We start from the raw sequence: 230,686 nt of genomic DNA, 5'->3' as shown, positions 1-230,686 counted from the left end.
AGGTCCCATGGCGCAGCCGCATAGGCTGGTTGCGGCAGGAGCAGCACGAGCGCGGCGGCAGCGAGCACGCTTGTTATCACAGCAGCGCGAAAGCCCGGCCCGCGACGCATATGCCTGCTATTGGTCTTATTTGTGTAAGCGCTCAAAACATATCCTTTCTGCCTGCAAGGCGCGGGCTAGACGCTGAACTTGTAAGTGCTGTCGTTCTGGTCATACGTCACGGTGATGACCGGTGTTGCCGAGCCCGTCAATGACGCCGAGCCGTCCGATTCGTCACTGCTCAGGGTGAAGGCAGTCACAACCAGCCCCTTGTCGTAGTCGATGGTGACGTTCTTGTTCCACGTGGCCTTTACCGCTGATGGGTAATGGGTTGAGCACCACCGGCTGAGCGCGTCCACGAATGCGTCTTGGTCCCCGAGCAGTCCTTTCGCTTCCCCATCCAGCCCCTCAACCGCAATCTTTTCCACCGCGTCTGAGCGCTGATAGGCCGTGTTGGGAAGGGCGAACATGCCGGACAGGAGACTTGCCTGCCCGGCAGACGCGCTGTCGGCGCTCTTGACAAGCGTATAGGTGGCAATGTATGTCCCGGCGTCCGTCTCAAAGGCAATGGTGTCCACCTCGGTATCGGAGCCGTTGTTTCCGAACTCGCAGGCGGAGATGGCAAAGGGATGGGAGGTCTCCTCGCCGTTCACCGTCTCCACGTAGTGGTCATCGTAAAAGCGAACCGTGTATTTCCCGTCGCTGGCGGACCAGACACCGGCGCACAGCGTCTCAATCAGCTTCCGCGTCTTCGAGTCATAGGCTTTAATCAGCTTTTTCTGCGATTCCGTGAGCGAGGTCTTCTCCGCTTCCGAAGCGCCTGCCGTCTTTCCGCTGTCGCTTCCGGCGGCATCGGAAGCCGTCTGGCTCTGCTGCGCCGCCCTCCGCTCCGCCACGTGCAGGGCGCTCGTGACCGAGAACCCTGCAAACACGATAATGGCGAAGAGGGAGAGCAGAGCCACCTTCCTGTGCTTTTTCAGAAGTTCCTTCCAGTCTTTCATTCCCTATCCTTTCTGCTTATTTCACGTTCGGGGGGAACCCCCACCCCGCCGGACTCCATTTGCAGTACGTGCTTATCCACCGGTCCAAATCCCAGACCTCAATCGAGCCGGTGTTGTGGATGATTTTGTTGTCCCCGATGTAGATGCCGACGTGCCCGTAGGTCGCGCCCGCCGTTGAGCCGGAGCTGGAACTTCTCACGGCAACCAGCATGCCGACCTTGAGCTGGGAGCGGTCGGTCGAGTGACAGTAAGCCGCGTACATGTCGCAGGCGTTACCGCTGATGCCGCCCAGCCCTGCCTTCGCGTAGACGTTGGAAACCCACGCGGCGCACCATCCTGCGCCGGGGGACGGCGTTCGATACGCCGCGTCCACGATGGAGCGCTGCGTCGCGTCAGACGCGGCATACTCCTCGCCGCTTCCGCCACCAGAAGAAAGCTTTTCGTAGAAGGCCTGTGCCGCAGGCAGACGGTCCCGGTAGAACGACTGCCGCGCCGCCCAGTCCGCAGGGCGGAGCCAGCAGGCCATCACGCAGTACGTCGCGAACCCCACATCGTCTGTCTTTAGCCAGGCATCGTAGCTTGCATCGCGTCCGGAATACTCGGTGATGTATTTGGTGTAATAGCCGCTGCGGTGCAGGCCGGTGGCCCACGATGCGCGGAGGTTTTCGATGAAGTATTTCGTCTGGGCGCTGGCGCTGTTCTTGTCGAGTCCATTTGCGCTGCACCAGTTGACAAAGCTCGTATATTCGCCGTGTCCCGGCGTCGTGTCTGTGAACTGGTATAGGCCAAACCCATACTCGTAGGCGTAGCTGTTTCCCTCCCCATGATACTCGTTCGTGGGGTCCCAGCCGGACTCTCCGGAGATGTTGCCCATGATGGCGGCAATCTGCGGTTTCCCAAGTCCCTCCGCCGCGAGCGCCTGTGCGACCTCCAGCTGGGTTCCGCTGAGGTCACCGAACGAATCCACCTGACTGGATGGGTTGTCGCTGCCGGCGAGCACCGCCACCAGCACGACCGCCAGAAGGAGACCGAAGATTGCGGGAACTGCCGCGCCGCCCAGCAGCGCGACAAGCCCCTTTCCCTGCGTCCCGGCTGCGGCAGGAAGGGCGCGTTTTACCGCGCTTCCGCCAGCGGAAGCCGCCGCCTTTTGCGTGGCGTCCGTCGCGGTGTACATTTCACGCCTGAGATACCCAGCCGCCTGCGCCTTTCTCTGGACCTCTGCGGCATCGGCAGGCTTTTTGCGGTACTTCTTTTCGGAGAGCGAACCGAGCGGCGCTTCCTTCTCAAGCGCGTCCCTGCCGGAGAGGTGCCGGTGGAGCCTTCGGGCAATCCGGACAGCACGCCGGCCCCGGTAGGCCGCGTCATCCATGCCCTCAAGCTCTGAGTCCTCAAGCGTCTTCGACACCACGCCGCCGATAACCGCATCCCTTGCCGCCGGATTTGCGGCCTTCTTGAGGGATTCCCGGAGATGGTGGTCCGCCTGTGCGCGCGTCTTTTGTGAAGCTGCCCGCTCTTTACCGAACGTGCTCTCGGATTCCTCACCGGAGCCGGCGGCTTCCTTCCCCGCCTTCGCCCTTTTCCCTGCCGCAGCAGCCGCAGCCGCGCCGCCGGCGCTGCTCCTCCTTCCCTTCTCGTATGCGGCGCGCTTGAGCGCCATCGCGCTCTTGTCGGCGCTTCCCACAATGCCGGTGTTGACGGCGTTCGTCTGTTCGGTCCGGATGAGCTGCGCTCCTGCATCCTCGCGTTCGCTTGCCGTGCGCGCGTAGTCTGACGCTTTCATTGACGTTCACCGTCCTTCCGGTTCGTGTCGGAACAGCTACCTGTCCTTCTTCCTGTCATTGGGGTTCGTGCTGAACAGCTCGTAGAGGACGTTGCCCTTCGGGAACTTTCCGCGAATCGGGACGCGGGCGTTTCCGGCAATCAGAAGACCGTCTCCGGGTTCGACGGACTCATCAATGCACTCTTCCTCCTGTTCGGAGAGATTCAGCAGCTCCACCCACCTCATGCGGTCGAGCGGGGACTGCTTGAGCAGCATCAGGAAGTCCGCGTTGAGGACGATGTTCTGCGCCGCTTCGTTGTTGAGCATCGCCGTCGCGTTCTGCGTGATGCCCGTAAGCAGAAGCCCGAACTTGCGGCCCTCGTTCGAGAACCGCGAGAAGTAGTTCAGGACCGTCGGGTAGGCGAACATGGACTGCATCTCCTCCACGTAGAGCCACGTCCGCACGTTTCGCTTTGCGTTGAAGTACATGCGGTTGCGGACGGCTTCGCAGATGTTGATGAGTGCGAAGACCAGCATCGAATCCGGGAGGTCCTTCAAGTTGAAGTCCACGATGCGGCTCTTGAAGTCCACGTTGGACTGGTGATTGAAGAAGTCCATCGGCGGCTGGATAAACCGCTCGTAGCGGAGCGCAATGTCCTCGCGGGCCTGCTTTTCCGGCTGTTCCCGGAGCGTGTCGTAGAAGTCCTGTAGCAGGGGCGGATTGCCGTCTCCGCGCTCCGCCGCGCCCTGGAACGCGATGTTGACGCATCTCGTGATGATGGACTGGTCAATCTGCGTGAACGGCTCGTCAGACTCTGCGGCGCTGGCTGCTGCCTGTGCGAGCATCGCGTCGATTTTGAAGGCAATCTGCTCGTTGCGGGACATGTGCTCGACAGAGACGGTATCGAACGGGTTCAGGTACGTGCCGGTTCCGACGCCGAAGTGGAAGACGGAGCCGCCATAGCGCTCGGCAATTCCGGTGTACTCGCCGGCGCGGTCGATAACATAAATCTCGTCCGTCGGGTTTGAGAAGATGGTCGCGGTCATCTCGGTCTTGACGAACATTCCCTTGCCCGCGCCCGTCTTGCCACAGACAAAGCCCATCGGGGAAGTCAGCTTCTTGCGGTTGCAGAGAACGAGGTTTCTGGAATGCTTGTTCTGACCGTAATAGTTCCCGCCGGCATCGTCCAGCTCCTGCGTCGCGAAGGGCACGAGGATGGCTACCTGCGCCGTGGTGAACATGCGGCTGATTTCCACGTGGTTGTGCCCGAGCGGGAGAATCGAGTTCAGCCCCCTGCGCTGCCGGTACTCGTAGGTGTCCACCTCGATGGAGTTCTGCCGTGCCATGGAGATGATGCGCATGGCCTGCGTGTCCAGCTGCTCCTTGCTCTCCGCATAGGTGTAAATAAGACCCGTGAAGACGTAAAGGCGCTGATTCTTGTTCTGTAGGTTGTCGAGAACGTCTTCCGTTTCTTCCTTGGAGTATTTCAGCTCCTGCGGAAGAATGGAGAAGTCGTACCCCTTGTTGACGGCGCTGCGCTGCTCCTCAATGATTTCCTTGTCAATCCACGCGCTGCGCGTGCGAACGTAGTTGATGGCCTTGGACTTGTCCATGGGCTGGACGAACCACGTGACCTCCATGGGGATAGGCAGGTCCACAATATCCGCCAGCGCGCGGTCGGAAAGCTCCGAGCCGAACTTCTTCATGACGAGGACCTGCCCGTAAATCCCGTTGTCCAGCTTGAAGCAGTCGTTGTACACGCCATCCGGCTTGAAGTCAATCTGCCCCGGCGCGATGCAGTCCTTTGTGGTCTGCATCCGCACGCTGGAAATATCCCTCTGATAGTCGAAGATGAAGGGCCGGTAGGGATTGAGCAGCGAATGGAGGACGGAAAGGCGCTGTGTGCCGTTCATAAGATGCGGCTTCGAGCCCATGGAGTTGAGGATGCGGCTGGATTCCGTCTCGATGCGGGCGAGCTGCCTTGCCGCTTCCTCCGCCGTGTCCGCACTGACGGAATAGGTCAGGTAGCGGTTTCGCCGGATGTTGCTGACGCCTTCCCGCACCTTGTCATTGAGTATGTCATTGAACACCTGCGCGTCATGCATCGCGGCTTCGCAGCTCTGCCTTGACGGGTCGAAGAACTGGCGGTGGCCAACGTCCTCCTTGAGGAGCGGCGTGTTGATGACGCTCATCTGAACCAGCGTGTCCGCACCGAACTGGTCATAGAGCCGCGTGAGGGCCGAGAACATGGCCTTCTGCTGCTCGTCACGGACGGAATGATAGCTCGTGTCATCAAAGGCGATGGTGGACGAGAAAAGCCCCTCCTCCACCTCGCAGATGCCATCCTGATACATGCGGTTGTAGCCGATGTAGCGGACAACGTCCTTCGCGGCTTCCCTCCTTCTCCTCGCGTCCGCCGTCTTCTCGCTCAGCTCGTGGTCCCTGTCCCTGAGTTGGGACTTCACCGACGTGTAGCTCTTCTTTGCTTCTTTTTCGGCTTCCTTCGCCGCACGGCGCTCCTCCCGGATTTTTCGCAGCGCCGCCTTCTTTTCCTTGCGCGGCAGCTTCCTTCCAGTGGTGAACGAGGGGAACATCTGCTTGAGCGCGCCAACATCAACCGGGCCGTTGTCATGGTCCAAATCGGTGCCGGCGCGTCCCGTTCCGAAGTCCTCGCCGGAAGCGTGCACAAAGGCTTCTACATCAAAGCCGGGGCTTTCCCCGCCGCTAGGTGATGACGCGTCCTGCCCTTGGGGAGTAGGACTCGATTCCTCGGAGACCTTGCTGCTTTCGATAAAATCTTCCATAAACCTTGCCTTTCTTCTTGGAGGTTTCGCCCGGGGTCTCCACAAGCCCTGCCAGCTCCATGGAGGGCACGTAAAAAATTCGGTCGTTCTCGAACTGCGCCCTCAGCCAAAGCGGAACGAACTTCTCAAAGGGCATCCCCTTGGGTCTCACAAAGCCGCAGCACCAGAACGGGAGCGAGACGGCATAAATGAGAATCATGTTGTCCCCGGGGTTTATCCCGAGGACGAAGTACATGTAGAGGGCGGAAAGAACCGAGCAGCCGAGAGCGCCCACAACGGAGACCAGCGTGCGTGTTGTGAGCTTTCCAACCACCTTCGGCTGGTACTCAGCAATGTCCTTGTGAACTGCGACAGACAACATGGTGCAGACTCCCCTCCTTTAACCGGCCCACCCGGTGTTCAGGGAGCCGAAGTAGACGGCTGCCGCGATGACAATCGCGCCGCCGACAATCATGGCGATGGCACCGGAGAGCTGACCACCGCCGCCCTGCATACCGTCCTTGATGGTCATTCCGAGATTGACCAGACCAAAAACGACGAGGACGCCACCTAGGAATGTAATTCCCTGCGTGAGCATGGATACTGCGTTCTGTAGCATAAAATCTTCCTTTCCTGCCTGCTGTGTTACTGGCAATCAGAATCCCGTAAAGCCGTACGTCGATGCGAATCCGAGCACAACTGCGCCGGCGGCAATCATGGCGATGGCTTTCCGAATTTCGCCGCCGCGCGACCCCTCACGAAGCACTATCCCGAGGTACACCAGTCCGACAAACAGGACGGCTGTCCCGGCATAGGCGAGCGGCTTCACGGCGAGCCTGACAAGGGCTTCCACCTTTCGTTCACCTTCCTCTCCTTTCTGCCCGTGCAACGTTAATAAATTATTATAACGGTCTACTGGGCGGGCTTCCTTGCGCTGCCCGAAAAATCCGTACCGTTCATATAACGCTTGAAGTCGAAGGGATTCTCATGCAGCCGTTTCGGGTTCCTCTTGTCCACGATGTAGCAGTATCTCTTGTGCCGCCGTGGGTCGAATTTGTCATCCATGAGAGGGTTTGTTCCGGCAATCAGGAGGATGGCTTTTCTGCGGCTCATCTTTCCGATTTCGGCGGCATCAATGAGGTCTCTCCCCTGAATTTGCAGGTTCTTGCTCGCGCTGGACGATTGCCCGGAAGACTCGTTGTAGGTCATCTGATGGATGGTCTGCTTGCCAATCATCTCCGCAATTTCCTTGTTCGTGGAATTGGATTTCCCACCGAGGAAGAGGGTCGAGTCGCAGCAGTCCACAATGGTCTGGGCCTTCTTGTCGTACTTCGATTCCAGCTGGCTCATGGACTGGAGGATAATCGTGATGCCGATGTTCCGGGAGCGTGTGACTGCGATGGTCTCCTCAATCTGCGGGATAGTGCCGATGTTCGCGAACTCGTCAAAGATGAAGTGAACCGGCCTTGGCAGCTTACCTCCATAGTCCGTGAGCGCCTTCCGGCAGAGCTGGTCGATGCACTGCCACATCATGATGGCAAAGAGGAACGATAGCGTCTTGTCCGTGTCGGACAGAATGCCGAACACGGCGGTTCTCGTGTCAGGGTCTCCCAGTGTATCCAGTTCCATTTCGTCATACTCAAGAAGCTGGCGGACCCCGGACGTTGCGATTGGCGCGAGCCGGACGTTGCAGGAGATGATGATGGATTTCAGGGTGCGCCCGGCAGCCACCTTGAAGTTCTTGTAGTTCATCAGGGCAAAGTCCTCATCCGGGGACAGCCCGCCGCGCTCAGCCGGGCGGACGCCATCATAGTTTCGGCGGAACCGCGAGGACTGCCAAGACCAGCCGGTGTCCGCAGTGAAGTCGCGGGACAGCCCGCCCTTCCTGCGGGGCGCACCCGCAGCCCCAACATTTCTGGCAAAGCGCTTCCCGGTTTCAATCTGGTAAAAGATAAGGTCCAGCGCCGACATGAAGTTCTCGTCCTCCTCCCTTGCTTCTGCCAGTGAGAGGAGCGTCAGGAGACCGGAGAGCGTGTAATCCTCCTCCGGGAACCAGTCGCGCAAAAGCGCGATGAGCGCCGTATAGAGCATCTTTTCTGCGTTCTCCCAGAACGGGTCGCTGGTCTTGCCCTCGCCGTTCGTGTTCATAATGAAGCAGTTGACGAACGAGAGGATATCCGTGTCGGTCTTCACGTACCTGAGCGGGTTGTAGTGCATGCTTTCGTCAAGATTGATGGTGTTGAAGCTCTTCACCTGATAGCCGTTGTCGGTGAACAGGTAGCCCGCGTCTTTCAGCAGGGTTCCCTTCGGGTCGGTGATGAAATAGTTCGTGTTGAGCTGACAGATGTTCGGCGTCACGTAGTTGAACGTCTTGCCCGAGCCGGACCCGCCGACCACAAGCACGTTGAGGTTGCGGTCCAGCTCCGGGTCATACTTAGGCCGGTGCAGCGCCAGCCCGTACTTTTCTGTGAAAATGAGGTTGTTGTCCGGGTTGCTGAGGTCCCGGAACCGCCTTCCCTCCTTCACCGTCCCCCAGCGGGCGGAGCCGCTTTCTTCGCCGGAGCGGTAATTCCCGATGTAAACCACGTGCCTGAGCCAGACCATCCACACGACCAGTGCCATGCAGAAACCGGCGAGGAGCGACTTTGTGTCCATGGCGAGTAAGAGAGGATTTTCGCGGATTCGCGCCCACATGGTCAGGAGTGCGTCCCCGCAGTGGTCAAGAAACTGTCCCGGGTAGGACGCCAACGCTTCAAAGTACCGGTTCCCGAGATAGAAGCCTGTCACCGAAAAAGCCAGCGTGACAAGAGCCGACGTGGCGATGCGCCTATTTACTTCCGGGTTTCCCTTTCTGTCTGCCATCTTTCCGTCCTTCTTCCTTTTAGCGCACCGGCTTCATCCGATTTGAAATGTCCAGCTCATGGGAAGGTGTGCCGCTCTCGGCTTCGAGTTCGGTCTTCGCTTCGCGCATCTCCCGAGCTACGCTGCTCAGGGAATAACCGCTGTCAGAGCTTCTGGCAGCACGGTCCTCTGCTTCGCGCGCCATGGAGGGGGAAACATCCGTACCGACGCCCTCATGCTCAATCCGGGCCGTATGGTCATCCGTGTCAATGCTGTCATGGGACTTCACGCCTTGGTCAAGGTCCGGCGTTGCCCCGTCGTTGTCCAGGGCACCATCGACGGGCCGCTGTCCCTCGTGCTCCTGACGCCGGCTTCTGTCCCCCGCTTCCTTCCCGGGCGCGGGACGGTTCTTCTCAAACCAGTCATGCGTGGCATCCACGCCCCATTTTCGGCTCAGCGTGTCCGCCCCAACCGCCCAGTCCGTCCGCCCCTGCGCGTCCTTTCCGAACGGGAGAAGACCGTCCTCGCCCCGGCGGGCTTCGTAAAACATGACCTCGCCCTTTCGGGTTGTGGTGATGCCGATTCCCTGACGGGCAAGAATCTGCTCAAAGTCGTTAAAGTCTCTGCTGCGGTCCCTCGCGTCAAGAACCTTGTCCCGGATGCTTTCCGTGTGGTTGAGGTTTCCGTCGGAGTGGTCCGTGCGAAACGCTTCCCTGCTCTTTGTCTCTTCCGGATGACGGAAGGGAAGGTTAGGCAGTCTGGTGATTTCGGTTAATCCCGCCAGCTGCTCCGCCGTGACGGGACGGCTGTTTTCGAGACGTTCCACGATGGACTGCTCCTGCCGCAAGCTCATCACTTCGGCGAACTGCGGCGCGCAGTCTTTAATCGCTTTGATATCGTCCTCGGCGAACTGAATGAATCCGTTTCCCTCCCTGTCGGCCAGCGCGGACGCAAACGTTCCGTTCTCGCGGCAGACCTGCGCGAAATAGGCAGCATCGTTGGAGGTTCCGAATGGAAGGCAGACTTGTTCGCGCGACGCGAGGGCTTCCGCTTCAATCTCGGCTTCTTCCTCGGACCTCCCGCTTTCCATCAGCCGTTCCTTGTGCCAGTCCCTTGCCTTGTTGTCGATGAACCTTTCCAGCGCCCTGCCGGTCTGGTTCCCGATTGCCTGCATCAGCATCTCGCCAACGTCTTCCCCGTAATCCTGAGCCATGCCGTTTCCTTTCCCTGTAGTTTGGAGAATGCGCGAATCCCGTCCGGGTATCCTTGACATGGAAGTATATCAGCCGCAGCACGATTCCTCCCGCAGTACCTTACACGTCATCAGAAAGGATTTTGCCAAACGGCTCCATCCCGTCGTTGAATGTGCGATTGTCAAAAACCGGAACCGCGCATAACCTCTTTTGCCGTTTCCAAAGCTCTAAACGATTCCAAGCCGGATTTTGCCAACAAAAAAAGACGCCCCGAACGGAGCGCCTTCATCACAGGTCAATATCCTGCCTTACTGGTACGTGCTTCTGTCAAACTGTTGGTAAATCGTTGGTAAATTGGTGCGTTTGCACATCAGAAACCCTTTGTTTTAAGCGTTTTTTTCGTCTTTGGTCTTCATTGTCGGGAATAGGATCACGTCTCTGATGGAAGGCTGGTCCGTGATCAGCATAATCAGCCTGTCCACGCCGATCCCCAGGCCTCCTGTCGGCGGCAGTCCGACCTCGATGGCGTTAACGAAGTCCATGTCCATCGGATGGGCCTCGTCGTCGCCGGCTTCTCTTTCTCTCTGCTGCTCCGCGAAGCGCTCGTACTGGTCGATAGGGTCATTGAGCTCGGAAAAGGCGTTGCCCAGCTCCCATCCATTGATGTATGCTTCAAACCGGCGGGTGATGCGCGGATCGTGAGGGTCCTTCTTGGCCAGCGGGGATATCTCCACCGGATGTCCTGTGAGGAAAACAGGCCCGTCCATCAGGCCGGGAACGTCCTCGCAGTAGTCGTCGAACATTTCTGCGATGATCTTCCCGCGGGTCCACTTGTTTACATCCTCAGGATCCATTCCGTATTCGATGGCGGCCTTTCTGGCCTCCTCGTCAGTATCTATCCTGTCAAAAGGAATACCCGTCACCTTCTGTACAGTCTCGGTCATGTCGATCTTGTTCCACGGCGGAGTCACGTCGAACTCCTTGCCCTGATATTTGATGATCGGGGAGCCGTTGATCTCCATGGCGCATTTGTACACGATCTGCTCAGTGATGTCCATCATGTTGTCCAGGTTGCCGTAGGCCATGTAGCACTCCATGGAGGTGTACTCAGGGTTGTGGCGCTGGTCCATGCCCTCGTTTCTGAAGCACTGGCCCATCTCATAGACTCTGTCCATTCCTCCAACGATGCAGCGCTTAAGGTAAAGCTCTGTGGCGATCCTCAGATACATATCGATGTCCAGGGTGTTGTGGTGGGTGATGAAAGGACGGGCCGCGGCTCCTCCGGCGATGGTCTGGAGTATAGGCGTCCGCACCTCCAGGAACCCGTAGTCATCTTCCAGCACCTGCCTGATGATGTGCTCGATGCGGGATCTCTTCACGAAGGTGTCCCTAACCTCGCTGTTCATGATCAGGTCCACATAGCGCTGGCGGTACCTGAGATCCGGATCCTTCAGACCGCTCCACTTGTCCGGCAGCACCTGCAGGGACTTGCACAGAAGGGTCAGCTCATTGGTGTGGACGGATATCTCTCCGGTCTTTGTCTTGAAGACGATACCCTTGATGCCCACTATGTCGCCAATGTCGTAGGTCTTAAAAAGCTTGTACTCCTCCTGGCCGATGTCGTCTCTCCTTACGTAGCACTGGATTCTGCCCTGCTTGTCCAGGATATCGAAAAAAGCAGCCTTTCCCATGACTCTTTTGCTCATGATACGGCCGGCAACAGATACCTCCTGGTCCTCCATTGCCTCGTAGTTATCCTTGATATCCATGCTGTGAGCAGTTACGTCGTATGTCTCGATCACGTATGGATCTCTGCCCATGGCTCTCAGGTCAGCCAGCTTGTTGCGGCGGATCTGTCTCTGTTCTCCCAGCTCCTCTTCAGTCATAATATGCTCTTCTGCAGGAGCCTGCTGATTGTTTTCGGTACTCATGTTTATCCTCTGTTAATCCTTTCGCTCTGCCGGTTCCTCCGGCCTGTTGGAATGATGGTTGAAATGATGATTTTCCGTATACCTCCGGCATGTGACCGGATTTTTTACTATGCCTTCTCGATCTTCAGCACTTCGTACTTAACCTCGCCACCAGGAGTCACGAACTCAACCATGTCTCCAACTCTGTGGCCGTCCAGGTTTGATCCCACTGGAGAATCCTTGGAAATCTTTCCGCTGAATGGATCAGCCTCTGTGATACCAACGATTGTATAGGTCTCTTCCTCTCCTGTTGCCTTGTTTTTCACAGTTACCCTGCGGCCGATGCCGGCTACGTCGTCTGCCAGGTCATCATCCCCAACGACTTTTGCAGTTCTGAGCATGGCCTCGATCTCGTTGATTCTCTGCTCTGTCTCGGCCTGAGCCTCTTTAGCCGCATCGTACTCGGCGTTCTCGGAAAGGTCTCCGTAAGAAATGGCGATTTTCAGCCTCTCAGCGTTTTCCTTTCTCTCAACTGTGACAAGGTGTTCAAGTTCCGCCTCAAGCTCTTCCTTGCCCTCTCTCGTCATTTCTACAACTTCTGTCATTTTGTGATTCTCCTTTCAGCTGGATCAACTTCTTATGTTATTTTTAAATATCTTTTGGAAAAAAATAATTTATTACCTTAGTTACTGTTCCGGCAGCAGCTCCTTAGCTGCTGTTGCCGGTGGTCTGCAAAAACTACTTATCTATGATATGTACATTTTCGCTTCCGGTCAAACGGAGAAGGGCCGTGTACTTTGTTTTGAATCTTATTACGTCTCCCACTGCCGGTTTTTCCGGTGCATCTTCCACGTCCAGAATCAGGTGGTCTCCTGAGCAGCCTACTACTTCAACGCCGGGATCAATTGGAATGATGTCTTCCGGATCTCCGAAGTCTGCACCGCCGACGGCGCAGAGGGCTCTGGTCCTCATGCCCCTGTCCACGTAGGTTTTCTTGTGGCCGAAGGCGTCAACGCCCAGGGTGCCCTGAGGGTGGGAGGCCTTTTTCTTGACTTCAATGACCTGGGCTTCCAGGGTGAAGCAGTCGTCATTGAGCATTTTCATCTGGTCATAGTGGTAGCAGGTGCAGGTTTCGTCCAGGGGGCCTACAAGGATTCCGGCCCCTATGCGAAGCATGTTCACGGTGTCCGGCATGTAGTTGTCAAAAACGCCCATCAGGCTGCTGGTTGCACCGCCGGACACGATTTCAAGAGGGCGGCCGATGAGGCCCTGGACTTCTTCTGCCAGGCTGGCCAGGGCCTCCATCTTGTCCTCCGTGGGCATGACGGAGCCGTAGCAGCCCAGGTTGGTGCCGATGCCGCGGAGGACAAGGCCCTCCAGGTGGTTTTCTACGTGGAGGGCGGCCGCCTTCAGATCCTCCGGATCAAAAAATCCTTCCCTCAGATCTCCCAGATCTGCCATCAAAACGACACCATGTTTTTTCCCCTGCCTTAAAGCCTCTTCATTAATGGCTTCCAGAGTCCTGATCTCGCTGTTCAGGCTGAGGTCACAGACTCTCACCAGCTCCTGGATTTCACAGAGCATTGGAACCCTGATCATCAGAAGCTCCGCCTTGATGCCTGCGTCCTTAACCCTGGCCAGCTGCTCCATTCTGGATGATGCCAGCATGTCAATTCCGCTGTCCACCATATCCTCCACAACTGACAAGATTCCATTTGCTCCCTTTATAACACCGGCAACCCTTATGCCGCGGCTGCCGCAAAGCTCTCTTACCTTTCCGGCATTCTCCTTCAGCTTGCTGTGGTCAATCACAACAGCCGGATACATTCTCTCTCCCATTTTTCCTTCTTTCGTTATTTCCCTGCGGACTTCCCAGGGGTGTTAGAACAGTATTATGTATACCCGCGCTCCTCAAGCCCTCAAGCCCGAAAAACTAAGCTTCTCTGTTGTCTTTTACAAAACGCCTGATCTTCATTGCGGTGGTCACATTGAAAGGTCTTTTCCTGATGATCACCCTGTTGATCTTCTTGAATGCAGGCATTTCCTTGTTGATATCATCCACCAGGTCCTGAATCAGTTTCTTCACCGCCTGGTCGCTGTAATTCTCTCCCAGCTTCTCCTGAACGGTTTCCTCGGAAACTCTGATGGTAGCACAAATCCGGTTGTTGTTCACCGTTCCTGCCTGGTCATCTCCCCAGACCATGCATTCTTCCACATAATCCGACTTCAGCAGGTAGCTCTCCAGCTCTTCCGGATACACGTTCTCACCGTTGGCAGTGAGAATCATGTTCTTTTTCCTGCCTGTAATATAAACGTACTTGTCTTTGGACATGTATCCCAGGTCGCCTGTGTGGAACCAGCCGTCGAACATGGCAGCCTTTGTGGCCTCTTCATCTTTGTAGTATCCCAGCATGATGTTAGGACCTTTGAAGCAGATTTCTCCAACGCCGGTTTTGTCAGGCTCATAGATCATGCATTCAACCATTGGAAAAACATGGCCTATGGATTCGTTTCTGGTGTGGCCGCCCCTGTCGGGGTTCAGGGTCACCATAGGCGAAGTTTCAGTAAGACCGTAGCCCTGCACCGCCCTGTATCCCAGGTTAGTGAGGAAGTCCAGGACCTTCACGTCTGCAGCTGCACCGCCTACAATAGGAGTTCTAAGCTTGGGGCCGAAGATGGATCTTATCTGCTTTGTGGCAGGCTTTGAAATATCCAGGCCTATTTTCTTGGTTACTTTGTTTATTTCAAAGAGTGCGTTCAGCTGTTTCTCCTTGCCCTGCTTTCTGATCTCCCTGATGATCTTGGAGTAGAGCTTTTCGTATATCAGAGGAACGGCCAGGAGCAGGGTTGGCTCCGCTTCCTGGAGGTCGCTGACAATGTATTTCAGGCCCTGGCAGAAGGCCAGGGATCCGGTGCAGTATATGGATTCTATGAAGGAACAGGTGCACTCATAAGTGTGGTGGATCGGCAGAAGGGAGAAGAAAACATCTCCTTTCTCTACCTGGATAAAGGTCTGGGCCATCATTACATCGGTGATGATGTTCTTGTGGCACAGCATTACACCCTTTGAAACGCCTGTAGTTCCTGAAGTGAACAGGATGATGGCAAGTCTGTCGTTATAGACTTCCGCATCAATATAAGCCCTGTCTCCCTCAGCCACCAGCTGGCGCCCGGCTTCTCTCAGTTTTTCCCAGGAAATAATTCCCTCTTCAGGAACCTGATCCTCCGGAGCCACATCTATGCCTATGATGTAGCGCAGCTTGGTCTCGCCGCTGTCCCTTATCTGGCAGAAATCCTCAAAATGCTTGGAATCTGTTACCACTGCTGTCAGGTCACCCTTGGCAGTCAGCTGCTTCAGCTCTCCCTGGTGAAGTTCTTTGTCCAGCGGAACGATTACGCCGACGCCTCCTACTACTGCCAGGTAGGTTTCTGCCCACTGGTAGCAGTTTCTTCCCACAACCCCGATGTTCTGGCCTTCCAGGCCCAATTTGAGAAGAGCTGTTCCAAGGGCGTTAACGTCTTCCAGCACCTGACGGTAGGTAATGTGAGTGTAGGGCTGGTCGTGGTGAAATTTCTGCATGAAAAGGGTTCTGTCCCCGTCTTCGGCTGCTCTCTTCTGGAGCATCTGCTTAATGTCTGTTACTGCATCTCTCCAGCGGTACAAAACGCAGGGATCCGGGTTTTCGTTAAGGCCCTTCATGAAGGTTTCCATCTCCGCCATTTCTCTTGCCTTTGCCGCCAGGTATTCTCTGGTCTGATTCTCAGGGTCAGTGAGCTGATTCCACATAAAAAATCTCTCCTCGGTATCAGGTTCTCTACCTGAATGATCTGTCATCGTAAACGTACTCAAAATTCTCTTCCTCAAAGCGCTTGATCTTCAGCGTTGTGGTTTTGAGGAATGCCTTGTCCCTGACTTCAAATCTCCGCACCCTTTTATACGGAGGCATCTTTCCGTTTGCCTCTTCAACTGCGGCTCTCAGCAGGCTGCATACCTGCTTGTCCGTTTCAGCTCCCATCTCCCTTAATGCGGCTGTTTCCGGATAGATAATGGCTGTGCAGATCAGATCCCCCCTGGAGTCCGGTTTGCCGTATACCATTACTTCGTTGATGTATGGATTCAGAAGAAGGTAGTATTCTACTTCCTCAGGGAAAATATTCTTTCCGCCCTTTGTGACGATTACATTCTTCTTCCGGCCTGTTACGTACACGAAGCCGTCTTCGTCCATGTATCCGTAGTCTCCTGTCTGCAGCCAGCCGTTGACTATGGTCTTTGCTGTGTTCTCAGGATCCTTGTAATATCCCATCATTACTGACGGTCCCTTGCAGATGATCTCTCCTATTCCCGTTTCGTCCTTGTCTATGATCCGGACTTCCGTTCCCGGCATTGGTTTTCCAGCGGCATTGGCCTTGCTGTATCTGTCCGGGTTAACTGCAATGATCGGAGCGTTCTCCGTCATTCCGTAGCCCTGGATAATAGGCAGTCCCATGGCCTCAAGCTCAATGATAACCTTGGGATCAATGGCCGCACCTCCTGCAATGAGGCAGTACAGGTCGTCACCGAAAATCTGGTGAACTGGCTTGAACATCCGCTTCGTCATGGCCGGTCTGTTTCTCAGGTTGAGTTTCTTGGAAACGGCAATACCCCTTCTCAGGGTTTCCGCACTGCCGCTCTTCTCCGCCTGATGCCAGATTTTTCTGTAAATATTCTCGAATATCAGGGGAACTCCCAGCATTATGTTGCAGTGGGCATCTGTAAAATTAGTCTGGATGTGCTTCAGGCCTTCGCAGATTACTACAGTAGCTCCCTGATAGAAACAGGTCATGATGGTGCAGGTACACTCGTAGGCGTGGTGAATGGGAAGAACCGAAAGAACCCTGCCTCCGTCAGGAATGTGGAAGTACTTGCTCATGTTTACCACGTTCTGAGTAAGATTCCTGTGGGAAAGCATTACTCCCTTGGCAAGGCCTGTAGTTCCCGATGTAAAAAGGATTGTGGAAAGGTCTTCCTGATCCACTTCCTGGCGGATATAAGTCCTGTCTCCATCCTCCAGCATTTTCCGGCCCCGGCTGATCAGTTCGGTCTGAAGGCAGATCTTTGCCTGTCCCCCAAAGGCGTTGACCACAGTGCCATCTTCCCTTTCAGAGGTTTCCAGGTACTTGGCGCAGTGGCTGGCAGGATCGTCCATGATCACCATGTATTCAAGGCCCGGAACCTGCTCCAGAAGAGATCCGACTTTCTCGGCCATCTTCGGAGATACGAAGAAAAGCTTCACATCTGCCCTTGTGAGCAGGTTGATGATCTCTCCTTCTTCCAGGTTCTTATCAATAGGAACAATAGTCCCGGCGCCGCTGCAAACTGTAAAATATGACAAAACCCATCTGTAGCTGGATTCTCCTGTTACGGCCATGTTTGCTCCCTTGAGCCCCATGTCCAGCAGGGCAGTTCCAAGGCCGTTCATCTTACGGTAAAACTCCCGGAAAGTTATGTGTTTCCACGGCTCTCCGTGAACATCCTTGTACATATACGCCCAACGGTCCGGATACCGGTCTACAGTAGCCCTTATGAATTCCCTTATAGTCTCTACATACTCTACTTTGTAAAGGCTGTTTTCATATTTTCTGCTGTTCAAAATTATTCCCCCGCTGTTACTGAAAATCCCCTGTGCTTATGCTGTCTGGCCGCTTTCAGCATTCTGCTGGTTCACGTATTTCTCGTAAATCTCCTTCAGCTCTGCCTTCTCCTGAGCTGTGAGCTTCTCATCTGCCAGCTCCTTCAGGGCTTCTTTGTTGCCAGTCTGTGCATAGCCTGCCGCTTCCTTTATGGTGGCAGGATCGTCGTGGTTCTTGATAATGTTCTGAACGGTGGTTCTGTCGGCAGTGTCAAGGCTGTCGAGGGCCTTGCTCACCTGCTCCTGAGAGTAACCCTGAGAGGCCATGGCACTGCTCACCACGTGGTCTGCCGCCTTATCCACCAATTTATCATACACGAAGAAGCGGAAGATCAATCCTGCTGCCAGCAGAATGATGATAACTGCCAGCAGAACCTTCCGCCACTTTCTTCCGGTTTTGTTCTCTTTCTTCATGTGCTGTGCCTGTGGGCTCATTTCTTCCTCCGGTTTCCCGGCACCCGCTGTCCTCAGCACCCGGCCTTACTTTATTTCCGGATGATTGTCAATATTATCTGTTTCAGTTACCTTTACAGAACCGTCTGGGTTGAATACAGGCAGCTCCTCCAGGAAAATAATATCGTCTCTAGTCGTAGCCTCTCCTTCGGCCAGTACCGCTTCTCTTGCCACGATATTGCCACCGACTGCGTCAACCAGTTTCTCAAGAGCCATCAGAGACTCTCCTGTACTGATAACATCATCAACAATGAGGATGCGCTTGCCGTTCATTATCTCTCTTTCCTGGTGTCCCAGGCAGAGAGACTGCATGTGATCGGTAGTAATGGAATCCACATTTACTGTAATGATATCTTGCATGTACAGCTTCGGGCCCTTTCTTGCAACAATGTAAGGCTTTCCGGACTCTCTGGCCATCTCGTAAGCCAGAGGAATTCCCTTGCTTTCAGCAGTTATGATAACGTCGAACTCTGGTGATTTCTCCAGCAGCGCTTTTGCAGCAGCAACTGTGATCTCTGTGTCTCCGAACATAATAAATGCTCCGATGTACAGATCATCTGTTACCTTACACAGAGGGAGATGTCTCTCCAGTCCTGCGATCTTCATGATATGGTCCATGATTTTACCTCTCACTATTTATTAATTTCTAACAGAATGACTACCCCGGCTTTATGAAAAAATTCATTCATCTTGCGAAGGATACCGGCAATGCCTTGTTCATTCTGGTCATCACCGGGCGCCTCAAGCTCCGGAAATTCCGGCAAAAGCAAACACTCCGGGGGTTTAGTAATGGAGATATTATATATCAATTTACAGTGAAAATCCAATGTACAAACCATCAGCGCTGCTTCTCGGCAGCCTCTCCCTTCTTTATCTCCCCCTTGGTCCACGGAACAGCTTTGCATACTGCCACGTATCTGGCCTCATCATATTCGTAGGCGCAGGTGGACAGTGTAACCAAGTGGTCCTTAATGTCAGCGGAGTACTTTGGTTTGATCTCCGACTTGGAAACAGTCATGTTCAGGAAGTCCTGCTTCTCCTGATCGCTGTTAAAAGCTACTTTATAGGTGTCGCTGACCGCCGGCGTGGTGTAGAAGGAGATGACCTGGAGATGGTATTTACCTTCTGGCGTTATGTATTCCAGCTGGCTGTGCTTATCATAATAGCTCTGATCTTTGTATTTCCTCAGGGACCCGAACATGCTTCCGTCCTTCATGTGATGGCCGTAGATCACGGTGTTGAAATCCCCGAAATTGTCCTGGTTGGCAACGTCTATGAAAAGTGTTCCCGTCACTGTCCAGTTTCCCTTTATATCGTGGTGAAGGTAGTAGTCGTTGTCAGAGCCCTTGGCCACCGGATAGTTGATGATGGTGTCTTTGGAGTACAGCCATCCCTTTATGTTCGGATCGATCTTGTGGAGGGCGTCAAAGTCCACTACTCCTGTGAACTGGTCCGGGTCCACGCTGGCAGTTTTCTGAACTTCCTTGTATCCCTGGCGGGCGGTGTGGTACTGCCAGAGGCCTGTGGCAACCTTGTAGCCACTCACCAGGATTATTCCTATCAGGGCTGCGATTATGATTTTGTAGGCCAGGTCCAGGGCCTTGCTGCCGGACTTTTTCTTCTTGCCGGTTCTCTTGGTCTTTTTATTGGCTTTACTATTCTGTGTGTCTTGGTTCAGTTTTCTATCTTCAGGTTTCATTTTTCTCACGCTCTGTTCCGGTCTATACTCAGGGCTCTGTCTTCTCAAGAGACGTTTCCGTGGTTCCCCCGCTGTCTTTCCCTGGGAAAAAGATTTTTTTACCAGCCCATAAAACACGATTGGGAAAGATTATACCACGGCAGTTGAAATTATGGCAATGAATCAGGTATTGGTTTATCATATATGAGAAATCGGCTTGCCCTGGGGCAGGCTCTGAGTTGAAATTGATTGCAGGAGTATGAATATGAGGAAAAACAAATTTCTTGAGCTGCAGAACGGCAGCGACATCAGAGGAGTTGCTCTTCCCGGAGTAGAGGGCGAAGAGGTTAATCTTACTAAGCTGGAGGCCATGAGAATCGGAGCTTCTTTTGCCAACTGGCTGACTTACAAGCTGAATATCAATCCCCTGAACCTGAAAATCTGTGTGGGCCAGGATCCAAGGCTTTCGGGAGATGAGCTTGCTGAGGGGCTGATGAGGGGAATTGCCTATGTAGGTTCTCAGATTGAGTACGCCGGCCTTGCTTCTACACCGGCAATGTTCATGTCCACTGTAATGCCTTACTACGAGTTTGATGGTGCTGTGATGATCACTGCCAGCCATCTGCCATTTAACAGGAACGGGTTCAAGTTCTTTACTGCCGGCGGCGGTCTGGACAAAGAGGATGTGGAGCAGATACTGAAGTTCGCTTCAAAGATTAATTTCCAGCCGGATTTTCCATATGAATATGAAAAAGTCCAGCTCATGGACATGTATGCTGCGACTCTCAGGCAGATGATCACCAACGGCCTGAAAAGCGACTTGAAGGGCATGCACATCGTCATCGATGCAGGCAACGGATCCGGCGGTTTTTTTGCCACCCAGGTGCTCCAGCCTCTGGGGGCAGACATTAGGGGAAGCCAGTTCCTGGAACCTGATGGTCATTTTCCTAATCACATTCCTAATCCGGAGAACAAGGAGGCTATGGCCAGCATCTGCCAGGCTGTAAAAGATTCTGGTGCTGATCTTGGTATTATTTTCGACACTGATGTGGACAGAATTTCGGCTGTTGACGGAAAAGGCCAGCCTATTAGCCGGAATCACATAATCGCCCTTGCTGCTGCCCTGGCTGCAGATGATCATCCAGGTGGTACTGTGGTTACGGACAGCATTACTTCAGATGAACTCACTGATTTTCTCCAGGGCACCCTGGGCTTAAAGCACTTCAGGTTTAAGCGGGGATACAGGAATGTAATAAACAAGGCTGCTGACCTTCAGAAGGCCGGAGAAGACGCCTTCCTGGCCATTGAAACTTCCGGCCACTGCGCTTTCTCCGACAACTACTTCATGGATGACGGTGCTTTCCTGGCTGTGAACATCATTGTGGCAGCTGCAAAGATCAAGAAGGAAAATGGCGGAGACATCAGGTCCCTCATTGCAGATCTCTCCTCTCCTGAGGAAGCTTCAGAGTTCAGGCTGAACATTACGGATCCTGAGTTCGCGGAAAAAGCCGACCAGGTTCTGGCTGCCATTGAAGAGTTCGCAAACAGCCACGAGGGCTACTCTGTAGTAAGCCCTAACTATGAAGGTATCAGGGTCAACTTCAATCTGGATGGAGCAAAGGGCTGGTTCCTTGCCCGGAAGTCCCTTCACGATCCGGTACTGCCTGTTAACATCGAATCGGAGAAAAACGGAGGTGTCCGGAAAGTCGCAGATATGCTGGCTCAGCTTCTTGCTGGAATGGACGGCATCGATGAAGGACCCCTGAAATAGGATGAACCAAAGTTTTCAGACGCGAAAAAACCGCCCCATAGGGGGCGGTTTTTTAATGCAAATACCCATTCTCCCCATATTCCAGAAATACAGGGTCTCCGGTCTAGCCGGCGTATTCTTTGAGGATTTCCTCGTCTTTCTTTCTTCTGGCTTCCAGTTCTTCCTGAAGCATCATATCCTTGACCTTCATAAGTCTTGTCTGGTTTCCACGCTCGTCTTCGTCCAGCTTCATCTTGATGTACTTGATGGTCTCCTGGTAGTTAGGGATCTTCACGTACTCAAGAGCGTTTACTCTGCGGCGTGTCTTCTCGATTTCGTCGGCAAGAAGCATCGCTTCTTTTTCCATAGCTGCCAGCTGAAGCAGTTTAGGAAAAAGTTCTGTCAGTTTCTCGATGGATTTATCCAGTTCTCCGGAAGTTGTTGCAAATCCGTATGGATAAACATCTGACTGATCTGATGAATGCATCTCAAAGTCGAATTCCGGCACATTAACGCTCATTACGTTTTTCGTAGATGCAATCAGATCTACACTCTGCTTTGGATACATGAGTGCTTCCTCGAGCATCTCCGGTGCCATTACCGCACGTGCTACAGAGAAACTGCCATATACGTCGCTGAGCTGAGGGTCTACCTCTTCTCTCAGCTTCTGGATTTCTCTTGCCAGGTCAAGAAAGATCTTCATCATCTCATCTCTCTTGTCCTTCAGGAGTTTGTGTCCCTTAACGGCTACTCTCAGCTGGTTTTTGAGGGTGGACAGGACCATACGGGTAGGATTTACATTCATTCTAGCCATAGGATCATCCCTTTCTCTTTCTACTTGTCCTGCTCAGTTTCAGCCTTGCCGGAATTCTCAGGATCATAGAATTCGTCCAGATACTCGTCCCTTACACGTTTCAGCTCGGAACGAGGCAGTTCTCTCAGAAGCTCCCAGCCGATTTCCAGTGTCTCTTCGATTGTACGGTTTGTCTCAAATCCCTGAGAAACATACTTTTCCTCGAAGTCATCTGCAAATTTCGCATAGAGTTTATCTGTGTCGGAAAGAGCAGCCTCACCCAGAATAGCCATCAGCTCCTTAGCGTCCTTACCTCTGGCATAGTTGGCGAAAAGCTGGTTCAGAACGTCGGCGTGATCCTTCCTGGTCTTGCCTTTTCCGATACCCTTGTCCTTCAGACGGGACAGAGATGGAAGTACGTCGATAGGAGGTGTGATGCCCTTACGGTTCAGATCGCTGGAAAGGATGATCTGTCCCTCTGTGATGTATCCTGTCAGGTCAGGGATAGGGTGAGTGATATCTCCCTCAGGCATTGTCAGAATAGGAATCATGGTGATTGATCCATCAACGCCCTTCTTCTTTCCTGCTCTCTCGTACATTGTAGCCAGGTCTGTATACAGGTAACCAGGATATCCACGACGGCCAGGAACCTCTTTACGAGCTGCTGATACCTCACGGAGAGATTCGGCGTAGTTGGTAATATCTGTGATGATTACCAGTACGTGCATGTGCTTCTCGAATGCCAGGTACTCAGCTGCAGTCAGAGCCATACGCGGTGTGGCAATACGCTCAACTGCCGGGTCGTTAGCAAGGTTCATGAACATTACTGTTCTGTCGATTGATCCTGTTCTCTTAAAGTCAGATACGAAGAACTCTGCTTCCTCGTATGTGATACCAACAGCTGCAAATACTACGGCAAAGTTGGAATCGGATCCCAGAACCCTGGCCTGTCTGGCAATCTGAGCTGCCAGGTTTGCGTGAGGAAGTCCGGCCTCTGAGAAGATAGGCAGCTTCTGTCCTCTAACCAGTGTGTTCAGTCCGTCAATAGCAGATACACCTGTCTGAATGAACTCTGAAGGATACTCTCTTGCAGCCGGGTTCATAGGCATTCCGTTAATATCCATCATCTTATCCGGAATGATGTCCGGACCATCATCGATAGGATTGCCCATTCCGTCAAATACACGGCCCAGCATGTCCATAGATACGCCCAGCTCGATTCCGTGTCCCAGGAATCTGACCTTTGACTCCTGGAGGTTCAGTCCTGCGGAGTTCTCAAACAGCTGTACCAGTACGTCTGTGCCGTTCAGTTCCAGAACACGGCAATGGCGTATCTCGCCGTTTGCAAGCTCAATTTCTCCCAGCTCATCGTAGCCTACATCCTCTACGCCTTTTACCAGCATAAGAGGGCCGGCTACTTCAGCTATGGTCTTATATTCTTTTATCATTCTGCGTCACCTGCTTCCTTGATCAGATCGCTGACAGTTGACTCCATCTTGTTGACAATATCAGCATAGCTGTCGTCAACCTTGTCCTCCGTCAGATACTTGAAACGTCCGATTTCCTCTCTGACTGGAAGGGCTGCCAGCTTGTTGAATTCAACTCCGCCTTCAACTCCTCTGACTGCCTCTTTGTAGTATCTGAGAATCAGGTCAAGCATCTTGAACTGCTTGTTGGTTGATGAGTATGTATCGATTTCGTGGAAGGCGTTCTGGTGCAGATAGTCCTCACGGATCATCTGACATGTTTCCAGCTTCAGTCTGTCTGTCTTGGACAGTCCGTCAACACCTACCAGCTGTACGATTTCGTTGAGCTCAGCCTCTTCCTGCAGCAGGTGAAGTGCCTGGGCTCTGTGTACAGGGAAGTCCTTGTCAACATTCTCTGCGAACCACTTGTCCAGTCTTGCAGAATAAAGGGAATAACTCTTCAGCCAGTTAATAGCCGGGAAGTGTCTGGCGTGTGCCAGAGCAGCATCCAGTCCCCAGAATACTTTTACGATTCTCAGTGTAGCCTGGGATACTGGCTCGGAAATATCTCCTCCTGGAGGGGATACGGCTCCGATGGCGGAAAGTGATCCTTCTCTTCCGTCTGCTCCCAGGCAGATAACCTTACCGGCTCTCTCATAGAACTGTGAAAGTCTTGAAGCCAGGTATGCAGGGTAACCTTCCTCACCAGGCATCTCCTCCAGACGACCGGACATCTCACGAAGGGCCTCTGCCCATCTTGATGTGGAGTCGGCCATCAGAGCTACTGAGTAACCCATGTCTCTGAAGTACTCGGCAATGGTGATTCCTGTGTATACAGATGCCTCACGGGCAGCTACCGGCATGTCTGATGTGTTGGCGATGAGCACAGTTCTCTTCATCAGGGATTCGCCTGTCTTAGGGTCTACCAGTTCAGGGAACTCCATCAGTACTTCTGTCATCTCGTTTCCACGCTCGCCGCATCCGATATATACAACGATATCGGCTTCCGCCCACTTGGCCAGCTGGTGCTGTACAACTGTTTTTCCTGATCCGAAAGGTCCAGGAACTGCTGCGCAGCCGCCCTTTGCAATCGGGAACATCGTATCAATTACACGCTGTCCTGTGATCAGCGGTTCATCAGGTGGTAATTTCTCCTTGTATGGTCTCTCTCTTCTTACAGGCCATCTCTGGAGCATCTGAACTTCCACGTCCTTGCCTGACTCGTCTGTAATCACGGCCACTGTTTCTGTTACTGTGAATGAACCTGATGTAATGGACTTTACAGTTCCCTTAACTCCGTAAGGAACCATGATCTTGTCTACTACAGCTATTGTTTCCTGGACTGTTCCAAGAACATCTCCTGCTGCAACCTTATCTCCAACTGCAGCAACTGCCTCGAAAGGCCATTTCTTTTCTCTGTTAAGAGCAGGCTCGCTTACACCTCTTGAAATGTTGCTGCCGTACTTTTCCATAAGGGAAACCAGCGGTCTCTGAATACCATCGTAAATGGTTTCAATCAGTCCAGGTCCCAGTTCAACAGAAAGTGGAACTCCTGTAGTCACTACCGGGTCTCCCGGCATCAGACCTGCAGTCTCCTCGTACACCTGGATGGACGCATTGCCTTCACGCATCTCGATGATCTCGCCGGTAAGTCCAAGCTTACCAACTTTTACCACGTCGTACATGTTGGCGTTACCCATGCCAGAGGCAACTACAAGAGGTCCGGCTACCTTGACGATTTTACCTTGTTCCATATTCCTTGCCTCCATTATTTATCGCTGAATAGGATGTCGGCTCCAACCGCTTTCTCAACGGCTCTCTTGACATTGCTGAGACCCATGCCATAGCTGCCGTCAATTCCCGGTACAGGTACGATAGCTGGTATCCTCAGTTCCTCATACTTTGCGATATCTTTTCCTAATTCCTTATAGAATCTCTCTGTTATGTAGATGATCCCGTAGTTCTCTTTTACGATCCTGTGCAGTGTTTCTGCTGCTTCCTCTCCGGTCTCGCAGGCAAAGGCATCCATGCCGAAGACCTTGAACCCCAGAACACTGTCGGCATCGCCGATGATTCCGATTTTATTCATAAGTCTCTCTCATCCTTTCCCTGATGATCTGAGGATCCATGCCGGCCAGTTTGCCGGTCATAAGAATCCTTATGCATTTGATCTCCATCTGTCTGGAAATGAGGAATGCCACCAGCGGTTCAATGCCGAAGGTTATTCCTCTTGCTTCCCTGACCTGCTCAATCAGAATATCGTCGCAGAGCTTCTCCAGCTTAGTGAAGCTTCCCTTCTCATCGATCTCTTCACCGCCTTCGCTGACAGCTCTGTAGATCTTGTATGCTTCAAAGCGGGATGATGCCTGCTTGTAGTCTTCCTCGTACGCGCTGGTGAAGACCTGCAGATCTACATTGCCTCCGGGAACAAATACTGACTCCAGATATGACCATGGCTGACCCATCTTCCTGATCCTTGCGAAGGTCTTCAGGTTTACGGTATCAATCAGAAGTCTTACGTATTCACTTACGAATTCGTTTCCTGCTTTCTCTGCTACTCTGCAGATATCCATATAGCAGAATCTGTCGCAGATAAAGTCTATGACCTGAGGGTCCTTTGTTCTGGCGTGAGTTTCTGCTGCTTCTTCAATGGCTGCTGCCATATTCTCCGTCAGCTCAGTCATATCACGCTCAGTGACTGCCCTGATCATTTCCTCTGCAGGAATCGTTCCTGTAGCCATCAGGATGTCGTTTCTATTTACTCCCAGAGCCTCTGCTTTGAGAAGCACCTTGATATTATGATAGTCGGCTGGGAAGGAGAAAATGCTGAAAATCTCATTCTCCTTGCTCAAGGTCTTCACATTCTGGAAAATCTCCGCCTCTGTGTTCTTTACGACCTGAGCATAATTTGCCGGTGTTAGAGGATCTGATTCAGTACCGTAACCAGCGTCCTGCAGGACTTTGCAAATGTCGTCGATATTTTTGGATTCTGTCATTGCCCGCAGCTTTTCTCCGGTGAGAAGCTTGCATTCTTCTGCCCTGATACAGGCTGTGGCGTAAATGTAATCAGCGCCCATCAATCCGACCTCCTTTCCGGTTCAATACTGTTGTCTATTCCTCTGGAAAAAGCAGACTTGCTATCTCCGAAGTTGCCTGTCCTTTCACGTTCTCCAGCAGCTGCTCTACTGAAGCGTTGTAGGAAATGTTTCCTCTCCTGAGGATGAACCCTCCCTTAATATCTGCTGTATCCTGTGAAAGTTTCAAGTCTGTGCCGCTGAACTTCTTCTCCAGCAGCCCGGACATTCTCGCCCTGTCTTCTGCATTTACCAGGACTTCTCCCCCTTCTGCCTTGAACTCTTCAAGAAGGCCGGTCATGAATTCCTGATATTTGTCGTCGTCCAGTTCCCGGAGCTTTTCTGCTGCCCGGCTGTAGCTTGCCTCAATAACTTCCTGCTTTGCGGCAAGTTTCATCTTCCTGGACTCAAGATCTGCAACTGAAGCTCTCCTGTCTCTGAGGACCTGGCTGTCTTTTTCAGCCTCTGCTGCCCTCTTCGCCTTGATTGCCTCAGCTTTACGGCGAGCATCTTCGAGAGTCCCCTGCTTTGCGGCCTCTGCACGGGCCTTCTGATCAGCACCGTAGGCTTCTGCCTCCTGCCTGATCCTTTCAGTTATTGACTCTAAACTCATACTGCACCGTTCCTTTCGTCTGTATTCTTATCTCTGAAAAAATGTTTAGCCTACAGAGATGCCGCTGTACATCAGGAAGGAAACGATGAATGCCAGGATGGCGTATGTCTCTACCATTACTGCGTAAATGATAGCCTGTCCAAGCTTACCCTCTTTCTTGGATACCAGCATGATACCAGCAGCTGCAGCCTTTCCCTGGGAAATAGCTGACAGAATTCCGATAATACCGATTGGCAGACCAGCTACGAGAAGGGCCAGACCCTGCTCAGTGGATACGGATGCCAGGTTTCCGCCCAGAACACCTACCTTTGTCATGATCATGATGGCGATTACCAGTCCGTAGATTCCCTGTGTACCAGGCAGCGCCTGAAGTACCAGTGTTGAACCGAAGCTTGCCTTGTCTCCTGACATTACGCCGTCAGCAGCTTCACCTGCAAGACCTACACCTACAGCGCTTCCGATTCCTGCGCATGCTGCTATAGCAGCTCCCAGAATTGCTAAAACGATTCCTGTACTCATTTTATTTGCCCTCCTCAACTATGTTGACAAATTTAGTATCTTTCTTGAATGGCTCAAATTCTCTTCCGCCACCTTCATAGAATTTCCCGAAGAACTCAACGAACTGAAGTCTGCAGGAGTGTACGAATGCACCCAGCGCATTAATTGCGAAGTTCATCGTATGTCCCAGCAGTTCAATAAGTATGAACATTATTATTCCGGCTACACTCTTGCCTCCCATTGTTGCCAGGAAGTTAATTACTGTGGCAATGGAAGTAGATGCCAGTCCAAGTCCCAGAAGTCTTGAATAAGACAGAATATCCGAGAGGTTTCCGGTAACACCGCTGTAGATGTTCCAGAGGCCCAGTGCCTTTCCAACACCCTTCTCGATGAAAATCGGCAGTATGATTGCACCGGCAAATCCGATCAAAGTCATCCATTTTCCTGCAACAGATGCAGACGGACTGATCTTGCCGCCGAAAATCCAGAGGACTATGCCCAGAACTATCAGATACCAGATGAACACGTCGTTCACTGCCTGAAGTTTCTGGCCGGCCTTGATTTCTTCATAGGCCTTGATTCCCATTCCTACGAAAAGGTGTACAACTCCAAGTCCGCAGGAGAATGCCAGGAAGAACATGGCCTTCTGTGCCGGATCAAGCCAGACCGGGTTGAAGTTTACCTGGTGGCTGCCGAAGGTTCCTGTTACTGCACCGATCAGATTTCCGAAGAAGCTTCCGAAGAGAACTCCCCAGATTGTACTGGATATTCCGCTGTAGAAGAGGATCTTGAACAGCTGCAGTGCAGGGGTCTTCTCTGACTTCATCTTCCTTATTACAAGGAGTGATGCGATGGTCAGGATCAACCCGTATCCCACATCTCCGAACATTATTCCGAAGAACAGAATGTAAAAGAAGGTGAATATCGGAGTTGGATCCACTTCCCTTGCTGAAGGGAGAGAATACATCTTTGTAATAAATTCTGCCGGCTCGAAGAAGCTGTTGTTGCTCAGCCTTGTAGGAATATCATCATCCTCCCCTGGTTCTGCAAACTCATACCAGCATGTGTACTTGTCCAGAAGCTGGCCTACGGCTGTTGATGCAGCTTCCGGCACCCATCCGTCAAAGGTGAAAGAGGACTCTGTCTTCAGCAGTTTGCTGCGGACCCGAGATTCATCTCTCTTCACCACGTTCATGTCCCGGTAGAACTGAAGGTCATCAAGCCAGGAAGCCTTCTCTCCGATCCGGGCTGTCACCGTCTCTTTAGCTGCTTCCAGCTCTTTGACTTCTGCCTCCAGCCGCTCGATGTTCTCTGTAACTGTTCCGGTCAGGTCTCCAAGCTGTGCCTGAGTGAATCCCCAGCCTTTGACAGTCTCCATTACCTTTTCCTGATCATCGGTGAAATACCACAGGCTCAGATAACACTGTTCCTTGTCCCTGTTCAGCTCAGTCAGCTGACAAGGAAGGCCTTCCGCCTCCAGTTCTTCAGATGCTTTCTGGATGTCTGCTGTAGGAGGACAAACTCCCAGCACCAGGTTCAGCCGACTGGTCTTCTTCTCTTCCAGGGGCAGCTGATAGCTGCTCCACGGTTTCAGAGTGGCGATCAGGTTGTTGTCTGTGTTCACCTGGGCAAAGGCTTCGTTCAGCTGGTCATTCAGACTGATCAGTTCCTCTGCCTCCTCCCGGAATCTGTCACCCTCCGCTTCAAGTTTGACACTGTCCTCCTGTGAAATGGTTTTCCTGATGTTAAAGAGCGGTTTCTTCACCCCTCCGTATCTCGAAAGAATATCAAGTGCTGATTCCGCCCGGCTTACCAGTTTGTCATATTCTGCCGCCGTGGCCTCATCACCGTCTTTAACTACCAGCTTCTGCCAATTCTCATCCTGGAGCTTGTCAGCGGATCCTGAAATTTCCACAACCCCAAGATCCATCAGATCCTTCAGCAGAGACTTCTTCTCTTGGTTCATACCGATGACAGATAGTTTGTTCATCTTAACTATTGCCATAAGTACCCACTACCTTTCCGACTATCAGGTCTGCTGCCTCTTCCAGCCTTGTGCTGGCAGCTTCGCTGAACTTCAAGCAAGCTTCTTTCTCTTTGCTGATCCTGTCTTCATAGAGACGTTCACCCTCTGCCTCAGCCTGAGCGAGTGTGGCTTTATAACTTTCATCAGCCTGCCTCTCAGCTTCGTCCAGAATCGCTCTGCTTTCCTTCTTGGCAGAATCAGCAATAGCCGCTGCTTCATCTTCTGCTGATTTCCGCAGTTCAGCTGCTTCTGCTTCCGCCTGTCTGACTTTCTCAATTCCTGCTATCGACATAAGCTTCTTCCTTTCTGCGCACCAAAATTAGGCCGATAATGCTCAGTGCACGATTTTAGAGAATTATAACCCATCTTGTGCATCCATTCAAACAATCCAATAAAAAACAACCCTTCATGATTGTTAAAGGGCTGTCGTTTTAATTTCGTCTCATTGAATACACAAGAGATTATCAGTTTAATAAATAGAGTCCTGCCGTCAGAAATGTAAAGACAAGCATGAGGGCGATCATGACTATAGCCATGATCCTTGCACCTCTTCTGTGCTTGTTTCCAAACGGCCCCTCGTTTTCAAACCCTTTGTTTTCAATATTATTAGCAATTCTCTTACTGTTGTTTTCTCTGCTGGATTTTGAATACTTATTTGCCATTTCATACCTTCTTCTAAAACGATTTTGATCCAGCGTCTGCCTTTCCCCGTAAGCCTGGAACAATTTCATGCCTGCCACATTGGATCTATGAGCATCTCTTCTGGTTCAGGTGTTAAAAAATTGTCTTTGTTTGTACGCTGGTTAAAATTATAAACTTTGTGAAAAACTATTGATTTATCAATACTTATCGTATCTTACAGATAATTTGCAGTCACATGGACGGTGGAGGCCGAACCCTTTACTCCTCAGAAGGCTCATCCCCGGAATTCTCTTCCTCCCGAATCCCATTCCCGGAAGTCATATCTTCAGGAGTCTCTTCCTCAGAAGGCTTATCCTCAGGAGCCGGAGCAGTAACTGCACCATCGTTTTCAAAGGTATTGCCGGTATTATACTCCCCGCCGCCGGCAATGTCACCACTTTTTTCCAGATTTATGTTGTCACTTTCGCCTTCCTGGTTATTGTTGGAGTTTACAAAGCTTCCATACTGAACATTGTCGTTGTTCACGAAATTGTTCTGTCTCTGCCTGTTCCACTCTGTAAAGTCCTCTCCTCCCCCTATTTTCTGGGCAAGGGTTCTGTATACCTCTGAGTTTGTCTGCTCCATGTATGGAGTTACAAAGAAAATATTCAATATTCCCAAAGTGCATGCTCCCAGGAGAAGCCATCCGATCCAGGAGAGATCCAGAACGAAGAGGTTCCACTTGTCTCCATCTGTCATTTTTGTTGACAGTTCTTTGGCCTCATCCCATGAAAGATCCGGATTCTCAGCCAGAAGATATGGAACAAATTTATACTGATAGGACTTGACTATTCCCGGAACTACCAGGAGAAGTGACCACAGGAAAATAAAGAGAGTCATCTGGAACATCACGATTATCACATTGCTCAGGTTCTCCCTGTAGGGACTGAAAATATCTGACAGATCAGCCGTCCCCTCATCATTGTTCAGAACGAACCTGCACTTGCCCACTTCAACAGGCAGTGTTACAAAAATCATCAGTACCAGGGACAGTATGGCAGGAAACACCGGTATTCCCAGTCCTGTGCCATATCCGAAAACGGCATCTATTGCAGAACCGCATCCTCCCAGAAGGGACACTATGAATATAGCAAGGATTGTGTTCCCCCGGTTGGTGTAAAACACAGCCTTTCCTCTTGCCTTTACAACTTCTCTCGTCCACATATTGGTTTTTCCTTTCTTATTAACTAAACATATTCCTACTTATGATACGTTTCTCCTGACTGAATCTTAAAGCTCCTGTAAAGCTGCTCCAGAAGCACTACTCTCATGAGCTGGTGTGGAAAAGTCATAGGTGAAAAAGACAGCCCCAGATCCCCTCTCTTCTTCACCTGAGGGGACAAGCCAAGACTTCCGCCGATGACCAGATCCACCGCCGGGTAACCTCCATCGTAGATCTTCTGCAGCTTCTGGGACAGCTCAACGGAATCCATCATTTTTCCCTCTACTTCCAGGGCTATGACATAATCCCTCTGGCCAATGTGGGAGAGAATGGATTCCCCTTCCTTCCTCATGACCTCCTGCTCATCGGAAGAGCTGCTGTTCTTTGGAAGGGGCGCTTCTTTAAGCTCCACAATGTTAAGCTTGCAGAACCGTCCAAGGCGCTTGCTGTACTCTTCGACTGCCTGTCTCCAGTATTTTTCTTTAAGCTTTCCTATACAAATCACGTTAATATTCATAAGTCAGTTTTGGTTAGTTTATCTCATAAAGGTAAAAATACAACCTTAGTTCCCTTAGATTTTTCTTAAGCTTCCCAGCTCCCTATTCTAAGCCTGCACCGGTCCGCTGATCCGGTCCTTGCCGGCAATGCCCATCAGATAGTCTCTGTCTTCTGCAAAACTGTTGTCATTCAGCACATCGCAGACGGTCATTTTAGCCTGAAGAGGGGTGTTGTTCTGTGAGCTCAGGTGGGCCAGCAGGATCTTAGGCATTTCCCTGCCCCCTCTCTCTTCCAGCATGGAGCTGAGGGTCCTGCCTGCTGTCTCATTTGACAGATGGCCGTGGTCTCCCAGGATTCTTCTCTTGACAGAATAGGGATAAGGGCCCATTTCCAGAAGGTTTACCTCGTGATTGGCCTCAAGGACCAGCACATCTGCAGTCCTTATCTCCTGAAAGATTTCGTCTGTTACTACACCTGTGTCTGTCACCACTGTCAGCTGCCTTCCTCCGCTTTTGAAGCTGTAGCTCAGAGGCTCAGCTGCATCGTGAGACAGGCTGAAAGCCTTTACCTGAATTGATCCTATATTAAAGACTTCCTGGGATGAAACCAGGGCCAGCCTGTCTTTTGACACATACTCAAAATTCGGGCAGCCGCCGGCAGTGCCCCGGCTAGTGTAAACCCGGGCATCACCGCATTCCCTGGCCATCATCCTTATGCTTTTTACATGGTCCACATGCTCGTGGGTCACCAGAATTCCCCTGATATCTCCCGGACTCAGGGACCTGGCAGCCAGGCCCTCCCTTATCCTCTTTCCGCTGAGACCTACGTCCAACAGAAGCCTGGTCTTTCCGTCTGAAACGATGTACGAGTTTCCGGAGCTGCTGCTTCCGATGGAAACTATTCCTATGCTCATTATTTTTTATCTTCCTTTTTGGCTTTTGTGTTTTTGTCCGGTTTTTTCAGAATCCGGTAACTGTTGCCCCTGTTGGTTTTCTGGAAGCGGCAGATAGTCCTGTAGTTGCAGAAACTGCATCCGTCGGTGTTCTTGTCCAGGTAAAAAGGAGTTATGTCTATGCGGCCGCTTACGATTCCCTGGGAAATTTTTTCCATCTCCTTGCGTACGTCCCGTTCCAGAGTCGAAAAATCCTCTCTGGTCAGGCCTGCGCTGGTTTTGTCCAGAGCTTCCCGGGGCATCATCTCAGGAATGCCCTCCTGATCAACATAGGCTCCCTGAAGGCGGAACCGCTTGCTGTCGGCCTTTTCGATTTCCTTCTGGCTGTCTTTTCCAGTGGCGCTGACCTGCTGGTCTGCAATGTTGAAATAGAACATTCCTGCCGGCTGGAAATTGGCCTTGTCACTGCTGTCTCCCGCTCCTGCTCCAGAGGCGCTTTCCATGTATACCATCAGCTGCAGTTTATATCCCTGACGCATGTTGTTCAGGTCCAGATGGTCTCTTCCAGTTTTGTAGTCGATTATTCTCACATTTCGGCCATCCAGAACGTCGATCCTGTCGATGGTTCCTTCTATATATACCTTCTGGCCGTCCAAAGTGAAAATTACAGGCTGAAAGCGGCAGCCTCTGCCGAATTTTTCCTCGAAAAACGCCTCTGTAACCGCTCCTTCTTCCAGCTGTTTCCCAATGGCTTCCACAGCCTTGATGCAGACCTGGCGGATCCTGTCCATCCTGTATTTCTCGCGGCCTCCTGAAATGAAAAGGCCTCCCTTGTATTCACCTGCCAGCTTGTCCAGCTGTGAATCCACCAGGTCCTCCAGTTCTTCCTTCTCTTCGTAAGGCCCTGATCCGCAACCTTCTGCTGAATCTTTATGGAGTTTCCTGTCCATCAGCTCTCTGGAAACTGCCATGATGCACTTGTGGTAAACGTCTCCGATCTCCCGGCCGGCGCTTTTAAACTCCTGCTCTTCCATTGGTCTCAGACCATAACCTACAAAGTGGGCGAAGGGACAGGAGAAATACTTATCAAGCCTGGATGCGCTGAACGAGAAATCTTCTCCCTTTGCAAACAGCCTTTTTGCCATTTCCCGGCCTACGGGCTCTCTGGAATTGTCGTCTTCCACAGTCTTCATCACCCGTTCCATAAGTTCAGGCCTATTCTCACTGAACCAGGCCATTACCTGATGGAGGAGGAGATCATGATCTCCAGCATCCATTTCATTTTCCGAAATGGCCTTTTCCGACGGCCTCTGCTTCAGATTATTCAGCATGTGGCGAAGGGCTTCCTCTTCACCGGCCACCAGCTCCATGGAGAAGCCTTTCTGAACAGGATCCCTTTCTGTCTTTATTCCCGGGAAAAGCTCCCTTATCTGATCCACAACTGAGGAGGCTCTTGAATCTCCTCCATCTGCAGATGCCAGGGACCAGCTGATATACAGCTCTTCTTCAGGTTTGGAAACAGCCCTGTACAAGGCCGCCCGCTCTTCCAGCTGCTTGATTTCGTCCAGCCCGCCCAGGCTGAAGCCGCAGTCCCTGATCATTTTCTTGTCTTCGATTGAGAAAATTCCTTCAGATCCCGGTTCTCCCGGCAGGACTCCCTCGTTTGCTCCCAGGATGACCACTGCCCGTTTTCCCCCGGTTCTTGTTCTGATGACAGTTCCCATGGAAAGGCCGTCTGCCGTTGGCGGCAGAATTCCCACATCGGTGTTGGCAAGGCCTTCCTTCATCATGTTTGTGACACCGTCAAGGTCCAGAGGGTCATCTCCGGTTATCTCTCTTATCTGTTCAAGGATGTGGAGAACCCCGTTGTAACTTCCCTCGTTTCTCTCCCCGTCCTCGTTCCTTCCATTTTCTATCTGGCTGTTGATCAGCCTTTCCATGTTCTGCCGGAAATGCCACACTTCCCCCAGGTAGACCACCAGTCCGTCGATGAACTTCTCTGAGGAAATGCTGCTGTCCGCCAGTTCTTCCAGAGGCCTGAGCCTGTCCATCAGAAGGCTCCTGGTTTCCTCCAGCCTCTTGAATTCTTCATCTGAATACCTGAACGCCCCGTATTTAAAAGGCTTTGTCCACATAGAGCCCCGGATGTTAAAGTCCCTTACGTAGTTTTCCAGGTTCTCCCACCTGTCACGGCTTATTCCCGACAGGCTGTTTCCGGCAATCCCCAGCATCACATGGGTAGGATAGCCGCCCCGGACAGCCTCCAGCAGACTGGTCACGAAAACTGCAGCCTGGGTGTCGCTGATTCCTCTCCTCTCATCTATGAAGAGAGGCAGCCCGTACTCCCGGAAGGTCCTCTTGATTATGGACTGGCCCTCCTCCGGATAGTTTGAAACAATGGAAATATCCCGCATCCTGAAGTTCTTGTCCCGGATCAGGCTCTTAATATAGGCCGCAGCGCTCTCTGCCTCAAAATACTGGTTTGCGCACTCCACCAGGTGGAGTCCTCTCGCAATGGATTTTTCTCCCTCACCGGTTCCATGGGGAAGGGGTTCCCTTTCTTCATTGGAAAAAAGATTTTTCTCTATGCGGAGGATGGCGGGGCTTCTCTTGACCTGGTACTCTTCTCCCACTCTTTCAGCGAAGACCCCCACTCCGGCCTGTCCGGCCGCCTTCTCTATCCTGCGAATCAGAATTTTTTCCAGATCAAAATCCGTGTCGTTCACCACTATGTTTACGGAGTCCGCTCCCATAGCCATCTTCACAATGGTCTCAATGCTTCTTGGTGGAATGGTGTCGAACCCGTAAAACCAGATTTCCGAATCTCTCACAACAGGAGATTCCGGGGCCAGATCTCTGTAGAGGCACATGTAATCTTCATTATCTACATATTTGCCTTTGATGGCCTCCTGATACTGGTTGAGAATGAGGCCCACCTCCCGGAGCTTGCCCTGGAGAAGGGGGTGGCTGCCTGTGGCTTCCAGGCTTTCCATTATTTCTTCCGGGCTGCACTCCTGCTGTTTGAAGTCCGAAATCACGTCGCTGAGCATCCGGATATATGAATTCTTATCAGCAACGGACTTGAATACTGTGAGCTGGTCCAGATTCTGGTTCACCAGCTTGTATAGAAGCATGAAGCGGCCGTCCTTTGTGAGGACGGGAGTGTTCTCAAGGCCTGCCTTGTTCAGGATTTTCCTGCCGAAGCGGCGGAGGCTGGTTATCTCAATGTCAAAAAGGCAAGCCTCATTCAGATATCTGAAGGCTTGCTTTTCTGCTTCCAGGGTATATTGATCCGGGACGATCACGTACACCTGCCTTTTCTTCCGGCTGGTATCCCTGCGGATCCTGTCGTACATGAATTTTTCTTTATCTCTGTTTTCTCTGGCTGTAAAGAGATTGATCATCGCACCCTCCGGAAATTACTGAATCCTGCTGAATTATCTGGCCGCCGGCTGCTGCAGTAAGTCTGGCTTCAAAAGCTATATCAGCCTCAGCAGATCTTCCGGCTTTCCTATTCTGAAATCAGGCCTGAACTCAGGGGTCTGGAAATCCTTTTCATCTACAGGGTGGCTCCAGTTCACCAGAACGCTGACTACCCCTGCGTTGTTGGCACATCCCACGTCAAACCGGGTATCTCCTACCATAACAGATTCTTCAGGCCTGCCTCCGGCTTTTGCCAGGGCCATCATCACCGGTTCCGGGTCGGGCTTATGGGCCTTCGTATCATTGCTGGTGATGACCACCTTGAAAAACCTCTTAAGGTCGAAGTGTTCCAGATACTCCATTGTGGTGGGTTTCAGCCTTGAAGTGACCAGCAGAAGAGTTCTCCCCTGGTTCTCCAGCTCCTGGAGAAGCCCGGTGATACCGGGAAAAACCCTTACGCTCTCCCGCCAGGAATCTTTCTGGTACTCTCTGTAGCAGGCAATGGCCTCATCAGCTTTTTCATGAAAAAAGTCTTTCATGGAGTCGTAAAGTGTCTCTCCGAAGGTGCCGTATATTTCCTGCTCACTGTGCCTGTATCCGTGAAATTTCAGGAAGGTGTGCTGCCAGGAATCAACAATAAGCTTGTTTGTGTCGATAACAGTTCCGTCAAAATCAAAGGCCACGAACTGTTTGCGTGGCGGGGCACCGCCATTGTCCCCAGAGCCCCCAGCCTGGACCTCCGGAAAAGTTTTTTCCTGATTCATTACTGGTTTATCCCCTCTCTGGCATCCTGGGACAGCTTTGCCTTGATGAACAGATCCAGATCGCCGTCCATTACTGCGTTGACGTTTCCTGTTTCAGCTCCTGTCCTGTGGTCCTTAACCATTGTGTATGGCTGGAAAACATAGGATCTTATCTGGGCTCCCCAGGTCACCATTCCTGTGTCGCCCTTCAGCTCGTTCAGGTTTTCCTTATGCTCTTCCTCTGCCATCTTGGTAAGCTTGGCAATGAGGATCTTCATTGCCACTTCCTTGTTTCTGAGCTGGGACCTTTCGTTCTGGCAGGTAACAACGGTGTTGGTCGGCAGGTGGGTTATTCTGATGGCGGAATCCGTTGTGTTTACGTGCTGTCCGCCGGCGCCGCTGCTCCTGTAGGTGTCGATCTTCAGATCCTGAGGGTCGATGTTCACTTCAATCTCATCTCCCAGCTGGGGAACTACTTCAACTGCTGCAAAAGATGTCTGCCTTTTTCCTGCAGAGTTGAAAGGTGAAATTCTCACCAGCCGGTGGACGCCGTTTTCGCTCTTCAGATAACCGTAGGCGTTGTCTCCGCTGACCATGACGGTGGCGCTCTTGATGCCTGCCGCCGTGTCGTTCTGAAGATCTACCACGTCGGTTTTGAAGCCCTTCTGCTCACAGTACCTCAGGTACATTCTGAGAAGCATTTCAGCCCAGTCCATAGCATCCACCCCTCCTGTTCCGGCGTGGATGCTGACAATGGCGTCATTGCCGTCGTATTTCCCGGAAAGGAGGGTCTCAAGGCGAAGCTCCTCCAGCCTGTTCTCCAGGGCGGATATCTCCTTGTCCAGAGCCTTCAGCTCCTCTGACAGCTCAGCTTCAGTCATTCCCTGGTCTTCTGATTCGGACAGAAGTTCAAGCATGGCTTCACCGTCATCGGCCGCAGAATTAACGTCGTTGTATGCCTTTAATTTTTTCTCTACTGATCTCTTCTCTCTCAGCACTGCTGTGGCTTTATCCTGATCGTTCCAGAAATCAGGTTTCTCCATTCTGGCCCCCAGCTCTTTATCTTTTTTCTCCAGGCTGGCCGGGTCAAAGAGAGTCTCCGAGTACGATTATCATTTCTCTAGCCTTGTCCAGGCGCTGCTTCATTTCTGTTATTGTGAACATAATTGTCTCCCTCTATTTCTCAAATCTGCCGTGGCAGTTCTTGTATTTCTTTCCTGAACCGCAAGGACATGGATCATTTCTTCCGATCTTCGGATGGTCTCTCCTTATAGGCTCGTGATTTTCCTTCTTCTCTTCCTGAGGACGGACTGGCGGCATTCCATTTCCTCCACGGGCCCTCTTCTCCTGAGCCAGCTGCTGCTGTTCCTCGTCTTCGTATTCGTCTTTCCGTGTAATTGCAATGGTAACTGCGTTCTTACGCTCTGTGTTGGTCTGGAGTGTCATGCTGTAGCAGTACTTGACAGTCTCTTCTCTGATGTCTGCTACCATCTCGTCGAACATGGCAAAACCTTCTGAAGCATAGGCAGCTGTAGGGTCCTGCTGTCCCAGGGCTCTCAGGCCGATTCCGTTCTTCAGCTGATCCATTGCGTCAATGTGATCCATCCAGCGGTTGTCAACAACTCTCAGAAGGATCATTCTCTCGGCTTCCCTCACATGTTCAGCGCCGATTTCTTTCTCCTTTTCCTCGTAGATCTTCCTGAAGGTATTTTTCACGTCTTCCTTAAGAATCTCCGGAGTCAGGTTCATCTTCTCGTCTTCAGTGTATACCAGGGCTTCTTTGAAAAGAGGATTGATCTTGCACAGGTCAACGCTCATAGCGTCAAAGTCCCATTCCTCCGGGTATCTGGATTCCATGGTGACAGGATCGATGATTCCGTCCACCAGCTCTTCCATCATGCCCATGATGTACTCTCTCAGATCCTCTCCATCCAGGACCATCCGCCTCTGGCTGTAGATTATCTCACGCTGCTTGTTCATTACGTTGTCGTACTGAAGAACGTATTTACGGATACCGAAGTTCTTGCCCTCTACCTTCTTCTGGGCATTCTCTATGGTCTTGGAAAGAAGGCCTGCCTCCAGGGCTTCGTCATCCTCCAGCCCGAACTTCTCCATGTATCTCTGGATCCGCTCGCCTCCGAACAGTCTCATCAGGTCATCTTCCAGCGAAACGAAGAACTGTGTATCTCCCGGGTCACCCTGACGTCCGGAACGTCCACGGAGCTGGTTATCAATACGTCTGGATTCGTGCCTCTCTGTACCTACTATGCACAGGCCTCCCAGCTGGATAACCTCCTGCTGCTCCCCTTTCAGGGCTTCTTTTTTCTTTTCGAGAATGGAATTGTATTTTTCTCTTGCTTCCAGCAGCTCCGGATCGTCGCTCTTCTCGAATCCTACGGCAAAACCGATCTGGTCCGCTGTGTAGCCGGCTTTTTCCATCTCCTTCTTAGCTTCAAAATCCGGGTTGCCTCCCAGGATAATATCGGTACCACGGCCTGCCATGTTGGTGGCAATAGTTACTGCTCCCTTGCGGCCTGCCTGGGCGATTATCTCAGCCTCTTTCTCGTGCTGCTTGGCATTCAGCACGTTGTGAGGAATGCCCCTTTTCTTCAGCATCTTGCTGACCAGCTCGGAAATTTCGATGGAAATTGTACCTACCAGAACTGGCTGGCCTGTGGCGTGGGCCTGGGCGACCTTGTCGGCTATGGCCTTGAACTTTCCGGATTCATGGGCAAAAACCATATCCTCTTTGTCGTTACGTATAACGGGTTTGTTGGTAGGGATTACAACTACGTCCATGTTGTAGATCTCCCTGAACTCGTCTTCTTCTGTCTTGGCTGTACCCGTCATTCCTGCCAGCTTGCCGTACATTCTGAAGTAGTTCTGGAGGGTGATAGTAGCCAGTGTCTTGGACTCAGAACGAATCTCCACTCCCTCTTTGGCTTCGATAGCCTGGTGGAGTCCGTTGCTGAACCGTCTTCCGTACATGAGACGGCCGGTGAACTCGTCAACTATAAGGATTTCACCGTCTTTTACTATGTAGTCCACATCTCTCTTCATCAGGTAGTTGGCGCGGAGAGCCTGCATTACGTAGTGGTTCAGCTCCATATTGTCAGGGTCTGAGAAGTTTTCGATGCCGAAGTATTTCTCACATTCCTTGACGCCTTCTTCTGTAAGGGAGATCTGCTTGTCTTTCTCTTCCACCTCATAGTCCCGGTCTCTGTCCAGGGTTTTTACAAAGGCGTTGGCCGAACGGTAGGTGCTGCTGGAGTCCACGCCCCGGCCTGAAATGATCAGCGGTGTTCTGGCTTCATCGATGAGGATGGAGTCCACCTCGTCCACGATGGCGTAGTTCAGTTCTCTCTGGATCAGTTCTTCCTTGTATGTGACCATGTTGTCACGAAGGTAGTCGAAACCGAATTCGTTGTTTGTTCCGTATGTTACATCGGCCTGATAGGCTGCCTTCCTGGCTTCACCTGTTACGGAGTGAATAACGCATCCTACTGTCAGCCCCAGGAAACTGTAAAGGCGGCCCATCCATTCTGCGTCTCGCTTGGCCAGATAGTCGTTGACTGTTACTATGTGGACGCCTTTTCCTTCCAGAGCGTTCAGGTATGCTGGAAGAGTGGCTACCAGGGTTTTTCCTTCACCAGTCTTCATCTCGGATATTCTGCCCTGATGGAGAACAATTCCTCCAATTACCTGTACTCTGAAGTGTTTCATTCCCAGGGCTCTCCAGGCTGCCTCTCTGCAGACCGCAAAGGCTTCTGGCAGCAGATCGTCCAGAGTCTCACCTGCGGCAAGTCTCTCCTTGAACTCAGGGGTCTTGTTCCTCAGCTCCTGGTCGGACAGCTTCTCCATTTCAGGCTCCAGAGCCATTACCTGGTCAGCTATGGGATAGATCTTCTTGAGAGCCTTCTCATTCAGATCTCCGAAAATTTTCTCCATTAAGCTCATTGATTATCCTCCTCCGGCTTGTCTTCTACTGTTATGTGAACCATCAGTGCTCTCCTTGAATCCGCCTTTGTCACTCTGGCACTGAAGATCTTGTGTTTTGATTCGTATTTGAAAATGTCTCCCGACTTAGGCAGGCGGTCCAGCTGTATCATTACCCAGCCGTTAATAGTTGTGGCCGGCTCGTCGATATCTTCGCCGAAAAGCTCAAAAAATTTTTCCAGATTAGCGCCTCCGGCTACCATGTAACTTCCGTCGTAGATTCTGGTTACATCCCGCATCTCCACCGTGTCATGTTCATCGTAGATCTTGCCTACCAGTTCTTCGATTATGTCTTCCATGGTCACCAGCCCGGTGGTGCCTCCGTACTCGTCTACTATTATGGCGATGTGGGTCTTCTTGGCCTGCATTTTCTTCAGGAGCACTGCGGCCTTGATGGACTCTGCAACGTAGGCTACCGGCTTGATAAACTGCTCTACCGGGCGGTTCTCAGCCACCACGTAGTTGTGAAAATCCTTCTGGTTCAGCACTCCGATTATATTGTCCAGGTCGTCTTCGTAAACCGGAAGTCTGGACAATCCTGTTTCCTTGAAAATTCCAGCAATCTGGCTGTTGTCTGTTCCCAGCTCGATTGCCACCATGTCCACTCTGGGCGTGATTACGTCGATGGCCTCCAGGTCGTCGAACTCGATGGCGTTCTTGATCATGACGCTCTGCTCTTCGCCAATGCTTCCAGTGTTTCTTGCATCGTCGATTATGGTAATCAGCTCGTCCTCAGTGTAGGCCGGGCCTTCGCTGCTTCCGAACAGCTTGCCCACCCCCTTTCGCCACTGGGTGAAAATCCAGTTCAGGGGCGTGAATATTATCATCAGCCCTCTTACTGCAGGCGCACTGGCAAGGGCGAACCCTTCCGGATGTTCCTTGGCAATGTTCTTTGGGGTGATTTCACCGAAAATCAGCACTACAATGGTAATGACTACGGTTGAAATCGTCGCTCCTATGTTGCCGAAAATCCTGACGAAAAGCACTGTTGCAATGGCAGTGGTTCCGATATTGGCCACGTTATTGCCTATCAGTATTGTTGTAAGCAGTTTGTCGTAGTTGTCGCTGAGGCTGAGAACCAGCTGGGCGTTCTTTACATCGTCTGCCGCCATGTTCTTGATTTTGATGCGGTTGAGAGAGGTGAATGCAGTCTCCGCCGCAGAAAAACAGGCTGACAGTATGACCAGCAAAACTATACTGATTATATATGGAGTCAATTGGTGTTCCTTTCTGAAAAAAACAGATTGTGAGATTGAGGGCACTCTTTTCACAGGCACCTTCAAGCCTTTCCTGAAGCCCTCTGGCCTGGTCCGAGCATTTTTATCTCATACGTAGTTGAGTATACAACACTATTGTGATGAACAAAAGTTAAGGTATGGTTAAACTGTTATTATTAGATGTACAAACAGATTTGTTTGTGATAGGACTTCCGTTGTGCTAGAATATTCAGGTCAGATTGATTCGCAGTTGATTTATTATTGGTTTGCAGTTGATCTGCCATTGATATGCGCCAGTAGCTCAGGGGATAGAGTAGCACACTCCGAATGTGAAGGCCGCGAGTTCGAATCTCGCCTGGCGCACCAGTTGAAAAGCCTGTAAACTCAAGGGTTTACAGGCTTTTGTTTGTCTTGTGCGGGATCAGAAAAGGGCGCCATATGACGCAATTTGGCACAGAAAGTGTGACACTTGCTGTGCCACTTTTTGTCATTGGACGGAACGGAATCGAGAATATAGGGGAGGAATACCCCGAGATTTGAAGAAAGCGATATCCCGTGGTACCGTACAAGATTTTTTTCTGCAAAAATACCACGGGATTTCAATAATGAGAAATTATGAAGAGAATGTGTCACAATAGCCAGGCAGGCTGGAGAACAGTGGTCTGCAGCCCCGCCGCCGTGAATAAATTTTTTCTCAGTGTCCCATCACTTTTACAAGGCGGCGGGCAACTATCCAGGCCAGTATCATCTTTGCTATGTCTCCAGGGATAAAAGGAATGACGCAGGCTGCCAGGGCCGGTCCAATGCCCATGGATGTGAGATGGATGAACCACAATGTCCCCAGAACATACAGCAGTATCTCTCCTGCTGCAGCACAGACTAAATACCTTACAACACTCCGCTTCTGTCCTGCCGGCGATGCCAGGCCGGCAGCCATTGCCAGGAATACATATCCCACAAGATAGCCGCCAGTAGGTCCGGCCAGGATTCCCATTCCTCCTGTAAAGCCGGCGAACACCGGAATTCCGACGGCACCCAGCAGGACGAACACCCCTGTTGCGGCGGCTCCTCTCCTGCTGCCCAGGAGAAGTCCGGTCAGTATTACTGCGAAGGTGGCCAGGTTGATTGGAACGCCAGTTCCCGGCAATGGGATGGAAATCCAGGAGCAGATTGCCATTATGGCTATCATGAGACCTGATTCAGTTAAAGTCACAGCTTTTGAAACACGTGGTTTTACTGATGTCTTTGGTTCTTCCATTTTAGTTACCTTTCTATTCTATATAGCATATAGCCTTTTTGCTGCCTTATTTGAGGAGTTTCGTCATTAGTTACTGCAAAACAGGCTACCAGCTGGCCTTTCTGTTGTCAACCTTTATGGCAAAATGGGTGACTGATTGCCGGAATGTTTACGGGTTCCAGTTAATTTTCAGTTGTTCGTTCTATGCAACTGAGCACCACTCTCTTGATTCTTTTTCAAACCGCTGATAGAATCACCGGATAGTACGCATAAGAAATAACTTTTTTCCATATAATTCCATACAAACTGGAATCAAAATAACAACAGCAAGGTATTATCATGTCACAATTCACAACTAACAATCTGTTCCTCATTCGCCACGGCCATACCGAAGGAACTTCAAAGAAGGTTTTTTACGGAAGCACCGATCTGGCACTGACACCGGAAGGAGCCGGTGAAATCCGTCAGCTGGAAAGCAAGGGAATCTATCCTTCGCCGGACAACGCCTGCCTTTACACAACAGGAATGCTTCGCACAGAGCAGACCTTCCAGTTGATTTTCGGGGATCTGCCTCACGGCACAATTCCTGAGCTGCGGGAGATTAACATGGGAGTGTTTGAAATGGCTTCTCTGGATGATTTGATGAAGCACGAGCCTTCAAGGCGCTGGTTCAACGGAGAAACGCCGGATTTTGACTTCCCGGAGGGAGACAGCACGGAAACATTTACTGCCCGCATCAAAAAAGGCGCAGGGATTCTCAAGGATATTATGAAAAAAGATCCCGGTAAGGATACCATTCTGGTGTGCCACGGAGGAGTGATTTCTTCCCTGATGACGCTTTTCTTCCCGGCTGATAAAGAGAACACCTGGGGATGGATACCCGAGCCCGGCCACGGCTATGAAATTAATTTTCAGGATCTGCAGCCTGTGGATTACAGCTCCCTGTAGAAGCAGTCATTCAATCAACGCACTATAAAACACGAGGCATTCCAAGTCAGTATACTGGCTTGGAATGCCTCGCTTTTTTCCAAAAGAACTGTTAACGGTCTTGATCCACTTGGATTCTTAACTCTGATGTATCTTATTTCTCAGTCTTCTTCCTGTTTCTCTGCCCGTTCTTCCAGGCCAGCAGAATTACCAGTGCAGCCACTGCTGCGGCCAGTGCAGCTGCTGGCAGAATCACAGATATGTCATCTCCTGTCCTTACAGCGCCGGTATTGATCACTGACTTAACTGAAGTCTTTACAACCTTGGTGCTTCCACTGCCGGCGGAGTCATCGGAGCTGCTGCCTGGTGTTCACTGTGCCGTCCGGCGATTTGTCCGGTAGGTATTTACTATTGTTTCTATTATCTCTATCGCATATTTTTATGCATTGCGGTTTCAACTGACATTCAGGGCTTTTCGTCCAGGCCTGCCATTCCCCTATTTGCCGGGTTTTTCTCCCCTGTGTATAATTCATTAGTAACACTTGAAAGGACGGTGAGACATGCAGAAAGAGAAAATCAAAACAGTTCTCATTTTCTTCCTCATCGCTGCACTGCTGCCTGCCGGCATCCACAGATACCAGGTCAACCGGAACCCTTACGCCAGAGAAATTCCTGTTTTTACATATCACCGGATATGCCCTGACAACGAATACCACTCTCTTTCAAAGGAAAAAGATCTGTGGACAAAGACAAGCGACTTCGAAAAGGAGATGGGCTGGCTCCACAATCACGGCTACCGAACAATATCCATGGATGAGCTGTACCGCTGGCACCAGGGTCAGCTGGATCTTCCAAAGAAGACGGTGGCCATCACCTTTGACGACGGATACTACAACGTGATACGCTACGGCCTGCCCATTATGAAAAAGTACCACATCAAGGCCACCATGTTCGTCATTGGCAACATGGTCACAGAGCATCAGAATTCAATAGATCCTCTGGCCTACGTGAGTCTGGATACTATACGGGAGATGGGCCGCAACTGCCCGGAGCTGGAGTTCCAATCACACTCCTACGGGCTCCATCACGATTCCAACAAGAACGCCGTGATATACCGCACGAAATATCCCGGGATTCTCAGAGATTTCCAGAGGCAGGAGAAAGTCCTTGGAAAAGATGGAGATGTCATCGCCTACCCTTACGGCTACGGGACCGGGGGCTTCGAGTCCGCTGCCAGAGAAAGCGGATATAAAATGGCATTTCTTTACGGCCAGCAGCGAGGGGTAAGACAGACGGACAATGTGTTCCGTCTCCCCCGCATCGGAGTACGGGGAGATGTGAATACAGAAGTTGTTTTTTTCAGGTGGCTTAAAAATGATTGATGGATATGGTCTTAAGGGCGCCTGCTTTCCCGTGAATGGCAAATGACCAGACCTGCTGTAAGGAAGGAGCTGGAGAGAAAAGAATTTAGTGATTTGAATCGAAAGGATAATAATTATGAAAGCCAAAAATTTAAGAAAACTCTGGAAGGTCACCGGAGTCATTGCTGCAGCAGCGATTATGATAGCAGTTATGGCAGGCTGCGGCTCGAAACAGTCAACAGATAAGAGCCTGTCCCAGATTAAGACAGATAAAGCCTCAAAATCAGTCACAATCACTGCCACCACTCAGGGAAAATTTACAGATAAAGACACAATGCACTGTGTAGTCTTTAACGACGGGAAGATGGCCAGGCACGCCATGTTTGTGACTGGATGCACCCCTGCAAAATTTCATGAAGCCCTGGAAAAGGTGGGCGGCACCCCTTGGAACACCACTGACAAAGAACTTAAAGACGGTGAGTACACCGATGGTCAGAATGTAAAAGTCACCCTGACCTGGAAAGGTCAGGATGAGCCAGTAGAACTGAGCAGCATTCTCGTCACAAACGGCGGAAAACATCCTGATACCGATATCAGATTTTCCGGCAATAAGAAAAACATCGACAAAGCTGGCTCCGGCTGCATTCTCTGTCTGAACAGCTGCTGGGCCGGCATAACTTCCAACGCCGCTTATGCCTTTAACGACATTGACTCCGGCAAGGTAAACATGAAGCTGGACAAGGACACTGCCCCGAAGGATGCTCAGAAGGTGAAGGTCACCTTCACTCTTGAATGATGAAGAAACTACTCACAATTTCCGTTGCAGCTTATAACGCTGCTTCCACTCTTGAGGAATGCCTTCAATCCATGTGTCTTGATGAACGGCACATGGATGAGCTTGAAGTAATTATCACAGATGACGGCTCCACCGACCAGGGGCCACAGATTGTACAGGGTTTTATAGAAAAGTATCCGGGCACATTCCGCCTCATATCCCAGGAAAATAAGGGTTATGGCTCTTCTCTGGAAAACAGCCTGACCCGGGGACGGGGCCTTTACTTCAGAGTGGTGGATGGAGACGATAAGGTAAATACTCAGGGGCTGGAAAGTCTGCTGGATAGAATCGAAGAATTGAATAAACTCCGGGAAAAAATACCGGATCTGATTGTCACTCCCTTTTTTACCTGGCGATCCCGAAAGGAATCTCCTGATGACAGATACACTATAGTCGAAAACCATACGGGGCTATCCCCTGATCCGGCCTCCATCGAGGAGTCTGATCTGAGCAGAGGCCTGGCCATATTTGAGATAACATGCAGAAGAGCCATGGTTCTGGAAGCTTGTCATAATTTTCCACACCACTGTTTCTATGTTGACAACCAACTGGTCATGGTCGTGCTTCTAAACACCCGGACTCTGTGCTATCTGAACAGTCCGGTATCCATATACAGAACTGACAGGCCGGATCAGAGCATGAGCCAGGACTTCCTTGCATCCCATTTTTCGGACACTGTAAAAATCAGCAGACTTGTTTTTTCCATGTACTTGGGAAAAAATGAAGACTTAAAAGGAGGAAAAAAGGTTGCTGTGGAGCTTCTGATCAGCTCCATGGCGAGGCTTGAGTGGCTCACAGGCCTGCTCTCCTCCCGGCCTCTCCGTTGCCGCAGAACCCTCAAAAAACGCTACCGGGCCATACAGACCGACAGCCCGGATCTTTTCCATGTGACCCGGAGATCCAGGATTGCCAGATCTGGAATGGAAGCCGGTCCTCTGGGTTTTCTTGTTATGTCGGCATTCTTCAAGATAAAATACCGTATATTCCATTGGAGACAGGTCGTTTATTTTGCTAAAAAAACCACAAGCAGAACAGAATAACTCTATTAGGCGAAACCTGATCATGAACGTGCTGGTCACCCTTTCCGGTGTGGTGAATCCGCTGATCGTCCTTCCTTACGTAAGCCGTGTGCTCCACCCTGCAGGAACAGGCCGGGTCTACTTTGCATCGTCCGTGATTTCTGTTTTCATGCTCCTGGCACAGATGGGGATACCCGTCTACGGCATCAGGGCCTGCGCCAGAGTCAGAGATGACCGCAAAGTGCTGTCTGGCACCGCCAGTTCCATCATGGGGCTGCAGATACTTTTTTCTGCAGGATCATTTGTGCTTTTGACAATGACAGCCTTTACCCTTCCCATGCTCCGGTCTGAGAAAACTCTTCTCATCCTTATGGGGCTGGGAGTGCTGCTTAACGGAATAAACAGTGACTGGCTTTTCCAGGGTCTGGAAGAATATCCCTTTCTCACCGGTCGAGCCGTCTTTTTCAAGCTGGCATCAGCCGGTGCCATTCTCCTCCTCACCAGGAATCCAGGGGACTATATAATATACGGCCCACTCACCATGGTGCCTGCAGCCGCCGCATCAGTGTACAACCTTTTTTTCCTGAAAAAACACGTAGACCTCCGGCTTACCGGACCTGGAGAAAGCTTCCGGCACCTGGGCCCGGCTATTCACTTCTTTCTTCTCACGGCAATGACCACCGTCTACACTAATCTGGACATGCTGATGCTGGGTTCCATTGGCGGCGCTGCTGAAACCGGTTACTACGGCACAGCCGTAAAAATCAAGCTGGGACTTGTGAATCTGATGATTGCCGGAGTCTCGGTGCTCATGCCTCGAGCAAGCTACCTGGCGGAGTCTGGAGAGATGAATGCCTTCCGGCGGACAATCACAAGGGCTATATCAACATGCCTGATTATCTCCTCCGGAGTCTCGGTGCTATTTGCACTCTTTGCTGAGGATTCCATACTGCTGCTGGCTGGCAGAGGCTTCGAAAGGGCCGTGCTCCCAATGACTTTCATCATGTTCACATTGATTCCCATCGGTCTCAGCCAGATTCTGGGAATGGAAGTTCTGATTCCCCTTGGCAGGGAAAACCAGGTGATTATGGGGGCGGCAGCCGGCGCAGCGGTGGACGTAGTGATGAATCTGTTTCTGATTCCCGCCATGGGTGCTACCGGCGCGGCCATCAGTACCCTGGTCTCTGAGGTAATTGTCCTTATAGTTATAGTTTCAGGGGTAAAAAAAGAATGCTCGTTCCTTGAAGGGATACCGGCCGGCCCTCTGCTTTTGGTAATACTGTCCGGTCTTCTGCCTGGATCCGCAGCCGGTCTACTGTGCCACGCCGCATTTGCCAGCCTGGTGAGTACCAGTCACTTGATGCTTTTCCTGGCAGAAACAGCGCTTTTCCTCCTGATTTACGGAGGCATTTCATACTTCGCATACACAAAATTTCTGAGGAAAAAATTATGAACTATTTCACTCATTATGTTCCGTGGAATCAGGACTCCAGAATGACATCCGGAGTTAAAGGCATAGAAGACATAGAAACCATCTTCTGCCGGAACGGCGCCCGGCTGCTGAACATACCCTCAAAACGCCAGACACACCACCTGTCACCCGCCCGGCGCCTGGCCCTCCAGCGCCCCATACTCCGCACCTGGCAGGAGGCCTGCGGCCCCCTGCGCACCGGCGACACCCTGATCATACTCTTGCCCCTCCACGAAAAATTCGGATTCCTGGACTCACTTATCCGCAGACTCAAAAGCCGCGGAATCAAGATCGTATTCCTGGCTGCCGACCTGGAACTGGCCCGGCCTGCCACCTACTCCGGCCTGAAAAGCTCATATGTGATACACCAGGAGCTTTCTTACCTGCGGCAGGCCGACGGGATCATCACCCACAACCAGGCTTATACCCGCCTGATCCAGAGCCGCGGAATCAACAGCTCCTTCATGGAATTCGGCCTCTTTGACTACCTTATACCTGATGAACAGCTCCAGCGGCTGCAGTCACGCCGGAACAGCGGAATGCCCCTTGTTTCCAGTACGGACTCAGGCCCTTCAGACGGCGGGACGCCCCTCTCTCCGGATGCGGACTCCGGCAAATCAAACGTCGGGACGCCCCGTCCCGACGGCCCCGTTATAATCGCCACTAACCTGGATCCGGTAAAGGCCGGCTATGCATACCATCTCCCTGCCGGTACTGACTTCATCCTCTACGGTCCAAATTACAGGCCGGAGCTGCAGCAGTCCGCCGGTGCCCAGAGCTATGGAACCCGTGACGGCAAAAAACTAAATACTGCCAGAGAGCCTGGTGTTCCAGGCCGTATAACATATGGCGGAGCCTTCCAGGCCGACGATCTTATCGATCACATGAAGGGCTCCTACGGACTACTCTGGGACGGACCTTCCCCCGACACCTGCGCCGGCCCCTTCGGAAGCTACCTCCGGGTGAACACGCCACACCGGATAAGCCTTTTCCTGGCCTGCGGCATTCCTGTCATCGTGTGGGATCAGTCTGCAATGGCACCGCTGGTGCTGGAACATGACCTGGGCTTCGCAGTCTCGAGCCTGGAAGAGATACCGGCGAAACGCAGAGAGATATCCGCCGTTCAGTACGAAGAAATGGCAGAAAAAGCCTGGCTCACAGGAGCCAGGCTTCGCCGCGGTGAAAACACCGCCAGTATTCTCGAACAAATCAGACATCTTTGATCTGCTTATATCATTTGTCTAGTTGGTGGCACCCCCGCAGCTGGAACCCTGGCCGGCAGTACAGCCGTAGCAGTGGTTAGCCAGGGCGATGTGCCTCTTCTGGATTCCGTGCTTTCTCAGGTCGAAGATGGTCTCCTTAGTAGTCACCGGAAGATCCACAGCCTGATTGAAGTCACAGTCGAATATCCGGCCGTCGTAGCCTACGGAGATCTGGAACCTGCACATCATGGCCGGCTCCGACGCCGGATTATAGGCATCAAACAGCGTATTCATGTAGCGTTCAAGATTTCCGGATCTTTCCAGGAAGTCTCCGAACCTTCCCACCGGGTTGTTTGTTATAGCAAAAAGATTGGTGAAGTGAATGCCGAAGTCCTTCTCGAGCTTCTGGTGATACAAGTCACCCATGGCGCCCTGTTCCGGCGGCAGGAAGGCCCCGCCCGGGTTGTACACCAGGTTGAGATCAGAGCCGCCCGGCTCTCCAATGCCAAGGGAGTTCAGCTTCTGGAGCATCCTGATGGAGCTCTGGAAAACGCCCTTGCCCCTCTGGCGGTCAGCGTCCTTTTCCCTGTAATACGGAAGGGAGGCGAAAACGGTGACCCCAAGGTCTCTGTAGAGCTCCGGCAGGTCCTCGTATCCCGGTTGCTCCAGGATGGTCAGGTTTGTCCTCACGTATACAGTGTCAGCCAGCTTGCAGCACTCCTTCAGGAACCAGCGGAAATCCGGGTTCATCTCTGGAGCCCCGCCGGTGATGTCGATGGTATTGAGGTGTTCGTCGTTCCGGAAAACATCCAGGCAGCACTCCATCACCTCTCTGGACATGGCCTCAGTCCTGTCCGGACCGCCCTTCACATGGCAGTGCTTACAGGCCTGGTTACACTGCAGGCCAATGTTCACCTGCATGGTCGTTATGATGTCGGTGTACGCCGCCTCCGGATCTGCCATGTGAGGCTCAAAGGCAGGTACCACAGATAGTCTTTTCAACTGGTCGTTCACAACAGCTCCTCCTAGAACTCAAGCTTTTTTACGATATTTTTCATCTGAAGGCCGTGAGCCAGTGTAGCTCCTCCCCTGATGGCTGCTGCCACGTGGATGGCCTCTGTCATCTGCTCCTCGTCCACGCCCTTGTTCAGGCAGTCGTTGGTGTAGGAGTCAATGCAGTAAGGGCACTGGAGAGCAGTGGCCACGGCCAGGGCAATCAGAGATTTTTCCCTTGCGGTGAGCGCGCCCTCTGCGAAAACGTCGCCGTAATAGGCCATGAACTTGTTCCACAGCTCAGGAGCTTCCTCTCCCATGGTGCCGAACTTCGCCAGATCCTCTTCGTTGTAGTAAGCCATTTTTTCCTCCATTTCAAATACATCGGAAATCTGAATAACGGTTTATATATCAAGGCCGGGCATACCGGCCGGGATATCATTTTCTGCTGAAAAAAGAAAAGTTCCGCCCCTCCAGGGATGCGGGGTTATGCGCGATCACCACGCAGTCGAAGGTGTTGTTTTTCAGGTACTCCCACAGCGACATTTCTGTAAAATCTCTCATATCCACTGCAGTGACCTGCCTGTAGTTCATGGCCAGAAACGGCACCATGCACCAGGAGTATGAATCCCCCACCAGGAGGATCCTGCCACTGGCAGCGGAACTCCTGATGCCGCCAGGGCTTTTTTCACGACTTTTAAAGCCCTCGTTTATAACAGTAGCAACAACGCCCCTGCCGTTCATGTATGCGTCATAGGAGACCCGGTGATACAGGTCGCCTCGTGTGACGATTCTACTGTCCACCAGGGAATCCGCAAATTTTCCTCTTCTGGAAAAGGTCTTTCCGTCTCTGCGCCAGGTCACCCGGAAGTCCGGGGATTTTTCTGGAGTCAGAACAGTGAAGTCGTCGGTGCCCCCCCATATGTGGCCCCGGTCTTCTTCCCCAGGGCTCCCAGGTAATAATTTCTGTATGTCGCCCTGTCATAGGCTTCCGGATTGAAGGCCCAATCGTCGTACCTCAGGCCGTACTCACTGTTTAGCCTGTGGCCAAGGATACCGGCGGCCATCAGTGCCGCCTCGGGACGCCAGCCTCTCCTTGAGTGTAGCGGTGTTTTCCACATATTCGTCAAGGCGCTTATCTCCCAGCCTGTCAATGCCATAGGAAAGCTGTCCCCCATCTAGTTTAGCAACACCTACCTCCTGATCCGGGATATATCTTATACCCAGAGTTTTGTTAACCTCTCCATATACACCCATCCAGAAGGTCAGGGCCGGGAACTCCTTTGACAGCCCGGAGTCCAACCGGGATCCCTGTCCGCGGTCCCCCAGCACACCCTGAAAATCCGTGTCCCTGTAGGTCAGGATTCTGGGTACCGCCGGTGCCGACACCAGGCACAGCACCCCTACAATGAATATGAATAATATCGCTGTAAAACGCTGTGCCTTCATGGGTTCTCCCGGGAGAATAATCTCCCTCTCTATTCTCCATCAGAACTGGAAATATATAAAGGGACTATAGCCACCTTTAATAACAAAAGAAAATGATATGACCATAAGCAATACCATTGTGATTCCTGAAATAACCTGGTACCCGCCGCCACCCAGGTTTTTCTTCAGCCATACGACGGCTGCCGGCACAACAGGGAACGAGCGGATCTTCTCAGACACATCTCCGTAGCGGACTATAGGGCCGGCGATAAGCTGTGGAAACATGGAGATATATAAAGCCACATTCACCAGGCTTTTTTCTGCGCTGCCCGGTGTCCTGAAAACGTCCGTCACGTAAGGCAAGGCCTGGAAGGTGAAAAATGATATTCCCACTGGCAATACAATCTCCGGCACAGGGATGTTCACTGCCGGCAGTCTGTCAAGGTTTTCCACCACGAAGGCCAGATATTTACAGACGAAAAGCAGGCTCAAATCCCCTGCCACTATTACTATAAAAACAGCCTTTCGCTGGTTCCCTTCGTTCCGGTCCATCCACAGGACCATTCCTCAGTTGAAAATCAGTGCCCCCGCCATGAGAAACACGAACCGGGGCTCACCGAACCAGTAGAAAAACAGGCTGGCCAGAAGCAGAAAGGTGTTCCGCAGTCTGAGGAGCCTGTCCGGAATCAGGTAGTACACGGCCAGTGTAACCGGCAAAAAAAGAAAAATGAACGTTACGCTGGAGAATATCATTTCTGACCTCCCCTGAACGAGATCATATCCTGCATCAGCATACAAACCATGAGCATGGTGATGTACTGGTATGGAATGATAGTAACGGCAAACAGCAACAGGAAGCAGATCTCAAATGCTATGTGGGCGTAGTTTCCTGACCTGAAGCTCCTGGACGCGCCTCTGAGGATGGCCCAGCCGTACGGGATAAACAGCATGAGACCTCCCTCCGCCAGCACCTCCACAGGAGAATTGCTGTATCCCAGGTTATTGAGTCTCCACGGGGAGGCGAACCTGGCAATATAAGGGGTATTTTCGAACCCTACGCCCCAGAGGGGACTGCTGAGCCATGCTTTGAATCCTGACCTGATGTCGTCCAGCCTGATGGATGAAGACTCCGTTGTGGTCTTGTTCCACAGGAGGAGCACAACGAAGGCCAGCACCATGGCCACCAGTACTATCATCTTCTTCTCCTGAGCCAGGTGTTCCCTGAAGGAGCCAGCGGACCTCCTCTTCTTCCTCACGTCCGGCAGATTCTTCATAATCCACATGAGGGCCATGAGAAACCATCCTGTGGCTGTAAAAGTTGTGAGCATTGCCAGAGCCAGAATAATCCGGCACCGCCTGTGGGCCTTGGGCCCCCTGCTGTCCTGTATGTAGAAGTCGGTCATGAAGGCCAGGGAAAAAAGATAGTTGGCCATAGGGCCTTCCACGAATATTGCAGAGTTTCTGGCCACGTAGCCCGTAATGAACCACTGGGTTTCGTAATATATGTACATAAAGTGGGTTCGCCATATAATCTTGCCGTTATCTGACCAGTCCACGTACACGCTGCCGGACCACGGGTATGGTATCAGGTGGAGCAGGGAAAGCAGAAACCAGCAGACCACAGAGACTCCGGCCACGATTACCACCACGTCGCGGAAAGCTCCGAGAAGGGAAGCAGCCTTTTCTTTTCCTCCCCTGGAATCAAGAAAGATTATAACAGAACACAGCAAGAGTCCGCAGCGCAGGACACGGCGGTAATTCACCGGGTCCAGCAGGACGAAAAGCAAAAGATAGAGCATGATGATGATTCCCGTCTTGATGGAAGACCACCGGATGCCCGGTCCATTCTTTTCCCCGTCGTTCTTGAAAGCCAGCGCCATGAGACAGATTCCCAGAACCAGGGCGGTGCTCCTGTTCACCCATGGGCCGTAGTCTCTCAGATGCATCCAGATGCTTCGGCACTGTACTACCATGGCGGCCGCCGCTGCGTAGGTGATGATGAGCCAGAATGTGCCGCAGTCCCTATTCTGTTTTTTCATTGTATTTTCAGTCAATATATGCTCCTGACAAGGCTTGCGGTCTCTCTTATATCCAGCCCTCTTGCTTCGATCTTTTCAGTATTATCAGTGCGGCCTGTGTCCATCTCAATAAGCGCCTTTTCCCAGGCCCCCTTGTTCTCAAGGGATATGCGGCGGAAGTTCTCCGCCACCTGGCTTTCCATCACGACCCCGGTGGAAGCCACAACTGTAAGGCCGTTAGCCTGTGCCTCCAGAGCGGCGATAGAAAAGCCCTCAAACAAACTGGGAAGTGCGAACACATCCATGGCCTGGTAGAAATCTTCGGGATTTTCAACGTTTCCGGTGAAGATCACCATCCCGTCTATGGAACTTCCGCTTATCTGCTTCTCCAGTTCCATTCGCTGATCTCCCTCTCCTACCAACAGCAATCTGATATCATTCTCGGGCCAGCTGCTCCGGATATTTTTCGCTATTGAAATGAGGAAACCGGGATTCTTCTGCTTTGTGAGCCTGCCCACAAAACCGATGACTCTTCCACTCTCCGGGATTCCCAGTTCCCGGCGGATTCTCTTCCTCTTCGCCGGATCAAATGCAAACCGACTGATATCCACCCCGTTTTTCACTACCTGGAGTCTCTCCCTGCATATCTTCGCCGGAAACATCCACTGCCCTGCAGCCTCAGAACAGGCCAGCCAGCGTGATGGATACTCCGTAAGTACTCTCCTGGAAAAAAGGGCCGTCATTGTGTGTGAAATGTTGGGAATGCCTGCGCAGTGGGCATGAACCACAATGTCCCTGATGCCGGACCTCCTGGCCAGCTTGCAGTATTTCCGGAGCATGGTCACACTTCCAGAGTGGATGTGGATCACATCCACTCTCGAGGCCCTGAGGAAATCCCTCATGACCCGGGTCTCCTGCCTTCTGGTGCCTCCCGGGCGGAAGGGACAGCCTCTTGTAAACACTCTATGTCCCAGAGATTCCATTTCCGTCACAATTCTTGGGTTGTCACAGTAGTACGGCGTGAAAAGGTCCACCTGAAGATCTCTGGTGTCCATGGCTTTCAGGACCTCAGAGACGAAGACCTCCTCTCCCCCGAAGGATATGGGTTCCCCGAAAACCTGAAGGATCTTCTTTTTTGTTGTGTTATGGTGGTCACCGCCCTGTACGCTTTCGGGCACTGCCGCCCGTCCCCCTGGCATCCCATCAAAGCATCCTTCCTGGAGGCCGGCCTCCGGATAGCGGATATCCGGACGAAAATTCATCCCCGCCCGGGTGCCCCGGAACATGGCGCCCAGCCGTTTTCTTTTTTCCGGAGCAGTAAATACAATGCGGAACCAGTGGCCCATCAGCCGCCTGGTCTCATAGATAAGACCGTTAAGGCCCTCCCGCCTGTACAGATACACGTCATTGCGGTACATGGTCTCGTATCTGCTGACCGGCCGGTCTCTGTCGGCGGCAATATTGGCACCCCTGTTCTCCCCGGTCATGTGTATTACCCGGCTTCCGTTAACCAGCCATGCGGGATAGACTCTGGATATCCGGCGGGTAAACTCCCAGTCGTCGGTCCATGTTCCAAATTCCCTGATTGGAAGGCCCATGTTTTTTATGACGGAGGACGGGACCAGCAGCGACACGAAAGACGCCATCACCACAGGAACCGCCGGACTCTGAAAATCCCTGACCTTCATAGTAAGGCTTCTCCTCTGGATGTTCATCCTGTTGAGGGTGCCGTCCCTCCAAAGTGCCTGGCTGGAAAGAAATCCGTACTTGCCTTTCTTGTCTTCATGTACTGCCAGAAGGGCCTCAAGGGCCTCAGGTTCTGGTTGTGTGTCATCGTCCATGGCCCACACCAGCTGGTATTCAAGACTTACCGCCTCTTCCATGGCCAGGCTGAAGCCTCCTGCTCCGCCCAGATTCTCACCTGTGTTCCGGTAGAGGATCTTTCCTCCCTTATCCTGAAAGTTGCGGATCTCGTCAATGTTCCCCACCTCCGGGATCTGGCTGAGGGAACTTCGACCAGCTCCTCCGTTATCCACCACGATGATGTCCATTTTTGAAGCGGCCGTCTGGAGGCACAGGCATCTGAGGCACTGGGCCAGAAGTTCATCCCTTTTGTATGTCACCACCACTGCGGCAATCTGCCTGACTTCTTTCATCACTTCATCTTCCTCACTGCCTCTGCGGTGAACATCTTGAAAAATATCTTAACATCCAGAGCCAGGTTTGCGTTGTCTGCGTACCACAGCTCCATTTTCTGCCTGCTGCCATCCTGGTATCCCGCCCAGTCACGGCCGTAGGCCTGCCAGTACCCCATCCATCCGGGCTTGACGCTCTGGAGCCTTTCCAGCTCCTCTCCGGTGTATTTCTTCATCTCATCAGGAAGAATTGGCCTGGGTCCGATGATGCTCATTCCGCCCTGTATCACGTTGATGAGCTGAGGCAGCTCGTCCAGTCCCCACTTCCTGATAAATTCTCCTCCTGGTATCACCCTGGGATCTTCCTTCAATCTGTATTCTTCAAGGTATTCACGGCGCCGCACAGGATCCAGGGAACTTTCGATTTCGTCCGCATTATCCTCCATTGTTCTGAACTTCCATATAATCACAGGCCTTCCGTGGTAGCCCATGCGTTCCTGGGTGTAAAAGACTTTGCCTTTACCGCGCAATTTTACGGCAATGGCTGTGATCACCATGGCCGGAGAGAACATCACCAGACCTGTCATACCGAGCACGATGTCCAGGATCCTCTTCACAAGAAGATATCCATTATTCTTTTCTCTCCAGGTCCTCCGGTCAGGACAAAGCCTTTCATATTCCAGCTCACCCTGACATGGATCCATGCCCTCCATGTATCTTCTCCTCATCCTTGCCATGTTTCTCATTACCAGAAGCTTGTGGACCGTAGATCCCCTGTATCTTCTGTCTGAGGCCAGAATACGGTGCTCCGCCATTCCCGGAGGGATCCCCATAGCCTTTAAGTTTATGGAAAACTGAAGATCCTCCATTATTCTGATTGGCGGGAATCCTCCAACCTTTTGAAAAAGTTCTTTTCTTATGAATATCCCCTGGTCCCCGAAGACAATGTGTCTTCTCCGGGCCCTGAAATTGGAGATCCACTTATTCGTATACATGAAAAAGTTCCGGCTGTGGAACCGGACACCAAAACATCCCCACTGGTGATTTTTCAACACGGTTTTTATTTCTCCTGCAGGATCCTCGGGCAGCTGGCAGTCACCGTGAAAAAAGAAGAGTATCTCACCCGCGGCAAGCTCCGCCCCGGCGTTGAGCTGTGTTCCTCTCCCCCTGGGGCTGCTGATGATGCGTATCCCGTCATCCTCTGACACAGCCGCTCTCAGCCTCTCCACGGTCCCGTCCGTACTGCCTCCGTCCACCAGGATGACCTCCCGTGGCTTCCGGATCTTGCGGCACTGGCGGATTATCGACTCCGCCATCTCCTCCTCGTTATATAGAGGCACGATGGCAGAAATCAGAGGATATTTCCTAGTGAACTCCATGGTGCAGGACCTTCCTGTAAAAAAGCCGTCGGGTTCCTCTTCTCCCAGCAGTCTGAACCGCTCCAGGTCCGCCGGCACATCTATGTCGAAGGTCTCCGGCAAAAGCTCCCAGGTCACGTCCCCGGGTATACGCTCCAAAGTCTCCTTCATCACAGCACCGTGGCTGTATCTCTCCAGCATAAAAGCCTGGCTGCACGGTCTCCGCGCCCCAACCAGGCAGTATCCCCCGTCCTCGGTGGGCGTGAACACCATGTCCCTCTCCTCCAGGCACCTGAATGCATCCATAATATCCCCGCTGCTAAGCTGAGGAGAATCGGTTCCTGTCAGGACGCATTTACTGTATCCCATTGCCAGCACTTCTCTTAGTGCGTTATCCATTCGCTGCCCCAGGCCATCTCCTCTCTGAGGAAAAAAATTCATCTCCACCCCTGCTTCTGCGGTCATTGCCTCAATCTCTTCCAGATGCGAAGATTCTCCACTCCAGGCAAAAAACAGGGCGACTTCTTTCTCCATCAGTCTCCCTGCCCTTCTGAGCCCGTCCATAATCAGAGCCTTCTGGAGCTCAAGACACTGGTCATCATCGTAACAGGCCTTCATCCTGGTCTTCACCTTACACCGCTCCGGAACCTTGGTGAAAATAATATATGCCTTGTCTTTTCCTTTTTTCTCCTCTATTCTGTCTGTCATCACTTATATTTCGTCATCATCCTGTTTATGTACGATGTCTTTACCGCCGGCTTCTCGTCTATTCCCATCATCAGGGAAAGAGTGTGCCGCAGGTTTCCTCCGTTTCTTCCGAACTGACCGGCGCAGGAAGCGCAGCAGGTACACAGAAACTTTTCCCCCTTCTCCGGGTATTTCTTACCTATTGTCTCGGCGTATTCTTTCGAGAGATCCGGCTCACATGCTCCGGCTATGCCTCCCAGCCCGCAGCAGTTCACATCTTCTTCCTTCTCCGGTCTGTATCCCAGAAGCTCTGAAATGTCTTGGTACCACTCTCCTGTCTCCCGGTCGGGACAGGGCATGAAAATCTTCAGACCCTGAGGCTTTTCCACCTCTATGCCCAGTTCCAGCAGTCTGCGGTACACGCTGACCACCTTGATTCCCAGTTTGTCCTTCAGGTAGTAATAGCAATTGGGGCACATGGTGAGGATCTCCTCGGCGCCGGCTTCCCCAAGATTCTTTCTTATCGTGTCTATTATCCGCTCCTCGTCCTTCTCAAGCCCAAGAAGTCCCAAAGGTCTGCCGCAGCAGTCGTAGGCGATGCCATAGCCGTACTCTCTCTTCATCATTGCGGCAAAGGCCTTGTTTGTCTTTGGAAAAAGTGAAGGAAAATTGCATCCCGGAAAAATTACGGTCTTTCCGGCGGCCTTCTTGTAGTTCCTGAATATGTAGTCGCTTTTTTCTTTAAGCATTCCGGAATACCGCCCCGGGTCGTAGACTCCATCCTCCAGGGCCACGTGCTCCCGGCGCATCTCCATAAAAAGCTCTGTGCCCTTAATGCCCACAGGGCACACCTGGTCGCACTTTCCGCATATGGAGCAGTGGTACGCCAGGGGCGCCAGCTTCTCCACATCGTTCAGCTGGCATCCGTATTTTCTAAGGAAGCTGCAGTTATCCCTGCAGGCTCCGCAGTTTATGCAGGCGCTGGTCATTTCTTTGTATCTGTCTATTTCGTAAGTCATTGGTCCGTCTCACTTGTTTTCTGTCTGTTTTCGGTTTTCTCGTGACCGTCCTCCGGCCCCACGTACTTCTTTTTCAAAAGCTTGCTGGCCACTATGACCACGGCCGCAATCACCACAGTTGCCCCGGCGTAGAAAATCCTGTTGCTCCCATCAATCACGGCATAAGTCCCGAAGGTGTACATTGCCGTGCCTGGTATCATGAATACGAAAGTCCCCAGTGAGTACTTGGCAAGGCTTATGTCTGTAATCCCGTAGGCGAAGTTCTGCAGGTTATATGGAAATACAGGCACCAGCCTTGTGACCATCAGCACCGTCATCTCGTTCTTTGTGTTCTCATCGAAGAGGAGGCGGTTAATGTACTTGTTTTTCATCACCTTATCTCTGAGGCTGTCCCTCAGGAAAAATCGTCCCACGAGGAATGCCAGGATTGCACCTATGGTTGCGGATATGGAGCACAAGAATGTCCCCATCCATGGTCCGAAAAGAGTGCCCGCTATTATGGCGAAGGTTACTCCCGGCAGAGCCAATACCACGCAGCCCACAATCATCACCACCATGTAGATGGCCACAACTTCTAGATAGTCCTCCTTCATAGTCTCCTGAAGGCGCTGATACCACCGGGGATCTGTAATGTAGTCTGACCAGCCGTATCTCCTGTTCAGCAGAAACACTGCCAGAATGACTGCCGCAAAAATACAGGGTTTAATCAGCTTTTTCCAGTTGATTCTGTTGTTTTCTTTCATGGATATCGCTCCGCCCGGCTATTCGCCTTCCTTTTCTTCAGTGGCCCCGGTGTCTTGGCTACTTTCGTCTGCCTTTTTTCCATGTCTCCTGCGGATTCCCTTACCCTGCCTCTCGTTGTAGACCTGCTTCATGAGGACTACCAGGGCGGAAAGTGCAAAAAGAATCATCAGGCCCATCACCAGCTTGCGGCTCCCTCCTGTCAGCATTCCTCCTACATAAGAATATACGATGGTTGCCGGAAGCTGTCCGATGCCTGTGGCGATGAAAAAACTCCAGAAAGACATGGATGTAAGGCCGGCGGCATAGCTGACGATATCAAAGGAGATAAACGGCAGGAGCCTGGCGATGAGGATGCTCATAGCTCCGTGCTTGTCAAAGAATCTATCCACCTGCTCCAGTCCCGCCTTTGATGTAAGCTTTATTACAGCGTCTCTTCCCAGGACTCTTCCTATCCAGAAGCATACTGCAGCACCTGCCATGGCGCTGGTCCAGGACAGTATCGCTCCCTGCCACCAGCCGAAGAGGCTGGCATTGGCAAAGGTTATCAGGAATGCCGGCAGGGGCGCCGCCACCGACTGAAGTATCATCAGCAGAAAGGATATGGCCATGGCGTATCTGCCATAGGACTGGACGAAGGCCTCCACCTGGTGGAAGTCTCCCGTAGCGAACATGTGGAACACCTTGTTCATGCCAACGTGGACAGAGGGGATCAGGTAGTAGCACCCAAAGGCCGCACCGATCAGGACTATGATCAAGATCCTCTGGATCCACCTGGACATGCGGCTCTTTTCGGTTCTGGCTCTCTCCGCAGCCCCATTGGCTTCCGTAACTTCCGCCTCCCTGCGTTCAGTAGCCTCCGCTGTTTTTTTTGTACGTTCTTCAGTCATGGGAATTTCCTCAAATTATCATCTCGAAAAGAATTGTCAGCCGGATCCCCGGCATTTTCATCCGCCCTGGGATCTGACTGTCCATAAAAGTATATCGGTAATGCTCCCCTTCGTCACGGTCTCACATGATAATGCATCGCTGTTATTAGTTTTTTCTATAATTGCCCGATGTTATATTTTTCAGCAAATCAAAAGGAGCGGCCGCACCCGTCAGGTGAAACCGCCCCTCCAAAGCATTTTCATACGACCGGCCCCATCTGGATCATCGGTGGATGGGGTCTAAATGTTCTCTTAAATCTCCTCCGGTCAAGAAGAGATTATCAGAAATATACTGTTATTTGCTTGCCTTTCTTCTGTAGCTGATCACGAGAGCCAGTCCTGCTGCGATCATCAGCACGACTGCATACAGTCCGAGAGATGACTCGTCACCAGTGCGCACGGCATTGACTGTCTTTACCGTCTTCACTGTCTGAACGGTGGTCTTACCGCCTTTTCCCGGCTGCACGTTACTGCTCTCTCCGTTACCGCCGGATGTACCGGCAGCTGCTACCGTAAACTCGGCTGTTGCAGAACCGTCTGTGAACTCGGCTGTCAGGGTGTGCTTTCCGGCGGACAGGCTGTTCATGAGCTCAGGGTTCAGCTCAACGTTCAGGCTTCCCTTGGAGGCTGTGAACTGGTCTGCCTTCAGGTCTCTGCCATCCAGAGTGAGCTTGCCAGTGAACTTGTCAAATGTGCCGTTGGCCTCGTCTGCCGCCTTGTCACCATACTGGAACCTGATCTTGAGGCCGCTGTCAGACCCCTTAGTCCATGTAGCCTTGTCGCCTTCTGCCACCCAGTACTGGTCTGCAGGAACGGTCTTATCCCTGGAGTAGATGTAGGTGATCACCGGATCATCTCCAAGATGTGCAACGAAGTAGTTGGCGTTTGTATACTGGCCGTCCTCGTTCTGGTCAGGCATCTTCAGGTATTCCTTAAGAGTGTCCGGATCAGGGGTGGATGTCTTCAAGGTATATCCCTTGATGTCCTTCGCCTTGATCCCCAGGTTATACAGCTCGGTTACGGCATATGCCGGATACTCGTCTGTCTTTGCGATCTCGTTGCCCTGCTCGTCCACGTATTTAACTTTTACAGACTTCAGCTGGGTCAGCTGCTCGTATGTGAAGCCGCTTGGAATGTCGATCACGTGATCGTTGTGAACTATCACTGTTCCCACCGGGGAATCCTGGAAGTTCTTTCCGTCAGGAGCGAAGTAGAGCTTGAAGGTGTGATCTTTTCCGAGAGCCCTTGGGGCCAGCATCTCGATGGCCTGCTCGTTCTTAGAATCCAGCTCAGGAAGATAAGAAGCGGAGTTCTGCCAGCGGATAGTGGCGCCGCACTCGAACACCGGATGAGCCGGCCACTCTATGCCGTTCTCGTCCACTACTTTTACAGCAGTCTTCTTGCTGCTCAGGTTCGCTCCCCTGATATAAACGTTGAGCTTGTACGATACAACGCCGGAGTCCATTGTGGTCTCCAGAACGTCCGGTGCATCGTCCACATCGTTTCCACCGCTGATGGTGATGGATGAGATGACGCTGGCATTAGGATCCGCTCCTGCAGGGAGAACTGTGATGACGTCATATCCCTTGATGTAAGCGGTGTATGCGTTTATTCCGTCCACCCTTGGCAGTATCCTGTAGGAGACCGGCTTGTCTGTCTTGTTCTCAGGCAGGACTACCCGGAACTCTGCGGTGGTCGGATCCTTTACAGTAACATCCACATTCATATCTGCCGTGGAGAGTTTGTCGTTGTTCCTGAAGATCTGGAAGTTAATGGCAGGGCTGCTCTTGTCCAGCTGGGTTCCCTTGATGGTACCCACCAGCTCGCCTCCCTTGCTGTCAAAGGTGATCTTGTTGTAGGACATGGAGTCGATGTGAGCTCCGTTCTTGATGTAGGTCTTGTGGTCTACGCCCTTGGTGTAGTCGCCCAGGAAAGCGCCGCTCTTGTCTTTGAGCCCGTCTGCCTTGACGCACAGATATCCCGGTATACTTGCCTCAGTATCCTTGAGCTGGATCGTCATCACATTTCCGTCCATGGATACCTTGTCATCAGCTGTGAGCGTCCTTGTAGTTGATCCCTCATAACCGTAGCTGAAGTAAATGTAATCGTTGATGTTCACTGCCGGGTTGAGACTGACGTTCTTGTTGAATGTAACAACAATCCTTCCATCTCCGTAATTCGAAGCAGACCAGTCGTCTACGTCCAGTTTGAAGGTCTTCTTCTCAGGATCTGTGGTCTGGCCTCCGGTTTTGCCCGCTACGGTCAGTGGTGTGATCCCTTCTATATCCTTGTTGGAAGCTGCACCCCACTGTCCCTTCTTGAATTTCAGCTCGTAGGACTTGGCATTGTCGCCTGTGTTCTCAGGAAGTGTGAACGTGAGAGAAGCGCTGGATGAATCCTTGACCGTGTAATTGAGTTTTACATCTGTGGCCTCTGAGCCGTCGCAGTACAGGACAGGAAGGAGATCGAAATCCCCAAAGTTCAGGCAGGTACCTGTAACGTCCACGGACACCTCTCCACCCTTGCTGTCAAAGGATGTCTTGTTGAAGGCCACCTTTGTCACCTTGGATGTTGCGTTTGGATATGTTTTCACCTCATTAGATACAGCGCCCTTCCCATTTGTCAGAGCACCTTCACCGAAGACGACGATTCCGTATTCGTATCCCCCTGCGATGGTTATAATCACATCGTTGCCGGATGCGGTGATCATATCCTTTGCAGCAAGAGGCTTATATGCAAACTGGATCTTCGCCTTTGCGTCAGATGCTAGGGATACAGGGTCTGCGAAGTGGATCTTAATGGTGTTCTTGTCGATCCAGTTCGATTCCTCGATAACAGGTGTGAACTTCTTTACGGTGGCCGCTTTACCTGCAACCGTAAGGGTCTGATCTGTGCCGGATAGCTCTGCGGTGTCGTAATAACCGTTCGCGCCCTTCTTCATTTTGAAAGTATATGTCTTATCTGTTGTTTCGGTGTTTTCAGGCAGAGTGAAAGTGATGGTGCCCTGTGTATCATCCACAGCGGTCCATGTGTAGTCTCCAAGTACATCTGTGTTCCCATACGTGCCCTGATCCTCGTAGTAAACAGAGGTCATGAGCTTAGGGGTGAACGGCAGATTTTCCTTAGTGAGGTCCTTCAAATTGCTTCCCTTCACGGTGACTGTCACCTGACCGCCAGCAGATGTGAAGGACGTGGCGCTGTAGGACAGGCTGGTGATGGCCGGATCCTTGGAAGGTGTCTCGCCGGAGCCTGCAGCCTGGGTCATCTGGAAGGACTGGTCGATATCTGCATAAGGAGAATTAAAGCCCTTCTTTGCCTTGACGGTGTAAACGTGCTCCTTTGCGTCCGTGTTAGCCGGAGCCGTAAAGGTCAGAGTTCCCGATGTGGCGCTGTTGACTTTGAAATCAGTGTAGATGAAATCTGTCGGTGCACTGCCGTCAATGTAGACCTTGAATGAAAAGCTGCTGTCCATGTCCAGAAGCCTTCCGGCAACATTCACGGTCACCTTTCCTCCCTCTGCAGGGATCTTAGTGCTGACTGCGGAAAGCCCGGTGATGGCGGAATCTACATTGTAGGTATAAGCAGACATCGCACTGCTAAAGGTATTTCCATTTGCATCGGTTATGGATCCCGGCTCAAAGCTCAGTGATGAATACTTGCTGACACTGGAATAACCTGCGGCGACGTGTATCTTTATCTTGGTCCCCTCAGCCGTAACGGTATCCCCGTCTGCGAGGGCAACATCTCCGCTCTCCCATTTGATGAGAGACTTCGTATTCTCGTTGGTCTTCACTGTCTCGCCGACATCGATGGTGAACGTGTTTGCATCCGTCCATTTTCCATCAAAAAACGGGTTCCACGTAGCTGCATCCACGTATGAAAAATCAAACGCCCCGCAGCAGAGGAACATGACAGCAGACATGAAGAGAACCATTCCCTTCTTGATGATTTGCGTCATACTAAACTCCTTTGGTCATTCTTAGAAATAAAGTAATCGTATACGGAAGGCACCTCTGCCTGAAAGCGGCCTTCTTATACCGATGGTATCATCTGTCTCATACGTGTTTAACAATTATGGATTTTTACAATAATCAATAGTATTTATATGTTTGCGTTGTCAAATAATTAACGTCTATCTTTATTTTTCAAAAGAATCTCTTACACTGCCCGGCAGCAAACCAGTTTCAGGGTTTACAATGCCCTGAGACATAGTAAAATAAACAGGTTAACAAAATAAAGTATTATTGAGGAGACAAGTCAAATGAAGATTTTTGCGATTGTCGTTTTCGTCCTGGTCATGGGTGCGATAATGACTGAAAAGCTTCACAGGGCCACTGCGGCTCTTGCCGGCGCCGTTCTTCTGGTTATCTGCGGCGTGATGACAGGAAAACAGGCCATCGGCTACATCGATTTCAACACAATCGGCGTACTGGTGGGAATGATGATAGTTGTTGCTGTTATCAGAACTACCGGCATGTTCGAATATATCTCTATTAAAGCGGCAAAGGCAGCCAAGGGAGACCCTTGGAAAATATTGATTGCCTTTGTTCTTATCACCGCCATTCTGTCTGCATTCCTGGACAACGTAACCACAGTTCTGCTGGTGGGCCCTATGTCCATTGCAATCGCCCGGATGCTGGAAATCAACCCGGTTCCATTTCTGATGATGCAGATACTGGCCTCAAACGTAGGCGGTACAGCCACAATGATCGGTGACCCGCCAAACATCATGATTGGAAGCGCATCCGGACTGTCCTTCATGGACTTCATTGCCAACACTGGCGCAGCTGCCGTTCTGATTATCATCGCTCAGATCATTGTGATGAAGTTCCTGTACAAAGAACAGCTGGAGTCCGGTCCCATAAACAAGACTTCAGTAATGAATCTTGATCCTGACAAGTCCATCACCAACCGCAAGCTGATGAAACAGTCCATTGCAGTAATGGTCCTTGTAGTCATCGGCTTCATTATCCACGACAAACTGGGATTCGACTCCTGCATGATAGCTCTGGGAGCAGCTGCCATCATGCTTATAATCGGCCATCAGGAAGTGGATCAGATCATCAGCGAAGTAGAGTGGACCACAATCGTGTTTTTCATGTCCCTCTTCGTAGTAGTTGGAGGCCTGGAGCGCACCGGAGTTATCCACTCTATCTCCAGCTGGCTCATTAGCGCCACTGAAGGCCATTACATTCTGACCATGCTGGTGCTTCTGTGGGCATCTGCCCTTCTGTCATCAGTTCTGGATAACATCCCCTTTGTGGCTACCCTCATTCCTCTGGTCCTTACCATGCAGCAGCAGGGAATGAACGTGGAGGCCTTCTGGTGGGCTATTTCCCTGGGTGCATGTCTGGGAGGAAACGGAACCATGATAGGCGCGTCTGCCAACGTAGTTCTTTCCGATATTGCCAACAAGCACGGATACCCTATTACATTCAAGAGCTACCTGAGAGTGGGATTTCCGTTCATGCTTATGTCCGTAGTCATAGCAACAGTTTTCCTTCTCGTAAGATATGCTCTCTAGGAAAAAGGAGATACTTATGGATAGAACAAGTAACGACATTGCGGTAATGATGCTGAAGCAGATGGGTGCATTCAGCATCAAAACCAGTCCAGCAAAAGTGACAATAGTAAAATTTCTGATACAAGACGAAGAACACCTTACAGAACATCCGGAAAGGTCCCTGAAACTCACCTACGTTTTTGAGGCAAGAGACGGAGAAAGCACCTACCTCAGCAGGGTGGCACCATATCCTATGGTTCTGGGCCTGTTTTTCGACGAACAGGATGTACTGGATTACATCGGTAAAGACCTGGCCAAGTTCAGGAGAGCCTGCACCAGCAGCCAGTTCGGGAAATTCATCAGCCTGTCTGAAGACATTTCCCACTTTAACAGAGAGCTGGAGCATCTGTTCCTGGAGCGCCGGACCAGTGATGAATCCCTTCAGTATCTGGATTCCAATGTTAACAAACTTCAGGAGGCCCTTGATCAGATCAAGGAAGAATCTCCACTGACCATAGAAAAGCTTTAAAAACCAGGCTACCCCATTTAACCAATTGGGGTGGCCTGGTTTGTTTCTGCCATCATATTTAATTATTTCAAACTGCTTTTTCCTGCTCCCTCTCCTCCTTTGTTGGCAGCTGTGCCACCATAACCGAGGCAAAGATAAGGAGGCAGCCCAGAAGCTCCCTTTGAGTCATGGATTCGTGAAGGATCAGAACACCGAACACTGCGGCAAAGGCTCCTTCCAGGCTCATGATGAGAGAGGCAACTGCAGGGGGAACCTTTTCCTGTCCTATGGTCTGGAAGGAGAAGCCAATGGCCGTAGGAAACACAGCCGTATACAAGATGGGCAGCATGCTGGCTCTCACAGCTTCCAGGGTATATCCGTCAAAGACCGCCCCGAGGACCAGGGAAAGAGCACCGCATACCACCAGCTGGCCGAAGGAAAGGATCACACCGCTGTTTGCAGTGACGTAATGGTTCAAGGCCACTATCTGGAAGGAATAGACCACCGCTGAAATCAGAAGCAGAATATCCCCGGTGCTTATGCCATGACTGCCGCCTTTCAAACTCAGAAGAGCGAAGCCAGCTACGGCCACTGCCACACAGATCCAAAGCCGGGGCCCCGGCCTTTTGCCTACGACCACTCCCATTACTGGAACAATTATTACATACAAGATTGTAATGAATCCGGAGCGGCCTGCGCTGCACAGGCCCAGGCCCGCCTGCTGCAGGTTGATTCCCCCTGCCAGCAGAATTCCGCATACCAGGCTTCCCGTAACAGTTCTGATGCGGCGGACCCGGGCCAGCTCGTAGCCATTTCCCTTCTGGCTGAAATATCCGGTCCGGCCAATGTCCCTGACTGCGAAGGGCAAGAGTATCAAGACAGCTGCCAGAAATCTCATTCCATTGAAGCTGAAAAAGCTCATGGTTCCTGAGCCTATTTTTGCGGCCACGAAGCCACTTCCCCAGATAACAGAGGCAAGGAGAAGGGCAAGACTGCCTTTCATTTTTTCCGTCATCGTTTTCCCCCTTCTTTATTCCAGATGCTGGGCAGAAGTCAGATTAAAGCTCTTCTGATTTACCGAAATCTGTCATAAGCTTATGTATCATCCTTTCATAAAGGTTATCTGTACTGGTCTCTTCGGTTACAAAGGATACTGTTATCTGAGCTGTGCAGGTGCATTTCCACTGACCAGCCTGATGAAGGTCATTTATGCCCCTGTGTATGTCAGCAGCCAGTTCACTGATTTCATCAGAATCTCTGAACTGCTTTACTATGAAGAACTGACTGTCTGCCAGTCTGCCGAATACCGCCTCGCTGGCCCTGATTCCTGTAAGCACCTTTCCTATTTCATGGAGAAGAACATCTCCTGCTTCTTCTCCATAGAGACTGCAGAAGGTGGAATATTCACGGATATACACCCTCATCAGGGCAAAGTCCTTGTTATACTGCTGATGAGCCTTCAGGTATTTTTCCATGCCCTCTGCTATGCCCCGGCCATTGGACAGGCCGGTAACAGGATCGATAGTTGCAGTGTTTATCTTTGAGTCCACAAAACTCAGGAGATCTTCTGTATCCTCGAAAAATCCCATAACCCCCTGTATCTTTCCATCCACATATACTGGCATTTTGTCCACCAGTATAGGGCGGAGCCTTCCCTGGCGTATAGTTGTATTTTTGATGCCAAAAGCTGGAACACCTGATTGGATTAGTTCATTTTCTAGTTCACGGATATTATCATCCTCCACATGCCATCCCATTTCGCCATCGGTTTTTCCAATAATATCCTCTTCCGAATCAAGGCCATAGTAATCCAGGAAATTCCTGCTGGCCCCCAGATACCGGTGATCCAGGTCTTTCCAGAAATACTTGCCGGGGGCTTCTGCCATGAGGTTCTTCCACAGGGTGGAATTTGAAATTCCGGATTTCACTTCACCATTCGCACCGTTCTTCTCTAAAGAGGCAATTACGTCCGGCTCAATGGTTTTCAGCGTTTCCACCACAGAATCTATGTTGAATCCACCATTGACCGTAACATACATCAGTTCTTCCTGTTCTCTGCCCGGCACAGGGAAGACCAGATGCATAAGCCAGTTGTACTCCCCCTTGTAGTTCTTACTGCGGAAATATCCGGTGAGAATATGGTCTTTACTATCTGCCACTCTTTTTCTCAGGGTCTCTGCATCGGAGTATTCCCTGAATCGTTTCCGGTCTTCCGGATATACGCAAATTCTGTTCCATTCTTCCAAGACGCCAGCGATACCTCTGATGGACTGTCTTCGTCCAATGGGCTGGACAGCCAGAGAGGACTTAAGACCAGTAACGGTATCATCACTGTAGTTCAGCAAAGCTACGTCATTGCACATGTAGAACAGGTTCTGAAGATAATCTGCTTTTCTCTGATTCAACTTGTCCTGCTGGATTTCTACGTGCTGAATCGTTCCCTGGTAGAGATAATGCCCTGAGCAGGCGGCCACCAGTTTACCGCTCATCTGCATGTAGTGATCCCCAGAAGGATATGAGATGGTATGGTTACCATCCTGCTTCCGCAGCTTCTGATCCGCAAACTGCCGCAGAAAGCTGACTACAGGGCTGTTATTTTCCCTCAGCATTTTTGTCCACTCTTCAGAGCTGCTATATCCATCCTTCCTGAGGACGGATTCGAAGGCTTCATTGGAAAAGATTAAATTGAAATTCTTTCCGTCATCCTCTATCAGACACATAGGCTCCCCGGTGAGAAAATCCAGACGGCCCATTGCATCATAATAGTTCCGCCACCTAGCTGTCTCTTCACGGATATCTTTCTTCATACAGTGAGGGCGCACATCTTCTGCCGGCATTGGCATGCCGAAATAGTATCCCTGAATCTTCTCACAGCCGATCTTCCTCATGAACAGGAACTGTTCTTCTGTTTCTACGCCCTCTGCCAGGGTCTGAATTCCTATGTTCTTGGCCATGCGGACAGTGGCTTCAATAATTGAGCGGGACTCCTTTGAGTTGCTGGACAGGAAGCTCATATCTATCTTTATCTCATCAAAGTGGACGTCTTTAAGTATGCCCAGAGAGGAGTATCCTGTTCCAAAATCATCCATCCACACCTGATATCCCCGCTGGTGGAACTGATTCACTGCATCGGCTATCCGCTGAGTATCTTCAACGAAGGCGCTTTCAGTAATTTCGATATTCGTCATGTCCCGGGGAACCTTATATTTTTTTGACAGATATTCTATCTGGTCAACCATGTCATCCCGCTGGAAATCTATTCTTGACAGGTTAAAGGACGCCGGAACCAGCTCTTCTCCTGCCCTGAGCCTCTGGCCGTAGCTCCTGCACAGCTCCTCAAACACATAGAGGTCCAGCTGGTCTACTATTCCTGCATCCTCAAGGGCTGGAACAAATACCCCTGGTGAAATCATACCGTGAACCGGGTCATTCCATCTGGCAAGAGCTTCCACGCCGCACAAAGTTCCTGTGAGGCTTCGTATTACAGGCTGATACCATACTTCGATCCACCTCTGGCTGATTGCACGGTTGAAATTCTTCAGTACGTACTCCTTCATCCCTGCCTCTTCCTGGATAGAGTCGTCGAAGAACACAAAGTCCGACTCCATTTTTCCTCTAAGACTTACGCAGGCCAGCCGTGCTCTGTCGCAGGCGTCTTCCAGGGTAACTGAAGCATCATTGTACAGATATATTCCTGCCCTGATCCATATGCCCGGTTTCATCTCCGGGAGGCGCTGGATAAGTGCGAAAATATCTTTTATTTTATCTTCGATTCCGCTGCGTTTTCCATACACAATGAAATGGTCACTTTCAATCCGCGCAGACTGCTCCTCTCCCATTCTGGCCCTGAGAATATTTCCCAGTCCGCAGATCATCTGGTCTCCGGCGTAAAATCCGTACTGGTTGTTATACATCTTGAAGTTGCTGTAGTCGAAGTAAATGATTACAGGATCTTCTCCCTGGTCCCGGAGACTGCGGATTCCCTCTGGAGCGTACTGCATGAAGTGGTTGAAGTTAGGCATGCCAGTGAGGTCATTATAGCCATTGGTTCTTTCTTCTACCGTATCTATGCCCCGGATCAGAATAAAGAAAACATCTCCCAGATGCTCGTCATGGACCAGTCTCCTCATGCTTACGATAGGCTTCGTCTGCCCATCTCTTGTAATGATTCCATATTCAATAATGCCGTCAAAATATTCTGAGTCCTTACTGGATTCTCCCTCGTGATACCAGATGCTGTTGATGACCCTGTCGTAATCTTCCGGGGCTATGAGGTTGTGGTAATTCAGGCCGGAGTATTCCTGAAGTTCATCCATGTCCTTGCAGTTCAGCAGCTTCAGCATGTTGTCGTTGGCAAAAAGAATGCGGCCTTCTTTATCCGCCCTTCTTACCAGCAGGGAACCCGGGATTCCTGCAGCCAGGGTTTTAGCATTGAAGCGCAGCTGCTCCCTTTTAATAGGAGGCATTGCAGGATCATAACATTTTGCCACGTGTTTTCCTGTTAACTTAGAGGAATACAAAGCCTCATCTGCCATTACCAGCAGCTCTGCCCGGTCTGAAGCCTGATCAGGATAGGCGGCGTAACCTGCTGAAATGGAGAACGGTATAGTTTTGTCCTTATATGAAAAGGAGACAGCTTCATGAATCAGATTTTCGATAACAGAAGTGCACTGATCTGCGGTTTTTCCCGGAATAATTACGCAAAACTCATCACCTCCGGTGCGGCCCAGCACCGCATCCTGAGGAAGATTTTTCTTAAGCAGCAAAGCCAGGTGCTTCAGTGCCTGGTCACCGGCAGCATGACCGTACAGATCGTTGATCAGCTTGAAATCATCAATATCAAGTATGGCCATTGTGAGAGGCAGGCCATCGCTGTTCCCGGTCATTTCATCCAGCGAAGATATTAATCCATTGCGGTTCAGCAATCCTGTAAGAGAATCACAATAGGACATTTTCCTCAGCCTTTCGTCGTTTTCCATGTTGCTGAAGAGCCTGTAAAGCACGAACATAATAAAGGTTCCCACAGTGAAACAAATCAGGAATACTGCCACAGTCCTCTCTTTAGATATCCATCCTTCCTTGGGCGTCACGTTGATCATCCATTTGCACTGTCCAGCATCGAAGCCATGGCCCACTGGATCTTTCAGCTTTATTCCCTTTGGCATGGAAGTCTCTATTTGCTTGAAACTTGAAGAATCCGGGGTAATGGTAGAATCAAGGCAATAGTTATATCCGGAAGATGAAAGCATCCTCATGGTATGGGAGTAAATTGACGGTATCTTTACGATGACAATCGTATATCCCCAGAACCTGTCCTCATTCCCCTGGCCATCATGGATGAAAACCGGCGTAATTACAGAAATACTCCTGCCTGTCTCCGGATGGTTGATGGGTCCGGAAATAACCGTCTTCTTGTGGTCTGAGGCATATTCAAATACCTTTTTTACCTTGGCATCCTGGAAAACGCTGGCAGGACTGGCGGCAACAGAATTATTTGGATAGCCCTGTGTTATGACTCCCCCGGGAGCTATCTCTATCTGCACAACAGACCCCCGGCACAGGCGCCTGGCTATTGCGTCAAAGCCCTCTGTATTACCCTTGCTATCTGCTACCCATTCTGCCACCGTCTCAGAAACGGCTATACACCTGTTAAAATCCCTCTGGAGCTCATAAGCATATGACTCTGTTATTGCGCTGGCGCTGTCCTTCCTGCTCTGCACATCCCGGCACGTTGCTATGACCGTTATCAAAATAATGCAGATTATCAGAGTTCCTCCCAGGACGTTCATCAGGACTTTATGCTTTTTATTCAGGCCCATATCATTGAACTTCCTTTCTGTCTGTCCTTTTATCCGGCCTTTTGTCCGGCAGCTGGGCAACTACGATCGACCCGAAGATAATCGCACATCCTGCCAACTCCCTTGCAGTCATTGACTCTCCCAGGAAAAGAACTCCGAATATGGCGGCAAAGACCGACTCAAGACTTAGAATCATGGATGCCAGAGCCGGCTCTGTATGTCCCTGACCAATGATCTGAAGAGTGTATCCCAGTGTAGTAGGCACCAGGGCCAGGTAGAGAATTACCGGAAGGCCCGATACCAGTTGTCCCGTTGAAGGAGACTCCAGGAAAAAGGAAACTGCAACAGACACCAGTGCTGCCACCAGCATCTGTCCAGCCGAAAGTGCAACAGCATTCCTGGGAGTAACGAACCGGTCGATGGCCAGCATTTCCACGGAAAAAGCGAAGGCGCACCCCAGGGTGAGCCACACCCCTGCCGATATATGCATCTGATCTTTCAGGCAGAGTAGCCCGAAGCCTATTATTGATGCGGCGGCACAGCCCCAGATTCGTTTCTTTATCTTAAGGCCGAGGAAGGTCCCGAAAAATGGCACAATAATAACGTAAAGAGCCGTAATAAATCCGGATTCTCCTGCTGAAATCCACATCAGTCCTGCCTGCTGCATATTTGTTCCAAGGGCAAGAAAGATTCCGCAGATAATGCTGCCCTTAATAAGATTCTGCCATCGCCTTCTAATCTCATCTGACCCGTATTTGTCCTTATCTGTATATCCATTTTTCTTCATCAGAAAAAATCCTGCAGGAATGAGTATTACTGCCGAAAGAAGGTGCCTGGCTCCGTTTAAAGCAAAGGGCGGCAGGTCTGACAGCCCCACCTTCTGGCCGATAAAGCCGCTTCCCCAGATGATGGCGCAGAGGAGGAGGGTCAGGCTTCCCCTTATGCTGCCGGATCTTCCCCTGTCTGCAGGTCCTGTCCCCCTGTTATTGCCGTTATTGATATTATTAGTATCATTTGTATTGTTTGTATTGTTCAAATCTTGTTTCTCCAGATCCCCTTAAGACTCCTGTACATTGCTGCAATATTTTCAGTGCACTTATTACCCCAGTTTAAACCAATATTTATATCAAAAATTATATGTTCAGGGTATGTTTTTTTCAAGGATTTAAAGCTGTTCACGGCTTTTTCCTATTGACTTATTAGTGCCTGGCTAATAAAATATTACAGCGCAAATTTGTCTGATTCAGGGATTTGTGAATTGGGGCAGGTTCATACCGGAGCTCCGACACTAAGTTATTTTATTTAGTATGCCGAACACGATCTGTGATGATTTTAGTAGGCAGTGCCGAAACCGAGGCGCAGTACCGGATTTATTTTTTTCCGGAACCAGCGAACTGAGTAGGTAGAAAGGAACAGAGATGAAATCTTACATCGCAAAGCCTGCAGATGTTGATCGCAAATGGTATGTGATCGACGCTGAGGGAAAGACTCTGGGAAAGCTGGCAGTTGAGGCTGCTATGATTCTGAGAGGAAAGAAGAAGCCAATTTACACTCCACACATCGATACCGGTGACTATGTTATCGTTATCAATGCTGAGAAGGTGTGCGTAACCGGAAAGAAGGAGAGCGACAAGATCTACAAGCATCACTCCGGATATCCGGGCGGACTGAAGGAAACTCCGCTGAAGGAGCTGAGAGCAAAGCAGCCTGAGGAGATCATCCGTCACGCTGTCAAGGGCATGATGCCTAAGGGCAAGCTGGGAAGACAGATGTTCAAGAAGCTGAAGGTTTATGCTGGTCCTGAGCATCCACATGCAGCACAGCATCCAGAAGAGTACACATTCTAAGAAGGGAGGAATCATAGATGGCTAAGACACAGTATCAGGCAACTGGAAGAAGAAAGTCTTCTGTTGCAAGAGTCAGACTTCTCCCTGGAACAGGAAGAGTCGTTATCAACAAGAGAGATCTGGAGAATTACTTCGGAACAGAGCTCCTGAGACAGGAGGTTCTGAGACCTTTCGATGTAACAGGCACAGCTGGCAGATTTGACGTTATCGCTACTGTTAACGGTGGTGGTACAACAGGTCAGGCTGGAGCTCTGAGACACGGAATTTCAAGAGCACTCTGCGAAGTTGACAATGACGAGTACCGTCCTGCCCTGAAGGCAGCCGGCTTCCTGACAAGAGACCCTCGTATGAAGGAAAGAAAGAAGTACGGACTGAAGAAGGCTCGTAGAGCATCCCAGTTCAGCAAGCGTTAATGGAATTTTCCGGATTTCGGAAATCAGAAATGCTTCAAAGAAACCTGCTCCACTCGGAAGAATGGAGCAGGTTTTTTCTATTCTGGCCTACTACAGCCACACTACAATCAAAAGAGCGGCCGCACCCGTAGGTGAAACCGCCCCTCCCAAGCATGACAATCATTTTTCCCTGGATATTATGTATTTCTCAATCCAGAACCTCTACGAATGTATTCTATATCCACAACTTTCCCATTTCAAAAAAGTGTTTTTTATTGCAAACAGCCAAAGAATAGATTTTATTCATATTGATACAAATCAGTTCCCTGATTCTGAATTTCTCAGAGCCCTGAACTCTCCTATGGTGAAAAATACAAGTCCAGCCCATATAACAGCAAGGGCAAAGAGCTGAACCCGGTCCATAGGCTCGTGGTAGATGAAAATTCCTATGAGCAGGGAAATTGTAGGGCTGAGATATTCAGCAACACCCAGAGTGAACATAGGGATTTTCTGAGCAGCGGCAGCAAAAAGGCCCAGGGGAATTACAGTGGCCAGGCCGCACAGCAGAAGGAGCACGTACTGATAGGGCTGTCCCTGGCTCAGGGCTCCCCGCCCATTGATCTCCAGAAACAGAATGGCTCCCAGAGCAAAAGGCGCCAGAAACACAGTTTCATAGGTAAGAGAAATTGCCGGCGGCTCGTCCACGCTCTTCTTTATTGCAGAATATGCAGAAAATGAAAGGGCCAGCAGCAGGGCCACCCCGGGAAGCTCCCCGTAGTGCACCAGCATGATCAGCACCGCTGCGAAAGCGCATGCCAGAGATATAGTCTTGTAGATTGTCAGCTTTTCCTTGAAAAAAATCATTCCGAACAGGGCCACAAACATTGGCTCGATGTAATATCCCGTGCTGGCCTGTATTATCCGGCCGGAGTTCACCGCCCATATGTAAACACTCCAGTTGAAGGTTATTATCACTCCCGCCGCCAGGAATTTCCCTGCCCTCCTCTTATCCCTCAGCGGGCCGAAGATTTCCTTAAGGCTCCTGCCCTTCATGGCGTAGATCAGGGCACACAGGAACACCATCACCATTCTGTAAAGAATGACTATCCACGAATTAATAGGAAGCAGGGATTTCCAGTATACCGGCAGCACTCCCCACAGGATCATGCACAGCATAATCTGGCGCAGGCCTTTGTAATAAGTTTCTCTATTATCGTTGTTCATATCATAAGAATCCTTTCGTTTTATTCCAGTGATATTATACAAAAATATTATTCATATTGCCGGCATCCGGCGAATACCTGTGAGGAAAGAAATGTGTCGAAAACTCCTTTTTTTATGGGTTTACATAGTGTTTTTTCCGTGTAAAATAACCAGGTTGAATTCGTAAAGTAGCAAAAGGAGGTAATAATGGTTCAGACTATTATTGCGATTGTGATTTTCCTGGTCACCATAACGGCCATAATCACAGACAAGATCAACAGCACTACTGCTGCAATCTGCGGAATGGTACTGCTGATAGTAACCCACGTGCTGACCCTCAGTGAAGCCGTTTCGTACATTGACTTCGATACAATCGGCGTCCTTGTGGGCATGATGCTTTTTGTGGGTGTTATCAAGCATTCCGGCCTGTTTGAATATATTTCCATCAGGACGGCCAAGGCGGCTAAAGGAGATCCGTGGAAGATCATGGTTCTTTTCATTATTCTGACAGCGCTGTGCTCTGCCTTCCTGGACAACGTTACTACCGTCCTCCTGATGGGACCAATGACAATCACCATCGCCAGGATCCTGGATATTGACGCAGTTCCTGTTCTCATGGGACAGATCCTGGCATCAAACATCGGCGGTACTGCCACAATGATCGGTGACCCGCCAAACATCATGATCGGTAACGCAGCGAAGTTCACTTTCGGAGACTTCCTGATAAACACCGGCGTTCCATGTGTTTTCATTATTATCGGACTGCTGTTCATGCTGAAGTTCTTCTACGGCAAGGAGCTGGTTGCCGATGAAAGGTCTATTCAAAAGATGATGATGCTTGACGAAAACAAGGCCATCAACGACCCGAAGCTTATGAAAAAAAGCATCGTCATGATAGCCCTGGTTGTGCTGGCCTTTCTTTTCCACGACCAGATAGGATTGGACACTCCTACAATCGCCCTTACTGCCGGAGCCGTAATGATGCTCATCGGCCACGTAGATGTGGAAGAAGTGGTGGCCAACGTTGAGTGGACCACCCTTCTGTTTTTCATAGGGCTGTTCGTCCTTGTAGGTGGCCTGGAGAAAACCGGCGTAATCAAAGTCCTGGCAAATATGCTGATGAACGTAACCGGCGGCCACGTAATCGCAACTATGATGGTTCTCCTGTGGGCCTCTGCCATGATCTCCGCAGTGCTCAACAACATTCCCTTCGTTGCCACCCTTATTCCTCTCATACAGGCTATGGGCGCTCAAGGTGTGGACACTGCCCCTCTCTGGTGGGCTGTTACCCTGGGTGCCTGCCTGGGCGGAAACGGAACACTTATCGGAGCCTCTGCCAACGTTGTGCTTTCCAATATTGCCGGAAAACACGGATATCCGATTACATTCAACAGCTACCTGAAAAAAGGTATGCCTGTAATGTTGATGTCCATAGTGGTATCATCTTTATGGCTGCTGTTGAAATTTGCAGTGTTTAAATAGGAGGTTCCTCTGATGATCAAAGACAGATTTACAGAAAGCATGGCAAACATAATGCTCCGCCAGATGGGCGCAGTAGAAATCCTGAACAAGCCGGCTTACATCAACAAGGTAAAATTCAAGCTCAGCGACGGATCAAACGTAACATATATTTATGAGATTAAGGAAGGCGACGACATCTATCTGAACAGAGTCCGCCCTTATTCCCATTTTCTGGGAACCTTCCACGACGAAGAGGAGCTGGTAGACGCCATCCGCAGGGATTACGCCATGTTCAAGGTTGCCGTTACAAGCAAGAACTTCGAACAGTACCAGCGAATGGCAAAGGGCATGGAAGATATGAATTCCGAATTGGAAAAGATGTTCATGAGCCGGGAGACTTCCCGGGAAGACCTGGACCGCATCGAGAAGAGCATCGTGGATATCTACAATGACATGAGGAGCCTGAAGAAGAACAGCGTCGTAGATATGGAGGAGCTGGAAAAAACTCTTAATATTGACTGACAGGTTTGGGGAAGTGCCGGAAGCATCAGATGTTCCGGAAGCGCCTGAAAGCTCAAATCCCGCCGCAGAAAATCAAAGCAGATTGATTTTCTGCGGCGGGATTTTTTATTCCCCGGATCCCGGGGTAAATTATACCTTGTCTTCATTTTTTCATTGATCAACTCTGAAACGACTGTCAATCTTCCAGACTCTCTTCATTAATTCTGTCCACAGCCCCCCTTATTTCAGCCTTTATCCTGGTTACCTCTTCCAGAAAACTCATGGAACTCATCCTCAGGGCTCCATGGCCGAAAGAATACTGCTGTATCAACAGATCAGAACTGATTACCCACAAATCGTATTTCCTGGCCAGCTTTTCCGAAACCCGCTGAATATAAGCATCAGCCGTCTCATTTTCACTGGTGTATACCACCTCAAGGCCCTCATACCTCTCTGTGCTTCCCAGGCCTCCTCTTACTTTATAAGCATCAAAAACCAGGATCACCCTGTACCCTGTGTATCCCTGATACTCCTGAAGAGTGCTGATCAGATCCTCTCTGGCTGCTCCGTAATCCACTTCCATAAGCTTCTTCAGCTCAGGCCAGGCGTTCATGATATTATATCCATCTCCCAGAATGCATATTTCCCGTCCCCGGCCAGATCCGTAAATTCCCTTGGTTACAGCTGCATCAAGAGCTGCAGATTTCCTGTAAAAATCCCTCCGGCCTTCTTCTTTCTTTCTCAGATTGCGGCCGGGAGCTGTGAGAGGATCTTCTTTCAGAGGCCCGTAAGTTTTCTGGAAAATTTCCATAAGCTCCCGGTCATCAGCACTCATAAGTCCTACTGTGTTGGACTTCTTCCGGTTTTTTCTGGAAGACTCGCCGCCCATTTCTCTGTTTAATTCCTCTGAAACCCTTTTCAGTTTCATGAGATCGGAATCGCAGACCTGAACTCCTTCAGGAATCTGTTCCGGATCCAGGTAGTCCCATATTCTGGAAGGTACCGCCATGTATTCCTCTACATCCCGCCAGCTTACAATGTCGCCGGAACCGTGACTGCAGAACACAGAGTCCGCCGTTTCCTTCAGATCTTTTTCCGGATCATAGCCTGACTCTTCCACCACCCTCTCCTGGTCGTGGCAAGGTTCATAGCCTGCAAAACGCAACTGGGCAGAGCCCTTCCCCCCTGATATCCGCAAAATCTCCTGAGGATATCCTATCAGCTCGGATGCAGGGGCTTTTCCGCGGATAACAGACATGTCCCCGGAATTTTCCGGTTCAATGCCGGTGCCTCCCTTCCGGATCAGATCGGTCATTACCCTTCCGGTTTCCCCTGAAGGCACCCGTATCTCCACATCCATCCAGGGTTCAAGAAGAAGGCAGCCTCCCTTCATGAGTCCGCACCGGAGAGCCCTGTAGGTGGCCTGCCTGAAATCGCCGCCTTCAGTATGCTTTTTGTGGGCCTTGCCCCCTACCACTGTAATAACTGTATCTGTAAGAGGAGCACCAGTAAGAACCCCCCGGTGCACCTTTTCCTCAAGATGAGTAACGATGAGCCTCTGCCAGTTCAAATCCAGCTCATCCGTGCTGCACGCCCTCCGAACCACCAGGCCGCTCCCCGGTTCTCCGGGCTCCAGCACAAGGTGCACCTCAGCGTAATGCCTAAGTGGCTCAAAATGGCCAACGCCCTCGGCTATTGAAGCTGCTTTTTCCCGGTAAAGAATCCTTCCTGCCCCTGACTGAATCTCATATCCATACCTGGACCGGATAAGCTCCTTCAGCACCTCAAGCTGAATCTCCCCCATGAGGCTCACGTGAATCTCCTGGCCTTCCTCCTGCCAGCGGGGATCCAGCTTCGGGTCCTCCTCTGCAAGAGCCTTTATATCCCCCATAAGCCGGTGCTCATCTACCTGCTGGCCCGGCACCGGCCTTATTACATAGTCCATGAAGGGCTGCAGGACCTCCATATCATCATCGGCCTCAATCCCCAGGCCCTGGCCGGCATAGGTATCCGAAAGGCCGGTTACAGCCACAATCTGTCCTGCAGCAGCAGACTCAGGAGTAGTGTATTTTTCACCAGAATAAATCCTTATCTGGGAAATTTTTTCAGATTCCCTTCCCTTTTCAGAAGCAGGAGAGCCAGCCCCGGATCCTTCACTTCCCGGGTTACCACTGAATGACGAATCCGTTCCATTATCTCCGGATTTCTGAACCTGATCCCGGACATGAAGCTGCCCGGAAGTTATGCGCATAAAGGTGAGCCTGGCGCCTCTGCTGTCCCTGGATATCTTAAACACCCGGCCGCCGAAAGGTGCCATAGGCCCCCTTTCACCGGTTGCGGCCACCTTCTCTGTACAGTACAGCTGGATCAGATCAAGAAGGCCTTCCGGGTTTTCCATTTTCAGGGCAGACCCGAAAACTACAGGAAAAAGTTGCCTGGACATAAGGGCCTCCGAAATGGCCTGCTGCCACTGGCCTCTGGTGAAATCTCTTTCCTCGTCCTCGAGAGCCAGCTCCGTAAGCCTTTCGCTGGCCATGGCAAGTTTTTCCGCCATAGCCTCGGACTCCTCTGGTGTCAGCCGGTCACTGGCTTCTTCATGAAGTGAAATGCCGGTCATGTCGGTGAAATTCCCTTTCAGGACTTTTTCCATTTCCTCCAGAAGTTCTTCTCTGGTCTTGAAGCTGATGTCCATCTTGTTTACAAAAACAAGGGCAGGAATGTTCCTTCTCTTAAGGAGGTTCCATAGAGTCTCTGTATGAGACTGAATTCCTTCACTGCCGCTTACCACGAGAATTGCAAAGTCCAGAACGCTGAGAACCCTCTCTGTCTCTCCTGCAAAATCCCTGTGCCCTGGGGTGTCCAGCAGTGTTACCTCAGTGTCCTTCCATTTGAGAACAGCCTCCTTCGAGAAGATGGTAATGCCTCTTTTCTTCTCCAGTGGGTCAGTATCCAGGAAGGCATCTCCGTGGTCTACCCTTCCGGCTTTTCTGATGGCACCGCAGGTATAGAGAAGAGCCTCGGACAGGGTGGTCTTTCCAGAGTCAACATGAGCCAGAATTCCTGCTACCAGCCTTTTGCCACTATTCAGTTGTGCAGTCATATCTTTTCCCATGTTCTAAAACTCCCGATTATTCCTGATATCTCTCTGAATCCTGCACCTGCCTTAGGATCTACATATGCATCCCCGGCCTGCAAAAAACCGGGGTGTGGATTCTGTCCATACTCCGGTTCTATTTTACACTATTCTGCTATATCTTCCACTTCAGGGATTTCCCTAAAGCTGACCCTCCATCTTCTCCCTGATGGCCTGAGCTCCGTAGTAATCGTCTCCCTTATATGGCATCCTGCCATCGGGTCCGTACATAAAAGATTCTACGCCCTTGTTCAGAATAAACACGAAATCTCCCGGCTCTGCCAGGGCAACGGCTCTGCGGATAGCTCTGATTCTGTTGCTTTCGGAGATGCACTTGTTCACATCCTTAATTCCAGTAAGAAGATCCACAACTATGTCGTCAGGATTCTCACTTCTCACATCATAAGTAGTGAGCACCACAAAATCCGCGAACTCTCCGGCAATTTCCGCCAGTTCCTTCCTCTTGCTGTGATCTCTTCCTCCCGGGGCTCCCGCTACTACGATGAGCCTTGACCCCTCAGGCATGAGGTTCCTCACTGCCGACAGAATCTGGTAATAGCCGTCAGGAGTGTGAGCGTAGTCTACGTACAGACTGAAATCCTGGCCTTCATCTACGGCCTGCATCCTTCCCGGGATCTGGTTGATGTGGGAAAAGCCCTCTGCAATGTCCTGAAGATCCATTCCCATCTGGTCCATGGCTGCCCCTGCGGCCAGCAGGTTGTATACATTGTAGCTGCCCATGAGATTGGTAGTCACCGGGCACACCTGATCTCCGTGACAGAGATTGAAACTTGTCTTTCCCACTTCGTAGACGATGTCCGAGGCTCTGTAATCCATCTCCGGATCAAAGGCATTGTCTGTCATGGCAGAAGCCGCTGTGGTCACCCCCGCTTCCTCAGCAGAAACATGGCTGACGGAACTGGCTGTGCCGTCGTAATACTTGTCCTTGAAGTCTCCGGAACCCGGCCTTGTCCAGTCTGCAGAAGCAGCCTGTGCCAGCCCCTTTCTGTCTTTCTCGTCCAGACCGTAAGTCACTATATTGGTGCAGGAGCAGGCGTCCCTCAGGCTGCCGAACTCCTGAATGTCTCTGTTCAGAACTGCAGTGCCATCCTTCTTCATGGACTGGAAAAACCTTTTCTTCGCGTTGAAATAGTTTTCCATAGTGCCGTAGTTATCCAGATGGTCCTGGGTGAAGTTAGTGAAAATTCCACAGTCGAAATCCACACAGTCTACCCTCCGCTGGGTAATTCCCTGGGCGCTTATTTCCATGGCCATAGCCTCTCCGCCCATTGATTTTACCTGGGCCAGAGATTCCTGGACTGTAAGAGCGTCAGGAGTTGTAAGAGACGCCTCTCTTATGGTCTTGCCATCCAGCGTGAGGCCGATGGTTCCCATGAACCCGCATTTTCTGTAAAGTGAAAAAACCTGGGATATGATCCGGGCAGTTGTGGTCTTGCCGTTGGTTCCTGTCACCCCGAACACCACCATGTCCCTGCTGGGGTCTCCAAAAAACTCCCTGGCTGCGTTATCAAGGGCCTCTACAGTATCATCCACTTTGATGTATTTGACTCCCGGTCTCTTCTCCATGGGCTCGTCGCTGTAAACAATTACAGCTGCCCCCTTGTCTGCGGCTGTTCCCGCATAGAGATGGCCATCTGTAACCGTGCCTTTTATACAGAAGAACGTATCCCCTGGTTCAACTTTTCTAGAATCAAAACATAGCTTCATTGTGATGTCCTTGTTTTATGAAAAAATAAGTTACGGTTTTCCCCAAGCTGCCGGCAATCCGGCACATTTTTGCTGAAGGGCTCTAGAAAGTGGCAACTTCCGGATCAGCAGCTTCACAAGATTCAACAGTCTTGCAATAAAGCACCGGTCCCTTCTCCCCGTAAACCTTGCTGTATTCCACTCTGACTTTTGCCTTGATCTTGATCCAGTCACCTGTGTGGAATTCTCCGCCGCCACTGTAATAGCACAGCAGTCCGGCAAATTGAATGTCCTCAACACAGCAGGTCATTACGTGGCGGCCGAAGGCGAACTGTCCTTCCAGCAGCTCGTCAGCCATGGCAACACGGCCTTTCACCGTTATGGTCTTTCCATCGTAGTCGCTGTCATTCTCGTTGATGTCCCTGTACCATTCAGCAAACCATTCATCTTTAATCTCGAACTGAGATGCCTCCTTGTCAAAAGGCAGAGGATCCTGAATGTCATCAGGTTCCATGTCGTATTTGCTGTACTCATATACTATCATGGATTTCCTGTTGGCTATTCTCACTTCCTTGTGGAAAGGCATTTTGTCGAAGCCCTTCTCACACCTGTTGAAAACTACCATTTCAGCAGTCTTCATCTTATCGAAGCAGAGCTGCCTCATGTTCTGATTGTACATCAGGAATGTTGTAGCATCAAAAAATGTCATCTCCTGAGCTATTATCCAGTTTCTCGGCATTGCCTGGAAAAATGACTGGAGCATCCACATTCCGTTGTACTCCACCATAACCCTGTCCGGCTTGTACAGCCTTACCAGTTCCCTCAGGTCGTCAGGGTTAAGCTCCTCTTCATCTTCGATGACATGGATGGCCACAGGATCGGCGAATTTCGATTCATCGTACTCCTGCTCTCCCTCTTCACACACCAGCAAAAGTGTGGTTTCTCCCCCGTTAAATTCCGGGGTTGAGAGAGTGTCCTGGATGAAGTCGGTTTTTCCTGAACCCAGGAAGCCGGTAAAAAGATATACCGGAATATCGTTGTTTTTGTTGTCTTCTATTCTCTTTGGCATTTGTTACACTCCAGGTGGATTAGTTGATTCCGAACAGTTCTTTGATTCTGTCCTGATCCAGGCCTGTTCCTATTACGCAGATCATTCCCGTTGTCTCTGGGGATCCCAGTCTTACCTCAGGCTCTCCCGGAACATAGTCGAACTCCAGCCAGCCTCCATCTGTTGAAGGAACAATGCCCTTGGCTCTCAGAACTGTTCCGCACTCTGCAAAGTTCTGCAGGGAGTCCAGGATCTCCATCAGCTGCTCAGCATCATACTTGTGAGCTGTCTGTATGCCGAACTCGTCGAAAACCTCATCGGCGTGATGGCCGTGGCCGTGATGATGGTGGTGATGGTGCTCTTCATGATCATGGTCATGGTGGTGATCTTCGTGGTCATGATGGTCATGATCGTGATGGTCATGGTCTTCATGATGGTGGTCGTGATCATGGTCTTCATGGTCATGATCTTCTTCATCATGGTGATGGTGCTCGGCTTCATGCTCAGCCTGCTCTCTGTATGCCTCTTCTCTCAGTCTGTCCAGCTCTGCAGAAAGGGTCTTCTTCTCTTCCATGATGTGGAGAATCTGCTTTCCATCCAGCTGATCCCAGTCTGTTGTCACGATATTGGCATCTTCGTTAAGCTCTCTCAGCATTGCCACTACCTGGTCCAGCTTCTCCTGGCTCATGCCCTGAACGTGGCTGAGGATAATGGAGCTGGCGTTCTCTACCTGGTTCTTGTAGAACTCGCCGAAGTTTTTCATGTACATCTTGCACTTCTTGGCGTCAACTACTGTTGTGAAACCGTTAAGCTGAATCTTGTCGTTGTGAAGATCCTGAACGGCAATAATGACGTCACTGAGTTTTCCTACTCCAGATGGCTCTATGAGGATCCTCTCAGGATCGTAGTCTCTGATAACCTGGTCCAGAGCCCTTCCAAAATCTCCCACCAGTGTGCAGCAGATGCATCCTGCGTTCATCTCATTTATCTGAATTCCAGTGTTCTTCAAGAAGCCCTTATCTACGCCTATCTCTCCGAACTCGTTTTCAATAAGAACTACCTTTTCCCCCTGGTAGGCTTCTGCTATCAGTTTCTTGATCAATGTTGTCTTTCCTGCTCCAAGGAAGCCGGAAAAAATATCTACCTTTGTCATTTCTTCTCTCCTTCTGATTGCTTTATATTGCAAGAATAACTCATGGCCGGCTCATACCTGTGGTACTTTTCTGAACCGTTCATGAGTTAATTGTGACTGTTTATTATTATCAGAACTGAAATGGTTTGTCAGATCAGTACTGATTGATTATATATTTGAAATCAGATAATTTCAATACTTCCAAGGTCTTTCACCCTATGTCCGGGGCCGGCCGGACCAGATTTCTATCTGGCCGGCAAACCGGCCTCACTTCCCCTGGAAGGAAAAAGCTTTTTTACATGAAGGGTCCTGAGGGCATTAAGCACTGCCAGCACCATTACGCCTACATCGGCAAAAATGGCCGCCCACATGCCTGCAAGGCCCAGAGCTCCCAGAACCAGGCAAGTCAGCTTTACGCCTATGGCAAAATATATGTTTTCATAGACGATTCTCAGAGTTTTCTTCGAAATGCTTATAGCCTGGGCGATCTGCCGCGGGTCGTCGTCCATAAGGACGATGTCTGCGGCTTCAATGGCTGCATCGGATCCCAGAGCGCCCATGGCAATGCCTACGTCTGCACGGGCCAGAACCGGCGCGTCGTTTACTCCGTCTCCGGTGAAAGCTACTTTTTCCCGGCCCTTCTCTGAAGCGATAAGCTCCTCTACTCTGGAAACCTTGTCTTCCGGCAGAAGGCCTCCGTGGTATTCAGTAATACCAAGTTCTTCTGCAACATGGCCGGCTGTTTCCGGCCTGTCTCCTGTAAGCATTACGGTTTTCGACACTCCCTGTGATGACAGAAGGCGGATGGCCTCCCGGGAAGTTTCCTTGATCACATCGCTGATAAGGATGTGGCCTGCATACTGCCTGTCTATAGCCACATATACTATTGTGCCCGGGTGGCTGCAGTCAGAGACCTTGATGCCCAGGGTTTCCATAAGCTTCCGGTTTCCTGCGGCTGCCTGGATTCCGTCTATTACTGCCGTAACTCCGCTGCCGCTGATTTCCTTTATATCACTGACGCGGCTCCTGTCAATTGAGCCTCCCAGCTCTTCATAGGCTTCCCTCAGGCTGCGGCTTATTGGATGTGATGAAGCACTTTCTGCAAGAGCTGCGTATTCCAGAATCCTGAGCCTCTTGCTGTCTCCCTTGCTGAGAGGCACTTCCTCTGGATCGTGAACCCCCTGAACCTTGAAAACTCCTTTTGTAAGAGTTCCTGTTTTGTCGAATACAACAGTCCTGACCTGAGCCAGGGTTTCCATGTAGCTTGATCCCTTGACCAGAACACCTGCCCTGCTGGCTCCCCCGATTCCTGCAAAAAATCCCAGAGGTATGCTTATTACCAGAGCGCACGGGCAGCTTATTACGAGGAAGGTAAGGGCTCTGTATATCCATACAGACCACTGAGGACTGAGGCCCATGGCCGCCATTCTTATTACAGGTGGCAACACTGCCAGGGCCAGGGCGCTGTATACTACTGCCGGTGTATATACCCGGGCAAAACGGGAAATGAAGTTTTCTGTCCGGGCTTTTCTTGAGCTGGCGTTTTCCACCAGGTCCAGGATCTTAGATACTGTTGAGTCTCCAAATTCCCGGGTTGTCTGAATCTTAAGGACGCCGGTCTGGTTTATGCATCCGCTGATTATTTCCTGTCCCGGGCTGATATTTCTCGGCACGCTTTCTCCTGTGAGAGCGCTGGTGTCAAGGGAAGATTCTCCTTCTTTGACTATGCCGTCAATAGGCACCTTCTCTCCAGGCTGAACTATTATGATTGACCCGGGCATTACATCGTCTGGATCTACCTGCTTCAGCTGTCCATCTTCCTCAATATTGGCATAATCGGGACGGATATCCATGAGCTGCGAAATATTCCTGCGGCTCTTTCCCAGGGCGTAGTTCTGAAACCACTCTCCTACCTGATAGAAAAGCATTACTGCAATGGCTTCTGTATATCCCTCATCTTTGTATACGGCAAGGGCCAGGGCGCCTATAGTAGCGACAGCCATCAGAAAGTTCTCGTCGAAGGCCCTGCCTTTTATGAGCCCCTTCCAGGCCTTTTTCAGAATGTCGTATCCAACAGTAAGGTAAGGGATCATGTATAACAAAAGCCCGGCAATTCCACGGACGTTAAGGGGAATCAGTATCCCTGTCATCACTGCAGCAGCAATTATTCTGATCAGGTTCTTTTTCTGTCTTTTATCCATTTCTGTTATCCATACTCTGCTTATATCCGAATTGTATATTCATTATCTCCTTGAATACTGCGATTAATGCAATACAATTCTTCTGGTATTATTTGTAAAAAATATCGCAGTCATCGTCTGCTTTCTTCCTGCAGTTCTCCAGTACTCTGTCCATTACTTCATTTCTTGTTTCCGGAGTAACTGTGTCTTCAAACTCCACGTTCATCTTCAGTGTCATAAAGTTGACCACTGCATTCTTCACACCTTCAACCTGGTTTGCAGCTTCTTCCATAAGGTTTGCGCAGTTGGCACAGTCAACGTAGATCTTGTAACTCTTTTTCATGATATTCTCCTCTGCAGTTCAAACTGCTGTTTAAACGATTAAGCATTTGTTTAATTGTTTAGCTGTATGATATACTGCTTAATAACATTTGGCAAGGGGTAACAGGTAAAAAAAATTTTTTCACACTGCCGCAGCCCAGGGCCCCTTCAAAAAGGAGTTTTTTCATGAAAGACACCAGAGATACCACCGGAAAAAGCAAGGTAAGCCAGGCTTCAATCGAAAGCACCACAAAAAAACTGCCCCACGACCATGGCCACGGCTCCAACGAAAATCAGCTTCAGGAGCACATGCCAAAGCAGTGGGAATTTGCTTACATCGCCAATATATACAAACAAATGGACGACGAGAAGCGGATAAAAATATTCTGGATTCTGTGCCACGTGGAGGAATGTGTTGCCAACCTTGCAGCCATGATGGACATGAGCAGCCCCGCCGTCTCTCACCACCTGTCTAAGCTGAAATCTGCGGGGCTGATTGTAAGCAAGCGGAACGGCAAAGAGGTTTACTACAGAGCTGCGGAAACCAAGGAAGCAGAGCTCCTTCACAAAATGATCGAAGCGCTGGTGGACATAAGCTGCCCCGTAAACATGGAGTGTGAATAAGCAGCAACTCCCCATAAAGTCTCTATGTATTAGTATTACAAGTATTAAGAGACTGTGGATTTGTCTGTATGAACTGACCCTGGAATTCAACTTCCGGGGTCAGTTCAAAGTCACAATCTCAAAACCACAGCCTCTACCAGCTTTTCCTTACAGATACCGTCAGCCTGTCAATACTCATTCCATTTTCCAGAGCTTTCCGGTATATCTCCGTGCATTTCCGCACCCTGGCAAAAAAACACCTGGCTTTTTCCTCCTGGCTATACACCTTCCAGGTCCCGCAGCACAAGTAGTTGCGCCCGTTGTTTTCTATGAACTGGCGGACGTCATAAGCCGGATACCCCAGGAAGATACCGATCTCGTGAGGGAATCCGCTGCTCTCCCGGAACCTCTCCCTAAGATGCTCCAGGGAATCACTCATGCCGGCGTCGACGTAACCGTAACGGAAAAGGAGCTCCCGCGCCTCCGGCTCCTCCAGGCACCTGGCAAGGCGGCTGGGGCGGTAGACGTAGATGAGCGCTGTGTTTTTCCGGGAAAAAAGTACTTCGGCTTTCACGCCCTTTGGCGACAGGCGTTGATTGAGCTGATCAAGCCTTTCTTCCAAACACAGGGGATCGGGACAGTCAGCATTGAAAATACCCGCAGTTCCCAGCCCTGCCAAAGTTGCAGCACAGTTTTTTACAATATTACACTCTAACGGGTCAACGTTCATAGACCTCCCTCAGCCATCCTTCCTGTTATTACTGCCAGTTTATTCTACAGAGCCGCCAGAGTTTTTCCCAGCTCCTGGCAATCAGCCTTTGCGCTGTCGTCTGGAGCATCGTTGCAGATAACCCCTTCTCCTCCAAGCACTTCAGCGCCTGCTTTTTCCATGCGTTCAGCCCAGTCTCTCATCCACTGGCCATCTCCCCAGCCATAAGAACCGAAGAGTCCCACCTTCTTTCCCTTAAGGAAACTCTCAAGGTCTGAGATAAAAGGTTCGAAGTCTCCTTCTTCTAGAACCTCGTCTCCCATGGCAGGGCAGCCCAGGGCAAAGGCTGGCTGTTCTGAAAGCTCAGCAGCACCTATTTCATCAACCCTTCTCAGCACAGCTTCCTTGCCGGCATCAGCAACCCCATCTGCCACAGCCTGTGCCATAGCCTCAGTATTTCCAGTCATTGACCAATATACAATATATACCTTGTCCATATTATTACCTCCTTAAGTGGAAAGTGTATGGGCGAAACCCTACTTGATTGAAGGTGGTTAGTTATATCTAACTCCCTTCCCCACTTAGTATACACAAAGATCTCTAACATGCAACAATAAAATTAAATGTATCTAACTTCCTTTTGACTGTTCAATTGACCAGGCGTCCCGTCACAATTCCTCCCACCCATTCCGCAAAAAAAAGATGTCAGCGCAAAACATTGCTGTTCCGCGCTGACATCTTTTTTACAAACCTTAATAATCTTCTCTATAGATCTACAGATCTTCCCCTGTCAGGAGCTTATAGGCTTCTTTGTATTTGGCAATAGTCTTGTCTATTACCTCCTGTGGCAGATTGTAGTCGCTGTCAGGATTTGCCTTCAGCCAATCTCTTACAAACTGCTTGTCATAGCTTGGCTGTGACTGGCCTTCCTTATATCCTTCCAGTGGCCAGAATCTTGAGCTGTCTGGAGTAAGCACTTCATCAGCAAGCACTACCTGTCCATTTTCATCTACACCGAATTCGAACTTGGTGTCTGCAATGATGATTCCCCTGGAGAGTGCATACTCTGCGCACTTCTTGTAGATAGCTATGGTGTAATCCCTGATTTTCTCTCCGTACTCTCTTCCCTTGCCAGGGAAGTACTTCTCAATCTCCTGGCAGCTTCTCTCAAAGCTGACGTTTTCGTCATGGTCGCCGATCTCTGCCTTTGTGCTTGGTGTGTAAATAGGCTCAGGAAGCTTCTGGGATTCCTTAAGTCCTTCAGGCAGCTTTATTCCGCAGACTTCCCCTGTCTTCTGGTAGCTTGCCCAGCCGCTTCCGGTAATGTATCCCCTTACAATACATTCTACTGGAAGCATTTCCAGCTTTCTGCACATCATGCTGTTTCCATCGAATTCCGGTTTTCTGAAGAATTCTGGCATGTCGTTCACATCAACTGAAATCATGTGATTTGGCACAATATCCTTGGTAAGGTCAAACCAGAACTTGGAAATCTGTGTGAGGACCTTGCCCTTCCCTGTTACTTTGTTCTTCAGAATATGGTCAAAAGCCGAAATTCTGTCTGTGGCAACCATGATCAGGCTGTCTCCGTTATCATATATCTCCCTGACTTTACCGGATTTAAATGGTGTATATTCCTTCATCTCTTCCTCCCGGCCCCGTGGGCTCTATAATAAATTCTGTTTATAATCTCTTGTCCGCCTGTACATTATACAACTCTCCAAAGATTCTGATTCTATTGACGAGATTTTTTCTTGTCTGCAGACTGCCGCAACAGGCTTCTCATGGGATTTTTCCGGTGTTTCACAATTATTCCTGCTTTAATGTTCGGCTTTTTCTACAAGCCTCTGCAAGATAAGTATAATATGGTGTAATATTGATACACAACAGGAAGATATTAAACATACTGAATTTTTAAACGAGGAAGTAATTTATGGATAAACAGCAGCTGCTTTCCGGCAGGGTCTCCGATCTGTCTCGTCAGTGCTGGAACGGGGACTACCTTACCCACACCAATTTTCTTTCTGCCTCTGAGCTGGCAGATTTTTTTCAGATGGCAGGGCATCAGCATTCTCCTGGTCTTTCCACATTTAACGGCACTCCCTACGTTGTCTACGGAGGCCGCAGCAACTTCGACCGGGGAATTGTTTTTTTCCTTCCCTCATATATGACCGCCTCCCAGCTTATCTCTGACGAAGCCTCGGGCCAGGGGGAAATACAGCTGGTTCTGGCGGAACCTGTAAATTCCAAATATGCGGATCCACTGACCCACCGGGATTACCTGGGGGCCATGATGAACCTGGGCATTGAGCGGAATCTCATTGGAGATATTCTGGTTGACTCTGAAACTGGCCGGGCCTGCATCTTCTGCACAGGAGAAGGAAGCCGGGTCATCGCCGGGGAGCTGGTGCAGGTGAAGCATACAACTATTAAATGCAGGATAATTCCTCCCGACCAGTGCGACATTGCAGAAAGCACCCGGAAAATTACCGGCACAGTAGCTTCCCTGCGGCTGGATTCCATACTCACCACCGTTTGGAACATGTCCAGGGGAAAGGCTCAGGCCCTGATTCAAGGGGAAAAAGTTACTGTCAACGGCCGGCTGATTACAAGTTCATCTTTCGAGCCAGGAGAAAATGACCGGATTTCCGTCAGGGGTTTTGGAAAATTTGTTTTTCTGGGCGTGGAAGGCAGCACCCGGAAGGGACGGCTGAAAGTGATTATCAGTCTTTTTATTTGATACTTTTTAAGTTTACTATTGCAAATTTCAATAGTACCCCTCTGGCAAATAAACTCCAGCAATTTGTTCATTTCTTAACGCAAAACTATAATTGTGCTGGTAAGTATTTGAAATCATCAGGAGGTACTTTTACATGGCTGATAATATGAAAATGTGGAAAGAACTTGGTATGGACGTTGAGCATCACGACGAGCTGTGCTCCGTTCTGCCTGCCGCTGTAGGGGATGTTTTCATGTCCCAGGAGAACAGGCCGGAAAAAATGGACTACTTTGACTTTGTCCTGGCGGATGTTCACGGGGTAAGACCGGCTGAACTTGTGGAGTTCAGGAAAAACGGCGGCAAGGTTTTCGGAACTTTCTGCACCTATGTTCCTGACGAAGTTATTCTGGCTGCAGGCGGAGTTGCAACAGGACTCTGTGCAGGATCCCAGTTCTGGGTACCTGGAGGAGAAAAGGTTCTGCCAGCCAATGTATGCCCTCTGATTAAGGCCAGCGTAGGTGCACGTCTGGACCGCACATGTCCTTTCTTCAGACTTGTGGACAGACTCATCGGCGAAACCACCTGCGACGGAAAGAAGAAGGCCTATGAGATTCTGGCCAAGGATGTTCCAATGACAGTAATGCAGATTCCTTCAATGAGAAGGCCTGAAGACATTGCTGCATGGTCTGAGGAGATCAAGAAGCTCATAAAGATTGTAGAAGCTGATACAGGAAACAAGGTCACAGCAGAGAACCTTGCTGAGAACATCAAGAAAATCAACGCAAAGAGAAAGGCTCTCATGCGTCTCTACGATACACGTAAGGCTCAGAACATTCCTATCAGCGGAACAGATACACTGCTCATCATGCAGATCGCATACTACGATGATCCTGTACGCTTCACTCAGATGGTCAACACCCTTTGTGACGAGCTGGAGAACAGAGTCAAAGACGGCGTAAGCGTATTCCCTGCAGGCACTAAGAGAATTCTCCTGTCCGGAACACCTCAGTCCATTCCTAACTGGAAGCTCCACAACATCATCGAGACTTCCGGCGGCGCAGTTGTATGCGAAGAGACCTGCACAGGAACAAGATACTTCGAGAATCTTGTGGACGAAGGTGGCTCCACCATCGATGAAATGTGCGACAACCTGGCTAAACGCTACATGGATATCCACTGTGCATGCTTCACTCCTAACGAGCACAGAATCGACGACGTCATCAGACTGGCCAAGGAATACCACGTTGACGGCGTAATCGATGCTCACCTGAAATTCTGCACCACCTACGATATTGAAAGCTACAACCTGCAGAATGCTCTTAAGGAAGCAGGCATCCCGGTTCTTTCTCTGGAAACAGACTACACAGAAAACGACACACAGCAGCTGAAAACAAGAATCGGAGCATTCATGGAGATCCTGGGATAGTTTCCCGGACATTCCCTTAAGGCCCGGGCGGCATCACCGCCCGGGCTGTTGTTTTCAGGCAAATAATATTGAAACTATTTGATATATGCAGATTTTCGGCGTATCATCAGTCTTGTTATGCCGGAACAGGAAGTATATAGAGGAACGGTTATGGTTGAGAAAAAAGAAGGAATCGAAGAAGCCTGGTATGCGGATAAAGAGCGGATCCCGGAGGACAACCTCCAGCCTGGCATGGAACACTATTACATGCTTTTTAACAACAGCAACGAAGCCTTCGCCATGCACCAGCAGATGAAGAAAAACCAGCTTGAAAGCCGCATATCCCCTACTCCGAGACAGCTCAGCATCTGCTGCGGAGTAACCCTTCTGGTAAAATACGAAGAGATCCCTGCCATCAGAGAACTTGCGGAAAAAGAAGGTCTCACCTATCTGGGGTTTCAGGGTCTTAACAACAAGTTTGACGGAAAGCGCCACAAATTCGCCTGACTTGAATTTTTTTACAAGCCGGCAATCACTTAGAAGATGGGAGAATTATGTCTAGGAAATACAGTATTGGAATTGATATCGGATCAACGGCCTCAAAGGTCTGCATTCTGGGTCTTGGTGAAAAGCCTGTTTACCAGGTTCTGCCAACAGGCTGGAACAGCAAGATTACGGCGGGCATCATTAAAGATCACCTGGAGGAGACCATCGGTGACCTTTCAAACGCCGGCATTGTTGCCACAGGCTACGGCCGGATTTCGGTGAATTACGCCGACAAAGTCGTAACGGAAATCACCTGCCACGGCCGGGGAGGCTACAGCCTTATCGGCAGGGACTGCTCCATTGTAGATGTGGGAGGCCAGGACACCAAGTTCATCAACGTGAAGAACGGCAAACCTGTAGACTTCCTGATGAACGACAAGTGCGCCGCAGGAACGGGAAAATTCATCGAGGTTATGGCCAACAGACTGGGCCTTACTATTGAGGAGCTTTTTGAGGAAGCCCAGAAAGGGGAAGCCATTCCCATCAGCTCTATCTGTACGGTTTTTGCGGAGTCTGAGGTAATAAACTACATGGGTGAAGGCAAAAGCAAGGAAGATCTTGCTGCAGGTGTCATTGACTCTGTAGCTCAGAAGGTTGTGACTCTCATGCAGAGGAAGGAGCTGTACGATACGGTAATCATTACCGGCGGTCTCAGCAGCAATGAGTATTTTGCAGAGCTCCTGTCCCGCAAGCTTCACGCAACGGTGATCCCCCAGCACGACGGAAGATACGCAGGTGCTCTTGGAGCTGCTATAATCGCCAGGGAAAAAATCCAGTAGTCTTTTCCCTATCCGGAAACATTCGGAAACATTCATAAATATTCGGCAATATTAAAAAACAAACAGGGATCACCTTATTCAGGTTAAAGTAAGGCGGTCCCTGTTTTATATTAACAATTATCTATTAAGGCTGACTAAACCGAAATTATGTTTCAGCGCCGGATAAGCAATTCCTTAATTTAAGGTTCAGCTTTTCGTATGGATCTGCCGCCCTGCTCATTACATGAACTTTCCTGCAAATGCGCAGGCTTCTTCGAGCTGCTTCTGACCAGGTTTTCCTCTGAAGTAGAGGGATTCTTCCTCAACAGGAATTCCTTTTTCCTTCAATCCTGACTTGATCAGGTCAATAGCGTGTTTTGAGATCCATGATGTGGAGAACACCACAGCTTTTCCAATTTTTTCAGGATCCAGTCCCACAATGTAGTTTTTCAGGTTTTCATCGATACCATATGCGTAGAGTGCTCCTCCGATGAACAGAACATCTACAGGCTCGCAGATCTGTGCTTCACTGCTGTCTGTTGAAACAGCCTTGACGCCTGCGGCCTTTGCAATGGCATCTGCAACCAGCTTTGTATTTCCTGATCTGGAATAATATCTAACTGCACAATTCATTTTTTCCACCTCTTTGCTTTCTTGCTCCCATGCTTGTAATTATTAAAGCTGCTGAGACAGCTGCGTAACGATTGCCTGCATTCCTTCAAGGCTTACAATTAACAAAACAGCCTTTATCTCTCATAGTGAGAGAAAAAGACTGTTTTGTATCATTGTTCTTGTCCGGATTCAATTTTTGCGAAATCTGAGGTCATAAACTACTATTTGCTCATAAGATATGGAACCAGCGGTTCCGGAAGTGCTCTGACAAACAGAGATTCCATCTCTTCCACCGTACAGGTGTTCCGGCTTGTTTTTCTCCTCATATTCCTACCGGATGATCTTAACTCCCTTTTCCCTCTCCATTATTTTAGCGAAGGACGTGACGACGGCCATCATGATGCCCACGCAGTGATCCTTCCTCTCCGGATCTTTAAAGTCATAATCCCTGATGAGATCCGGGCAGATAGTAGTCTCATATGCTTCAATCACATCGTCGTTCAGCTCCCTGACCAGATCCAGGCACTTCTTGTATTTCGGGTCACCTGGCACTGTTCTTCCGAAGACCATGCCAAGGCACATGGTAGCTCCCGCTACTCCCCCGCACACATTGCCTCCGTCTCCAAAACCGTATGGAAATCCTGTAGCCATTGCCATGGCCGACTCTGGCATTCCCAGGTCGAAGAACTTGTTGAGAACGTAAACTGCTGTTTCCGAGCACATGAACCCGCTTCTGAATACTCTCTCCGTCTCTTCCTTCAATTCATTGAGATCAATATGATCAACCATAAGGTTTCCTGCCTTTCAAACCAACACTAACTTACTGCAATACAAACAAATTTCCCTGTTCCTATTTGACCTCAACAGCCATGAATTTCTTTTTGCCCTTCTGAATAACAATTCTTCCATCCTGGAAATCATCCATGGTAATTGTCTTCTTCTTGTCGGTAACCGTCTCGCCATTCAGCTTTACACCGCCTTGCTCAATCATTCTGAAGCCGTCGCTGTTGCTGCTTACAAGACCGATTTCCTTCATCAGGCTTACAAGGCCCACTCCTTCACCCTCGAACTCAGCGCCATCCTTCTCAACAGACGGAATGTCCGCAGAAGCAGCATTTCCTTTTGCAAATACCTGACGAGATGCTTCCAGAGCCTCTCTTGCCTTCTCTTCTCCGTGAACCAGCTTGGTAACCTCAAAGGCCAGAACTTCCTTGGCCTTGTTGATCTCAGCTCCTTCAAGAGCGCTGAGCCTGTTAACCTCATCCATAGGAAGGAATGTCATCATTCTCAGGCACTTGTTAACGTCTGCATCGTCTACGTTTCTCCAGTACTGGAAGAAGTCGTAAACAGATACTCTGTTCTCATCCAGCCACAGAGCTCCGCTGGCTGTCTTACCCATCTTCTGGCCATCTGCCTTTGTGAGAAGGGCAAAGGTCATTCCGTAAACATCCAGGTTTGAAGCCTTCTTTGACAGATCCACACCTGCAATGATATTAGACCACTGGTCGTTTCCGCCGAACTCCATCTTAAGGTCGAAGTCCCTTGCCATTACATAAAAGTCATAAGCCTGCATGAGCATGTAGGTGAACTCGAAGAAGGTAAGACCTCCCTCGTTTATTCTTCTCTTGAATGCCTCTGCTCTCAGCATGTTAGGAACGCTGAAATTCCTTCCGATCTGGCTTACAAACTCCACGAAGTTCAGGTTTCTCAGCCATGCGCCGTTGTTTACGCTTACAGCCTTGCCCGGCAGCGGCTCCCTGTTCTCGTGACCTGGCACGAAAACTCCGCCGTTTCCTTCATATTTCCACTCATCGTCGAAGTCCAGGAACCTGTCAAAAAGCTTCTTGAACTGGGCGCAGTTGTAGTCGATCTCATCAACAGTCATCATCCTTCTCATGTCAGTTCTGCCAGAAGGATCTCCCACCATTCCTGTACCACCGCCGATAAGTGCAACAGGAGTATGACCATACTTCATCATCCACATCATTACAATAATCTGTACGAGGTGGCCTACGTGAAGGCAGTCTGCAGTAGGGTCGAAGCCAATATAGAACTTTATTTTCTCCCGGCCCAGCAGATCCCTTGCTGCTTCCGGATCTGTGACCTGTTCAATGAAGCCTCTTTCCTGCAGTACGTCGTATACATTGTCGTACTTGCTCACATTGTCAGGAATTTTAAACATCGTCATATCTCCTTTTCTTTTTTGAAAAAAATTTTTCTCATCCTGCCCAGGGTGCGGGAACCTGAAGTTGTTTTGTGGTCCGGTGCACGAAATACAAGATGGATATAGTGATTATACACTATATCCATCTTTATTGTCGCATTTTTCTTGGTTGATATCAGGTGTTTTATACCTCCGGGATAATTTGCGGCATCAAAAAACCGGGCCTGTTCAAGGCCCGGGTATCCATTTATTTCGCCCTGTCTTCCAGACTGGGTTTTCGAAAACTTCCGAAAACTTCCGAATCTGCGGAACTATTTTTTTCCTGATTAAAACCCTGGACTACTTTGTGCCGTACAGTCTGTCACCTGCATCTCCCAGTCCCGGCAGAATGTAAGCATCCTCGTTCAGTCTCTCGTCTCTTGCTGCAATGTAAATATCTACATCCGGATGGGCCTTCTGCAGGGCATCAATTCCTTCCGGGGCTGCAATCAGGCACATGAAGGCAATGTCTGTTGCTCCTCTTCTCTTGATAAAATCAATGGCTGCAATTGCAGAACCGCCTGTTGCCAGCATAGGATCAACTACGAAGGTCTTCCTCTTGTCAATGTCGCTAGGAAGCTTGCAGTAGTACTCAATAGGCATGTGGGTTTCCGGATCCCTGTACAGGCCTACGTGACCAACCTTTGCATTTGGAACAAGAGCCAGCATTCCGTCAACAAATCCCAGTCCGGCTCTGAGGATAGGAACGATGGCAATATCCTCTCCCTTCAGCATCTTTACGGTAGTCTTGCACATAGGAGTTTCTATCTCTACATCTTCCAGAGGCAGATCCCTTGTTGCCTCATACCCCATAAGCGTTGCCACCTCTGTGGCCATCTCCCTGAACTCCTTGACGTTGGTCTCCTTCTTCCTCATCATGGAAACCTTGTGCTGAATCAGCGGATGATCAAAAACGTACACCTTGCCCTGCTTCTCGCTCATGGACTTTCTCCCTTCCTGCCTTAAAAAATCCTGTTAATCACTTCTAACAACAACTCCGTCTGTAGCTCTCCGGAGACTTCGTTAATTTTTTGCCCGGCTAATTATACCACACAGACGAACCTTCATCTCAAATTTTGTCTTCTCTGAAAAAATTACATCTCATCCAGCATGTTGGTTCTTCTCAGATGCTTGCCTCCCAGGAACTCCTCACTCAGCCAGGTGTCTACCATCTGGAATGCCAGCTCCTTATCAGTAGTTCTTCCTCCCATAGCCAGAATATTAGCGTTGTTGTGCTGTTTGGCCATCTTTGCCATCTCCACAGAAGTGCAGAGTGCGCACCTGATGCCCTTCACCTTGTTAGCAGCAATGGAAATTCCAATGCCGGTTCCGCAAACGGCAATGCCCTTCTCGGCCTTTCCGGCCATAACAGCCTCTCCCAGAGCCTTTCCGTACTTCGGATAATCTACAGACTCTGTGGAATCAGTTCCAAGATCCAGGATCTGGTAACCTTCCTTCTCCAGCTTCTCTCTGATAGCCATCTTAAGTTCGTATCCTGCATGGTCGCTTGCCATTGCAATAATCATTATGTACCTCCCGGCCTGCCGGCCTGAAATTTCAGCTGTCTGTTTTATTTTTTTCCCGAAAAAAATCCTTCTCTTCCCGGTGTCTTGGGACTATGCGTGAATCACGTTGTAACCGGCAGATTTCAGCATTCTGTTCATTACCGAAAATCCCAGATCTTCTTCAGGCAATGCATACACATATATTATATCAACATCTTCTCTGTCCAGTTCACGCAATCTGGCAAAAAAATCCCTGGCTGCTTCCCGGCTGTCTCTGCCGTAATCGATGAGAGCCGTCTTCTTGCCCTCTGCCTGAGCCTTTGTGCTGAGCTCCCCAATAATCTGAAGAGCTTTTTCCTGATCTCCCTCGACGATCTGCACATCCGCCTTCGGTGAGTAGTGCTTGTACTTCATTCCCGGAGCCTTAGGGTGAAAATCACTTTGGTCAGGCTCCATGAACAGGGCCGGATCGTAGGTGACTTCAATATTCAGAGATTTTCTGATCATCTCTGCGGTTATGAACCCTGGTCTCAGAATCACCGGATGGTCTCCTGTAACGTCGATTACGGTTGATTCTATGCCTACATCGCACTGCTCTCCCATAATTATTCCGTCAATTCTTCCATCCATGTCCTCCAGCACGTCTTCACAGGTGGTAGGACTTGGTTTTCCCGAAAGGTTGGCGCTAGGTGCTGCCACCGGAACTCTGCAGCTGTTTAGAAAGGCTGCAGCCGTTCTGTTTGACGGCATTCTCACGCCTACCGTGTCGAGACCTCCTGTAGTCGCATCAGAAATCTCGTCGTTTTTCTTCATGATCAGGGTCATAGGTCCCGGCCAGAATACGTCCATCAGCTGCCTTCCTACTTCAGGCACTTCTGAAACCACATCTTCCAGCTGGTCAAAATGGGCGATGTGGACAATCATGGGATTGTCACTAGGTCTTCCCTTGGCCGCATATACTGATCTTACAGCTCTGCTGTCATAGGCGTTGGCCCCCAGGCCGTAAACTGTTTCTGTGGGAAAAGCGATCAGTCCGCCTTTTCTGATTATCTCACCGGCTTTTTCTATTGATTCCTGGTCAACCTCAAACTTCAGCGTCTCCATTTGTTTGTCCCCGAAGAATTAGAAATTCTTCATCTTCTCGGCCTGATCCTGGGTGATAAGTCCGTCGATGATCTCATCCAGATCTCCATCCAGGATGGCATCCAGTTTATATAATGTAAGGTTAATTCTGTGGTCAGTTACTCTGCTCTGAGGGAAGTTGTAAGTTCTGATTCTCTCTGAGCGGTCTCCTGAACCGATCTGGCTCTTTCTCTCGGCAGAAACCGCATCGTTCTGCTCTTTCAGCTTCAGGTCATAGAGCCTGGACTTCAGGACTTTGAAGGCCTTGTCCTTGTTCTTGATCTGGGACTTCTCGTCCTGGCATGTAACTACCAGACCTGTAGGTATGTGAGTAAGTCTTACGGCGGAATCTGTAGTGTTTACGCACTGGCCGCCGTTTCCGGAGGCTCTGTATACGTCCACCCTTACATCGTTTGGATTCAGGTCAACTTCAACGTCGTCGATTTCAGGAAGAACTGCGACAGTAGCTGCAGAAGTGTGAATTCTTCCGCTGGACTCTGTTTCAGGCACACGCTGTACTCTGTGAGTGCCGCTCTCGTATTTGAGCCTTGAATATGCGCCCTTTCCCTTGATCAGGACAACCGCTTCCTTTACGCCGCCGATTTCTGTATCGTTAAGCTCGATTATCTCAGCCTTGAATCTGTGACGCTCTGTATAGCGGAGGTACATTCTCAGCAGGTCGTTTCCGAAAAGAGCTGCCTCGTCGCCGCCTGTACCGGCTCTGATCTCCAGGATAACGTTCTTCTGGTCGTTAGGGTCCTTAGGAATAAGCAGAACTTTCAGGCTTTCCTGAAGTTCTTCCAGTTTGCCTTCATTCTCCTTTATCTCTTCTCTGGCCATTTCCCTCAGCTCTTCGTCATCTTCAGCGTCAAGAATCTCCTTGGCCTCTTCTATCTCTTCCTTTGTCTTCTTGTACTCTTTGTACTCGTTAACAATAGGCTCCAGCTCGCCCATTTCCTTCATATAAGTCCGCCATGTAGGCTGGTCGGATATTACTGCCGGATCGGCTACCTTCTGAGCCAGTTCCTGGTATTTCTCCAGGGTAAAATCCAGTTTGTCAAACATCTCATGTCTCCCGTGTTTACTTCTATTTGTGTTTCCTTTGTGAAACAATCGAATACACCAAAAGAGAGGCTGTCGCCACGGCGCCAGCCCCTCTTGATTGTGCTTCCCTAAAGGTTGTATTTGTTCTTGAACTTCTCAATACGTCCGCCACGGCTAGCAAACTTCTGCTGACCTGTGAAGAACGGATGGCACTCAGAGCAAACGTCAACTCTCATCTCGTCTTTAGTTGACAGAGTAGTGAACGTATTTCCACATGCGCAAGTTACTTTACATTCCTTATACTCAGGATGGATTCCTTCCTTCATGTTGTTCGCCTCTTTCTGTTAAAGTCTGCCTTCCGGTCCCTATGATCCGGCTGGACAGCTTATTAAGTGTATCACCCGGGAACAACACAGTCAAACCGTTTTTGCACAAAAGACCGTGGAAAATTGTATTTTTGCAGGATTTATTTATTCAGGTACGCATCAATGCCTGCTGCGCCCTTTTTTCCTGCTCCCATGGCCTTAATAACGGTGGCTGCTCCTGTTACAGCATCTCCGCCGGCAAAAACTCCCGGCCTTGTACATGCGTTGTTCTCTTCATCGATCTTGATGCCGCCTCTGTCGTTCTGATCCAGACCTTCTGTAGTGTCGCAGATCAGGTTGTTCAGCCTTGTTCCCAAAGCCATTATTACCGCATCAACATCGATTGTGAATTCAGAGCCTTGGATTGGGACAGGTCTTCTTCTGCCACTGGCGTCCGGCTCACCCAGCTCCATCTTGATGCATTCAATTTTTTCTACCTCGTTCTTGTCGTCTCCCAGTATTCTTACCGGGTTATTGAGCAGGTGGAAAACAATTCCTTCTTCTTCGGCGTGCTGGATTTCCTCTGCTCTGGCAGGCATTTCATCTCTGCCTCTCCTGTAGACAATGTGAACGTCGGCGCCCATTCTCTTAGCGCAGCGTGCTGCGTCCATGGCAACGTTGCCCCCGCCTACAACAGCCACCTTCTTGTGCTTCTTGATAGGAGTGTCGTACTCGTCTTTGTAGGCCTTCATCAGGTTGATCCTGGTCAGGTACTCGTTGGCGGAGTACACCCCTACCAGGTTCTCACCTTCGATGTTCATGAACCTAGGCAGACCTGCTCCAGTTCCAATGAACACGGCCTGATAGCCCTGATCAAAGAGGTCATCTACGTTCAGGGATCTTCCGATCACAACGTCCCTGATAAACTTCACGCCCTTGGCTTTCAGATTGTCTATCTCATATGCAACGATGTCCTTAGGCAGTCTGAACTCAGGAATTCCGTAAACCAGTACGCCGCCTTCCTTGTGGAGGCTTTCAAAAACTGTAACGTCGTATCCCATGTTGATCAGGTCGCCGGCGCAGGCCAGTCCTGCAGGACCGGATCCTACAACAGCCACTCTCTTGTCTTTGTTGCTTTCCTTCGCTGAGGAGACATTATTTTTTTCCTCTTCCTGATGCTCTCTGTGCCAGTCTGCTACGAAGCGCTCCAGGCGGCCTACTCCAACAGGTTCGCCCTTAATGCCTCTCACACACCTGCCTTCGCACTGGGTTTCCTGAGGGCAGACTCTTCCGCAAACAGCAGGCAGGGAGTTGGTTGAGGTGATTATCTCATATGCTTCCTCGAACTTCCTCTCCGTAACTTTCTTGATAAACTCCGGAATTCTTACGTTTACAGGACAGCCGCTGACGCAAGGCTTGTTCTTGCAGTTAAGGCATCTTTCTGCCTCGCTGACTGCCATCTCCTCTGTGTATCCAAGGGCTACTTCCTGGAAGTTGCTGTTCCTTACATTAGGATCCTGGGATGGCATAGGTGTCTTAATCTTGCTGTTATTCATAATGTCTCACCCCTCCTGTCAGTCTGCACACGTGATCTCTCTCTTCCTGTTCTTCTGCCATGTAGTAGGCGTTTCTGGCAATCAGGGTATCCCAGTCTACCAGCTGGCCGTCAAACTCAGGTCCGTCTACGCAGGCGTATTTGGTCTCGCCTCCCACGGACACTCTGCATCCGCCGCACATTCCTGTGCCGTCGATCATCAGTGCCGTAAGGGATGCAATGGTCTTGATTCCGTATGGCTCTGTTACCTTGCACACGAACTTCATCATAACCGGAGGTCCTACAGTGATGACCTCATCGTACTGTACGCCGCTGTCGATAAGGGCTTTCAGCTTGTCTGTGGTAAAGCCCTTCTCTCCCTTAGTTCCGTCATCGGTCATAAGGTAAAAATTGTCCACTGCTGCCTTAAACTCGTCTTCGAGAACGATGAGTTCTTCTGTTTTGAAGCCGCTGACCATGTCCACGATGACGCCGGCGTCGTGAAGTCCCTTGGCCACAGGATATGCCAGGGCATTGCCGGTACCTCCGCCTACAACACAGACTCTTTTCAGTCCCTCCATCTCAGTAGGACGTCCCAGAGGTCCTGTGATGTCGGCAATGGACTCACCTTCCTCTACCTGTGACAGCAAGCTGGTGCTCCTGCCCACTGCCTGGAAAATAATGGTAACTGTTCCTTTCTCTTTGTTGCTTCCGGCCATGGTGAGCGGCACTCTCTCTCCGTACTCGTCCACCCTGAAAATGATGAACTGCCCCGGCCGGGCTTTTGCGGCCACGTAAGGGGCCTCCAGCTCCATCCAGAACATGTCATGGCTGAGCTGGCGCTTATATACCACTTTATGCATAAGGTCCTCCTTAGTCTTGAATCGCTAACAGTACAATTATACCGTCCGGCCTGGAAAACACAAGCAAGCCTCCGGCTTGGGCCGGGACTGGTCCGGGACTGGGGAGCGGGCTTGGGATCGAGCTTGGGACTGGGACTTGGAACCGGGCTTGGGGACCGGATGCTACAACCTGGGAGCAGTAGAAGTTTACAGTTCAGCTGATTGTACTGCTTTTTCCTGGGGCTGTGAGCAGTACTGATTCCCATTTCCGGGCTTTCTACTGCTCATGCTTAGTTCCAAAAGCAGTACTCTTTGCCAATCTAGTCACTTCTACTGCTCCTTCTCGGTTCCGCGAGCAGTAGAAATTCACAGTTCGGCTGATAGTACTGCTTTTTCCTGGCGCTGTGAGCAGTACTGATTCCCATTTCCGGGTTTTCTACTGCTCATGCTTGGTTCCTAAAGCAGTACTCTTTGCCAATCTAGTCACTTCTACTGCTCCTTCTCGGTTCCGCGAGCAGTAGAAATTCACAGTTCGGCTGATAGTACTGCTTTTTCCTGGTGCTGTGAGCAGTACTGACTCCTATTTCCGGGTTTTCTACTGCTCATGCTTGATTCCAAAAGCAGTACTCTTTGCCAATCTAGTCACTTCTACTGCTCCTTCTTGGTTCCGCGAGCAGTAGAAATTCACATTTCGGCTGATAGTACTGCTTTTTCTAGGCATTGTGAGCAGTACTGATTCCCACTTCCGGGCTTTCTACTGCTCATGCAGACCTCTAGGGTCATAATATATTCAGCTGGCTCTACTGCTCGATGGGAATTTTTCACTCTTATAACGAAAGAATGCGCGGGTGGGATCCCGCGCATTCTTTCACTTTACTTCAAAATCTTATACTGTCATTGTAACTTCAACGGCGTCTGCTATGGATTCCACGGCTCTTGTTACTTCTTTTGCGTCGCCGGCTAAGTGACAAGGGATGCCTGCCTCTTTACAGATATCCACGTTTTTAGTTGAAAAGGGGACCCAATTTTTGTCAGGTCCCATTCAGTTACCACTATTGATCGAAATCAGCAAATCTACTTTTCCAGGGAATTTCTTCTCCGCCTTGCTACCACAAATGCAGCCAGTGCGGCTCCGCTGATCCCCAGCATGGATGCGTACAGCTCAAAGACTGTATCATCTCCTGTGCGCGGTGTACCCTGAGCGTCACCGGTGCGGGTGATCTTTGTGTTAGTGGTTGTAGTCGACCCTGAATTCGTATTGGAATTGGAATTCGTGTTGTCTCCCGGTGTCGTCTTTTTGTCCGGGGTAAAGGTCCAGGTGCCTGTGAGAGTGATGTCTTCGGTCCCCACGGTGAGCTTTTCCCCAGCTGGCTGGCCGTTGAGAGTCCAGCCGCTGAAGGTCCAGGTACCACCGTTGATCGGGTCCTTCACCTTGCGCTTAGAAGGTTCGGTGGAAACAGTGACCACATCCTTTTCTGCATATTCTTTGTCGTCCTCAGGAACGGTGACTACCTCGGCAGGGAAGCTTGATGTGTCACTGCCATCGGCGCCGTCATAGCTAAGCTGATAATTTACCTTATATGTCTTCTCCCACTGGGCGTAGAGTACGTCATCAGCCTTGCCATTGAGAACGTAGGCACTATCCGGAACGAACTCCGTCCCTGTACCGTCAGCCTTCGTGTTCCAGCCGGTGAAGCGGTAGCCCTGGCGGGTGAAACCGTTCTTTTTCACGTTGACAATGCCGCCGGCGTAACCCTGTGACGGGTCGGTTGCCCCCTCATACGCATCGCTGCCGGAGTTGGCATCGTAGGTCAGGGTGTCCGTGTCCGCCTGGAAAAGCCATCTTCCCTCGAAGTTCAGGTCATCGTCCCCCATGGTAGTGGTGCCGCTGATCAGCCTGTCGTAAAGGTACCATCCCGTGAAATTCCAGGTGCCGCTGTTGGCGTCATCCCTGACGGTGCTGCCCGTGGCAGGGGTTGCAGAGATGTTCACGGTGTTGCCTTTTGTGTACGCGGTGCTGTCCACCGGCAGTACCGGGAACCCGGTGGGTGCAGTCACACCTCCAAGGAAAGAGTAATTATAGCTGACCTTGTGGGCCTTGGCGTAGCCATCGATGACGATGGCATCGCTGCTGGAATCGATGGCAGCGGCGGTCGTGACGCTGTATTGCGCGTCGTGTTCACCCTTGAAAGGAAACTCGTAGCTGTAAGTGAAGCTTGCCTCCACGCTGGCGTTGAGGCTGTTGTTTTTTATATCATCTGCGGTCAGGGTATACTGCGCTGTGCCGGTATATGTGTCGTTGTCCGTTTTTTTCACATTGGAAAGCGGGATGTCTGTGGTGCTGGTCTTTCCGATGTGTACTACCGGTGTGCCGTTCAACGCGGCAGAATACTGGTTCTGGAGATCTCCCGCACGGAGAGTCACCGTAAGCGTTACCACATCCCCTTTTTTGAGATCCTGCGTCTTGTCGGGAACGATCTTTGCTTCCGGGACCGGCTGGATCGCCCTGGCGTCGACAATCAGATTATTGCCTTCTTTCTGATATTTAGTTCCCCAGCCGAAGGTTGCCACATACCCCTGATTCTTCATACGCTGGACGTCTGACTTTTTCAGATATTTCCCCGGGCGGCCCATATAATTGTCCCCCAGAGGATAAATGAAATTGTTTACATCGGCGGATTCGATCCTGGTGATCAGGTAATTGGGATCGGGCTTTACAAAGACCTCCACAAAATCCTCCGGACTCTGTGGTCCCGGTGCCGTCACCGGAGTAGCCCCGTTCACCGGGCCCTCTGAAAGTACATTCCCGCTGGTGTCCACCACCATGTAGTATGCCGTCATGTTTTCCAGCTTCGGAGACAGTATCAGGCTCTTCTGCCACACTGCATAGAGTGTGACTCCGCTGGACGGGACAACATAATCGTCTCCCGGCTTGTATTCAGGCACGGAAGTCTTGCTGCTCGTGGACCATCCTGCCAGGTGGCTTGCCTGATTCCCCGTGAGCGTTGCCGCGTCCGCCCCCGGCAGCGTGATATGAGTTCCCGGAACCGCCGAGACCTTATTGTTGAAGCCGGACTTAAAGGTCCCCATGTTGGCGTTATATGTTATATGTTACCTGTACTGTGGTGGAAGACGCCGCTGCTGTGCTGCTGCCGCTTCCGGATGTGGTGTCAGCTGCAAAAGTCATCACTCCCGAGCTTACTGCCACCATCGTCATCACCAGGACTGCGACAATAAAGCCGTTGAACCTGGCGCGAAAACTTTTTATGTGGCCTGCTGTCAGGCCTGTGGTCGTATCATTTGTCTTTGAAGGCCTAGCTATTCTGGACACGCAAAACACCCCTTTCTGATTTTTGATATAATTTGTTGGTTAATCTTTTCTATATTTCTGTTTACAAGATGTGCATTTTTCTGTATTTATTTAGTTCACATTTGTCATACCACCATAGGACTTTTATGTCAACAATTACAATAATAAATACAGCACTTAACATTATTTATCCTCCCCATTACCTCCGGTCACGTTTATCCCTCACACAAAAAAGCGGCGGATCGTGCCGCCGCTCACTATCTCCAGTTGATTTTACTATTCACCGTTTCTGTATGGCTCCATCTTTTTACAAGCTCCTGGATCTCTCGCTGGCTTTTACCACACAGTCGATCACTGCATGTCTGAAGCCGCCCTCTTCCAGGGCGTCGCAGCCCTCAATGGTGGTGCCGGCTGGAGAAGTTACCATGTCCTTCAGCTGGCCCGGGTGCATGCCGGTTTCAAGAATCATTTTTGCAGATCCCAGCACGGTCTGAGCTGCCAGTTTATAAGCCACGTCTCTTGTGAGACCTTCTTTTACTCCACCGTCGGCCAAGGCCTCGATGAACATAGCCACGTAAGCCGGGCCGCCGCCGCTGAGGCCGCAGACTGCGTCAAGGTCGCTTTCCTTCACCCAGAGAACAGTTCCGATAGATGCAAAAAGCTTTTCCGAGAAAGCCTCTTCTTCCGAAGTGAAGTCGTTGCCTTTGTTCAGTGCAAAGGCTCCTTCATAAACGAGAGCTGGAGTGTTAGGCAGAAGCCTGAGGATTCTCGGGGTTCCGTCTATACCTGCCTGGAGCCTGTCTGTAGTAACACCGGCTACTATGGAAAGCATGGCCTTGCCGTCCAGGGCTTTTCCTGTCATAGCAGCTGCCTCCTCGTACTGCTGAGGCTTTACGGCCATGAGCACGATGTCGCTCTTTGCCGCAAGCTCCTCATCGTCTTTTACTACAGTAAGGCCAAAATCTTTCGCTTTCTGACGGGCTTCTTCCTTGATGTCTGCTACGTAAACATCTTCCTTTGAAAGGTATCCGGCATTTACTGCGCCTTTTGTAATTGCTCCGCCCATGTTGCCGAAACCGATAACACCAAATTTAATTCCCATTTTCACACCCCCATTTAATATAAGAATTGCAATATCAGAAGTCTTCCGGTGTGTATTTGAGAAGGGGCCGGAATTCATCTTCTCCGAACAGTTTAATATAATCTTCAGTGGCTTTGCTTATTATTTCCTCAGCATCTTCAGGGAATGCGTCTCGGATTGCCCCGGAGATTGTGTGGTAGATGTGAGCTGTGTGATATTCGAAATCCTTCATGCAGGAAGTTCCCAGCTCTTCTTTTTTTGCCTTGACCTTCTCCTGATCTTCCGGGCTCAGGGGCTGGGTCCAGTTGAATACGCAGCGCTGGCCGCCCCAGCTCATAGTCGGATATTCAGGAAGGCACTTGAAGTCCTGGCAGAAACCTTCATATACCGCCTTGTCCACATTTACGCAGTACTCCCTGCCGTACTCCAGGAGATCGTATTTTTTCCAGGCATCGCACCAGGCGCATTTGCTGATATAGGTCTTGTATTCCGGCGTATTCTCTACTGTTCCAAATTCCATCTGGCCCGGATAATCCGGTTTCCACTCTCCATAAGCCTGGTTTGTCCAGAGAGCAATGGGATCACCATTGGCCTTTGCCCTTTCGGCCATCCTCCTGCCTCTCTCCTTGCCGTATTTGATCATACCCTGTTGAATGATATGATTTCCCAGGCTTCCCTTCTTCTCTACAGTATATTTGCAGAGAAGTGCGAACATTACAGCCTGGTTCTCAATTCTCATTGCCATTGCTGCACCCCCTTCTGTTCGGTTATTATTTTCTCACCCAGTCAGAATGCTCTTCCATTGCCAGCTTAATCAGGCTGTCCAGCAGCTGAGGCTGAGAAATTCCCATGTCTTCCCACAGCATAGGATACATGCTGATGTTTGTAAATCCCGGAAGAGAATTAATCTCGTTGAAAACAATCTCCCCCTCATTGCTGTAGAAGAAGTCTACTCTGGAAAGTCCTCTGCAGTCCAGTGCCTTGTAAATGGCAATGGCGTACTGTCTCACCTTGTTTATGGTTTCATCTGGCAGATCTTCTACCACCCTTGTCTTTGATTCCGGATTTTTATACTTGGCATCGTATGTATAGAACTCTCCTGCAGAAAGGATTTCGCCTACACGGCTGGCCTTTGGATCGTTGTTCCCAATAACGGCACACTCGATCTCCCTTCCCACAATAGCTTCTTCTACCAGAACCTTTTTGTCATACTTGAAAGCCTCAGCTACAGCTTCCCTCAGCTGATCCAGGTTCTTGGCCTTTGAAGCTCCAACAGATGAACCTGCAGAAGAAGGTTTTACAAATAGAGGGAAATGGCCATTGTGAGCCGTAAATGCGTCCATTACCACTCCTTCAGGATCCTCTCTGTATTCCTTCAGACGGAGGACACAGTGCTTTGCCTGTCTTACCCCGGTCTGTGCCGCAAGAACCTTCGTAATGGACTTGTCCATTGAGTTTGCTGTTGCTGCAACTCCTGAGCCCACATACGGGATCTCTGCCAGCTCCAGAAGTCCCTGAATGTCTCCATCCTCTCCGTGTGCGCCGTGAAGCACAGGAATCACGCAGTCGATTCTGATGGCCATTGCTCTGTCTTCCTGGTCAAAAACAAGGATTCCGTGTACCACAGGATCGTGGGGAATAACCACCTGGCGGTTTGACGGGTCCTTTTCCCAGCTGCCGTCAGCAATAGCTTCATATGGCGCTTTTGTTATGTACCATCTTCCCTCTTTAGTGATTCCGATTACGAAAACCTCATACTGGTCTCCCTCCAGAGCCTTCAGCACGTTTACAGCCGAAAGCCTTGAAACCTCGTGTTCTGTTGATTTTCCACCAAAAATTACTGCCAGATTCATTTTGTCCTGCTTTCCTTTTCTCTTTCCTTCAACTACCGTTTTCTTACTTATTTGTTTTTCTTAGTGATTATAACTCTGTCTTTGTTGTCCAGGTCCTTTATTATGCGGGCTCCGTCAAAATCTCCACCTTCTCCCAGAAGGGTTACTACATCTACCGCCTGATCATAGCCGATTTCCAAGGCCAGGATTCCGTGAGGCTTCAGATGTCTGCCGCTTTCCTTTGCAATCCGCCTGTAGACATCAAGGCCGTCCTTTCCTCCGTCCAGAGCCTTTCTCGGCTCATGATCCTTTACTTCAGGATCCAGAGTTTCTATCACATCTGTCCTTATATAAGGAGGATTGCATACGATTACGTCGTACTTCTTCCAGTCCGGCACAGATTCAAACAAATCTCCCGTAGCAAAAGTGCATCTCTGGAATACTCCGTTTAGCCTGGCGTTATGCATCGCAACATTTACAGCGTCAGGACTTATATCTGCCATGGTAACTGCCGCATCTGAAAGTTCATAGGCCAGAGACACGCCAATGGCGCCGCTGCCTGTGCACATATCCAGGATTTCCGGATTCCTGAGTTCTTCACCTTTGATTACGCCCAGAAGCTGCTCCACAAGAACCTCTGTGTCCTGTCTCGGTATGAGCACGTTCTTGTTTACCCTGAAAGGCAGGCCCATGAACTCCTGAACGCCGATGATATACTGGAGCGGAACTCCGTGGAGCCTCTTTTCAATCATTTTCTCATATTCACTTACTGCTTTGTCGTCAAGGAGTTCGTCTTTCCTGAGGATGATGTCCTTATCGGAGAAGCCGAAGACGTAGCGGAAAATTTCTGTAGCGTCGTGGCGTCCGTTTTCGATAAAAGTAAGTTCCTGTCTGCCGTACTTCAAGGCATTCCGCACTGTCCGGGGATCCTTTCCGAAGCGAGGAGGCTTTACTTCCATGAAATTGTCCATTCTCTTCTTATCAGCAATTTCACGTTCTGCCGCAGCAGCCATCTGAGCAGCGCTGGCCTCTGGAACAGGAACCGGCCCTCTGGCCCCGTATCTGTTCTTCATGGCCTCAACAGACCTGCTGTCCACCTTCTCGTGCTCTTCCACAGCAGCTGCATCCACTGCTTTTCTCAGCTCCTCTGCCAGATTTCTGTCTTCCCCGGATTTATCTCCGAAAAGATCATCCAGCTGCATGGTTACGCTGCTTCTCTTCTGGTTCCCGGCCTTTGAGACATCTACAACACTCTCTTTTTCTCTCAGTCTGGCCTCTGCCTCTGCATTGGACCTTGCCAGGGCTGCAGCCTGGGCTCTCAGCTGGAAAAGGGCATCTTTCTTCTCTTCCGGATCCAGCTTGTCCGAGGCTTCAGAAGCTTTTCTGATCACTGCTCTTGCCTCTTCCGCAGCTTTCTCTTCTGCTGGTTCAGACTTTTCTGTTTTTACGCCGTGCTTTCCTGCATATGGCTCTGAAGATTCTGATGGACGGTCTGCAGCTGTTTTCACAGGTTCTGATTTCTCCGGAGTCTTTCCCTGAGCCTTGTCCGGCGTTTTTCCCGGATTTTTCTCTACAGCCTTCTCAGGTGTCTTTTCTGGAACTTTTTCTGGGACCTTTTCAGGTGTTTTCTCCAGAAGGACTTCCCCTTTTTTCTTTTCAGGAGCCTTTTCCGAGGCTTTTTCCTGAGCCTCCTCTTCCGGATGCTCCACCACCTTATCCTTTATTTTCCTGAACAGACTTGCCAGCTTCCCTCTGGATTTCTTTATAGTCTCATGGGAAACTGCCTCCACCTTGTCCACCGCATTGCCGATGAGTTTTTCCGTCTTGCTTCCTTCCTCATCGTCCAGGACAGGAGCTGACCTTCTGGACTGGGACTCGATCATCATCGTAACGACCTTGTCGTCCTTCTCCCTCTTCCGGCGAATCTCCTCCATGATGTCGTCAAGGTCTCCGGCCTTTGTTATCTTCGACTCCGGAGCTCTTTCCCTGAGCCCTGTAGTTGTCAAGGTCTCTGCCCTTGTCATGGATTTCCTTGCAGCCTCCTCAGCAGCTCTCACCCCCGGAGCCCCTGGAGAAGTCTGATTTTTCGTTCTGATGCCTGTTCTTGCGTTTCTTGCCGATCTACCAGGAGAACCGCTTCTCTCACTTACAAAAGTTTTTTCATTCTCCGGTTCTTTTACGGTCTCTTTCGAGAAGTCAGTTTTTCCCTGAACACTCTTTTTACCTGAATAATTATTCATGAGCTGGTCGTCAAAAGTCTCCATTACTCCTAGGTAATCTTCATACTTTGTTCCCGGTTCTGATTTTTCGGCTTTTTTCTGCGTCTCTTCTTCGAGAGCATTTTTCTCAAGTTCAAGACTGAGCCATTGATCAATGTCCATTTCTTTTCTGCCCTCAGCCATTTCAATCCTCCTCCGGTATAAAATTCTCTTCCTTCGTTTCTTCCTCAGGATCCACAATAACTCCGTCTCTGTCCGGAACTTCCGGTCCGGTCAGAACAGCCTTCAGTGCTGTCATTGCAATTTCAACCTGACTGTCCTCTGGCTCCGCCGTTGTGAGCTTCTGCAGGAGAAGCCCCGGTACAGACAGCACTCTCACAACAATATTATCGCTTTTTCCTGCCCATCTCAGCAGCTCATAGCTGATCCCTGCAATCACCGGAATCAGCAGAACCCTGGATGCAATTCTTGCTGCCAGTCCAGGCCAGCCCAGGAAGGAAAACAACAGCAGGCTTACTATCATGACAAACATCAGGAAACTGGTTCCGCAGCGGGGATGCATGGTTGTGAATTCCCTTGCATTCTCAGGTATCAGATCAAGTCCGTTCTCGAAGGTATGAATGGACTTATGTTCCGCTCCATGATACTGGAAGATCACCTTTATCTCTTCCATCCTGGAAATTCCAATAATATACAGCACGAACAGGACGATTCGGAAAATGCCTTCAACCAGGTTCAGCAAGATGGTGCTGCTGATCCATCGTCCCAGAAAATTCACGATCCACGTAGGGAATATCACGAATCCCAGAACCGACACCACTACTGCAATGATAACTGATACCGCCATCATTATATTCCAAGTGGCCCCCGGTCCTAAATGGTCATTAAGCCATTTTTCAAAATTTCCCGGCTCTTCCCTCTCCTCTTCTGGAATGTACTTCTCGAGAATATCTGCCGAATCCATAAGAGTTCCCATTCCAGTGGATAAGGAGCTTACAAAGGACACCACCCCTCTTATGAGGGGAATCTTCCTCCATATGCCAGGTTTTTTAAGTCTTTGTGTCTTCAAGTATATCCGGTTGTCCGGCAGCCTCATGGCCAGGGCCATTCTGTCAGGCCCCCTCATCATGACTCCGTCCATTACCGCCTGCCCCCCTATTGACGTAGGCCTGGCGCCGGAAATAAAAATTTTTTTAAAATCCATACTTCGATTCTATCTGCCCCGTCTCAGCTCTGTTTCCATTATCTCAAGGAAATCCCTGTTGCTCTTGGTCTGAGAAATATTATCGATAATATCTTCAGTAACCTCAGCTGCATTTCCGTCTGCCATGGCTCTTCTCAGGAGATTCATAACCCTCCATTCCTGGTGATCCAGAAGGAGATCTTCTCTTCTCGTACTGGACTTGCTCAAGTCTATAGCCGGGAAAATCCTTCTTTCCGACAGCTTTCTGTCAAGCACCAGCTCCATGTTTCCTGTTCCCTTGAACTCCTCGAAAATCACGTCGTCCATTCTGCTTCCAGTATCTACCAGTGCCGTTGCCAGTATGGTCACGCTGCCCCCTTCTTCCAGGTTTCTTGCAGTACCGAAAAACTTCTTAGGCGGATGAAGGGCTCCAGGATCCAGGCCTCCAGACAAGGTCCTTCCGGAATTTGGCACTTCCATATTATACGCCCTGGCCAGTCTTGTAATACTGTCCAGAAGGATCATTACATCCTTACCCTGTTCAGCCAGCCGCTTGGCCCTTGCGTTCACCATCTCAGCCACCTTTACGTGATGAGCCGGCAGCTCGTCGAAGGTGGAATATATTACCTCTCCCCTGGTGAGAGACCTCTTCATATCCGTTACTTCCTCGGGCCTTTCGTCAATAAGAAGAACAATAAGCTCGATGTCCGGATAATTCTCCTCTACAGCGTGGGCTATCTTCTTGAGCAAAACAGTTTTACCTGCTTTCGGCTGGGCAACGATGAGTCCCCTCTGGCCCTTTCCCACTGGTGCAATAAGATCTACCAGCCTTGTGGACAGTTCGATGCTGGTGGTCTCAAGCCTTATTCTTTCTTTTGGAAAAACAGGTGTCAGATCGTCGAAGTGAGGTCTTGTGCGGCATACTCCCGGATCATCCCCGTTTACTGTATTCACATAGAGAAGTGCTCCGAACCTCTCATCTCTGTGAGGTTTTCTGGAGATTCCGTTGATCTTGTCTCCTGTTTTCAGGCGAAAACGCCTGATCTGAGCTGGTGATACATAGATGTCCTTGTCGGAGGTCAGAAAATTGTTAAACCTCAGGAAACCGAAACCGCCCTCTGCGATTTCCAGGATTCCTTCCACTACAGGCCTTTCCTGCTGGTCATTTTCCTTTTCTTCTTCCCTGTCCTCTTCGCCGTTTTCATCTTTACCGGAGCTGCCGGCCTCATTCTCTTCTTCCCCGGCAGCCTCAGCTGTATCATCTGCATCATCTGCCTTACCTGCATCACCCCCGTCAGCAGCATTCTCAGGGGTACTGTCTGTATCCGGAATACTGGCAGTTTCTGTCTCTTCAGGTGCTTCAACAGGTTCCACCGGTTTTTTCCGCGGACGTCCCCGGCGCCTTGCCGGCTTTTTTTCCTTTTCCTTGTCTTCTTTCTTATCTTCTGACTCCACACCCTGCTCCTGAGCTTCTTTCACTTCCGCCTCAGAAACTGCGCTTTCGGTGTCTTTTTTCTTTCTAGCTGGTGCCATTCTCTACTCCGTTTCGTTCTTTCTGTTCTTTGAAAAAAATTATTCTTTTGTCATTCTTTATGGACTATTGATGGTTACTGTCCCCTGTTAATTTACAAAAAATTGCATTTTTGCGGGTATCAGTTCATCTTTGTCGATTCATGAGATCTCCGGGAAAATATCTTCGAGACTGGTCCGAACAACTTCGGATCCAGGGAAACCACCGTTTTAATCCGGCGGGATCTGCACTGCAGGCAGATCTTTCATGACTGGCGGCCCCGGTGGCTTCTGCCATGGCCGGGTCCACAATAGATCAGCGTTTCAGACAGGTTTCTTCTTTACCAGACAAAACCTTTTGTGCTACTATCACTTATTATACAAATTATAGCCGGATATTAAAGTAAAACCCGTGAAAATTACAAGAAAATGAGGTGCTCATGAAGGAACTTCTCATCCGGGGCCAGCGCCCTTATAAAATGCTGATACAACCCGGCCTCCTGCCCCAGGCCGGAAAATATATTTCCAAGACACTGGGAGGCAGCCGTGCCTTTGTGCTTACTGACTCCACCGTGGCCGCACTGCCATCCATGGCCATGTCAACCCTGTGCCAGTCTCTGTCTGACGAAGGATATGAGGTTTCCCCTTTCCAGATTCCTGCAGGAGAATCCTCAAAGAACCCTTCCACCTATCTCCAGGTGGTATCGGAAATGGCGGATCAGGGCCTTCAGCCTACAGATATTCTTGTTGCCCTTGGAGGTGGAATGGCAGGGGACCTTGGAGGATTTGCCGCTGCCACCTACATGCGGGGCATCAGATGCGTACAGATTCCTACTACCTTTCTGGCGGCAGTGGATTCATCTGTAGGAGGCAAGACTGCCATCGACCTGCCTCAGGGCAAAAACCTCATCGGCGCCTTCTGGGAACCATCTCTCGTATTGTGCGACCCGGAGCTCCTCCTTTCATTGCCTCGTGAAGTTTTCATGGACGGCTGCGCCGAAACCATAAAATACGGCATTCTCAAAGAACCAGAAATCATCCACCTCTTAAGGCATGCTTTGGAAAAAATGTCTGAAGGTCCCGGGGAAGCCGGCGACTCAGGGGCTGTAACAGAACTTCTCAGCCAGGTTATCTCAAAGGCAGTTACCACAAAGGAATTCTACGTCCACGGCGACGTTACCGATAAAGGAAAAAGAGGATTTCTCAATCTTGGCCATCTTCTGGGCCACGCCATAGAAGCCTGGAGCCAGTTCTCCTTGTCCCACGGCCAGTCTGTGGCCATGGGAATGGTGCTGGAAGCTAGAGGCTGCGCCGGCCTGGGCCTTACTTCTGCCCATACAGCCAATGAAATCCATGACCTGATTCAATCCTTCGGTTTTGCCGTAGATCCCCCTTGCACAGTTCAGGACATTCTTCCCTACCTGGTTCACGACAAAAGAATCCGCAACAACACCATTGGCCTTATCGTCGCCGAAACCCCAGGCTCCTGCCACATGGAACCATACCCGGCAGATCAGCTGGAGGAATTTGCAAAGCTGGGATTTGGCGAACAATAATTTCAAAACACATCAATGAGACCGGATATATCTGGACTTCAGGTTATACAAAAGGCGGTGCTGCATAAGTAAAATGCAGCGCCGCCTTTATAGTAAATTACCAGTTTCTCTACAGCTCTTCCAGTGAGTTAATGCTGGAAAGTACTGTATCGTCCTTGCTGTCTACCTGGCTGACCTCCAGCTTGGAAACATCCTGCTGGTCAACCTTCTGATTGAGGGCCAGCATGGTCGGGCTCAGGTATGTAGTTTTCAGCACCTTGCCCTCCAGGCTTACAGAACTGTGTTCTGTGAAGTTCTCACCTGTTATATAGTACTTGTTTCCTATCTTCACAATTCCGTCGATCTTGATCTTTCTGAATCCAAGGGTCATGTTTGATCTCTGGAACGGATTCTTGCCTCCGAAGGTGTAGTTATCACCGTACAGCATGTCGTATGACAGGGTTTTCAGCCTCTGCAGGTATTCCTGAGAGTTCTCGTTGGCCGTCTGTTCGTAATCGAAGGTTACTCCCTCGTGCGCCAGTCCGATTCTCTGCAGAATCCTGGAGCTTATCTCGAAAGCGTTCAGATTTTCGTCCTGTTTTTTCAAACCGATGTTATCCCAGAGAACGTACCTGGTCTGGTAAAGGTCACCTGTTCCATAGTCCTTCTCTTTAATATCAAGGGCTGGAATATGATCTCCGTAAATCAGAACTACAGTAGGCTCACCGCTGGCCTTGATCTCTGAAAGCAGGTTTCCAATAAAGGTATCCATCTCGTGGCATTCATTTACATAGTATTCATACTTCCACTTTGTTTCCTCATTGCCATCCTTGGCATTAACAGTGGTATACGGGTCCTTGAATACCTGCTCTGTAGGATAAGCTCCGTGTCCCTCTACAGACACTACATGGAGGAAGTCCCTGCCCTTGGTGCTGGCCATTTCATCCATAATCTGGTTGGTCAGAACTTCGTCCTTGGCCCAGCCAGTAGGAGTCTTGGTGATGTTGTTCATGTATTCCACTGAGGTGAAACTGTCGAATCCCAGGTTCGGATAAACTTCGTTTCTGTTGTAGAACAGGCCTCTGTGGTCGTGCATTGCAGCTGTGGTGTAACCATGGCTCTTAAGTACGTAGGCCATGCTCTCCAGTGTCTGTTTTCTCAGCTTGCCCTTATACGGATATTCTCCTGGAGCGAAGAATCTTGCGCTGATTCCTGTAAGCACCTCGAACTCCGTATTTGCAGTTCCTGCTCCGCAGGCCGGAACCTCGAACCAGCCCGTAGAATAATTTTTCATAAGCTCGTTGAATACTGGAGTAGGATCCTTGTCTACTGAAATATTGTGGTAATCTTGTGCTCTTGTAAAGGATTCCATCTGGAGAACGATGACGTTAGGATAATTCATATCGTCATCCTTCTGGGTCAGCTTCGTATCTGTTCCGTTTTTTGTATCCTGTTTCAGAATGCTTTCTACCGTTTCCTGAGAATAATCTCTCGGACGGCTTATTCCGTGTTTTACCGATGTGGTGGTAAAGCCGTATACAAAACCGTAATCGTTATACGCATAGTTCAGGTTTCCGAAGAAGGTTCCCAGTGTACCTGTTTTGATGAAAGTGAAGGTCAAAGCTATGGTGATAACAATGCTTCCGCCTATTGTTATGAGGGCTTTTTTGTAATTAACCTTCTCCCACTTCGGGCAGGTGATTGCGTAAATCACCAGCAAAATCAATGCAATGACAACGGCGGCGATGGTAAGTGTAATCTGGATCTTGGAATAGTAGGTTGACGCCAGAGACAGTCCGTCTGCCGCATTCTGCATATCGTAAAGGGTAAATGGGGTCATCCTCTTCAGCAGGATCACACCGTTTGTTATTCCCAGAAGTCCCCAGAAGACCATGATTATCAGGAGGAAGAAACCTCTTTTCCTGAAGAGCAGACACAAGGTCAAGGTGGTGAATATTATCATCCAGTTGTAGAAGAATACAAGGGGATGCTGAAACAGGAAGAGTATGCCCCCTACAGGGTTTGTAGTTATCCTGGCAAATTCTTCAATAAACAGATACATGAAGAATGCGCAGAGCATCAGCTTGAAAACATAGCTTCTGTAGTGAATCTGGTCGTCAAAGTACTTCGGCGGCTTCTTGGGGAACTTCGCCCTGTACTTGTCATGAATCTTCAACGCCAGTTTTTTCACGGCTCCCAAGATCCTTCCAAAAAATCCTTTTAATTTCTTCTTCATCTATTACTTTCCTCCTCCATTGAGTCAGCCAGCCTGGCAAATTCCTCCATTGTCAGGGTCTCGGCTCTTCTCTCAGGATCTATTCCTCCTTTTTCCAGAATACGGGCAGTCCTCTTTTTATCCATGTGCCACGCGGCAGACAAGGAATTCAGCAGGGTCTTTCTTCTAAGTGAGAAGCCGGCTTTTATGCACTGGAAAAAAACTTTTTCGTTCTTCACAGTAACCGGGGGTTCCGGAAGCATGTCCATTCTCAGCACAGTAGAATCCACCTTCGGCGCCGGATAAAAAGCTTCTCTCCCTGCCTCACAAATTCTGGTCACCTCAGTGTAATACTGAACCAGGTATGTAACCACTCCGCATCCTGAGGTTCCTGGTTTCGCAACAAGCCTGTCTGCCACTTCCTTCTGCATCATTGCTGTTACGCTTAAAATAGGCAGATCCCCAGTAATCAGACTGGTGATAATAGGCGTAGTTATGTAGTATGGCAGGTTGCCTATTACCCTTGCCTTAGTCAGGCCGTATTCAGATTCAGCATTCTCTATCAGAGACCTTACGTCTGTTTCAAGAATGTCCCCATGGACTATTTCCACATTGTCGTAGGCGATGAACCGGGCTTTCAGCTCTGGAATCAGCCTGTCATCTAACTCAATAGCGATGACCCGTCCTGCTTCCTCTGCCAGCTCTGCAGTGAGCACCCCCTGACCAGGACCTATTTCAATCACAACGGTGTCCCGGTCAACCATGCTGCCTTCTACGATCTCCCGGACAATATCCATATCCTCCAGGAAATTCTGCCCCAGGCTTTTTGAGTGCCTGAAGCCGCCACCATTGTGCCTATTGCCTTTTCCTTTTTTTCTGTAATTTGCAGATCTGCTCATATATTTCCTTTTTCAACAGCTTCAATAAGCTGATCTCTTGTTATTCCAAATCTGTTCAGCTTATTGAGAAAGCTTTTCGTATTTCCATAGCCTGTGCCCAGGAGAGCTCCGGCCCTTCCTCTTTTTTCAGAGGATCCTTCTCCTCCTGCCAGTCCCAGCTGTATCAGAAGATCCATGGTAACCGGCTCACCTTGTTCCCCTTTATCTACACTGGAAACTCCGTGAGCCTTCTCAATGGCCATTATCACATCTTCAGGTCTGGCGTTTTCCACGCCAATATCCCCGTCAGATGGCCGTATTGCCTTTTCTCTGGGCAGATACGCCTGAACAGCATCTGGAAAACGGGCTGTAATCTTCTTCCTGATCTCTTCTCCCGAAAAATCAGGATCTGTCAGGATGATTATGCCCTTTTCTTTATATGCCTTTTCAATTAGTTCCCAGGTTTCCTTAGTTATTCCGAACCCGTGGGTAGGAATGATGAGGGCATCACAGGCCCGGGACACTACATCCACGTCATCCCTTCCCTCCACAACAATAGCCCGGGATACTTTAAGCTTTTCATTTTTCACTTTTAACAACCTTCCGTTATTTAAGTCTCAGGTCAGTTTGTGCTGTCTGAGCCGCTGTCCGAATTGCTTTTCTTGTCATCTGGGAAAACAAACAGTATTTCGTCCGGGTCTACCAGCCTCAGCTGCTTCCTTGCCTGATCTTCAATGTACTCCCGGCTGTTTACATTCTTCAGCTCTATCCTCAGCCTCCGCCGCTGCTCTTTAAGGTCTTTGTTCTGTTCCACCAGCTGGTGGTGTTCAATCTCCAGTTTGACAATGTTTCTTACATAGGCTCCGGACACCAGAAGAATGACGATTATTATCGCCAGGGTAAAGGGCTTTATTCTTCTCTTTCTGCCCTTTCGTTTTTTTCTCTTGTTCTCGCCTTTTGTATTTCTCTCTGCCAAAATTTCCACCCTGGTATCACGGAATCTCCGCAGCATTGCGCTGCAGAGACCGTAATTTTTTCAGAAATCTGATTATTCCATTCCCTATACGTAGTTTCTCGGATTCTGAGCCACACCGTTGAGCCTTACCTCGAAGTGAAGGTGGGATCCCGTACTTCTTCCGGTATTTCCAACGTATCCGATTACCTGACCCTGGTATACCTTCTCACCCTGGGAAACTGCAAACCTGCTCATATGACCGTATCTTGTGGAATATCCTCCGCTGTGTTTAATTTCAACACAGTTTCCGTATCCTCCGTATACACCTGCCAGTGTTACGGTTCCACCGTCTGAGGCGTAAATAGGTGTTCCTGTGGATGCTCCGTAGTCGATTCCTTCGTGCATTCTTCCCCATCTTGCACCGAACTCAGAAGTAATGGTTGCTCCACGTATTGGTGTTGCAAAGGTTCCTGTAGGGTCGGTCTTTGGCCTCTCCTTAGTTCCGATGAGGACGATTTTCTTAACAGGCTCTTTAATAACTTCCTTCTTGGAGATATATCTCTTTATTTCCTTGCCGTTTTCCTTGGTTATAGTTCCAGTTATGGCCTGTCTTCCGTCTGCTCCTTCCTGCTGTACGTAGGTTTCGTCTTTGTACAGATCAGATGACTGTTTTTCCTCTGTTTCAAACGGAATAGTTTCAGTTGTGGTTCCTTTTTCAATCGTTATTACCTTCAGAGGGTCTATTTTCTTCTGAATTCTGACCCTGCTGCCGGATTCTGCCTTGGATACAGTTTCACCTGTTTCCATGTCCTTGATGTCTGAAGGAGAAACGTTGAATTCCTTAGCTATGCTGTTAACAGTTTCACCTTCATTTACTATGTGCCTTATCTCGATGGTTCCACCTTCAGTCAGATCGTGGAGGGCATCTCCCTTGCTGCCCACACTGGTGAGCATTACCTGAACTTCCTTGGTGTCTACAGGTGTCTCGAAATCTGTTTTGGTAATTTTCATTCCCTCGTTAGGGGTCTGATAGGATTCTTTTATCCTCTTGATAACATCATCTGCGGCCTGTTTATTCTCGACGATGGTCATGAGTTTTCCATCCTGGCAGATGGCAACGGCTGAAACCTCTATATCGGTCATATATGTCAGTTTGTTTACCACCTGATCAGGTGTGTCCATATCTCTGTTAAATACAGACACCTTGTTCATCTTAATGTTATCGTTGGCAGTGAATTTGATGTGAGCCTTGTTTGAAGATGAAAGCTTGTTGCCTGCAACCTTCAGCACATTAACCACATCGTTCTGAGATTTTACATATCCCAGCACCCGTCCGTTGTATGCATACTGGTAGGCAGTGAAGTGCTCGAAAACCAGAAGCATTGCGCAGGAAATAATAAACATGGAAAAAAGGCTTCCGTAGATCTGGCGGCTGCTTCTCTTGTATCTGCGGACTACGGAATCGTACTCCTTAACGAGGCTGAATCCCATGGAAGCAAAAAACCTGTCGCAGGCTCCCTGAATTCTGTCGTGAAATTCAACCAGTGCTGCTCCACCGTTAACAAACTTTCTCCCTATTCTGCCAAAGAAACCAGGCTGTTCTTTTTTCTTCTTCCGGGATTTCTTCTTTTCCCTCTTCTTATTCTCTTTTGTTTTCCTGGTTTTCTCTTTCTTTCTTTTTTCTTTTGTCTTCTTTTTCTTATTCCTGCTGTTCTTCTCAGGATTTTTCTCTTTAACCTCTGGTTTTCCGGGATTCTCTGCAGGCTGGCTGATTGTTTCAGGTTCCGTCCGGGTATCCACAGTATTTTCAGACCCGGTTACAGGCTGGCTGTTATCCTTTTCAAGATTTTTAAGCCGTTCTTCGGCCCGGGCTGCTGCAGCTGCCCATAATGCTCTGTCACCTGATATCTTCCGGAGCTCGGACCCGTTGTTGTTTTCTTCTTTTATCTGGTCTGGTTCCTTCTTATATTCCATCTATATGCTTCTTCTGCCCTCTGCTTTACGCAGTCGCAGCTCCTCCCCTCATCATCTGTTCCTGTATCTTTACATTTGCTGCACAGGTAATGCATATCAAGATAATCTTCCGCATATCCCCTGGCAGTCAAAAGCTTCTTTTTCTCTTCTTCAATCTGCCGCCTTCTTTTTCTGGCAGCAGCTCTTCCTTCTCTGCCTTCTTTCACAGCAACGGCCAGGCTAGTTGAATTTACACCATTTTCCAGTTCCAGCAGCTCTTCCATCAGGGGCTCCCGCCTGCAGACCTCACGGATTCTCTCGTTCAGCTTATCCCGGTCTCTCTGCCTAATGTACTCATAGTATTCTTTCAGAACGCGGCGGCTTACCATGGTTCTTTTGTCCCTGGCTTTTCCACTTCCATTCCAGTCCGGGCTTACTGGTTCTTCCTGTCTTGCTCCTGCTGTCTGACCAACTCTCTGATTATTTTGTTCTGCCGGAGCCTCTCCGCTGCCAGAGGATTTTTTCCACTGAGCTGAGGCTGAAGCCTTATCTGTTCCGCTGTTGCCGTAATTCTTCCGGGTGTTTATTCCACCTTTTTCCAGAGCCTTGTTCCGCAGTACTGCATTCATGTACTTAAGAGTAGGCTCCCGCATTCCGGCTTTCTCTCTGCATACCTGGAGAACCTGTTCCTGAGTGTATCCCAGGTCATCCAGCCAGGAATCCATTATCTCCATATCTCCCGGCGCTGCGGCTCTGTTGAACCCCATTTCTCTGAAAACAAGACGGTAATAGGTCCACCGCCTTCCTTCATCGGCCAGAAGCTCTTTTACATCGTCTATAGTTTTGCATCCGTGGCCAGACCAGTTGGCCGCAACGGTGCAGATATAGTTAATGTTCTTCTTGTTCAGCTGCAGGCTGTAATCAAGAGCATAGGAAAAGACCTCGTATGTCACTCTTTCCTGGTCAATACAGTCTCTTACTGCCTCTGTTTCCTTTGTGCTCAGCGGTCTTGCCAGGCCGTTCTCGCACTCAATGAGAATTTCCTGGAGAGACTGGTCAATAAGGGCGTCACTTCCTCTGGCTGAACCTGAGGACTGAGGCTCACTGATACTTCCAGTTTCTTCCAGCCCGGCTCCTGACTTGTGGCTCTTCTGGGCTCCCATTCCGTACAGCTTCTCTATCTGGTCCAAAAATTCCACTGAATAGGCGTTAGTGCTTTTGCTGTCCTCAGCCACCTTTCTTATGAGACCTGCCTTTTCCCAATAGGTCCAGGCATTGTCCAGTGTTTCCCTGTCAATGGAAAGTGTGCTGAGAAGCTCCTCTGTAGAAAGAGGCAGTCCGTTCTCCGCGTACATGAGACAGAAAATATATATTTTCACGTAGTCTCCCGGAGCGGCCGGCAGGAATTCGTTGATAAAAAGGTTCTCCAGTTCTGTGGAGTGGAGATACAGATCGTTTTTTTCCCTTTTTAGAAGTTTTATTCCTTTAGACATCCTGTGATTTTACTCCTCAAATATGTTATTTATCTGAGATTAATGTGTTTTCAGTGATTAAAGCTCAAGGGGCCCGTGATTAAAAGTCATCAGGCCTGTACTCAAGATTTGCAAATTTCGTGTATTTTGCCACCCAAGCCAGATTTACAGTGCCCGTAGGACCACTTCTGTGCTTGGCAATTATTACCTCGCATGTGTTGTTCGGTTCTATTTCCGCAGGCTCGTCATCCTCCGTATAGTAGTCATCTCTTTTCAGGAAAATTACTATGTCCGCATCCTGCTCGATTGATCCCGAATCTCTCAGGTCAGAAAGCTGCGGCCTGTGATCCGGCCTTTTTTCTGAATTTCTGGACAGCTGAGACAGAAGGACTACTGCACAATCCAGCTCCTTGGCGAGAATCTTTATGTTTCTCGTAATGGCGCTGACCTCGTTTACCCTGTTGTCCACGCCGTAGCCTAAACTCATGAGCTGCAAGTAGTCGATTACGATGAGATCCAGGCCTTTTTCAGACTTCAGCCTGCGGCACTTGTTCTTCATTTCCAGAATGGACATATCTGTTGCGTCGGTAATGTTTATGTTAACATCCTCGAATTCGTCAAGGGCTGCGTCTACGCTCATCCAGTCTTCAGGTGTGAGACTTCCGTGTTTCAGTGTCTCCATCTCAACATTAGAAGACATGGAGAGAATTCTCATTCCCAGCTGTTCGCTGGACATCTCCATGCTGAAGATCATTACAGAATTTCCTGCTGCCGCAGCGTTTCTCGCAACATTTAGTGCAAAAGCAGTTTTTCCCATACCAGGTCTTGCGGCAAGTATTACAAGGTCCGTTCTCTGAAGGCCTCCCAGAAGCTTGTCCAGATCCCTGAATCCTGTGGTTATTCCTGTAATATCTCCTCCCTCTTCCTGGAGTTTCTGCAGTTCCTCTACGTTTCTGATGAGAACGTCGTTCAGGTCTTCGTAGTTCTTTTTCTGGCCGCTCTGGGCTATCTCAAAAATCTGCTGTTCTGCAAAATCCAGTATCTGATCTGCTGGTTCCTTTCCTTCTATGGCCTTTGACTTAATGATATCAGCCTGACCTATAAGAGCCCTGAGCCTTGCCTTTGATACAACTGTCTGTCCGTAAAATCTGGCGTTTGTCGGGACTATTGCATCTGAAGTCAGGCGCAGCAGATAAGACAGCCCGCCTGTCATTTCAGCAGTTTTTCTCTTCTTAAGCTCGGAATGGACTGTTGTAATATCGATGTTTACGCTGTGCCGGTACATGTCTACCATGGCAGCATAGATTTCCTGATGCTCCTTGACGTAAAAATCTTCTGGTTTCACCAGGTCGATTACGTCTGACACTGCATCGCTGCTCTTCATCATGGAGCCCAGAACAGCCTTTTCCGCCTCTACATCGCTGGGAAGTTCGATTTTCACCGGGCTCTGATTATCATTTTCCGCCATAAATACGCCTCACACAAAAAATTTGTAATTCTCTTCCAATCTTACAAGGTGCTTATCATGGTTCTTAACCTGTAAACACCCATGGAATAGCAATATTCCCGTATACATCAAATTGGTGTACACAACTGCGGTACACCAATTCAACTTTCCTTCTTTCAGGCAGGGATTCTTTTCCTTACCATATTGTTACTCTTATTTCTCTGTTACTACCAGATTTACTTCTGCAGTAACTGCGCTGTGGAGCTTGATCTGAACAGTAAAGCTTCCAACCTGCTTGATTGGGTTTGCCAGCTCGATCTTCTTCTTGTCCACATCTCTTCCGGTCTGTTCTTTAATTGCTTCAGAAACGTCCTTGTTGGTAATGGAGCCGAAGAGCTTTCCGCCCTCTCCGGTCTTAACCTTAATTACAATGGTCTTTGCTTCCAGTTCAGCAGCGATCTCCTGTGCCTCTGCCTTCTCCTGAGCCTCCTGCTCAGCCTTCAGAGCCTTCTCTTTTTCAATGGCACGGATATTCTGCTTAGTAGCCTCAACAGCCTCTCCTGAAGGGATAAGCTTGTTTCTTGCAAAACCGTCGCTTACCTTAACAACATCTCCTGCTTTTCCTGTGCCCTTTACATCTTTCTTCAGAATTACCTTCATTTTCTCACCTCTTATTCTCAGACCTACTGGTCCTCTTCTTCCTTTTCTTTCATTTTGTTCTGTTCGTCCAGGTATTTATCCACAACTTCCTTCACCTGGCTGATTACGTTCTCCGGCGAATCATCTACCTGAGCGCCAGCCGAATTAAGATGGCCTCCTCCGGCAAAATTTTCCATGATTACCTGAACGTTTATTCCTCCCAGGGATCTGCCGCTGATAACCGTCTTGTTGGCGTTGTTTCGTCCTGCCGCAAAGGAGGCCTTGACACCCTTAACGTTCAACAGCTGATCAGCCACCTGAGCGTTAATAACCTGAGCGTCTGCAGAATACCCGTCGGTAATGGCGTAGGCCACTCCGTTCTCCGAATATTCCGCCCTGGCTATGGCATCTGCCCGGATCTGGAATGTGGATATTTCCATCTGGAAAAATCTCTTTACTTCTGTAGTATCTGCTCCGGCTTTCCGCAGCCATGCCGCAGCCTCGAAGGTTCGAACACCAGTTTTTATTGAAAAACTGTTGCTATCTACGGTTATTCCAGCCAGAAGAGCCTCAGCATCGAATTTCTTGATTACCTTCCTGTTAGCCGTGTACTGGATGATTTCTGTCATCAGCTCACTGGTAGATGAAGCATATGACTCAACATAGGACAGGACCGGATTTTCAATGGCATCCTCTGACAGCCTGTGGTGGTCAATTACAACCACTTTCTCTGCAATATCCAGGAGTTCCGGACACTCCACCCTTCCCGGCCTGTGGGTATCAACCACAATTACCAGGGTATTTCTGTCGCATATCTCAATGGCTTTTTTCCGGTCGAGTATAGGATAGCTTTCCCTTTCGTGGGCGTAATGGAAAATTTCCTGAAGTGCCTCGTTGTATTCTTCGATTACAATATCGGCTTCCTTATCATAGTATCTGGCAATCTTATATGCGCCTACGGCTGCACCGAAGGAGTCCATGTCTGGCCATTTATGGCCCATGATAAGCACGTTGCCGGAATCTCTTATGAGCTGCCTCAAAGCGTGGGCAATTATTCTGGACTTGCCTTTATTGTTCTTCTCCATTGACTGGAGTTTTCCGCCGTAATACTTGGTTCTGTCCCGGTCCTTGACAACGGCCTGGTCTCCACCTCGTCCCATTGCCAGTTCAAGGGCAGCTTCTGCCAGCTCCCCTTCTTCCTCAATGGTGTCTGCGCCAAAGCCCATGCCCACACTGATACTTACCGGAAAATCCACCTTCGCTTCTATTTTTCTTATTCTGTCAAGAATTTCGAACTTAGTGTCGATTATCTTCTGAGCGTCCCTTCTGAAAAGGGTCATTACGTACGTATCATCTCCGGTGCTCTCAATAGAGCCGTTATATTTTTCCGCCCATTTCCTCAGGATTCTGTCTACTTCAGTAGGAACAGCCAGCTTGCTGTCTTCAGTAATGCTGGACATCAACTCGTCGTAGTTATCTATGGAGATATAGGCCAGAACAATCTTTTCCTCATTATAGTTGATCCGGAGATGTTCCCTTTCTGTAACGTCGTAGAAGTATACTACCATCTCTCCGTCCAGAGTTGCATCTCCATCTGTATGAAGCTCGAAGTACTTGTCGCTCCGTTCTATTATAGGCTGGCTGGATTCCGGTGCTCCAAGAGCATCCAGAAGTTCCTTTCTCCTTACTCCTGTAAGTGCAAAAAAGTTGCTGTCTTCAATGTTGCTGTATGTGAATACCGAAGCCATCTGGTTGTTGGCGTAGATAACAGCGTCATCCGGGCCTACAAGGCATGCAGCAGAAGGTATTCTGTCAAGAAATGACATGGACTCAGGTGCTTCTTTCTTCAAAGGAGCCGTTTCCTGAATATTCTCATCTATTGAGTTGTTATTCTGATCCTGGCTGCTCATTTGACGCTCCTCATTAATTCGATAAGCCTGTTAAGCTCATCAAGGCTGTAGTATTCCAGCTCTATCTTTCCTGATTTCTCCGTTCCGGTTATTCTTACCTTCGTTCCCATTAAAGTTCTAAGTTCATCTTCAATGGTTGTGATTTCTACCGGTCTGGATGTTTTACGCTTCTTTCTTTCCGGCCTGTCATCGTCTTTTATCTTCTCAGCCAGCCTTTCAGTTGCTCTTACTGACAGCCCGTCTTTTACGATCTTATTGGCTATTTCTTTCTGCCTGGCTTTGTTTTCCACATTTATTATGGTTCTTCCATGGGCGGCAGAAAGTTTGCCCTCACTGATCATATTCTGTATTTCGTCAGGAAGTTTCAGCAGTCTCATTGAATTTGCAATATATGCACGGCTTTTTCCCACAGATTTACTTACCTCTGCCTGGGTAAAACCGAATTTATGGATCATCTCCCTTAAGCCTGCTGCTTCTTCAATAGGATCAAGATCCTCTCTCTGCATATTCTCAATTATTGCAACAATCATGTTCTGCTTCTCATCAAAATTTCTGATGAGACATGGAACCTGCTTAAGCCCTGCCAGCCTGGACGCTCTCCATCTTCTCTCCCCGGCTACAAGCTCGAAATACTGGTTTTTCCTTCTTACTACTACAGGCTGAATAACGCCGTTTTCTTTAATAGAATCCGCTAGATCCTGCAGTTTTTCTCTGTCAAAAGTCTTTCTCGGCTGAGATGGATTTGGCTTAATATCGTCGATGTCAATATAAAGAACTCTGTCTTCATCGGAATCATTTTCCTTTGCAACTGCTGCAGAAGGCTTTTCAGCAGGCCTCGACAAGCTGTCTATTCTCGCTTCCAGATCTTCTTCCGCCTGGTCTGGAATTACCGGAGCTGCATCTGCAAAAAGAGCATCCAGACCTCTTCCCAGACCGCCTTTTCTCTTAGCCATTACTGCTCCTCTCTCTTCAGGAACTCTTTTGCAAACTGTTTGTATGCCCTGGCACCTGTGGAACTTGGATCATATTTTACTACAGGCATTCCGTAACTCGGTGCTTCTGCAAGCCTTACGTTTCTCGGAATGACTGTGCTGAATACAAGAGGTCCGAAATATTTCTTTACTTCGTTAACCACCTGAATAGAAAGGTTTGTTCGTCCGTCGAACATGCTGAGAATAACTCCTGAAATTTTCAATTCCGGATTCATATTCTTCTTAACCAGCTCAATGGTGTTCATCAGCTGGCTTACACCTTCCAGAGCATAGAACTCGCACTGAATTGGTATGAGCACGCTGTCCACAGCTGTAAGGGAGTTGATTGTAAGCAGTCCCAGTGAAGGAGGACAGTCTATGAAAATATAATCGTAGTCATCCCTCAGCTTATCGATTGCTTTTTTCAGTCTCTTCTCCCTTCCTTCAATGTTTACCAGTTCTATCTCAGCTCCTGAAAGATCTACGCTGGCAGGAAGAATACTTAAATTCTTTGTCTTTGTTTTCAGTATCGCTTTTTTTACGTCAAAATCATCATTGATCAGAACGTCATAAAGAGAGTATTCAAGATTTCTCTTCGTTATTCCAATTCCGCTGGTTGTATTTCCCTGGGGATCAATGTCCACAACAAGAACCTTTTTCCCACTGATAGCCAGGCAGGCGCTGAGGTTTATGTTAGTGGTGGTTTTCCCCACGCCTCCCTTTTGATTGAAGATAGCGATAGCTTTAGCCATATAATTTCCTCCGTTAATGAGACTGGGTTTGATTATACAACAACCGCACTTTCTTTTCCATTTTTCAGAATGTTTCACGTGAAACATTCTGAACAGTCGTGTGGTCATCTCTCATATTTTCTTCCGGTCACAGTTAACTATTATACAGGAATATTTCCCGAAAAAATATGTTTCACGTGAAACAATAATAAAAAGTCACCTTCTGCATTTGGTTATGAAGAAGATGACTTAAATCAATTACCAAAATGGCATTAATAAAATTACAACATCAAATTAAAGACTTATCTGATAGGAGTCTTTCTGGCAGTACCGGCCTTTCGCGGATACTTTGCCGGTGAAGGCTTAACTTTTCTGATTAAAACCAGCTGGTGCATGGTCATGGAAGGATCATCTGAATGAACTGGAATTATCTTCTCAATTTCACCTCCGAGAATCTTCACCGCCTTCTGCCCTGCCCGGCATTCTTCTTCTGCCTTTTCTCCTTTATAAGCGATCATAAGGCCGCCGGTCTTAACGAAAGGAAGACACCACTCAGCAATAATATTGACTGCAGCAACGGCTCTGGTCACGCAAAGATCAAAGGACTCCCTCATTTCATCCATTCTGGCCAGATCCTCAGCCCTTCCATGGATAACTTCCACATTAGAAAGGGATAAATCCTCTGCAATCTCATTCACAACAGCCAGTTTCTTTCTCACAGCATCCACAAGGACAAACTGTGAGTTTTTATTGGTGATTGCCAGCGGAATACCTGGGAGACCTGCACCTGTCCCCAGATCCAGAACCCTGGTACTGGAAGTGAATTCATACACATCATTAACAGAAAGGGAATCTACTATATTCTTCTGAAGAAAATCATCTCTGTTGTCTACCGCAGTGAGATTCAACCTCTCGTTCCAAGCAAGTATGGCATTCATATATGCACACATGCGGACAGTACAATCATTGCCATATCTGTTAATGAGCTGATCAATAGTCTCCTTGGATCTGATACGGGCCTCGCTGTCATTTTTATTAAGAATGGAAAAATCAATCTCAAACTCAGACAGGTCTTTATCAAGAACATCTGTTCGGAACTTTTCTTTCATAAGTTCTTCGTCAATTTTCTTCTGATTGATCATGATTTTGTCTCCTGTTAAGCCGGTTCATCTTCTCCAGATAAACCAGAAGCACGTTTATATCAGCCGGATTAACTCCGGAAATTCTGCTGGCCCTTCCAACAGTATCTGGCTCAATACTTTTAAGCTTCTCAACAGCCTCCAGCCTGAGCCCTCTTATGTCATCATAGTTTATGTCTGCAGGGATAGATTTGTTTTCAAGCTGGCGCATCTTCTTCACGCTGGACTGCTGCTTTGAAATATATCCCGAATACTTTATTTCAACCTCAATTTCCGTGATTTCGTTTCTTGTCAGTTCAGGCCTGTCACTATCGATGCTTTCAAGGTAATCATATCTCACTTCAGGTCTCTTTAGCAAATCATAAAATGTCTGATTTTCTTTGGATTCAGGTGCTCCAATAGATTCAAGGAAACCTCTCAGGACGCTCATCTCCACCTTCTTGTGTTTCAGCCTTTTCAACTCAGCAGAGATTCTCTCCTGTTTTCTGAGAAACCTGTCATATCTTTCCTGGCTGACAGAGCCGTATTCATATCCAATTGGAGTTAGCCTCTTGTCCGCATTGTCCTGGCGGAGAAGAAGCCTGTACTCTGCCCTTGAAGTTAGAATTCTGTATGGTTCATCTGTTCCTTTGGTAACCAGATCGTCAATAAGAACACCAATATATGCCTGGTCTCTTCTGAGAACCAGAGGCGTAAGATTCTTTATCTTGCGCACGGAGTTAATTCCAGCCATCAATCCTTGAGCAGCAGCCTCTTCATATCCGGAGCTTCCGTTAAACTGTCCGGCACAGAACAAGTTGCTGAACTTCTTGCTCTCAAGGCTTGGTTTGAGGCTCAGAGGATTTACGCAGTCGTATTCAATAGCATATGCCGGCCTTGATATCTCTCCTTTTTCAAGTCCAGCTATTGTATGATAAAACTCCTCCTGTATATCTTCAGGAAGGCTGGTGGACATTCCCTGAATGTACATCTCATCAGTATCCAGGCCTTCGGGCTCAACAAAAAGCTGATGTCTCTTTCTGTCTCTGAACCTGGAGACCTTATCTTCTATAGATGGACAGTATCTGGGGCCTACTCCTGTTATGTTTCCTGAATACATGGCACTTTTGTGGATATTATCCAGGATTATCTTGTGTGTGTCCTCATTGGTATAGGAAAGCCAGCAGTCCACCTTGTTAGGTCCAATATCTTTTCCCTCGTTCATGAACGAAAACGGAACAATGGTGCTGTCCCCTTTCTGAACTTTCATCTTTGTAAAATCAAGGGAATTTCTCAGCATACGTGCCGGTGTTCCGGTTTTGAATCTCCTGAGGTCAAAACCCTCTTCGTAGAGATTTCGTGAAAGAATATCTGATGAAGCAAGACCTGACGGTCCCCCGGAATATGCGGAATCACCAATAAAGATTTTTCCTCCCAGAAAAGTACCTGTAGCAATGATTACTGTCTTAGACTGATACCAGGCCATTGTTCTGGTAACTACACCGGCTGCTTTATTTCCGTCGAAGACAATATCGGTAACCTCAGCCTGCTTAAGATAAAGATTCGGTTCTCTCTCAATGGTCTTCTTCATCTCCAGGTGGTATTTGTTCTTGTCTGCCTGGGCTCTAAGAGAATGAACTGCAGGGCCTTTTGAAGTGTTAAGCATCTTGCTCTGGATGAAAGTCTTATCGATATTGACTCCCATCTCGCCTCCAAGAGCATCAATCTCACAAACCAGATGGCCCTTGCCAGTTCCACCAATAGACGGATTGCATGGCATCATGGCCACCGCCTCAAGATTCATGCAGAGAAGAAGGGTCTTCATGCCCATTCTTGCCGAAATAAGTCCTGCCTCACATCCTGCATGTCCTGCTCCTATAACAATGGTGTCATAAGACCCCATCAGCGAGTAATTTGTAAAATCATCTGTTATCTTCATATTTCAATATACACTCAGTATTCTGTACTGGTTAAAAGCAATTAATGCGAAAAGCAGCACAGAATATTCAAAAATACTAAATTATTTACCAAGACAGAATCTTGAGAAAACAGCATCCAGAATCTGGTCTCCTGTTTCCTCTCCTATCACCTCTCCCAGAGCATCGTAGCCTCTTCTGACTTCAAGCTCACATACTTCCAGAGCTTCTCCCGATCTGATGAGAATCTCGCTTTGGTCCAGACCATCATAGGCTCTTTCCAGAGCGTCCTTCTGCCTCTGGTTTGTAATGAAAACCTGATCGCCAGTAAGAGAAGTGTTGGAAAAAATCATCTCCTTCATCTTGTCACTGATCAGCTGAATGCTGGCATCAAGATCATCTCCCGGAACAAGAGAGGTTTCCAGAACAGTATCGGCTCCTGCAGCAGAACTTATCTCTTCTCCATCAGAAACAAAGCCCTTGTCCATTTTGTTCAGAATAACTATGGTCTTATCATTCTTCCCCGATTCTCTTACAAGTTCAGCAATGGACAAATCCTCTTCATCTGGTTTTCTGCTTCCGTCAACTACAAAGAGAACCATATCAGCCATTTTCACTGCATCTATAGATCTGTCAATGCCAATCTTCTCCACCTGGTCATTTGTATCCCTGATACCTGCCGTATCAATAATCACAACTGGAAGGCCGCCAATATCAACGGTTTCCTCAATAGTATCCCTGGTTGTGCCGGGAACATCTGTGACGATTGCCCTGTTGCTGCCCAGAAGTCCGTTCATCAGCGAGGATTTACCGGCGTTAGGACTCCCAATAATGGCAACCCTTACTCCTTCCCTGATAATCCTCCCCGACGGAGCGCTGTCCAGCAAACTGCGTATTTCTTTTTTTTCATGTAAAATAGCGTCCGCCAGTGCGGAGTATTCCGACTCTTCGATGTCTTCATCGGGAAAATCGATATTAACGGCCATCTGAGCAAGAACATCCAGAATAGAACTCCTGATAGAACGGACCCTTCTTCCCACAGAACCTTGAAGTTGCCCTGCTGCTACCATATGAGGAATCTCAGTTCTTGAACTTATGATGTCCATTACAGCTTCAGCCTGCGAAAGGTCAAGCCGCCCGTTGAGAAAGGCCAGCTTGGTGAATTCACCAGGTTCAGCCATTCTGGCACCTGCCTTCAGAGAGGCCTTGAGAATCATATTCATGCTAACGGGTCCGCCGTGGGCCTGGATTTCCACCACATCTTCGCAAGTATAGCTGTGAGGTCCTTTCATATAGATAAAAACTGCTTCATCAATGATCTGAGGGTCTTTCCCATTATGAACAGATACATCATCCGGATCAGCAGCGTGGCCAAAATAAACGTGACGAGGTTCCGGATCTTCAGGACACTCGACGAAGATTTTCTTCATAATATCCAGCGCACTGTCACCGCTGATTCTTACTATTCCAATTCCTCCCTGTCCCAGTGGTGTGGAGATTGCAGCAATGGTTTCCGACATAAAAATCCTTTATAAATTACAGTTACTCAAACTAATATTAACTCTGTTTGTCCCACAATTATACTCTTCATTTTTGAAAATGAAAAACCGAATAATACCCATATAAGAGTAAATTATCACTTGTTTTGGGAAGCAAAACAGATAAGAAAAATGACTCATCCTGAGACGAGTCATTAAAGTGCTAATGATATTTGTAAAGAAAATATGTGCTATTTTCTTTCGATAATAACCCTTCTGTAAGGATCCTTGCCTTCACTGCGGGTCTGAACCTTTGGATGGTTCTGCAGTGTAGCGTGAATAACCTTACGCTCATAAGGGTTCATGGGCTCCAGCGTAATGCTGTGATTTGACCTCTCAACTTTACCTGCAAGTCTGTTTGCAAGATCGATGAGGGTCTGTTCTCTCTTAGCTCTGTAGTTTTCAGCATCAAGCACTACTCTGATGTACTGGTCGCTGTCCTTATTGACTACAAGGCCGGCAAGGTACTGGATAGAATCCAGAGTCTGTCCTCTTTTACCGATGATAGTACCTGTGTCTTTGCCTGAAATATCAACGTGAACAAAGTTCTTTCCAACCTTAACGCTGAAATTCAAATCGATACCCATCTTATCAGCAACTTCCTCCAAGAAGTCTTTGACAGGATGTTCTTCTACAGGCTCTAAATCAGACAGGTCGAACATAAGTGAAACCTGTGGTCTGCTCTGTCTTCTTCTGTTCCTGCTTTTTTTCTTGCTGTCTTTCCTGTTCCTGCTGGCAGCTTCTCTGGCAGACTGGCTGGCTCTTGCATCCTCCAGTTCTTCCTGTTCGAACCTGTCATAATCCTCTCTGATTTCGTCAGGAACGGAAATCTCCTGATTTTCAGGAAGACCGGCCAGAATTTTATCAATATCGTCGAATTTGGCCTTTTCCTTGCGGCTGTTTGCGGCAACATCCTCTTTGGCTGTTACTCTGACTCTGGCAAGCTTTGATCCGATGCCGAGAAAACCACTGGAGCTTTCCTCCAGAACCTCAACATCTACCTTATCTCTTGTGAGCTTGAGTTCCTTCAGCGCGAGGTCGACTGCCGTATCAACATCCACACCCCATTTCTCCGAAGATCTCATTTACCTTTTTTTTCCTTTCATTCTTGCCGCTTTCTTTTTCTCAAGCTCTTTCTCGGCCCGGGCTCTCATTTTCTCCAGTTCTGCTTTCTCATTCATCTCTCTGCGGATCTTATTCATTCTCAGATTGAAGAAAATCTGAAGGAACTGACCGCCTGCCCAGTAAATAGCCAGACCAGCTGGATAAGATCTTCCAATCCAGAGAATTGTCAGAGGGAAGAAATACTTCATAACCTTCTGCATTGCCTGGGTCTGCATGTTGCCCTGGTCTGTAGTGAGCTTAGATGTCATTGAAAATGAAAAATAGGTGGAAACGCCGGCCAGGATTGGTAAAATCCAAAGGTCCGGCTGAGCCAGGTCTTTGATCCACAGAAAAGGTTCGTGGATAGCAAAGAGCATCTGCTTATCTGTCATGTACAGCATAGGATTTCTCAGAAGCTGGAACAGGCCCATGATAATAGGGAACTGTATCAGCATCGGAAGACATCCGCCCATTGGGTTGAAGCCTTCCTCAGAGTAAAGCTTCTGCATTTCCTCTGACATCTTCTGCTGATCGTTTGCATACTTTTTCTGAATTTCCTGCATCTTAGGCTGAACAGCAGCCATTCCTGCAGTTGCCTTAATCTGCTTAACATAAAGCGGATACATGATGCACTTAACCAGAACTGTAAGAATGATCAGTGAAATACCATAGTTTCCTACAAGACTGTAGATAAGGGTAAGCAGCATTCCAAGCGGCTTAGCGATTATTCCTAAAAAATTCATTTCATCTCCCGATTTGGTTTTTATTTCAGAGGATCGTATCCGCCGGGGTTGCCCGGATGACAGCGAAGAATTCTCTTGATTCCAAGCCAGCTTCCTTTAAAAGGACCGTACTTCTGAACGGCCTGAATAAAGTACTCACTGCAGGTTGGATAGAATCTGCAGGTAGGTGGAAACATTGGCGAGATAAACTTCTGATATCCTCTGACGATGAGAATTAAAACACTTTTAAGAAAATTACTTATGTGTTTCATCTTATTGTCCTCTGCGATCATGTGCAAATGGATGATATTCAAAATCAGTTTCTATCAATAAGCCCGGCACCATTCAGTGCGCCGAACATACATTTCTGAACGTCCTTCATCTTCCGTCCATTGATAGTCTTTCTGGCTACAAAAATTATATCGTAACCAGCCCCCGGTTTCGGACTCATAAGTCTGTAACTTTCTCTCATGAGTCTCCTGGCACGGTTTCTCTGAACACTATTTCCCACCTTCTTGCTTGCAACATATGCAACTCTCGTATATTTCAAGTGGTTCTTTCTGAACAGAACTACAACGTACCTGCTTCCCCTGGAGCTTCCCTTCTTGTATACCAGATTAAAATTCTTCTGATTCCTGAGAATATCTTTCCTGAGCATAAACAGATCCAATCAGACACGGGGATAGTGACTAAGCAGTCAGCTTCTTTCTGCCCCTTGCTCTTCTTCTCTTCAGCACCTTACGGCCACTTACAGTTGCCATTCTCTTTCTGAATCCGTGCTCCTTCATTCTCTGTCTCTTCTTAGGCTGATAAGTTCTTTTCATTTGATTCCTCCTTACCCGTTATGGGTAAAATAATAAAACAATAAAGTTAACTTCTGAAGCAAATGCTCCATGCACTGCAGCCTGGCTGCAGAAAATACTCACGCCATCTTAATTTCAAAGGCGCAATATCGAGTAATTATACTGAAAAACCAGTGTAAAAGTCAAATATTAAATAAATGATTGCTACGAGAACTATAAATATCTAATAGAAAAGATGCCGCTGTATTATGCGGCACCTCTCTATTGCTTATGTATTTTTACTTTTTACTTAACTGTATTACCTGACGTGAGAATTCTTTCTCTTTCTTATCTGAGCAAGAAGGACTACGAGAACAGCAGCGCATACCAGTGCAGATCCGTAAAGTATAACTGTTCCATTGTCGCCAGTCTGAACAATGCTTCTTACTTTCTTTACAACAGTCGTCTTGTTGCTGTCATTACCATTGTCCGTTGTGGTTTTGTCAGTATTATCTGACGGATTCTTAGGATCTGTTGTTTTTCCAGGATCCTGTGGATCAGTTGGATCTACATTGTCTCCCGGGTCCCCAGGATTAGATGGATCTTCAGGGTCTGTAGGACCAGCAGGATCCTTAGGCTCTTCCTTTTCCTGGGTATTGGTTATTGTACCGCCGTTTTCCACAGTGGACTTATCGGCATCATACCCAGTAACTTCATCTTCCTTGACTGTGTACTTGATCTCATTGCCACTGGAATCTTTCAGTGGAAGATCTTCGTAGACAACAGTATAAGTATTGTCCAGATTATCTGTTATCGTTGGGTTTACTCCTATGACCTCTGTATCGCCATTCATCAGGTGAATGCTTTTAGCAAATTCATCTGATGACGGACGCTTTCCATCCTTGTTGTCTTCGTCATTCCAGGTCTTGGTTATGGAGACCCTGGTGGTCTTCTCAGCGATGGACATCAACTTATTAACAGTTATGCTCTCCCTGTGGATCTTTGCTCCTATCATGTTCTGGAAAGCTTTTCCATCTGATGCCTTCTGTCCGTTAACGGCCTCGAACACTATCAGGTCCCCTTCCATCCACGGAATAGTAGAAGTAAGTGATATATTTGCTCCTCCCTGTGGCTCAGCATCAGATACTAGAACAAAAGTATCTCCCACCTTTATCTCTGTCTTCCCGTCAGTGGTGGTAACACCCTGAGGAAGTGTCAGCTTGAAAGTAGTGTTGTACGTTGAAGGAGCCTTAAGAGTGAGAGGACCCGTGTACCACTTTCCATCTGCGCTGTTCTGTTCGAACAAAGCGTCTCCTTCAATTGAAACATAGCTGGAATCAGGTTTCTCGGTGAGTATGTTCGTACTCTGAGCGACCTTCAGTGACTTGGAAAGTGGGGTGGAATCATGTACCCCTGTATTGTCTGGTATTCCGTACTCTTTCATCAGATACCAGACAGCGTTGGAAGTAGCAGAATAAGCCTGGGAATCAGTGAGAAAATAATCTCCTCCGTACACCTTAGAGTACAATTCCAAAGGCGTGCTGCTGTTTATCATGCTCCAGACAGCACCGTAGAATGGCGTTGACGTAATATCATCATAGGAAAGCCCGGATTTTGTTGTTCCCCCTGTGGGATAGAGCTCATACACCTGCTGTGAAAATTTCTTCAGATAATCAATGTTTCCCGTGTTTTTTTTCAGATCATCAAGAGAGAAAATCCTTCCGTCAAGTGTGTCGGGAAAGTCATTTCTCAAAGCTTCCGGGGGATTGAGGATCTGGTTGAACTCATCTGCAGTGATGATATCAACATTGGATTTTATGGAATAGAGGGACATTCCATTATATGGATAACCCGCATAAAGAATAGTCTTCAGCCTGTCAGTAAATTCAGCTACCTTATCGGGGTCTTTAAGTCCGTTCTCTTTGCAGAACTCCTCAATGGAGGTCTTTTCATAAGATGGAACAGGTCCTGTTTCCGGAGTATAGTGAGGCCAGTGGCGCCCGTTATTCATACAGAAGATGATCACTTCTGATCCGTCTTCCATTTTTACAGAATGGATGTCTGTCTGTTCGTTGTAATCTATCTTATATGTGTTACTTGTATCACCGGCTGCAAACACAGATCCGGATCCGAAGCATGCCATCACCGCCAGGGACAACAACGCCACTAATATTTTCTTTCTCCCCTTTTTCAAATCTCTAACCTCCGTAAATAGTACAAATCGGATTGTTTTAACTAATGCCAAAAATATATAAATTGCCCTAATTAGTATACATTGGGATTCTATATTACAGATAATCCTTTGTCACTATCTCAATATAAAAAACTCATAAAAGAACAAGATTAAAACATCTCAATGACAAATATGCATATATTTTCTCAAAAAATAAGATATCCACAAGATGTAGTGGAACCCATAAGTTATTAACAAAGTTTTCCACAACATGTGCATAACTTTCTTTTTGTAATAGCTTCTATGTGGAATTTCAAGGCGTGTGTGATTCTTGCGAATGTTGATAAATTTATGTAGAATGTGTTCATTCAAAGAGGAGAGAACCATTGGATAATAACAAGATATGGGAAGAAGTCCTGATCAAGACACGAACTAAGATGACTACGATCAGTTTTACCACTTGGATCGTACCCCTTACAATAAGAAAACTTGATGATACCTCGGGTATTGCATATCTTGAGACGGACGAAGGACCTGTAGTAAAAGGTGTAAAGCGCCATCTCGGAACTATTGAGGAAAGTTTCAGAGAAGTTACCGGCAGGTCTTACAGAGTAATAATAAAGAAAAAAGAAGATTACGAGGAGGAGAATAAAGGAAGAAATCCTTCTCGTACTTATTTTGATGCTGAAAAGACGCTGAATCCAAGGCTTTCATTTGAAAACTTCGTTGTGGGAAACAGTAATAAATATGCTCACGCCGCCTCATTTGCAGTAGCCGAATCACCTGCAGAAGCGTATAATCCTCTTTTTCTATATGGAGGATCGGGACTAGGCAAAACCCATCTGATGCAGGCCATAGCCATACACATCCTGAACAACAATCCAGGAATGAATGTTTTGTACGTATCTTCAGAACAGTTCACAAATGAGCTGATCACTGCCCTTTCAGAGAACAAAACAAAACAGTTTAAGAATAAATACAGGAAGACAGATGTTCTTCTTATAGACGATATTCAGTTCCTCGAAGGAAAAGAAAGTACCCAGGAGGAATTTTTCCACACCTTCGAAACTCTGTTCCAGGAGAATAAGCAGATTGTAATTTCCAGCGACAGACCTCCAAACAATCTTGTAAAGATAGACGAAAGGCTACGGTCAAGATTTGCATGGAACATGATTGCCGATCTGCAGCCAGCTGATTTCGAAACACGTGTTGCTATTCTGAGGAAGAAGGCTGAAAACGCTGGAATTGAGTGGACTCAGGATGTCTACAACGTTTGCTGCCTTATTTCTGAACAGGTGACAGATAACATCCGTGAGCTTGAAGGTGCCTTCAACCGGGTTGTTGGTATGGCCCAGCTCATTCCTGGAGAGGAAGTAAATGTAGAATTTGCAAAAAGAATTCTAAACGACATAATCAAAGATAACGAGAAGGCCGTAGCTCCTGAGAGAATAAGGTCCATGGTCGCCAGACATTACAAAATCAAGGTGGCAGACATGGATTCCAAGAAAAGAAATGCAGAAATCACCCTGCCACGTCAAGTGGCTATGTACATCTGCAGAGAAGAAACAGACCTTTCTCTTCCAAAAATTGGAAAACTTTTCGGAGGAAGACACTATTCCACAGTTATTCACTCCCACGAAAAAGTTCAGGAATTGATGAAAAATGACGAAACTTTCAGCAACGAAATAAGTAAACTTATGGAAGAGCTGAAAAAGAATTAATATTTAACATCAATTTACCGTTACACACAGAATAATTAACATAATTCACACATTTTCCTTACGGCTGTTCTACTGTCAAAAAACTGTGCAACTGTTCCAAAAACACAGTTATGCAAGTTTTCCACAGTTTCAACAGCCCCTACTACTACTACTCAAAATATATATAAATAAGGAGCGGCCATAATGAAACTGTATTGCCAGAAGTCATATCTCACTAATGCTCTTAATAATGTGTCCCATGCCCTGCCGGCCAGGACCACAAACAAGATTCTTGAAGGCATACTGGTAGAAGTAAAAGATAATGAAATGACTTTCACTTCTACAGACACTAATATTACGGTTAAAACAAGAATCGGAATTGACGGTAACGGAGAAGCTGATTTTGTAGTACCTGCAAAAAAATTCATCAGCATAGCGTCAAAGCTTCCAGAAGAAGAAGTTATTCTGGAGTTTGACAACGAAAAAAGTTCTCTTTCTATTAAGAGCGGAAAATCCTGCTCCCATCTGATCACCTTCCCTGCAGATGAATATCCAAAGGTAATGGTGCAGTCATCTGAGAATCCGATTTCCCTTAATAAGGAAAGTTTCAGAAAAATGATTAGAAAAACTGCTTTTTCGGCAAGCAGCGACGAAATGAACGGGGTTCTTACAGGAGTTCTTCTTGAAATTAAGAACAAGATGATAAAAATGATTGCTGTAGACACCTTCAGACTTGCCGTATATGAAGATCCTGCGGAAACAGATGAAAACGTAAGTGTGATAATCCCGGCAAAGCTTCTGACAGAATCATCTAAAGTAATTCCTGACGAAGGAGATGATCAGCTCCATCTCAGCATTACAGATAACAAGGTTGTAATGGATTTCGACAATAACAGAGTAGTTATTAACACTCTGAACGGAAATTTCATAAACTACGAAAAAATAATAAGAAGAGATGGAACCATAAAGGTAAGAGTCAAGAAAGAAGACCTGCTGGCCTCTATCGACAGAGCTTCGCTGATGGCAACAGTTCAGACCAACAACCTCATAAAGTGGACAATAAAAGAAGACACACTGGAGATGAACTCCCTCTCTGAAGAAGGAATCATAGATGAAAGTGTTGAAATCATCAAAGAAGGCGAAGATCTCAACATTGGATTCAACTACAAATACATTATGGAAATTCTTAAGGTAATCGATGACGAGGAAATCATTCTTCACATGAAGGACAGCCTGAGCCCTTGCCTTATCACTCCTCTTCAGGGAGAAAAATATCTCTATCTGGTACTTCCTGTAAGGTTAAACTAGATGTATCTCAAAAATATAAGACTTAAAAATTTCAGAAATTACCATGATCTTCAGCTTGATTTAAATGAAAGCCGCAACGTGATCATTGGAGAAAACGCACAGGGGAAGACGAATCTCATAGAGGCCATCTACCTCTGTGCTTTTTCGCGTTCATTCAGAACCAGAAATTCGGCGGACCTGGTAATGATTGGAAAAGACAGCGCTTCAGTGTCTGCCTCTGTTGTCAGCGAAGAAATTGAAAAGAACATTACAATCTCAATAAACAGCAAGGGCAAAAAAATGATAAAGAAGGACGGAAAAGTCCTGCACCGCACCGCCGAACTTCTTAACAACCTTGTAGTAGTAATTTTTTCCCCTGAAGATCTGAGGATTGTAAAAGACGGCCCCGATAAGAGAAGAGACTTCATCGACAGAGAGATGAGTCAGCTCAGCCCTTCTTATTACAGCATGCTTCGAGATTACAGCCGGGTCCTCAAGGAAAAAAATACGGTTTTAAAAGAAGGACAGGATGGAGATAATTTTGACATGCTGGACATTTACGATCTCCAGCTGGCAAAATACGGTTCAATGATCATCAAGTCCAGGCGGAAATTTATTGAAAGACTGTCCCAGCAGGCCGGGGAAATCCACGGAAATATTTCCGGCGGCAATGAAAAAATGCAGATAAGATACAATCCTAATGCAGATGAGGAAATCCTCCAGGATGCAATTTTTGCACAGCGCAGCAAGGATCTTGTTCTTGGATACTCCACCGCAGGCCCCCACAGAGACGACATGAGTTTTTACATAAACGGAATAAATGCGAAGAATTTCGGATCCCAGGGACAGCAGCGGACCATTGCCCTTTCAATGAAACTGGCGGAGATAAAGATCGCCAGGGAAGTTCTCGGTGAAAACCCGGTTCTCCTTCTTGACGATGTGCTGTCAGAGCTGGATGTGGAAAGACAGAGATTCCTGTTCAGCCAGATCGATGATGTGCAGCAGTTCCTCACTTCAGCAGAGGTTAACGGCAGTCTGCTGGAGAATATGAAGAGTGGAAAGGTTTTTGAGGTAAAAAACGGCCAGATAATGGCAGCAAACCAAAAAGGCAGTTATCCATATGGTTTTCAACACCAGTGAATAACGGGATTTTTGGAGACACGAGAAATCATAATCTTAAGAAAAATATCCATGTGCTTTCAGACTTTGATTTAATACATTCAAATCAGGGGAAAATCCGCTATATTTCGTTATTTTTATGCATGATAAAGGTACTATACACAAGTTGCATGAATTGATGAAAAATGGTAAAATAAGACGCTTTTTGAGGGTGGCAGCTGCAATCGTTAATTTGCACGGCTGCCACTATTGTTTTATAACAGATCGAAGGTAATCATAAATGTGCGCAAAGAAAAAAGAAAATGCATATGACGCTTCCCAGATACAGGTTCTTGAGGGACTGGAGCCTGTAAGACTAAGACCGGGAATGTATATCGGAAGCACAGGTCCGGCAGGACTCCACCACCTTGTATACGAAATCGTAGACAACAGCGTGGACGAGGCCCTTGCCGGGTTCTGTTCTCATATCAGAGTAACTATTGAACCAGATAATTCCATTACAGTCCGGGACGACGGCCGTGGAATGCCTGTAGACATTCACCCTAAGATGGGTATTCCGGCTGTTGAAGTTATCCATACCCAGCTTCACGCCGGAGGTAAATTCGGTGGCGGAGGATACAAGGTATCCGGAGGACTTCACGGTGTAGGAGCTTCTGTAGTAAACGCTCTTTCCACAAAGATGGAAGTAGAAGTCAGCCGTAACGGCAAGATCTACAGGCAGGAATACGCCAGAGGAAAGACCATGACCAAACTTGAGGTCATCGGTGAATCTACGGAAACTGGCTCTTTCTCCCATTTCTGGCCGGATCCTGAAATTTTCGAGGATACAGTATACGACTACGACACCCTTCAGAGACGTCTCAGAGAGATGGCCTTCCTGAACAAGGGTCTCCGCATCTCCATAGAAGACAAGAGACCAGGCAAGGAAAGAAAGGACAGCTTCCACTACGAAGGCGGAATCAAGGAGTTCGTAGCCTACCTGAACAAGAACAAGAATCAGCTTACCGATGATATTTTCTACTTCGAGTCCAAGAACGATGGATACGAGGTGGAAATCTCCCTTCAGTACACTGATCGTTTCAGCGAGCTTATTCTTTCATACGCCAACAACATTAACACTGTTGACGGAGGATTCCACCTGGTTGGCTTTAAGACGGCCATGACAAGAACCGTTAACGACTACGCCAGAAGGAACAATATTCTTAAGGAAAAAGACGATTCACTTCAGGGCGAAGATATCCGGGAAGGAATCACAGCTGTCATCAGCGTAAAGCTTCTGAATCCGCAGTTCGAAGGTCAGACCAAGGCGAAGCTGGGCAATTCCGAAATGAGAGGAATTGTTGAAAGCGCTATGGCCGAGTATTTCTCTGCGTATCTTGACGAGCATCCAAAAGAAGCCAAGGCAATACTGGACAAGTGCCTGAATGCAGCAAGAGCAAGAATTGCAGCAAGAAAGGCAAGAGATACAGTCAGGAAGACCAGCGTTCTCGAGACCACATCCCTTCCAGGAAAACTGGCAGACTGTTCCGAGAAGAACCCTGAGCTTTCAGAGATATTCCTGGTAGAGGGAGATTCCGCCGGCGGTTCAGCAAAGGCAGGAAGAGACAGAAAGAGACAGGCAATCCTTCCTCTCAGAGGTAAAATCCTGAACGTTGAGAAGGCAAGACTGGACAGAATCCTGAATTCCGATGAGATCAAGAACATGATCACAGCATTCGGATGCGGAATCGGAGAGAAGTTTGATATCAACAAACTGAGATATCACAAGATAATAATCATGACCGATGCGGATGTTGACGGAGCCCATATCAGAACACTGCTCCTGACCTTCTTCTATCGTTACATGACACCACTTATCGAGAAAGGATACGTTTACGCTGCACAGCCACCTCTTTTCAGAGACAAGAGAGGCAAAGAAATAGTGTACACCTATTCTGATGAAGAACAGAACAAAGTTCTCAGAGAGTGGAAAGAAAAGAGTGACGCGAAGATCGAGATCCAGAGATACAAAGGTCTGGGCGAAATGGACGAGTATCAGCTGTGGGAAACAACCATGGATTACAACCACAGAACACTTATCCAGATAACAATTGATGATGCAACAGCGGCAGACGAGATCTTCACTACCCTGATGGGTGATAAGGTTCCGCCGAGAAAGAAATTCATCGAAGAAAACGCCAAGTATGTAAAGAACCTGGATATCTAATTAACCAAGGAGCTTAATATAAAATGTCTGAGAATTTAGTAGATCAGAGCAGATTAATAAAGCACGAAATATACGATGAGATGAAGAATTCGTATATTGACTATGCCATGAGCGTAATAGTCAGCCGTGCCCTGCCGGACGTAAGAGATGGTCTTAAGCCGGTACACAGAAGAATACTTTACGGAATGAGCCAGCTGGGCACCACTCCGGACAAACCTCATAAGAAATCGGCCCGTATCGTGGGAGAAGTAATGGGTAAATATCACCCTCACGGTGACAGCTCCATTTACGACGCCATGGTAAAACTGGCCCAGAACTTTTCCACCAGATACCCTCTGGTAGACGGCCATGGAAACTTTGGTTCCATAGACGGCGACGGCGCAGCCGCCATGAGATATACAGAAGCCAGGATGTCCCCGTTTTCCCTGCAGATGGTAAGGGACATCGAGAAGGATACTGTAGACTTCATGGACAACTTCGACGGAGAAGAGAAAGAACCGGTAGTTCTTCCATCCAGAGTTCCAAACCTTCTCATAAACGGTTCAAACGGAATTGCCGTTGGAATGGCCACATCAATCCCTCCACATAACCTGGGAGAAGTTATTGATGCATGTGTCAAGATGATCGACGACGAGAACTGCACTATGGAGGACCTGATTAAGATAATCAAGGGTCCAGACTTCCCTACCGGTGCTCAGATTATGGGAAAAAAGGCAGTTCACGACGCGTACATGACCGGCCGTGGAAAAATTCAGGTACGTTCCAAGTGCCAGATCGAAGAGACCACAAGAGGAAGAATGCGGATCATCGTTACAGAGATCCCCTTCCAGGTAAATAAGGCAAGACTTATAGAGTCCATGGCCGATCTGGTTAAGAACAAGAAAGTTGAAGGAATAACAGCTATCAGAGATGAATCCAGCCGTGAAGGTATGAGAATCGTCATAGAGCTGAAAAAAGACACAAATCCTAATGTTATTCTCAACAGACTTTATAAGCACACTGCCCTTCAGTCCAGCTTCAGCATGATCATGCTGGCTCTGGTAAACGGCGAGCCTAAGATTCTGAATCTCTATCAGATTCTGGATGAGTATCTGAAGCATCAGAAGGTGGTAATAACAAGAAGAACCAAGTTCGACTTAAACAAGGCTGAAGCCAGAGCCCACATACTGGAAGGTCTTCTTATAGCCCTGGATAATATTGATGAAGTAATCAAGGTAATCAGGGAAAGCTACGATGATGCTAAAGAAAGACTGATGGTCCGTTTCGGACTTACTGAAATCCAGGCCAAGGCAATTCTGGACATGAGGCTGGCAAGACTCCAGGGACTGGAAAGAGAGAAACTGGAGAACGAACACGCCGAACTCATGAAGAAGATAGCTTATTACAAGGAAATCCTTGCAGATGAGCACAAGCTCATGGGAGTAATTAAGGATGAGCTCCTTGAAATCAAGGATAAGTACGGCGACAAGAGAAGAACAAGCTTCATCAAGGATACAGGAGAAATTGACGAAGAGACACTGATCGATGAAGAGACTGTTGCCATCACCCTCACCCACCTGGGATACATCAAGCGTATGCCTGAGGATACATTCAAGGCCCAGAAGAGAGGTGGCAAGGGCATCGTAGGCCTGACAACCAGAGACTCTGATTTTGTAAAGGATCTGGTAATGGTATCCACCCACGACACTCTCCTGTTCTTCACTGACAAGGGCAAAGTCTTCAAGATGAAGGGATACGAGATACCTGAGGCTTCAAGAACTGCCAAGGGTACACCTGTAATAAACTTCCTGAACCTTGATTCCGGTGAACGGGTAACTGCAATTATCCCGATGAGAGATTATAACGAAGATGATTATCTGGTAATGGCAACTCTCAAGGGAACCATCAAGAAGACGCCTATTGACCAGTTTGAGAATATCAGGAACAACGGCCTCATTGCCATCAACCTTAAGGAAGATGACCGTCTCATTGGAGTTTCTGATGCAAGAGGAGATGAGAATATCTACATAGTCACAAAGATGGGCAAAGCCATTGCATTCTCAGGTGATGAAGTCCGCAGCATCGGAAGAACCGCTGCTGGTGTAAGGGCCATCAACCTTGAGGACGATGATGAAGTTGTGGCTATGGAGCTGGACGATGGTACAAGCAAGGCCAGAATGTTCGTTCTTACAGAAAACGGATACGGCAAGAGAACTTCTCTGGATGAATACAGACTTCAGAGCAGAGGCGGCAAGGGAGTGATGACCTATGACAAGACCAAGTTCGAGAAGACTGGTTACATCGTAGGAGCAGCTCTGGTAACCACCGACGATGAGATTATGATCATCAACTCCAGCGGAGTCATAATTAGAATCAGAGCAAAGGAAGTATCCACATCAGGAAGAACAACTCAGGGCGTAAAGATCATGAAGGTAGATGAAGACGACAGAATCGTGTCATTTGCAAAAGTTGTAGACAAAGACAGCGATGATGGCGACGACAGTGAATCTGCTGATGATCCTCAGCAAACATTGTTCTAATCCGTATTCCGATATATAACTCAGGATTGCAATAATCAGAAATGATGTGATCATACAGGCAGCTTCGTGCTGCCTGTATTTATTATATTCGTCGATATTTTTTGATAATCAACAGAAAAATGCATAAAAATGGTCTTGATATTGTACAATCCAAACATCTTGAATAAACAGTATATTAGACTATAATATAGAACCGTATTTGATAGACTTATGAGCTTTATAACAGAATCAAGGAAACAGGGGCAAAAATATCGAAAGGTATTGACGCAAAGCTACAGGGCCTTAAATGGCAGCCAGTTGCATCGAGATCACCGGCTTCTTTTTGTGCGGTGATTTTTTCTTGAATGAAAAAAAAATATGTGCAATTCCGGCTTATAGGACAAAAAACGTGTTACAAAACTGCTATAGCCATTGAAATTTCAATGGCTATAGCAGTTTTATCTTTTTTGAAAGAAGATAAAAGGTGGACAAAAAACGTGTTTAGAATGCATGGTAACGATTGAAATTTCAACATGTATGGGCGTTATATCTTTCTGAGAATGAATTATCGGGAGGATACCTAATGAAGAGCGTTAATTGCCCATATTGTGGAGCCAAATGTATCAGACATGGAAAGAATAGTTCGGGTACGCAAAGATGGTTTTGCCCTGAATGCAAGTCATCGTTTACACCCAAGATCGATAACTCTTCAAAACAGTTAAATATGTTTCTGAAGTGGTTGTTTGGACGAAGCACTCAAGGAAATATGCCAGGTGGTGGCAGAACATTTCGGAGAAATACTGTAAAGTTCTGGAACCTGTGGCCTATGCCTCCTGTCATCGAGGACAAGAAAGACGTAGTATATTTAGACGGCATATATCTTGCCAGAAAAGCATGTATATTGATCTGCTGTGATGACGAATATGTACTTGGATGGTATCTGTGCAGATATGAGCACTCCGGTGCCTGGAAGGCATTGATGTCCAGAATAGCGGAACCTGTAATGGTGGTGTCTGATGGAGGCTCTGGTTTTAATAAAGCACTTCGTAAAACGTGGCCTCATGCGAAACACCAAAGGTGTCTGTTTCATGTGTTTTCACAGATAAAACGATATACGACAACGCGTCCTAAAACACTTGCAGGGATTGAGTTATACGCACTTTCAAAGGATCTGCTGAAGCTTGATACCAAAGAGGAAGCAGAGAAATGGACCGAAAGCTTTGTGGAATGGATGAGCAAGTACAACAAATTCCTGAGCCAGATGTCTCGTGACGAAAATGGAAGTTGGAGATACACACATGAAAGGTTGTTAAAGGCACAGCGCTCCATTGTAAGGCTGATAAAAGAAAACAGCATGTTCACATATCTGGATGAGCAGTTAAGTCAGGAAATAGATGAATTGCCGTCAACAAATAATCGAATCGAAGGAGGGGTCAATTCTAGGATAAGAGCATTGCTCAGGAACCATAGAGGGTTATCTGTCGAAAGAAGAATAAAAGCGGTCTTCTGGTGGTGTTATATGCACTCACCAGAGCCGCTTTCTGCGTCTGAAATATTGAAAGTTATGCCTACAGACAAGAGCATTTCAGATATCTACGAAAGAATTTCGGATAGTGAAAAACGTACCTCGACTATCCCTATGTGGGGTGATGCTATTGTCTGGAGTGAACTCCATAGAGAGGACAATTATCCTTCTTACTGGGATTAACAAAACACGTTTTTTGTCCTATAAGCCGGAATTCCAGTAGCCCTGAGACCATACTAAAACTAATATTCAGCATACTAAGGAGAAGTTTTGAAAGCGGCAGAATTAATACTGGAAATAAACCTGTTCTGTGTAGTAATCATGGGGTATATTCTGATTCGTTTGATAATCAGAGACGACAGGCAGATCAGTCAGGTAAAATTCAGAAACATGGTGATGTGGCACATAGTCCTTCTGTTAATAAATGGAATTGGAGAGTACGTAAGTAATAAAATTGCCATAGGAAACGCCAGTGTAACCGTGGCGATTTTGTCTATATACTACATAACTCTGAATATGGCTATCCGTTCATGGTTGATTTATTACACATACAGCGTAAATCTTCCTGATAAAAAGAGAATAAATACAGTAAAGCTGATAAATGCTGGCTCGGCTGTATTCGTATTTTTAAATGCAACTACTGAATTTACACATATCTTGTATTACTCAGATGAAGGAAGAATATTTAGAGCCGGCACCTATTATATTCAGTGGATATACCTGTTCGGAATACAGCTTGTAATTACAGCTGCCTATTACTATTACGCCCATTCTCAGCTTACAAGAGCGGAGAGAAAGATGGCTTATCTCATAGGATCATATCCAATAGTCCTGGTTATATTTCTTTTTATACGCCATACCGTGGGCAACTTCCCGTTTATGGCCATAAGCAACACAATAGCTGTACTGGTAATTTACATTGGATATCTTGATAATGTAATATCCATTGATCCTCTTACAGACATAAACAACAGATCCAGCATGTATGAATACATACAAAAGAAGATCGATGAGAAGCCGGAAAACCTGTCACTTATCATGATCGACATAAATGAATTCAAGAATATAAATGACAAGTTCGGACATATCGAAGGTGACAAGGCTCTTAAGATTGTAGCCGGTACCATGAAAAAAACCGTGCTGGAAAATTACAGGTCCGGGTTTCTCGGAAGGTTTGGCGGTGACGAGTTTATAGTGGTGATCGAGAATGACAAGGAAAAAGCAGGTATTCTGGCTGAAAGAATAAGATCATCAATACAAAAGGCTTCTGTTGATAATAATCTGAAGTATGACATTTCCCTGAGCATGGGAATAACACAGCTAAATGAATCAATAGGAAATGCAGAAAATCTCATTTCAGCAGCAGATGAAGAAATGTACAAAAACAAGAAGCTGATGAAGAGCAGGATGAAAAGCGCTGTTAAATAATTATTTGTTGAGAATATAAAAAAAGATATTATTTGAGCAGAATTGGTTAAATTCCAGTTCTGCATTTTTTATTGTCTATGGTAAAATGAGTCCGGCCTGAGAATTTGAGAATTAAAGACATACCAGGTATCGGGCCAGTAATTTGAGAGAAGGTGATTTCATGCTTAAGGATCTTATTAAAAAGAACAGAAGCACAAGAGGATATGACCGTTCCAGGAAGGTCACTGAAGATGAACTGAAAGAAATGGTGGATTGCGCCCGCCTTTCAGCTTCAAGCATAAATAAACAGCCCCTTAGATTCTATATTTCAAATGATGAGAATGAGGTTGAGATAATCAATTCTCATGTGAAGATGGGAGGACTCCTTCCAGAACTTCACCTGCCTCTTAAGGGCACAGAACCTGTTGCTTACATTCTCATATGTCAGGACACAAAGATAAGCTTCAGCAAAGAAGGTTTTACCAAAGATGTAGGCATCTGTGCTCAGAGCATAACCCTGGCTGCAGCAGAAATGGGGCTTAACGCCTGCATGATCGGAAACTTCATTCAGAAGAGACTGAGAGACGCCATCGGACTGGATGAAAGATACGAGATAAAGCTGGTTATTGCCATTGGCAAGGGAATCGAGAAATTTGAAATAGACGAGGTTTCCGAGAATCAGTCTACAAATTATTACAGAGACGAGAACGGAGTACATCACGTGCCGAAAGTGCGCCTTGATGATGTGGTAATAAGCCGGAACAAACAGAATCACTAAGTGGATAATAATACTGGAGATTGAAGGTTGCGGGAGATCAAGGACAAGAATAGCAGAAGAACAGGACAATAATAAAAGCAGAATAACACAAATGTATAAACACCTGTGGCATTCTGCCGAAAAACTACTCTTCTATGAATGTAACTTCTTTTCCCGTAAGCTCCTTCAAGCCATCGAACACAGTTTTTTCAATGAGACTGTGAACAGATGCCTGTTCCCTCCTGTCCATTTCTTCAATGTGAACTAATGGATGGATGATGCACTTGTAATGAGCAGGCCGGAAACTTCCGTATTCTTCAAAAGTATGGTAAGTTCCCTCTATGGTAACAGGAAGAACAGGAACCTTTGCCTTCTGGGCAAACTTCAGGCTGCCTGCCTTGAAGTGTCTGGCCGGGCCTCCCTTGCTTCTGGTTCCTTCAGGGAAAATAACGAGAGAGTCACCTCTTTTCAGCCTTTCAGTTCCTTCATTTATGACCTGAATGGCTCCCCTGGCATCTCCCCTGTTAAGAAAGATTGTGCCGGTATTTTCAGCGGCCTTCTGAATAATGCCGATTTTTGAAAGCTCTTTTTTGGCAATGAAACCAGTCTGCATGTGCTTGAATATGCTGTAGATCAGAAGAATGTCCGCATATCCCTGGTGATTAGGTACGATCAGTACCGGGCCATCCTGAGGAATATTTTCCTGGCCGTATATTTCGTAGGTTATCTTCAGTTTTTGATTGATATAGTCTGCAAATCTGGAAGTACCCTTGACCTGGATATCTCTTGCCAGTGCGTAGTCCCCTTCTTCTCTGGCCTTCCTTATTCCTGGACCGGAGTGGGAATTGAAATAGTTGATTCCTGAGACTACTCTCAGAAGAGCGCCTCCAGTTGTGAATGGATTCATGAATGTATTCCTTTCAGTATCGGCGGTAATGTGACCGCCTTAATCTTTAAGTGAAAGTATAGCATAAATATTATTTACAGGAGTAAAAATCAGAAATGAAACTTGTTATTCAGAGAGTTAAACACGCATCTGTTACCATTGACGGAGAGGTTGTTGGAAAAATCGGCCAGGGATTCATGGTACTGGCAGGAATAGCCCAGACAGATACTGAAGAAATAGCAGACAAGATGATAAACAAGATGTGCAAACTTCGGATCTTTGAAGATGAGAATGGAAAAACAAATTTATCCCTGTCGGACGTAGGCGGAGAAGTAATGCTTATTTCCCAGTTCACACTGTATGCCAATACAAGAAGAGGAAACAGGCCTTCTTTCATTGAGGCAGGGTCGCCGGATATGGCCTCCCCTCTCTACGATCACATGATTCAGGAATGCGGCAAATATGTTGAACACGTTGCAAAAGGAGAATTCGGAGCAGATATGAAGGTTGAGCTTCTGAACGACGGGCCTTTTACCATAGTTATGGATTCTGATGAACTTACAAAGCCAAGGAATCAATAAAAGAACTTGATATCATAAATTAAAAGGGTATAATGGTAATCGGTCTGACTAGGCAGACCAATCCTGCACCACAAGGTGCCAGAAGTCCACAGGAGGTGAAACAATGAGAGATTATGAAGTGCTGTTCGTCCTCGATCCAACTCTTGATGATGAGAAGAAAAACGGCGTAGTTGAAACCGTTAAGGGCATCATCAATGCTGACGGAGAGGCCGGAGAGGCTGATGTCTGGGGCAACAGAAAGCTGGCCTATGAGATCGAGAAGAAGAAGGAAGGCTACTACGTAGTAATTCCTTTCAAGGCTAATCCAGATCTGCCAAAGGAGCTGAGCAGAAGGCTCAGAATTTCTGACAGCGTAATGAGATTCATTATTACAGCTACAGAGGAATAAGCGGACCTGTTTTGGGTCGTAAGCTTGCATTAGAAAGCAAGGGGTGTAAACATGAACCAGGTTATATTGATCGGAAGACTTACTAGAGATCCGGAATTAAGTTATACAGCTAACAGCCAGACTCCTGTCGCTCACTTTACACTGGCAGTTGACAGACCTTCAGCCAGAAGAAACGAGGGTGAGCAGACCGCTGATTTTATCAGAGTAACAGTCTTCGGTAAACAGGCCGAAACTTCCGACAGATACCTGTCCAAGGGTCGTCAGGTTGCGATTCACGGAAGGATCCAGACAGGAAGTTATACGAACCGTGAAGGAGCCCGGGTTTATACCACAGATGTAATTGCTGACAGGGTTGAATTCCTGGGCAGCGGATCCGGAAACGGTGGAGGCCGAGGCGGTCAGGGATACGACAACGGCGGTCAGAGATATGATGGCGGCAATGGAGGAAACAGCTTCAGCCAGCCTGATATGAATGACCTGCCTGATGCATTCCAGGCTGTTGAGGATGATATACCGTTCTAAACCGGTATTATTTCTTACGGAAGGAGATTAGTCTAATGAGCAATACTTTCAACAAGCAGAGACGCGGCGGAGTAAGAAGAAAGAAAGTCTGCCAATTCTGCGCTGACAAGGATAAGAAGATCGATTACAAGGATGTTGAGACTCTGAAGAAGTTCACAACAGAGAGAGGAAAGATCCTGCCTAGAAGAGTGACAGGAACATGTGCAATGCACCAGAGAGCTGTAACAACAGCAATCAAGAGAGCACGTGTTGTTGCTCTTATGCCATTTGACGCTGACCTGAACTAGTCAGCCTGCCATTGATGGTATTAATCAGCGAGCCTGAAAAGGCCCGCTTTTTTTATTGCCAGCAGGCAGTATCTATCTCACGAAATGCAAAGAAAGTTGCCCGGAAGGCGGCAACAGAGATATAATAATCCCACATGGTGAATTTTTAACACAGGAGATTATGCTATGCTTATCAATATGTCTTTGAAAGAATACATCAATGATCTGAGCTCTGACTCCCCTGCCCCTGGAGGCGGTGCTGCAGCAGCATTAACAGGAGCTCAGGGTATTGCCCTGACTATGATGGTGGCAAATCATACAAAGGGAAAGAAGAAATATTCTGAATTTGAAGATCTCATCTGTGAAGCCCTGGATAAAGGAGAGAAGCTGAAGAAAAGCTTCCTTGCCGGAGTTGATGCAGATAAAGAGGCTTTTGGAAAAGTAGCTGCTGCTTATGCCATGGTTCACGGCACTGAAGAGGAAAAGGAAGCTCGCCGCCAGGCAATTGCAGAAGCTTCTGTTCCTGCGGCAATGGCCCCTTTCCAGGTAATGAAAGACGGAATAGAAGGACTGGAACTGACCCTTTCTCTCATGGGAAAATCCAATAAGAATCTGGTAAGCGATCTTTACGTAGCAGCCATCCATCTTGAGGGAGCAGTAACTTCAGCAGCCTATAATGTTTTTGCAAACACAGGCTCCTTTAAGGATAAGAAAAAGGGTGAAATGCTGGATGAGGAAGCCCGGCAGATGCTGAAGAGGTCTTCAGAACTGAAAGATTCTATTCTTGGTCGTTAATGGAGAAGTGATAATATGAAAACAAGACACAACTCAAAAGCAGCGTACTTTCTGCTGATTATATTTTACGTAGTCATGACGGCTGTTATGTTTGCAATTGGAATGCTTTCAAACAGCGGCAAGACTTATACTGTATTTCTGTACGTGGTGGCCGGACTGTGGCTTTTGATGGCATACAGGGAATACCACGCATGGCAGCTGGACAGAGACAGATTTGAAACACCAGTATATGTAGATAATCTGGCTACCAGAGGCGGAAACAGAGTGGGAAAGAACAAGAAGAAAAAGAAGGCAGAGAACAGAAAGAAGAAATAATAAGACAGACATAAGTGTTCTAAGAGGAATATTTCCTGCTCGCAATGTAGCAAAATATGGCAAAAAAATACCCGCCGTCAATTCACAAAATGGATTGGCGGCGGTTTTGCGTTACATATTCTGGTTATTCATATATTCTGTAATGAATTTCTTTTGAGATTCTGCTTCCTTACTGTCCGGATCTATGATGGCGTGGTCAATGAGGGTTCTGATGGTATCGTACAGATAAGGCTTGTATTCGCTGAAGGTTACTGGCTCACCTTTCAGTATGATGTTGTAGCAAGTGGAGTTGATCATCTCAAGGATGGTAAATATGAGAAGAAGAGGCTCTCTTACAACTATCTCCTCTTTATCAAACTCTTCCATCAGGAACTGCTGGAAACTCTGTACTTCCTCATTGTCCTTTGCTGCTGTAGTGGATTTGACCAGCATGCCCCAGCTCAGATTCTTTGAAATGAATTTGAGAAGTGAGATGTTCTTGGAAAGATAATTAATAACGTAGTCAGTTACGAAAATTATCTTATCGGCAATATCCATTGAAGGATCTCCGTTCTGAGCTCTCTCCTTCTGTTCTTTCTTGAGAGCCTGGGCAGCTTTATTAAGGAGAATGGCAGACTGATTGACGATGAGCTGTTCCCTTATCTCCCCTTTGTCCTTAAAGTACAGATAGAATGTACCTTTTCCTACATCTGCCTTTGTGGCAATATTATCAATTGTTGTTTTGGAAAAACCTACTGTGGTAAATAGTTCGTATGCGCTCTTCAGAAGGTCATTCCGTTTTTTTCTTTTCTTTAGTTCGTTTTTTCCCATCAATATCACTCTTCCAATTTCAAATGAGCCGGAAACATCCTTTTTAACATTTCACGGCTTTATCCAGCTAAATACTACCATCGTACTGACTGCGGGTCAAGGAAAGAAACGACTGAATATGAATTCTAGTCATTTTATAACCCTTGAAATATTAAGGAAAACTTAAAAACTGAATATTATTCAGAAATTTTAAAGAAAAATGTTGACCAATAGTCATCGTAGTGCTATTCTCTACACTGGAAACAAAAAGTGAAAGTTAGTCAGCTGTTTCCGTGATGAATTTATATTTTTATTGCTTTATCTAATTTATATATGAGGGGGATGATCTGATGAATCTGGGCCAGAAGGTAGTAAAACACCGGCGAATCATTCTGATTGTTGCGGTGATATTGCTGATACCAGCCGTCATCGGAATGAGGGCAACTAGAATCAACTACGATATGCTCACCTATCTGCCTGATGACATTGAGACCATGAAGGGTCAGGAAATGCTTCAGAAAGATTTTGGCAAGGGCGGATTCTCGCTGGTAGTAGTTGAGAACATGAAGACCAGCGATGTAAGCAAACTGAAATCAGATATTGAGAAGGTCAAGCATGTAGACAGCGTTGTAAGTCTGGAAGATGTTCTTGATCCTACAATTCCGCAGGAAATGCTGCCAACTGAGATCAGGAACAACATTCACAATAAAGATGCCAGCATGCTGGTTGTTTTCTTCAAGACTTCTACATCTGATGACAGAACTCTTGAAGCTATAGATCAGATAAGAGGCCTGGCAAAGAAAGACGTTTATGTATCAGGACTGAGCTCTCTGGTTTCGGATCTGAAGACCCTGTGTCAGCAGGAGGAACCAAAGTATGTAGGCATAGCTGTTCTCCTGTCCCTGGCCGCAATGATGCTTCTCCTGGATTCATACGCAGCTCCGTTTATTTTCCTGTTAAGTATCGGAATGGCGATCCTGTACAACATGGGAACAAACGTGTTTTTCGGAGAGATTTCCTACATTACCAAAGCCATAGCAGCGGTGCTTCAGCTGGGAGTAACCATGGATTATTCCATCTTCTTGTGGCACAGCTATGCAGAAAAGCTTGAAAAATTAGGGGGAGATGAGCACCGGCTGGACGCCATGGAGGAAGCTATCAACGATACTCTGACCGCCGTAACCGGATCTTCAATAACAACTATTGCCGGATTCCTGGCTCTCTGTTTCATGACATATAAGATGGGAATGGACCTGGGAATCGTAATGGCCAAGGGATGTGCACTGGGAGTTATCGCCAGCGTAACCATACTTCCTTGCATGATTCTGGCATCAGGAAACATTCTTAACAAAACTGTTCACAGAAGTCTGATCCCTGACTGCTCGAAGCTGGCCCACGGCCTTACCAGCAGATACGGCATTTACATTGCAATATTCATTCTCCTTGTTGTTCCGGCAGTTCACGGATATAACAACGAGAACATAGTATATGATTTTTCAAAGATGCTGGCCAGCAACTCAAAACAGCTTGACCTGGGAGATGATTCCTTCATGGTAGCAAATGATAAGCTGGAGAAGGATTTCAACATCGGAACGACCCATCTGATCATTGCAGATTCAAGCATGTCCCCAAAGGACGGAAGAGCAATGTCCGATGAGATCAAGAAGGTTGACGGAGTAGATAACGTACTGGGAATGGATTCATTCCTTGGAACATCAATTCCGAGACAGATGCTTCCAGATCAGATCACAAATTCCCTTACAGCCAAGGGGCACCAGCTTATAATGGTAAACTCCAAATACAAGGTGTCTACTGATGAGTGCAACAAACAGGTAGATCAGCTGAAGAGCATCACAAAGAAATACGACAAGGGTGCCAAGGTCATCGGCGAGGCTGCAGCAACAAAGGATCTGATCCAGATTACGAATAAGGACTTCAAGGTAGTAAGCCTCATATCCATTGCAGCAGTATTTGTGATAATCCTGCTGGTACTGAAGTCGGCATCACTGCCATTTATACTGGTAGCGGCCATAGAGTTCGCCATCTACGTGAACCTGGGAATTCCAGGATATACCGGCCTTGAACTTCCGTTCATCGTTCCGGTCTGCATCAGCACGATCCAGCTGGGCTCAACAGTAGACTATGCGATCCTGATGTCCACTAGATATAAACAAGAAAGAATGTCTGGCAAAACCAAGAGAGATGCAATTCAGATTGCCACAGCAACATCCATTCCATCAGTAATGGTAAGTGCTCTTGGATTCTTCACAGCCACATTCGGAGTATCAATTTACTCCAACATAGGAATTATCAGCACATTCTGCCAGCTCATGGCAAGAGGTGCAATAATCAGTATGCTTACAGTAATACTCCTTCTCCCTTCCCTGCTCATGGCTTTGGACAAGGTCATCTGCAAGACCACAAAGGGACTGAAGGAAGTATACGCCAGGGAACACGGAAACAGCGGTTCGGAAGCCGCAGCGCAGTAGTTATCTGAGGGGGTAAAAAAATGAAACGAAAGATCGAAAGGAAAGGGGCAGATCGGAAGATCTCAGTGGCAGGAAAAATCGGAGCCACAACTCTGGCAGTTGCCATGATAGCTACTTCTTTTGTAGGAGCAGCCGGTGCAGGAACATATGCAGCATCGAAAAACGACAAAAGCAGCTCGCAAGCCGCAAACACAGGAAGCTACAGCGATGTTTTTTCCCCGAACTCTACTTCTCAGAAGGATAAGAGCGAGACGGTCTACGCCGTACTTGACGCAGAGGGAAACAAAGAGAAAGTCGTTGTTAACGAGTGGCTCACAAACAAGAATGGTGCAAAAGAGATCAGCGACACCTCTGATCTGAAGGATATCAAGAACACTTCAGGAAACCAGAAGTTCACAAAGGACGGAGATAAGGTGACATGGAAGGCCGACGGTTCTGACATCCACTACCAGGGAACTACGGGAAAACAGCTTCCTGTTGATGTGGCAGTTTCCTATTACCTGAACGGTGAACAGGTTTCTGCAAAAGATATTGCCGGAAAGAGCGGCGATGTGGAAATCCACTTTGATTACAAGGTTAACAGAAGCGAGCTGGCAGATGGATCTTCCGTTACAAAGCCTTACACTATGGCAAGTGCGGTAATGCTGGACAACAGCCACTTCACAAATGTGACAGTTGACAACGGCAAGGTTGTAAATGACGGCAATACCAGCATGTGCATCGGAATTGCCTTCCCTGGCCTGGCAGGAAATCTGGGACTTGGTGCTACTGGAGTAAGCATTCCTGATAGTGTCGTAATCAAGGCTCATACTGACAAGTTCCAGATCGACGGAACTTACACAGCAGCTATGTCTGGTGTGATGAGCGATATTGATACTTCCGCAACTGGAAATGTTGAAAGCAAGGTAAGCCAGCTGGAGAGCGGGCTGGATCAGCTGGTAAGCGCATCTGACAAGCTGATGAGCGGTACAGATCAGCTGAAGGCTGGAATCGACCAGCTCAACGCAGGAGCAGGGACGCTGAAAAACGGTACTCAGGAACTGGCTTTAGGTGCGGATCAGCTGGACAAGAGCGTAAAAGCAAGCGGAAACGACCTGAGCTCACAGATACAGGTACTGACACCAGATCAGATTAATGCGTATGGAGCACAGGCGCAGGCAGTGGCCGAGGCCGACAAGGACGAGAAAATCGACGCTGGCGCCCAGCAGGTGACTGACGGCATCATGAACAGCGCTGTCAAGGAAACAGCATATCAGTCCGCATATAATTCGGTCGTAGGTGTTCTGGTACAGAATGCCGGTGCTACGAGCATCGGCCAGCTCCCTGCGGATGCTCAGAAAAAGATCACGACGGCAGCAAATGATGCAGCGACTGAAGCAGCCAAAGAGGCCAGCGAGAATACCACCGTTTCCGGAGGTATCAAAGCCGGCGTAAAGACCGCGATGACACAGACTGCCGGGGCCGCCGCCAACAAAGCGACAGTTACCACGGCCACGACTTTCAATGAGAAGACCAAGGTCGCAGCCCAGAAGCTTAATGCAAGTATGAGCGCCCTTTCTCAGGGTACTGGAAAACTCAATGCCGGAGCCAGCAAGCTCAACAGCGGAGCCGGAGACCTGTACACAGGTACAAACAAGCTGACTGCTGGTGCAGCCACTCTGGACAGCGGAATGGCCCAGTTCAACAAGGAAGGCATCCACAAGATGGCAGATACACTTAACGGTTCTCAGCTTCTTACAATAGGAAAGAGAATCAAGGCTGCTGCTGATGCAGACAGAATCGAATACCTGATAGGCGGCAAGTCCGCAGGCATGTCTGGAGAGAGCAAGATCATCTACAAGACAGCCGAAGTAAAATAGCCCCTCAAATTAATTCTTTATATGAAGACCCCGGAGCACTGAATGTTCAGGCTCCGGGGTCTTCGTATGCATTGAATTTTTTTAACAGTGCCATGGTATATGGAAAATGTTCAAAATTATTTAAGGCGGCTGGAAAATTGCCATGGTATATGAAAAAAATCCCATACCATGGAACTCCGGAAGAAAGCTACTTAGAGCACAACTTTTGCGGCGCCGTACATTCCTGCCAGTCCGCCCAGCTGGGCCAGTGCGAACCTTGTATCAACTGAGGCGTGGAAGGCGTTCTGCCTGAAGCCTTCCTCAATTTCTTTCAGCAGAGGTTCTCCTGCCAGCGAGATTCCCCCTCCTATTACATAAACCTCAGGGTCGTAGACACATGAAACATAAGAAAGAGCTTTTCCAATGTAAAAGCCGGTTTCCTTCCGCACCTGGGCGGCCAGTCTGTCGCCATCCCGGGCGGCGTCAAAAACGTCTTTTGCGGTAAGCCTGTCGTAGGCCATGCGCCGAAGGATGTCGGAGCTCTGAGGGTATTCTTTTAAAAGTTCCATGGCTCTTCGAACGATGCCGGCAGAAGCCACACGCTGTTCCAGGCAGCCCGTTCCGCCGCAGCTGCATTTTTCTCCCCAGCCGTCAAAGACTTTCAGGTGGCCGATCTCTCCCGCAGCACCGTGAGCACCATTGATTATTTTTCCATCATAAACTATGCCTGCACCTACACCTGTGCCTATGCTGACGAAAACCTGGCTGGAGGAACCCTGTCCCCCGCCCTGCCACATTTCACCAAGGGCTGCAAGGTTTGCATCGTTTTCCACTTTGATGTTGGAAATTCCGGTGATCATCTGGAAGGAACGGCCGATGTCCGTAACTCCCCATCCCATGTTGACGCATTGGTTAACAGTGCTGTGGTCAGTTACGGCGCCTGGAACACCAATGCCCACTCCCGCCAGGTTTTCGGGGCTTAGCCCGTGGCTTTTCAGCATTACGTGCATGGAGAGACCCAGATGAGGAAAAAGCTCATCGGGATCAGTCATGCCTTCAGTTTCCACGGTGGTGTGTTCCAGAAGATTGCAGGAAGGTTCTTGATCCGGGTCCTTCCCGCTGATGGCCGGGCTGTTTGACTTCAGCTGGAAAAGTCCCAGCTTGGCGGTGGTGGCTCCAATATCTATTCCGAAGGTGTACTGCATTACGTAAACTCCTATAGTAGTTTTTTAACATTAACAGGTAATTGTTAACGCCGAATTAACATGATGACCGTTTTTGAATTAACATCCGGACCCTAGAATAACAATGAACCCGGAAAGGTCATCAAAAGCGAATGGCTTGAGGGTTCAGGAGCTGAAACCTGGCGGCTGTGAAGTGACACGGCCTGAAAGCCCGGTAACAGCTTAAATCCGACATCAATATTTTAATATATTTTACTACTAAAAGGAGAACAAAATGAAAGAAAGAACGAAGAGCAAGGTGTTTAAAGTTCTGGCACTTTCCTGCGTACTTGCAATGGCAGGAGCAGTTTTCACAGGCTGCGGAAGCCAGAAACAGGAAAATGAGGCAGTAAAAGGATCTTTGACTGCTTCAGGTTCATCGGCACTGCAGCCCCTGGCACAGCAGGCAGCTGATGATTTTACAGCAGAAAACCCTGATGCTTCAATCACTATTAACGGAGGAGGTTCAGGAACTGGACTGCAGCAGGTTTCAGACGGATCTGTAGACATCGGAAACTCTGATGTATACGCAGAAGAGAAGCTGGATGCAGATCAGGCAAAGGCACTGAAGGATCACAAGGTTGCAACAATAACAGTAGCTGCAGTAGTTAACAAGGACCTTGGCGTTAAGGACCTTACAACAGACCAGCTGACAAAGATCTTCACAGGACAGATCACCAACTGGAAGGACGTTGGGGGACCAGATGAGCAGATCATGCTTGTAACAAGACCTGCATCTTCAGGAACAAGAGCGCTGTTCAAACAGTATGCTATCGGCGGACAGGAAGAAGCTTCCAATTCTGCTCTTGAAACAGATGACTCCGGCACACTGATGGAAACCGTTAAGAAGAACAAGGGTGCAATCGGATATGTAGCTCTCTCCTACCTGGTTAACGAGAAGGAAGTTACAGGAGTTGCCATCGACGGTGTAAAGCCTACTCTGAAGAACACTTACAGCGGCAAGTACAACGTATGGGGTTACGAGCACATGTACACAAAGGGAGAGCCAAACAAGATCTCCAAGGCATTCATCGACTATCTGACCAGCGATGATTACGCACAGAACGTAGAAAAGCTGGGATACGGCGCAATCTCCAAGATGAGCGACAAGGCAGTTAAGAATCACGAGAAATAAGCCAACCAACACATTATCCATAAAACAGCCGGAGGCGCGGGGCACAGTGTGCAGCCGCGCCCTTCGGCAAGTATGGGAAGTTTTATAGAGACAATGCAATTCCCATGAAGATAATCAAGACATCCGGAGTAAAGGCCGGATCAAGGAGGATGAACAATATGTTCAAAAAGGAATATCTGGGACGGGGTCTGGTGACTCTGTGCGGAATATTCATTATTGCACTGACCTTAGCCATAAGCATTTTCCTTCTGATAAAAGGCACAGATGTGTTCAGATTGTTCCACCACAGTGTAGGTGAATTTATGTTCTCGGACAAATGGGCACCAATGGATGTGCCTGGCCAGGGAGGTGGAAAAATCGGAGCCAGAATATATATTCTGGGATCTCTCATGACCTGCGGACTGGCCCTTCTGATTGCCCTGCCCTTCAGCATCTCGGCAGCAATCTTCATTTCAGAAATATCCCCGAAGACAGGATCCAGATTTCTTCAGCCGGCCATCGAGATATTTGTAGGAATTCCTTCAGTAGTTTACGGCTGGGTAGGACTTACAATTCTCGTACCTTTTATAAATGAAAAACTTCACGCCCCAATGGGCGGTTACTCTGTACTGGCCGCAGGAATCGTACTGGCAATAATGATTTTTCCAACTATAACAACAGTTTCGGCAGACGCTCTCAGGGCAGTTCCCGATTCCTACCGCCAGGCAGCATACGGTCTTGGATCCACCAGATGGCAGCTTATTTACAAAGTGTCTGTGCCAGCTGCAAAAAGCGGCATACTCACCGGCGTAATTCTGGGACTTTCCAGAGCCTTCGGCGAGACCCTGGCAGTGGCAATGGTAATCGGAAAAACCAGAGTTTTTCCAAAGGGAATCTTGTATCCTACCAACAACCTTACGGCAGCTATAGCAGCCGATATGGGAAACACAGCGAACGGAGGAGAATATAACGCTGCTCTCTGGGCAATGGCCCTCCTGCTTCTCATAATATCCATGGCGTGCATAGTGATCATACATCTTATAGCCCGCTCAGGAAAAAACAGCTGATGGAGGGGCGGAAATGAACGAGAAAAGTAACAGATACGCAAGAGTGAGAATGACAGACCGGTTCATGACAGGTTTTTTCTACGGCATAGGCGGATTCTTTATCCTTCTGCTGATTGTGCTGGCTGCTTACATAATAATAAAGGGAATATTGAGCATCTATCCGGGAGTTTTCAGCTTTACAAGAAACGGAATTGGAAATCAGTTTTTCAATACAGTTTATCTGGTGCTGCTGTCTCTTCTGATCAGCGTTCCCATTGGTGTTGCAGCAGGAGCTTATCTGGCAGAGTATTCGAAGAACGGTAGAGCCACAGAAATGATAACAATTTCCATTGAGGCTCTCTCATCACTGCCTTCAATAGTTGTGGGCCTGTTCGGTTATCTGGTATTCATCCTGCTTACAGGAATGAGATGGAACCTTTTTGCAGGAGCCCTGGCAGTAACTATACTGAGCCTTCCTACTATTACCACAACTACCAGGGATGCTTTAGTGGCCCTTCCCTCTCATTTCAGAAGCGGAAGTATCGGCCTTGGAGCAACCAGGTGGCAGACACTGTGGCACGTTCTTCTTCCGGCATGCATACCGAGAATTGTGACAGGAATAATTCTGGTGGCAGGAAGAGGATTCGGCGAGGCAGCTGCCCTTCTGTACACAGCAGGACAAAGCACATTTATAAACTGGGCAAACTGGGATCTCAGCTCACCTACCTGCCCTCTTAATCCATTCAGACCTGGAGAAACTCTCTCCCTTCACATCTGGGTAATGAGGACTGAAGGAAGCATGGTATCTCACTCTGTTGAGACAGCCAATGTATCTTCAATGGTTCTGATGATCATGGTCCTTGGATTCAGCCTGCTGGCCAGGTACTTGTCCAGAAAGCTTGATGAGAAGAATAAAGGCGCTTCTAAATAAGATATTGCAGGGTATGTGAAAGTTGGAATAAACAGGAGAAAAGAAATGGAAGGAACAGGAATTATTACAACAATACCTTCAGTGGGAATGAACAGGGAAACAGCAGGAGACTACGAGGGTGAACAGGTCAGGGAGACTTTTACCACATTTTCAGACAGTGCTGCAGAAGGCCAGCTGAAATACACCATCAGGAATCTGGATCTGTTCTACGATAAAACCCAGGCCCTCAAAAACATCAACATGGATATCAAACCAAATCAGGTTACGGCCATGATCGGCCCTTCCGGCTGCGGAAAATCCACCTTGCTTCGTACTTTAAACAGGATGAACGACCTGGTTGAAGGCTGCCGGGTTCAGGGAAAAGTCCTTCTGGACGGAAGGGATATCTATGGTGACATCGACGTAAACCAGCTGCGGCGGAACGTTGGAATGGTTTTCCAGCAGCCTAACCCCTTCCCTATGTCCATATATGACAATGTTGCATACGGTCCCAGAATCCACGGGGAGAGGAACAAGGAAAAACTTGATCAGATTGTAGAGGAGTCTTTGAAAAAAGCAGCCATATGGGATGAATTGAAGGACCGCCTGAAGAAAAGTGCTCTCGGCCTGTCCGGCGGTCAGCAGCAGCGCCTTTGCATTGCAAGAGCCCTGGCCGTAGATCCTGATGTGCTTCTCATGGATGAGCCTACATCTGCTCTGGATCCTATTTCCACAACTATGATTGAAGACCTGATCAACGAGATGAAAGAAAGCTACACAATTGTCATAGTGACCCACAACATGCAGCAAGCCGCAAGAATCTCAGACAAAACAGCATTCTTCCTTCTGGGGGAGATGGTGGAAATGAACGACACAGACATGATATTCGGCCAGCCGGAGGACAAGAGAACAGAAGACTACATTACAGGAAGATTCGGCTAGAAAGAACGTAGTGCTTCAAGGGGTGAAAGACTCCGGGAAATCCGGGATATGATGACATACGGAATCTTTTTTTCCAAAAAAGGAGAATGAAATGAGAAAAAAGTTCGACCAGGAGCTGGAAGCTGTAAAAGAAAATCTGGCGAAGATGGGACTGCTGTGCGAGCAGGGAATCGAAATGGCAATTGAATATATCGAAAAGCCAGACCAGAAGCTGGAAACTTCCATAGCTGAGACGGAGCAGGAAATTGACGACATGGAGAGACAGATCGAGAGCCAGTGTCTTAAGCTGTTCATGAGAGAGCAGCCGGTGGCCAGTGATCTGAGAGCTGTATCAGCGGCAATGAGAATGATTTCAGACCTGGAAAGAATCGGCGACCACGCTGAGGACATTGCTGAGGTGGCAAAATACCTGAACGAAGATGGATCTCCTGCCGGATCCATGAACGAGTTGAAGGAAATGTCCCGGGCCGCTTCTGTCATGGTGCGGAATGCTGTTGAGGCATATGCAAAAAAAGATCTGGATCTTGCCAATCAGGTTGCGGCCAGCGATGACGTGGTGGACAGCTACTTTGAGAAAATCAAAAGGGATATTGCCACTCAGATATCTGAAAACGTGGAATCCGCCCAGCATGGCCTGGACAGCCTGATGGTGGCAAAATACCTGGAGCGAATCGGCGATCACTCTGTGAACCTGGCGGAGTGGGTCCGGTTCATGATCACGGGGAATAAATACTGATTATGAGCGTGAATAAGAAAGAGGAATAAAGAGGAATAAAGAGGAAGGAATTCTTCCTGTTGGTTAAAATCCCGGGCAGCAAGGCTTCCCGGATTTTGTTTTGCTCGGAAAACCAGGTTTGACGAATCTTTTGCAGTTTTAATCAATTTTATTCTGATTCCGGCAGGAAATAATTTAATAATAAAAATACAATAAACATATTGATAATCGATATGCTCTGATGTATTATGCAGGTGAGAGAACATATCGTTTTTCGATATGTGCGGCGTTCTAAAGAACATTTCCTCAACGGGATGAATCTTCGGAATCCCGCAAGCCCGGGCAGGTCGACAAATTTTTTCCCAGGATCGTGAGGTGAATGTCATGAAACATATGATGAGCAGAGAGAATTTCCGATTGAGCGTTACTGAAAAAATAACGGCGTTTTTTACACTGCTGATGATGCTGGCAGGTATTCCGGGGCTGATTGTTTTGTTGATGCAGATTGTTGGGTCTGCTGACAAATCGGCTGTTCAGATTATACATTTTCTGTATATGGTAAGCATGGTGGCCGGGGTTACGACGATTATGGTCAAGATAATGGTGCTGCCTACTAATCCCAAGGAGTTCAAGGCTCGCAGCTGCCGCAGCACATTCAGAAGTTCCGGAAATATTTTCGTTTTCCTGGCTCTGTGGGAGCTGGTATATGCATCTGTAGATGGGGCGAAGACAGGGCTTTTTGAGATTTTCAACCTGGAGATTACATTGCAGCTAATCCTCTTTGTGTTTAATGCCTTTATAATGTACTCAATCGTCCGGTTTCTGGATGTGTATGCTGCTTATGAAGAGGATTCCAGGCTTACGATCTGAGGCCTTAAGGGAATTTCCTGTTGGCAACGACAGAAGAGGCCGGACTTTGAAAGAGATACTGAGCTCTGAATGAAGGCCTTTAATGATGACCTTGAATGAGAAGCTGGGACTTGGAAGGAGACAAACAATATGGCGATAAAGGTGAATCTGGACAGGCTTCTGGAGGACAGGGGTGTAACCATCCGGGAGTTGTCGGATGCCATCGGCATCACGCCGGCAAATCTGTCGGTGTTGAAAAACAACCATGCCAGAGCTATCCGGTTTTCAACTCTGGAGAGCATCTGCAGGTATCTTGGCTGCCAGCCAGGTGAGCTGCTGAACATGGTGGAAGATGAGGAGTCCTGAGGTACTGTTGAGTGGGCAGGCTCAGCCTGCTTTTCTGAATACCCGGATCACTCACTCCGGTTGCCTCGGAATACACCGAGAATTGAAAAAACTGATATCCCGTGGTAGCGTACAAGATTTTTCCTGTGAAGTTACCACGGGATTTCCAACTTGAGAAATCTCGTTGTAACCGCCGGAAAATAATGTCCGGATCCAGAACCCGGAGAACTGGAGAAATTCATTGGAATAGGCTGCCAGCTTTTATTCTTGTAATAATCAGCGATTCGTGGTAACATGATAAACGCATTCGGATACATCGAATGAAGTAGTTTTAAAAGGTAATCATATGTCTCAGTAGCTCAGGGGACAGAGCACCGCTCTCCTAAAGCGGGTGTCGGAGGTTCGAATCCTCTCTGGGACACCATGGAAGATGGAAGAACTGCCGCGTTTTAACAAATGTGGCAGTTCTTTTCTTATATTTTTGAGTAATGTGTCTGGGCACGGGTAACGGGAGCAGTAGAAAAAGCAGAATCGGTCGTTAGTACTGCTCACGACTGGAATCAGGAGCAGTAGAGAAAGCTGAATCGGTCGTTAGTACTGCTCCGTTCGGGTATTAGGAGCAGTAGAGAAAGCGAATTCCGTCGTCAGTACTGCTCGTCCCGGGCAACAGGAGCAGTAGAAAAAGCGGATTCGGTCGTCAGTACTGCTCGCGACTGGAATCTGGAGCAGTAGAGAAAGCGGAATCGGTCGTTAGTACTGCTCCGTTCTGGTATTAGGAGCAGTAGAGAAAGCGGAATCTGTCATTAGTACTGCTCGGCCCGGGTATTAGGAGCAGTAGAGAAAGTGGAACCGGCCAGGAGTACTGCTCGGTCCGGGCATCAGGAGCAGTAGAGAAAGCGGAATCGGTCGTTAGTACTGCTCGGCCCTGGCATCAGGAGCAGTAGAAAAAGCAAATTCGGTCGTTAGTACTGCTCGCGACTGGAATCTGGAGCAGTAGAGAAAGCGGAATCGGTCGTTAGTACTGCCCGGCCCGGGCAACAGGAGCAGTAGAGAAAGCAGAATCGGTCGTTAGTACTGCTCGCGACTGGAATCTGGAGCAGTAGAGAAAGCAGAATCGGCCATTAGTACTGCCCCGTTCGGGTATTAGGAGCAGTAGAGAAAGCAGAATCGGCCAGGAGTACTGCTCGTCCCGGGCATCAGGAGCAGTAGAAGAAGCGGATTCGGTCGTTAGTACTGCTCGACAAGAAATCCTGAACTGTTCCAAGTAGTGTCAGTGGTGCCATATGTTTAATTTGAGCAGTATAAATTCTGATTACGAGAAAAATACTGCTTCATCCGTCCACCCATTCAACTGCTCCATTCCATCGGCATGTGGCCACAAATATGGCAGCCTCTCTCCCCCATTTACAAAAAAATACATACTTCCGGCATCAAAATGCCTTTTTGCTATTTGCTAGTTGAAACACGGAAATACACAGTGCAGAATGCTTTTACGTCGCTTACTGGAGTAAATGGGAAGGGTATTTGCTATGAATGGTTTTACTAATATAAATATCAGAAACATCAGCCCAGACAGTATGAACAGGAATAAGAGTACGGACACCCGCGAATGGTCCCGGAAACTAAGGGATCTTATTTCAAAAACCGAACTGTTTTTGAAAACAGCTCCTGAAGGTTCTGTTTGGAGTTCGAAAAGAAATAATGGAACATTTCAGTATTACTATGTACAGCCTGGAACGAGGATGAGGGTATTTATCCGGCAAAATGATATGGCAATTGCAAGGGAACTGGCTCAGAAGAAGTATGTTTTCATGCTTAACAGAATGGCGATTCAGGGGATGAACAGCCTGAAAATAACGGAGTTTTTTACAGAGGAGGATCTGTATAGAATATATGATGAAGCATATTATCAGCTGTCAGAAGGATTAAGAATTCTTGTTAAACCGTGGAAGGAGCCAAGAGATGTTTTCCTCGAAACATGGGCGTCTCAGACTTATGAGCCTCTGGAACATATGGGCAGAGAAAGAACGCAGGTATCAGATCGTGGTGAGATGATGGGATCCAAGTCGGAGGTTCTGATCGGCAATACCTTTAACAGGCGGAACATCGAATACCATTACGAAAAACCTTTGTTACTTAAGAAAAACAAAATGTTCCGTCCGGATTTCACACTGATGAATATCTACAGCAGGCGTGAGTTGTTTTGGGAGCATCTGGGCATTGTGGATAATGAGCATTACGCATCTAATGCAATGAAAAAGCTCATGATTTATGAACAAAATGATATTTTTATTAATGATCGGTTGATTCTTACCTATGAGACAGCAAATGATCCTCTGAACCTGAGGACCATCAACGAAATCATTGACCAGATCGAGTATATGCTTAAATAACCCACGAGTTTACGGAACGACTCCATACCTGCAAACATGGACCCCTTTGGATGCATATACACCAGAAATCCTCCTGATAAACCCATGGTGCAAGTGTTATTTCAGCCCTGGGAAATCCAGTTGTCTCAAGGCTTCAAACAGCACGATGTTGGCGGAGTTAGAGAGGTTGAAGGACCGCAGGCGGGTTTCCTTGCTCATTGGTATGCGGATGGCCCGATCTTTTCGGGATTCGATGAAGTCACGGGGAAGTCCGGCAGTTTCTTTTCCAAAAAGAAGCATGTCCTCGTCGTGGAAATCGGCTTCCGTGTAGAGCTTTTCACCTTTGGTGGTGGAGAGCCACATCCTGCGGTCTCCGTATTTTTCAAGGAAATCCTCCAGGCTTTCGTGTATCTCCAGCTTCACGTAAGGCCAGTAATCAAGGCCGGCCCGGCGGAGACTCTTCTCGTCCAGGCTGAAGCCAAGGGGCTTGACCAGATGAAGTACGCTGCCTGTTGCAGCAGCGGTGCGGGCGATGTTTCCCGTGTTCGGCGGGATTTCAGGTTCGACGAGTACGATGTGAAGGGACATTTACAACCTCCGTTTTTATGGAATAAAATACAGAACTAATAGTGATTATAACACCAAAATGGAGAGGGAACGCTAGTCGTCAATATTGCCCTGATGCTGATTTTTTTTACGTTCCCCTCGGAAAAGATATAATGAAGATTGAGCATTAAGGCCGGCAGGGTCATAACATTTCAATTTAAAGTTGTATCAATATCCTCTTCTTTTATAGTTGTGTTGGATTCTACAGATTATGGTGTAACCAAAAACCGGGCCGCAGAAATCTGCGACCCGTAAGGAGGAATGCCTGTCACGGCAGACCATATATCTATTTTTCAGCAGCGCCTTTCAGCATTGCCATCAGCTCAGCCAGGTTTGGGCTCTTCCGCTGCAGTTTTTCGCCGGTCTGGATTTTCAGCAGGCCGTCATACTTCTCGTGAGGCAGTACGTAGAATTGATCTTCCTCAATAGCTTTGAACACCAAATCGCCGATGCCGTAAATTGGATATCCGGTCTCGATTACGTATTTAGCCTCAGCCTGGCCCTTTTTGAAGGCCTCGCTCTGATAATAAGGATCCCTTTCATCCTTGAATCTCTCAGGCCTGTACCACTCTGAGTGATCCAGGTTGGTCTGCACGTATCCAGGGCAGAAAACACCCATTGCGATGTCAGCGCCCTGAGCCTGCAGCTCATAGTTCAGGCTCTCAGACAGAGCAACGGCTGCGTGCTTTGTGGCGTAGTAAGGAACCATTCCCGTGAAATTGATGACGCCGGCCACTGAGCATGTGTTCATGATGTTGCAGTGAGTGCCCTGTTCCAGCATTACAGGAATTACCTGTCTCATGAAATAAACGTGAGCCATGAAGTTGGTCTGGACTATCCACTCCCAGTCTCTGAGAGGCAGGTCATAGCCCTTGCCAGGAACGGCAACGCCGGCATTGTTCATGAGCAGGTCGATGTGACCGTATTTTTCGAGAGCGGTTTTTACGACCTTTTCAGTCTCCTCGTAAATGCCCACATCGGCAGTGACCAGAGTGATATCCTCTGCGCCCCACTCCTTAGCCAGGGGATCCAGTTTTGCCAGCTCGTCGCCCATAATATCAACGGCTACGATCTTCATTTTTCTCTGAGCCGCCTGCTTCACGAACTCCTTGCCGAAGCCGTAAGCCGCACCGGTGATAATTGCTACTTTTCCTTCAAAATTCTTCATCGTAATAACCTCCGTAAATTTTTTCATCGCGAACAGCAGACTACTTCTTTCCGCCCTTCATGAAGGCTGTCTGGTCGTACCATGCAGGGATGACCTTGACCATCAGCTCTTCAGGATCCACGTCCTCCAGGTACTCCAGAGAAGTGATCAGCAGGTTGTTTTCAGCATATGCACCGCCGATAATGGTGTTCACCGGCAGGCAGCCCCATGGATCATCAGGGCTTGAGTGGAGCTCCAGCTTCTTGATGTATCCCGGAGTCCATGCATCGTAGGTGTAGTTGCATACGTTACGGATCAGGCCCGTATTCTTGAATACGAACTTTCCTGTTTCGTCAGGGAGACGGTCGAAGTGGAAATAGTAACCGCTTCCGGATGTTACCTTGCCTGGCGCAGGAGCCTGGTAGAGCACGTGTGTCAGCGGGCTGTTATAGCTTCCCAGCTGCAGCTCGGCATCTACGATCTGATATCCTCTTCTTGAAACGCCTACAGTTACCTTGCCGTCATCGTTTTTGCGGATGAAGAACTGGGCATCCAGCTTCTTAGGGATTGCAGAGTTGTCGCGGCCCAGCTGTGTGGCCATTTCGGCACCAGGTCCGCCCAGGAGGAGGCTGATGGTGTACAGACCTACCTGACCCTTGTATGTGCAGTAAACTCCCAGAATGGTCTCATAGTAGTTATCTGCAAATGTAGGATCCTTGATGTGGCAGACGCTGACAGTTACTACAGGGAGCATGAATGGCTCCAGTGGAGCAGGCAGCAGTTTTTCAATGGCTTCAGGATAGGAGAGGTATGCCATGTATACACCTTCCTGTCCCCTCATGTTGGAAACCTTGGCGAAGTTGCCCAGCTCGTCTTTAGTGATCACGAAGCTTGGTTCAGGAGTTCTGAAAAGGTTTGCACCGATTTCATATCCTGTTCTTGTGGCAGGGGCGATGGTGCCGTCCTTGATGGCAGAGCCAACCAGGCAAACAGGGATTCCCTTCTCTTCCAGCCCGGCCTTCAGGCTCTGGTCAGGCTTGTATCCAAGAGAAAGAACTACAGCATCGGCTGTCACTTTCTTTTCTTCCTTTGTATCAACGTTTTCAATTACGACGCCGCCAGCTTCGATGGACTTCAGGGCGTTTCCCAGCTCCCAGGCCACATCCATCTTCCGGAGCCTGGACATAACATCCAGAACGTTGTTCTTGTATGCGTTTGTACCTGCTTCCTTCAGCATGTCAATGAAGGTGACTTTGCAGCCCTTGTCGCCCAGGAACTCACCTGCCTCAAGACCCGTAAGACCGGCGCCGACCATGGCAACCGATTTTCCGGTAAGGTCCTTTTTGCCTGTAAGAACTTCCTCGATGGTGTAAACATTGCTTCCCTCAACGCCAGGAATGGACTTAGGGAAAATAGCTGCTGATCCCGTAGCCAGGATCACGGCATCCGGTTCAAGGGCGGCGATATCCTCAACTGTAGCTTCTTTGCCCAGCTGAACATCAACGCCAAGACGGTTGAAGCTGTCCCTGAAGTAGTCAGCGATCCACTCCATTCTCTCTTTGAGAGGAGGCTTCTTTGCCAGGTTCACAGTTCCGCCCAGGGAGTCCTGACGGTCGATCAGTGTAACTTTTACTCCTCTCTTTGCAAGGGTCTCGGCTGCAGTCATTCCGCCAGGGCCGCCGCCGATGACAACTACCTTGTGAGCTCCAGTGTCAGGTTCCAGGTCCCCGTAGCGATATTCTTTGCAGGTTCTAGGGTTGAAGGCGCACTCCAGAGGGAGTCCCTGGGCATTGAGGCTCATGAGAGTCTCGAAACATCTGAGGCAGTTTATGCATTTCTTCAGTTCATTTTCTCTGCCCTCCTGGACCTTTCTGCCCCACTCAGGGTCGGCCAGCCAGGATCTGCCCATTCCCACAAAATCTACGACGCCTTCGTCCAGGAATGACTCAGCAACAGCAGGCTCACGGATGGATGAAACGGCGATAACAGGAACTGAAACGTTGTCTTTTACTGCTTTTACAAAAGGCTTTCTCCAGCCCTGAGGGAAGGATACTGGCTCTATGGCCATGAGGCCTGTTTCGTAGAGGGCACAGCTTACGTCGATGAAGTCAACGCCGGCAGCCTCCAGAGTCTTGCAGATCTTGATGCCGTCCTGAATGTGGATGTAGTCTTCAGTGACGCCGATGGTGTCCAGGAACTCATCTACAGATACACGGCATCCAAGAGGAAAATCAGGACCGCACTTCCTGCGGATGTCTTCGATGATCTCCAGGACGATGCGCATGCGGTTTTCGAAGGTGCCGCCGTACTCGTCAGTCCTCTTGTTTGTGTAAGGTGAAAGGAACTGCTGGAGCAGATAGCCGTGAGCGCAGTGAAGCTCGATGCCGTCGATGCCGGCCTTCTTACATCTCAGAGCTGCGTCGCCGAACTGGCCTACCAGCTCGTGGATTTCGTCCAGGGTCATAGGCCTGGTTTCCTGCTTGGAAACGTTGCACATCCTGTCAGATGCCGATACGCAAGGCTGGCCGCCGATCAGAGCGGAAACCCCTTCTCTGCCCGGGTGGTGGAGCTGGATGAAAATCTTAGATCCGTATTTGTGAACGGTGGTGGCCAGTTTTGCCAGGCCAGGGATGTGCCGGTCGCTGGTAGCAGACAGCTGGCGGAACATTCCAGCTCCGGTAACGTCGTTTACCCTGCAGATCTCAGGCATGATGAGGCCGCATCCGCCCTTTGCTCTCTCTTCGAAATATGCCAGCATGGCAGGTCCGACAGTTCCGTCCAGCTCGGCCAGATTGGTCCCCATAGGGGTCATTACCAGTCTGTTCTTGACCTCTACATTTCCGATCTTTCCTTTTTCAAATAGCTTATCGTACATTACATTCCTCCTTTCAGGCACTCCAGAAAAACTGCACGATTATGATCAAGCCCTGATATCGGGGCTTGTAGTCTGTTATTTTCTTAATAATATAAAAGGAGCATGCACTTTCATAGGTGCACGATGCATGATAATTAATTGACGATTTAGTTATGGTATACTACAGAAATATGAAAAATGTGATTTCAAATATAGCTGATGAGTGCTGATTCAGTTCAACCTGGAGGATGAGATGGATTTTCGTGAAATAACTGAAATTTTAGGGAAAAACCACGAAATTAGTATGGTTTGCCATGGGGCTGGAGAAAACATCCACAGGGTCAGGCTCTGGGATGGAAAGGGCTGTAAAGAAGACAGATCCACGCTGTTTTTTGGTTATGGTATACAGTATGACGAGCTGCCGGAACAGTGCATATTGGCTGCAAAAAACGTTAACGAAATAACGGAAATTGTGAGGAAATCATGGAAAAACAACAGTCGTTCACTAGCCATTATTAACATGGAAGACTATGTTTCAGTCTTCAACGAGGTTCAGGATCTGGTTGCCAGCCACTACAACAGCAGCTTCTATTCATATCTAACGGAAGTGGCAGGCCGTGTGGGCAACTACGATTCTCTTGTGGACATAGCATCCCAATCTTTCGGGGCATCCCTGATATTTATAGATATGAACTTCAGAATACTCAGCTACTCCACCCAGGTTCCTGTAACAGACAAGATATGGAGCGATAATATAAAGAAGGGATACTGCGACTACGAGTTTATTCAGGAGGTAAAAAAGCTGAGATCACTTCAGCAATCCTTTTCAGATGAAACTCCGGTGGAAGTAACCTGCATGTCTTCCCCTTTCAGAAAAATTGCCAGCAGAGTATACTGCAGAGACACATGTATCGGTATTCTCATTTTAATAGAAGGAGACCACTCCTATCGTCAGGACCACTATGAAATGCTGAAGTCCCTGAGCCACGTTCTTTCCGGGTTTGTGATGATCCATTCTCCTGAGCTGCTGTATCAGACTGACGAATACCACCAGTTTCTGTATAATGTTTTTATAGGTGCCCCTCTTGAAAGCCAGCCGGCAAGTTACAGAAACCTGAAGTTCAAAGGGCCTCACCGCCTTGTTTATTTAAGGCCTGGAGATGGAGCGCCTCTTCAGACCAGCGAGTTCGAATTCGAGCAGTGCATAAAGAAGAGACTTGAATGTCAGGTTGTCTCAAACAGGGAAAGCGCCCTGGTTATTATTGAAGAGACAGAGGCCGCTGACCTGGAAGGCATTTTGGGTTCCTACAGAAAAGGACCTGGCCTGGTGGCAGGAATAAGCAGGGCTTTCTACAAAAATCAGGAGTTAATCGAAGCCATACGGGATGCAAAAGACGCAATGGAGATCGGCCTTTCTGTGGATCCGGAAAAAAATATTTTTTCCTTTGAAGAATACGGCATGTACGTAATGATCCGGAATGTCTCCAGAAATGAAAATGTGATGCGCTACTGCCATCCCGCTTTCCTGACTTTGATGGAATATGACGATGAACATGAGGGAAGCCTTCTGGATACGCTTGAGGAGTTCCTGCGAAGTGGCCAGAGCATCAAGGACACTGCCGAGAATCTGTACATGCACAGAAATACTGTTATATACAGGCTGAAAAAAATAGAAGAGCTTACGGCCGTAGATCTGCGGGATCCCGAAACTTCCTTTAATTTGAGATTTTCTTTTGCCATAAGAAAGATAGGCGGAGAAAGAACCAGGGAACTGGTGGGAGAACACAGAGAAAACTTGCATTCGAAACACAAGTAATATAAAATCCTTTGTGATATACCCCAAAACAGGCCGGTAACAGACAGGGATTTTTTGAGTTCCAGCTCTGAAAACAGGGATAAAAGATCAGGGGGACAGAGATGTTAAACATTAAAGATATTCAGAAAGAGTATAAGGACAAGCTTATTGATGCGGATTTTGCTGCCGGACTGGTTAAGAGCAACATGCGCATCCATTTTGGCGTGGGAACAGATTCTTCTGTTTACATGGATAAGGCCCTGGGGGAGAGGCTTCGCCATGACAACATGCTCAGAGGACTGGAAATCCAGTCGGAGACGGCTATCCGCCACGATGATTTCGAAACATACAAGGCAGTAATGGACAATGTAGACGTTGCCAGGTTCTATTCTTCTCACTTCTCGTCAAGAGACAGACAGATGATGGACAGAGGCAATTCCTGGCACGTACCTATTCTCTTTAGCGAGGAGTCCCTGTACTGGGGTCTGGAAGATAATTATTTTGACATATGCTGCATCCAGGTCTGCCCTATGGACAAATACGGCAACTTCAACTTCGGCCCTATTAACGCAGATCTTCACGGTATCATCAGAAATTCAAAGACCGTAATAGTGGAGATCAACGAGAAGATGCCTATTGCCCTGGGATACGAATCTCACATTAATATTGCAGATGTCAATTACATTATTGAGGGAGACAGCCCGGATATATGCACCATATCCAACAAGGCGCCGACTTTTGAAGACAAGAGAATTGCAGAATTCATCGTTGAGAAGATCAGGAACGACAGCACTCTCCAGCTGGGCATAGGAGCTCTGCCTAACTGTGTGGGGAACATGCTGGCAGAGTCGGACCTGAGAGATTTCAGCGCACACACTGAAATGCTGGTAGATGCATACATGAACCTTTACTACGCAGGAAAGCTCACCTCTCTCAAAAGCCGGGACAAGGGCCTTATCGTATATACTTTTGCAGGAGGAAGCAAGGAGCTGTACGATTTTGTTGACGACAATCCGATTTGCTGCAGCGCTCCTGTAAGCTACGTCAACGACATTTCGGTTATTTCCGATATTGATAATTTCATTTCTGTAAACGGATGTATTGGAATCGACCTTTACGGGCAGGTTTGCTCTGAAAGCATAGGATACAGGCATATCAGCGGCACGGGAGGACAGCTGGACTTTGCTCTCGGAGCCTTCCGCAGCAAGAACGGCAAGAGCTTTATCTGCACTCATTCCACCAGGACCATGAAAGACGGCACAAGAGAGTCTCTTATCCATCCTCTTCTGCCTGTAGGTTCTGTGGTCACTACGCCGAGAACAGCAGTCCATTATCTGGTTACAGAGTACGGGGCTGTAAACCTGAAGGGTAAATCTACCTGGCAGAGAGCGGAACAGATAATCAGCATCGCCCACCCTGATTTCCGGGAGGAACTGATCAGAGAGGCGGAGAAGATGGGAATCTGGAGGAATACCAGCAAGAGAGAATACCTGTAGGTTTTGGGTGAAATCTCCGGTTCAGGTTCGGATTATAGGGGGTTTTCTTAGTTATTTCTGAATATTTCCTGAAAAAAAGGTTTTTTAGGGTCAAAGTGCCCGTGAGAGTAGTATAATCATTTGGTCACTGGTGAGGGACCTGTCTTTTGTGTGAATAAACAGGGAAACTCACAGGATATATTTTTAGTTAATTCTGCAGGCTTTACAGAAGGTCGGAAGACGGGGTCATAAAGCTTTGAGGGAGCAGAGCTCTCAAGAAGAAAGGTGGAAATTATGATTACAGCTGTAGTAGGTGCAAATTGGGGAGATGAAGGTAAAGGAAAAATAACAGACGCCCTTGCCCAGGAGGCCGATTACGTAGTCAGATTCCAGGGAGGCAGCAACGCCGGTCATACAATCAAGAATGAATACGGCAAATTCGCACTTCATCTTATGCCCTCCGGGATCTTCAACAAGAATGCTGTAAATATTCTTGGAAGTGGTGTGGCAGTAAACGTGGACAAACTGATTGAAGAGATTCACGCTCTGGAGGCAGCAGGAGTGAAGCACGGCAAGCTTCTGGTATCTGACAGAGCCCATCTGGTAATGTCCTATCACGTTCTGCTGGACACTTATGAGGAGGCAAGACTGGCAGGAAGATCCTTTGGATCCACAAGATCAGGAATGGCTCCATGTTATTCAGACAAATACGCAAAGATCGGATTCCAGGTAGGCGAGGTTTTCGCTGATAGAGAATATCTGATGCCGAGAATCGAGAATGTATGCAAGATCAAGAACGTTCTCATGGAGCATCTCTACCACAAGCCTCTTCTGGATCCTGAGGAAATCTACAAGGAGCTGATGGGATACAAGGAAGCACTTGCTCCATATGTTGCCCACACATCAGCTGAGCTGAACAAGGGCCTGAAAGAAGGAAAAAGTGTAGTTCTGGAGGGACAGCTGGGCGCACTGAAGGATGTTGAGCACGGAATTTATCCTATGGTTACATCCTCCTCTACCCTGGCCGGATATGGTGCAACAGGTGCCGGAGTTCCTCCTTACGAGATAAAGAGAGTCATTGCCGTTTCAAAGGCATATTCTTCTGCAGTAGGCGCCGGAGCTTTTGTTACAGAGCTCTTCGGGGACGAAGCTGATGAGCTGAGAAGAAGAGGCGGCGACGGCGGAGAGTTCGGAGCAACAACAGGACGCCCAAGAAGAGTAGGCTGGTTCGATGCAGTTGCTACAAGATACGGCTGCATGATGCAGGGAGCAACAGAGGTGGCCTTTACAGTAGTTGACGTTCTGGGATACCTGGACCAGCTGAAGATCTGCGTTGGATACGACATCGACGGCAAGGTTACAAAGGACTTCCCTAATACACCGCTGCTGGAGAAGGCAAAGCCTGTATATGAAACTATGCCTGGATGGAAGTGCGATATCAGAGGCATCACAAAGTACGAGGATCTGCCAGAGGCATGCAGAAACTATATCGAGCGCATCGAGGAGCTGATTGGAGTCAGAATCTCCATGGTATCCAACGGACCAAGCAGAGAAGAGCTTATCTGCAGATAACCGGGAACCGGAATAATTGTTACAGTTAGAGGATTTACTAATGGGAGTAGAAGAAATACGACAGACATGGGTGGAGATCGATCTTGATGCCCTCGCCTATAATATTGAAAGTATTAAGGAAAAAGCAGGAAAAGACAGAGCCATCATTGGAGTTGTAAAGGCGGATGCTTACGGCCATGGAGCAGTACAGACAGCTCAGGTCCTGGAGGAACACGGCGTTGATATTTTCGCTGTAGCTACGGTGAAAGAAGCCATGGAACTCAGGGATGCAGGCTTCGACGAGAAGATTCTAATTCTGGGCATTACCTCGAAATCATGTGACGAAATCGTGGTAAACGAAAAGCTGATTCCGGTTATAGGCAGTTACAATGACGCCCTCGCCCTTTCCCAGAAAGCTCAGGAGCTGGACAAGGATGTTAGTGTAATGCTGGCTCTGGACACAGGAATGGGCCGTATAGGCTTCGTCCTGAGAACCATGGAAGACATTATTGCCGCTGAAGATGAGATCAGCGAAATCTTCGGGCTTGACCGTCTGAATGTGGAGGGAGTCATCTCCCATTTTTCCAAGGCCGACGAGGCAGACAGAAGCTACACAGAAAGCCAGCTGGAGATATTCAACCAGTTCTACGAGAAACTGAGCTCCGACGGCTATTCCCTGCCCTTCCTCACCATTGCCAACAGCGCAGCCATTATGGAGTACCCGAAGGCTTACTTCGACGGTGTCCGCCCCGGAATAATCCTCTACGGATGCTATCCTTCCGATGAAGTACACAAGGAGAATCTGGACATCAGGCCGGTAATGTCCGTGAGAGCCAACATAGTTTATGTAAAAAATCTGCCGAAGGGTTCGGCAGTCAGCTATGGCGGAGTGTTTACGGCAGACCGTGACATGAGAGTGGCCACTGTGGGCATCGGATACGCTGACGGATATCCCCGCAGCATTTCCGGAAAGGCGGAGATGCTGGTAGACGGACACAGAGTGCCTGTAATAGGCAGAATCTGCATGGATCAGTGCATGATAGATGTTACCGACCTGCCACAGGTCTGCAGAGGAACCCAGGTTACGATTATGGGAAAATCCGGAGATGACGAGATATCTGCAGACGAGCTGGCAGAGAAAGCAGGAACGATTAATTACGAAATTCTCTGCGATTTCGGCTTGAGACTGGACAAGAGATACATCAAGAAAGAAGAACAGCAGGGATAGGTTCTGGATACCGGAACATGAAACCGGCCGTTAACCGGTCATCAGCCGGTCCTCCGGGAGGAAATATGAAATAATATTTTTTATAAAACAGAAGCTCCGGCTTCTGTTTTTTGTATGTGGTCAATGGTTTTTGTGAATCCACGCAAGTGAAATATGTTGTTGGAAAACAAAAATAAAATATTTTAAGGGTAAAATATACAAAGAAAAAACATCGTTTGTAATGACTAACAAAATTAATTGACTTTGTTGTTGACAAGAACAAAATATATCGCTATACTCTAAGTGCGCTTTTGAGAGGCGGGCATCTGTACGATTGGTGCGGATTAATGAAGATACTGCCCTCAATCTTATGTATTAGTTTGAAAGTAATAGTTTATAAGAAAGAACGAATTGGAGGACATGAGATGAATGAGAACGGTAAGGCTGCCAAGAGAAGTTCCTTTTCCGGCAGCATAGGATACGTAATGGCCGCAGCAGGTTCTGCAGTAGGCCTGGGAAATATCTGGCGATTTCCCTATCTGGCCGCTAAGTACGGCGGAGGAGCATTCCTTTTAACCTATATTATCCTGGTTGTAACCTTCGGCTATACGCTGATGCTGGCAGAAACAGCCCTCGGCCGCAAGGCTAAGAAGAGCGTAGTGGGAACATATAAGCTGTATGCAGGAAATACAGGGAAGGCTAAGCTGGGAGGCTGGATCAACGCCATCGTTCCCCTGATAATCACTCCTTACTACAGCGTTATCGGCGGCTGGGTATTCAAGTATTTCTTTGAGTATCTTAAAGGCGGCGCCAAGGAGGCAGCTGGAGATTCATACTTCGGTTCCTTCATTACTTCCACCAGTGGCTCCATGCTTTGGTTCCTTATTTTCGCAGTATGCACTATGGTTGTAATATTCATGGGTGTAGAGAACGGAATCGAAAGAGTTTCTAAGGTAATGATGCCGGTGCTGGTAGTCCTGGCATTCATAATTGCTATTTACTCCATGACAAGACCGGGAGCCCTTGCAGGCGTCAAGTACTTCCTTGTACCGAACTTCCACCACTTCTCATGGATGACAGTTGTTGCAGCTCTTGGTCAGATGTTCTACTCCCTGTCGCTGGCAATGGGCATCTTGTTCACATACGGATCATACATGAAGGACGATGTGGATATTGAGCATGCAGGTAACCAGGTTCAGATTTTCGACTCCCTGGTTGCTATCCTGGCAGGTCTCATGATCATCCCAGCTGTATTTGCTTATTCCGGTGGAACAGCAGAGAACCTCAGCGCCGGTCCGTCACTGATGTTCATCACCCTGCCTAAGGTATTTGCAGACATGGGCGGATCTAACATCATCGGCGCAGCATTCTTCCTGCTGGTACTGTTTGCAGCACTGACAAGCTCCATTTCCCTGGCTGAGACATGCACATCCACATTCCAGGATGAGCTGAAGATCAGCAGAAACAAGGCTGCAGTACTGACAGTGGTAATAATAGTTGTTCTGGGAAGCCTGAGCTCTCTTGGATACAGCGCACTGGCAAATGTTAAGATTATAGGCATGCAGATGCTGGACTTCTTCGATTTCACATCAAACTCAGTATTGATGCCAATAGCAGCCTTTGCTACCTGCCTTCTGGTAGTTAAAGGTGTAGGTCTGGACCAGTTCAGCTCCATCGTAAAGGAGACATCAGGATTCAGAAGAGAGGCTCTCTTCAGGGTATTCGTCAAGTACGTTGCTCCTGTATTCCTCCTCGTGATCTTCGCATCTTCAGTAGCTTCTGCATTTGGACTTTTCTCCCTGTAGTCGTGAAGTTTTGGTGAAAAATCTGAAGTTTTTTCCCTGGAATTGCCCGGCGGGTTTAAAACGAGTATAATCTATCAAGAACAAAAGAGCGGGAAGCTGCCCGCTCTTTTGTTTTGCGGAAGGAGAAGAAAATGTTAGATATCATAAATTACTGGGACGGACAAGTTCTAATCAAGTTTCAGGAACTGGCAATAAGACCGGAACTTACGCCGGTAATGAAAATTCTGTCATGGCTGGGGAACAAAGGCATGATCTGGATACTGCTGATTCTGGTGCTTCTGTGCTTCAAGAAAACCAGGCACGCAGCGGTTCTGGCAGCTGTTGCCCTTGCCCTTTCCTACTGTCTGAACAACCTTTTCCTCAAGGAGCTGGTGGACAGGACCAGGCCTTATGAAACCTGGAACCAGGTGCAGCTGCTAATAGGAAAGCAGCATGATCCCTCGTTCCCGTCGGGCCATACGGCCAGTTCTTTTGCGGTTGCCACCAGCCTGGCACTGTCATTTCAGCGCAGGTGGGCAGGTACCCTGCTTATAATCCTGGCTGCGGCCATAGCCATATCCAGAATGTACGTAGGTGTTCATTATCCCCTGGATGTGCTGTGCGGAATGGTGGATGCAATTCTGATTGCATATGTGGTAAACTACGTGGACAGGGAACATCAGGAAGAGCTGAGGCCGTCCAAACACTAGAATCACCAGGAAGGAAAGTACAATGGTTCACATCGGGAATCAATGGGACCAGCTGCTGGCTCCGGAATTTGAAAAAGAGTACTATCAGAGGCTGCGCAGGTTCCTGTACAGCGAGTATAAGAATCATACAGTGTATCCGGGAATGTATGATATTTTCAATGCATTGAAATACACCGATTATCCAGACGTAAAGGTGGTAATTCTGGGACAGGATCCCTATCATGAGCCGGGACAGGCTCACGGCCTGGCCTTTTCCGTGAAACCGGGGGTTAAACAGCCGCCTTCACTGGAGAATATTTTCAAAGAGCTTCACTCCGACCTGGGAATTCCCGTACCGCCTAAGGACAACGGATGCCTCATACCCTGGGCGGAACACGGGGTGTTGCTGCTGAACTCTGCTCTCACTGTAAGAGAGCATCAGGCCAATTCCCATCACGACAAGGGGTGGGAACAGCTGACTGATCAGATAATAAGGCTGCTTGATGAAAGAGAGAAACCCCTGGTGTTTATACTGTGGGGAGGCAATGCCAGAAGGAAGAAAGAACTGCTTCACAATCCTGAGCATCTTATCCTCGAAGGCCCGCATCCAAGCCCACTTTCTGCCTACAGAGGTTTCTTCGGCGGAAAGTATTTCTCGAAGGCCAATGATTTCCTTAAGGCTACGGGACAGGAACCGGTGGACTGGAACCTTCAGGTCAGTGATTCATAATAAATCCACAATTCTGACATTAAGTGTCTGGTGGCCTGTGATAGAATACACGGGCGCGAAGAAATAATTATCTATTATTCTTTCAGTACAATTTTTTCGAAGGAGAGAGAACAAATGAAAAAAAATCTGAAAAGGTCAAAGCTATCCGTCACATTCTACGTGATCGCATGCATTCTGCTTGTATATGCAGTATATTCCATCTTCGGATCCATCGCTTATCTGAACACTTACTTCAAGACTTATGGAACATCGCTGGGTGCAAACCTTGGAGATGCCATTCCGTATATTCTCAGCAACTCCATCGTATACCTGATTTATGCAATCCTGGTATTCATTGGTGCAGTTGTTTACGATGAGGTAAGGGCTCTGAATCCTGCTAACTGCTACACAAAGGCTGAGCTGGCAGCAAAGGAAGCAGAGGCTAAGAAGAAGGAAGAGGCAAAGGCTAAGGCTGCTGTAGAAAAGGCTTCTAAGAAGGCTGCAGAGGCAGAGGCTCCTGTTCCAGAAGAGGACGAGGCTGATAAGGCAGCAGAAAAGGAAGCTGAGTCTGAGACTGAGACTGAGGCAAAGGACGCTGAGTAAGTCTCTTATATAAAAAATAAGTGGAAACCGGGAATGTGATGTTGTATAATCACTTCCAGAGTTTCCATTAAGGGGCGTTGGCGCAGCTGGGAGCGCGTTTGACTGGCAGTCAAGAGGTCAGGGGTTCGAACCCCCTACGCTCCACCATATTTTCCGCACCGGAAGGTGCGGTTTTTTTATTGCAATTTACATTGATGAAAAACAGGATTGCTGTCGAATTCCTCCAGAGCGGTTGCAATGAGAATCTGTTTGCATGCAGTTCCGGGCACCGGAAGGAAGAAATGGCGGAGCCATTTATAGCAGCCTTCTCTTTTTGATCTGAAGTAGTCAGAAATATATCCTGACTTGTCGTTATCCAGCCTCTGAACAAGGGTGGAAAGGTCGGAGAAACTGTTGTATCTTTCCAAATCGTCGGGATGGATGAAGTGGTCCCGGAATTCGTTCATTACAGCCTGAAGACCGTAGATGAGCTTTGTTTTTCCAGTTGGCTGATCAGGTAATGAGGATTTGATGCTCTCCATGCAGTCACTGTCCATATCAACAAGAGCAATATCGCTGCATAGATAATACAGATTCCGTATCAGGCTGTCGTATCTGTTGGCGTTTTTCCCATCGCCGCAGAGGGTGACGTATTTCAGGTTCACCCGATATATATAATTGTTGTGGTGACGGGCGATGGTGGTGGCAGTAAGCTCAATGTAGTGGTCTTCTGACGGGAAAGAAACAGAACGGGTCTCCCCTTCTTCCCTCAGCTGCCGGTCTGCAAAAACACGGAGCATATGGCTCAGGGGGCTGGTGTAATTATTGATTGCTTTCTCCAAGCTGGCAATAGAAGGAATGCCGTCGTGAACCAGGGCTTCTTCGTATTTCTTGTTGTGGTAAATTGTCTTGAAAAATTTTCCGTCGTCCTCAACTACTGCCAGAGATGTGTCGGTGATACAGTCAATTTTTCCCAGAGAATCATAGTATTTGCTGGCCTCCAGGTCTTCAATGGCGATACCTGAATCTTCGCAGTATTCTATCAGCTTGTCAGGGTTAATGGCCTTGCCAAAATAAAATCCCTGAAGTTTCTCGCATCCAATAGATCTCAGGAATCTGAACTGTTTTTCAGTTTCTACACCTTCTGCAATTGTCTGCATTCCAATGGCTTTAGACATGCGCACAACAGATTCCATGATGGATCTGGACTTTTTGTCGTCCTTGGAAATAAAACTCATGTCGATTTTGATTTTGTCAAAAGGAAAGTTGTTAAGTACACCAAGAGAAGAATAGCCGGTGCCGAAGTCGTCCATCAATATCTTGAACCCGTTCTTCTGCAAAGACTTCATGACCGGATCTATCCGTGAAATATCTTCGATAAAAGCGCTTTCGGTTATTTCGATGTTGATAAGACTGTGAGGTATGGAGTACCGGTCAACAGTTTCTATTATATTGTCTTCAGAGAAGGGACCCAGAAGTCCACCCTTGAGATGTTAAAAGAAACGGGAACATATGGACCGTTCTTTTCTATCTGGTGGGCCAGATCTTTGCAGATCCATTCCAGGATGATCATGTCCAAATCGAAAATCAGGCCGGATTCCTCAAGAACTGGGATGAAGCTGCCTGTGGAAATGGGACCGTACACAGGGTCGATCCAGCGGGCAAGGGCTTCAAGGCCACACAGAGATCCAGTCATACTCCGCACTACAGGCTGGTAATATGCTCTGATCCATCCGTTCTCTATTGATTTGTCAAAATTGTTAAGAATGTACTCTTCAAGTGATTCGTTCATAGCAGTCGTTGGAAACCGTCTTTCATTGTATTTTTACCTTAAGATTTTAGCACGAGAAACAATAAAAATCCCGGGATAGTATAAAGTTAAGATTGACAGGTGGAAATAAATCAATTAACATGTTGGTGGGATATCCCACTAACCCACATGCTGGAGGTGATGAAAATGAAAACAGCGATAAATGAATACGATGCAAAGATTGACTCAAAGAAGAGACTTACCCTTCGTGAAAGTCACTACGAATATTACCACGTTGAACATTTTTCCGACGGGAGGATTGTTCTACATCCTAGGGAGTTGGTAGAACCTTTCAGGGTTTCAGGGAACACCCTTGAAATGATGGATAAGTCCATGAGAAACCTCGATGAGGGAAAAGCCGGTAAAGCAGTGGATGTTTCGAAATTCAAGGAGTAATCCATGTTCCTGATAAGAATGGGTGTCCCTGAAATGGAAGAATTCTGGGATATGCTTGAGAAAAAAGTTGAAGAGGGATCTGCAACCAGAGACGAGAATAAGCTGTATAAAAAAATCGGAAAAACGCTACATCTGTTGTCCATGAACCCGCGTTATCCTGGGCTTAATTCTCATGAAATCTCTTCCTTGACATCTCGTTATGGGAGAAAAGTATGGGAATCATACTTGGAAAACAGGACACCGGCAGCGGGGAGAATATTCTGGACCTATGGGCCAGGGCAAGGAGAAATTACTGTTGTTGCAATTGAACCTCATCCAGATGATAAATCAAATGCGTACAACACTATCACTTTGTCATCCATGGGAGAAGTTTTGAAGTAACTATTCTTAGTTTTCCCAATATGTGCTATAATAACTTGGCTGTGATAAATGTTATCTTTATCACAAGCATATAACTTAATAATAAAAATCGATTTACAGGGAGCCGCAATGGCTGAGAGGAAGCGAAGACTTCGACCTGATGACCTGATTTGGATAATGCCAACGTAGGGATTAAATGGAGTATTAATGACGGGCAGGATCCTTTTCAGGAACCTGCCCTTTTCAGTTGTCTCCGCCATTTTCATTAAAACCTGAAGAAGCAAAGGAGAAGGAACATGTTCAAAGACTGTTTTGACAATGTAAGAAAAAACGTGCCCCTGGTGCACAACATCACCAACTATGTGACAGTTAACGATGTGGCAAACATCCTGCTTGCTGCCGGCGGCAGTCCTATCATGTCCGACGACAAGGATGATGTGCCTGATATCCAGACCATCTGCGGCGGGCTGAACATCAACATCGGCACGCTGAACTCCAGGACCATCCAGTCCATGTTCATAGCAGGCCGCAAGGCCAACGAGCTGGGCCACCCTGTTCTGCTGGATCCCGTAGGAGCCGGCGCTTCCAAGCTACGCACGGACACCGCAGTCGATCTTCTCAAGGAGATAAAGTTTGACGTGGTCCGCGGAAACATTTCAGAGATAAAGACCCTGGCCATCGGCAGTGGCACCACAAAAGGCGTAGACGCAGATGCGGCAGATGCCATTACAGACGAGACCCTTCCGAAGGCAGTTGAGTTCCTCAAGGGCCTTGCAAAAAAAATGAATACCATCGTTGCAGTGACTGGCGCCATTGACATCGTGACAGATGGCGAGAAGGCATACGTCATCCGGAACGGCCGCAAAGAAATGGGCCAGATAACAGGAACAGGCTGCCAGCTTTCAGGCCTCATGACGGCATTCATAGTTGCCAACCCGGATAACAAGCTGGAAGCAGCTGCAGCAGCAGTATCCGCAATGGGCCTGGCAGGAGAGATCGGATACGACCACCTGGCACCTTATGAAGGCAATTCCACATACAGAAACCGCATAATAGATGCGATCTGCCACATGGACGGAGAACAGCTGGAAAAAGGCGCAAAATGCCAGATCATGTAACTTGCAAGTTGGTGAATTTTTATAAATCTTGATAACTGAAAGAGGAAGACTGAAACATGAATCAAAACACAGGAAAGTTCTCGGGAGATACCCTGGTGCCTACCCTGGCTGTATATGCAGTGACTGACAGGCACTGGCTCAAGCCGGGACAGAAGCTGGCGGACCAGGTCAGAGAAACCCTTGAAGCTGGCGCCACCTTCGTTCAGCTAAGGGAAAAGGACCTGCCGGAGAATTCGGAAGAGCTGCGACAGGAGGCTCTGGAAATACAGGAGCTGTGCAGAGAATATGGCGTGCCTTTCGTCCTCGACGACGATGCCGCGCTGGCTGCCGAGATAGGCTGTGACGGAATACACGTGGGACAGGAAGACATGGAAGCCGGTGCCGTCAGAGAGCTGGTGGGACCTGACAAGATCCTGGGGGTATCTGCACAGACTGTAGATGAAGCGCTACTGGCTGAGGAAAGAGGGGCAGACTACCTTGGAGTCGGAGCCGTCTTCCCTACGGGCAGCAAGGACGATGCCATAGAAGTGGATCACGACACCCTTGAGGCGATCTGCAAGGCAGTCTCCATACCCGTTATAGCCATTGGAGGAATCACCGTTGACAACGTGAAAGAGCTGGCCGGAAGAGGCCTGGTTGGAGTTGCAGTGATCAGCGCTATTTTCGGCGCCGATGATATAGGAGCTGCCACCAGAGAACTTTCACGAAATGTGGATAAGTATCTCCTGGAAAAATAATTTTTTTCCATAGATAATCTTGCGGCAACTCAGCACTTGCGGGCTGGCCGTAAGACTCAGGACAACGTTTATAATTTTTTTCAAAGCGGTTCATCGGGAGCACCACTTTGGGCCGCTATACAAAATTAATGCATTTCATAAGGAGGAGAATCTATGTACACTGCATTAACGATCGCTGGAAGTGATTCCAGCGGAGGCGCTGGAATACAGGCAGATCTGAAGACCATGCTTGCAAATGGAGTTTACGGCATGAGTGCCATAACCGCACTTACAGCCCAGAACACCACCGGCGTCACGGACATATTGGATGCAACACCAGAGTTTGTTGCAGAGGAGATCGACGCAGTATTTACGGACATAAGGCCGGATGCTGTGAAGATTGGAATGGTTTCCGCCAGTGAGATCATCCACGTGATAGCAGAGAAGCTGAAGGAATACAAGGCAGAGAACATCGTGGTGGACCCGGTGATGGTTGCCACCAGCGGGGCCAGGCTGATCTCCGACGATGCGGTGGAGACTCTGGAGAATGAGCTGCTGCCTCTGGCAACAGTCATTACCCCTAATATTCCTGAAGCGGAAGTGCTGTCAGGGATGAAGATAACTTCAGAAGAGCACATGGCAGAGGCTGCAGAACTAATTGGAAAGAAGTTCGGTATGACTGCCGTTCTGGTAAAGGGCGGTCACAACCTGAACGATGCAAATGACCTTCTGTACACAGTTGCAGACGGGAACGTCAGGTGGTTCCGGGGAGTCAGGATAGACAACCCCAACACCCATGGCACCGGCTGCACCCTTTCAAGTGCCATAGCTTCCAATCTGGCAAAGGGTTTTTCACTGGAAGAATCCGTAGACAGAGGAAAGAAGTACATTTCCGGCGCACTGGGGGCACATCTGGATCTGGGAAAAGGAAGTGGTCCTATGGATCACGGTTTTGCCATACCCGATGTGGGCCAGTATCTCAGCAATATTTAGCTCCTTAAGTTTGTGCTGCCTGCCAGTCTTATCAGGGCCGGCAGGTATGCATTTTTCAGAGTAAAGGAAGGTCATATAAATGGAAAACAAGAAAACAAGCACTTTCAGCAACGGGCTGATCTGGTTCGGAGCGGGCGTGTCCATCGCCGAAATAATCACAGGTACTTACCTCGCCCCTCTGGGATTTAAAACAGGAATAATCGCAATTATTCTGGGCCACATCATCGGATGCGTGATGCTTTTCCTTGCCGGCCTCATCGGCGGCCGGACTGGCAGATCATCTATGGAAACAGCAGCCATTTCTTTTGGAAAAAAAGGGTCATCTTTCTTTGCGGTAATGAACGTGCTGCAGCTGGTGGGATGGACGGGCATAATGATCTATGACGCGTCCCTTTCTGCTGAAACTATTTTCGCCGCCGGGGCAAAACTCTGGGCCCTGATCATCGGAGGGCTTATTATTGTTTGGATCCTGGTGGGAATGAAGACACTGGAGAAGATCAACGTCGTTGCAATGCTTTCCCTGTTCGTACTGACCATTGTTCTTTGCGTACAGATCATGAAAAACGCCGGTGCAGCTGTGATCGGTGCTTCTGATGCCATGACTTTCGGCGGTGCCGTGGAGCTGGCCGTAGCAATGCCCCTGTCCTGGTATCCTGTCATCTCGGATTATACTAGATATGCGGAGAAGCCCTTCGCCGCAACCCTTGTCAGCACCATTACATACGGTCTGGTAAGCTCATGGATGTTCATCATTGGTATGGGAGCAGCTATTTTCACCGAGACATCTGATGTAGCGCAGATAATGGTTAAAGCCGGCCTCGGAATCGCAGGCCTCATCATCGTAGTATTTTCAACAGTTACGACCACGTTCCTGGATGCGTTCTCCGCAGGAGTTTCCAGCGTTTCGGTCTATGGAAAAATAAACGAGAAACATGCGGCAGTTGCGGCAACAGTAATTGGAACGGTAGGCGCATGTCTCATAAACATGGACGACATCACCAACTTCCTGTATCTCATCGGCTCTGTATTCGCACCTATGATCGCCGTACTGATTGCCGACTATTTCATACTGGGACACGACTCCAGCAGCATCCAGTTTGACACCGGAAGATTCGTAATCTGGATTATAGGCTTTGTGGCTTACAGACTGCTGATGCAGGTCAGCACACCGGTGGGCAACACCCTTCCGGATATGGTATTTACCATGATAATAGCTGTAATTTACGGAAAAGTTACCGCGAGAAGCGAGGAACAGAGGTAGCGAAGAGAAAGGAATGTCGATGATAAAAATACTGTTCGTCATTTCAGCATCGGACAGAAAAAACTGAGAAGAAGAACTGGATGAGCCGGAAGGGTGGGACGAGTATAATTATGGCCACAGTGGATGTGATTCCGCTGTGGCCATTCCATTATCCAAAAAGAACTTCTATTTCGGATTCCGCATCATAGATAGTCATTCCGTCAAAAATGGTAGCTTTCTCAAATTGCTCAAAGCACTCTCGGAAATCTTTTCCATGACAGCGAAAAACATAGTTCTCATCTCCGAAGCACTCAAAAATAACTAGTTCCGTAAGAGATGGATTTGCTTCATATTTCTGACACTGTAGCATATATTTTTTTCCACGGAAGAGAAATTCTTTTTCTGGCCCACCCATAGTGAGAATATCATCTATGAATTCTGATAGTGTATTACCAATCATTGCTTAGAAGATTACGTCGACTGTAATAGCAGTTTCGATTTCGAAGAAAGATTTCCCTTCGAAGCATTTCGTGTTTAAGAAATCGTTAATTATGTCATCTTCACTAATCATACCGGATGGGACTGTATATTCGCAGATGCAATCAGCTGTGTCCGTATCTGTCTTTGATTTCCAAATAGAAAATCGTGTGTTTGATGTAATTCCACCTGGTTCAATCGTGTAGAAAGAATTTTGATAAGAAAACTCGATTTCTCTATTTGATTTCAAGTATTGTTTTAATTCTTCCATGTTTGTGCCAATCATTATATCACCCCTTTAAAATAACGTTTATATCTTTCGTATAAAGCATCTCCTGGATGCAGTACCACAACATCATTGCCGCTACCGCGTATACCATCCTTATAATAGTGGACGTGCAGAGACTTCTTACCTCGGTGCTTGCCATAATCAATATCCAGAGTTGGAATTCGATCATCCCCAAAAACTCGTAATTGATCAAAAGTACCATCCTTCCGATAAGAAAGATAGGATGTTCCTGGAGTATTAGAACGTTCCGGCAAACTGATACTGGCTTTCGGATCTTTGGGAAGCAGTACCTTAATGCCATCAACATAATCAACTGTGTGCCATTTAGCAGGGGTGGAAAAACCGCCACTCTCTAAAAAAGAACCTCGGCTACCCATTATCTAACACGCTCCTTCCATCTCTGAGAAAAGCATGGATAATAATGAATGTTGTCGTATTTATCCAGCTCCGACACATGGCGGCCACACACGATCAGATGTGAAGGGTGCTTTTTTTTCTGAAGTTCTTGTACGCCCAACAGAAATATTCTTTTTCCGTATGGACTGGACATACATCCATTTGTGGAAACGGCGATGGAACTGTTGTCAGGAAGACCGTCAAAACACCATTCAAAATCCTCAACTGTACACCATGATGCGACAGGAATAACTGTAAAACCATTTTGCTGCAAATAATATGTAATTACGCGATTACGAGTACAGTTCCAAATAATCTGTCCAGGAAGCAGTTCTGGAAAGAGCGAGTAATCCGTAGAAATAATTCCTTCAAATTTTCGGAGGTTCTCAAAACTCATCTCGGGATGATTCCAGAAGTTTTCAAACAATGCATCGTCAATAAAGAAATCTATCCAGTGATTTTCAGGATGAGATACACCCCTACGTTCATTAAAACTTATCACATCGTGAGGCAAAGCTTGTGTTGCTTCTAATTGTGGCAATCTATATTTCCCCACAAGTGTGGCATTATGCCAGTAATATAACTTGAATATATCGTACTTGCGTACATTTGTCTTAAGCATATGCATGCTCCTTTCTGCCCGAACGGACAATTGTTAAATTGTCAATTGGCGTTTTGTAAAAATGTCAATTGAAGTAACGGAAAGGATATGCTACAATCTTAGCTACCTAGAAAAAGGATGTAGCACATCCAAAAGTAAAACGTATTTTAACTGCTGGAACAGTTATGAATACGTTTTATTATTTTACCCTCAATAGAACCACCTCCTTAACTTGTCCGCGAGAAGAGGTATAGAATTTTCTCCTCGTAATCAGTATATTCAGAATCACCATAACGAAGCCATTTGTGATAATAAGACAAGGCATTATAAGCAGCTTCATAACTGATTTCAAAGATGTCAGCAATTTCTTCTGGGGATTCTAGCTTTAGCTTATGAATGAGCACCGGCGGTGCAAGTGCAAACTTGGCAAAAAACTTAACTTCTTTTTCTGCTAATTCACTGTCCTCTGTGTGGTCAAGTACAACATGACCAATTTCATGCATGATTGTGTTATTGATTCGTCCGTACCCTTTTTTGTCATTGTAGTAGATATACCACTCACCAGTATCAAGCTGTAAACAGAAACCATCAACGCTTTTCTTTAACAACAATCTCTGCGTAGCTTCCGGATATGCAGAATACGGAATGACTTTAATGTCCATCTTGCTGGCTATTTCAAAACCATTGATAGGCACACAACTGATATCGTATTCTTCATACATTCGAACCACGATTTGCTTAATCTCTTCATAACGTTCATCTGATAATCTGATTCCCAAATTCTATTCTCCTCCAAATAACGCATTAATTAGTTCTTTCTTCTCTTCATCTGACATAGCGGATGCATTACGAGCAATAAGTCTGCGTACACGTGGGTAACTGAATTCGTCATTTTCAATTCCCAAGAGATAGTCGGATGTTGTGTGTAGAGCAGTAGCTATACAGGCTAATGTCTCTGGTTTAGGGTCTCTGGTTCCAGATATATATCTGGACATTACACCTTCTGTAATACCAACACGTTCAGCCAATTCTTTTTGTTGTAGGCCTTGTTTTTTTAATAGAATGGATATGCGATTGCCTAACTCCTTACTCATGTGAATTCCTCCTTTGATTACCAACTTATTCGTGGTTATTTACATCGTACTGCAAGCTTGACAGATTGTCAAGAAATGTTGCCTACAATAAAATTAGGACAGTAGGAACGATAATCTACTGTCCTGAAAATTAGAATTCCTGTGATAGTGGCACCCAATGGTTATCTGTCATATCATGTGCGAATTCTGTATTGTTGATGTAAAGCTGATTGTCTTTGTCTCGGACAAATCCCCAGTGGAGGGAATGCTCCGCACTCCCATCGACGGATATAATTATATCGAAAAAGTTTCTAATAATGACGAATTTTACAGGAATGGGGTGAAGAGTATTTACTGGAGTATGAAAGAGAGATTATTATAATCAAGTAGTATCAATTGTAGAGTGTTAAGGTGGGGTTAAATGATAAAAATACTTTTCGTATGCCATGGCAACATCTGTCGTTCGCCGATCGCTGAGTTTTACATGAAGGACATCGTCAATAAAAGGGGGATGGACAACCGCTTTTTCATAGATTCCGCTGCAGTCACTTCCGAGGAGATCATTGGGGGCGTGGGAAATCCGGTGTACCCTCCTGCCCGAAAAATCCTTGCAGATCACGGCATCAGCTGTGAGGGAAAAAGAGCCCGGCTGGTTACAAAGGAGGACTATGATAAGTTCGACCTTATTCTGGTAATGGATAAGGGAAATGAAAGAAAGATGGAGAGAATTGCCGGAGGAGATCCGGAGGGAAAAATCCACCTTTTGATGAGTATCTGTGGAGAGGACCGGGAAGTTGCAGATCCCTGGTTCACCGGAGATTTTCAGGCTACCTGGGACGATGTGACAGAGGGCTGCAAGACGCTTCTGGATCTTCTCACATTTCCGGGAGAGCTGGTGCTGGCATCTGGTTCGCCCCGCCGCCTTGAGCTGCTGGAACAGGTGGGGATAAGCTGCATTGTAGATCCTTCTGATGGAGAAGAATGGAGCCAGGAGACCAGCCCTGCTGCCTATGTAGAAGAGCTGTCCCAGGAAAAAGTCCTGGACGTGGCAGACAGACATCCAGACAGCTGGCTTCTGGGGTCAGACACTGTCGTTGCCCTGGATGGAGAGATTATGGGAAAGCCCGGCAGTGCAGATGAGGCCTTTGAAATGCTGAGTAAGCTTTCCGGCAGGACCCATCACGTGTACACCGGCGTGACTCTGGTCCGGACCAGCCGCGGCACTGTGCTCTACCACAAAACTTTTTCCACCTCCACGGAAGTAACGTTCTATGACTTGTCTGATGATATGATCGAAGACTATATCCTTACGGGAGAACCTTTCGACAAGGCCGGGGCCTACGGGATCCAGGGACGGGGCGCGGTACTGGTCAAGGAGATCCGAGGGGATTACAACACGGTGGTAGGTCTGCCGGTGGCAGAGGTTTACCACCAGCTTACAGAGTGACGAAATATGGCAAACAAAAAACGGTTCCCGGCAGGGAATCGTTTTTGCATAATCTGTAAAATTTGCATCAATCAAATCAATCAAATCAATCAAATCGTTGGAATCATGACCGGGAATCCTTGATATCGTAGAGGATCAGGCCGCCCTTCCGGTCAAAACCGGTGTTCCACAGGTCCTCCAATGGCAGCCACTGGTATTCGCTGTAAGTAACTGCTTTTACGAGAGTGTGGTTTTTATCCAGGTTTTTGTACCCGTTTATGAGGAACCAGTGCCAGTTGTAGTCCTTGAACTTGCGGTTTTTATGCCTTAACAGCAGTACAGGAACGGGAAGGCCCCTGTCGATTTGAGAGATAATGGCCTCTCTTGCTTTCTCCACCGGGCAGTTGCCATCCAGACCTGTCATGGCAATGGAGTCGATGCCTCTGTCTTTCAGGTACTGGCCGTAGCCGTCAATGAAAATGTCAAGGCGGTCGATGCCGCTGCGCCGTGGCCTCAGGTACGGTTCCATGATCCTGGAAAAATCTACGTACTCCCTTCTCGTCAGGTGCTGAGCATCGTAAGGGTACGCTTCAGTTATTCCTTTTTCCCTGGCAAAATATACGCTGCTGTCGCAGGCAGTTTCGGCAGCGCATCCGCCAAGACGCATCATGAAATTTGAAAACCACTCCTGATTGCCGCCATAGGAGGCGCCGATCATGAAGTGGTTCAGTTCATTCTTCATATTCAATGTGTTCAAAGCATCCATCATCAGGGACACCTGGAAAACGCAGAATATCGTTAAGAGCTGGGGAACCCGGCCTTACAGGGCTGCGTTCAGAGCCTCAACCAGCTGATCAGCATCGATGCCGTGTACGGCACTTGCCTGCTCGATGCTCTCTCCCTGGGATGCAGGGCAGCCAATGCACATCATGCCATTCTCAAAAAAAGTTCTTACCAGCTCAGGGTTCTCGTTGATAACATCGCTGATAATCATGTCCTTAGTAATCTTCTTATCCATTGTATCCTCTCCTTCTGTGATCATTTATATAACAGCCCGGGTCTCTGCGACGGTGAAGCGAGGCGGAATGCCGAATCACAAGCGCTTTCCGGTCTGTTGTTTTCATCCCTGCCAATTTAACATCATTCTCCTATTTTTTCAATAGGAATTATGAATAAATTAAAATCCTACCTCTTCACAAGGAATTCACAATTCAGTTGTTTACAATCAATTACCTCAAAGGTATAATTGATGAGAAAATTTTGGATACAAATAAAACATAACGCAGGAGGCATGGAGCGTCCGGGAGCCTGTCCCCTGCTTACAAGGGTGGCTCAGGCCAACAGGGACAACGGAGACCAACAGAGGACAAAGAGATGATACCCGGAGCAAGGAGTTGAAATGCTGGAATTCAGAGATATAAAACTGGAAGACAGAAATGAAGTACAGACGCTGATCTGTGCCAGTGGCTGTCACGGAGCAGATTACAGTTTTGCCAATTTGTATATATGGAGAAAGATATATAAGCCGAAGGTAGCATTCATGGGTACCAGAATGATTCTGGACCTGGGCAGACCCGGCTTTTTTGCATATCCAAAGGGAGACGGAGACCCTCGTCCTTCCATTGAAGCCATGAGAGAAGAAGCTCATCGTGCCGGGGCAAAGCTTATGATGAGAGGTCTTACACCAAAAACACTGGAAGAGCTGAAGGAATATTACGGCGAGGACGCATTCATTATCTCAGAAGACAGAGATAATGCAGATTATATCTATACTACAGAGAAGCTCAGATACCTGAAGGGCAGGAAACTGTCGTCCAAGAGGAATCATCTGAAGCATTTTGAGAAAAACGGCCCTTGGCACTATGACCCGGTAACCAGCGAAAACCTGGAAACCGCCCGGGCATTCGTGGAGGAATTTTACAAGGAAAAGGATGATCCAGACCTGGCCGCCGAAGCTGTTGCCATCAACGAGATGTTCAACAACTACGACGCCCTTGGATTCATGGGAGGCCTGCTGTACCAGAACGATCAGGCAGTTGCCTTCACGGCGGGAACAAGGCTGGACCAGTCAACGGTGGACGTTCATTTCGAAAAAGCGCTGCCAGGTGTTGATGGAGCTTATACCATGATCAACAAGTGTTTCGTGAACATGGTTGCAGAAGAAGATCCGGACATTATGTATTTCAACAGAGAAGAGGACATGGGACTGCCAGGCCTGAGAAAGGCCAAGGAAAGTTACCATCCGGACGTGCTCCTGATGAAGTACTACGCAGAGGAAAAGTAGTTTTTTAGTGGAGACTTTGTCTCCATTCCCGGCGGAAACATTTTGAAGATGAGGTGAAAGCATGATCAGGGAACTTTCGGGAAAAGAATATTCGGAATTTGCAAGATTGTGGAAAAAAGCCTTCGGAGACGATGAGGAAGTTATCAGCCGGCTTTTTCAGGTGCTGGGCGACAATGTCCGGGCGTATATCCTGGAGTTCAACAGCATCGCCGCTGAGCTGACCCAGTTTGACATGGGGGGTGTGGTCATGCCCCTTTACGAAACAGAAAATAACCAGGAACTCACCATTCCTGCGCTTATTTCCTACGCCATATGTACAGATCCTTCAGAAAGAGGAAAGGGCTACGGCTCTCAGATAACAACCTATGCCAGCGGCCTGGCAGCTGAAGAGGGAAAAGCTTCAATGCTCTGCCCTGCCGAGCCGGGACTTGTGAATTTCTATGAGCCTCTTGGATACAAAAGTCTATTCCTGGTCAGGGAAAAAGCAGTTCACAGGAAGAAGGTTTCCGGCATTAAGCTGGAGCACCTCACTCCCCGTAAGTACGGAGAAATTCGGGAAAAATACCTGGAGGGAACTGTTCATTTCCGGCTGTCAGATGATATCCTGAAATACATAGGCTCAGAAGGCACGGACATGTACAGGATTCTTGCAGATGGAAAAGAAGAGGCAATCTGCGCGGCCTACACGGAGATGAGAGCTACTCCCGAGGACAGCGGAAGCGACGAAGGAAATATTTTCACCGGACCGGAAAAAGTCCTGGTGATGGAGGAAATAATACTGTCTCCTGATGGAGAACCTCAGGATGGAGATTCCCTGGTTACAGACAAACTTAGTTCGGCGGCAGCAAATATCCTGGACTGCCAGATCTGTCAGTACAGAACTCCGGTCATCAATGAAGCAGGCAGAAGAGAACCTTCAGAAGAGGTTGAAGTACAGGCGATGATCGCATTCCCTGATGAAAATTCAGAGAAGCAGTTTAAAGAAGCTTCAGCGAAAAGCAGGTTTGTGCCTTACTTCGGATTCCCTCTCGACTGAAATACTGCCGGCATGTTTCAACATGCCGGTTTTTTTAAATAAACTTATTATCAAATCTCTTATCCTGCCCTTATTTAACCATGGCAACCCGGAAATCACTGTCCAGATATTTAAAACCGTACTTGCGGCAGATCTTGTCCAGAGGGGTGTCAGCGATTACATACACTTTGCTGCCCTTCGTCCTGTGAACAAGGAGATAATCATTTATTTCGTGCAGGACCTGATGAATCAGGTTCTTTCTGGCATAGCGGGGATCTACCATAAGATCGCATATCAGGTAGATCAGGGCGCCGTCTCCTACTACTCTTCCAAATGCCATAAGCTGGTTTTTATCAAAAATGCCCACTGTAAGCTGGCTGTTCATTATTGCCTTGGTGGCGGCGGCAGCCTTCTTCGGCTCGTTGCCGCTGCGTATCTGAAGGCTCACAAAATCCCTTGGCAAGATCCTGTTAATCCTTGTTTCCATGAAATAACTCCTTTATATGTTAAGACCGGAGGGCCTGCCCCTGAGGGTGTGGAAAGGATGGCCCCTCATGAAGGCGCGGACCCGGTTCCTGATTTTTACTACCGGAAAAATTATACAATACAGCCGTGATGTTTGTATGTGAATTTTTTCGTGACAATTGCCGGTTTCTTACGATACATGGCGATTCTTCAATGAAGGGATGTTCTTTTGTAGTGCTGTAAAATACAGGCTATGATATAATCACATGGTGTGCGGACGCCTCCGCATACGGCAGAAAGATTTTGAAAGCTTAATGTTTCAGGTACTGCCGGTCAGACTGCCGGCAGCGGGAAAGGAAATGGCATGAGTGATTTTGAATTCGATCTTGTGATCATCGGTGCAGGTCCAGGAGGCTATGAGGCTGCTTTTGATGCTGCAGCCAGCGGTATGAGGACTGCGGTTATGGAGAAGGACAAGGTAGGCGGAACCTGCCTTAACAGAGGTTGTATTCCAACAAAGGCGATTATGCATTCATCTGACATATACAGAGATGCTAATGCCGGTGCGGCTTTCGGCGTAGATGTGACTGGCCTCAGTGCAGATCTTGACAGGATTATCGCCAGGAAAAACCAGGTTGTGGAGACTCTTCAGAACGGAATTCTGTCACGGTTCAAAAAGGATAAAATCACTCTTCTTCAGGGTACAGCTCAGGTGAAGGACGGCCACACAGTGGCCTTTTCTCCCAACGAGGATGGCCAGGAGTCCCGTGACGTCACTGCAAAGTACATTATGGTGGCTACAGGCTCTCATCCTTTTGTTCCGCCAATTCCTGGGGTGGATCTGCCTGGAGTTATGACCAGCGATGATCTGCTGGATATTTCTGGTCCTGTTCCCGAGGAAATGGTTATCATCGGCGGCGGCGTCATCGGCATCGAGTTCGCTACAGTTTTCTTCGACCTTGGAACTAAGATCACCATAATCGAAGCCCTTGACGGCCTGATCCCTACAATGGACAAGGAACTGGGCCGCAGCCTGAAGATGAACCTCAAGAAGAAGGGCATCGACGTGCATACAGGTGCAGCCGTAACTTCTTTTACAAAGGACGGAGACAAGATTGCCGTTGCATACAAAGAGAAGGAAAAAGATTTTGTAGTTCCTGCTGACGTTGTTCTCGTGTCTACCGGCAGAAGGTCTACAACAGCAGGTGTGTTCTCCGATGATTTCCTGGCATCACATCCTGACTTCCTTACACAGAGAGGCCAGATTGTTGTTGATCAGAATTACCAGACTGCTGAACCTGGCATTTACGCTATCGGCGATGCCATCGGTGGAATAATGCTGGCTCACACGGCTACAGCTGAGGGAAGAAACGCTGTTGCTGCCATGAACGGCAAGAAAGGTGAGATTCGCATGGAGCCTGTTCCAAGCGTTATTTACACCAGCCCTGAGATCGCCCAGGTTGGACTTACCCAGGACGAGGCAAAGGAAAAGGGCATCAAGGTCAAGACCAGGAAGTTCCCTATGTCCGCCAACGGCAAAACTGTCATCGAGGACCTGGACAGAGGATATATCAAGCTGGTTTCCAGTGAAGAGGACGACACTCTCCTTGGTGCACAGCTTATGTGCGGAAGAGCTTCAGATATTATTGCAGAACTGGCAGTTGCCATCGGAAACGGCCTGAAAGTTGCCGACGTGGCTAACGTAATCCACCCTCACCCATCCTTCGTGGAAGCGGTGATGGATACAGCCAGGCTGTAGCAGATGTGAAAACAGAAAAGATGGATAAAGTTATTAAGGAGGGGTGGCAGTTTCGCCACCCCCCTGTTTTTTTTTAGAGGGACGGTCGGGTGGAACAAATTCCATGGTACAGGAAAAAACATCTATATCATGGAACCCGCCTTCAATCCTCCCATCCAGCTGCACCATTACCCGGTCCAGCTTATCCGCCTGCTCGCTGTCAGTTGACAGCCGGTTCCCTACTCCATCTGTCCGCAGATTGCATCCAATATGTCTGCAGCAATTTCCACCTGCTGCTGGTTCAGGTCTGCAGGCAGGTGATCCTTCAGCTCTTCCAGAGAGCTGCGGGTGTAGTTGCGTCCTGCCAGGAGCCCTTCAAGCTCCGGGAAAACAGTTGTGTCCAGGGAGTCGGAGTAAAGCCGGGCCTCCTGAATGGTCTCTCCCTTCATGCTAAGCTGGGCGTTGATGTTCCCCCAGCTCCGGCGCTCATCCAGCTCCACATCAAAAGGAATGCGCCGGCCGTAACGCCACTCCTCAGAAGAGTATTTTTTTACAAGCTCCGCCAGGGCCGGATCCGTGTCTGGATTAAGAGCCGGACGGGAGTCCGGGGTGCCGCCGTAAACATTCGCAAAGGATTTTATCAGGCTGTGGCACAGCATGTCCTTGTTAATATCCGTCCGGTAGGTGCTGAGGTTGGTTACCCGGGAGCGGACGGACTGAACGCCGTGGGACTTCAGCTTGGCCTTGGACACCTGCAGGTAATTGGACAGATCGTCGAAGTTCACATCCATCATCAAAGTGCCGTGGTGGTAGCAGCGGCCGTGGCTGCTGTAGTATGCGTGGCCGGAAAATTTTGCCCCGTCAATGGTAAGGTCGTTCCGCCCGGTAACCTCAGCGTGAATGCCCAGGTCTTCCACTGCCTGGAGGATCACCTGGTTCTGCTTAGGGACGCTGTAAAGATCCTGAGGGGCGATTATTGTAAAATTAAGGTTTCCCAGGTCGTGGTACACGGCGCCGCCTCCGGAAAGGCGGCGGGCCAGGTGGGCGCCGTTCTCCTCCATTGCCTCCACCTTACATTCCCGCCACGGGTTCTGGTTCTTGCCGATTACAACTGTATTGGCGTTTTGCCACAGATACAGGATCACCTCATCAGGTCCCCCGTTCATGGTCAGCAGTTCCTCTGCAGCCAGGTTTACATATGGGTTTGTGCAGTCCGTAATGATAGTAGTAAGTTTCATATAATCTTTATCCTTTTATAAACACATTTATAAAAACCCGGGATCCGAGGTTTTCAGATCCCGGGGCAACACCTCGAAATATTATGGAATCCTGTTAATCCGCTTTATTCCGCTTTTTCCTGGGAAAAGTCGTACTTCAGAATCGGATGTCTGGCGGCTCCTACTTCATCCAGTCTCTTGATCGGGGTGGTAACAGGAGATGCTGCCACTGCCGCAGGAGAATCGATGATCTTCTTGTAGATGGCTCTGAATGCCTCGATGGCATTGTCCAGAACTTCTCTGCTCTCTGTCTCAGTAGGCTCAACCATCAGGGCCTCGTCTACGATGAGAGGGAAGTACATCGTCGGTGGATGGATGCCAAAGTCCAGAAGAGCCTTGGCAACGTCAAGAGCGCTGACGTTCTTCTCTTTGTGGATGCTTTCCAGGCTCATTACGAACTCGTGCATGCAGGTTGTGTCGTAAGCTACCGGATAGAGATCCTTCAGCTTTTCCTGCATGTAGTTGGCGTTGAGAACCGCGTTCTTTGCCAGCTCAGGAACTCCGTCGGATCCATTGGTAAGAAGGAATGTAAGGGCTCTTACCATTACCAGGAAGTTTCCGTAGAAACCTGTTACGCAGCCGATGCTGTTCTCGGCCTGTGTATATTCTCCGTTAACCACTCTCTTTCCTGGGAGGAACTGTGCCAGGAAGTCTTTGCAGCCACATGGACCGCTTCCCGGACCGCCGCCGCCGTGAGGAGTGGAGAAAGTCTTGTGGAGATTCAGGTGGATAACATCGAATCCGATATCTCCAGGACGAACGATGCCGATAACCGCATTCAGGTTGGCACCGTCGTAGTAGCAGAGACCGCCGGCTTCGTGAACGAGACGGGTGATCTCCAGGATGTTTTCGTCGAAAAGACCTACTGTATTAGGGTTTGTCAGCATCAGACCTGCTGTCTGAGGTCCCAGGTGAGCCTTCAGGTCATCCAGGTCGATCATTCCCTTTTCGTTGGATTTGATTACTACTACATCGTAGCCTGCCATTGCAGCACTGGCTGGGTTTGTGCCGTGGGCGGAGTCAGGGATGATAATCTCCTTTCTGCCCTCGTCTCCTCTGCTTTTGTGATAAGCCTTGATGAGAAGGAGTCCTGTGAACTCACCTTGTGCACCGGCTGCAGGCTGGAATGTCATGTCGTCCATTCCTGTAATCTCGCAGAGGGTTTTTCTCAGAGTGTCTACCACCTCTGTGCAGCCCTTTACAGTATCTGCAGGCTGGAGAGGATGGATTCTGGTAAATCCAGGAAGAGAAGCCATAACCTCGTTGATTCTAGGGTTGTGCTTCATGGTGCAGGAGCCCAGAGGATAGAATCCGTCATTTACACCTCTTGAAGCTCTTGCCAGCTTTGTATAATGTCTGCCCAGCTCGTTTTCAGAAATCTCAGGCAGGTTAGGAGCCTTTTCTCTCAGAGGAGATTCAGGCAGTTTAACCTCAACGTCACATTCAGGGAAAATATCCTGTCCCCTGCCTGGAACGCTTCTTTCAAAAATCAGTTTCATGCCCCGAACACCTCCTTTGCTGTAGCTGCCACTTCGTCCATATCCTCCTTAGTGCAGAGCTCAGTGGTGCACCAGAGAATTCTGTTTCCATCAAGAGGCAGTCCTCCAAGGATGTCCTTTTCCTCAAGGGCGGCCAGCAATTTCTCAGAATCAGGACATTCAGTTACAAATTCGTGGAAGAACTCACCGCCGTAGGTCAGCTTCAATCCGGCCTTTTCCAGCTCTGATGCCAGGTAGTGAGCCTTTGAAGTGCAAAGTGTGGCAGCCTGCTTCAGGCCCTTTGGACCTACAGTTGCCAGGTAGACGGAAGCCTTCAGCGCACAAAGGGCCTGGTTGGAGCAGACATTGCTGCTTGCCTTCTCTCTTCTGATGTGCTGCTCTCTGGCCTGGAGAGTTAGCACAAATCCTCTTTCACCCTGAGAGTCGGTGGTTTCACCAACCAGACGGCCCACGATTTTTCTCATGTTCTTCTTGGTTGTGGCAAGAATGCCCAGGTAAGGTCCGCCGTAAGCAAGACCAAGTCCCAGAGGCTGTCCTTCGCCGCATACGATGTCAGCGCCGATTTCTCCAGGAGTCTTGAGAACACCAAGAGCTATAGGGTTGACGCTCATGATAAGCTGAGCCTTTGCGCCGTGAACAATAGATGCAATCTGATCAGCATCCTCTATGATTCCGTTAAAGTTAGGATACTGCATGAGGAAGCAGGCAGCAGAAGAATCTGCGTCAATCATTTCCTTCAGCGCATTCAGGTCAGTAGCGCCGTCTGCTTCAGGAACCAGAACAACCTTGGTGTTTCTTCCGAAGGAATATGTTCCGATAACCTCTCTTACTCTGTGGTCCACAGATTCGGAAACATATACAGTTGTCCGCTTTCTGTCCAGTGTCATGGCACATGCTTCTGCAGCGGCGGAAGCTCCGTCGTACAGAGATGCGTTGGAAACGTCCATGCCTGTCAGCTCGCAGATCATGGTCTGGTATTCAAAGATGGACTGGAGAATGCCCTGGCTTATCTCTGCCTGGTAAGGCGTATATGCAGTCAGGAACTCTTCCTTATCACCTATGGCATTGACAGTAGCAGGAACATAGTGGTTATAAGCACCGGCGCCGCGGAAAATCTTTCCGAAAACTTTGTTCTTCTCGGCCATGCCGCTTACAATGGAAGAAACCTGAACTTCGGACTTCCCTTCAGGGAAATTCAGAGAACCCTTGATTTTTGCCTGATCCGGAATGCCCTTGAAAAGATCGTCAAAATCTTTATATCCGATGTCGTGGAGCATGCGCAGCTGCTCTTCTTTAGTATTGGGAATGTATGTGCCCAATTTCGACCTCCTTATCATTGAAAATTCTTCCTAAGGAAAAATGTCACTGGAGAGGCGGACCCGGGGGGCCCGTCCTCCGGCCGGGAGCTAAGCTTCCTCTTTTACAAACTTGTCGTACTCGTCAGCGTCCAGCAGCTCCTCAGTGTCTTCAACGTCTGTAACCTTTACAAACCAGGCACCATATGGATCCTCGTTAATCTTCTCAGGGGAATCCAGCAGCTCTTCGTTAATCTCAGTTACTTTTCCGGAAACAGGAGAGATAATATCGGAAACAGCCTTTACAGACTCAACGTCTCCAAGAGCTTCACCAGCAGTAAGCTCGTCCTCAACTTCCGGCAGGTTTACAAATACAAGGTCACCCAGGCTGTCCTGAGCATAATCTGTAATGCCGATAATCACATCATCGCCGTCATAGTGTACCCACTCGTGAGATTTGGAATACTTCAGTTCCTTTGGATCATACATTGCTTTAGTCTCCTTTGATAATTTTATTAATATTTCCAGCAGCCCGGCCCGGAGAACCGGACCAGGGCCGCATTGAAAACAAACTGATATCTTATATTCTGTCTAAGGTGCTGCCTGCCCCTATTTCTCTCTCTTGTAGAATGGCAGTTTAACCTGCTCAGCATCGATCATTCTTCCTCTGACCTCAACCTGTACAGGTGCACCGATCTCTCTGTCAGCAGAATTTACGATAGCCATTGCATAAGATCCGCCCAGATAAGGAAGGAAGGTGCCGGAGGTGGTGTGGCCGATAACCTTGCCGTCTCTGTAAACGTCGCAGTGCTCTCTTACGACGCCTCTGCCAGTTACCTTAATTCCCACTCTTCTTCTTGCCAGAGGCTGATCTGCTACCAGGGCTTCTTTGCCGATGAAGTTGTCCTTATCCAGCTTTACGGCAAATCCCAGGCCTGCAGTCTTAGGGGATACGGTATCGTCCATGTCGTTTCCGTAAAGAGGCATGGCTGCTTCCATTCTCAGGGTGTCTCTTGAACCAAGACCGCAAGGGAGAATGCCGAATTCCTCGCCGGCTGCCATAATCTTTTCCCACAGTGCAGGAGCGTTTGAAGCTGCGGAGTAGATCTCAAAACCATCTTCTCCTGTGTATCCTGTTCTGGATACTACGCAGTCAATGCCCCCAACCTTGCCGTTGAAAATCGCGGTGTAATACACCTCAGGGATGGAGTCCTTATCTGCCAGCTTTGCAAGTACTTCAGGAGCTTTAGGTCCCTGGAGAGCCAGCTGGCACCAGTTGTCGCTGTCGTTCTCCAGCTTTACGTCGCAACCTTCAGGTACGTGGTCGCACATCCACTGGAAGTCTTTGTCTGTGTTGGCCGCATTAACAACTACGAAGTAGTCGTTGTCAGCTCTCTTGTAAACGATCAGGTCATCTACTGTTCCGCCCTGCTCGTTGCACATAGGACTGTAACGGGCCTGCCAGTCCTTCATATCTGTGAAGTCGTTGGTCAGGACGTAGTTCAGGTACTTCAGGCTGTCCGGTCCGGAAACCAGAATCTCTCCCATATGGGATACATCGAAGAGACCAACAGCAGTTCTTACTGCCATGTGCTCCTTCTTGATGCCGGCCTCGTACTGAACTGGAAGAATGAATCCGCCGAATGGGACCATCTTTCCGCCGTACTTCACATGAGTTTCGTAAAGTGGTGTTTTCTTCTCCATTTTCCATGCCTCCATTGTTCGCGTAGAAATACAAGGGAATTTTATCACAGGGGTATGGGAGCGTCAACGAATGAAAGGGGCTGTAAGCCACTGTTTTCAGGAGAAATTGAGTTATCTTGTTAACAAGCAAAAACTAGAAAGGAAGGTCTCTTATGAAGCGTATAAGTGGATTGATATTGTAAAGATAGCCTGCAAGATATGAATTGTTCAGGCTTTCGTTGATGCTGTGAAGATTTTCCGGCATCAGCACGCCTGCCAGAGGGAACATCAAGGCCAGGAAAAGAAAAACCAGAATGACGCCTTTGACTGCGCCCAGGAGCATGCCTACAGAGGAATCCACCCTGCCGATAACAGTCTTTGTCTTTCTTTTTTTGGCCATTTTGTGTATCAGAAAAGCAGCTGCCAGCCACGTAGCTCCTACGATGAGGAGAAATGCGGTAACGTTTAGAATGGCATTTGTAAAATGAAGGGTGTCCTGAGATGGTTCTGTGACTCCCAGTGAGGTTATTATGCCGCCGATGAAATCCGGCACGTACTGGCTGATGTCAAAGGTGCCGGAGGCTGTCATTTCAGTCAGATGGTTGTTGATGTCCGTGCTGAAGGGAGTGGACATGAGAATTTCGGCCACGTCCTTTGTAAAAGCCACGCCAAGAACAAGGGCAGCTGTCCAGGCCAGCAGTTTAATGATGGTCTGGGCGAAGCCCCGGCGCCTGCCCCGGACTGTGGATATGATGAAAATAGAAACTACAATTATATCTAACGCCATGAGTAATCCTTTTTTTCTAAGTAAAACTGAAGTTGGTTTTATCATAGGAGACGGAATAATTCAAGATGAGAAAGACGCTGAAGCTGCTGAACAGATGGAAATGTATTCAATTGACGTGAATATCCAATTGTATACCGTCCATTCTTGAAAACCCTTTTGAGAGTGCTATAATCATAACGGACTCGGTTTGAACTGCATGACTATATTGTGGTTCGCTGTTGGAGGGTCCCGGAAATGGATCCATTTCCGAATATTGTTGTTGTTCCGGATTGCCGGGGCAAAAGAGTTGATCTATTTGAACATGGAGGACATGAAAGATGGATACTGGAAAGCTCAGCAGAATCGTGGAGAAAATGAAGGAACAGGATATGTACCAGATGGTCATCACTGATCCTACAGCTATTTTCTATCTGGTTGGAAAGTGGATTCTGCCAGGTGAGAGAATGCACGCTCTCTACATCAACGTTGACGGAGATAATCACTTCGTAATCAATAAGCTGTTCCCACAGGAAGAGGACCTGGGAGCTCCTATTACTTATTATGATGACACTGATGACGGTGTAGAGGTTCTGGCTCAGTACGTTAACAAGGACAAGGTCATCGGAGTTGACAAGAACTGGCCTGCACATTTCCTGCTGAGACTTCAGGAGCTGGGTGCTGGAAGCAAGTTTGTAAACGGATCAAAGATCGTTGACAAGGTTCGTCAGATTAAGGATGAGCACGAGGCTCAGCTGATGAGAGAGTCTGCTGCCAAGATCGATGAGGTTATGGACAAGCTGATTCCATGGGTAGCAAAGGGACTTACAGAAAGAGAACTGAATGCTAAGTGCCTTGAGATCTGTGAAGAAGTTGGATTCTCCGGACCATCTTTCGACCCTATTACAGCATATGCAAAGGGCGCTGCTGATCCACATCACATTACTGATGATTCAAAGGGCAAGCACGGCGACTGCGTAATCCTGGACATCGGCGGAATGTGGAAGAACTACGCTTCAGATATTACAAGAACTGTATTTATCGGTGAGGTAAGCGAGCGTCAGAAGGAAATCTACAACATCGTTCTGGAAGCAAACAAGAGAGGTATTGCTGCTGCAAAGCCAGGCGCTAAGATGAGCGACGTTGACAAGGCAGGAAGAGACTACATCGCTTCCAAGGGATATGGCCAGTACTTCACACACAGACTGGGACATTCCATCGGAATGGAGGACCACGAAGTTGGTGACGTTTCCCTGACAAACGACGAGATCATCGAAGTTGGTCAGTGCTTCTCCGTTGAGCCTGGTATCTACCTGACAGACGAGGGAATCGGTGTAAGAATCGAGGATATCGTTCATATTACAGAGGACGGATGCGAAGTTCTGAACCACTATCCTAAGGATGACATTATCGTTGTTCCTGACGGAGAGTAGTAACAGATTTGAACACTGAATACTGGAAATAATCTGATGCCGGAAGCAGCTCAGGCTGCTCCCGGTATATTATCAAAAGCGATGGTTTAATATTTAACATTTTTTTACAGGAGGCAATGACATGGCTAAGATAACAGAAGGCTACATGCCATTTCTTGGATACAAGACATACTACAGAATCGTAGGTGAGAGGAAGGATAACGGAAAGGCTCCTCTGATCTGTCTTCACGGCGGACCTGGATCAACTCACAACTACTATGAGGTTCTGGACAATGTAGCAGATGACGATGATCGTCAGATCATCATGTATGACCAGATTGGATGCGGAAATTCATATCTGGACGGACATCCTGAACTGTGGACACAGGATACATGGCTGGATGAGCTGGAAGCTCTGAGAGAGTACCTGCACCTGGATGAGTGCCACATCATCGGTCAGTCCTGGGGCGGCATGATGCAGATTGCATATGCAATTGAGAGAGATCCAAAGGGCGTTAAGTCTTTCATCATCTCCAGCGGACATCCGTCAAGCAGCCTTTGGGAGAAGGAAGGCCTGAGAAGAATCAAGATGATGCCTCAGGATATGCAGGATGCTATTAATCACGCTCTGGAGACAGGGGACTTCACAGGCGAGGCATATGACAAGGCTGTTGCTGAGTACATGCACAGATACTGTGATTACTGGATCGGAGACAAGGCACCAGAGTGCTGCACCCGTCCTAAGAAGTCCGGCGGAGAGGCTTATCTGTATGGCTGGGGACCAAACGAGTTCGCACCAACTGGAACACTGAAAGACTTTGAGTACGTTGACAGACTGGGAGAAATCAAGATTCCTTCACTGATCTGCAGCGGAATTTCCGATCTGTGCTCACCTCTGGTAGCAAAGACCATGGCAGATGGAATTCCTGACTCCAAGTGGATTCTCTGGGAGAGATCAAGACACACATGCTTCGTAGACAGACATGATGATTACTGCAAGGTTCTCATTCCTTGGATGAACGAGCACGATAAGTAAGAACTCTTGGAAATCTGAATAACAGAAACCTGCCGGCCAGCAACTCGAAGTTGCTGGCCGGTTTTGTATTTTTGCAGCTGCGAAAAGATGGCTTGGAGGAGAACAGGAGAAACAGAATCACTGAACCATTTGAAATTGCTGTTTCCCTGTGATAGAATGTCACGGATATGGAATTGAATCAGAATAGCGAGGAAAATTGTTCCGGAATGCCAGAATATTCAGAGATGGATCTGATGTGGATGAAAGAAGCCATGGCAGAGGCAGATGCAGCCGCTTCTGAAGGAGAGGTTCCTGTGGGGGCTGTAATCGTAAGAGATGGAAGGCTGATCGCCAGAGGCCATAACCTGGTGGAAACATTAAAGTCTTCAGACGCCCATGCTGAAATGGTTGCAATCAGAAGAGCCGAGAAGGCTCTGGGAGCTAAGTGGCTTACGGGATGCAGCATGTATGTGACACTGGAGCCCTGCTCCATGTGTGCAGGGGCCATCGTTCTGGCAAGGCTTGATAAGCTGTTTATCGGAACAATGGATCCGAAGAATGGAGCGTGCGGTTCGCTGAGCAACATTCCCTGCGATCCGCGGCTTAACCATAGAGCAGAAGTGATCACCGGGCTTTATGCCGGAGAATGCTCGCAGCAGTTGAAAGATTTTTTTCGCCAGATGAGGCTTAAGAAGAATATATCTGAACCGGAGGATGATAAGTAATGAAGAAAAGAGGCCTGGCAGCAGTTGTGCTGGCACTGATAATGGTCATGATGTGCGGAGTATTTTCTTTCGCAGGAGATAATACGGGAGATCTTAAACTGGTTTCCTCTTACCCTGAAGACGGGCAGAAGAACACCTCTATTGAGAACGTTGGTGTGAAGCTGTTTTTCAGCAACACCATTAACAACCCGGAGACAGAGAAGCACAACAAGAACTGCGTGAAGATCGTAAACAGTGAAACAGGAAAGAAGATTCCAATCAAGGTTCTCACAAGCAGCGATACAGATGGAATGATGCTGGTTCTGGCAGACAGCACCAACAAGAAGCTGAAGCTTCAGTCAAACACAAAGTATGAACTGGTGATTTCTCCGGAGTTTTCCGATGACAACGGCAACAAGCTGGGCAAGAAAGAGACAATTTCTTTCACTACATTCAACCAGAAGATGAATACGCTGGTTAATACCATAATGATGATTGCTATGTTCGGCGGTATCACTGTGATCATGGTAAAGCAGCAGAAAGAACAGGCTGAAGAGAAGGCCCGTCAGCAGAATCCGGCAAGGTACAACAAGAAAGAGACCTTCAATCCTTACAAGGAAGCAAAGCGTACAGGCAAGTCTGTAGAGGAAGTTATCGAGGAAGAGAAGAAGCGGCAGGCCAAAGCCGAGAAGAAGGCAGCCCGGGAAGCCAAGAAGAAAGAGGCAGCACGGGAGAAGGTGGAAGCCAAGTACGAGATCAGCGATGTGCTGCCGTACGTATACAAAGTTAAGGAACCTCGTCCGATTTCCGCTGCAGGCGGCAAATACAAATCAGGAAGAGGAAGTTCCGGAAAGAAGAACAAGTAAGTGCAATAGGGTGCCTCATGGCACCCTATTTTTTGAAAGAAGGCATCAGATGAAGCTGAAGGCATATGGAAAAATCAACCTGTCCCTGGGAGTGACGGGCATGAGAGACAACGGATATCACGACATTTATTCGGTGATGCAGGACATAGACCTCCACGACAACATAGATATTAGATTTGTATACGAAAAACTGAATAATTTATGTTGCACAGTTGACGGAGTTGCTATAAAATTTTGTATGGATGATTGTACAATTCCGGCAGATGAGACAAATCTGGCTGTGCGGGGTGCCAGGGCTGTGCTGAGCAGGGCTGCTGATGATTACGGAGAAGCTTTGTTCAGTAATACAGTGCAGTTTCCTGAAGGAAAGCCTGCAGGCCTGATCATCTCCCTGGAGAAGAACCTTCCTTCAGCAGCAGGGCTGGCAGGAGGAACTGCAGACGGGGCGGTGACTATGCTGGCAGTGAACAGTCTCCTGGATAATCCATATAGTCTGAGGGAACTGATGGACATGGGGATTAGTATCGGATCTGATTTTCCATACTCCATTATGATGAATGCCTGCAGAAACAGTGGAGAACTTCAGGGCCTCCGGGGCATTGAAGAAGGAGGAAGGGCTGCTGTAGTCAGAGGAATAGGTGAATCTGTGGAGCCGTGTCCGCCGGTGCATACTTACGTGATATTGATGAATCCCGGTGTTGGAGTGTCTACCGCCCAGGTGTACAGAGGCCTTGATGAGATGAATATCAGGAGCGCCGGTGAGGAGGAACTTTATTCCAACATCATGGAGAGATATACGCTGAGTGTATGTTCAGAGGCAGCAGACCTGATGGAAGCCATGAAGAAGAACCTCAGTGCTGAACACGTGATGATGAGCGGCAGCGGACCATCCATTGCAGCCTGCTATACAGACAGAGAGAAGGCTGAAAAGGATTTTATATCTCTGGAGAATGCTGCATGGGTACATGACAGCTGGAAGAAATGGTTTGTGGAAAGCGGGAGGAGACAGATATGAACTTTGACTTACAGATTCAGAAACCTCTGAGAGAACTGGTATATGAAGAGCTTAAACACAAGATACTGACAGGCGAGATCGCTTCCCAGACCAGGCTGATGGAGATCGACTTGGCCGAGAAGATGAATGTCAGCAGGACACCTATCAGGGAAGCTATCAGGGAGCTGGCGGCAGACGGGCTTGTGACCATTGAACCAAGGCGCGGTGCCTATGTTTCCAGGATTTCTATTGATGATATGCTTGATGTTTTCGAGGTGAGGGAAAATCTGGAAGGATTTGCCGCATACCTGGCTGCTAAGAGAATCAATGAAGAGCAGAAGGTTAAACTGAAAGAGCTGATGGATCTTTACGAAGAGGCTATCAATAACGATGAGAAGAAGAACAGCGTTGAGAGAGACGAGAATCTTCACAAATTTATCGTTGAATGCGGCGGAAACAAGACGCTCCAGCAGATGGTCAATCACGTGCAGGAGCTTTCTTTGAGGTTCAGGTATCTCTATTACGATGATTTTTCACATTACAAGAAGATGCCGGCTCAGCACAGGCTTATTGTCGAAGCTATTGTCAGTGGCGATTGCGACAAAGCCCGTCTCGAATCTGAGGAGCATGTAAGGAAATTAAAACAGTATATATATGATCTCGATCGGGAGCTCAATGGCAATGAGCATTGAATGAGGTATTTATGAGAGCGTGGATTTTTTCCAAGCTCTCATTTTATATATTGAGCCCTCATCGGCTCTCGGCGCAGAGAACCGGTGAGGGTTTTGTGCGGTCTGAAAGGGGGAATGGTAACAGGTGAACAGGAGAACAGACAAAAAAGCGTATCTTGTGCTAAGTGACGGCAGCATTTTCAGGGGCTGGAGCTTCGGTGCTGAATGTGACAGTGTGGGTGAACTGGTATTTACCACAGGTATGGGAGGTTATGTGGAAACACTGACAGATCCCAGTTATTACGGGCAGATCATAATGCAGACTTTTCCTCTTATTGGAAACTACGGAATCATGGAAGAAGATTTTGAGGGAAAATGCTGCTGCAGCGGCTACGTGGTCAGAGAATACTGCGATACACCTTCAAATTTCAGATGTGACAAGGATCTGGATACATATCTGAAGGAACAGGGCGTGCCTGGTATTTACGGAATAGATACGAGAGAACTGACCCGGCTGATAAGAGAGAAAGGCACAATGAACGCCATAATCTGTTCAGAACCGCCGGAGGACCTGACCCTGGTCAGGGAGTATCAGGTGAGAAACGCTGTAAGATCTGTGACGTGTAGTGAGCCATATGTAATACCTGCAGAGGGAGAGGAAAAATACAACGTGACTCTGATAGACTACGGGGCCAAGAGAAACATAGCCAGAAAACTTTCCAGAAGAGGCTGCAAGGTAAAGGTGGTTCCAAGTACGACTACAGCAGCAGAAATTCTCAAGGAAAAACCAGACGGAATCATGCTGTCCAACGGCCCGGGAGATCCGGCGGAGAATAAGGACTGCGTAGGGGAGCTGAAGAAACTGGTGAGCAAAGTGCCCATATTCGGAATCTGCCTGGGCCATCAGCTTATGTGCCTGGCAATGGGCGGAAAAACATATAAATTAAAATACGGCCACAGAGGAGTCAACCAGCCTGCAACAGAGATAGTCGAAGGGAAGAAGGGCCGGACTTTTATTACCACACAGAACCACGGATATGCTGTAGATCCTGAAAGCCTTAAAGATACAGGAAGGCAGAGTTTTGTTAATTCCAACGACGGAACCTGCGAAGGAATGGAATACCCGGGACTATCCTGTTTCACTGTGCAGTTCCATCCAGAAGCCCACTCAGGTCCCCATGATACGGGCTTCCTGTTTGACAAGTTTATTGAGATGATGAAGGAGGAAAAGAATGCCTAGGGATAAAAGCATAAAAAAAGTTCTTGTAATCGGTTCAGGCCCTATCATCATCGGTCAGGCGGCAGAATTCGACTATGCAGGAGCCCAGGCCTGCAGAGTCCTGAAGGAAGAAGGAATAGACGTTGTTCTGGTTAACTCCAACCCGGCAACCATAATGACAGACAAGCACATGGCCGACGAGATCTACCTGGAACCCATGAACGTAGAGACCGTCAAGCGCATCATTGAGAAAGAAAAGCCGGACAGCATCCTGGCAGGTCTGGGAGGACAGACGGGACTTACTATTGCCATGGAGCTGTCCAGAGACAACTGGCTGGAGGAACACGGCGTAAGGCTCCTGGGCTCCGACATTAATGCAATAGACACGGCAGAAGACAGAGAACTTTTCCACGATATGATGGAAAAAATAGGGGAACCTGTGGTTCCCTCGGGAATAGCCCAGGATGTGGACACTGCCCTGAAAGTGGCAGGGAAGATCGGTTATCCGGTTATTGTCCGCCCGGCCTTTACCCTGGGAGGCACTGGCGGCGGAATAGCTGCAGACAGAGATGAGCTGGCGGTAATAGCAAGACAGGGCCTGGATCAGTCTCCAATCACTCAGATTCTTGTGGAAAAGTGCATCTCCGGTTGGAAGGAAATCGAGTTTGAGACCATGAGAGATTCCCTGGGCAATGTAATAGCCATCTGCTCCATGGAGAATTTTGACCCGGTGGGAATTCACACCGGCGATTCAATAGTAGTGGCACCTACCCTGACTCTGGCAGACAGAGAATATGAAATGCTAAGGTCATCTGCCCTGAAGATTATTTCATCCATAGGCATTGAGGGCGGCTGCAACTGCCAGTTCGCCCTGGATCCGGAGAGTTTTGAGTATGCAGTAATCGAAGTGAATCCAAGGGTTTCCAGGTCATCTGCCCTGGCGTCCAAGGCCACAGGCTATCCAATAGCCAAGATCACAACTAAGATCGCCCTGGGATATACTCTTGATGAAATCACCAATGACATTACAGGGAAAACCTGCGCCTGCTTTGAACCGGCCATAGACTACGTGGCTCTGAAGCTGCCAAAGTGGCCTTTCGACAAGTTTGCCGGCGTCAGCAGAGAGCTTGGAACAAAGATGAAGGCCACAGGAGAGGTCATGGCCATAGGCCACAGCTTTGAAGCAGCTCTGATGAAGGCTGTCAGGGGCGCTGAGATCAAGATCGACACTCTTGAAATGGATCAGCACACAGACAGGGACATCAGGGACAGGCTGAAAGATCAAGATGACAGAAGGCTGTTCACGATTTTCGAAGCCCTGAAATCCGGGGTGACTGTGGAAGAAATCCATGAAATCACGAAGATCGACAGATTTTTCCTGAACAAGATCCTCAATCTTGGAAATTTCCAGAAGGAGCTGGAATCCGCTGCTCCCAAGGGAAACCTGCCTGTGGATATATACAGAGAAGCCAAGAGGCTGGGATTCACCGATGAGGCAATAAAGAGGATTTCCGGGGCAAAAGAGGTTCCGGGCATGGAGTTCAGCTACAAAATGGTAGATACCTGCGGAGCGGAATTTGACGCAGAAACACCATATTTTTACTCTACCACAGATGAGCTCTGCGATTCCCGGCGGTTTAAGAGAAGCGGCAATCCTGTAATAATGGTTCTGGGTTCTGGCCCTATCAGAATCGGACAGGGCATCGAATTCGACTACTCCTCGGTTCACTGCGTCTGGACCTTGCGGGAGCTGGGCTACGAGGTGGTTATCGTAAACAACAACCCGGAGACAGTTTCCACTGACTACGACACTGCAGACAGACTTTATTTCGAGCCTCTCTGCCCTGAGGACGTAATGAACATAATAAAGGTGGAAAATCCGGTAGGCGTAGTTGTTGCCTTCGGAGGCCAGACTGCCATTAAGCTCACTCAGTATCTGGATGATCATGGTGTAAAAATTCTGGGAACTTCTGCGGAGTCCATCGACATTGCGGAGGACAGAGGCCGTTTCGACGTTCTTCTTGAAAAATTCGGCATCAGCAGACCTAAGGGCCTTAGCGTCACTTCTCTTGAGGGGGCTCTCGATGCGGCATCGCAGATCGGCTATCCAGTTCTCCTGAGACCTTCTTACGTAATCGGCGGACAGAACATGACAATTGCCGGAGACGAAGATGATGTGACAAAATACATGGAGAGAATCCTGGAAAACGACGCCAGCAACACTGTTCTGGTAGACAAGTACATGCCGGGAATAGAGCTGGAAGTTGATGTAATTTCCGACGGAAGCGATGTGCTGATTCCTGGAATCATGGAGCACATCGAGAAGGCCGGCATCCACTCAGGAGATTCCATAGCAGTTTATCCGCCGTACAATCTGACAGACAGACAGCTCAGGAGAATTGTGGACGTAAGCGAGAAGCTGGCCCTGGCTCTTGGAACCAAGGGGCTGGTAAACATCCAGTACCTTCTGTACAAAGGGGAGCTTTACGTAATAGAAGTGAACCCGAGGGCATCCAGAACCGTTCCGTATATTTCAAAGGTTGCAGGAGTTCCAATGGTAGACCTGGCTTCTCAGGTAATGCTGGGGGAAAAGCTGTACGACCTGGGCTATGGAACGGGACTCTACAGAACCCCGCCATATACCGCAGTTAAAGTCCCTGTTTTTTCCTTCGAGAAACTTACGGACGCCAACTCCATCCTGGGACCTGAGATGAAATCCACAGGAGAGGTACTGGGCCTTGGAAGGACTCTTAACGAAGCGCTGTACAAGGGGCTGACCGCTGCAGGATTCACCGTTCCTCACAGGAAAAACGGAGAAGACCAAGGTGTTATGATTTCTGTACAGAAAAGAGATTATCCGGAAATCCTTCCAATTGCCATGAAGCTGGACGGCCTGGGGATGAAGATTTATGCCACAAGAGGAACGGCTGAGGCCATTAGAAATGCAGGCATTGACGTGACGACGGTGAAGAAGGCCCAGGTAAACAACGACATCATCGATCTGATCGAAAGGGGAAAAACCAGCTATATTATTTTCACAGGTACGGAAAATGACGCCTCTCTCGGTGACTACACTGCCGTTCACAAGAGGGCCATGCAGCTGGGAGTTCCATGCCTTACCTCTGTGGACACGGCAAGGGCTCTGGTCAACATGATCGCATCAGGTTTCACCGCCGGAAATACGGAACTGGTGGACATTAACCACATGAGGGCAAGTCACAGGAACATCAGATTCACAAAGCTGAACAGCTGCGGCGATGACTATATCGTAATCAAGAATTTTGACGGCCGCATAGAAGGGCCTGAATCCCTGTGCGTAAGCCTGTGCGACAGGAGAAGATCTGTAGGCGGAAACGGAATAGTGCTCATTGAAAAATCCAGGGTGGCCGATGTGAAAATACGGGTTTTCAACAGAGATGGATCGGAAGGAGGCACCTTCGATAACGGCATCCGGTGCGGTGCAAAATACATATACGAAGAAGGTTTTGTGGGGAGAGACCGGGTAACCGTTGAAACTGTTGACGGAGTCCGGAATCTCAGGCTTTTCCTGAGAGACGGCAGGGTGAATTCCGTGTCCATTGAAGGAGCAGAGCCGGTCTTCGACGCAGCCGCAGTGCCTGTGATAACAAGAAAACCTAAGCTGGTGGACTCCCTGATTTCCATAGGCGGAAGAGAATACAGGGCAACCTGCCTGAGAGTGGGAAATCCTCACTGCGTGCTTTTCCTGGACCAGATCGACAACCTGGACATTGAAAAGATCGGAACTGAATTCGAGTATTCAGAGGCCTTCCCTCAGAAAATCAACACTGAATTTGTCCGGATAGTTGACAGACGCACCATGAGAATGAGAGTATGGGAGAGAGCAAACGGGGAAACCCTTTCCTGCGGCTCATCTGCCATTGCAGCTGTTGCAGCTGCCGTGGAACTAGGGTACTGCGACGGAGACAAGGACATTTTCGTGGAGTTCCCGGGAGGCGATATGGTGGTAAGCTGTCAGGACGGCAAATACACACTTAATGGAGAAGTGATGTTCTCCTTTGAAGGAAAGTTTGAGTATTAACGGCAAGTGGTCCGGCGGAATGGAGGACCACGAAACAGAGTAATCTCTAATGATTATGGGGGTGTGAGGACATGAAGGACAATGATCTGAGAAATAAAATCGGAGAGCTGGCTTTCCAGGTAACCCAGAATGGCGCAACAGAAAGGCCTTTTTCTGGAGAGTATGACAACTTCTTTGAGAAGGGCATATACGTGGATGTAGTAAGCGGCCAGGTGCTTTTTTCCTCCCTGGACAAGTTCGATTCAGGCTGCGGCTGGCCAGCATTTTCCAGGCCGGTGGCAGATGATGTCCTGAAGGAAAAAACAGATACGTCCTTTGGCATGATCCGAACTGAGGTCCGGAGTTCAGAAGCCGGCTCCCATCTGGGACACGTTTTTCCCGACGGACCAAAGGAGACAGGAGGCCTGAGATACTGCATCAACTCCGCCGCCCTGAAATTCATTTCTTTTGATGAGATGGAAGAGCAGGGATATGGAGAGTATAAGAAGCTCTTTGAGTGATCAGACAGTCAGAAGCCGCCGGGCCGATACTGAGCCAAGCCCGGACCTGAAAGAGCTGTAAGGGTGTTACCTGGGCATATTCCCTGATATTTTTTTTCCGTAAAAAAACTGGCATACCGTTTCACTTTCGTGGCGGTATGCCAGATTTTTATTTTGCGTAGTGTCCGTCGATGAAGACGATGTCTTCGTCAGGCCCGAATGCTGAATTGCTGTAGGCCTTGATCAACGCTATGATGAAGTCCGCCAGGAACCAGAATCCCAGTCCCCCTCCCGTAATGAGCTTCAGTATACCCAGTCCGATCTGCCCTCTGTAAAATCTGTCAATTCCGAATTCTCCCAGCACAAAGGTGAAGAGCCAGACATACAGATGCTTGTTGCACTTCCGTGGCCTGGAATTACCGGGGTTGGCATTACCGTTTCCGCTGCTCCAGCCCTGGCTGCCGGACTCCCGGCTATTATAGTTTTCTTTTTTTCCGGAGGAGAAGCTGCGATCATCTTCACCATTACTTCCATCTGAAAAAACATCGTCTCCGGTGCCCATGTAATCTGTCTCAACGTCGTAAACCCGGGAAATCAACATGCCCCCGTCTATTTCAAAAATCCTTACAGCATCTCCTTCTGCAGGATTCTCATACTGGACAGCAGACAAAGGCGCTTCCGTCAGGTCTCCCTTACCGTCGCTCACGTAAACCTTTTCCCCGTTAATCCTTACAATATGTTCCATATGTTCACACCCTTTCTGAAATTACGGTATTGATCTCACTGCTTTCGCTATTCGTGTTTTCCATTCGTTCCCTGGCTCCGTTATTTCGCACCAGACTCGTACAGGATCGTACAGGAGCATTATACAACAAGAGCGGTCGGAAAAAAGAGGGGTAAAGAGCAGTTTCTGGCTGGAAAAAAAGAGTCGTAAAAAGCTGACTCTGTGGATTTCCGGCCCGGCAGAGGCCTTGAAAAAACACGGAAAACTATTGGAAAATACCAGCCCAGGTATTAAAGTACTAATATGAGAACAATTCGCAGAAGAAGCTGGAGGCTGACAAGATGAAAAACAAAAATGGAGGAATGATACGGGTATTTCCCTTTGCAGTGATGAGGAGTATAAAAAAATAAATACTAAAAGAAAAACTCGCCTGAGCGAGTTTTAAATCCACATCTGCGTGGGCCCCGAAGGGCGGTTAGGAAAAATCTTTATTTGAACCTTGTAGTGTAATCTCATATGGTAGCTAATTGAGACAATGAGAGAATATCCCAAATCAATAATAAAGTCAAGCTATTGTAGAGAAGAAGTCGAACAGAAATAGAAAATACATCGGAGGACATGATGAATAAGAGCAGCGAAAAGTATTATTTAGGCTTGGACATTGGTACGAACTCGGTAGGCTGGGCGGTGACAGATGAAACATACCACATTTGCAAACATGGTAAAAAGGATCTTTGGGGTATTAGATTGTTCGAGTCAGGTGAGCAGGCAGCAGAGCGCCGTGCACACAGAACTTCAAGAAGAAGAACTGCTCGGAGAAAAGAAAGAATCGACTTGTTGCAGATGATTTTTGCTGAGGAAATGGCGAAGATAGACGATACATTTTTTATAAGGCTTAATGAAAGCCGTCTTCATCTGGAAGATAAAACTACCGGAGAGAAGTTTCCTCTATTTATTGGAAAAGATTACTCGGATGTCGATTATTACGATGAGTTTCCAACTATTTATCATCTGCGCAGGGAATTGATAGAAAATCCAGAGCCTCATGATATTCGTCTTGTTTATCTGGCTATTCACCACATTGTTAAAAACAGGGGACATTTCCTGATTGATGGGGACTTGAAGACAGCAACAGATTTTGATTCAACCTTTGCAGAGGTGATGCTCAATCTGGGTGGAGAGACTATGCCTTTTGCAATCGAATGTGACAATGGGAAAAGGGACATTGTAAAAGAAATCCTCAAGAGCAATGATCCTAAGAGCATTAAAGCGAAAAAAATGAAAACGTGTTTTGTTTTTGACTCAGAAGATCTGGATAAAACGGAAGAAAAATTGCGGAAAGGTGCGATTGAGCAGATATGCAAACTGATATGTGGAAATAAAGGAGATTTGAGCAAGCTGTTTTATCATGACGACCTAAGTGACTTGGAAAAAACATCATTCAGCTTTTCAGATCAGGACTATGAAGATGCAATTCTGCCTGCACTGCAAGAAATTAAACCAGATGAAGCGTTGATCATCGAAAGTATAAAAACAATTTATGACTGGAGTATATTGTCAGACATTCTTGGAAACAGTAAGTATCTTTCAGATGCAAAAGTAGAACAGTACGAAAAGCATGCAAGAGAATTAAGAATCATTAGGCGGTTGATAAAAACTTACTGTCCAAGAGACGAATATAATAAGTTTTTCAATGGGACGGACAAAGGCGCAGGATACTCAAATTATATCGGCGAGATACAGAAGAACGGAAAAAAGTATCCAGCGGAGAAATGTACAGAAGAGGAGTTTTACAAGAACGTCAAGAAAACTCTGTCGAAGATGAACTGCAATGAAAATGATCAAAAGGATCTGGAATATATACAGGGAGAATTGGATGCAGGTAAGCTCCTTCCGCTTCAAAGAAGCAAGGATAATTCTGTCATTCCGAGACAGGTCCACCAAACAGAACTAGAAATGATCCTGAAAAATGCAGAAAAATACCTGCCATTTTTGAATCAGGCTGATAGTAATGGGATAACTGCAGCACAGAAAATTTTATCTCTTTTCAAGTTTAGAATCCCGTATTACGTTGGCCCACTGAGTGATAGACACAAAGATGTGGGAGCTAATCAGTGGATAGAGAGGAAAAAGGATGGCCGGATTTATCCATGGAATTTTAGAGAAATGGTAGATGAGTCTAAGAGTAATGAGTCGTTTATTACTCGCATGACCAACAAGTGTACCTACATTATTGGTGAAGATGTATTACCTAAGAACTCGTTGCTGTATTCACGTTATATGGTGCTTAATGAACTCAATAATCTGCGAATTCGAGGAAATAAAGCAGATGTTGCCACGAAGCAGAGCATCTTTAATGATCTGTTCATGACAAAGAACCGTGTTACGGGAAAGACCTTGCTCAAGTATCTGCAGAAAAATGATCCGGATTTAAAGCTGGAGGATCTCAGCGGGTTTGATCAGGATTTCAAGGCACAGTTAAAATCGTATCTTGATTTCAAGAAGCAGGTGCTAGGCAACAGAATGGCTGAAGACAATGTTAAAGCCATGGTAGAGGAGATTATTCGCTGGAAGACCATATATGGTGATGATTCCAGAATGGTTGGAAATGCTATTGAGGAACGTTACCCAAATGAACTTTCTGCTGACAATCTGAAAAAAATATCAAGATTCATATACACAGGATGGGGAAATTTCTCTAGAAAATTCCTTACAGAAATAGAGGGCGTAAACAGGGAAACTGGAGAGATTTATTCATCAATAATTAATGCTCTTTGGGAAACAAATGATAACTTGATGCAGCTTTTGGGCAGCAAGTATACATTTTCTGATGAGATAAAAAAGATCAATTCAGAGAGAGAAAAGGAAATCACTGAAATCTCATATGATGCGCTGGTAAAAGATCTGCATGTGGCACCCGCTGTAAAAAGAGCTATCTGGCAGACCATACAGATTACGGAAGAATTGAGCAAAATTCAAAAGGGTGCGCCGGAAAAAATATTTGTAGAAATGGCCAGAGGAGAGGAGAAGGAAAAGAGGAAAAAAAGGACTACATCGAGAAAAGATAAATTGCTGGAACTGTATGCAGGCTGCGATAAGGATGCACGGAATTGGAGCAAGGAGATCGAAGATAGAGAAGAACGTGAATTCAACAGTATGAAGTTGTTCTTGTACTATTCACAACTGGGCAGAGATATGTATACAGGAGAAGCAATCGATCTGGATCAGTTGATGAAAGGAAACTCTAAGTGGGATAGAGATCATATATATCCGCAGTCAAAGATAAAGGACGATAGCATAGATAATCTGGTTCTTGTAAATAAATCCAGTAATATAAAGAAGAGCAATGAATTACTTTCTTCCGATGTTCAAAAGAAAATGCTCCCTTTCTGGAGAGAACTGTTGAAGATGGGCCTGATATCAAAGAAAAAATTTGATCGGTTGACGAGAAGAGGGAAGTTTACCGAAGATGAACTCAGCGGATTTATTGCCCGTCAGCTGGTAGAAACAAGACAGTCAACAAAGGTCGTGGCTGACTTATTAAAACGGATCTACCCGGATAGCGAGGTCGTCTATGTGAAGGCTGGATTGGCTTCAGACTTCAGAAAAGATGATCTCAAGATGTTAAAGTCCCGCAGAATTAATGACTATCATCACGCAAAGGATGCTTATCTCAATGTGGTAGTGGGGAATGTTTACAACGCAAAATTCACATCTGATCCAAGAAAATGGTTCGTTGATAATAAAGAAAAAAATTACAGTATTAACAAGGTGTTCAGATATGATGTAAAAAATTCCAAGGGGGAGAAAGTATGGGTTGGACCAGACAGAAAAAAAGACGGGAAGCTTGTTTTGAATGAATACCGTGGAATCACAGGTGGAACGATTGACACAGTGAGAAATACGATGTTGCAAAATAACATCCTATATACGGAATACACGTATTGTGAAACTGGAGAATTATTCAATTCAACTGTATTAAAAAAAGGTTCGAAAGCTGCAACGATTCCTCTGAAAAAAGGTATGGATATAGAGAAATATGGCGGATATTACAGTCCAAACACTTCGTACTTTGCAATGATTGAATATGATGATCAGAAAAAAGGAAGAATCCGACAGATCCTAGGAGTCCCAATTTATGTAGCGAATGTAATGGAACAAGATCAAGACGCGTTTATACATTATTGTGAAAATGTCAAAGAGTATAAAAATGTTCGAGTTGTCATAAAGAAAATCAAGAAAAATTCGTTAATAAGCGTTAATGGATTTCCTATGAGAATCAGGGGAGAAAACATAACAAATATATCGTTAAAGAGTAACATGCAATTGGTGTTGGATTTCAATTCGGAAGTCATCATAAAAAAAATAGAATCGTTTTTAAAAAAGAATCCTGATTATGAGGTCGAACCAGATAAAGATGGATTTAGCCATGAACAATTAAATGAAGTATATGATGCTCTGCTAAACAAATTGAAAACTGTATATGCGAATAGGCCTGCTAACCAATGGGAAAAACTGGAAAAAGACAGGAGCTTATTTATCAATATTTCTTCCTTGCGGGATAAAGCTATAGTAATAAATGAAATACTGACTATGCTTCGTTGCGATATAGCAACGTCATCAAATTTGTCACTTCTTGGGGAAGGACCAGCGGTTGGTGGTATCGCTATTAATAAAAATACTATAAGTAACAAGTGCAAGCTAGTAATTGTTAACCAATCCGTTACAGGCGTGTTTGAAAACAGGATCAAATTATAGCTATGAGCTGGAGAACTGTAATCATTACGGGTGTAGCAAAACTGGATTATAAAATGGAGTATCTCGTTGTAAGAAAGGTGGACTCAATAAAAAGAGTCCACCTTAGCGAGATAGAGGTGCTTATTATTGAGTCAACAACAGTTTCAGTTACAGTTGCTTTGCTTTCGGCCCTGATACAACATAAGACAAAAGTTATTTTTTGCGATGAGAAGCATAATCCGGAGAGCGAGTTAATTCCCTGTTATGGATCATATGACAGCAGCGGAAAAGTAAAAGATCAGTTCAATTGGGGTGCAGATATCAAGGAGATGGTTTGGACAGAGATTATTGCAGAGAAAATCAGAAAACAGAGAGAGCATCTGCGTGAAAGAAAGATTTATGATTCTGCAGAATTGCTTGGACAATACATAAATGAAATACAGCCACGAGATATTACGAATCGGGAGGGTCATGCGGCAAAGGTGTATTTTAATGCACTTTTCGGCAAGAGCTTTACACGAAGCAGTGAGTGTTCGATAAATGCTTCTTTAAACTATGGTTATGGCATTTTGCTTTCATATTTCAACAGAAATATTTCTGCTAACGGATATCTTACGCAACTTGGATTATTCCATGACAATAGGTTTAATCCATATAATCTGGCATCTGATTTAATGGAACCTTTCCGAATCCTTGTTGACAAAAGGGTTGTTGAAATGGAACCGGTCAAATTCGATAAAGAGGAAAAGCATGAACTTATCGCATTGATGCAAGAGAGAATAATTATTGATGGGAAATCTCATACTATTTCTAATGGAGTACGCATTTATTGTAAAAGTGTATTTGATGCGATCAATGACAGAGATGTCTCACAGATAAAGTTTTACAGTTATGAGTTATAGGTATATGAGAATATTTGTATTTTTCGATCTTCCTGTTGAAACACAGGAGAACAGGCGGGATTATAGAAAGTTTCACAAATTCCTTGTAAAAAGTGGTTTTTTGATGCTACAGGAAAGTGTATATTGCAAATTGGCATTGAATCAGACTGTAGCTCAAGCGGTAATGTCGTCTGTAAGGAAGGAACGCCCGTTGGATGGCAATGTAAAAATGATGGTAATAACAGAAAAACAGTTTGCACGTATGGAGTGCCTTGTAGGTGGTGAAAAGGACGTTGTTGTAGATACTGATGACAAACTGGTGATATTATGAGATTAGATTATGTTCCACATAGTTTATCTTTTGAAATTGAAAGAGAATCGCTAAATTTTATATCGTTTGAAAATTCTGTACACTTTGAGAATGTTGTATTTGATTTGCATGAAACTGTCAGCTTTGGTGAAGATAAGGTGCGAATGTGGGAGGATGGAAGTATCATAGATCTGCATCGTACAGGGGATATCATAACAACACCATTTGATGTAAATTTTGATAGGAGAGAAATACAAAAAAAGGCCTTAGAAATATTCTCTTCTGAGTTGCGCTATTGCGGAATTGAAGAACTGCTTGCAGAAATAAATCATAGCCTGTTGAAAATGATCTCGGAAACAGAAGTGATGTTTGATTTTGCATTAGAATACTCAGAGTCTATTTCAATAAATGAAGTGCTGAAAAGTGTTGGAGTCAGGTTAAAGGAGCCAGAAGGTACTTTTATTGAACGTTTGACTGAATACGTGCATTGCCTTCATAGGATTGGCGGGAAATCTGAGTTCTTTCTGATAAACTGCAATGCATATTTAAGGGAGGGCGATAACACTTTGCTAGAGGAGTTTGCGAAGCAAGAAAAAGTTGATATTGTACAAATTGAGGGAGCGGTAAGAAGAGCAGGTGGAGAAGAGGATGGAGTTAAAGTTACCATCATTGATGATGATGGCTGTGAGCTATATATATAAAAATTCGTTTGTATACTATATGAAGTTACGGACGTGTGTAGTGACGTTTACTTGAAAATTGAGGTTTGAGAGTAGTGTAACTTCATATGGTAGCTGAACAGCCGTGCAGCCGGATAGCGCCAGGTCTACGTTTGAGAGTAGTGTAACTTCATATGGTAGCTGAACAATTAACGGCGGCGATGATGAGGAATAGCAAGTTTGAGAGTAGTGTAACTTCATATGGTAGCTGAACCTACACCTGTAGAAATTGGCAGTTTGCTAAGTTTGAGAGTAGTGTAACTTCATATGGTAGCTGAACTGAGCATTGCGGTTGATGGAATCATCGGACGTTTGAGAGTAGTGTAACTTCATATGGTAGCTGAACTACCACCATAACAACCACTGGGTTTAAATTGTTTGAGAGTAGTGTAACTTCATATGGTAGCTGAACTTTCCGGGTCTTTTGTCAATCTGCCAATAAGTTTGAGAGTAGTGTAACTTCATATGGTAGCTGAACATTCTTAAAAACTCACGCCTTGCATACGCCGTTTGAGAGTAGTGTAACTTCATATGGTAGCTGAACTAGTTGTCCTGTTGATTTATCGGTTGTTGTGTTTGAGAGTAGTGTAACTTCATATGGTAGCTGAACATAGCTATGCCATAGGCGGATGCGACTTATGTTTGAGAGTAGTGTAACTTCATATGGTAGCTGAACAATGTGGGACGTTGATCACATCGCAACCTAGTTTGAGAGTAGTGTAACTTCATATGGTAGCTGAACTGTTACAATTGCTTCACTGACTCCAAAGTAGTTTGAGAGTAGTGTAACTTCATATGGTAGCTGAACTGGGTCTACGTTTCGCCAATTGTAGCCGTTGTTTGAGAGTAGTGTAACTTCATATGGTAGCTGAACGCATCGTCCGACGCTGTAATCGTCCGCTTGGTTTGAGAGTAGTGTAACTTCATATGGTAGCTGAACGCAGGGTTTGTGAATTCAATCGACGGGTTTGTTTGAGAGTAGTGTAACTTCATATGGTAGCTGAACTGTAAGAGATGGAATATTCGATGATCAGGTGTTTGAGAGTAGTGTAACTTCATATGGTAGCTGAACCGAAAATACCATCTCGCACAAAGTTATTTGGTTTGAGAGTAGTGTAACTTCATATGGTAGCTGAACCTACGGTAATCGGCGGTGGAACTCTGGCAAGTTTGAGAGTAGTGTAACTTCATATGGTAGCTGAACTTTTACGATATCGATCTGGCCTGCAAGGTCGTTTGAGAGTAGTGTAACTTCATATGGTAGCTGAACTTCATACCGGCTCAGAATGCCGTCAGGGTCGTTTGAGAGTAGTGTAACTTCATATGGTAGCTGAACTAGGCCATTGTCCAGGGTGCACGTCTGTAGGTTTGAGAGTAGTGTAACTTCATATGGTAGCTGAACAAGGCGAAGTATGGCGAACCTTAGCTAAGGGTTTGAGAGTAGTGTAACTTCATATGGTAGCTGAACTTATTTCTCCTTTTTCGGTGCTGTGATTTTGTTTGAGAGTAGTGTAACTTCATATGGTAGCTGAACCAGAACCACCCACGCAAAGCTAACCCCTTAGTTTGAGAGTAGTGTAACTTCATATGGTAGCTGAACTGGGTCTACATTTCGTCCATTATAACCGTTGTTTGAGAGTAGTGTAACTTCATATGGTAGCTGAACCGGCGAAAAACTGCATACGAATTAACAGCGGTTTGAGAGTAGTGTAACTTCATATGGTAGCTGAACGACAACGATGAGACCAACAAGTAGACAAAAGTTTGAGAGTAGTGTAACTTCATATGGTAGCTGAACGAGACCTCACCCGGAGGAATCGAAGCGCCTGTTTGAGAGTAGTGTAACTTCATATGGTAGCTGAACCGCCGCGAGCGTCATGCAAGAAGTGCGTAAGTTTGAGAGTAGTGTAACTTCATATGGTAGCTGAACCCGCAAACAACCCAACTGGCTTTTGTGTCGGTTTGAGAGTAGTGTAACTTCATATGGTAGCTGAACGTAACACTGGGAGTGGACGAGGACGCAGACGTTTGAGAGTAGTGTAACTTCATATGGTAGCTGAACAAAAACCGGAAGCCCGACATCTTTCAGAGTGTTTGAGAGTAGTGTAACTTCATATGGTAGCTGAACCCGGAAGGCAGGAGGTAGAAAGATGACAGTGTTTGAGAGTAGTGTAATCTCATATGGTAACTAAATTGGAGAGGAGGAGCGAGCCGTCATGGAGCTGTTTGAGAGTAGTGTAATCTCATATGGTAACTAAATTGCATTAAGAAACTCGTCACTCACTCTGTGGTTTGAGAGTAGTGTAATCTCATATGGTAACTAAATGAGAGAGCAGTGAAGTAAATCTATTGTATTGCTTTGCTGCACAGATATTCTAAGAGAATCAAACACACCAACCAAAGGAAGATGCTGGTTTTGAAGGAAACTGGCATCTTCTTTCGTTTCATAGGGACTGCCGGAGGGGCTGCCAGGCTGATCCGGCGCCTTTTCTAAGCCTGCCTTCACCCCCTGGAGCGGCTTTCCCCCGGTATTCGCAAGAGCTGCTGGAGAGAGCAATATTTTTTTCAAAAAAGTGTTGACAGACTGACACAATTGCACTATTGTATTAGTAACGTAATACAACAATACAATCATACAACAAAACAACTGCGCAATCGCACTGCCGGACTGTGGCCTGGCAGTTGATGCATAGGAAAAGAGAAAGCGAAAGAGGGAAAAGACAACAGGAAAGGAAGGGTTTTGTATGGCATGGGAGTTTAGAAATGGCATCCCCATCTATACGCAGATCGTGGATGAAATGTCAGCAAGGATAGCGTCGGGCAGGTATTCTCCGGGGCAGCGGCTGCCTTCGGTAAGGGACCTGGCCCTTGAGGCCGGGGTTAACCCCAACACGATGCAGAGAGCATTGACGGAGCTTGAAAGACGGGGAATGATTCACACAGAAAGGACCAGCGGGAAGTTTGTCAGCGACAGACAGGATGCATTAAAGGAGTTGAACAAGAAGATGGCTGAGAAATATGTTGCCAGGATGATCCAGGAGCTGATGGCTATGGGAATGAAAAAAGAAGAGATCGTAGATGCGGTTTTGGAAGGACTGAAGGAGGTATAGAGATGGGAATCCTGGAATATAAGGGAGTAACGAAGAATTACGGCAGCAAGAGGGCCGTTGATAATGTTGATCTGAGTCTGGAGCCTGGAAAAATCGTGGGACTTCTCGGGCCTAATGGGGCGGGTAAGACCACAATGATCAAGATGGCGGCAGGCCTTGTAAGCGCCAGCCAGGGAGATGTGCTGGTTGACGGCATTCATCCTGGAGCAGAAACAAAAGAACACGTGGCATACCTTTCTGACAGAGTGATTTTTCCAGAGTACATGACCGCTGGAGAAATGGTCAGAATGTACGGAGATTTCTTCAAGGACTTCAACAAGGAGAAGGCCGTTGACATGCTCCTTTCCCTTGGAATAAGCAACAAGATGAAGCTTCGGGAGATGTCAAAGGGAACTAAGGAAAAACTCCAGCTGGTTCTGGTAATGAGCAGGCAGGCTGAGGTTTACCTGCTGGACGAGCCTATTGGAGGAGTGGATCCGGCAGCCAGAGACTACATTTTGCAGACCATAATAACCAACTATTCCCCGGAGGCGCTGGTGGTTATTTCAACCCACCTCATAGGGGAAGTTGAGTCGGTTCTGGACGATGTGGTTTTTATCAAGGAAGGAAAAATTCTGCTCAACAGAAATGCTGACGAGCTGAGAGAAGAGAAGGGAGTCAGCGTTGAAGAGCTGTTCAAGGAGGTATTCAAATGCTAGGTAAGATCATTAAATACGATATGAAGGATGGCTGGAGAAAGCTTGGACCTCTTTACGGTCTTACTCTGGCAATGGCCCTGGTTCTGGGACTTTCAGGAGGATTCGCGCCTTCCGGCGGCCTCAATACACTGGCAATAATCGGCTACACAGTTTTTGCAACAGCAGTAGCTATTATGACCATAGTGTATATTGTAAGTGTTTACAGGAAAAACCTGCTGGGAGACCAGGCCCACTTCACCCTCACTCTCCCTGTAGAAATCAGCACCCAGATCTGGGGAAAACTCATATCTTCCTTCCTCTGGGTGATCATATCAAAGGTCTTTGGATTACTGTCCATTCTGGTGATTGCTGCTCCTGAGCTGAATGACGTTAAGATGGACGTAAATTACAAGGATGTTATGAGAGCACTAAAAGAACTGCATATTCAGGAGCAGGGAAGGATTGCAGCCATTCTTTTGTCAGCAATAGCCCTGGCAATCGTAGGGTATTTTGTCCTCATTATTACCATCTACGCCGCTCTGACCATTGGCCACCTGG

198 protein-coding genes, 3 tRNA genes, 3 pseudogenes, 1 CRISPR repeat array and 2 riboswitches (2 of these 207 only partly in view) are annotated in these 230,686 nt (G+C 48.1%); of the genes and pseudogenes, 80 read left to right on the top strand and 124 right to left on the bottom strand.

The window, feature by feature from the left end; translation table 11 throughout:
• From FYJ66_RS04755 to srtB, 18 genes and pseudogenes are all read right to left on the bottom strand, one after another.
• A protein-coding gene (locus FYJ66_RS04755) for a VirB6/TrbL-like conjugal transfer protein, CD1112 family (RefSeq protein ID WP_154572363.1) crosses the window boundary here: on the bottom strand, positions 1–146 show its 5' end (the start). The gene continues 898 nt to the left of window position 1, outside the view; only the first 146 of its 1,044 coding nucleotides appear in the window; the start codon lies at positions 144–146; its stop codon lies off the left edge, out of view.
• 30 nt (positions 147–176) lie between these two features.
• Positions 177–1,040: a hypothetical protein gene (locus FYJ66_RS04750; protein WP_154572362.1), complete on the bottom strand. Its 864-nt coding sequence runs from the start codon at positions 1,038–1,040 to the stop codon at positions 177–179.
• Positions 1,041–1,056: 16 nt separating this feature from the next.
• A pseudogene (locus tag FYJ66_RS09480) lies at positions 1,057–1,473 on the bottom strand (NlpC/P60 family protein); the annotation flags it as partial.
• A 12-nt stretch (positions 1,474–1,485) separates the two neighbouring features.
• Positions 1,486–2,214, bottom strand: a pseudogene (locus FYJ66_RS09475) (phage tail tip lysozyme); the annotation flags it as partial.
• A 642-nt stretch (positions 2,215–2,856) separates the two neighbouring features.
• Complete coding sequence (locus FYJ66_RS04740; protein ID WP_205960766.1) at positions 2,857–5,604, bottom strand: VirB4-like conjugal transfer ATPase, CD1110 family; 2,748 nt, start codon at positions 5,602–5,604, stop codon at positions 2,857–2,859.
• Positions 5,525–5,965, bottom strand: coding sequence for a PrgI family protein (locus FYJ66_RS04735; protein WP_154572360.1), 441 nt, complete (start codon positions 5,963–5,965; stop codon positions 5,525–5,527). The genes FYJ66_RS04740 and FYJ66_RS04735 overlap by 80 nt, the downstream gene beginning before the upstream one ends.
• An 18-nt stretch (positions 5,966–5,983) precedes the next feature.
• Positions 5,984–6,202: a hypothetical protein gene (locus FYJ66_RS04730; RefSeq protein ID WP_075713603.1), complete on the bottom strand. Its 219-nt coding sequence runs from the start codon at positions 6,200–6,202 to the stop codon at positions 5,984–5,986.
• Positions 6,203–6,238: 36 nt separating this feature from the next.
• The gene (locus FYJ66_RS04725) at positions 6,239–6,436 is read right to left on the bottom strand and encodes a hypothetical protein (RefSeq protein WP_154572359.1); all 198 of its coding nucleotides are present in this window, start codon (positions 6,434–6,436) and stop codon (positions 6,239–6,241) included.
• 59 nt (positions 6,437–6,495) lie between these two features.
• Positions 6,496–8,445 (bottom strand): VirD4-like conjugal transfer protein, CD1115 family, encoded by a 1,950-nt coding sequence (locus FYJ66_RS04720; RefSeq protein WP_154572358.1) that lies wholly within the window; start codon positions 8,443–8,445, stop codon positions 6,496–6,498.
• 19 nt (positions 8,446–8,464) lie between these two features.
• Positions 8,465–9,637 carry a hypothetical protein gene (locus tag FYJ66_RS04715; RefSeq protein ID WP_154572357.1) on the bottom strand — a complete coding sequence of 391 codons (1,173 nt, stop codon included), beginning with the start codon at positions 9,635–9,637 and terminating at the stop codon, positions 8,465–8,467.
• Between the two features lie 366 nt (positions 9,638–10,003).
• Positions 10,004–11,548, bottom strand: coding sequence for a lysine--tRNA ligase (gene lysS / locus FYJ66_RS04710; protein ID WP_235897359.1), 1,545 nt, complete (start codon positions 11,546–11,548; stop codon positions 10,004–10,006).
• A 107-nt stretch (positions 11,549–11,655) separates the two neighbouring features.
• A complete protein-coding gene (greA, locus tag FYJ66_RS04705; protein WP_154572356.1) occupies positions 11,656–12,132 on the bottom strand; it encodes a transcription elongation factor GreA in 477 nt (158 codons plus the stop codon).
• Positions 12,133–12,265: 133 nt separating this feature from the next.
• Positions 12,266–13,366 carry an alanine racemase gene (locus FYJ66_RS04700; RefSeq protein WP_154572355.1) on the bottom strand — a complete coding sequence of 367 codons (1,101 nt, stop codon included), beginning with the start codon at positions 13,364–13,366 and terminating at the stop codon, positions 12,266–12,268.
• A gap of 94 nt (positions 13,367–13,460) precedes the next feature.
• Positions 13,461–15,314, bottom strand: coding sequence for an AMP-dependent synthetase/ligase (locus FYJ66_RS04695; protein ID WP_206156993.1), 1,854 nt, complete (start codon positions 15,312–15,314; stop codon positions 13,461–13,463).
• A 28-nt stretch (positions 15,315–15,342) separates the two neighbouring features.
• Positions 15,343–17,157: an AMP-dependent synthetase/ligase gene (locus FYJ66_RS04690; protein WP_154572353.1), complete on the bottom strand. Its 1,815-nt coding sequence runs from the start codon at positions 17,155–17,157 to the stop codon at positions 15,343–15,345.
• Positions 17,158–17,193: 36 nt separating this feature from the next.
• Positions 17,194–17,631: a hypothetical protein gene (locus tag FYJ66_RS04685; protein WP_154572352.1), complete on the bottom strand. Its 438-nt coding sequence runs from the start codon at positions 17,629–17,631 to the stop codon at positions 17,194–17,196.
• 45 nt (positions 17,632–17,676) lie between these two features.
• On the bottom strand, positions 17,677–18,267 hold the full coding sequence (locus FYJ66_RS04680) for a phosphoribosyltransferase family protein (RefSeq protein WP_154572351.1): 591 nt from the start codon (positions 18,265–18,267) through the stop codon (positions 17,677–17,679).
• Positions 18,268–18,487: 220 nt separating this feature from the next.
• A complete protein-coding gene (srtB, locus tag FYJ66_RS04675) occupies positions 18,488–19,348 on the bottom strand; it encodes a class B sortase (RefSeq protein ID WP_154572350.1) in 861 nt (286 codons plus the stop codon).
• Between the two features lie 244 nt (positions 19,349–19,592).
• Here srtB and FYJ66_RS04670 point away from each other — a divergent pair, with 244 nt between their 5' ends.
• On the top strand, positions 19,593–21,098 hold the full coding sequence (locus FYJ66_RS04670; RefSeq protein ID WP_154572349.1) for a phosphohexomutase domain-containing protein: 1,506 nt from the start codon (positions 19,593–19,595) through the stop codon (positions 21,096–21,098).
• A gap of 103 nt (positions 21,099–21,201) precedes the next feature.
• Here the strand turns inward: FYJ66_RS04670 and FYJ66_RS04665 are convergent, their stop codons facing one another.
• From FYJ66_RS04665 to FYJ66_RS04580, 18 genes are all read right to left on the bottom strand, one after another.
• Positions 21,202–21,891: a V-type ATP synthase subunit D gene (locus FYJ66_RS04665; protein ID WP_154572348.1), complete on the bottom strand. Its 690-nt coding sequence runs from the start codon at positions 21,889–21,891 to the stop codon at positions 21,202–21,204.
• A gap of 20 nt (positions 21,892–21,911) precedes the next feature.
• Positions 21,912–23,318 (bottom strand): V-type ATP synthase subunit B, encoded by a 1,407-nt coding sequence (locus FYJ66_RS04660; protein ID WP_154572347.1) that lies wholly within the window; start codon positions 23,316–23,318, stop codon positions 21,912–21,914.
• Positions 23,315–25,090, bottom strand: coding sequence for a V-type ATP synthase subunit A (locus FYJ66_RS04655; protein ID WP_154572346.1), 1,776 nt, complete (start codon positions 25,088–25,090; stop codon positions 23,315–23,317). The genes FYJ66_RS04660 and FYJ66_RS04655 overlap by 4 nt, the downstream gene beginning before the upstream one ends.
• Before the next feature lie 14 nt (positions 25,091–25,104).
• A complete protein-coding gene (locus FYJ66_RS04650; protein ID WP_154572345.1) occupies positions 25,105–25,425 on the bottom strand; it encodes a V-type ATP synthase subunit F in 321 nt (106 codons plus the stop codon).
• Positions 25,418–26,413, bottom strand: coding sequence for a V-type ATP synthase subunit C (locus FYJ66_RS04645; RefSeq protein WP_154572344.1), 996 nt, complete (start codon positions 26,411–26,413; stop codon positions 25,418–25,420). Before FYJ66_RS04645 ends, FYJ66_RS04650 begins: the two co-directional genes overlap by 8 nt.
• Positions 26,414–26,447: 34 nt before the next feature.
• Positions 26,448–27,023, bottom strand: coding sequence for a V-type ATP synthase subunit E (locus tag FYJ66_RS04640; protein ID WP_154572343.1), 576 nt, complete (start codon positions 27,021–27,023; stop codon positions 26,448–26,450).
• Between the two features lie 45 nt (positions 27,024–27,068).
• Positions 27,069–27,542 (bottom strand): V-type ATP synthase subunit K, encoded by a 474-nt coding sequence (locus FYJ66_RS04635; RefSeq protein WP_154572342.1) that lies wholly within the window; start codon positions 27,540–27,542, stop codon positions 27,069–27,071.
• A 1-nt stretch (position 27,543) separates the two neighbouring features.
• Positions 27,544–29,526 carry a V-type ATP synthase subunit I gene (locus tag FYJ66_RS04630; RefSeq protein WP_154572341.1) on the bottom strand — a complete coding sequence of 661 codons (1,983 nt, stop codon included), beginning with the start codon at positions 29,524–29,526 and terminating at the stop codon, positions 27,544–27,546.
• Positions 29,513–29,839, bottom strand: coding sequence for a hypothetical protein (locus FYJ66_RS04625; RefSeq protein ID WP_154572340.1), 327 nt, complete (start codon positions 29,837–29,839; stop codon positions 29,513–29,515). The genes FYJ66_RS04630 and FYJ66_RS04625 overlap by 14 nt, the downstream gene beginning before the upstream one ends.
• Positions 29,840–30,011: 172 nt before the next feature.
• On the bottom strand, positions 30,012–30,209 hold the full coding sequence (locus FYJ66_RS04620) for a hypothetical protein (RefSeq protein WP_154572339.1): 198 nt from the start codon (positions 30,207–30,209) through the stop codon (positions 30,012–30,014).
• A 238-nt stretch (positions 30,210–30,447) separates the two neighbouring features.
• The gene (locus tag FYJ66_RS04615) at positions 30,448–31,392 is read right to left on the bottom strand and encodes a DUF975 family protein (RefSeq protein ID WP_154572338.1); all 945 of its coding nucleotides are present in this window, start codon (positions 31,390–31,392) and stop codon (positions 30,448–30,450) included.
• A 35-nt stretch (positions 31,393–31,427) separates the two neighbouring features.
• Positions 31,428–31,907 (bottom strand): 23S rRNA (pseudouridine(1915)-N(3))-methyltransferase RlmH, encoded by a 480-nt coding sequence (gene rlmH / locus FYJ66_RS04610; protein WP_154572337.1) that lies wholly within the window; start codon positions 31,905–31,907, stop codon positions 31,428–31,430.
• 87 nt (positions 31,908–31,994) lie between these two features.
• On the bottom strand, positions 31,995–32,801 hold the full coding sequence (locus FYJ66_RS04605) for an MBL fold metallo-hydrolase (RefSeq protein ID WP_154572336.1): 807 nt from the start codon (positions 32,799–32,801) through the stop codon (positions 31,995–31,997).
• A complete protein-coding gene (locus FYJ66_RS04600; protein ID WP_154572335.1) occupies positions 32,801–36,184 on the bottom strand; it encodes a PD-(D/E)XK nuclease family protein in 3,384 nt (1,127 codons plus the stop codon). Before FYJ66_RS04600 ends, FYJ66_RS04605 begins: the two co-directional genes overlap by 1 nt.
• Before the next feature lie 75 nt (positions 36,185–36,259).
• Entirely contained in the window at positions 36,260–36,967 is a 708-nt protein-coding gene (locus FYJ66_RS04595) for an HAD family hydrolase (protein ID WP_154572334.1), read from the bottom strand.
• A protein-coding gene (prfB, locus tag FYJ66_RS04590; RefSeq protein WP_235897358.1) for a peptide chain release factor 2 occupies positions 36,967–38,110 on the bottom strand; the annotation gives its coding sequence in 2 pieces (ribosomal slippage) (positions 36,967–38,046 and positions 38,048–38,110; 1,143 coding nt in all). The genes FYJ66_RS04595 and prfB overlap by 1 nt, the downstream gene beginning before the upstream one ends.
• Positions 38,111–38,122: 12 nt before the next feature.
• Entirely contained in the window at positions 38,123–40,903 is a 2,781-nt protein-coding gene (gene secA, locus FYJ66_RS04585) for a preprotein translocase subunit SecA (protein WP_154572332.1), read from the bottom strand.
• Positions 40,900–42,159 carry a hemolysin family protein gene (locus FYJ66_RS04580; RefSeq protein ID WP_154572331.1) on the bottom strand — a complete coding sequence of 420 codons (1,260 nt, stop codon included), beginning with the start codon at positions 42,157–42,159 and terminating at the stop codon, positions 40,900–40,902. The genes secA and FYJ66_RS04580 overlap by 4 nt, the downstream gene beginning before the upstream one ends.
• A gap of 290 nt (positions 42,160–42,449) precedes the next feature.
• Here FYJ66_RS04580 and FYJ66_RS04575 point away from each other — a divergent pair.
• Positions 42,450–42,525 (top strand) — tRNA-Arg (locus FYJ66_RS04575).
• A gap of 328 nt (positions 42,526–42,853) precedes the next feature.
• Here the strand turns inward: FYJ66_RS04575 and FYJ66_RS04570 are convergent.
• Positions 42,854–43,417 (bottom strand): biotin transporter BioY, encoded by a 564-nt coding sequence (locus FYJ66_RS04570; protein ID WP_154572330.1) that lies wholly within the window; start codon positions 43,415–43,417, stop codon positions 42,854–42,856.
• A gap of 318 nt (positions 43,418–43,735) precedes the next feature.
• Here FYJ66_RS04570 and FYJ66_RS04565 point away from each other — a divergent pair, with 318 nt between their 5' ends.
• The 6 genes from FYJ66_RS04565 to FYJ66_RS04540 all read left to right on the top strand — a co-directional run bounded on the left by FYJ66_RS04565 (position 43,736) and on the right by FYJ66_RS04540 (position 50,232).
• Positions 43,736–44,344: a histidine phosphatase family protein gene (locus tag FYJ66_RS04565; protein ID WP_154572329.1), complete on the top strand. Its 609-nt coding sequence runs from the start codon at positions 43,736–43,738 to the stop codon at positions 44,342–44,344.
• Between the two features lie 539 nt (positions 44,345–44,883).
• Positions 44,884–45,705: a polysaccharide deacetylase family protein gene (locus tag FYJ66_RS04560; protein WP_154572328.1), complete on the top strand. Its 822-nt coding sequence runs from the start codon at positions 44,884–44,886 to the stop codon at positions 45,703–45,705.
• A 115-nt stretch (positions 45,706–45,820) separates the two neighbouring features.
• On the top strand, positions 45,821–46,480 hold the full coding sequence (locus tag FYJ66_RS04555) for a YdjY domain-containing protein (RefSeq protein WP_154572327.1): 660 nt from the start codon (positions 45,821–45,823) through the stop codon (positions 46,478–46,480).
• Positions 46,477–47,559 carry a glycosyltransferase family 2 protein gene (locus FYJ66_RS04550; protein ID WP_154572326.1) on the top strand — a complete coding sequence of 361 codons (1,083 nt, stop codon included), beginning with the start codon at positions 46,477–46,479 and terminating at the stop codon, positions 47,557–47,559. Before FYJ66_RS04555 ends, FYJ66_RS04550 begins: the two co-directional genes overlap by 4 nt.
• Positions 47,528–48,991 (top strand): flippase, encoded by a 1,464-nt coding sequence (locus FYJ66_RS04545; protein WP_268878600.1) that lies wholly within the window; start codon positions 47,528–47,530, stop codon positions 48,989–48,991. The genes FYJ66_RS04550 and FYJ66_RS04545 overlap by 32 nt, the downstream gene beginning before the upstream one ends.
• Positions 48,988–50,232 (top strand): glycosyltransferase, encoded by a 1,245-nt coding sequence (locus FYJ66_RS04540; RefSeq protein WP_154572324.1) that lies wholly within the window; start codon positions 48,988–48,990, stop codon positions 50,230–50,232. The genes FYJ66_RS04545 and FYJ66_RS04540 overlap by 4 nt, the downstream gene beginning before the upstream one ends.
• Before the next feature lie 18 nt (positions 50,233–50,250).
• On the opposite strand, the gene arsS is transcribed toward FYJ66_RS04540, so the two are convergent.
• The 13 genes from arsS to FYJ66_RS04475 all read right to left on the bottom strand — a co-directional run bounded on the left by arsS (position 50,251) and on the right by FYJ66_RS04475 (position 65,477).
• Positions 50,251–51,225, bottom strand: coding sequence for an arsenosugar biosynthesis radical SAM (seleno)protein ArsS (gene arsS, locus FYJ66_RS04535; RefSeq protein ID WP_465250558.1), 975 nt, complete (start codon positions 51,223–51,225; stop codon positions 50,251–50,253).
• A gap of 11 nt (positions 51,226–51,236) precedes the next feature.
• On the bottom strand, positions 51,237–51,566 hold the full coding sequence (locus tag FYJ66_RS04530; protein WP_154572323.1) for an arsenosugar biosynthesis-associated peroxidase-like protein: 330 nt from the start codon (positions 51,564–51,566) through the stop codon (positions 51,237–51,239).
• Positions 51,567–51,642: 76 nt separating this feature from the next.
• Positions 51,643–52,068: a hypothetical protein gene (locus FYJ66_RS04525; protein ID WP_154572322.1), complete on the bottom strand. Its 426-nt coding sequence runs from the start codon at positions 52,066–52,068 to the stop codon at positions 51,643–51,645.
• Positions 52,069–52,233: 165 nt separating this feature from the next.
• Complete coding sequence (locus tag FYJ66_RS04520; RefSeq protein ID WP_154572321.1) at positions 52,234–52,653, bottom strand: hypothetical protein; 420 nt, start codon at positions 52,651–52,653, stop codon at positions 52,234–52,236.
• Between the two features lie 39 nt (positions 52,654–52,692).
• Positions 52,693–53,184: an MBOAT family O-acyltransferase gene (locus FYJ66_RS04515; RefSeq protein ID WP_154572320.1), complete on the bottom strand. Its 492-nt coding sequence runs from the start codon at positions 53,182–53,184 to the stop codon at positions 52,693–52,695.
• A 15-nt stretch (positions 53,185–53,199) separates the two neighbouring features.
• A complete protein-coding gene (locus FYJ66_RS04510; RefSeq protein ID WP_154572319.1) occupies positions 53,200–53,385 on the bottom strand; it encodes a hypothetical protein in 186 nt (61 codons plus the stop codon).
• Complete coding sequence (locus tag FYJ66_RS04505; RefSeq protein ID WP_154572318.1) at positions 53,382–54,686, bottom strand: O-antigen ligase family protein; 1,305 nt, start codon at positions 54,684–54,686, stop codon at positions 53,382–53,384. The genes FYJ66_RS04510 and FYJ66_RS04505 overlap by 4 nt, the downstream gene beginning before the upstream one ends.
• Entirely contained in the window at positions 54,683–56,806 is a 2,124-nt protein-coding gene (locus tag FYJ66_RS04500) for a glycosyltransferase (protein WP_154572317.1), read from the bottom strand. The genes FYJ66_RS04505 and FYJ66_RS04500 overlap by 4 nt, the downstream gene beginning before the upstream one ends.
• The gene (locus FYJ66_RS04495) at positions 56,806–58,851 is read right to left on the bottom strand and encodes a TIGR04283 family arsenosugar biosynthesis glycosyltransferase (protein WP_154572316.1); all 2,046 of its coding nucleotides are present in this window, start codon (positions 58,849–58,851) and stop codon (positions 56,806–56,808) included. The genes FYJ66_RS04500 and FYJ66_RS04495 overlap by 1 nt, the downstream gene beginning before the upstream one ends.
• Positions 58,851–59,849: a (Fe-S)-binding protein gene (locus tag FYJ66_RS04490; protein WP_154572315.1), complete on the bottom strand. Its 999-nt coding sequence runs from the start codon at positions 59,847–59,849 to the stop codon at positions 58,851–58,853. The genes FYJ66_RS04495 and FYJ66_RS04490 overlap by 1 nt, the downstream gene beginning before the upstream one ends.
• Positions 59,846–60,592 carry a TVP38/TMEM64 family protein gene (locus FYJ66_RS04485; RefSeq protein WP_154572314.1) on the bottom strand — a complete coding sequence of 249 codons (747 nt, stop codon included), beginning with the start codon at positions 60,590–60,592 and terminating at the stop codon, positions 59,846–59,848. The genes FYJ66_RS04490 and FYJ66_RS04485 overlap by 4 nt, the downstream gene beginning before the upstream one ends.
• Before the next feature lie 18 nt (positions 60,593–60,610).
• The gene (locus FYJ66_RS04480) at positions 60,611–61,480 is read right to left on the bottom strand and encodes a TVP38/TMEM64 family protein (RefSeq protein WP_465250557.1); all 870 of its coding nucleotides are present in this window, start codon (positions 61,478–61,480) and stop codon (positions 60,611–60,613) included.
• 334 nt (positions 61,481–61,814) lie between these two features.
• The gene (locus FYJ66_RS04475) at positions 61,815–65,477 is read right to left on the bottom strand and encodes a MucBP domain-containing protein (RefSeq protein ID WP_154572313.1); all 3,663 of its coding nucleotides are present in this window, start codon (positions 65,475–65,477) and stop codon (positions 61,815–61,817) included.
• A gap of 303 nt (positions 65,478–65,780) precedes the next feature.
• Between FYJ66_RS04475 and FYJ66_RS04470 the strand changes: the two genes are divergently transcribed.
• Both FYJ66_RS04470 and FYJ66_RS04465 read left to right on the top strand, forming a co-directional pair.
• Complete coding sequence (locus FYJ66_RS04470; RefSeq protein ID WP_154572312.1) at positions 65,781–67,043, top strand: ArsB/NhaD family transporter; 1,263 nt, start codon at positions 65,781–65,783, stop codon at positions 67,041–67,043.
• Between the two features lie 16 nt (positions 67,044–67,059).
• Positions 67,060–67,551 (top strand): hypothetical protein, encoded by a 492-nt coding sequence (locus tag FYJ66_RS04465; RefSeq protein ID WP_154572311.1) that lies wholly within the window; start codon positions 67,060–67,062, stop codon positions 67,549–67,551.
• A 67-nt stretch (positions 67,552–67,618) separates the two neighbouring features.
• On the opposite strand, the gene FYJ66_RS04460 is transcribed toward FYJ66_RS04465, so the two are convergent.
• The 3 genes from FYJ66_RS04460 to FYJ66_RS04450 are packed head-to-tail and all read right to left on the bottom strand — an operon-like array spanning position 67,619 to position 74,364.
• The gene (locus tag FYJ66_RS04460; protein WP_154572310.1) at positions 67,619–68,545 is read right to left on the bottom strand and encodes a DMT family transporter; all 927 of its coding nucleotides are present in this window, start codon (positions 68,543–68,545) and stop codon (positions 67,619–67,621) included.
• Positions 68,546–68,588: 43 nt separating this feature from the next.
• On the bottom strand, positions 68,589–73,349 hold the full coding sequence (locus tag FYJ66_RS04455; RefSeq protein ID WP_154572309.1) for a diguanylate cyclase domain-containing protein: 4,761 nt from the start codon (positions 73,347–73,349) through the stop codon (positions 68,589–68,591).
• 1 nt (position 73,350) lies between these two features.
• Positions 73,351–74,364 carry a DMT family transporter gene (locus FYJ66_RS04450; RefSeq protein ID WP_154572308.1) on the bottom strand — a complete coding sequence of 338 codons (1,014 nt, stop codon included), beginning with the start codon at positions 74,362–74,364 and terminating at the stop codon, positions 73,351–73,353.
• Between the two features lie 382 nt (positions 74,365–74,746).
• Between FYJ66_RS04450 and rplM the strand changes: the two genes are divergently transcribed.
• Positions 74,747–75,175 (top strand): 50S ribosomal protein L13, encoded by a 429-nt coding sequence (gene rplM / locus FYJ66_RS04440; RefSeq protein WP_154572306.1) that lies wholly within the window; start codon positions 74,747–74,749, stop codon positions 75,173–75,175.
• A gap of 17 nt (positions 75,176–75,192) precedes the next feature.
• Positions 75,193–75,588, top strand: coding sequence for a 30S ribosomal protein S9 (gene rpsI / locus FYJ66_RS04435; RefSeq protein ID WP_154572305.1), 396 nt, complete (start codon positions 75,193–75,195; stop codon positions 75,586–75,588).
• A 297-nt stretch (positions 75,589–75,885) separates the two neighbouring features.
• On the opposite strand, the gene rarD is transcribed toward rpsI, so the two are convergent.
• Positions 75,886–76,791: an EamA family transporter RarD gene (gene rarD / locus FYJ66_RS04430; RefSeq protein ID WP_154572304.1), complete on the bottom strand. Its 906-nt coding sequence runs from the start codon at positions 76,789–76,791 to the stop codon at positions 75,886–75,888.
• Between the two features lie 186 nt (positions 76,792–76,977).
• Between rarD and FYJ66_RS04425 the strand changes: the two genes are divergently transcribed.
• Both FYJ66_RS04425 and FYJ66_RS04420 read left to right on the top strand, forming a co-directional pair.
• The gene (locus tag FYJ66_RS04425; RefSeq protein ID WP_154572303.1) at positions 76,978–78,252 is read left to right on the top strand and encodes an ArsB/NhaD family transporter; all 1,275 of its coding nucleotides are present in this window, start codon (positions 76,978–76,980) and stop codon (positions 78,250–78,252) included.
• Between the two features lie 12 nt (positions 78,253–78,264).
• Positions 78,265–78,753 carry a hypothetical protein gene (locus FYJ66_RS04420; RefSeq protein WP_154572302.1) on the top strand — a complete coding sequence of 163 codons (489 nt, stop codon included), beginning with the start codon at positions 78,265–78,267 and terminating at the stop codon, positions 78,751–78,753.
• A gap of 175 nt (positions 78,754–78,928) precedes the next feature.
• On the opposite strand, the gene FYJ66_RS04415 is transcribed toward FYJ66_RS04420, so the two are convergent.
• The 6 genes from FYJ66_RS04415 to FYJ66_RS04390 form a co-directional block, all read right to left on the bottom strand.
• A complete protein-coding gene (locus FYJ66_RS04415; protein ID WP_235897357.1) occupies positions 78,929–81,844 on the bottom strand; it encodes a translation factor GTPase family protein in 2,916 nt (971 codons plus the stop codon).
• Positions 81,845–82,006: 162 nt separating this feature from the next.
• Positions 82,007–83,593, bottom strand: a complete 1,587-nt coding sequence (locus tag FYJ66_RS04410) for a Mur ligase family protein (protein WP_154572301.1) — start codon at positions 83,591–83,593, stop codon at positions 82,007–82,009.
• 82 nt (positions 83,594–83,675) lie between these two features.
• Entirely contained in the window at positions 83,676–84,641 is a 966-nt protein-coding gene (locus FYJ66_RS04405) for a TIGR03943 family putative permease subunit (RefSeq protein ID WP_154572300.1), read from the bottom strand.
• Positions 84,642–84,660: 19 nt separating this feature from the next.
• On the bottom strand, positions 84,661–85,773 hold the full coding sequence (locus FYJ66_RS04400; protein ID WP_154572299.1) for a CobW family GTP-binding protein: 1,113 nt from the start codon (positions 85,771–85,773) through the stop codon (positions 84,661–84,663).
• Between the two features lie 224 nt (positions 85,774–85,997).
• Positions 85,998–87,953 (bottom strand): heavy metal translocating P-type ATPase, encoded by a 1,956-nt coding sequence (locus FYJ66_RS04395; protein WP_154572298.1) that lies wholly within the window; start codon positions 87,951–87,953, stop codon positions 85,998–86,000.
• 88 nt (positions 87,954–88,041) lie between these two features.
• On the bottom strand, positions 88,042–88,275 hold the full coding sequence (locus tag FYJ66_RS04390) for a cation transporter (protein ID WP_154572297.1): 234 nt from the start codon (positions 88,273–88,275) through the stop codon (positions 88,042–88,044).
• A 164-nt stretch (positions 88,276–88,439) separates the two neighbouring features.
• Here FYJ66_RS04390 and FYJ66_RS04385 point away from each other — a divergent pair, with 164 nt between their 5' ends.
• Positions 88,440–88,877 (top strand): ArsR/SmtB family transcription factor, encoded by a 438-nt coding sequence (locus FYJ66_RS04385; protein WP_154572296.1) that lies wholly within the window; start codon positions 88,440–88,442, stop codon positions 88,875–88,877.
• Between the two features lie 133 nt (positions 88,878–89,010).
• Here the strand turns inward: FYJ66_RS04385 and FYJ66_RS04380 are convergent, their stop codons facing one another.
• From FYJ66_RS04380 to FYJ66_RS04370, 3 genes are all read right to left on the bottom strand, one after another.
• Positions 89,011–89,586 (bottom strand): DUF3793 family protein, encoded by a 576-nt coding sequence (locus FYJ66_RS04380; RefSeq protein ID WP_154572295.1) that lies wholly within the window; start codon positions 89,584–89,586, stop codon positions 89,011–89,013.
• A 44-nt stretch (positions 89,587–89,630) separates the two neighbouring features.
• Positions 89,631–90,062, bottom strand: a complete 432-nt coding sequence (locus tag FYJ66_RS04375) for a flavodoxin (RefSeq protein ID WP_154572294.1) — start codon at positions 90,060–90,062, stop codon at positions 89,631–89,633.
• A 276-nt stretch (positions 90,063–90,338) separates the two neighbouring features.
• Complete coding sequence (locus tag FYJ66_RS04370) at positions 90,339–91,208, bottom strand: phosphoribosylaminoimidazolesuccinocarboxamide synthase (protein ID WP_154572293.1); 870 nt, start codon at positions 91,206–91,208, stop codon at positions 90,339–90,341.
• 290 nt (positions 91,209–91,498) lie between these two features.
• Between FYJ66_RS04370 and FYJ66_RS04365 the strand changes: the two genes are divergently transcribed.
• The 4 genes from FYJ66_RS04365 (at position 91,499) to FYJ66_RS04350 (ending at position 95,014) form a co-directional block, all read left to right on the top strand.
• Positions 91,499–92,305, top strand: a complete 807-nt coding sequence (locus tag FYJ66_RS04365; RefSeq protein WP_154572292.1) for a YlmH/Sll1252 family protein — start codon at positions 91,499–91,501, stop codon at positions 92,303–92,305.
• A 133-nt stretch (positions 92,306–92,438) separates the two neighbouring features.
• A complete protein-coding gene (locus FYJ66_RS04360; protein WP_154572291.1) occupies positions 92,439–93,710 on the top strand; it encodes a double-cubane-cluster-containing anaerobic reductase in 1,272 nt (423 codons plus the stop codon).
• A gap of 150 nt (positions 93,711–93,860) precedes the next feature.
• Complete coding sequence (locus tag FYJ66_RS04355; protein WP_206156991.1) at positions 93,861–94,196, top strand: putative Se/S carrier protein; 336 nt, start codon at positions 93,861–93,863, stop codon at positions 94,194–94,196.
• 47 nt (positions 94,197–94,243) lie between these two features.
• Positions 94,244–95,014 carry an acyl-CoA dehydratase activase gene (locus FYJ66_RS04350; RefSeq protein ID WP_154572289.1) on the top strand — a complete coding sequence of 257 codons (771 nt, stop codon included), beginning with the start codon at positions 94,244–94,246 and terminating at the stop codon, positions 95,012–95,014.
• Positions 95,015–95,233: 219 nt separating this feature from the next.
• Here the strand turns inward: FYJ66_RS04350 and FYJ66_RS04345 are convergent, their stop codons facing one another.
• The 18 genes from FYJ66_RS04345 to rho form a co-directional block, all read right to left on the bottom strand.
• Positions 95,234–95,626, bottom strand: coding sequence for a flavodoxin family protein (locus FYJ66_RS04345; RefSeq protein WP_154572288.1), 393 nt, complete (start codon positions 95,624–95,626; stop codon positions 95,234–95,236).
• Positions 95,627–95,935: 309 nt separating this feature from the next.
• On the bottom strand, positions 95,936–96,394 hold the full coding sequence (locus FYJ66_RS04340; RefSeq protein WP_154572287.1) for a C-GCAxxG-C-C family protein: 459 nt from the start codon (positions 96,392–96,394) through the stop codon (positions 95,936–95,938).
• Positions 96,395–96,455: 61 nt separating this feature from the next.
• On the bottom strand, positions 96,456–97,787 hold the full coding sequence (gene tyrS / locus FYJ66_RS04335; protein ID WP_154572286.1) for a tyrosine--tRNA ligase: 1,332 nt from the start codon (positions 97,785–97,787) through the stop codon (positions 96,456–96,458).
• A 321-nt stretch (positions 97,788–98,108) separates the two neighbouring features.
• Positions 98,109–98,750, bottom strand: a complete 642-nt coding sequence (gene upp / locus FYJ66_RS04330; RefSeq protein WP_154572285.1) for a uracil phosphoribosyltransferase — start codon at positions 98,748–98,750, stop codon at positions 98,109–98,111.
• 152 nt (positions 98,751–98,902) lie between these two features.
• Positions 98,903–99,334 (bottom strand): ribose 5-phosphate isomerase B, encoded by a 432-nt coding sequence (gene rpiB / locus FYJ66_RS04325; RefSeq protein WP_154572284.1) that lies wholly within the window; start codon positions 99,332–99,334, stop codon positions 98,903–98,905.
• Between the two features lie 90 nt (positions 99,335–99,424).
• Positions 99,425–100,417, bottom strand: a complete 993-nt coding sequence (locus FYJ66_RS04320; RefSeq protein WP_154572283.1) for an L-threonylcarbamoyladenylate synthase — start codon at positions 100,415–100,417, stop codon at positions 99,425–99,427.
• Positions 100,418–100,435: 18 nt separating this feature from the next.
• A complete protein-coding gene (gene prfA / locus FYJ66_RS04315; protein ID WP_154572282.1) occupies positions 100,436–101,500 on the bottom strand; it encodes a peptide chain release factor 1 in 1,065 nt (354 codons plus the stop codon).
• Positions 101,501–101,607: 107 nt separating this feature from the next.
• Positions 101,608–101,805: a 50S ribosomal protein L31 gene (rpmE, locus tag FYJ66_RS04310; protein WP_154572281.1), complete on the bottom strand. Its 198-nt coding sequence runs from the start codon at positions 101,803–101,805 to the stop codon at positions 101,608–101,610.
• Between the two features lie 140 nt (positions 101,806–101,945).
• On the bottom strand, positions 101,946–103,340 hold the full coding sequence (gene gltA / locus FYJ66_RS04305; protein WP_235897356.1) for an NADPH-dependent glutamate synthase: 1,395 nt from the start codon (positions 103,338–103,340) through the stop codon (positions 101,946–101,948).
• A complete protein-coding gene (locus FYJ66_RS04300; RefSeq protein WP_154572280.1) occupies positions 103,333–104,181 on the bottom strand; it encodes a sulfide/dihydroorotate dehydrogenase-like FAD/NAD-binding protein in 849 nt (282 codons plus the stop codon). Before FYJ66_RS04300 ends, gltA begins: the two co-directional genes overlap by 8 nt.
• Positions 104,182–105,234: 1,053 nt before the next feature.
• Positions 105,235–107,250 (bottom strand): SHIRT domain-containing protein, encoded by a 2,016-nt coding sequence (locus tag FYJ66_RS04295; RefSeq protein ID WP_154572279.1) that lies wholly within the window; start codon positions 107,248–107,250, stop codon positions 105,235–105,237.
• A 7-nt stretch (positions 107,251–107,257) separates the two neighbouring features.
• On the bottom strand, positions 107,258–107,491 hold the full coding sequence (locus FYJ66_RS04290; protein ID WP_154572278.1) for a hypothetical protein: 234 nt from the start codon (positions 107,489–107,491) through the stop codon (positions 107,258–107,260).
• A gap of 286 nt (positions 107,492–107,777) precedes the next feature.
• Positions 107,778–108,572 carry a pyrroline-5-carboxylate reductase gene (gene proC, locus FYJ66_RS04285; protein WP_154572277.1) on the bottom strand — a complete coding sequence of 265 codons (795 nt, stop codon included), beginning with the start codon at positions 108,570–108,572 and terminating at the stop codon, positions 107,778–107,780.
• Positions 108,573–108,606: 34 nt separating this feature from the next.
• Positions 108,607–109,296 (bottom strand): L-2-amino-thiazoline-4-carboxylic acid hydrolase, encoded by a 690-nt coding sequence (locus FYJ66_RS04280; RefSeq protein ID WP_154572276.1) that lies wholly within the window; start codon positions 109,294–109,296, stop codon positions 108,607–108,609.
• 25 nt (positions 109,297–109,321) lie between these two features.
• Positions 109,322–110,404 (bottom strand): D-alanine--D-alanine ligase family protein, encoded by a 1,083-nt coding sequence (locus FYJ66_RS04275; protein WP_154572275.1) that lies wholly within the window; start codon positions 110,402–110,404, stop codon positions 109,322–109,324.
• Between the two features lie 47 nt (positions 110,405–110,451).
• Positions 110,452–112,785 carry a peptide chain release factor N(5)-glutamine methyltransferase gene (prmC, locus tag FYJ66_RS04270; RefSeq protein WP_154572274.1) on the bottom strand — a complete coding sequence of 778 codons (2,334 nt, stop codon included), beginning with the start codon at positions 112,783–112,785 and terminating at the stop codon, positions 110,452–110,454.
• Position 112,786: 1 nt separating this feature from the next.
• The gene (locus FYJ66_RS04265) at positions 112,787–113,806 is read right to left on the bottom strand and encodes a DUF1385 domain-containing protein (protein WP_154572273.1); all 1,020 of its coding nucleotides are present in this window, start codon (positions 113,804–113,806) and stop codon (positions 112,787–112,789) included.
• A gap of 9 nt (positions 113,807–113,815) precedes the next feature.
• A complete protein-coding gene (gene rho, locus FYJ66_RS04260; protein ID WP_154572272.1) occupies positions 113,816–115,318 on the bottom strand; it encodes a transcription termination factor Rho in 1,503 nt (500 codons plus the stop codon).
• Between the two features lie 416 nt (positions 115,319–115,734).
• Here rho and aroB point away from each other — a divergent pair, with 416 nt between their 5' ends.
• Positions 115,735–116,850, top strand: coding sequence for a 3-dehydroquinate synthase (gene aroB / locus FYJ66_RS04255; RefSeq protein ID WP_154572271.1), 1,116 nt, complete (start codon positions 115,735–115,737; stop codon positions 116,848–116,850).
• A gap of 109 nt (positions 116,851–116,959) precedes the next feature.
• Here aroB and FYJ66_RS04250 read toward each other — a convergent pair whose 3' ends face one another.
• From FYJ66_RS04250 to FYJ66_RS04155, 20 genes are all read right to left on the bottom strand, one after another.
• Positions 116,960–119,065: an LTA synthase family protein gene (locus tag FYJ66_RS04250; protein ID WP_154572270.1), complete on the bottom strand. Its 2,106-nt coding sequence runs from the start codon at positions 119,063–119,065 to the stop codon at positions 116,960–116,962.
• Positions 119,062–119,943 (bottom strand): 16S rRNA (adenine(1518)-N(6)/adenine(1519)-N(6))-dimethyltransferase RsmA, encoded by an 882-nt coding sequence (gene rsmA / locus FYJ66_RS04245; RefSeq protein WP_154572269.1) that lies wholly within the window; start codon positions 119,941–119,943, stop codon positions 119,062–119,064. The genes FYJ66_RS04250 and rsmA overlap by 4 nt, the downstream gene beginning before the upstream one ends.
• The gene (gene rnmV, locus FYJ66_RS04240; RefSeq protein WP_338071131.1) at positions 119,940–120,512 is read right to left on the bottom strand and encodes a ribonuclease M5; all 573 of its coding nucleotides are present in this window, start codon (positions 120,510–120,512) and stop codon (positions 119,940–119,942) included. Before rnmV ends, rsmA begins: the two co-directional genes overlap by 4 nt.
• Positions 120,513–120,544: 32 nt before the next feature.
• Positions 120,545–120,898, bottom strand: a complete 354-nt coding sequence (locus FYJ66_RS04235; protein ID WP_206156990.1) for an FtsB family cell division protein — start codon at positions 120,896–120,898, stop codon at positions 120,545–120,547.
• A gap of 84 nt (positions 120,899–120,982) precedes the next feature.
• On the bottom strand, positions 120,983–122,851 hold the full coding sequence (locus FYJ66_RS04230) for a peptidoglycan DD-metalloendopeptidase family protein (RefSeq protein WP_154572266.1): 1,869 nt from the start codon (positions 122,849–122,851) through the stop codon (positions 120,983–120,985).
• Complete coding sequence (locus tag FYJ66_RS04225; protein WP_154572265.1) at positions 122,821–124,323, bottom strand: DnaD domain protein; 1,503 nt, start codon at positions 124,321–124,323, stop codon at positions 122,821–122,823. The genes FYJ66_RS04230 and FYJ66_RS04225 overlap by 31 nt, the downstream gene beginning before the upstream one ends.
• Positions 124,324–124,402: 79 nt before the next feature.
• Positions 124,403–125,770: a replicative DNA helicase gene (dnaB, locus tag FYJ66_RS04220; protein WP_154572264.1), complete on the bottom strand. Its 1,368-nt coding sequence runs from the start codon at positions 125,768–125,770 to the stop codon at positions 124,403–124,405.
• 192 nt (positions 125,771–125,962) lie between these two features.
• Positions 125,963–126,409 (bottom strand): 50S ribosomal protein L9, encoded by a 447-nt coding sequence (gene rplI / locus FYJ66_RS04215; protein WP_154572263.1) that lies wholly within the window; start codon positions 126,407–126,409, stop codon positions 125,963–125,965.
• 23 nt (positions 126,410–126,432) lie between these two features.
• The gene (locus FYJ66_RS04210; protein ID WP_235897355.1) at positions 126,433–128,298 is read right to left on the bottom strand and encodes a DHH family phosphoesterase; all 1,866 of its coding nucleotides are present in this window, start codon (positions 128,296–128,298) and stop codon (positions 126,433–126,435) included.
• Entirely contained in the window at positions 128,295–129,251 is a 957-nt protein-coding gene (locus tag FYJ66_RS04205; RefSeq protein WP_154572262.1) for a ParB/RepB/Spo0J family partition protein, read from the bottom strand. Before FYJ66_RS04205 ends, FYJ66_RS04210 begins: the two co-directional genes overlap by 4 nt.
• Positions 129,251–130,021, bottom strand: coding sequence for a ParA family protein (locus FYJ66_RS04200; protein ID WP_154572261.1), 771 nt, complete (start codon positions 130,019–130,021; stop codon positions 129,251–129,253). Before FYJ66_RS04200 ends, FYJ66_RS04205 begins: the two co-directional genes overlap by 1 nt.
• Before the next feature lie 281 nt (positions 130,022–130,302).
• Entirely contained in the window at positions 130,303–131,142 is an 840-nt protein-coding gene (rsmG, locus tag FYJ66_RS04195; RefSeq protein WP_154572260.1) for a 16S rRNA (guanine(527)-N(7))-methyltransferase RsmG, read from the bottom strand.
• The gene (gene mnmG, locus FYJ66_RS04190) at positions 131,120–133,057 is read right to left on the bottom strand and encodes a tRNA uridine-5-carboxymethylaminomethyl(34) synthesis enzyme MnmG (RefSeq protein WP_235897354.1); all 1,938 of its coding nucleotides are present in this window, start codon (positions 133,055–133,057) and stop codon (positions 131,120–131,122) included. Before mnmG ends, rsmG begins: the two co-directional genes overlap by 23 nt.
• Before the next feature lie 81 nt (positions 133,058–133,138).
• Positions 133,139–134,554, bottom strand: a complete 1,416-nt coding sequence (mnmE, locus tag FYJ66_RS04185) for a tRNA uridine-5-carboxymethylaminomethyl(34) synthesis GTPase MnmE (RefSeq protein WP_154572259.1) — start codon at positions 134,552–134,554, stop codon at positions 133,139–133,141.
• 209 nt (positions 134,555–134,763) lie between these two features.
• The gene (gene jag, locus FYJ66_RS04180) at positions 134,764–135,657 is read right to left on the bottom strand and encodes an RNA-binding cell elongation regulator Jag/EloR (RefSeq protein WP_154572258.1); all 894 of its coding nucleotides are present in this window, start codon (positions 135,655–135,657) and stop codon (positions 134,764–134,766) included.
• Entirely contained in the window at positions 135,658–136,419 is a 762-nt protein-coding gene (locus FYJ66_RS04175) for a YidC/Oxa1 family membrane protein insertase (RefSeq protein WP_154572257.1), read from the bottom strand.
• 20 nt (positions 136,420–136,439) lie between these two features.
• The gene (gene yidD / locus FYJ66_RS04170; protein ID WP_154572256.1) at positions 136,440–136,670 is read right to left on the bottom strand and encodes a membrane protein insertion efficiency factor YidD; all 231 of its coding nucleotides are present in this window, start codon (positions 136,668–136,670) and stop codon (positions 136,440–136,442) included.
• Positions 136,671–136,714: 44 nt separating this feature from the next.
• The gene (rnpA, locus tag FYJ66_RS04165) at positions 136,715–137,056 is read right to left on the bottom strand and encodes a ribonuclease P protein component (RefSeq protein WP_154572255.1); all 342 of its coding nucleotides are present in this window, start codon (positions 137,054–137,056) and stop codon (positions 136,715–136,717) included.
• Positions 137,057–137,087: 31 nt separating this feature from the next.
• Complete coding sequence (gene rpmH / locus FYJ66_RS04160) at positions 137,088–137,222, bottom strand: 50S ribosomal protein L34 (RefSeq protein ID WP_154572254.1); 135 nt, start codon at positions 137,220–137,222, stop codon at positions 137,088–137,090.
• A 277-nt stretch (positions 137,223–137,499) separates the two neighbouring features.
• The gene (locus FYJ66_RS04155) at positions 137,500–139,374 is read right to left on the bottom strand and encodes a Cna B-type domain-containing protein (RefSeq protein WP_154572253.1); all 1,875 of its coding nucleotides are present in this window, start codon (positions 139,372–139,374) and stop codon (positions 137,500–137,502) included.
• A 365-nt stretch (positions 139,375–139,739) separates the two neighbouring features.
• On the opposite strand from FYJ66_RS04155, the gene dnaA reads away from it, so the two are divergent.
• The 8 genes from dnaA (at position 139,740) to FYJ66_RS04115 (ending at position 151,873) form a co-directional block, all read left to right on the top strand.
• The gene (gene dnaA, locus FYJ66_RS04150; protein ID WP_154572252.1) at positions 139,740–141,074 is read left to right on the top strand and encodes a chromosomal replication initiator protein DnaA; all 1,335 of its coding nucleotides are present in this window, start codon (positions 139,740–139,742) and stop codon (positions 141,072–141,074) included.
• Positions 141,075–141,257: 183 nt separating this feature from the next.
• The gene (gene dnaN, locus FYJ66_RS04145) at positions 141,258–142,361 is read left to right on the top strand and encodes a DNA polymerase III subunit beta (RefSeq protein ID WP_154572251.1); all 1,104 of its coding nucleotides are present in this window, start codon (positions 141,258–141,260) and stop codon (positions 142,359–142,361) included.
• Positions 142,362–143,480 carry a DNA replication/repair protein RecF gene (recF, locus tag FYJ66_RS04140; RefSeq protein WP_154572250.1) on the top strand — a complete coding sequence of 373 codons (1,119 nt, stop codon included), beginning with the start codon at positions 142,362–142,364 and terminating at the stop codon, positions 143,478–143,480. It begins immediately after the preceding gene.
• A 259-nt stretch (positions 143,481–143,739) separates the two neighbouring features.
• Positions 143,740–145,665: a DNA topoisomerase (ATP-hydrolyzing) subunit B gene (gene gyrB / locus FYJ66_RS04135; protein ID WP_154572249.1), complete on the top strand. Its 1,926-nt coding sequence runs from the start codon at positions 143,740–143,742 to the stop codon at positions 145,663–145,665.
• Positions 145,666–145,688: 23 nt separating this feature from the next.
• Positions 145,689–148,184 (top strand): DNA gyrase subunit A, encoded by a 2,496-nt coding sequence (gene gyrA, locus FYJ66_RS04130; RefSeq protein WP_154572248.1) that lies wholly within the window; start codon positions 145,689–145,691, stop codon positions 148,182–148,184.
• Between the two features lie 231 nt (positions 148,185–148,415).
• Positions 148,416–148,489, top strand: a riboswitch (cyclic di-GMP riboswitch).
• A 257-nt stretch (positions 148,490–148,746) separates the two neighbouring features.
• On the top strand, positions 148,747–149,871 hold the full coding sequence (locus FYJ66_RS04125; RefSeq protein WP_154572247.1) for an IS1249 family transposase: 1,125 nt from the start codon (positions 148,747–148,749) through the stop codon (positions 149,869–149,871).
• Positions 149,872–149,958: 87 nt separating this feature from the next.
• Positions 149,959–151,116 carry a GGDEF domain-containing protein gene (locus tag FYJ66_RS04120; protein WP_154572246.1) on the top strand — a complete coding sequence of 386 codons (1,158 nt, stop codon included), beginning with the start codon at positions 149,959–149,961 and terminating at the stop codon, positions 151,114–151,116.
• A 160-nt stretch (positions 151,117–151,276) separates the two neighbouring features.
• Positions 151,277–151,873, top strand: a complete 597-nt coding sequence (locus FYJ66_RS04115; RefSeq protein ID WP_154572245.1) for a nitroreductase family protein — start codon at positions 151,277–151,279, stop codon at positions 151,871–151,873.
• Positions 151,874–151,997: 124 nt separating this feature from the next.
• On the opposite strand, the gene FYJ66_RS04110 is transcribed toward FYJ66_RS04115, so the two are convergent.
• Positions 151,998–152,759 (bottom strand): lysophospholipid acyltransferase family protein, encoded by a 762-nt coding sequence (locus FYJ66_RS04110; protein ID WP_154572244.1) that lies wholly within the window; start codon positions 152,757–152,759, stop codon positions 151,998–152,000.
• A gap of 95 nt (positions 152,760–152,854) precedes the next feature.
• Here FYJ66_RS04110 and dtd point away from each other — a divergent pair, with 95 nt between their 5' ends.
• The 6 genes from dtd (at position 152,855) to FYJ66_RS04080 (ending at position 155,605) form a co-directional block, all read left to right on the top strand.
• Positions 152,855–153,319: a D-aminoacyl-tRNA deacylase gene (gene dtd, locus FYJ66_RS04105; RefSeq protein WP_154572243.1), complete on the top strand. Its 465-nt coding sequence runs from the start codon at positions 152,855–152,857 to the stop codon at positions 153,317–153,319.
• Between the two features lie 103 nt (positions 153,320–153,422).
• Complete coding sequence (gene rpsF / locus FYJ66_RS04100; protein ID WP_154572242.1) at positions 153,423–153,707, top strand: 30S ribosomal protein S6; 285 nt, start codon at positions 153,423–153,425, stop codon at positions 153,705–153,707.
• A 51-nt stretch (positions 153,708–153,758) separates the two neighbouring features.
• A complete protein-coding gene (locus FYJ66_RS04095; RefSeq protein ID WP_154572241.1) occupies positions 153,759–154,229 on the top strand; it encodes a single-stranded DNA-binding protein in 471 nt (156 codons plus the stop codon).
• 35 nt (positions 154,230–154,264) lie between these two features.
• Complete coding sequence (rpsR, locus tag FYJ66_RS04090; RefSeq protein ID WP_154572240.1) at positions 154,265–154,516, top strand: 30S ribosomal protein S18; 252 nt, start codon at positions 154,265–154,267, stop codon at positions 154,514–154,516.
• 165 nt (positions 154,517–154,681) lie between these two features.
• Entirely contained in the window at positions 154,682–155,290 is a 609-nt protein-coding gene (locus FYJ66_RS04085; RefSeq protein ID WP_154572239.1) for a cyclodeaminase/cyclohydrolase family protein, read from the top strand.
• Between the two features lie 15 nt (positions 155,291–155,305).
• Positions 155,306–155,605 (top strand): hypothetical protein, encoded by a 300-nt coding sequence (locus tag FYJ66_RS04080; RefSeq protein ID WP_154572238.1) that lies wholly within the window; start codon positions 155,306–155,308, stop codon positions 155,603–155,605.
• A 111-nt stretch (positions 155,606–155,716) separates the two neighbouring features.
• Here FYJ66_RS04080 and FYJ66_RS04075 read toward each other — a convergent pair whose 3' ends face one another.
• Positions 155,717–156,415, bottom strand: coding sequence for a TetR/AcrR family transcriptional regulator (locus FYJ66_RS04075; RefSeq protein ID WP_154572237.1), 699 nt, complete (start codon positions 156,413–156,415; stop codon positions 155,717–155,719).
• A 329-nt stretch (positions 156,416–156,744) separates the two neighbouring features.
• On the opposite strand from FYJ66_RS04075, the gene FYJ66_RS04070 reads away from it, so the two are divergent.
• Positions 156,745–158,883 carry an efflux RND transporter permease subunit gene (locus FYJ66_RS04070; RefSeq protein ID WP_154572236.1) on the top strand — a complete coding sequence of 713 codons (2,139 nt, stop codon included), beginning with the start codon at positions 156,745–156,747 and terminating at the stop codon, positions 158,881–158,883.
• A gap of 20 nt (positions 158,884–158,903) precedes the next feature.
• Entirely contained in the window at positions 158,904–160,742 is a 1,839-nt protein-coding gene (locus tag FYJ66_RS04065; protein ID WP_154572235.1) for a hypothetical protein, read from the top strand.
• A gap of 191 nt (positions 160,743–160,933) precedes the next feature.
• Here the strand turns inward: FYJ66_RS04065 and FYJ66_RS04060 are convergent, their stop codons facing one another.
• Positions 160,934–161,926 carry an ROK family protein gene (locus FYJ66_RS04060; protein WP_154572234.1) on the bottom strand — a complete coding sequence of 331 codons (993 nt, stop codon included), beginning with the start codon at positions 161,924–161,926 and terminating at the stop codon, positions 160,934–160,936.
• Between the two features lie 253 nt (positions 161,927–162,179).
• Between FYJ66_RS04060 and FYJ66_RS04055 the strand changes: the two genes are divergently transcribed.
• The 9 genes from FYJ66_RS04055 (at position 162,180) to FYJ66_RS04015 (ending at position 170,258) form a co-directional block, all read left to right on the top strand.
• The gene (locus FYJ66_RS04055; protein ID WP_154572233.1) at positions 162,180–163,079 is read left to right on the top strand and encodes a phosphate ABC transporter substrate-binding protein; all 900 of its coding nucleotides are present in this window, start codon (positions 162,180–162,182) and stop codon (positions 163,077–163,079) included.
• Positions 163,080–163,237: 158 nt separating this feature from the next.
• Positions 163,238–164,125 (top strand): phosphate ABC transporter permease subunit PstC, encoded by an 888-nt coding sequence (gene pstC, locus FYJ66_RS04050; protein ID WP_320592556.1) that lies wholly within the window; start codon positions 163,238–163,240, stop codon positions 164,123–164,125.
• A gap of 13 nt (positions 164,126–164,138) precedes the next feature.
• Entirely contained in the window at positions 164,139–165,035 is an 897-nt protein-coding gene (pstA, locus tag FYJ66_RS04045) for a phosphate ABC transporter permease PstA (protein WP_154572232.1), read from the top strand.
• Positions 165,036–165,080: 45 nt separating this feature from the next.
• A complete protein-coding gene (pstB, locus tag FYJ66_RS04040) occupies positions 165,081–165,956 on the top strand; it encodes a phosphate ABC transporter ATP-binding protein PstB (protein ID WP_235897353.1) in 876 nt (291 codons plus the stop codon).
• Positions 165,957–166,047: 91 nt separating this feature from the next.
• Positions 166,048–166,692, top strand: a complete 645-nt coding sequence (phoU, locus tag FYJ66_RS04035; protein ID WP_154572231.1) for a phosphate signaling complex protein PhoU — start codon at positions 166,048–166,050, stop codon at positions 166,690–166,692.
• A gap of 363 nt (positions 166,693–167,055) precedes the next feature.
• A complete protein-coding gene (locus FYJ66_RS04030; protein ID WP_154572230.1) occupies positions 167,056–167,541 on the top strand; it encodes a hypothetical protein in 486 nt (161 codons plus the stop codon).
• A 129-nt stretch (positions 167,542–167,670) separates the two neighbouring features.
• Entirely contained in the window at positions 167,671–167,886 is a 216-nt protein-coding gene (locus FYJ66_RS04025) for a helix-turn-helix domain-containing protein (protein ID WP_154572229.1), read from the top strand.
• 327 nt (positions 167,887–168,213) lie between these two features.
• Positions 168,214–168,289: transfer RNA gene (locus FYJ66_RS04020), tRNA-Arg, on the top strand.
• Between the two features lie 1,345 nt (positions 168,290–169,634).
• Complete coding sequence (locus FYJ66_RS04015; RefSeq protein ID WP_154572228.1) at positions 169,635–170,258, top strand: hypothetical protein; 624 nt, start codon at positions 169,635–169,637, stop codon at positions 170,256–170,258.
• Between the two features lie 96 nt (positions 170,259–170,354).
• On the opposite strand, the gene trmL is transcribed toward FYJ66_RS04015, so the two are convergent.
• The 3 genes from trmL to FYJ66_RS04000 form a co-directional block, all read right to left on the bottom strand.
• Positions 170,355–170,825, bottom strand: coding sequence for a tRNA (uridine(34)/cytosine(34)/5-carboxymethylaminomethyluridine(34)-2'-O)-methyltransferase TrmL (gene trmL / locus FYJ66_RS04010; protein WP_154572227.1), 471 nt, complete (start codon positions 170,823–170,825; stop codon positions 170,355–170,357).
• A gap of 304 nt (positions 170,826–171,129) precedes the next feature.
• Positions 171,130–172,011, bottom strand: coding sequence for an SDR family NAD(P)-dependent oxidoreductase (locus tag FYJ66_RS04005; protein WP_206156989.1), 882 nt, complete (start codon positions 172,009–172,011; stop codon positions 171,130–171,132).
• Positions 172,012–172,051: 40 nt separating this feature from the next.
• Positions 172,052–174,865: an oxidoreductase gene (locus FYJ66_RS04000; RefSeq protein WP_154572225.1), complete on the bottom strand. Its 2,814-nt coding sequence runs from the start codon at positions 174,863–174,865 to the stop codon at positions 172,052–172,054.
• Between the two features lie 232 nt (positions 174,866–175,097).
• Here FYJ66_RS04000 and FYJ66_RS03995 point away from each other — a divergent pair, with 232 nt between their 5' ends.
• The 9 genes from FYJ66_RS03995 (at position 175,098) to FYJ66_RS03955 (ending at position 184,804) form a co-directional block, all read left to right on the top strand.
• Positions 175,098–176,660: a PucR family transcriptional regulator gene (locus FYJ66_RS03995; RefSeq protein ID WP_154572224.1), complete on the top strand. Its 1,563-nt coding sequence runs from the start codon at positions 175,098–175,100 to the stop codon at positions 176,658–176,660.
• Positions 176,661–176,761: 101 nt separating this feature from the next.
• Positions 176,762–178,135 (top strand): acetyl-CoA hydrolase/transferase family protein, encoded by a 1,374-nt coding sequence (locus FYJ66_RS03990; protein WP_154572223.1) that lies wholly within the window; start codon positions 176,762–176,764, stop codon positions 178,133–178,135.
• Between the two features lie 273 nt (positions 178,136–178,408).
• Positions 178,409–179,686, top strand: coding sequence for an adenylosuccinate synthase (locus FYJ66_RS03985; protein WP_154572222.1), 1,278 nt, complete (start codon positions 178,409–178,411; stop codon positions 179,684–179,686).
• A 40-nt stretch (positions 179,687–179,726) separates the two neighbouring features.
• The gene (gene alr / locus FYJ66_RS03980; protein WP_154572221.1) at positions 179,727–180,893 is read left to right on the top strand and encodes an alanine racemase; all 1,167 of its coding nucleotides are present in this window, start codon (positions 179,727–179,729) and stop codon (positions 180,891–180,893) included.
• A 404-nt stretch (positions 180,894–181,297) separates the two neighbouring features.
• The gene (locus FYJ66_RS03975; protein WP_154572220.1) at positions 181,298–182,677 is read left to right on the top strand and encodes a sodium-dependent transporter; all 1,380 of its coding nucleotides are present in this window, start codon (positions 181,298–181,300) and stop codon (positions 182,675–182,677) included.
• A gap of 131 nt (positions 182,678–182,808) precedes the next feature.
• Positions 182,809–183,366, top strand: coding sequence for a phosphatase PAP2 family protein (locus FYJ66_RS03970; protein WP_154572219.1), 558 nt, complete (start codon positions 182,809–182,811; stop codon positions 183,364–183,366).
• 22 nt (positions 183,367–183,388) lie between these two features.
• Entirely contained in the window at positions 183,389–184,075 is a 687-nt protein-coding gene (locus FYJ66_RS03965; RefSeq protein WP_154572218.1) for a uracil-DNA glycosylase, read from the top strand.
• A 114-nt stretch (positions 184,076–184,189) separates the two neighbouring features.
• Positions 184,190–184,657 carry a hypothetical protein gene (locus tag FYJ66_RS03960; protein WP_154572217.1) on the top strand — a complete coding sequence of 156 codons (468 nt, stop codon included), beginning with the start codon at positions 184,190–184,192 and terminating at the stop codon, positions 184,655–184,657.
• 71 nt (positions 184,658–184,728) lie between these two features.
• A tRNA-Ala gene (locus tag FYJ66_RS03955) sits at positions 184,729–184,804 on the top strand.
• 29 nt (positions 184,805–184,833) lie between these two features.
• Here the strand turns inward: FYJ66_RS03955 and FYJ66_RS03950 are convergent.
• Positions 184,834–186,033 carry an EAL domain-containing protein gene (locus tag FYJ66_RS03950; RefSeq protein ID WP_338071147.1) on the bottom strand — a complete coding sequence of 400 codons (1,200 nt, stop codon included), beginning with the start codon at positions 186,031–186,033 and terminating at the stop codon, positions 184,834–184,836.
• A gap of 50 nt (positions 186,034–186,083) precedes the next feature.
• The gene (locus FYJ66_RS09370; RefSeq protein ID WP_154572215.1) at positions 186,084–186,428 is read right to left on the bottom strand and encodes an EAL domain-containing protein; all 345 of its coding nucleotides are present in this window, start codon (positions 186,426–186,428) and stop codon (positions 186,084–186,086) included.
• Positions 186,429–186,593: 165 nt separating this feature from the next.
• On the opposite strand from FYJ66_RS09370, the gene FYJ66_RS03940 reads away from it, so the two are divergent.
• The 6 genes from FYJ66_RS03940 (at position 186,594) to cytX (ending at position 191,290) form a co-directional block, all read left to right on the top strand.
• Positions 186,594–186,842 (top strand): hypothetical protein, encoded by a 249-nt coding sequence (locus FYJ66_RS03940; RefSeq protein ID WP_154572214.1) that lies wholly within the window; start codon positions 186,594–186,596, stop codon positions 186,840–186,842.
• 3 nt (positions 186,843–186,845) lie between these two features.
• Positions 186,846–187,223 carry a hypothetical protein gene (locus FYJ66_RS03935; RefSeq protein ID WP_154572213.1) on the top strand — a complete coding sequence of 126 codons (378 nt, stop codon included), beginning with the start codon at positions 186,846–186,848 and terminating at the stop codon, positions 187,221–187,223.
• 86 nt (positions 187,224–187,309) lie between these two features.
• Positions 187,310–187,412: riboswitch (TPP riboswitch) on the top strand.
• An 86-nt stretch (positions 187,413–187,498) separates the two neighbouring features.
• A complete protein-coding gene (thiM, locus tag FYJ66_RS03930) occupies positions 187,499–188,320 on the top strand; it encodes a hydroxyethylthiazole kinase (RefSeq protein WP_154572212.1) in 822 nt (273 codons plus the stop codon).
• Between the two features lie 56 nt (positions 188,321–188,376).
• Positions 188,377–189,057 (top strand): thiamine phosphate synthase, encoded by a 681-nt coding sequence (gene thiE / locus FYJ66_RS03925; protein ID WP_154572211.1) that lies wholly within the window; start codon positions 188,377–188,379, stop codon positions 189,055–189,057.
• Positions 189,058–189,210: 153 nt separating this feature from the next.
• Positions 189,211–190,029 (top strand): bifunctional hydroxymethylpyrimidine kinase/phosphomethylpyrimidine kinase, encoded by an 819-nt coding sequence (gene thiD, locus FYJ66_RS03920; RefSeq protein ID WP_154572210.1) that lies wholly within the window; start codon positions 189,211–189,213, stop codon positions 190,027–190,029.
• Between the two features lie 79 nt (positions 190,030–190,108).
• Positions 190,109–191,290, top strand: a complete 1,182-nt coding sequence (cytX, locus tag FYJ66_RS03915) for a putative hydroxymethylpyrimidine transporter CytX (RefSeq protein WP_154572209.1) — start codon at positions 190,109–190,111, stop codon at positions 191,288–191,290.
• A 148-nt stretch (positions 191,291–191,438) separates the two neighbouring features.
• Here the strand turns inward: cytX and FYJ66_RS03910 are convergent, their stop codons facing one another.
• The 5 genes from FYJ66_RS03910 to FYJ66_RS03890 form a co-directional block, all read right to left on the bottom strand.
• Entirely contained in the window at positions 191,439–191,639 is a 201-nt protein-coding gene (locus FYJ66_RS03910) for a hypothetical protein (protein WP_154572208.1), read from the bottom strand.
• Positions 191,640–192,031: 392 nt separating this feature from the next.
• Complete coding sequence (locus FYJ66_RS03905; protein WP_154572207.1) at positions 192,032–192,412, bottom strand: hypothetical protein; 381 nt, start codon at positions 192,410–192,412, stop codon at positions 192,032–192,034.
• Positions 192,412–193,053 (bottom strand): DUF4417 domain-containing protein, encoded by a 642-nt coding sequence (locus FYJ66_RS03900; RefSeq protein WP_206156988.1) that lies wholly within the window; start codon positions 193,051–193,053, stop codon positions 192,412–192,414. The genes FYJ66_RS03905 and FYJ66_RS03900 overlap by 1 nt, the downstream gene beginning before the upstream one ends.
• Positions 193,054–193,259: 206 nt before the next feature.
• Positions 193,260–193,811: an ImmA/IrrE family metallo-endopeptidase gene (locus FYJ66_RS03895; protein ID WP_154572205.1), complete on the bottom strand. Its 552-nt coding sequence runs from the start codon at positions 193,809–193,811 to the stop codon at positions 193,260–193,262.
• 3 nt (positions 193,812–193,814) lie between these two features.
• Complete coding sequence (locus tag FYJ66_RS03890) at positions 193,815–194,126, bottom strand: helix-turn-helix domain-containing protein (protein ID WP_077391719.1); 312 nt, start codon at positions 194,124–194,126, stop codon at positions 193,815–193,817.
• A gap of 400 nt (positions 194,127–194,526) precedes the next feature.
• Here FYJ66_RS03890 and FYJ66_RS09405 point away from each other — a divergent pair, with 400 nt between their 5' ends.
• A complete protein-coding gene (locus tag FYJ66_RS09405; protein WP_338071123.1) occupies positions 194,527–195,552 on the top strand; it encodes a Maf family nucleotide pyrophosphatase in 1,026 nt (341 codons plus the stop codon).
• 103 nt (positions 195,553–195,655) lie between these two features.
• On the opposite strand, the gene FYJ66_RS03880 is transcribed toward FYJ66_RS09405, so the two are convergent.
• A complete protein-coding gene (locus FYJ66_RS03880; protein ID WP_235897352.1) occupies positions 195,656–196,288 on the bottom strand; it encodes a hypothetical protein in 633 nt (210 codons plus the stop codon).
• Positions 196,289–196,351: 63 nt separating this feature from the next.
• The gene (locus FYJ66_RS03875) at positions 196,352–196,549 is read right to left on the bottom strand and encodes a DUF1858 domain-containing protein (RefSeq protein WP_154572204.1); all 198 of its coding nucleotides are present in this window, start codon (positions 196,547–196,549) and stop codon (positions 196,352–196,354) included.
• Between the two features lie 381 nt (positions 196,550–196,930).
• Here FYJ66_RS03875 and FYJ66_RS03870 point away from each other — a divergent pair, with 381 nt between their 5' ends.
• Both FYJ66_RS03870 and FYJ66_RS03865 read left to right on the top strand, forming a co-directional pair.
• Positions 196,931–197,815, top strand: coding sequence for a DUF2156 domain-containing protein (locus FYJ66_RS03870; RefSeq protein WP_154572203.1), 885 nt, complete (start codon positions 196,931–196,933; stop codon positions 197,813–197,815).
• Positions 197,816–197,876: 61 nt separating this feature from the next.
• Complete coding sequence (locus tag FYJ66_RS03865; protein WP_154572202.1) at positions 197,877–198,851, top strand: GNAT family N-acetyltransferase; 975 nt, start codon at positions 197,877–197,879, stop codon at positions 198,849–198,851.
• A gap of 70 nt (positions 198,852–198,921) precedes the next feature.
• Here FYJ66_RS03865 and FYJ66_RS03860 read toward each other — a convergent pair whose 3' ends face one another.
• Positions 198,922–199,317, bottom strand: coding sequence for a GNAT family N-acetyltransferase (locus tag FYJ66_RS03860; RefSeq protein WP_154572201.1), 396 nt, complete (start codon positions 199,315–199,317; stop codon positions 198,922–198,924).
• Between the two features lie 342 nt (positions 199,318–199,659).
• Here FYJ66_RS03860 and lpdA point away from each other — a divergent pair, with 342 nt between their 5' ends.
• Positions 199,660–201,054, top strand: coding sequence for a dihydrolipoyl dehydrogenase (lpdA, locus tag FYJ66_RS03855; RefSeq protein WP_154572200.1), 1,395 nt, complete (start codon positions 199,660–199,662; stop codon positions 201,052–201,054).
• Positions 201,055–201,272: 218 nt separating this feature from the next.
• On the opposite strand, the gene FYJ66_RS03850 is transcribed toward lpdA, so the two are convergent.
• The 6 genes from FYJ66_RS03850 to FYJ66_RS03825 all read right to left on the bottom strand — a co-directional run bounded on the left by FYJ66_RS03850 (position 201,273) and on the right by FYJ66_RS03825 (position 207,574).
• On the bottom strand, positions 201,273–202,271 hold the full coding sequence (locus tag FYJ66_RS03850) for a lipoate--protein ligase (protein WP_154572199.1): 999 nt from the start codon (positions 202,269–202,271) through the stop codon (positions 201,273–201,275).
• Positions 202,272–202,375: 104 nt separating this feature from the next.
• Complete coding sequence (gcvPB, locus tag FYJ66_RS03845; RefSeq protein ID WP_154572198.1) at positions 202,376–203,809, bottom strand: aminomethyl-transferring glycine dehydrogenase subunit GcvPB; 1,434 nt, start codon at positions 203,807–203,809, stop codon at positions 202,376–202,378.
• Positions 203,806–205,128, bottom strand: a complete 1,323-nt coding sequence (gene gcvPA, locus FYJ66_RS03840; RefSeq protein ID WP_154572197.1) for an aminomethyl-transferring glycine dehydrogenase subunit GcvPA — start codon at positions 205,126–205,128, stop codon at positions 203,806–203,808. Before gcvPA ends, gcvPB begins: the two co-directional genes overlap by 4 nt.
• An 87-nt stretch (positions 205,129–205,215) precedes the next feature.
• Positions 205,216–205,593, bottom strand: coding sequence for a glycine cleavage system protein GcvH (gene gcvH / locus FYJ66_RS03835; protein WP_154572196.1), 378 nt, complete (start codon positions 205,591–205,593; stop codon positions 205,216–205,218).
• Positions 205,594–205,713: 120 nt separating this feature from the next.
• Positions 205,714–206,808: a glycine cleavage system aminomethyltransferase GcvT gene (gene gcvT / locus FYJ66_RS03830; RefSeq protein ID WP_154572195.1), complete on the bottom strand. Its 1,095-nt coding sequence runs from the start codon at positions 206,806–206,808 to the stop codon at positions 205,714–205,716.
• 133 nt (positions 206,809–206,941) lie between these two features.
• Positions 206,942–207,574 carry a CvpA family protein gene (locus FYJ66_RS03825; RefSeq protein WP_206156987.1) on the bottom strand — a complete coding sequence of 211 codons (633 nt, stop codon included), beginning with the start codon at positions 207,572–207,574 and terminating at the stop codon, positions 206,942–206,944.
• A 317-nt stretch (positions 207,575–207,891) separates the two neighbouring features.
• Between FYJ66_RS03825 and FYJ66_RS03820 the strand changes: the two genes are divergently transcribed.
• The 9 genes and pseudogenes from FYJ66_RS03820 to msrB all read left to right on the top strand — a co-directional run.
• The gene (locus FYJ66_RS03820) at positions 207,892–208,983 is read left to right on the top strand and encodes a M24 family metallopeptidase (protein ID WP_154572193.1); all 1,092 of its coding nucleotides are present in this window, start codon (positions 207,892–207,894) and stop codon (positions 208,981–208,983) included.
• Positions 208,984–209,104: 121 nt separating this feature from the next.
• Positions 209,105–209,998: a proline iminopeptidase gene (gene pepI, locus FYJ66_RS03815; protein WP_154572192.1), complete on the top strand. Its 894-nt coding sequence runs from the start codon at positions 209,105–209,107 to the stop codon at positions 209,996–209,998.
• Between the two features lie 206 nt (positions 209,999–210,204).
• Positions 210,205–210,702 (top strand): tRNA adenosine(34) deaminase TadA, encoded by a 498-nt coding sequence (gene tadA, locus FYJ66_RS03810; RefSeq protein WP_154572191.1) that lies wholly within the window; start codon positions 210,205–210,207, stop codon positions 210,700–210,702.
• Complete coding sequence (locus tag FYJ66_RS03805; protein ID WP_154572190.1) at positions 210,702–211,547, top strand: Ig-like domain-containing domain; 846 nt, start codon at positions 210,702–210,704, stop codon at positions 211,545–211,547. The genes tadA and FYJ66_RS03805 overlap by 1 nt, the downstream gene beginning before the upstream one ends.
• Before the next feature lie 49 nt (positions 211,548–211,596).
• Positions 211,597–212,562: a 4-(cytidine 5'-diphospho)-2-C-methyl-D-erythritol kinase gene (locus tag FYJ66_RS03800; RefSeq protein WP_154572189.1), complete on the top strand. Its 966-nt coding sequence runs from the start codon at positions 211,597–211,599 to the stop codon at positions 212,560–212,562.
• Positions 212,559–213,233: a GntR family transcriptional regulator gene (locus FYJ66_RS03795; protein ID WP_206156986.1), complete on the top strand. Its 675-nt coding sequence runs from the start codon at positions 212,559–212,561 to the stop codon at positions 213,231–213,233. Before FYJ66_RS03800 ends, FYJ66_RS03795 begins: the two co-directional genes overlap by 4 nt.
• A gap of 124 nt (positions 213,234–213,357) precedes the next feature.
• Complete coding sequence (gene carA / locus FYJ66_RS03790) at positions 213,358–214,452, top strand: glutamine-hydrolyzing carbamoyl-phosphate synthase small subunit (protein WP_277006144.1); 1,095 nt, start codon at positions 213,358–213,360, stop codon at positions 214,450–214,452.
• Positions 214,445–218,491: a carbamoyl-phosphate synthase large subunit gene (gene carB / locus FYJ66_RS03785; protein WP_154572187.1), complete on the top strand. Its 4,047-nt coding sequence runs from the start codon at positions 214,445–214,447 to the stop codon at positions 218,489–218,491. The genes carA and carB overlap by 8 nt, the downstream gene beginning before the upstream one ends.
• A gap of 74 nt (positions 218,492–218,565) precedes the next feature.
• Positions 218,566–218,991: pseudogene (msrB, locus tag FYJ66_RS03780) on the top strand (peptide-methionine (R)-S-oxide reductase MsrB); the annotation flags it as partial.
• Between the two features lie 148 nt (positions 218,992–219,139).
• Here msrB and FYJ66_RS03775 read toward each other — a convergent pair.
• The gene (locus FYJ66_RS03775; RefSeq protein ID WP_235897351.1) at positions 219,140–219,715 is read right to left on the bottom strand and encodes a TM2 domain-containing protein; all 576 of its coding nucleotides are present in this window, start codon (positions 219,713–219,715) and stop codon (positions 219,140–219,142) included.
• 600 nt (positions 219,716–220,315) lie between these two features.
• On the opposite strand from FYJ66_RS03775, the gene cas9 reads away from it, so the two are divergent.
• The 7 genes from cas9 to FYJ66_RS03740 all read left to right on the top strand — a co-directional run.
• A complete protein-coding gene (gene cas9, locus FYJ66_RS03770; RefSeq protein WP_206156985.1) occupies positions 220,316–224,452 on the top strand; it encodes a type II CRISPR RNA-guided endonuclease Cas9 in 4,137 nt (1,378 codons plus the stop codon).
• A 2-nt stretch (positions 224,453–224,454) separates the two neighbouring features.
• Positions 224,455–225,333, top strand: a complete 879-nt coding sequence (cas1, locus tag FYJ66_RS03765; RefSeq protein WP_154572184.1) for a type II CRISPR-associated endonuclease Cas1 — start codon at positions 224,455–224,457, stop codon at positions 225,331–225,333.
• A 4-nt stretch (positions 225,334–225,337) separates the two neighbouring features.
• A complete protein-coding gene (gene cas2, locus FYJ66_RS03760; protein ID WP_154572183.1) occupies positions 225,338–225,643 on the top strand; it encodes a CRISPR-associated endonuclease Cas2 in 306 nt (101 codons plus the stop codon).
• Positions 225,640–226,323, top strand: a complete 684-nt coding sequence (csn2, locus tag FYJ66_RS03755; protein ID WP_154572182.1) for a type II-A CRISPR-associated protein Csn2 — start codon at positions 225,640–225,642, stop codon at positions 226,321–226,323. Before cas2 ends, csn2 begins: the two co-directional genes overlap by 4 nt.
• 63 nt (positions 226,324–226,386) lie before the next feature.
• Positions 226,387–228,667: direct repeats of the CRISPR family, unit length 36 nt; unit sequence GTTTGAGAGTAGTGTAACTTCATATGGTAGCTGAAC.
• Between the two features lie 418 nt (positions 228,668–229,085).
• Positions 229,086–229,451 (top strand): GntR family transcriptional regulator, encoded by a 366-nt coding sequence (locus FYJ66_RS03750; RefSeq protein ID WP_154572181.1) that lies wholly within the window; start codon positions 229,086–229,088, stop codon positions 229,449–229,451.
• 2 nt (positions 229,452–229,453) lie between these two features.
• A complete protein-coding gene (locus FYJ66_RS03745; protein ID WP_154572180.1) occupies positions 229,454–230,149 on the top strand; it encodes an ABC transporter ATP-binding protein in 696 nt (231 codons plus the stop codon).
• On the top strand, positions 230,143–230,686 hold the 5' portion of the coding sequence (locus FYJ66_RS03740; RefSeq protein WP_154572179.1) for a hypothetical protein. It continues 212 nt past the right edge of the window; the window shows 544 of its 756 coding nt (coding positions 1–544); it begins with the start codon at positions 230,143–230,145; its stop codon lies beyond the right edge, outside the window. The genes FYJ66_RS03745 and FYJ66_RS03740 overlap by 7 nt, the downstream gene beginning before the upstream one ends.

The organism is Allobaileyella intestinalis (assembly GCF_009695865.1).
GTDB lineage: Bacteria > Bacillota > Clostridia > Peptostreptococcales > Anaerovoracaceae > Allobaileyella > Allobaileyella intestinalis.
The sequence above is the reverse complement of the archived record's forward strand: the minus strand, read 5'-3'. Positions and strand labels throughout refer to the sequence as shown.

Excerpts from the sequence above, each read along its gene's own strand:
- FYJ66_RS04230 (WP_154572266.1), bottom strand. The coding sequence starts at position 122,851 with ATGGAATATAAGAAGGAACCAGACCAGATAAAAGAAGAAAACAACAAC.
- FYJ66_RS04680 (WP_154572351.1), bottom strand. The coding sequence starts at position 18,267 with ATGGACCATATCATGAAGATCGCAGGACTGGAGAGACATCTCCCTCTG.
- tadA (WP_154572191.1), top strand. The coding sequence starts at position 210,205 with ATGCCAGAATATTCAGAGATGGATCTGATGTGGATGAAAGAAGCCATG.
- FYJ66_RS04250 (WP_154572270.1), bottom strand. The coding sequence starts at position 119,065 with ATGAAGAAGAAATTAAAAGGATTTTTTGGAAGGATCTTGGGAGCCGTG.
- rplM (WP_154572306.1), top strand. The coding sequence starts at position 74,747 with ATGAAATCTTACATCGCAAAGCCTGCAGATGTTGATCGCAAATGGTAT.
- FYJ66_RS03995 (WP_154572224.1), top strand. The coding sequence starts at position 175,098 with ATGGATTTTCGTGAAATAACTGAAATTTTAGGGAAAAACCACGAAATT.
- cas2 (WP_154572183.1), top strand. The coding sequence starts at position 225,338 with ATGAGAATATTTGTATTTTTCGATCTTCCTGTTGAAACACAGGAGAAC.
- FYJ66_RS04405 (WP_154572300.1), bottom strand. The coding sequence starts at position 84,641 with ATGCCAAAGAGAATAGAAGACAACAAAAACAACGATATTCCGGTATAT.
- FYJ66_RS03750 (WP_154572181.1), top strand. The coding sequence starts at position 229,086 with ATGGCATGGGAGTTTAGAAATGGCATCCCCATCTATACGCAGATCGTG.
- trmL (WP_154572227.1), bottom strand. The coding sequence starts at position 170,825 with ATGTCCCTTCACATCGTACTCGTCGAACCTGAAATCCCGCCGAACACG.
- dnaN (WP_154572251.1), top strand. The coding sequence starts at position 141,258 with ATGAAACTGTATTGCCAGAAGTCATATCTCACTAATGCTCTTAATAAT.
- rarD (WP_154572304.1), bottom strand. The coding sequence starts at position 76,791 with ATGAACAACGATAATAGAGAAACTTATTACAAAGGCCTGCGCCAGATT.
- upp (WP_154572285.1), bottom strand. The coding sequence starts at position 98,750 with ATGAGCGAGAAGCAGGGCAAGGTGTACGTTTTTGATCATCCGCTGATT.
- FYJ66_RS04630 (WP_154572341.1), bottom strand. The coding sequence starts at position 29,526 with ATGGCAATAGTTAAGATGAACAAACTATCTGTCATCGGTATGAACCAA.
- thiD (WP_154572210.1), top strand. The coding sequence starts at position 189,211 with ATGTACACTGCATTAACGATCGCTGGAAGTGATTCCAGCGGAGGCGCT.
- FYJ66_RS04685 (WP_154572352.1), bottom strand. The coding sequence starts at position 17,631 with ATGAGCCCACAGGCACAGCACATGAAGAAAGAGAACAAAACCGGAAGA.
- cas9 (WP_206156985.1), top strand. The coding sequence starts at position 220,316 with ATGAATAAGAGCAGCGAAAAGTATTATTTAGGCTTGGACATTGGTACG.
- FYJ66_RS04735 (WP_154572360.1), bottom strand. The coding sequence starts at position 5,965 with ATGTTGTCTGTCGCAGTTCACAAGGACATTGCTGAGTACCAGCCGAAG.
- FYJ66_RS03825 (WP_206156987.1), bottom strand. The coding sequence starts at position 207,574 with ATGGCGTTAGATATAATTGTAGTTTCTATTTTCATCATATCCACAGTC.
- pepI (WP_154572192.1), top strand. The coding sequence starts at position 209,105 with ATGGCTAAGATAACAGAAGGCTACATGCCATTTCTTGGATACAAGACA.
- FYJ66_RS04560 (WP_154572328.1), top strand. The coding sequence starts at position 44,884 with ATGCAGAAAGAGAAAATCAAAACAGTTCTCATTTTCTTCCTCATCGCT.
- FYJ66_RS04620 (WP_154572339.1), bottom strand. The coding sequence starts at position 30,209 with ATGGCAAATAAGTATTCAAAATCCAGCAGAGAAAACAACAGTAAGAGA.
- FYJ66_RS03820 (WP_154572193.1), top strand. The coding sequence starts at position 207,892 with ATGGATACTGGAAAGCTCAGCAGAATCGTGGAGAAAATGAAGGAACAG.
- FYJ66_RS04070 (WP_154572236.1), top strand. The coding sequence starts at position 156,745 with ATGAATCTGGGCCAGAAGGTAGTAAAACACCGGCGAATCATTCTGATT.
- FYJ66_RS04625 (WP_154572340.1), bottom strand. The coding sequence starts at position 29,839 with ATGTCGATAGCAGGAATTGAGAAAGTCAGACAGGCGGAAGCAGAAGCA.
- lpdA (WP_154572200.1), top strand. The coding sequence starts at position 199,660 with ATGAGTGATTTTGAATTCGATCTTGTGATCATCGGTGCAGGTCCAGGA.
- rlmH (WP_154572337.1), bottom strand. The coding sequence starts at position 31,907 with ATGAATATTAACGTGATTTGTATAGGAAAGCTTAAAGAAAAATACTGG.
- FYJ66_RS04695 (WP_206156993.1), bottom strand. The coding sequence starts at position 15,314 with ATGTGGAATCAGCTCACTGACCCTGAGAATCAGACCAGAGAATACCTG.
- FYJ66_RS03875 (WP_154572204.1), bottom strand. The coding sequence starts at position 196,549 with ATGGATAAGAAGATTACTAAGGACATGATTATCAGCGATGTTATCAAC.
- rplI (WP_154572263.1), bottom strand. The coding sequence starts at position 126,409 with ATGAAGGTAATTCTGAAGAAAGATGTAAAGGGCACAGGAAAAGCAGGA.
- FYJ66_RS04320 (WP_154572283.1), bottom strand. The coding sequence starts at position 100,417 with ATGGAGACGCTGAAGTTTGAGGTTGACCAGGAATCAATAGAAAAAGCC.
- FYJ66_RS09370 (WP_154572215.1), bottom strand. The coding sequence starts at position 186,428 with ATGAACGAATCACTTGAAGAGTACATTCTTAACAATTTTGACAAATCA.
- alr (WP_154572221.1), top strand. The coding sequence starts at position 179,727 with ATGGGAGTAGAAGAAATACGACAGACATGGGTGGAGATCGATCTTGAT.
- FYJ66_RS04300 (WP_154572280.1), bottom strand. The coding sequence starts at position 104,181 with ATGCATAAAGTGGTATATAAGCGCCAGCTCAGCCATGACATGTTCTGG.
- FYJ66_RS04570 (WP_154572330.1), bottom strand. The coding sequence starts at position 43,417 with ATGGAAGAACCAAAGACATCAGTAAAACCACGTGTTTCAAAAGCTGTG.
- FYJ66_RS04500 (WP_154572317.1), bottom strand. The coding sequence starts at position 56,806 with ATGAAAGAAGTCAGGCAGATTGCCGCAGTGGTGGTGACATACAAAAGG.
- FYJ66_RS04095 (WP_154572241.1), top strand. The coding sequence starts at position 153,759 with ATGAACCAGGTTATATTGATCGGAAGACTTACTAGAGATCCGGAATTA.
- FYJ66_RS04555 (WP_154572327.1), top strand. The coding sequence starts at position 45,821 with ATGAAAGCCAAAAATTTAAGAAAACTCTGGAAGGTCACCGGAGTCATT.
- FYJ66_RS04540 (WP_154572324.1), top strand. The coding sequence starts at position 48,988 with ATGAACTATTTCACTCATTATGTTCCGTGGAATCAGGACTCCAGAATG.
- FYJ66_RS04355 (WP_206156991.1), top strand. The coding sequence starts at position 93,861 with ATGGTTGAGAAAAAAGAAGGAATCGAAGAAGCCTGGTATGCGGATAAA.
- FYJ66_RS04490 (WP_154572315.1), bottom strand. The coding sequence starts at position 59,849 with ATGACTTACGAAATAGACAGATACAAAGAAATGACCAGCGCCTGCATA.
- FYJ66_RS04550 (WP_154572326.1), top strand. The coding sequence starts at position 46,477 with ATGATGAAGAAACTACTCACAATTTCCGTTGCAGCTTATAACGCTGCT.
- FYJ66_RS04410 (WP_154572301.1), bottom strand. The coding sequence starts at position 83,593 with ATGAAGCTATGTTTTGATTCTAGAAAAGTTGAACCAGGGGATACGTTC.
- FYJ66_RS03890 (WP_077391719.1), bottom strand. The coding sequence starts at position 194,126 with ATGAGTAAGGAGTTAGGCAATCGCATATCCATTCTATTAAAAAAACAA.
- FYJ66_RS04115 (WP_154572245.1), top strand. The coding sequence starts at position 151,277 with ATGCTTAAGGATCTTATTAAAAAGAACAGAAGCACAAGAGGATATGAC.
- gcvH (WP_154572196.1), bottom strand. The coding sequence starts at position 205,593 with ATGTATGATCCAAAGGAACTGAAGTATTCCAAATCTCACGAGTGGGTA.
- FYJ66_RS04385 (WP_154572296.1), top strand. The coding sequence starts at position 88,440 with ATGAAAGACACCAGAGATACCACCGGAAAAAGCAAGGTAAGCCAGGCT.
- FYJ66_RS03985 (WP_154572222.1), top strand. The coding sequence starts at position 178,409 with ATGATTACAGCTGTAGTAGGTGCAAATTGGGGAGATGAAGGTAAAGGA.
- gyrB (WP_154572249.1), top strand. The coding sequence starts at position 143,740 with ATGTGCGCAAAGAAAAAAGAAAATGCATATGACGCTTCCCAGATACAG.
- FYJ66_RS04455 (WP_154572309.1), bottom strand. The coding sequence starts at position 73,349 with ATGGGCCTGAATAAAAAGCATAAAGTCCTGATGAACGTCCTGGGAGGA.
- FYJ66_RS04210 (WP_235897355.1), bottom strand. The coding sequence starts at position 128,298 with ATGAGCAGCCAGGATCAGAATAACAACTCAATAGATGAGAATATTCAG.
- pstA (WP_154572232.1), top strand. The coding sequence starts at position 164,139 with ATGAACGAGAAAAGTAACAGATACGCAAGAGTGAGAATGACAGACCGG.
- FYJ66_RS03910 (WP_154572208.1), bottom strand. The coding sequence starts at position 191,639 with ATGCTACAGTGTCAGAAATATGAAGCAAATCCATCTCTTACGGAACTA.
- gcvPB (WP_154572198.1), bottom strand. The coding sequence starts at position 203,809 with ATGAAACTGATTTTTGAAAGAAGCGTTCCAGGCAGGGGACAGGATATT.
- FYJ66_RS04395 (WP_154572298.1), bottom strand. The coding sequence starts at position 87,953 with ATGGATAAAAGACAGAAAAAGAACCTGATCAGAATAATTGCTGCTGCA.
- carB (WP_154572187.1), top strand. The coding sequence starts at position 214,445 with ATGCCTAGGGATAAAAGCATAAAAAAAGTTCTTGTAATCGGTTCAGGC.
- FYJ66_RS04720 (WP_154572358.1), bottom strand. The coding sequence starts at position 8,445 with ATGGCAGACAGAAAGGGAAACCCGGAAGTAAATAGGCGCATCGCCACG.
- FYJ66_RS04595 (WP_154572334.1), bottom strand. The coding sequence starts at position 36,967 with ATGAATCAGGAAAAAACTTTTCCGGAGGTCCAGGCTGGGGGCTCTGGG.
- FYJ66_RS04565 (WP_154572329.1), top strand. The coding sequence starts at position 43,736 with ATGTCACAATTCACAACTAACAATCTGTTCCTCATTCGCCACGGCCAT.
- FYJ66_RS04350 (WP_154572289.1), top strand. The coding sequence starts at position 94,244 with ATGTCTAGGAAATACAGTATTGGAATTGATATCGGATCAACGGCCTCA.
- FYJ66_RS04420 (WP_154572302.1), top strand. The coding sequence starts at position 78,265 with ATGATCAAAGACAGATTTACAGAAAGCATGGCAAACATAATGCTCCGC.
- srtB (WP_154572350.1), bottom strand. The coding sequence starts at position 19,348 with ATGAAACCTGAAGATAGAAAACTGAACCAAGACACACAGAATAGTAAA.
- FYJ66_RS04510 (WP_154572319.1), bottom strand. The coding sequence starts at position 53,385 with ATGATATTCTCCAGCGTAACGTTCATTTTTCTTTTTTTGCCGGTTACA.
- FYJ66_RS04085 (WP_154572239.1), top strand. The coding sequence starts at position 154,682 with ATGCTTATCAATATGTCTTTGAAAGAATACATCAATGATCTGAGCTCT.
- thiM (WP_154572212.1), top strand. The coding sequence starts at position 187,499 with ATGTTCAAAGACTGTTTTGACAATGTAAGAAAAAACGTGCCCCTGGTG.
- FYJ66_RS04530 (WP_154572323.1), bottom strand. The coding sequence starts at position 51,566 with ATGGCTTACTACAACGAAGAGGATCTGGCGAAGTTCGGCACCATGGGA.
- FYJ66_RS04460 (WP_154572310.1), bottom strand. The coding sequence starts at position 68,545 with ATGACGGAAAAAATGAAAGGCAGTCTTGCCCTTCTCCTTGCCTCTGTT.
- recF (WP_154572250.1), top strand. The coding sequence starts at position 142,362 with ATGTATCTCAAAAATATAAGACTTAAAAATTTCAGAAATTACCATGAT.
- rsmA (WP_154572269.1), bottom strand. The coding sequence starts at position 119,943 with ATGAGCAGATCTGCAAATTACAGAAAAAAAGGAAAAGGCAATAGGCAC.
- FYJ66_RS04750 (WP_154572362.1), bottom strand. The coding sequence starts at position 1,040 with ATGAAAGACTGGAAGGAACTTCTGAAAAAGCACAGGAAGGTGGCTCTG.
- gyrA (WP_154572248.1), top strand. The coding sequence starts at position 145,689 with ATGTCTGAGAATTTAGTAGATCAGAGCAGATTAATAAAGCACGAAATA.
- FYJ66_RS04015 (WP_154572228.1), top strand. The coding sequence starts at position 169,635 with ATGGCAATTGCAAGGGAACTGGCTCAGAAGAAGTATGTTTTCATGCTT.
- rpsI (WP_154572305.1), top strand. The coding sequence starts at position 75,193 with ATGGCTAAGACACAGTATCAGGCAACTGGAAGAAGAAAGTCTTCTGTT.
- rpsR (WP_154572240.1), top strand. The coding sequence starts at position 154,265 with ATGAGCAATACTTTCAACAAGCAGAGACGCGGCGGAGTAAGAAGAAAG.
- secA (WP_154572332.1), bottom strand. The coding sequence starts at position 40,903 with ATGAGCTTAATGGAGAAAATTTTCGGAGATCTGAATGAGAAGGCTCTC.
- FYJ66_RS03905 (WP_154572207.1), bottom strand. The coding sequence starts at position 192,412 with ATGGGTAGCCGAGGTTCTTTTTTAGAGAGTGGCGGTTTTTCCACCCCT.
- rpiB (WP_154572284.1), bottom strand. The coding sequence starts at position 99,334 with ATGATTATTGCAATGGCAAGCGACCATGCAGGATACGAACTTAAGATG.
- FYJ66_RS04670 (WP_154572349.1), top strand. The coding sequence starts at position 19,593 with ATGAGGAAAAACAAATTTCTTGAGCTGCAGAACGGCAGCGACATCAGA.
- FYJ66_RS04470 (WP_154572312.1), top strand. The coding sequence starts at position 65,781 with ATGAAGATTTTTGCGATTGTCGTTTTCGTCCTGGTCATGGGTGCGATA.
- lysS (WP_235897359.1), bottom strand. The coding sequence starts at position 11,548 with ATGAGTACCGAAAACAATCAGCAGGCTCCTGCAGAAGAGCATATTATG.
- FYJ66_RS04650 (WP_154572345.1), bottom strand. The coding sequence starts at position 25,425 with ATGAATAAAATCGGAATCATCGGCGATGCCGACAGTGTTCTGGGGTTC.
- FYJ66_RS04480 (WP_465250557.1), bottom strand. The coding sequence starts at position 61,480 with ATGACTGAAGAACGTACAAAAAAAACAGCGGAGGCTACTGAACGCAGG.
- rsmG (WP_154572260.1), bottom strand. The coding sequence starts at position 131,142 with ATGATCAATCAGAAGAAAATTGACGAAGAACTTATGAAAGAAAAGTTC.
- rpsF (WP_154572242.1), top strand. The coding sequence starts at position 153,423 with ATGAGAGATTATGAAGTGCTGTTCGTCCTCGATCCAACTCTTGATGAT.
- FYJ66_RS04475 (WP_154572313.1), bottom strand. The coding sequence starts at position 65,477 with ATGACGCAAATCATCAAGAAGGGAATGGTTCTCTTCATGTCTGCTGTC.
- FYJ66_RS04640 (WP_154572343.1), bottom strand. The coding sequence starts at position 27,023 with ATGAGTTTAGAGTCAATAACTGAAAGGATCAGGCAGGAGGCAGAAGCC.
- rpmE (WP_154572281.1), bottom strand. The coding sequence starts at position 101,805 with ATGAAGGAAGGAATCCATCCTGAGTATAAGGAATGTAAAGTAACTTGC.
- FYJ66_RS03800 (WP_154572189.1), top strand. The coding sequence starts at position 211,597 with ATGAAGCTGAAGGCATATGGAAAAATCAACCTGTCCCTGGGAGTGACG.
- FYJ66_RS03850 (WP_154572199.1), bottom strand. The coding sequence starts at position 202,271 with ATGAAACTTACTACTATCATTACGGACTGCACAAACCCATATGTAAAC.
- dtd (WP_154572243.1), top strand. The coding sequence starts at position 152,855 with ATGAAACTTGTTATTCAGAGAGTTAAACACGCATCTGTTACCATTGAC.
- gltA (WP_235897356.1), bottom strand. The coding sequence starts at position 103,340 with ATGAATAACAGCAAGATTAAGACACCTATGCCATCCCAGGATCCTAAT.
- FYJ66_RS04345 (WP_154572288.1), bottom strand. The coding sequence starts at position 95,626 with ATGAATTGTGCAGTTAGATATTATTCCAGATCAGGAAATACAAAGCTG.
- FYJ66_RS04200 (WP_154572261.1), bottom strand. The coding sequence starts at position 130,021 with ATGGCTAAAGCTATCGCTATCTTCAATCAAAAGGGAGGCGTGGGGAAA.
- FYJ66_RS04485 (WP_154572314.1), bottom strand. The coding sequence starts at position 60,592 with ATGAAAGAAAACAACAGAATCAACTGGAAAAAGCTGATTAAACCCTGT.
- FYJ66_RS04390 (WP_154572297.1), bottom strand. The coding sequence starts at position 88,275 with ATGAAAAAGAGTTACAAGATCTACGTTGACTGTGCCAACTGCGCAAAC.
- FYJ66_RS04645 (WP_154572344.1), bottom strand. The coding sequence starts at position 26,413 with ATGGGCGCTGATTACATTTACGCCACAGCCTGTATCAGGGCAGAAGAA.
- prfA (WP_154572282.1), bottom strand. The coding sequence starts at position 101,500 with ATGTTTGACAAACTGGATTTTACCCTGGAGAAATACCAGGAACTGGCT.
- dnaB (WP_154572264.1), bottom strand. The coding sequence starts at position 125,770 with ATGGCGGAAAATGATAATCAGAGCCCGGTGAAAATCGAACTTCCCAGC.
- FYJ66_RS03965 (WP_154572218.1), top strand. The coding sequence starts at position 183,389 with ATGGTTCACATCGGGAATCAATGGGACCAGCTGCTGGCTCCGGAATTT.
- FYJ66_RS04005 (WP_206156989.1), bottom strand. The coding sequence starts at position 172,011 with ATGAAGAATTTTGAAGGAAAAGTAGCAATTATCACCGGTGCGGCTTAC.
- FYJ66_RS04055 (WP_154572233.1), top strand. The coding sequence starts at position 162,180 with ATGAAAGAAAGAACGAAGAGCAAGGTGTTTAAAGTTCTGGCACTTTCC.
- FYJ66_RS04740 (WP_205960766.1), bottom strand. The coding sequence starts at position 5,604 with ATGGAAGATTTTATCGAAAGCAGCAAGGTCTCCGAGGAATCGAGTCCT.
- FYJ66_RS04030 (WP_154572230.1), top strand. The coding sequence starts at position 167,056 with ATGAAACATATGATGAGCAGAGAGAATTTCCGATTGAGCGTTACTGAA.
- FYJ66_RS04615 (WP_154572338.1), bottom strand. The coding sequence starts at position 31,392 with ATGTGGACGAGAGAAGTTGTAAAGGCAAGAGGAAAGGCTGTGTTTTAC.
- FYJ66_RS03805 (WP_154572190.1), top strand. The coding sequence starts at position 210,702 with ATGAAGAAAAGAGGCCTGGCAGCAGTTGTGCTGGCACTGATAATGGTC.
- yidD (WP_154572256.1), bottom strand. The coding sequence starts at position 136,670 with ATGAAACACATAAGTAATTTTCTTAAAAGTGTTTTAATTCTCATCGTC.
- FYJ66_RS03775 (WP_235897351.1), bottom strand. The coding sequence starts at position 219,715 with ATGGAACATATTGTAAGGATTAACGGGGAAAAGGTTTACGTGAGCGAC.
- FYJ66_RS03900 (WP_206156988.1), bottom strand. The coding sequence starts at position 193,053 with ATGCTTAAGACAAATGTACGCAAGTACGATATATTCAAGTTATATTAC.
- FYJ66_RS09405 (WP_338071123.1), top strand. The coding sequence starts at position 194,527 with ATGATAAAAATACTTTTCGTATGCCATGGCAACATCTGTCGTTCGCCG.
- phoU (WP_154572231.1), top strand. The coding sequence starts at position 166,048 with ATGAGAAAAAAGTTCGACCAGGAGCTGGAAGCTGTAAAAGAAAATCTG.
- rpmH (WP_154572254.1), bottom strand. The coding sequence starts at position 137,222 with ATGAAAAGAACTTATCAGCCTAAGAAGAGACAGAGAATGAAGGAGCAC.
- FYJ66_RS04225 (WP_154572265.1), bottom strand. The coding sequence starts at position 124,323 with ATGTCTAAAGGAATAAAACTTCTAAAAAGGGAAAAAAACGATCTGTAT.
- FYJ66_RS04665 (WP_154572348.1), bottom strand. The coding sequence starts at position 21,891 with ATGGCTAGAATGAATGTAAATCCTACCCGTATGGTCCTGTCCACCCTC.
- FYJ66_RS04280 (WP_154572276.1), bottom strand. The coding sequence starts at position 109,296 with ATGGCAATGAGAATTGAGAACCAGGCTGTAATGTTCGCACTTCTCTGC.
- FYJ66_RS04080 (WP_154572238.1), top strand. The coding sequence starts at position 155,306 with ATGAAAACAAGACACAACTCAAAAGCAGCGTACTTTCTGCTGATTATA.
- FYJ66_RS03940 (WP_154572214.1), top strand. The coding sequence starts at position 186,594 with ATGAAAACAGCGATAAATGAATACGATGCAAAGATTGACTCAAAGAAG.
- FYJ66_RS04380 (WP_154572295.1), bottom strand. The coding sequence starts at position 89,586 with ATGAACGTTGACCCGTTAGAGTGTAATATTGTAAAAAACTGTGCTGCA.
- FYJ66_RS04265 (WP_154572273.1), bottom strand. The coding sequence starts at position 113,806 with ATGGATTTTAAAAAAATTTTTATTTCCGGCGCCAGGCCTACGTCAATA.
- FYJ66_RS03970 (WP_154572219.1), top strand. The coding sequence starts at position 182,809 with ATGTTAGATATCATAAATTACTGGGACGGACAAGTTCTAATCAAGTTT.
- FYJ66_RS04205 (WP_154572262.1), bottom strand. The coding sequence starts at position 129,251 with ATGGCTAAGAGAAAAGGCGGTCTGGGAAGAGGTCTGGATGCTCTTTTT.
- cytX (WP_154572209.1), top strand. The coding sequence starts at position 190,109 with ATGGAAAACAAGAAAACAAGCACTTTCAGCAACGGGCTGATCTGGTTC.
- FYJ66_RS04365 (WP_154572292.1), top strand. The coding sequence starts at position 91,499 with ATGGATAAACAGCAGCTGCTTTCCGGCAGGGTCTCCGATCTGTCTCGT.
- FYJ66_RS04065 (WP_154572235.1), top strand. The coding sequence starts at position 158,904 with ATGAAACGAAAGATCGAAAGGAAAGGGGCAGATCGGAAGATCTCAGTG.
- FYJ66_RS04700 (WP_154572355.1), bottom strand. The coding sequence starts at position 13,366 with ATGGGAGAGAGAATGTATCCGGCTGTTGTGATTGACCACAGCAAGCTG.
- FYJ66_RS04655 (WP_154572346.1), bottom strand. The coding sequence starts at position 25,090 with ATGGAACAAGGTAAAATCGTCAAGGTAGCCGGACCTCTTGTAGTTGCC.
- pstC (WP_320592556.1), top strand. The coding sequence starts at position 163,238 with ATGTTCAAAAAGGAATATCTGGGACGGGGTCTGGTGACTCTGTGCGGA.
- FYJ66_RS04125 (WP_154572247.1), top strand. The coding sequence starts at position 148,747 with ATGAAGAGCGTTAATTGCCCATATTGTGGAGCCAAATGTATCAGACAT.
- gcvT (WP_154572195.1), bottom strand. The coding sequence starts at position 206,808 with ATGGAGAAGAAAACACCACTTTACGAAACTCATGTGAAGTACGGCGGA.
- prmC (WP_154572274.1), bottom strand. The coding sequence starts at position 112,785 with ATGGCTGAGGGCAGAAAAGAAATGGACATTGATCAATGGCTCAGTCTT.
- FYJ66_RS03960 (WP_154572217.1), top strand. The coding sequence starts at position 184,190 with ATGAAAAAAAATCTGAAAAGGTCAAAGCTATCCGTCACATTCTACGTG.
- FYJ66_RS04605 (WP_154572336.1), bottom strand. The coding sequence starts at position 32,801 with ATGAGCATAGGAATAGTTTCCATCGGAAGCAGCAGCTCCGGAAACTCG.
- FYJ66_RS03745 (WP_154572180.1), top strand. The coding sequence starts at position 229,454 with ATGGGAATCCTGGAATATAAGGGAGTAACGAAGAATTACGGCAGCAAG.
- FYJ66_RS04515 (WP_154572320.1), bottom strand. The coding sequence starts at position 53,184 with ATGGACCGGAACGAAGGGAACCAGCGAAAGGCTGTTTTTATAGTAATA.
- rho (WP_154572272.1), bottom strand. The coding sequence starts at position 115,318 with ATGGCACCAGCTAGAAAGAAAAAAGACACCGAAAGCGCAGTTTCTGAG.
- FYJ66_RS04660 (WP_154572347.1), bottom strand. The coding sequence starts at position 23,318 with ATGATAAAAGAATATAAGACCATAGCTGAAGTAGCCGGCCCTCTTATG.
- mnmG (WP_235897354.1), bottom strand. The coding sequence starts at position 133,057 with ATGAAGATAACAGATGATTTTACAAATTACTCGCTGATGGGGTCTTAT.
- FYJ66_RS04360 (WP_154572291.1), top strand. The coding sequence starts at position 92,439 with ATGGCTGATAATATGAAAATGTGGAAAGAACTTGGTATGGACGTTGAG.
- csn2 (WP_154572182.1), top strand. The coding sequence starts at position 225,640 with ATGAGATTAGATTATGTTCCACATAGTTTATCTTTTGAAATTGAAAGA.
- FYJ66_RS04025 (WP_154572229.1), top strand. The coding sequence starts at position 167,671 with ATGGCGATAAAGGTGAATCTGGACAGGCTTCTGGAGGACAGGGGTGTA.
- FYJ66_RS04415 (WP_235897357.1), bottom strand. The coding sequence starts at position 81,844 with ATGGGAAAAGATATGACTGCACAACTGAATAGTGGCAAAAGGCTGGTA.
- FYJ66_RS03870 (WP_154572203.1), top strand. The coding sequence starts at position 196,931 with ATGCTGGAATTCAGAGATATAAAACTGGAAGACAGAAATGAAGTACAG.
- tyrS (WP_154572286.1), bottom strand. The coding sequence starts at position 97,787 with ATGTTTAAAATTCCTGACAATGTGAGCAAGTACGACAATGTATACGAC.
- FYJ66_RS03860 (WP_154572201.1), bottom strand. The coding sequence starts at position 199,317 with ATGGAAACAAGGATTAACAGGATCTTGCCAAGGGATTTTGTGAGCCTT.
- rnpA (WP_154572255.1), bottom strand. The coding sequence starts at position 137,056 with ATGCTCAGGAAAGATATTCTCAGGAATCAGAAGAATTTTAATCTGGTA.
- pstB (WP_235897353.1), top strand. The coding sequence starts at position 165,081 with ATGGAAGGAACAGGAATTATTACAACAATACCTTCAGTGGGAATGAAC.
- FYJ66_RS04400 (WP_154572299.1), bottom strand. The coding sequence starts at position 85,773 with ATGACAAAGGTAGATATTTTTTCCGGCTTCCTTGGAGCAGGAAAGACA.
- FYJ66_RS04495 (WP_154572316.1), bottom strand. The coding sequence starts at position 58,851 with ATGACAGACAGAATAGAGGAGAAAAAAGGAAAAGACAAGGCATATATT.
- FYJ66_RS03990 (WP_154572223.1), top strand. The coding sequence starts at position 176,762 with ATGTTAAACATTAAAGATATTCAGAAAGAGTATAAGGACAAGCTTATT.
- proC (WP_154572277.1), bottom strand. The coding sequence starts at position 108,572 with ATGGGAATTAAATTTGGTGTTATCGGTTTCGGCAACATGGGCGGAGCA.
- FYJ66_RS04465 (WP_154572311.1), top strand. The coding sequence starts at position 67,060 with ATGGATAGAACAAGTAACGACATTGCGGTAATGATGCTGAAGCAGATG.
- FYJ66_RS04000 (WP_154572225.1), bottom strand. The coding sequence starts at position 174,865 with ATGTACGATAAGCTATTTGAAAAAGGAAAGATCGGAAATGTAGAGGTC.
- thiE (WP_154572211.1), top strand. The coding sequence starts at position 188,377 with ATGAATCAAAACACAGGAAAGTTCTCGGGAGATACCCTGGTGCCTACC.
- FYJ66_RS03935 (WP_154572213.1), top strand. The coding sequence starts at position 186,846 with ATGTTCCTGATAAGAATGGGTGTCCCTGAAATGGAAGAATTCTGGGAT.
- FYJ66_RS04600 (WP_154572335.1), bottom strand. The coding sequence starts at position 36,184 with ATGATCAATCTCTTTACAGCCAGAGAAAACAGAGATAAAGAAAAATTC.
- FYJ66_RS04110 (WP_154572244.1), bottom strand. The coding sequence starts at position 152,759 with ATGAATCCATTCACAACTGGAGGCGCTCTTCTGAGAGTAGTCTCAGGA.
- cas1 (WP_154572184.1), top strand. The coding sequence starts at position 224,455 with ATGAGCTGGAGAACTGTAATCATTACGGGTGTAGCAAAACTGGATTAT.
- FYJ66_RS04175 (WP_154572257.1), bottom strand. The coding sequence starts at position 136,419 with ATGAATTTTTTAGGAATAATCGCTAAGCCGCTTGGAATGCTGCTTACC.
- FYJ66_RS04425 (WP_154572303.1), top strand. The coding sequence starts at position 76,978 with ATGGTTCAGACTATTATTGCGATTGTGATTTTCCTGGTCACCATAACG.
- FYJ66_RS04635 (WP_154572342.1), bottom strand. The coding sequence starts at position 27,542 with ATGAGTACAGGAATCGTTTTAGCAATTCTGGGAGCTGCTATAGCAGCA.
- FYJ66_RS03975 (WP_154572220.1), top strand. The coding sequence starts at position 181,298 with ATGAATGAGAACGGTAAGGCTGCCAAGAGAAGTTCCTTTTCCGGCAGC.
- FYJ66_RS04295 (WP_154572279.1), bottom strand. The coding sequence starts at position 107,250 with ATGGGGACCTTTAAGTCCGGCTTCAACAATAAGGTCTCGGCGGTTCCG.
- FYJ66_RS03865 (WP_154572202.1), top strand. The coding sequence starts at position 197,877 with ATGATCAGGGAACTTTCGGGAAAAGAATATTCGGAATTTGCAAGATTG.
- aroB (WP_154572271.1), top strand. The coding sequence starts at position 115,735 with ATGAAGGAACTTCTCATCCGGGGCCAGCGCCCTTATAAAATGCTGATA.
- FYJ66_RS04060 (WP_154572234.1), bottom strand. The coding sequence starts at position 161,926 with ATGCAGTACACCTTCGGAATAGATATTGGAGCCACCACCGCCAAGCTG.
- FYJ66_RS04340 (WP_154572287.1), bottom strand. The coding sequence starts at position 96,394 with ATGGTTGATCATATTGATCTCAATGAATTGAAGGAAGAGACGGAGAGA.
- greA (WP_154572356.1), bottom strand. The coding sequence starts at position 12,132 with ATGACAGAAGTTGTAGAAATGACGAGAGAGGGCAAGGAAGAGCTTGAG.
- FYJ66_RS04375 (WP_154572294.1), bottom strand. The coding sequence starts at position 90,062 with ATGGACAAGGTATATATTGTATATTGGTCAATGACTGGAAATACTGAG.
- FYJ66_RS03795 (WP_206156986.1), top strand. The coding sequence starts at position 212,559 with ATGAACTTTGACTTACAGATTCAGAAACCTCTGAGAGAACTGGTATAT.
- FYJ66_RS04370 (WP_154572293.1), bottom strand. The coding sequence starts at position 91,208 with ATGAAGGAATATACACCATTTAAATCCGGTAAAGTCAGGGAGATATAT.
- FYJ66_RS04075 (WP_154572237.1), bottom strand. The coding sequence starts at position 156,415 with ATGGGAAAAAACGAACTAAAGAAAAGAAAAAAACGGAATGACCTTCTG.
- jag (WP_154572258.1), bottom strand. The coding sequence starts at position 135,657 with ATGAGATCTTCGGAGAAATGGGGTGTGGATGTTGATACGGCAGTCGAC.
- FYJ66_RS04275 (WP_154572275.1), bottom strand. The coding sequence starts at position 110,404 with ATGAATCTGGCAGTAATTTTTGGTGGAAAATCAACAGAACACGAGGTT.
- mnmE (WP_154572259.1), bottom strand. The coding sequence starts at position 134,554 with ATGTCGGAAACCATTGCTGCAATCTCCACACCACTGGGACAGGGAGGA.
- FYJ66_RS04730 (WP_075713603.1), bottom strand. The coding sequence starts at position 6,202 with ATGCTACAGAACGCAGTATCCATGCTCACGCAGGGAATTACATTCCTA.
- FYJ66_RS04520 (WP_154572321.1), bottom strand. The coding sequence starts at position 52,653 with ATGAAGGCACAGCGTTTTACAGCGATATTATTCATATTCATTGTAGGG.
- FYJ66_RS04715 (WP_154572357.1), bottom strand. The coding sequence starts at position 9,637 with ATGGCTCAGGATTACGGGGAAGACGTTGGCGAGATGCTGATGCAGGCA.